This window comes from Granulicella pectinivorans, from assembly GCF_900114625.1.
In the GTDB taxonomy this organism is placed as follows: Bacteria; Acidobacteriota; Terriglobia; order Terriglobales; family Acidobacteriaceae; genus Edaphobacter; species Edaphobacter pectinivorans.
Genome location: NZ_FOZL01000001.1, coordinates 515,789 through 746,474, shown reverse-complemented (window position 1 = coordinate 746,474; position 230,686 = coordinate 515,789). Strand labels below are relative to the sequence as shown.

The 230,686-nt window shown below is 62.4% G+C and carries 176 protein-coding genes and 1 tRNA gene (2 of these 177 cut by a window edge); 110 read left to right on the top strand and 67 right to left on the bottom strand.

All coding sequences use genetic code 11. The features are described from left to right. The 3 genes from pyrR to BM400_RS02855 all read right to left on the bottom strand — a co-directional run. Positions 1 to 475, bottom strand: the 5' portion of a protein-coding gene (gene pyrR / locus BM400_RS02865) for a bifunctional pyr operon transcriptional regulator/uracil phosphoribosyltransferase PyrR (RefSeq protein WP_281245476.1). Its footprint begins 104 nt before the window's first position; the window shows 475 of its 579 coding nt (coding positions 1–475); it begins with the start codon at positions 473 to 475; the stop codon falls past the left edge of the window. A 27-nt stretch (positions 476 to 502) separates the two neighbouring features. Next, entirely contained in the window at positions 503 to 1,216 is a 714-nt protein-coding gene (locus tag BM400_RS02860; protein WP_089836452.1) for a zinc ribbon domain-containing protein, read from the bottom strand. Between the two features lie 75 nt (positions 1,217 to 1,291). Next, a complete protein-coding gene (locus BM400_RS02855; protein WP_089836450.1) occupies positions 1,292 to 1,912 on the bottom strand; it encodes a hypothetical protein in 621 nt (206 codons plus the stop codon). Between the two features lie 250 nt (positions 1,913 to 2,162). Here BM400_RS02855 and BM400_RS02850 point away from each other — a divergent pair, with 250 nt between their 5' ends. Continuing rightward, on the top strand, positions 2,163 to 4,331 hold the full coding sequence (locus BM400_RS02850) for a DUF6600 domain-containing protein (RefSeq protein WP_141223788.1): 2,169 nt from the start codon (positions 2,163 to 2,165) through the stop codon (positions 4,329 to 4,331). Between the two features lie 52 nt (positions 4,332 to 4,383). Here BM400_RS02850 and BM400_RS02845 read toward each other — a convergent pair whose 3' ends face one another. Further along, the gene (locus tag BM400_RS02845; protein WP_089836446.1) at positions 4,384 to 4,575 is read right to left on the bottom strand and encodes a hypothetical protein; all 192 of its coding nucleotides are present in this window, start codon (positions 4,573 to 4,575) and stop codon (positions 4,384 to 4,386) included. 150 nt (positions 4,576 to 4,725) lie between these two features. On the opposite strand from BM400_RS02845, the gene BM400_RS02840 reads away from it, so the two are divergent. From BM400_RS02840 to BM400_RS02825, 4 genes are all read left to right on the top strand, one after another. Continuing rightward, positions 4,726 to 5,307 (top strand): MerR family transcriptional regulator, encoded by a 582-nt coding sequence (locus BM400_RS02840; protein ID WP_089836444.1) that lies wholly within the window; start codon positions 4,726 to 4,728, stop codon positions 5,305 to 5,307. Between the two features lie 15 nt (positions 5,308 to 5,322). Further along, the gene (locus tag BM400_RS21545; RefSeq protein ID WP_141223787.1) at positions 5,323 to 6,225 is read left to right on the top strand and encodes a hypothetical protein; all 903 of its coding nucleotides are present in this window, start codon (positions 5,323 to 5,325) and stop codon (positions 6,223 to 6,225) included. 338 nt (positions 6,226 to 6,563) lie between these two features. Then, the gene (locus BM400_RS02830; RefSeq protein WP_089836440.1) at positions 6,564 to 8,150 is read left to right on the top strand and encodes a flavin monoamine oxidase family protein; all 1,587 of its coding nucleotides are present in this window, start codon (positions 6,564 to 6,566) and stop codon (positions 8,148 to 8,150) included. Between the two features lie 10 nt (positions 8,151 to 8,160). Continuing rightward, complete coding sequence (locus BM400_RS02825) at positions 8,161 to 8,646, top strand: Rid family hydrolase (protein WP_245781648.1); 486 nt, start codon at positions 8,161 to 8,163, stop codon at positions 8,644 to 8,646. 169 nt (positions 8,647 to 8,815) lie between these two features. Here the strand turns inward: BM400_RS02825 and BM400_RS02820 are convergent, their stop codons facing one another. Continuing rightward, the gene (locus BM400_RS02820) at positions 8,816 to 9,058 is read right to left on the bottom strand and encodes a hypothetical protein (protein ID WP_089836438.1); all 243 of its coding nucleotides are present in this window, start codon (positions 9,056 to 9,058) and stop codon (positions 8,816 to 8,818) included. 663 nt (positions 9,059 to 9,721) lie between these two features. Between BM400_RS02820 and BM400_RS02815 the strand changes: the two genes are divergently transcribed. The 6 genes from BM400_RS02815 (at position 9,722) to BM400_RS02790 (ending at position 22,190) form a co-directional block, all read left to right on the top strand. Beyond that, on the top strand, positions 9,722 to 13,210 hold the full coding sequence (locus tag BM400_RS02815; protein ID WP_245781647.1) for a carboxypeptidase-like regulatory domain-containing protein: 3,489 nt from the start codon (positions 9,722 to 9,724) through the stop codon (positions 13,208 to 13,210). 228 nt (positions 13,211 to 13,438) lie between these two features. After that, positions 13,439 to 13,513: transfer RNA gene (locus BM400_RS02810), tRNA-Phe, on the top strand. A gap of 224 nt (positions 13,514 to 13,737) precedes the next feature. After that, a complete protein-coding gene (locus tag BM400_RS02805) occupies positions 13,738 to 15,012 on the top strand; it encodes a hypothetical protein (protein WP_245781646.1) in 1,275 nt (424 codons plus the stop codon). Positions 15,013 to 15,284: 272 nt separating this feature from the next. Beyond that, positions 15,285 to 17,552, top strand: coding sequence for an alpha-N-acetylglucosaminidase (locus BM400_RS02800; RefSeq protein WP_089836432.1), 2,268 nt, complete (start codon positions 15,285 to 15,287; stop codon positions 17,550 to 17,552). Between the two features lie 39 nt (positions 17,553 to 17,591). Next, a complete protein-coding gene (locus BM400_RS02795; protein WP_089836430.1) occupies positions 17,592 to 18,743 on the top strand; it encodes an acyltransferase family protein in 1,152 nt (383 codons plus the stop codon). A gap of 171 nt (positions 18,744 to 18,914) precedes the next feature. Continuing rightward, positions 18,915 to 22,190, top strand: a complete 3,276-nt coding sequence (locus BM400_RS02790; RefSeq protein ID WP_089836428.1) for a TonB-dependent receptor — start codon at positions 18,915 to 18,917, stop codon at positions 22,188 to 22,190. 120 nt (positions 22,191 to 22,310) lie between these two features. Here BM400_RS02790 and BM400_RS02785 read toward each other — a convergent pair whose 3' ends face one another. Continuing rightward, positions 22,311 to 23,504, bottom strand: a complete 1,194-nt coding sequence (locus tag BM400_RS02785) for a hypothetical protein (protein WP_089836426.1) — start codon at positions 23,502 to 23,504, stop codon at positions 22,311 to 22,313. A gap of 192 nt (positions 23,505 to 23,696) precedes the next feature. Between BM400_RS02785 and BM400_RS02780 the strand changes: the two genes are divergently transcribed. From BM400_RS02780 to BM400_RS02765, 3 genes are all read left to right on the top strand, one after another. Further along, the gene (locus tag BM400_RS02780) at positions 23,697 to 27,182 is read left to right on the top strand and encodes a TonB-dependent receptor (protein ID WP_245781645.1); all 3,486 of its coding nucleotides are present in this window, start codon (positions 23,697 to 23,699) and stop codon (positions 27,180 to 27,182) included. 120 nt (positions 27,183 to 27,302) lie between these two features. Further along, positions 27,303 to 27,992: a hypothetical protein gene (locus tag BM400_RS21885; RefSeq protein WP_175528837.1), complete on the top strand. Its 690-nt coding sequence runs from the start codon at positions 27,303 to 27,305 to the stop codon at positions 27,990 to 27,992. Further along, positions 27,983 to 30,496 (top strand): amylo-alpha-1,6-glucosidase, encoded by a 2,514-nt coding sequence (locus tag BM400_RS02765; protein ID WP_141223786.1) that lies wholly within the window; start codon positions 27,983 to 27,985, stop codon positions 30,494 to 30,496. The genes BM400_RS21885 and BM400_RS02765 overlap by 10 nt, the downstream gene beginning before the upstream one ends. A 5-nt stretch (positions 30,497 to 30,501) precedes the next feature. On the opposite strand, the gene BM400_RS02760 is transcribed toward BM400_RS02765, so the two are convergent. Continuing rightward, positions 30,502 to 32,691, bottom strand: coding sequence for a DPP IV N-terminal domain-containing protein (locus tag BM400_RS02760; protein ID WP_175528836.1), 2,190 nt, complete (start codon positions 32,689 to 32,691; stop codon positions 30,502 to 30,504). A 203-nt stretch (positions 32,692 to 32,894) separates the two neighbouring features. On the opposite strand from BM400_RS02760, the gene BM400_RS02755 reads away from it, so the two are divergent. The 5 genes from BM400_RS02755 to BM400_RS02735 all read left to right on the top strand — a co-directional run bounded on the left by BM400_RS02755 (position 32,895) and on the right by BM400_RS02735 (position 45,518). Further along, positions 32,895 to 36,419, top strand: coding sequence for a TonB-dependent receptor (locus tag BM400_RS02755; RefSeq protein WP_175528835.1), 3,525 nt, complete (start codon positions 32,895 to 32,897; stop codon positions 36,417 to 36,419). Between the two features lie 301 nt (positions 36,420 to 36,720). Continuing rightward, entirely contained in the window at positions 36,721 to 38,139 is a 1,419-nt protein-coding gene (locus tag BM400_RS02750) for a glycoside hydrolase family 30 protein (RefSeq protein ID WP_089836415.1), read from the top strand. A 241-nt stretch (positions 38,140 to 38,380) separates the two neighbouring features. Next, positions 38,381 to 42,886 carry a beta strand repeat-containing protein gene (locus BM400_RS02745; protein ID WP_141223785.1) on the top strand — a complete coding sequence of 1,502 codons (4,506 nt, stop codon included), beginning with the start codon at positions 38,381 to 38,383 and terminating at the stop codon, positions 42,884 to 42,886. Positions 42,887 to 43,173: 287 nt separating this feature from the next. Beyond that, the gene (locus tag BM400_RS02740; RefSeq protein ID WP_089836410.1) at positions 43,174 to 43,818 is read left to right on the top strand and encodes a gluconate 2-dehydrogenase subunit 3 family protein; all 645 of its coding nucleotides are present in this window, start codon (positions 43,174 to 43,176) and stop codon (positions 43,816 to 43,818) included. Beyond that, complete coding sequence (locus tag BM400_RS02735; protein WP_245781644.1) at positions 43,815 to 45,518, top strand: GMC oxidoreductase; 1,704 nt, start codon at positions 43,815 to 43,817, stop codon at positions 45,516 to 45,518. Before BM400_RS02740 ends, BM400_RS02735 begins: the two co-directional genes overlap by 4 nt. Before the next feature lie 63 nt (positions 45,519 to 45,581). Here the strand turns inward: BM400_RS02735 and BM400_RS02730 are convergent, their stop codons facing one another. Continuing rightward, positions 45,582 to 46,649, bottom strand: coding sequence for a LacI family DNA-binding transcriptional regulator (locus tag BM400_RS02730; RefSeq protein ID WP_175528834.1), 1,068 nt, complete (start codon positions 46,647 to 46,649; stop codon positions 45,582 to 45,584). 376 nt (positions 46,650 to 47,025) lie between these two features. Here BM400_RS02730 and BM400_RS02725 point away from each other — a divergent pair, with 376 nt between their 5' ends. The 13 genes from BM400_RS02725 to BM400_RS02665 all read left to right on the top strand — a co-directional run bounded on the left by BM400_RS02725 (position 47,026) and on the right by BM400_RS02665 (position 59,520). Beyond that, positions 47,026 to 50,388, top strand: a complete 3,363-nt coding sequence (locus BM400_RS02725) for a TonB-dependent receptor (RefSeq protein ID WP_175528833.1) — start codon at positions 47,026 to 47,028, stop codon at positions 50,386 to 50,388. Between the two features lie 19 nt (positions 50,389 to 50,407). After that, the gene (locus BM400_RS02720; RefSeq protein ID WP_089836404.1) at positions 50,408 to 51,118 is read left to right on the top strand and encodes an SGNH/GDSL hydrolase family protein; all 711 of its coding nucleotides are present in this window, start codon (positions 50,408 to 50,410) and stop codon (positions 51,116 to 51,118) included. 347 nt (positions 51,119 to 51,465) lie between these two features. Then, positions 51,466 to 52,701: a tryptophan synthase subunit beta gene (gene trpB / locus BM400_RS02715; RefSeq protein WP_089836402.1), complete on the top strand. Its 1,236-nt coding sequence runs from the start codon at positions 51,466 to 51,468 to the stop codon at positions 52,699 to 52,701. 2 nt (positions 52,702 to 52,703) lie between these two features. Beyond that, the gene (locus BM400_RS02710) at positions 52,704 to 53,123 is read left to right on the top strand and encodes an energy transducer TonB (protein ID WP_089836400.1); all 420 of its coding nucleotides are present in this window, start codon (positions 52,704 to 52,706) and stop codon (positions 53,121 to 53,123) included. 26 nt (positions 53,124 to 53,149) lie between these two features. Beyond that, positions 53,150 to 53,542, top strand: coding sequence for a hypothetical protein (locus BM400_RS02705; protein WP_089836398.1), 393 nt, complete (start codon positions 53,150 to 53,152; stop codon positions 53,540 to 53,542). Further along, positions 53,543 to 54,304 carry a tryptophan synthase subunit alpha gene (trpA, locus tag BM400_RS02700; protein ID WP_089836396.1) on the top strand — a complete coding sequence of 254 codons (762 nt, stop codon included), beginning with the start codon at positions 53,543 to 53,545 and terminating at the stop codon, positions 54,302 to 54,304. It abuts the gene before it with no gap. A gap of 122 nt (positions 54,305 to 54,426) precedes the next feature. Next, positions 54,427 to 54,696 (top strand): chorismate mutase, encoded by a 270-nt coding sequence (pheA, locus tag BM400_RS02695; RefSeq protein WP_089836393.1) that lies wholly within the window; start codon positions 54,427 to 54,429, stop codon positions 54,694 to 54,696. Between the two features lie 70 nt (positions 54,697 to 54,766). Beyond that, positions 54,767 to 55,786, top strand: coding sequence for a 3-deoxy-7-phosphoheptulonate synthase (gene aroF / locus BM400_RS02690; RefSeq protein WP_089836391.1), 1,020 nt, complete (start codon positions 54,767 to 54,769; stop codon positions 55,784 to 55,786). A 93-nt stretch (positions 55,787 to 55,879) separates the two neighbouring features. Then, the gene (locus BM400_RS02685; RefSeq protein WP_089836389.1) at positions 55,880 to 56,743 is read left to right on the top strand and encodes a prephenate dehydrogenase; all 864 of its coding nucleotides are present in this window, start codon (positions 55,880 to 55,882) and stop codon (positions 56,741 to 56,743) included. A 316-nt stretch (positions 56,744 to 57,059) separates the two neighbouring features. Then, the gene (locus BM400_RS02680; protein ID WP_217644072.1) at positions 57,060 to 57,794 is read left to right on the top strand and encodes an outer membrane beta-barrel protein; all 735 of its coding nucleotides are present in this window, start codon (positions 57,060 to 57,062) and stop codon (positions 57,792 to 57,794) included. 119 nt (positions 57,795 to 57,913) lie between these two features. Then, entirely contained in the window at positions 57,914 to 58,486 is a 573-nt protein-coding gene (locus BM400_RS02675) for an SPFH domain-containing protein (RefSeq protein ID WP_089836387.1), read from the top strand. A gap of 123 nt (positions 58,487 to 58,609) precedes the next feature. Beyond that, positions 58,610 to 59,122, top strand: coding sequence for a hypothetical protein (locus BM400_RS02670; protein ID WP_141223784.1), 513 nt, complete (start codon positions 58,610 to 58,612; stop codon positions 59,120 to 59,122). Positions 59,123 to 59,139: 17 nt separating this feature from the next. Next, entirely contained in the window at positions 59,140 to 59,520 is a 381-nt protein-coding gene (locus BM400_RS02665; protein WP_089836383.1) for an RNA-binding S4 domain-containing protein, read from the top strand. A gap of 106 nt (positions 59,521 to 59,626) precedes the next feature. Here BM400_RS02665 and BM400_RS02660 read toward each other — a convergent pair whose 3' ends face one another. Beyond that, on the bottom strand, positions 59,627 to 60,841 hold the full coding sequence (locus BM400_RS02660; RefSeq protein ID WP_089836381.1) for a multidrug effflux MFS transporter: 1,215 nt from the start codon (positions 60,839 to 60,841) through the stop codon (positions 59,627 to 59,629). Positions 60,842 to 60,892: 51 nt separating this feature from the next. Between BM400_RS02660 and BM400_RS02655 the strand changes: the two genes are divergently transcribed. From BM400_RS02655 to BM400_RS02645, 3 genes are all read left to right on the top strand, one after another. Continuing rightward, positions 60,893 to 61,270 carry a DUF3455 domain-containing protein gene (locus BM400_RS02655; RefSeq protein WP_089836379.1) on the top strand — a complete coding sequence of 126 codons (378 nt, stop codon included), beginning with the start codon at positions 60,893 to 60,895 and terminating at the stop codon, positions 61,268 to 61,270. After that, entirely contained in the window at positions 61,258 to 62,475 is a 1,218-nt protein-coding gene (locus BM400_RS02650; RefSeq protein ID WP_217644071.1) for a threonine ammonia-lyase, read from the top strand. Before BM400_RS02655 ends, BM400_RS02650 begins: the two co-directional genes overlap by 13 nt. 272 nt (positions 62,476 to 62,747) lie before the next feature. Then, a complete protein-coding gene (locus tag BM400_RS02645; RefSeq protein WP_175528832.1) occupies positions 62,748 to 65,948 on the top strand; it encodes a TonB-dependent receptor in 3,201 nt (1,066 codons plus the stop codon). A 115-nt stretch (positions 65,949 to 66,063) separates the two neighbouring features. Here the strand turns inward: BM400_RS02645 and BM400_RS02640 are convergent, their stop codons facing one another. Next, positions 66,064 to 66,531 (bottom strand): DUF4826 family protein, encoded by a 468-nt coding sequence (locus BM400_RS02640; RefSeq protein WP_089836375.1) that lies wholly within the window; start codon positions 66,529 to 66,531, stop codon positions 66,064 to 66,066. Between the two features lie 181 nt (positions 66,532 to 66,712). Here BM400_RS02640 and BM400_RS02635 point away from each other — a divergent pair, with 181 nt between their 5' ends. Together BM400_RS02635 and BM400_RS02630 are read left to right on the top strand one after the other, a co-directional pair. Continuing rightward, positions 66,713 to 67,327, top strand: coding sequence for a hypothetical protein (locus BM400_RS02635; protein ID WP_175528831.1), 615 nt, complete (start codon positions 66,713 to 66,715; stop codon positions 67,325 to 67,327). A gap of 117 nt (positions 67,328 to 67,444) precedes the next feature. Continuing rightward, the gene (locus tag BM400_RS02630; protein WP_175528830.1) at positions 67,445 to 68,428 is read left to right on the top strand and encodes a phospholipase D family protein; all 984 of its coding nucleotides are present in this window, start codon (positions 67,445 to 67,447) and stop codon (positions 68,426 to 68,428) included. 167 nt (positions 68,429 to 68,595) lie between these two features. Here BM400_RS02630 and BM400_RS02625 read toward each other — a convergent pair whose 3' ends face one another. Further along, entirely contained in the window at positions 68,596 to 69,942 is a 1,347-nt protein-coding gene (locus BM400_RS02625) for a GGDEF domain-containing protein (protein ID WP_089836369.1), read from the bottom strand. A 465-nt stretch (positions 69,943 to 70,407) separates the two neighbouring features. Between BM400_RS02625 and BM400_RS02620 the strand changes: the two genes are divergently transcribed. Next, positions 70,408 to 71,496, top strand: a complete 1,089-nt coding sequence (locus BM400_RS02620) for a D-alanine--D-alanine ligase family protein (RefSeq protein WP_245781643.1) — start codon at positions 70,408 to 70,410, stop codon at positions 71,494 to 71,496. Positions 71,497 to 71,660: 164 nt separating this feature from the next. Here BM400_RS02620 and BM400_RS02615 read toward each other — a convergent pair whose 3' ends face one another. The 3 genes from BM400_RS02615 to BM400_RS02605 form a co-directional block, all read right to left on the bottom strand. Continuing rightward, positions 71,661 to 74,054, bottom strand: a complete 2,394-nt coding sequence (locus tag BM400_RS02615) for an ADOP family duplicated permease (protein ID WP_175528829.1) — start codon at positions 74,052 to 74,054, stop codon at positions 71,661 to 71,663. 343 nt (positions 74,055 to 74,397) lie between these two features. After that, complete coding sequence (locus tag BM400_RS02610) at positions 74,398 to 75,099, bottom strand: DUF72 domain-containing protein (RefSeq protein ID WP_089836362.1); 702 nt, start codon at positions 75,097 to 75,099, stop codon at positions 74,398 to 74,400. A 129-nt stretch (positions 75,100 to 75,228) separates the two neighbouring features. Next, a complete protein-coding gene (locus tag BM400_RS02605; RefSeq protein ID WP_175528828.1) occupies positions 75,229 to 76,671 on the bottom strand; it encodes an ATP-binding protein in 1,443 nt (480 codons plus the stop codon). A gap of 16 nt (positions 76,672 to 76,687) precedes the next feature. On the opposite strand from BM400_RS02605, the gene BM400_RS02600 reads away from it, so the two are divergent. From BM400_RS02600 to eutC, 13 genes are all read left to right on the top strand, one after another. Then, positions 76,688 to 77,833, top strand: a complete 1,146-nt coding sequence (locus BM400_RS02600; protein WP_089836358.1) for a universal stress protein — start codon at positions 76,688 to 76,690, stop codon at positions 77,831 to 77,833. Continuing rightward, positions 77,833 to 78,543: a response regulator transcription factor gene (locus BM400_RS02595; protein WP_089836357.1), complete on the top strand. Its 711-nt coding sequence runs from the start codon at positions 77,833 to 77,835 to the stop codon at positions 78,541 to 78,543. Before BM400_RS02600 ends, BM400_RS02595 begins: the two co-directional genes overlap by 1 nt. A gap of 91 nt (positions 78,544 to 78,634) precedes the next feature. Further along, positions 78,635 to 80,068 (top strand): outer membrane beta-barrel protein, encoded by a 1,434-nt coding sequence (locus BM400_RS02590; RefSeq protein ID WP_245781642.1) that lies wholly within the window; start codon positions 78,635 to 78,637, stop codon positions 80,066 to 80,068. Between the two features lie 110 nt (positions 80,069 to 80,178). Continuing rightward, positions 80,179 to 80,265, top strand: a complete 87-nt coding sequence (gene kdpF, locus BM400_RS22930) for a K(+)-transporting ATPase subunit F (RefSeq protein WP_089836353.1) — start codon at positions 80,179 to 80,181, stop codon at positions 80,263 to 80,265. 17 nt (positions 80,266 to 80,282) lie between these two features. Next, positions 80,283 to 82,055: a potassium-transporting ATPase subunit KdpA gene (kdpA, locus tag BM400_RS02580; protein ID WP_089836351.1), complete on the top strand. Its 1,773-nt coding sequence runs from the start codon at positions 80,283 to 80,285 to the stop codon at positions 82,053 to 82,055. Between the two features lie 144 nt (positions 82,056 to 82,199). Further along, positions 82,200 to 84,233 (top strand): potassium-transporting ATPase subunit KdpB, encoded by a 2,034-nt coding sequence (gene kdpB, locus BM400_RS02575; RefSeq protein WP_089836348.1) that lies wholly within the window; start codon positions 82,200 to 82,202, stop codon positions 84,231 to 84,233. Positions 84,234 to 84,240: 7 nt separating this feature from the next. Continuing rightward, positions 84,241 to 84,798, top strand: a complete 558-nt coding sequence (gene kdpC, locus BM400_RS02570) for a potassium-transporting ATPase subunit KdpC (protein WP_089836346.1) — start codon at positions 84,241 to 84,243, stop codon at positions 84,796 to 84,798. An 83-nt stretch (positions 84,799 to 84,881) separates the two neighbouring features. Next, positions 84,882 to 85,973: a nucleoside hydrolase gene (locus BM400_RS02565; protein WP_089836344.1), complete on the top strand. Its 1,092-nt coding sequence runs from the start codon at positions 84,882 to 84,884 to the stop codon at positions 85,971 to 85,973. Between the two features lie 39 nt (positions 85,974 to 86,012). Beyond that, positions 86,013 to 87,443 carry a sensor histidine kinase gene (locus BM400_RS22720; protein ID WP_089841405.1) on the top strand — a complete coding sequence of 477 codons (1,431 nt, stop codon included), beginning with the start codon at positions 86,013 to 86,015 and terminating at the stop codon, positions 87,441 to 87,443. A gap of 10 nt (positions 87,444 to 87,453) precedes the next feature. Beyond that, a complete protein-coding gene (locus tag BM400_RS02555; RefSeq protein ID WP_089836343.1) occupies positions 87,454 to 87,876 on the top strand; it encodes a response regulator in 423 nt (140 codons plus the stop codon). After that, on the top strand, positions 87,861 to 89,432 hold the full coding sequence (locus BM400_RS02550) for a hybrid sensor histidine kinase/response regulator (RefSeq protein WP_089836341.1): 1,572 nt from the start codon (positions 87,861 to 87,863) through the stop codon (positions 89,430 to 89,432). Before BM400_RS02555 ends, BM400_RS02550 begins: the two co-directional genes overlap by 16 nt. 49 nt (positions 89,433 to 89,481) lie before the next feature. Continuing rightward, positions 89,482 to 90,837 (top strand): ethanolamine ammonia-lyase subunit EutB, encoded by a 1,356-nt coding sequence (locus tag BM400_RS02545; protein ID WP_089836339.1) that lies wholly within the window; start codon positions 89,482 to 89,484, stop codon positions 90,835 to 90,837. Then, a complete protein-coding gene (gene eutC, locus BM400_RS02540) occupies positions 90,834 to 91,559 on the top strand; it encodes an ethanolamine ammonia-lyase subunit EutC (RefSeq protein WP_089836337.1) in 726 nt (241 codons plus the stop codon). Before BM400_RS02545 ends, eutC begins: the two co-directional genes overlap by 4 nt. Here eutC and BM400_RS02535 read toward each other — a convergent pair. The 4 genes from BM400_RS02535 to BM400_RS02520 form a co-directional block, all read right to left on the bottom strand. Beyond that, positions 91,542 to 92,633 carry a Gfo/Idh/MocA family protein gene (locus BM400_RS02535; protein ID WP_089836334.1) on the bottom strand — a complete coding sequence of 364 codons (1,092 nt, stop codon included), beginning with the start codon at positions 92,631 to 92,633 and terminating at the stop codon, positions 91,542 to 91,544. The two genes, eutC and BM400_RS02535, sit on opposite strands and share 18 nt — an antisense overlap. A 153-nt stretch (positions 92,634 to 92,786) precedes the next feature. After that, positions 92,787 to 95,072 (bottom strand): xanthine dehydrogenase family protein molybdopterin-binding subunit, encoded by a 2,286-nt coding sequence (locus BM400_RS02530; RefSeq protein WP_089836332.1) that lies wholly within the window; start codon positions 95,070 to 95,072, stop codon positions 92,787 to 92,789. A 15-nt stretch (positions 95,073 to 95,087) separates the two neighbouring features. Then, positions 95,088 to 96,074, bottom strand: a complete 987-nt coding sequence (locus tag BM400_RS02525) for an FAD binding domain-containing protein (RefSeq protein WP_089836329.1) — start codon at positions 96,072 to 96,074, stop codon at positions 95,088 to 95,090. A 55-nt stretch (positions 96,075 to 96,129) separates the two neighbouring features. After that, positions 96,130 to 96,798: a (2Fe-2S)-binding protein gene (locus BM400_RS02520; protein WP_089836327.1), complete on the bottom strand. Its 669-nt coding sequence runs from the start codon at positions 96,796 to 96,798 to the stop codon at positions 96,130 to 96,132. 163 nt (positions 96,799 to 96,961) lie between these two features. Between BM400_RS02520 and BM400_RS02515 the strand changes: the two genes are divergently transcribed. The 4 genes from BM400_RS02515 (at position 96,962) to BM400_RS02500 (ending at position 104,138) form a co-directional block, all read left to right on the top strand. Continuing rightward, the gene (locus tag BM400_RS02515; protein ID WP_245781641.1) at positions 96,962 to 97,762 is read left to right on the top strand and encodes an SDR family NAD(P)-dependent oxidoreductase; all 801 of its coding nucleotides are present in this window, start codon (positions 96,962 to 96,964) and stop codon (positions 97,760 to 97,762) included. Continuing rightward, on the top strand, positions 97,763 to 99,802 hold the full coding sequence (locus tag BM400_RS02510; RefSeq protein ID WP_089836323.1) for a hydantoinase/oxoprolinase family protein: 2,040 nt from the start codon (positions 97,763 to 97,765) through the stop codon (positions 99,800 to 99,802). Next, entirely contained in the window at positions 99,799 to 101,529 is a 1,731-nt protein-coding gene (locus BM400_RS02505; RefSeq protein WP_089836321.1) for a hydantoinase B/oxoprolinase family protein, read from the top strand. Before BM400_RS02510 ends, BM400_RS02505 begins: the two co-directional genes overlap by 4 nt. 290 nt (positions 101,530 to 101,819) lie before the next feature. Then, a complete protein-coding gene (locus tag BM400_RS02500; protein ID WP_245781956.1) occupies positions 101,820 to 104,138 on the top strand; it encodes a choice-of-anchor D domain-containing protein in 2,319 nt (772 codons plus the stop codon). 118 nt (positions 104,139 to 104,256) lie between these two features. Here BM400_RS02500 and BM400_RS02495 read toward each other — a convergent pair whose 3' ends face one another. The 3 genes from BM400_RS02495 to BM400_RS02485 all read right to left on the bottom strand — a co-directional run bounded on the left by BM400_RS02495 (position 104,257) and on the right by BM400_RS02485 (position 110,730). Then, positions 104,257 to 105,627, bottom strand: a complete 1,371-nt coding sequence (locus tag BM400_RS02495; protein WP_089836317.1) for an NCS2 family permease — start codon at positions 105,625 to 105,627, stop codon at positions 104,257 to 104,259. Positions 105,628 to 105,758: 131 nt separating this feature from the next. After that, the gene (locus tag BM400_RS02490) at positions 105,759 to 108,164 is read right to left on the bottom strand and encodes a putative bifunctional diguanylate cyclase/phosphodiesterase (protein WP_089836315.1); all 2,406 of its coding nucleotides are present in this window, start codon (positions 108,162 to 108,164) and stop codon (positions 105,759 to 105,761) included. A gap of 271 nt (positions 108,165 to 108,435) precedes the next feature. Next, on the bottom strand, positions 108,436 to 110,730 hold the full coding sequence (locus BM400_RS02485) for a Tex family protein (protein WP_089836313.1): 2,295 nt from the start codon (positions 110,728 to 110,730) through the stop codon (positions 108,436 to 108,438). A gap of 93 nt (positions 110,731 to 110,823) precedes the next feature. Between BM400_RS02485 and BM400_RS02480 the strand changes: the two genes are divergently transcribed. Further along, positions 110,824 to 111,876, top strand: a complete 1,053-nt coding sequence (locus tag BM400_RS02480; protein WP_089836311.1) for a zinc-dependent alcohol dehydrogenase — start codon at positions 110,824 to 110,826, stop codon at positions 111,874 to 111,876. Then, positions 111,873 to 112,658: an SDR family NAD(P)-dependent oxidoreductase gene (locus tag BM400_RS02475; RefSeq protein WP_089836309.1), complete on the top strand. Its 786-nt coding sequence runs from the start codon at positions 111,873 to 111,875 to the stop codon at positions 112,656 to 112,658. The genes BM400_RS02480 and BM400_RS02475 overlap by 4 nt, the downstream gene beginning before the upstream one ends. Positions 112,659 to 112,760: 102 nt before the next feature. Here BM400_RS02475 and BM400_RS02470 read toward each other — a convergent pair whose 3' ends face one another. Next, positions 112,761 to 114,014 carry an MFS transporter gene (locus BM400_RS02470; protein ID WP_089836307.1) on the bottom strand — a complete coding sequence of 418 codons (1,254 nt, stop codon included), beginning with the start codon at positions 114,012 to 114,014 and terminating at the stop codon, positions 112,761 to 112,763. 54 nt (positions 114,015 to 114,068) lie between these two features. Here BM400_RS02470 and BM400_RS02465 point away from each other — a divergent pair, with 54 nt between their 5' ends. The 5 genes from BM400_RS02465 to BM400_RS02445 all read left to right on the top strand — a co-directional run bounded on the left by BM400_RS02465 (position 114,069) and on the right by BM400_RS02445 (position 120,874). Continuing rightward, positions 114,069 to 115,616, top strand: a complete 1,548-nt coding sequence (locus BM400_RS02465) for a M28 family peptidase (protein ID WP_089836305.1) — start codon at positions 114,069 to 114,071, stop codon at positions 115,614 to 115,616. 46 nt (positions 115,617 to 115,662) lie between these two features. Then, the gene (locus tag BM400_RS02460) at positions 115,663 to 117,207 is read left to right on the top strand and encodes an amidase family protein (protein ID WP_245781640.1); all 1,545 of its coding nucleotides are present in this window, start codon (positions 115,663 to 115,665) and stop codon (positions 117,205 to 117,207) included. 11 nt (positions 117,208 to 117,218) lie between these two features. After that, positions 117,219 to 118,328, top strand: a complete 1,110-nt coding sequence (locus BM400_RS02455; protein ID WP_089841404.1) for an alpha/beta fold hydrolase — start codon at positions 117,219 to 117,221, stop codon at positions 118,326 to 118,328. A 135-nt stretch (positions 118,329 to 118,463) separates the two neighbouring features. Beyond that, positions 118,464 to 119,261: a c-type cytochrome gene (locus BM400_RS02450; RefSeq protein WP_175528826.1), complete on the top strand. Its 798-nt coding sequence runs from the start codon at positions 118,464 to 118,466 to the stop codon at positions 119,259 to 119,261. Beyond that, positions 119,258 to 120,874, top strand: coding sequence for an outer membrane protein assembly factor BamB family protein (locus BM400_RS02445; protein WP_089836299.1), 1,617 nt, complete (start codon positions 119,258 to 119,260; stop codon positions 120,872 to 120,874). The genes BM400_RS02450 and BM400_RS02445 overlap by 4 nt, the downstream gene beginning before the upstream one ends. A gap of 13 nt (positions 120,875 to 120,887) precedes the next feature. Here BM400_RS02445 and BM400_RS02440 read toward each other — a convergent pair whose 3' ends face one another. Beyond that, positions 120,888 to 122,573 (bottom strand): alkaline phosphatase family protein, encoded by a 1,686-nt coding sequence (locus BM400_RS02440; RefSeq protein ID WP_089836297.1) that lies wholly within the window; start codon positions 122,571 to 122,573, stop codon positions 120,888 to 120,890. Positions 122,574 to 122,697: 124 nt separating this feature from the next. On the opposite strand from BM400_RS02440, the gene BM400_RS02435 reads away from it, so the two are divergent. From BM400_RS02435 to BM400_RS02425, 3 genes are read left to right on the top strand one after another with little or no spacing between them, the layout of a single operon-like run. Beyond that, the gene (locus BM400_RS02435) at positions 122,698 to 123,012 is read left to right on the top strand and encodes a hypothetical protein (protein ID WP_089836294.1); all 315 of its coding nucleotides are present in this window, start codon (positions 122,698 to 122,700) and stop codon (positions 123,010 to 123,012) included. A 53-nt stretch (positions 123,013 to 123,065) separates the two neighbouring features. Beyond that, complete coding sequence (locus BM400_RS02430) at positions 123,066 to 123,947, top strand: diacylglycerol/lipid kinase family protein (protein ID WP_089836292.1); 882 nt, start codon at positions 123,066 to 123,068, stop codon at positions 123,945 to 123,947. Next, a complete protein-coding gene (locus BM400_RS02425; protein WP_089836290.1) occupies positions 123,944 to 124,759 on the top strand; it encodes a metallophosphoesterase family protein in 816 nt (271 codons plus the stop codon). Before BM400_RS02430 ends, BM400_RS02425 begins: the two co-directional genes overlap by 4 nt. Before the next feature lie 75 nt (positions 124,760 to 124,834). On the opposite strand, the gene BM400_RS02420 is transcribed toward BM400_RS02425, so the two are convergent. From BM400_RS02420 to BM400_RS02390, 7 genes are all read right to left on the bottom strand, one after another. After that, on the bottom strand, positions 124,835 to 126,550 hold the full coding sequence (locus BM400_RS02420) for an outer membrane protein assembly factor BamD (RefSeq protein ID WP_089836287.1): 1,716 nt from the start codon (positions 126,548 to 126,550) through the stop codon (positions 124,835 to 124,837). Between the two features lie 74 nt (positions 126,551 to 126,624). After that, entirely contained in the window at positions 126,625 to 127,308 is a 684-nt protein-coding gene (gene rpe, locus BM400_RS02415) for a ribulose-phosphate 3-epimerase (RefSeq protein WP_089836285.1), read from the bottom strand. Positions 127,309 to 127,539: 231 nt separating this feature from the next. Beyond that, a complete protein-coding gene (locus BM400_RS02410; RefSeq protein ID WP_175528825.1) occupies positions 127,540 to 129,228 on the bottom strand; it encodes a DUF6438 domain-containing protein in 1,689 nt (562 codons plus the stop codon). 244 nt (positions 129,229 to 129,472) lie between these two features. Beyond that, entirely contained in the window at positions 129,473 to 130,231 is a 759-nt protein-coding gene (locus BM400_RS02405; RefSeq protein ID WP_245781639.1) for a cupin-like domain-containing protein, read from the bottom strand. A 488-nt stretch (positions 130,232 to 130,719) separates the two neighbouring features. Then, complete coding sequence (locus BM400_RS02400; RefSeq protein ID WP_089836279.1) at positions 130,720 to 131,517, bottom strand: flagellar motor protein MotB; 798 nt, start codon at positions 131,515 to 131,517, stop codon at positions 130,720 to 130,722. Positions 131,518 to 131,527: 10 nt separating this feature from the next. Beyond that, positions 131,528 to 132,400, bottom strand: coding sequence for a flagellar motor stator protein MotA (gene motA, locus BM400_RS02395; RefSeq protein ID WP_089836277.1), 873 nt, complete (start codon positions 132,398 to 132,400; stop codon positions 131,528 to 131,530). A 49-nt stretch (positions 132,401 to 132,449) separates the two neighbouring features. Continuing rightward, a complete protein-coding gene (locus BM400_RS02390) occupies positions 132,450 to 133,865 on the bottom strand; it encodes a UvrB/UvrC motif-containing protein (RefSeq protein WP_089836275.1) in 1,416 nt (471 codons plus the stop codon). A 56-nt stretch (positions 133,866 to 133,921) separates the two neighbouring features. Between BM400_RS02390 and BM400_RS22345 the strand changes: the two genes are divergently transcribed. Further along, the gene (locus BM400_RS22345; protein ID WP_089836273.1) at positions 133,922 to 134,191 is read left to right on the top strand and encodes a hypothetical protein; all 270 of its coding nucleotides are present in this window, start codon (positions 133,922 to 133,924) and stop codon (positions 134,189 to 134,191) included. A gap of 82 nt (positions 134,192 to 134,273) precedes the next feature. Beyond that, a complete protein-coding gene (locus BM400_RS02380; protein ID WP_089836270.1) occupies positions 134,274 to 134,627 on the top strand; it encodes a hypothetical protein in 354 nt (117 codons plus the stop codon). On the opposite strand, the gene BM400_RS02375 is transcribed toward BM400_RS02380, so the two are convergent. The 4 genes from BM400_RS02375 to tldD form a co-directional block, all read right to left on the bottom strand. Then, positions 134,624 to 135,967: a TldD/PmbA family protein gene (locus BM400_RS02375; RefSeq protein WP_245781638.1), complete on the bottom strand. Its 1,344-nt coding sequence runs from the start codon at positions 135,965 to 135,967 to the stop codon at positions 134,624 to 134,626. The two genes, BM400_RS02380 and BM400_RS02375, sit on opposite strands and share 4 nt — an antisense overlap. Before the next feature lie 473 nt (positions 135,968 to 136,440). Beyond that, positions 136,441 to 136,599, bottom strand: a complete 159-nt coding sequence (locus BM400_RS22925) for a nucleotidyltransferase family protein (RefSeq protein WP_425432381.1) — start codon at positions 136,597 to 136,599, stop codon at positions 136,441 to 136,443. A gap of 62 nt (positions 136,600 to 136,661) precedes the next feature. After that, positions 136,662 to 136,970 carry a hypothetical protein gene (locus BM400_RS02365; RefSeq protein ID WP_089836264.1) on the bottom strand — a complete coding sequence of 103 codons (309 nt, stop codon included), beginning with the start codon at positions 136,968 to 136,970 and terminating at the stop codon, positions 136,662 to 136,664. Positions 136,971 to 136,972: 2 nt separating this feature from the next. Then, positions 136,973 to 138,418 carry a metalloprotease TldD gene (tldD, locus tag BM400_RS02360; protein WP_089836262.1) on the bottom strand — a complete coding sequence of 482 codons (1,446 nt, stop codon included), beginning with the start codon at positions 138,416 to 138,418 and terminating at the stop codon, positions 136,973 to 136,975. Positions 138,419 to 138,604: 186 nt separating this feature from the next. Between tldD and BM400_RS02355 the strand changes: the two genes are divergently transcribed. From BM400_RS02355 to BM400_RS21880, 3 genes are read left to right on the top strand one after another with little or no spacing between them, the layout of a single operon-like run. Continuing rightward, positions 138,605 to 139,174, top strand: a complete 570-nt coding sequence (locus tag BM400_RS02355) for an RNA polymerase sigma factor (RefSeq protein ID WP_089836261.1) — start codon at positions 138,605 to 138,607, stop codon at positions 139,172 to 139,174. A gap of 8 nt (positions 139,175 to 139,182) precedes the next feature. Next, the gene (locus tag BM400_RS02350; RefSeq protein ID WP_089841402.1) at positions 139,183 to 139,542 is read left to right on the top strand and encodes a hypothetical protein; all 360 of its coding nucleotides are present in this window, start codon (positions 139,183 to 139,185) and stop codon (positions 139,540 to 139,542) included. Then, positions 139,539 to 139,703 carry a hypothetical protein gene (locus BM400_RS21880; RefSeq protein ID WP_175528824.1) on the top strand — a complete coding sequence of 55 codons (165 nt, stop codon included), beginning with the start codon at positions 139,539 to 139,541 and terminating at the stop codon, positions 139,701 to 139,703. The genes BM400_RS02350 and BM400_RS21880 overlap by 4 nt, the downstream gene beginning before the upstream one ends. Here BM400_RS21880 and BM400_RS02345 read toward each other — a convergent pair. Then, entirely contained in the window at positions 139,700 to 140,584 is an 885-nt protein-coding gene (locus BM400_RS02345; RefSeq protein ID WP_245781637.1) for a glycoside hydrolase domain-containing protein, read from the bottom strand. The genes BM400_RS21880 and BM400_RS02345 overlap by 4 nt on opposite strands. Positions 140,585 to 140,700: 116 nt before the next feature. Between BM400_RS02345 and BM400_RS02340 the strand changes: the two genes are divergently transcribed. From BM400_RS02340 to BM400_RS02315, 6 genes are all read left to right on the top strand, one after another. Further along, positions 140,701 to 141,243, top strand: a complete 543-nt coding sequence (locus BM400_RS02340; RefSeq protein ID WP_089836257.1) for a YfiT family bacillithiol transferase — start codon at positions 140,701 to 140,703, stop codon at positions 141,241 to 141,243. 71 nt (positions 141,244 to 141,314) lie between these two features. Next, on the top strand, positions 141,315 to 142,307 hold the full coding sequence (locus BM400_RS02335; RefSeq protein ID WP_089836255.1) for a VWA domain-containing protein: 993 nt from the start codon (positions 141,315 to 141,317) through the stop codon (positions 142,305 to 142,307). Positions 142,308 to 142,496: 189 nt separating this feature from the next. Then, entirely contained in the window at positions 142,497 to 144,119 is a 1,623-nt protein-coding gene (locus BM400_RS02330; RefSeq protein ID WP_089836254.1) for a VWA domain-containing protein, read from the top strand. Between the two features lie 48 nt (positions 144,120 to 144,167). Continuing rightward, complete coding sequence (locus BM400_RS02325; protein WP_089836252.1) at positions 144,168 to 144,506, top strand: PadR family transcriptional regulator; 339 nt, start codon at positions 144,168 to 144,170, stop codon at positions 144,504 to 144,506. Continuing rightward, positions 144,503 to 145,306 carry a hypothetical protein gene (locus BM400_RS02320; protein WP_089836249.1) on the top strand — a complete coding sequence of 268 codons (804 nt, stop codon included), beginning with the start codon at positions 144,503 to 144,505 and terminating at the stop codon, positions 145,304 to 145,306. The genes BM400_RS02325 and BM400_RS02320 overlap by 4 nt, the downstream gene beginning before the upstream one ends. A gap of 7 nt (positions 145,307 to 145,313) precedes the next feature. Further along, positions 145,314 to 146,927, top strand: a complete 1,614-nt coding sequence (locus tag BM400_RS02315; protein ID WP_089836247.1) for a hypothetical protein — start codon at positions 145,314 to 145,316, stop codon at positions 146,925 to 146,927. Positions 146,928 to 146,929: 2 nt separating this feature from the next. On the opposite strand, the gene BM400_RS02310 is transcribed toward BM400_RS02315, so the two are convergent. Continuing rightward, positions 146,930 to 148,963, bottom strand: a complete 2,034-nt coding sequence (locus tag BM400_RS02310; RefSeq protein ID WP_089841401.1) for a beta-N-acetylhexosaminidase — start codon at positions 148,961 to 148,963, stop codon at positions 146,930 to 146,932. Here BM400_RS02310 and BM400_RS21875 point away from each other — a divergent pair. Together BM400_RS21875 and BM400_RS02305 are read left to right on the top strand one after the other, a co-directional pair. Beyond that, positions 148,962 to 149,135: a hypothetical protein gene (locus BM400_RS21875; protein WP_175528822.1), complete on the top strand. Its 174-nt coding sequence runs from the start codon at positions 148,962 to 148,964 to the stop codon at positions 149,133 to 149,135. The two genes, BM400_RS02310 and BM400_RS21875, sit on opposite strands and share 2 nt — an antisense overlap. Positions 149,136 to 149,251: 116 nt before the next feature. Further along, positions 149,252 to 150,511 carry an MFS transporter gene (locus tag BM400_RS02305; protein ID WP_089836245.1) on the top strand — a complete coding sequence of 420 codons (1,260 nt, stop codon included), beginning with the start codon at positions 149,252 to 149,254 and terminating at the stop codon, positions 150,509 to 150,511. 11 nt (positions 150,512 to 150,522) lie between these two features. Here BM400_RS02305 and dusB read toward each other — a convergent pair whose 3' ends face one another. Together dusB and rpmE are read right to left on the bottom strand one after the other, a co-directional pair. After that, positions 150,523 to 151,779, bottom strand: coding sequence for a tRNA dihydrouridine synthase DusB (dusB, locus tag BM400_RS02300; RefSeq protein WP_089836243.1), 1,257 nt, complete (start codon positions 151,777 to 151,779; stop codon positions 150,523 to 150,525). Between the two features lie 68 nt (positions 151,780 to 151,847). Then, entirely contained in the window at positions 151,848 to 152,084 is a 237-nt protein-coding gene (gene rpmE, locus BM400_RS02295) for a 50S ribosomal protein L31 (protein ID WP_089836241.1), read from the bottom strand. Between the two features lie 180 nt (positions 152,085 to 152,264). Between rpmE and BM400_RS02290 the strand changes: the two genes are divergently transcribed. Further along, positions 152,265 to 153,008: an ATP-binding protein gene (locus BM400_RS02290; RefSeq protein ID WP_089836239.1), complete on the top strand. Its 744-nt coding sequence runs from the start codon at positions 152,265 to 152,267 to the stop codon at positions 153,006 to 153,008. Between the two features lie 493 nt (positions 153,009 to 153,501). Next, positions 153,502 to 154,038, top strand: a complete 537-nt coding sequence (locus BM400_RS02285) for a DUF2393 family protein (RefSeq protein WP_089836237.1) — start codon at positions 153,502 to 153,504, stop codon at positions 154,036 to 154,038. A gap of 131 nt (positions 154,039 to 154,169) precedes the next feature. Here BM400_RS02285 and BM400_RS02280 read toward each other — a convergent pair whose 3' ends face one another. The 5 genes from BM400_RS02280 to BM400_RS02260 all read right to left on the bottom strand — a co-directional run bounded on the left by BM400_RS02280 (position 154,170) and on the right by BM400_RS02260 (position 161,239). Continuing rightward, the gene (locus tag BM400_RS02280) at positions 154,170 to 154,628 is read right to left on the bottom strand and encodes a helical membrane plugin domain-containing protein (protein ID WP_089836236.1); all 459 of its coding nucleotides are present in this window, start codon (positions 154,626 to 154,628) and stop codon (positions 154,170 to 154,172) included. Between the two features lie 13 nt (positions 154,629 to 154,641). Next, positions 154,642 to 157,668 (bottom strand): formate dehydrogenase subunit alpha, encoded by a 3,027-nt coding sequence (gene fdhF / locus BM400_RS02275; RefSeq protein ID WP_089841399.1) that lies wholly within the window; start codon positions 157,666 to 157,668, stop codon positions 154,642 to 154,644. Between the two features lie 120 nt (positions 157,669 to 157,788). After that, positions 157,789 to 159,051, bottom strand: coding sequence for a flavin monoamine oxidase family protein (locus tag BM400_RS02270; RefSeq protein WP_175528821.1), 1,263 nt, complete (start codon positions 159,049 to 159,051; stop codon positions 157,789 to 157,791). Positions 159,052 to 159,157: 106 nt separating this feature from the next. Further along, a complete protein-coding gene (locus BM400_RS02265) occupies positions 159,158 to 160,546 on the bottom strand; it encodes a CCA tRNA nucleotidyltransferase (RefSeq protein WP_089836232.1) in 1,389 nt (462 codons plus the stop codon). Between the two features lie 21 nt (positions 160,547 to 160,567). Continuing rightward, positions 160,568 to 161,239: a YcbK family protein gene (locus BM400_RS02260; protein WP_089841397.1), complete on the bottom strand. Its 672-nt coding sequence runs from the start codon at positions 161,237 to 161,239 to the stop codon at positions 160,568 to 160,570. Between the two features lie 403 nt (positions 161,240 to 161,642). Here BM400_RS02260 and tsaD point away from each other — a divergent pair, with 403 nt between their 5' ends. From tsaD to BM400_RS02245, 3 genes are all read left to right on the top strand, one after another. Then, positions 161,643 to 162,818, top strand: coding sequence for a tRNA (adenosine(37)-N6)-threonylcarbamoyltransferase complex transferase subunit TsaD (gene tsaD / locus BM400_RS02255; RefSeq protein WP_089836230.1), 1,176 nt, complete (start codon positions 161,643 to 161,645; stop codon positions 162,816 to 162,818). 60 nt (positions 162,819 to 162,878) lie between these two features. Beyond that, positions 162,879 to 164,375 (top strand): cysteine--tRNA ligase, encoded by a 1,497-nt coding sequence (gene cysS, locus BM400_RS02250; protein WP_089836228.1) that lies wholly within the window; start codon positions 162,879 to 162,881, stop codon positions 164,373 to 164,375. An 87-nt stretch (positions 164,376 to 164,462) separates the two neighbouring features. Further along, entirely contained in the window at positions 164,463 to 164,729 is a 267-nt protein-coding gene (locus BM400_RS02245; RefSeq protein WP_141223780.1) for a hypothetical protein, read from the top strand. A gap of 87 nt (positions 164,730 to 164,816) precedes the next feature. On the opposite strand, the gene BM400_RS02240 is transcribed toward BM400_RS02245, so the two are convergent. From BM400_RS02240 to BM400_RS02225, 4 genes are all read right to left on the bottom strand, one after another. Then, positions 164,817 to 165,779 carry an EamA family transporter gene (locus BM400_RS02240; protein WP_089836224.1) on the bottom strand — a complete coding sequence of 321 codons (963 nt, stop codon included), beginning with the start codon at positions 165,777 to 165,779 and terminating at the stop codon, positions 164,817 to 164,819. A gap of 105 nt (positions 165,780 to 165,884) precedes the next feature. Beyond that, entirely contained in the window at positions 165,885 to 167,147 is a 1,263-nt protein-coding gene (locus BM400_RS02235) for a DUF2264 domain-containing protein (RefSeq protein ID WP_089836222.1), read from the bottom strand. Between the two features lie 84 nt (positions 167,148 to 167,231). Beyond that, positions 167,232 to 169,910 carry a TonB-dependent receptor gene (locus tag BM400_RS02230; protein ID WP_089836220.1) on the bottom strand — a complete coding sequence of 893 codons (2,679 nt, stop codon included), beginning with the start codon at positions 169,908 to 169,910 and terminating at the stop codon, positions 167,232 to 167,234. A gap of 88 nt (positions 169,911 to 169,998) precedes the next feature. After that, complete coding sequence (locus BM400_RS02225; protein WP_175528820.1) at positions 169,999 to 170,412, bottom strand: hypothetical protein; 414 nt, start codon at positions 170,410 to 170,412, stop codon at positions 169,999 to 170,001. 147 nt (positions 170,413 to 170,559) lie between these two features. Here BM400_RS02225 and BM400_RS02220 point away from each other — a divergent pair, with 147 nt between their 5' ends. Beyond that, positions 170,560 to 171,582: a hypothetical protein gene (locus BM400_RS02220; protein ID WP_245781636.1), complete on the top strand. Its 1,023-nt coding sequence runs from the start codon at positions 170,560 to 170,562 to the stop codon at positions 171,580 to 171,582. A 265-nt stretch (positions 171,583 to 171,847) separates the two neighbouring features. Next, the gene (locus BM400_RS02215) at positions 171,848 to 173,458 is read left to right on the top strand and encodes an inorganic phosphate transporter (protein ID WP_089836217.1); all 1,611 of its coding nucleotides are present in this window, start codon (positions 171,848 to 171,850) and stop codon (positions 173,456 to 173,458) included. Between the two features lie 73 nt (positions 173,459 to 173,531). Here BM400_RS02215 and BM400_RS02210 read toward each other — a convergent pair whose 3' ends face one another. Further along, positions 173,532 to 174,476, bottom strand: a complete 945-nt coding sequence (locus BM400_RS02210; protein WP_245781635.1) for an aldo/keto reductase — start codon at positions 174,474 to 174,476, stop codon at positions 173,532 to 173,534. Between the two features lie 189 nt (positions 174,477 to 174,665). Between BM400_RS02210 and scpB the strand changes: the two genes are divergently transcribed. From scpB to BM400_RS02185, 5 genes are all read left to right on the top strand, one after another. Further along, positions 174,666 to 175,907, top strand: coding sequence for an SMC-Scp complex subunit ScpB (scpB, locus tag BM400_RS02205; protein ID WP_089836215.1), 1,242 nt, complete (start codon positions 174,666 to 174,668; stop codon positions 175,905 to 175,907). A gap of 214 nt (positions 175,908 to 176,121) precedes the next feature. Further along, complete coding sequence (locus BM400_RS02200; protein WP_089836214.1) at positions 176,122 to 177,084, top strand: pseudouridine synthase; 963 nt, start codon at positions 176,122 to 176,124, stop codon at positions 177,082 to 177,084. Between the two features lie 241 nt (positions 177,085 to 177,325). Further along, positions 177,326 to 177,802 (top strand): peptide-methionine (S)-S-oxide reductase MsrA, encoded by a 477-nt coding sequence (gene msrA, locus BM400_RS02195; protein ID WP_175528819.1) that lies wholly within the window; start codon positions 177,326 to 177,328, stop codon positions 177,800 to 177,802. A 106-nt stretch (positions 177,803 to 177,908) separates the two neighbouring features. After that, positions 177,909 to 179,399: a lipopolysaccharide biosynthesis protein gene (locus BM400_RS02190; protein ID WP_245781634.1), complete on the top strand. Its 1,491-nt coding sequence runs from the start codon at positions 177,909 to 177,911 to the stop codon at positions 179,397 to 179,399. Beyond that, the gene (locus BM400_RS02185; RefSeq protein WP_089836212.1) at positions 179,389 to 180,417 is read left to right on the top strand and encodes a glycosyltransferase family 2 protein; all 1,029 of its coding nucleotides are present in this window, start codon (positions 179,389 to 179,391) and stop codon (positions 180,415 to 180,417) included. The genes BM400_RS02190 and BM400_RS02185 overlap by 11 nt, the downstream gene beginning before the upstream one ends. On the opposite strand, the gene BM400_RS02180 is transcribed toward BM400_RS02185, so the two are convergent. From BM400_RS02180 to BM400_RS02165, 4 genes are all read right to left on the bottom strand, one after another. After that, positions 180,414 to 181,382, bottom strand: a complete 969-nt coding sequence (locus BM400_RS02180; RefSeq protein WP_089836210.1) for a segregation and condensation protein A — start codon at positions 181,380 to 181,382, stop codon at positions 180,414 to 180,416. The two genes, BM400_RS02185 and BM400_RS02180, sit on opposite strands and share 4 nt — an antisense overlap. Then, positions 181,382 to 182,563 carry a tryptophan--tRNA ligase gene (gene trpS / locus BM400_RS02175; RefSeq protein WP_089836208.1) on the bottom strand — a complete coding sequence of 394 codons (1,182 nt, stop codon included), beginning with the start codon at positions 182,561 to 182,563 and terminating at the stop codon, positions 181,382 to 181,384. Before trpS ends, BM400_RS02180 begins: the two co-directional genes overlap by 1 nt. A gap of 177 nt (positions 182,564 to 182,740) precedes the next feature. Then, positions 182,741 to 183,445 (bottom strand): site-2 protease family protein, encoded by a 705-nt coding sequence (locus BM400_RS02170; RefSeq protein WP_089836205.1) that lies wholly within the window; start codon positions 183,443 to 183,445, stop codon positions 182,741 to 182,743. A gap of 18 nt (positions 183,446 to 183,463) precedes the next feature. Further along, complete coding sequence (locus BM400_RS02165) at positions 183,464 to 183,646, bottom strand: hypothetical protein (protein WP_089841387.1); 183 nt, start codon at positions 183,644 to 183,646, stop codon at positions 183,464 to 183,466. A 168-nt stretch (positions 183,647 to 183,814) separates the two neighbouring features. Here BM400_RS02165 and BM400_RS02160 point away from each other — a divergent pair, with 168 nt between their 5' ends. Together BM400_RS02160 and BM400_RS02155 are read left to right on the top strand one after the other, a co-directional pair. Further along, positions 183,815 to 184,036, top strand: coding sequence for a hypothetical protein (locus BM400_RS02160; protein ID WP_245781633.1), 222 nt, complete (start codon positions 183,815 to 183,817; stop codon positions 184,034 to 184,036). Between the two features lie 82 nt (positions 184,037 to 184,118). After that, the gene (locus BM400_RS02155) at positions 184,119 to 184,403 is read left to right on the top strand and encodes a hypothetical protein (protein ID WP_089836202.1); all 285 of its coding nucleotides are present in this window, start codon (positions 184,119 to 184,121) and stop codon (positions 184,401 to 184,403) included. A gap of 77 nt (positions 184,404 to 184,480) precedes the next feature. On the opposite strand, the gene BM400_RS02150 is transcribed toward BM400_RS02155, so the two are convergent. Further along, complete coding sequence (locus tag BM400_RS02150) at positions 184,481 to 184,927, bottom strand: hypothetical protein (RefSeq protein ID WP_089836200.1); 447 nt, start codon at positions 184,925 to 184,927, stop codon at positions 184,481 to 184,483. A 279-nt stretch (positions 184,928 to 185,206) separates the two neighbouring features. On the opposite strand from BM400_RS02150, the gene moaA reads away from it, so the two are divergent. From moaA to BM400_RS02135, 3 genes are all read left to right on the top strand, one after another. Then, positions 185,207 to 186,286 (top strand): GTP 3',8-cyclase MoaA, encoded by a 1,080-nt coding sequence (gene moaA / locus BM400_RS02145; protein WP_089836198.1) that lies wholly within the window; start codon positions 185,207 to 185,209, stop codon positions 186,284 to 186,286. 189 nt (positions 186,287 to 186,475) lie between these two features. Further along, positions 186,476 to 187,546: a GGDEF domain-containing protein gene (locus BM400_RS02140; protein ID WP_089836196.1), complete on the top strand. Its 1,071-nt coding sequence runs from the start codon at positions 186,476 to 186,478 to the stop codon at positions 187,544 to 187,546. A 211-nt stretch (positions 187,547 to 187,757) separates the two neighbouring features. After that, the gene (locus BM400_RS02135; RefSeq protein ID WP_245781632.1) at positions 187,758 to 189,437 is read left to right on the top strand and encodes an amidase; all 1,680 of its coding nucleotides are present in this window, start codon (positions 187,758 to 187,760) and stop codon (positions 189,435 to 189,437) included. An 86-nt stretch (positions 189,438 to 189,523) separates the two neighbouring features. Here BM400_RS02135 and BM400_RS02130 read toward each other — a convergent pair whose 3' ends face one another. Then, the gene (locus BM400_RS02130) at positions 189,524 to 191,464 is read right to left on the bottom strand and encodes a hypothetical protein (RefSeq protein ID WP_245781631.1); all 1,941 of its coding nucleotides are present in this window, start codon (positions 191,462 to 191,464) and stop codon (positions 189,524 to 189,526) included. A 391-nt stretch (positions 191,465 to 191,855) separates the two neighbouring features. Here BM400_RS02130 and pstS point away from each other — a divergent pair, with 391 nt between their 5' ends. The 4 genes from pstS to pstB are packed head-to-tail and all read left to right on the top strand — an operon-like array spanning position 191,856 to position 195,597. Further along, a complete protein-coding gene (pstS, locus tag BM400_RS02125) occupies positions 191,856 to 192,893 on the top strand; it encodes a phosphate ABC transporter substrate-binding protein PstS (RefSeq protein ID WP_245781630.1) in 1,038 nt (345 codons plus the stop codon). Positions 192,894 to 192,917: 24 nt separating this feature from the next. Beyond that, complete coding sequence (pstC, locus tag BM400_RS02120) at positions 192,918 to 193,901, top strand: phosphate ABC transporter permease subunit PstC (protein ID WP_217644068.1); 984 nt, start codon at positions 192,918 to 192,920, stop codon at positions 193,899 to 193,901. Then, a complete protein-coding gene (gene pstA, locus BM400_RS02115; RefSeq protein ID WP_089836193.1) occupies positions 193,901 to 194,755 on the top strand; it encodes a phosphate ABC transporter permease PstA in 855 nt (284 codons plus the stop codon). Before pstC ends, pstA begins: the two co-directional genes overlap by 1 nt. Before the next feature lie 5 nt (positions 194,756 to 194,760). Then, positions 194,761 to 195,597: a phosphate ABC transporter ATP-binding protein PstB gene (pstB, locus tag BM400_RS02110; protein ID WP_089836191.1), complete on the top strand. Its 837-nt coding sequence runs from the start codon at positions 194,761 to 194,763 to the stop codon at positions 195,595 to 195,597. 173 nt (positions 195,598 to 195,770) lie between these two features. On the opposite strand, the gene BM400_RS02105 is transcribed toward pstB, so the two are convergent. Continuing rightward, entirely contained in the window at positions 195,771 to 196,553 is a 783-nt protein-coding gene (locus tag BM400_RS02105; protein WP_089836188.1) for an SDR family NAD(P)-dependent oxidoreductase, read from the bottom strand. A gap of 126 nt (positions 196,554 to 196,679) precedes the next feature. Here BM400_RS02105 and BM400_RS02100 point away from each other — a divergent pair, with 126 nt between their 5' ends. The 3 genes from BM400_RS02100 (at position 196,680) to BM400_RS02090 (ending at position 202,720) form a co-directional block, all read left to right on the top strand. Next, positions 196,680 to 197,543: a fumarylacetoacetate hydrolase family protein gene (locus BM400_RS02100; RefSeq protein WP_089836186.1), complete on the top strand. Its 864-nt coding sequence runs from the start codon at positions 196,680 to 196,682 to the stop codon at positions 197,541 to 197,543. A 102-nt stretch (positions 197,544 to 197,645) separates the two neighbouring features. Then, positions 197,646 to 198,953 (top strand): enolase C-terminal domain-like protein, encoded by a 1,308-nt coding sequence (locus BM400_RS02095; RefSeq protein ID WP_089836184.1) that lies wholly within the window; start codon positions 197,646 to 197,648, stop codon positions 198,951 to 198,953. 341 nt (positions 198,954 to 199,294) lie between these two features. After that, the gene (locus BM400_RS02090; protein WP_089836182.1) at positions 199,295 to 202,720 is read left to right on the top strand and encodes an outer membrane beta-barrel protein; all 3,426 of its coding nucleotides are present in this window, start codon (positions 199,295 to 199,297) and stop codon (positions 202,718 to 202,720) included. A gap of 67 nt (positions 202,721 to 202,787) precedes the next feature. On the opposite strand, the gene BM400_RS02085 is transcribed toward BM400_RS02090, so the two are convergent. Genes BM400_RS02085 through nadA form a run of 4 tightly spaced genes read right to left on the bottom strand, consistent with a single transcriptional unit; the run spans position 202,788 to position 207,623 of the window. After that, positions 202,788 to 203,933: a cysteine desulfurase family protein gene (locus BM400_RS02085; protein ID WP_089836180.1), complete on the bottom strand. Its 1,146-nt coding sequence runs from the start codon at positions 203,931 to 203,933 to the stop codon at positions 202,788 to 202,790. Continuing rightward, complete coding sequence (gene nadC, locus BM400_RS02080; RefSeq protein ID WP_245781955.1) at positions 203,930 to 204,769, bottom strand: carboxylating nicotinate-nucleotide diphosphorylase; 840 nt, start codon at positions 204,767 to 204,769, stop codon at positions 203,930 to 203,932. The genes BM400_RS02085 and nadC overlap by 4 nt, the downstream gene beginning before the upstream one ends. Continuing rightward, complete coding sequence (nadB, locus tag BM400_RS02075) at positions 204,769 to 206,304, bottom strand: L-aspartate oxidase (RefSeq protein ID WP_089836177.1); 1,536 nt, start codon at positions 206,302 to 206,304, stop codon at positions 204,769 to 204,771. The genes nadC and nadB overlap by 1 nt, the downstream gene beginning before the upstream one ends. After that, positions 206,301 to 207,623 carry a quinolinate synthase NadA gene (nadA, locus tag BM400_RS02070; RefSeq protein WP_245781629.1) on the bottom strand — a complete coding sequence of 441 codons (1,323 nt, stop codon included), beginning with the start codon at positions 207,621 to 207,623 and terminating at the stop codon, positions 206,301 to 206,303. Before nadA ends, nadB begins: the two co-directional genes overlap by 4 nt. A 420-nt stretch (positions 207,624 to 208,043) precedes the next feature. On the opposite strand from nadA, the gene panB reads away from it, so the two are divergent. The 4 genes from panB to BM400_RS02050 all read left to right on the top strand — a co-directional run bounded on the left by panB (position 208,044) and on the right by BM400_RS02050 (position 211,618). Continuing rightward, a complete protein-coding gene (panB, locus tag BM400_RS02065) occupies positions 208,044 to 208,916 on the top strand; it encodes a 3-methyl-2-oxobutanoate hydroxymethyltransferase (RefSeq protein WP_089836175.1) in 873 nt (290 codons plus the stop codon). A 2-nt stretch (positions 208,917 to 208,918) separates the two neighbouring features. Beyond that, positions 208,919 to 209,800 carry a pantoate--beta-alanine ligase gene (gene panC / locus BM400_RS02060; RefSeq protein WP_089836173.1) on the top strand — a complete coding sequence of 294 codons (882 nt, stop codon included), beginning with the start codon at positions 208,919 to 208,921 and terminating at the stop codon, positions 209,798 to 209,800. Next, the gene (gene coaBC / locus BM400_RS02055; RefSeq protein ID WP_089836171.1) at positions 209,793 to 211,013 is read left to right on the top strand and encodes a bifunctional phosphopantothenoylcysteine decarboxylase/phosphopantothenate--cysteine ligase CoaBC; all 1,221 of its coding nucleotides are present in this window, start codon (positions 209,793 to 209,795) and stop codon (positions 211,011 to 211,013) included. The genes panC and coaBC overlap by 8 nt, the downstream gene beginning before the upstream one ends. A 155-nt stretch (positions 211,014 to 211,168) precedes the next feature. Further along, positions 211,169 to 211,618: a hypothetical protein gene (locus tag BM400_RS02050; RefSeq protein WP_089836168.1), complete on the top strand. Its 450-nt coding sequence runs from the start codon at positions 211,169 to 211,171 to the stop codon at positions 211,616 to 211,618. Here BM400_RS02050 and BM400_RS02045 read toward each other — a convergent pair. From BM400_RS02045 to BM400_RS02035, 3 genes are all read right to left on the bottom strand, one after another. After that, the gene (locus BM400_RS02045) at positions 211,615 to 212,115 is read right to left on the bottom strand and encodes a DinB family protein (RefSeq protein ID WP_175528818.1); all 501 of its coding nucleotides are present in this window, start codon (positions 212,113 to 212,115) and stop codon (positions 211,615 to 211,617) included. The two genes, BM400_RS02050 and BM400_RS02045, sit on opposite strands and share 4 nt — an antisense overlap. A gap of 70 nt (positions 212,116 to 212,185) precedes the next feature. Beyond that, positions 212,186 to 215,254, bottom strand: a complete 3,069-nt coding sequence (locus BM400_RS02040) for an amidohydrolase family protein (protein ID WP_089836164.1) — start codon at positions 215,252 to 215,254, stop codon at positions 212,186 to 212,188. 100 nt (positions 215,255 to 215,354) lie between these two features. Further along, positions 215,355 to 218,405, bottom strand: coding sequence for a TonB-dependent receptor (locus BM400_RS02035; protein ID WP_089836162.1), 3,051 nt, complete (start codon positions 218,403 to 218,405; stop codon positions 215,355 to 215,357). Positions 218,406 to 218,947: 542 nt separating this feature from the next. On the opposite strand from BM400_RS02035, the gene BM400_RS02030 reads away from it, so the two are divergent. Next, complete coding sequence (locus BM400_RS02030; RefSeq protein WP_089836160.1) at positions 218,948 to 219,877, top strand: LysR family transcriptional regulator; 930 nt, start codon at positions 218,948 to 218,950, stop codon at positions 219,875 to 219,877. Between the two features lie 27 nt (positions 219,878 to 219,904). Continuing rightward, positions 219,905 to 220,114, top strand: a complete 210-nt coding sequence (locus BM400_RS21535; protein ID WP_141223779.1) for a hypothetical protein — start codon at positions 219,905 to 219,907, stop codon at positions 220,112 to 220,114. 71 nt (positions 220,115 to 220,185) lie between these two features. On the opposite strand, the gene BM400_RS02025 is transcribed toward BM400_RS21535, so the two are convergent. The 3 genes from BM400_RS02025 to BM400_RS02015 all read right to left on the bottom strand — a co-directional run bounded on the left by BM400_RS02025 (position 220,186) and on the right by BM400_RS02015 (position 224,117). After that, the gene (locus tag BM400_RS02025; RefSeq protein ID WP_089836158.1) at positions 220,186 to 221,727 is read right to left on the bottom strand and encodes a S41 family peptidase; all 1,542 of its coding nucleotides are present in this window, start codon (positions 221,725 to 221,727) and stop codon (positions 220,186 to 220,188) included. A 629-nt stretch (positions 221,728 to 222,356) separates the two neighbouring features. After that, the gene (locus BM400_RS02020; protein ID WP_175528817.1) at positions 222,357 to 222,749 is read right to left on the bottom strand and encodes a YybH family protein; all 393 of its coding nucleotides are present in this window, start codon (positions 222,747 to 222,749) and stop codon (positions 222,357 to 222,359) included. A 114-nt stretch (positions 222,750 to 222,863) separates the two neighbouring features. Next, the gene (locus BM400_RS02015; RefSeq protein WP_175528816.1) at positions 222,864 to 224,117 is read right to left on the bottom strand and encodes an amidase; all 1,254 of its coding nucleotides are present in this window, start codon (positions 224,115 to 224,117) and stop codon (positions 222,864 to 222,866) included. A 112-nt stretch (positions 224,118 to 224,229) separates the two neighbouring features. Between BM400_RS02015 and BM400_RS02010 the strand changes: the two genes are divergently transcribed. Continuing rightward, positions 224,230 to 225,627 (top strand): APC family permease, encoded by a 1,398-nt coding sequence (locus BM400_RS02010; protein WP_089836151.1) that lies wholly within the window; start codon positions 224,230 to 224,232, stop codon positions 225,625 to 225,627. Between the two features lie 49 nt (positions 225,628 to 225,676). Here BM400_RS02010 and BM400_RS02005 read toward each other — a convergent pair whose 3' ends face one another. Further along, entirely contained in the window at positions 225,677 to 226,120 is a 444-nt protein-coding gene (locus BM400_RS02005) for a nucleoside deaminase (RefSeq protein WP_089836149.1), read from the bottom strand. A gap of 221 nt (positions 226,121 to 226,341) precedes the next feature. On the opposite strand from BM400_RS02005, the gene BM400_RS02000 reads away from it, so the two are divergent. After that, the gene (locus BM400_RS02000) at positions 226,342 to 230,214 is read left to right on the top strand and encodes a carboxypeptidase-like regulatory domain-containing protein (RefSeq protein WP_089836147.1); all 3,873 of its coding nucleotides are present in this window, start codon (positions 226,342 to 226,344) and stop codon (positions 230,212 to 230,214) included. A 470-nt stretch (positions 230,215 to 230,684) separates the two neighbouring features. Here BM400_RS02000 and BM400_RS01995 read toward each other — a convergent pair whose 3' ends face one another. Next, positions 230,685 to 230,686 carry a 2-nt sliver of an ABC transporter permease gene (locus BM400_RS01995; RefSeq protein WP_089841375.1) on the bottom strand. Its footprint extends 1,270 nt past the window's final position, so only 2 of the gene's 1,272 nt are visible here; its start codon lies beyond the right edge, outside the window — the gene reads right to left on this strand; its stop codon straddles the right edge of the window (only 2 of its three bases are visible, at positions 230,685 to 230,686).

Sequence of the window (230,686 nt, the reverse complement as noted above, 5' to 3'; positions counted from 1 at the left end):
AGGTGGCCTGGATGGGCAGCTCGCGGTGGCCGCGGTCGATCAGAACGAGAAGCTGCACGCTCTTGGGGCGACCATGCGCGAAGAGCGCGTCGAGCGCCGCGCGGATCGTCCGGCCGGTATAGAGCACGTCATCCATCAGGATGATGTCGCGTCCGTTGACGTCGAAGCCGAGGGCCCCGGGGGTGACGACCGGGCGGATGTCGCGGGTGGACAGGTCGTCGCGGTAGAAGGCGATGTCAAGGACGCCGGTGTCGACGGGGTGCTTCTCGATCTTGGCGATATGAGCCGCGAGGCGCTGGGCCAACGGCACGCCGCGGCGCTTGATGCCGACCAGACCGAGGTTGGTGCCGCCGTTGTTGCGCTCGACGATCTCGTGGGCGAGGCGGACGAGGGTGCGCTCGATCTCGGAGGCGGACATGAGACGGCCCTTGAGGCGGAGGTTCGGGGTGGCTTTGACTTCCGTATTTTCACTCATGACGACTCGGATTCTATCAGTTTGGGCTTAGCGGCGGCGTGTGCGGAGGATGCCGCCGATGGCTCCTCCAAGAGCCGAGAAGCCGACGAGGAAGAGGGCGGAGACCGAGAGCATGGCAAGGGAGAGGCCGGCGCGGACCTCAGGCGAGTAGAAGAAGGCGCGCATCTGGTCCGGCGAGAGCGCCGGGTCAGAGGCCTTACCCGAGGATTGAAGCTGCTGGAGCTGCTGTTCCATGGCCTGGTGCATGGTGCTGGTAAGCCATGTGTCGACAGGGCCCATGTGGTGCAGGCCATAGCGCGCGACGACGCCCGAGACAGCAGTGAGGATGGCCAGCGACGAGATGGCAAGCAGGCCGTAGACGATGCCGACACGCGCTCCCAGACCGGCGTTGAGCGGGGTTTCGGGGTGCCGCCGCTGGTAGAGGCCGAGGACGATGACGGCTCCGGAGACGGTCCAGAGCCAGGCGATCGGAAAGGCGCCGGGGAGCAGGAAGACGATGGCCATCATGACGGTCGCCACACCGGCCACGATGGCGGCGAGCGCGACGATGGTGTTCCAGTGGAGTCCGCCGGGGGAGGGCGGAGGAGCGGCTCCGGTGGTCGATGGGATGGGGGTTGCCGGCAGGGCAACGACGTTTTCTTCGATGACGCGTAGCTGTGGAGCGCCGCAGTGGGGGCAGAACGTGGCATCGGAGGTGACGGGTGGAAGCTCTCCGTGACAGCGGTGGCAGAAGCTAGGCATACGTCTTGAGGCTACCACTCCTCCCCGAAGGGTGCCCTGCGCAAACGGGTGACCGATGCCCGCGCAGGGTGCGCTTTACTGCTTGTCGTCGTCCTTGTTGTCATCCCCGAAGGAGATGTGGCCGGGAAGGTCGAGCGCGACGAGGCCGAGTTTGGTGCCGTCGCCATCCTTGTCGACGGCGACGATGTGCTGGTGCTGCTCGGAGCCTGCCTTCAACTCATGTTTTCCGGAGTTATCGTCGGTGATGGTGATGTGGTTCGACTTCTTGTTGTCGCAGGTCAGGCCCTGGGAGGTCTTCGTGGGAGTGCCCACGGGACGGTCGTTGTCGCACTGGATGACGTCGCCATACTTGGCGAGGGCGGGCCGGTAAAAAGCGAGAATCTTCTCCGGGGAGTCGTTGGAGTGAAAGCTGAGCGCCTTGATGCGCATCTGAAAGGAGCCGAAGCTCATGTTGACATCCGCCGCGCCGTCGCCCTTGCCGTTCTCGTCTTTCTTGATAGGAACCGCGCCAGGATAGAGCGGCAGGCCGACGCCGGCGGCGACGACCTTGTCGTCGGTCTTGACCTGCATGTTCCCGAAGGGGGTGGCCATCTTCACGTCTTCGTTGTCGCCGTGTTTGTTGGTTTCGACACGGCAGCCGATAGCGGCGAGGAGCGTGAGGGCGGCAAGGGCGGTGAGGGCGCGGTGCTGGTTCATCGGACGAAACTCCTCGAGAAAAGCGCTTGGGCGGTCTAAAGTTTCGCACACGAAGGGCTTTCTGCAACCAAAGATACGCCCGGCCGGAGAAAAAGTTCAGTGTGTCCGAACGGAAGCCACGGAGAACCGAATCAAAGAGAGGAAAGACGGATAAGCGAAGGCAACGGCAACAAAATACAGGCGTGCGATGCCGAACCGGAGCGATTAGGGTTATTAGGGAAAGACGCGGGGTTTTGTGTCGGAGGCAGGAATGAACGTTCTTAGAGGGTTTGCTTTGCATCGGTTTGCGCTGGTCGCGGTGGTTTTGATGGGTGGAACGACGGCGGTAGCACGGGCGCAGGATCAGCAGCCGATGCCGCAAGACCAGCAGCAGGGACAGGCGCAAGATCCACCCGACCGCATCGCGCGTGTTTCGTTCCTCCAGGGGGACGTGTCGCTGCAACCGGCCTCACCGAACGGGGACGCAGCGTTTGCGGCGGCGGAGATCAACTACACATTGAGCGTAGGAGATCGCTTCTACACCGGGCAGAACGGTATGGGAGAGCTGGAAAGCGACAACCTGGCGCTGAGGCTTGGCGGCCTTACGGATGTGACGCTCCAGAGCTTTTCGCAGGACTATGTGCAGTTGGGGCTGGCGCAGGGCAGCATGCGGGTGCGGAGTTACTCGATCGGCCAGCCCGGGTCGCTTGAGATCGATACGTCCAATGGGGCGTTTACCGTGCTGCAGGCCGGCGACGTGCGCGTCAGCAGCTATCCCGGATTTGGGCAGAGGCCGGACACCACGATCGTCACGGTGAATGCAGGCCGGGTCCAGGCCGTTTCGAACGGCGTGAATACGGTCGTGGAGTCCGGGCAGGTACTGCGGATCGACAGCACCGGTCAGGACGGACAGGCACAGGCGCAGTTCGTGCAGATGCTGCCGATGGATACCCTCGACCAGTTCGACCAGCAGAGGGATGAGCAGAGAGCGGCGGCCGCGGCTGAGATTCGCGATCAGTATGTGAATCCGGGCATGGTCGGGTACGACGATCTGCAGACCTATGGGGACTGGGCGCCTTCGCCCGACTACGGGCAGGTCTGGTACCCGCGGGCGATCGATGCGGGTTGGTCGCCGTACCACAATGGGCATTGGGCTTACATCGCTCCGTGGGGATACACCTGGGTCGAGGCGGAACCCTGGGGCTTCGCGCCGTTCCACTATGGGAGGTGGGCTCAGTTTGGCGGTCGTTGGGGTTGGGTCCCCGGACCGCCGGTCGTAAGACCGATCTACTCGCCGGCACTGGTTGCGTTTGTGGGCGGCGGCGGGTTCTCGCTCTCGGTACGGGTGGGCGGCGGCGGAGGGGTTGCCGCATGGTTCCCGCTGGGACCCCGCGAGCCGTTTGTGCCCTGGTACAGAGCCAGCCCGGGGTATGTGAACCGGGTCAATGTCTCGAATATCTACAACCGCAACACGGTTGAGGTGCGAAACGTGTACGTGAACAGGACGACCAATGTTTATGGGAACAACACGACCAATGTGTATGTGAATCGCGACCGGGGCATGGTGGCGGTGCCGCAGCAGGCGTTTGTGCAGGGCCGCCAGGTGCGCAGCGTGCAGTTGCGCGTGGATCCGCGGCAGATACAGCAGGCCCAGGTAATGACGCGTCCTCCGGAGATGGGAGGCAGGCCGCAGCCGGCGCAGGGTCTTGCTCCTGCCAGAGCCGTGCCGCAGCAGCAGGCCAGACCGCACTTCCAGGGACGCTTCCAGGGGCAGGGCTCCAGTCAGGGGCCGGGGCGGTTTCAGGGTCAGGGTGGACAGCGGTTTGGGCAGCAGCCAGTCCAGACCCCGCAGCAGCCCAGTCAGACGCAGCAGCCCAGTCAGACGCAACAGCCCAGTCGGCCGCAGCCGGCGCAGGGACGCCCCGTCGGTCAGTCTCAGCCTCCGGTTCCGGGCGGCGTGTTGCAGACGCCTACACCGGCGAGAATTCCAGGCGGGATGAGGCCGCAGAACCCGGGGAACAGCAATCCGGATCTGCCTCCGAACCCGGTGCAGCGGCCGACGCCCCAGCAGCAGCCAGGCCGGACGCAGGATGGACAGGACCTCAACGCACCCGTGGGCGGCGGACGGAACATGAGGCAGGCTGATCCGGGCATGATCCGTCCTGGAACTCCTGCCGCGCCCACGCAGCAGCCGCAGCGGCCCACGCAGGACCAGAGGCCGCAGCAGGACCGCCGTCAGGAGCAGCCTCAGAGGCCGGTGACGCCTGTGCCCACGCCCGCTCCGGCGCAACAGCAGGTGAGGCCGCAACCCGCCCCGGCTGCTCCACAGCCGCAGGTTCGGCCTCCGCAGGCGGCGGCTCCGCAACCGCAGAGACAGCCCGGCCCGCAGCGGCAGCAGCCTCCGCCAAGACCGGTTGAACATCACGAAGAGCCCAAGTGAAAACGGCCCCCGAATCCTCGGGGGCCGTCCTTTTGCGCAGAACGCGACTTCGTTAGTCCCTTGGTTTTGCTTTGCTGAGTTCTTCGCTGTGGCGGTGAGCATTCAGGGAGTGCTCGTGGGCCTGCTGGGTGAGCTCATGGGCGGTCAGGTGGTCCCCCTTGCCGTGAGCCGTAGCTGCGGCGGCATGGGCGTGCGAGGCAAGATTGTGAAGTTCGGCGACACGGTCGTGAGGGCTCTGGGGCATGGTGTTTCTCCTGCTGGATTCGATGCAGGGTGCAGCGGTGCGGGTATCCGGCTTGGGTCAGTCGGGGAATAAATGCGCGAATAACAGCCATGGTTGCCCTATACTTAGGGCACATTCCGCCGGACGATTCCTTCTCCGCGGTTCCAGACTATGGGGCAAAAACAGCCAATCCGTCAGGCGACGCAAGGCTCCGAGATTCCGGACAAGCTGTATTTCCGTATCGGGGACGTCGCGAAGCTGTGCGAGGTTCCGGCCTACGTGCTGCGTTTCTGGGAGAGTGAGTTTCCGCAACTGAAGCCCAACAAGGGCGGTACGGGGCAGAGACTCTATCGCCGTCGCGATGTCGAGATGGCACTGAAGATCAAGAAGCTGCTGTACGAAGAGGGCTACACCATTCCCGGGGCGAGGCAGTTGTTGAAGGTCGAGCCACGGGGAGGCTCTGCGGCGCCGCAACTTGCCCTGGCAATCGAGTCAGCTCCGGGTGGAGTTTCTGTTCCTGCAAGAGACACGAAGCGGATGGAGAAGCTGCGCAAAGAGCTGGAAGAGCTGCATGCGCTCTTGTCCCGGCCGGTTGCGGCGGTGGCACCCGCCCCTGTGCAGACGATTCGCGCTCCGCGGGTGCGTACGCTCTCGATCGCTCCGGTCACTCCGTCTGTCCCGCTTGCACCAACTCTGGGGCTGTTCGATCTTTATCCTGAATTGGATCTTCTGGATACGTCTCGGGACAGCTAGAATTGCAGATACACCATGCCAACCCAGGGCTCGACCGCCATGCCGGATTCGCAGCAGACGCTTGAAAACACGGTAGTTCCCGAAACCGCGCAGCCTGAGAGCTCATCGGGGGATACGTGCCGGTTTTGCGCCAGCCGCCAATTCAAGCGCTCGCGCCTGCATACAGGGGACTTGCTGACGCTGTTGCGTCTGCGTCGGCCAGCGCGGTGTCTGAAGTGCGGGCAGTTGCAGACGATCAGTTTGAAAACGGCAAAGTCGGCCTTGCCGGCGGGAAACCGCAATGGGCCGACGCATGAGGTGCGGTTGCCGCAGCCGGCGCAACCGATCGTTCCGGCCCCGCCTGTCGCTCAGCCAATTCCACCCGTGCAGCCCGTACGGGATTCACGGACTGTGCGGCCTGTAGCCCTGACTGAGTCCGGGGTGAGAGCGCAGCACGCAGATAACCGCGATGCGATTCCACACGCGCTGTTGCGGGATGCGCTGGATATTCGGTGTCAGTATTGTCCGGCGCAGGCGTTTCGCCGGTCGCGGTTCCGTCTGCAGGATGTCATGCAGATTCTGACCATGCGTTACTCGGTGCGCTGTCTGCGCTGCGGGCAAAGGCAGGTGGTCAATTTCATGGTGGCCGCTTCGGGTGTTCCCTCGTCCTACAAGCAGGCGCGAGCGCTGCGCAATACGGAGACGTGGGAGCAGTTTACGGCCAGCGCCGCGCCCCCCGCGCCACGCGTAAAGGCCACCGCTCCGCTGGCTCCGGTGATTGGGCAGACCTACACGTTGAAGGATATTCCGGTGGGTCAGGAAGTGGCTTTGCCGACGACGATGAAGCAGGAGCATCGTCTGCGGGAGAGCAAACCGACGCCCGCCTCGGTGCCCGCCGCACCGGTCAAACGCCGCTCCGAAGATGAGTCCATCTGGTAATGGTTTCTGCAATTTGCCGTGCATTCTGGCGGTTTTAGAATGAGGTCCGTCTCTGCGACCCATGGCGCGGTGGTGCGTCAGGTGTGATTTTGGTCACTGCATTCCGGGTGAAATGCGGTATTGTCAAAGAACAATCTCTTCATCTCTGGCTGTGCGGACGCTCCCCGTTTTGGAGAACGCTCCGGCTCCCCTCACCGTTTCCCGGCACCGTCGTATGGGCTTTTCTGTTGCATCCGATGCCGGGCTCCTCTGTCTTTTCTGGCGGCGAAGGCGCTGATATATCTGGGCGAATCGCTGCACCGGTCAACGCAGTATCACCACGGTTGTGAGGTGTTTCTATGGCATTTACCAGGCGCGATTTCCTGACGCGCGTAGGGCAGGCTGGTGGTTACAGCGCTGCGTTCGCCACCATGCAGTCTCTGGGGCTGATGCCCATGAAGGCGATGGCGGCGGAACCGATTCGGGCTGAGTCCGGTGCGGGCGCGGGGACAAAGGTCGTAGTGGCCGGCGGCGGAATTGGCGGTCTGGTAACGGCATACGAGCTTAAGAAGCTCGGCTATAACGTGACGCTACTCGAAGCGCGGACGCGTCCTGGCGGAAGGAACTGGAGCGCCAAGGGTGGAGATGTCGTCGAGTTCGTCGACGGCACGAAGCAGAATGTCACCTGGAGCCCTGGGCTCTATCAGAACATGGGACCGGCGCGTCTCCCTTCGGTACATGGGACGATTCTGGGGTATTGTCGTGAGCTCAAAGTTCCACTCGAGGTCGAGGTCAATACGTCGCGTTCGACGATGCTGCAGAACGACAAGGTGAATGGTGGCAAGGCATACGTGCAGAGGCAGGCGCTGAACGATACGCGCGGCCATGTGAGCGAGCTCTTGTCGAAGGCTGTTGCGGGTGGCGCGCTGGACCAGGACCTCTCCAAGGAAGACAAGCAGAGGATGGTCGAGTTCCTGAAGGTCTATGGGCCTCTCGACAAGACGGGTTCATACAAGGGTTCGGACCGCTCGGCGATCAAGCAGTATCCGGGTGCCGGCGCGCAGGACATGATCGTGGATAACGACCCGATCCCCATGCATACGCTGCTGGATGCGAACTTCTGGGGCGGCATTCTGTACGAAGAGGCATGGGATTGGCAGGCCACCATGATGCAGCCGGTTGGCGGCATGGCCCAGATTCCGTATGCGTTTGCGAAGGCACTGGGACCTGTCGTCGTGTACGACGCTCCCGTGACGGAGATTCTCAAGAGCGGCAATGGCGTCAAGGTGAGCTATACGAAGGGTGGCGTAACGCACCATATCGACGCGGACTACTGCGTGTGCGCGATGCCTCTGACGATCCTGAACAAGATCAAGGCAGACCTGGATCCGGCACACAAAGCGACGGTCGAGCGTTGCGCGAAGTCGTATCGCGGGTCGTACAAGATCCCATGGGAAGCACCGCGCTTCTGGGAGAAGAAGTACAACATCTACGGCGGACTGTCGTTCCTGTCGCAGGGGCCGAGCCCGATCTGGTATCCATCGGCCAATCTCATGTCGGACACTGGCATCATCGTGTCGGGATATATGGATGAATCGAACGATGGGTTCGCGGCGCTGACGCTCGAAGAGAAGTTTGCCAAGTCGCGGGCGTCGGTCGAGAAGCTGCACCCTGGCCACGGCGCGGAACTGACGAAGCCGGTCTTCTGCGGATGGAAGCACATCAAGTGGAACGAGGGCTCCTGGATCGGTACGATTCCCGCAGCCGACTACGACACGATCACAACTCCGGACGGCCCCATTTACTTTGCAGGCGACCATGCAAGCCATGTGGTGGGCTGGCAGGAGGGCGCGGCAGCCAGCGCGCGGCGTGCGGTACAGATGATCTCCGACAAGGTGAAGGCGGCACGTCTGGCCGGTCACGCAAACACGACAATCAACGCGTAACGAGGAGAGCATGATGAAGCTGAAGAGGATGATGTTGGCTGGTGCGTTGATGGTTGCGGGTTCGATGAACGCGCAGGTTGCTGTAAAGCATATTCAGTCGGAGACGTCTCCGATTGCCACGGGAGTATGGGCAGGCGATACGTTCTATCTCAGCGGACAGCTCCCCTCCCCGGTCACTCCGGCGGATGCCGCCAAGGGAATCCCGGCCGACTATGGGGACACGAAGGCGCAGGCGGCCAGCGTGTTCGCAAAGATCCAGGGCCTCTTGAAAGCGCAGGGACTGGACATGAAGGAAGTCGTCAAGATGACGGTCTTCCTCTCGGCTGATCCCAAGACGGGCAAGCTCGAGTTCGCGCAGATGAACTCGGAGTACGTGAAGTACTTCGGGACCAAAGAGCAGCCCAACAAGCCCGCGCGTTCGGCGGTGCAGGTTGCGGCGTTGGTGGCCCCGTGGGCAGCGCTCGAGATCGAAGTGATCGCGGTCAAAGGTAAGTAACGCTTCTAGTTACAAAGTAAGAAGGCCCCGGAACCCGTCCGGGGCCTTCTTGTTTCCATCTCGCGAAACGACGAAAGTGCGCGAAAGAAAACTACGTCGAAAGGGCTGTAAACAGCGGCGACGGTGGGTGTATCCATCAAAAAATTGAAGCAGTTTTAGACCACGCCATTTAGGCAGAAGTCCTTACGCCCACCACGTTGGGCTCGATCTGCCACGTGCGGCCAGGGGAGACGTCCTTCCAGCGCATGGCCGCGATCGCCGACTGGCCATTGCTCCCGGGCTCGGTGTCGAGCAGGCTGACGTATCCCTTGCCGTGAAAGCTGAAGGCAAGCACCAAGTCATGCAGGGGCTCGCTCGACCCGGCGTAGACGGCGATGTTGCGTTCCTTCACTCCGTTCAGCCTCACCGTCATGTCGTAGCGACCGTCTTCGCGTGCGATGCCCCGAGTGGCTTCAAAGGCATCGCACTGAATGTAACCGAAAACGTGGCAAATTAATCCGTACCCCTGGGTGAAAATCCGATCGGTCGCGCGCGCGTTATTTAGAAGCGCGATCACAGGAACACACCACAAAGAATAAATTCCCAAAAAAACTTATTGACATGAGATAGATGCCCCGATAGTCTCGGGAACATTACCGAAAAGGCAAAAAGATGCGTCAATGAGGCCACCAATGAAAACGGCCCTCATGAAAAGTGTATCTGCCATCCGCCGCACACACGGGCCTTTCGCCGTGCGTCGACAGGGAGAGTCCCTCTCTCCCGCTGTACTTATCTGTAACCCGTTCGTCTTGCTTCATCAGTTGTCCAACGGTTCGTTTGTTTGCAGAGATGTCACAGCTTTCTAGTTTGTTCCTTGTAGTCCAGAGATAGTTCAGAGATGAGTTGAGCCAACACCGGAGCACCGATCATGGTGCCGGTCTTGCAGTTGCCTTATAGGCGGCCTCGATCGAGGTGTCTTCCAAGAGCTTTTCCATCGTCAACGTTTCACCCTTTGCCGACGGCACCGATCCGTCTGCGACGACACCACCCTATTCTTCCAAGTCAAACCGCTACACAACCTTTCGGAGGCTTACCCTTGATCCAAAAAAACAAGCTAGTCCAACTTCTTATGCTTGCCGTCCTGTTGGTCGCCTCGTTGGCGACCGGCATGGCGCAGTCGAACTACGGTGTAATCCGCGGTATCGTGGCCGACCCGCAGGGTGCTCCGATCGCGGGCGCGACGGTGATTCTCACCTCGCAGGCAAAGAAGATTGCGCGTACGACGGTGACGAACGGCTCCGGCGAGTATGTCTTCAACGCGGTCGATCCCGATGTGTACACGGTCGATGTAACGGCAGCGAACTTCAAGAAGAGCAGCCAGTCCGGCCTGATCGTCGAAACCGGAAATGCGCTGACGGTGGACACGAAGCTAAGTGTTGGATCGACGAGTGAGGTCGTTGAAGTGACTGCTTCCGAACCCCTGGTGGATAACGGAACCAGTTACAACGGGCAGTTGATCGATTCGCAGAAACTGCAGAACCTGCCTAATCCCGGACGCAACCCCTTCCTCTTTTCCAAGCTCGATAACGCGGTGACGCCCGTCGGCGATCCGCGTTTTGTGCGTTTCCAGGATCAGTCCGGATCTTCGACCATCTCCATTGCAGGTGCTCCGCTAAGCTCGAACAACTACTCCGTCGACGGCATCCCAATCACCGATATGTCGAACCGCGCCGTGATCATTCCTTCGATCGAAGCAGTCGATGAAGTGAAGCTGCAGGCCAACACCTACGATGCCGAGATCGGCCGTACCTCGGGCGGCATGTTCAATACCACGCTGAAGAGTGGCTCCAGCCGCCTGCATGGCGTACTGCAAGGTGAGACCCGCCAGACCAACTGGGGCGCAAATCTTTTCTTCAACAACCGCACACCCTCCACCATCAACGGTGTCACCTCTCCGACCACCCCACGCGGTGCCGCTGAGTTCTACAGCTACGTCGGCAGCCTCTCCGGTCCAATTCCCCTGCCGCACATCCTCGGTGGGCCGAACAAGACCTTCTTCGCGATTACGGAAGAGGGCTATCGCCAGCGTTCTCCGCTGACCGCTGCAAATGCCTTCGCGGTTCCCACGGTGTTGCAGCGCGGAACGAGCACGGTACCAGGCGGTAACTTCTCCGAGATCGGCACTGTGAATGCAGCGACCGGGTTGTGCGCTACTGGCCGATGCGTCTACGATCCGCTGACCGGCAAGCCATTTCCCGGAAACATCATTCCGGCGAGCCGCATCAACACAGTCGGCCAGAACTTGATCAATGCGTATCCTCTCCCGAACACGACGGTGACGTCATATGGTGGTTTCAACTTCAATGGCGGCGACACCCTGGGTGATCGCGCGGATGAGTTCAACGGCAAGCTGACGCATCAATTCGGCGAGCGCTGGCTGGCCGACTTCTACTACCTGCACTATGGCTCGAAGGAGCCGGGCGGCAACGCCCTGACGACGGCAGCCGGCAGCTCGTCTTCATACCTGCTGTATCGCAAGGTCGACGCGATCGGTATTCAGAACACGGTGACCATCAACCCAACCACCGTCGGTACGATCGGCTTCGGCTTCAACCGCTTCCCGAATGACACGCAGGACATCAGCAAGGGCTTCAACCAGGCGACCCTCGGCTTCCCTGCGAACTATGTTGCAGCCCTTTCGAAGACGGGTTTCCCGGCCATCACGACGGACTCGGGCCTGAGCAACGAAGGCACATCGAACTCCGGTCCGGCTGTTTACTTCTCGCGCAACTTCGTCGTCGGTATCGCGAAGAGCCTTGGCAAGCACAGCGTGAAGACAGGATACGTGTTCCGCGCGATCAGCCTCAGCTTCACCAGCTTGAGCACCACGTCCGGTACGTTTGCCTTCGACAGCACGCTGACTGCGGCTCCGGCTGCGAACATTCCGACGGGTACGACTGCAGGCGCAACCGCAGCGGATATGCTCCTCGGGTATGCCACCTCTGGTTCGCTCGTCATTCCTGCTCCTCTGGCCATCACCACGGCGTATCAGGCGGCTTATCTCCAGGATGACTATCGCGTGACATCCAAGTTGACCCTCAACCTCGGCTTCCGCTACGAGTATGAGCCCGGCGTCCACGAGCGCAACAACCACTACGCGGTTGGCTTCGATCGCAGCGCAACTTACAGCGCATTCGGCTCCGGAGTACAGGCCACGGGTGGCGTCGAGTTCGCCGGACAGAACGGCTATCCCACCACAACGGGAGCAACGGGCAGCAAGTTTTCTCCGCGTGCCGGCTTCGCCTATGCCCTCGACAACAAGACGGTCGTCAAGGGTGGCGCCGGTGTCTTCTACATTCCCATCGTGTACAGCGGATCGGCTTCGCTGGCTCCTGGCTATGTGTTGACGAATAGCTTCTCGCAGAGCTCGGCCACGATCAGCCTGAGCAATCCGTTTCCAACCCTCAAGACACAGGCAACGGGCAACAGCAACGGTCTGAGCACGAACATTGGAACGTCCCTGACGGTAATCGACCAGAATCGCCGCGGACCGCTCTATGACTCATTCTCGTTGGCCGTCGAGCATGAGTTCCCGCTCGGCATCGCATTCAAGGTCGGCTACGTCGGCGGTCACGGACGCAACCTGCTCAACAGCCTGAATATCAACCAGCTTCCGGACAACCAGTACTCGAAGGGCGCCGCTCTCACGACGGGTGGCACCACGACCAATCCCTACGCTGGACTTGGCGCATTCGGTACGGGCAAGGTTGCCCTCTACCAGACGCTTCTTCCCTTCCCCCAGTACCAGGGCATCAGCGAGTCGGTCAGCGATGGCCGGTCTGACTACAACTCGCTGGACCTGAAGGTACAGAAGCGCTTTACCCGTGGCATTACGCTGCTGGCGGCTTACACTTGGTCGTCGAATTGGGATAACCAGTGGGGCGCGTCCAGTACCCTCAACCCCGGCAACAACGGTCCCCAGGACATCTACAACCTGGCTCCCGAGTACTCGCGTGCCATCAACAACCTTCCCAACCGCTTCACGGTGGCCGGTACGTACGAGCTTCCGTTCGGACGTGGCAAGCAGTTCATGGCTGGTGCGAGCAAGTGGCTCGACCTGGTCGTGGGTGGCTGGCGCTTCAACGACGTCATGATCTTGCAGAGTGGTGGTCCGATGGCGATCACGCAGTCGAACTCGAACTCCTCGCTCGGAAACGGGGCGATGCGTCCGACGATCGTGCCGGGAGTCAACCCCTGCAAATCGGGTAGCCCCGAGGGCCGTCTCACCAACTACTTCAACGTGGCGGCCTTCTCGATCACGCCGCAGTTCGGGTATGGCAACCAGCCCCGCACCAGCAACTGCTACGGACCTGGCTATGTGAACTCCGATCTGTCGCTCAACAAGAACTTCAACATCACCGAGAAGATCCACGCTGAGTTCCGGGCGGAGGCGCTCAACGCCTTCAACACCCCGCAGTTCAATGGACCTGCTCTCAACATCAGCACACCGGCCAGTGCGGGTCAGATCACCGGTACGCTCGGTTTCCCCCGTCTGGTTCAGCTTGGTGGTCGTCTCACCTTCTAGCCACAACCGACCGCAGAAGAGCGAAGGGAGCGCGAAGAATGCGCTCCCTTCGCTTTTTTGGCTGAGCGTTGGTATACTCACAGAGACAGCAGAGAAGCCGGCTCCCCGCTGGCTGGTGAATTCCTCAGACAACGCCTTTCGTAGGCAGGTTCGGCGGATAAAGTCTGGGTCAGTCGTGTTGAAACGGAACTTGGCGGTTTCAGCGCGATAGTTGTGTAGCAATGCCAAGGCCAGATAGCTCAGTGGTAGAGCGCGGCCCTGAAAAGGCCGGCGTCGGCGGTTCGATCCCGTCTCTGGCCACCACTTCTCTGCAGGTAGCCCGGAACCTCACCCTTGCTTGCATGTTCGTGTTCTGGCTCTGGAGAGTAGAGCAAGTGATTCGACCCTTAGCCAGCATCCCTCCACGAATCCCGGCCTGGCCGCCTTCAGTGCGGCTCAATGGACGAAAATGATAAATTCTAAGAATTGCCATCGATGCCACTTCGAAGCTTGGGGACTCGTCCCAGCGTGAACCTGCTCAGCCGGTCGTGGACGAACGGCTGCTGCTGCTTCAGCGCATCGTTGCCTCGCGTACCTTCGCCAAGTCTCCCCGGCTCACCCGGTTTCTTGAATTCATCTGTGTCTCGCTGATCGAGGGTCGCGCCCGTGAGATCAACGAGCAGCAGATCGGCATCCACGTCTTCGGACGCTCCGCTACCTACAGCGCCTCGGACGACAGTATCGTTCGCAGCCAGGCTCGCCTCCTCCGTCAGCGGCTCGAGGAGTACTTCGAGACCGAGAGCCCGCTCAGCACACTGATCGTCACCATTCCCAAGGGTGGCTACGTACCCGTCTTTGAGACGCGCAGCAGCACCGCGGCACCGGTCGTTCGGGCTCCAACAATCCACGCGCCCACTCCGGAAGAGACCTCCACGCCCATCGCGGTCGCTCCTTCTTCTCGTGGTCCACGCTTCGGGACAGCCCTCCTCGTCATAGCGGTTCTCGTCCTCTTGCTCTCTGCTGGGCTGCTCTACCGCCGGATGCGGAGCCAGCGCGCAGAGGCCTCGGCCGATCCTCTCTGGTCGAAGCTCTTCACGCCCGAGCGTCCCGTGCTCATCGTCCCATCGGACGACGCCCTTGTCCTCTTTCAGGAGTTCACCCGGACTCCCGTCCAACTGGACGACTACCTCAGTGGCACCTACCTCTCCAAGGCAAATCTCCCCAGCATCGGCGGTGCGCCGCTCAGTGCCGAGTGGTTTGCCTCCCATCAATACACCAGCTCGGCCGACCTGAACCTCGCACTCCGGCTCGGTCGCCTTCCCCAGGCGATCGGGGCTGAGGTGGAAACCCGCAACGCACGTGTCCTCCGCATCGACGACCTCAAGAGCCGCAATGTCATCCTCATCGGCGGCAGCGGAGCCAATCCCTGGGTCAGCCTCTTCCAGAATCGACTCAACTTCGACGTCACCTGGGACTGGAAGGCCTCTGAGGGCTTTGTCCTCAATAAACACCCCGCCAAAGGGGAGGGTTCCATCTATCGCGAGACCCTCGCGGACGGCGCACGCCACAGCTATGGCGTGCTGGCCTTCCTGCCCGGCATTGAGGGAAACGGCGACGCGCTGCTCTTTGAGGGCACCGGCATGGCCGGAACCGAGTCCGCCGCCGACTTCCCGTTCTCCCCGGTCGCCTTCCAGAACTTCGCCCGCACCATCGGTGCGACGAAGGACCACATGCCCTACTTCGAGGTGCTGCTCGAGACCAGCAGCGTCGGAGGAAATGCTCCCGAGGCCAGTGTCATCACCTTCCGCATCATCCAGCCCTGATCCGTATCCAGGTAGGAAGCATCGAGAAGAGCAAAGCTCCTTCCTCGTCGTTTTGCTTGCCCCGAACTCTTGTTGAGTGCCCGGCACCGCCATTTCCTTCCCCCTGCCCATCCCGTCAAAGGGTTCCTCCAATCCGCGCCGTTTCGACGAACAAGGCAAACATCCCCGGAAACTCCTGATTTCACGGTGAAAACCGAGCCGGGAACGGTGAAAACGCTTTGCTCTTGACCACGCCGGGTGCGAATGTCGCGTATCGGAGAAAAGACTTTCGAATGTGGACGAGACGTAAATTCATCGAACTCTCATGTGCCAGCGCCGGGGCCGCCATCGTCACCCAGGCCGCCGAGGCATCCGTTTCGCCTGCTCCTGCGCCGCCTCGCAGGAAGCCCGGAAAGCCCTCCGCGGAGACGGCCATCTCCTCCTGCCGCGGAGTCCTGGAGCGCCAGCTCGGCGCCCGCGCCGCCGACTTCGACCTCAAACTCCTCCCCCTGGCCGAAGGCAACGAGGTCTATGAACTCTCATCCTCCGGGGGCCGCGTCACGGTCGCCGGCTCCAGCGGAGTCAGCCTCTGTCGCGCCATCTATAGCTATCTCCGTCAGTACTGCAACGTCATGATCACCTGGAGCGGCCGCAACCTGGCTCTTCCCCCCAGCTTTCCCGAGGTCGCGCACCAGCGCGTCGTCTGCCCCTACAAGTTCGTCCAGTACCTCAATCCCTGCACCTACGGATACACCATGGCGTTCTGGGACTGGCCGCGCTGGGAGCGCGAACTCGACTGGATGGCCCTGCACGGCATCACCATGCCGCTCGCCCTGGAGGGCCAGGAAGCCATCTGGAATCGCGTCTGGCTCGCCCTCGGACTCACCCAGCCCGAGATCGACACCTTCTCGGTCGGCCCCGCCCATCTGCCCTGGCACCGCATGGGCAACATCAACAACCTTGCCGGGCCCTTGCCGCAGCACTTCATCGACGAAAAGCGCCTCCTCCAGCACAAGATCCTCGACCGGATGCGCGAGCTTGGCATGAAGCCTGTCGCCCCCGCCTTCGCCGGTTTCGTCCCCCAGGGCTTCAAGCGCCTCCATCCCGAAGCGGACACCTTCACCCTCCTCTGGCTTCCCGAAGAGTTCAAGACCATCCCCCGCAGCACGCGCACCTTCATCCTCCACCCCGCCCAGCAGGGCCTCTACCGCCAGATCGGCAAGGCCTTCATCGACGCCTACAAGGCCGAGTACGGTGAGGTCCAGTACTACCTCGCCGACACCTTCAACGAACTCGCCGTCCCGGTCCGTCCCGACCACCGCTTCGAAGACCTCGAGCTCTTCGGCCGCACGGTCTTTGAAAGCATCCAGGCCGGTGACCCCAACGGTACCTGGGTGATGCAGGCATGGACCTTCGTCTACGACGCCGCTTTCTGGAACAACGACTCCGTTGAGGCGCTCCTGCGCGGCATCCCCAACGACCGAATGCTCATCATCGATTACGCCAACGACCTGACCCCCGCCGTCCAGGGCAAGTACTCGCCCAGCCAGTGGAAGGTCCAGAAGGCGTTCTTCGGCAAGCAGTGGATCAACGGCATGGCCCACACCTTCGGCGGCAACAACAATCTCAAGGGCAACCTCAAGCTCATGGCCTCGGAACCCGCCGCCGTTCTCGCCAGCCCCGACCGCGGCAACCTCGTCGGTTGGGGCATGTGCCCCGAAGGCATTGAGACCAACGAGGTCGTCTACGAGCTGATGACGGATGCCGGCTGGCAGACGGAACCCATCGACCTCGCTACCTGGATCCCCGCCTACTGCCGCTCCCGCTACGGCCTCTGTCCGCCGGCCACGGAGCAGGCGATGGCCCAGGCCTGGACGCTTCTGCTCCAGAGCGCCTACAGCGGCCACATCTGGATGACCAAGCAGGCCTGGCAGGGCGAGCCCAGCGCCCATCCCGTCGCCGCCTCCATCGACTCCGGCCCAACCTTCGTCCGCGCCGTCGAGCTCTTCCTCTCCTGCGCCCCCGTGCTTGGCCAGAACCAGCTCTACCGCAACGACCTCATCGAGATGATCGCCCAGGCCGTGGGTGGGGGCGTCGATAAGGCGTTGGCCCTCGCGGTCCAGGCCGGCGACGCGAGACAGCCCGAACTCGCAGTCCTCGAGGCCGACCGCGCAATCGCCTGGATGCGTCGCATCGACGGTCTCGTCAACCTCCGCGCCGACCGCCGCCTCGAGACCTGGATCGCCTCCTCCGCACTCTACGCCCAGGCCCCCGACGAGGCGGCCTTCTACGACGAAAACGCACGCCTCCTCATCACCACATGGGGTTGGCCCGAGCTCTCCGATTACGCCTCCCGCGTCTGGTCCGGTCTCATCCGCGACTACTACGCCGCCCGCTGGCAGGCATGGTTTTCCGCCCGCCACACCGGCGCCTCCTTCTCGCTCGACCTCTGGCAGCAGACCTGGCTGTCGTCACCCTACCGTCCCAGCAAACCGCTTGAGGTGCCTGACCTTATCGCCGAATCGCATGCCCTGCTCACCGAACTGCAGCACCTGTCCTAACCGCATTCGAACATCCGAACCGAAAGGAGAGACCGCATCATGTCGACCACAACTGCAGCCCCGTTCCAGGTCACGCCGCCGTCGACGCGTCTCCTCTCCATCGATCTCCTGCGCGGCCTCACCGTCGCCTTCATGATCCTCGTCAACAACAACGGCAACAACGACCTCGCCTACCGCACCCTGAACCACTCCCCCTGGAACGGCTTCACTCCGACCGACCTCGTCTTCCCCACCTTCCTCTTCATCATGGGCATCTCGATGGTGCTCTCCTTCAGCGCGCATCGCGCCAGGGGCACCAGCAAGGCCGCGATGCTTCCCGGCATCCTCCGCCGCTTCGTCCTGCTCTTCTTCTGGGGCCTGGTGGTCAACGGCTTCCCTTACTTCCACCTCGGCACCCTGCGCATCTACGGCGTCCTCCAGCGCTTCGCCGTCTGCTACCTTCTCTGCGCCCTGCTGCAGTTTGCGACCGGCCGTGTGGCTCCCCGGGTAATCCTCTTCGTCGCCGCGCTCGCCGGCTATTGGGCTCTGCTCCGCTTCGTTCCCATCCCCGGCCATGGTGTCCCGGGCCGCGACATCCCGTTTATGGATCACGACCTCAACCTTGTCGCGTGGATCGATCGTCACCTCCTCCCCGGCCGTCTCTTTGAAGGCACACGCGATCCCGAAGGTCTGCTCAGCGATCTCCCCGCCTTCGCCACCACACTGCTCGGTCTGCTCGCCGGAACCTGGATCACGCAACCGCGCCCCGCCGCCCGGAAAGTGATCGGCCTCCTCGTCGCAGGTGTTCTGCTCGTGGCGGCCGGCCTGCTCTGGTCCCAAACCTTCCCCATCAACAAGCGCCTTTGGACCAGTTCCTACGTCCTGTTCGCCGGCGGCTTGAGCCTTCTCCTCCTGGCGGCCTTCTACTTCGTGGTCGAAATCCGCCAATCCCGCGGCCGCTGGTCGTATCCGCTGCTCGTCTTCGGGACCAACGCCATCACGGCCTACGTGTTCTCGGAGTTGCTCTCGACCGTCGTCTCCGTCTTCAAGGTCAACGCCACCCAGAGCTTTCAGGTCCATGCCTACAACACCTGGTTCATCCACCTCGTCAACCCGGCCTTCGGTTCGTTCCTCTACTCCTTCCTTTTCGTCGTCGTTTGCTTCATTCCCACCTGGCTGCTCTATCGCAACCGCATCTTCATCAAGCTGTAGACCGAACGAGACCTTATGACCCCGACGCAACGCAGCTCTCACAAGACAACCGGCACCTGCAGCCCCGGCGAGATCGTCCACCGCCGGAGCGTGGTCGTTGTCCCGCAGAGTTTCGTTCTCCCCCTTCAACAAAACTTTTTGGCTCGTCCCTGCGAGCGAAAGGAGCCTCTCATGAAATTCCTCCCACGTCTTCTCTACTCCCTGGCCGTTGTCCTGCTGCTCTGTATGGGCGTTGCCGCACACGCGCAGGTGACTGGAGCCCGTGTCACCGGTCAGGTCACCGACCCCACCGGTGCCGCCATCCCCCAGGCCCAGATCACCATCACCAACACCGGCACCAACGCCTCCACCAGGGCCGTCTCCGACCAGCAGGGTGAATACAGCATTCCCTCCCTGCCCGCGGGTCCCTACAAGATCCTCTCCACGGCCAACGGCTTTGCCGACACGCTCCAGACCAATATCACCCTCACCATCGGTCAGAACGCCATCATCAACGTCACCCTCAAGGTCGGCGGCGCCAACGATACCGTCACCGTCAGCTCCAACCCCACCATCATCAACGGAAGCACCGCCGAGATCAGCGCCGTCGTCAATGAGGATTCCATCAAGGAGCTTCCTCTCAACGGCCGAGACCCCTCGAGCCTCGTCTTCCTCACCACCGGTGTGACCAACGAACTCCAGTCGCAGGCCTCTACCCTGCCCACCACCAACTCCTTCCCGACCCAGTCCAGCGGCTCGGCCGGCGGCGGTCGCCAGGGCAGTACCTACTACCTGCTCGACGGCGTCACCAACATGGACTACTTCGCCCTCCTTGCGGCTCCGTTCCCCAACGCCGACGCCACCCAGGAGTTCCGCGTCATCTCGAACAACTTCGATGCCCGCTATGGCTTCTCCCCGGGCGCCGTCGTCAGCATCCAAAGCAAGGGCGGCTCCAACGCCTTCCACGGCGGCGCATTCGAGTTCCTCCGCAACGCGGACCTGAACGCCTCGAACTACTTCAGCCACACCCGCGATCCCCTCAAGCGCAACCAGTTCGGTGGCTATCTCGGCGGTCCCATCATCAAGGACAAGCTCTTCTTCTTCGCCAACTACCAGGGCACCCGCGCGAGCACTGTCTCCACTCAGAACTCCACCTATACCCCTACTGCCGCCATGCTCAACGGTGACTTCAGCGCCGTCGCCGTCGATCTCAAAGCGCCCTTCGCCACGGTCAACGGCAAGCGCAACCAGATCGACCCCAGGCTCTTCAGCCCCGGTGCGGTGGCCATCGCCGCATCGCTTCCCCTCGGCGGCGACGCAGCCACCGGCCTCACCAACTTTGCCTCGCCCAAGCAGCGCGACAGCTACGATGAAGGCACCGCCCGTATCGACTACACCATCAACGATCGCCAGCGCGTCTTTGTCCGCAACTTCATGTACAACTTCAACCAGCCCGGCCTCGGCACCCCGGGCAATCTGCTCAGTGGCGTCCAGGGTCTCCACGGCATCTACGTCAACGATGCCGTCAACCACTCCTGGACCATCACCCAGAACCTGCTCAACAGCGTCACGGCCTTCTACCAGTCCTTCGACTTCGGCTCCGGAACAGCCCTCTACAACAAGAGCGGCCAGCAGGAGTGCCTGTCCAACTACATCGCCGTCTCTGATCCCGTCGGCTCCTGCTATATCGGTGGCTTCTCCGCCGTCGATGGCAACGCGCTCTACGGGGGTGCCCTCGGCTTCACGCTCTTCTCCGGCTCGGTCAACGACACCAAGCGCCGCAACTTCGGCTTCTCCGACACCCTCACCTTCACCCACGGCAAGCACACCATGTACTTCGGTACCGACATCCTGCATCGCTACACGCACGAGAGCTCGGGTGCAGGAGCCAATCCCACCGTCAGCATCACCAACTCCTTTACCGGCTTTACCCTCTCGGACTTCCTGCTCGGCGATGTCACCAGCTTCTCGCAGAACGCAGGCGAGAGCGGCAGCATTCGCGGCTGGATGACCGGCCTCTATGCCCAGGATCAGTACAAGGTCCGCCCCAACCTCACCATCAACGCAGGTCTCCGTTGGGACCCCTACACCCCCATGAGCATTGATGGTGGACGCGGCGCGGCCTTCGTTCCCGGCCAGCAGAGCACCCGCTATCCCAACGCCCCCATCGGCGTCGTCTTCCCGGGCGACACCGGCGTCAACAACGCCATCATGCCCACCTCCTGGCTCTACTTCGAGCCTCGCATCGGCATCGCCTACCAGCCCGCCCCCAAGACCAGCGTCCGTGCCGGGTTCGGTCTCTTCACCACGCCCCTCGAAGACGCCAGCTACAACCACGTCTACGACACGGCTCCCTTCGATCCGTCCTTCTCGCTCAACGCCGGCTCAACCGCCATCTCGCTCGACAGCCCCTGGAGCGGCTTCACCGCCACCGGTGGCAAAAGCCCGTTCCCTCCCTTCGCCTCACCCACCGTCACCCCGCCCTCCAACTCGACCTTCACCCTGCCCATGCAGCTTGGCGCCGTCTTCCCCAAAAACTTCCGCCTCGGCATCGTCCAGAGCTGGAACCTCTCGGTGGAGCAGCAGTTCACCGATACGCTCGCCCTCCACATCGCCTACGTCGGCAGCGAAACCTATCACCTCACCACCCCCATCGAGCTCAATCCCGGCTCGCTTGCGAACCCCGGCGATGCCCGCTCGATGGCCAACTTCGGCTCCATCATTCAGGTCCAGATCGGTGCCACAGCCAACTACAACTCGCTCCAGGTCGGCGTCGAAAAGCGCCTCTCCCACGGCATCCAGGTGCAATCGAATCTCACCTGGTCGCACTCGTTCGACGTAGGCGGATCCGGCGATCCCTCCTTCGAATCCAGCGTCAGCGATCCCCACAACATCGGTCACGACCGTGGTCCTTCGAGCCTCAACTACCCCATCGTCTCGGTCACCAACTTTATCTATGAAGCGCCCAGGCTGCAGCACTTCAACCCCATCGTGCGCAGTGTCCTCGGCGGCTGGTCGCTGAGCGGTCTCGTCACCCTGCAGTCCGGACCTCCCTTCACCATCAACGGCGGCAACGGCAACAACAACTCCGGCTTCCTCGTCTATCAGGATCGCGCCGACCTTACCGGTGCGCCGCTCAATGTACGTCAGGGCAACAAGGCCAACTGGCTCAACCACTACTTCAACCCTGCCGCCTTCAAGGTCAACGCCGTTGGCACCGCCGGCAACTCACCCAAGTACCTCATCCAGGAGCCCCCCATCTACACCGCCGATCTCGGCGTGCAAAAGAACTGGACCTACCGCGAACGTTACGGACTGCAGTTCCGCTTCGAGGCCTTCAACGCCCTCAACCACCCCAGCTACGGTCAGCCGGATTCAAACCCCGACGACTCAAACTTCGGTGCCATCACCTCGAGCGGTCCCATCCCCGCCCGCGTCGGCCAGGCGGCTCTCAAGCTCACCTTCTAACCCCAAACCGGCATGGCCAGACAGTGCAAACTGTCTGGCCATGCTTTTTGCCACCATCCGCGCTTCTCATCCCCATCGGCGAAGAAATCCCCGCATCCGCCATGCCAAAAGTACGATGCGCTATCGCAGGTGCAACGCCACAATCTCCGCGCCGACACCCACGCCTCGGCTCACCGACACCCGCAGAATCGCCTCGAACGGCTTCACGACGCCCCCCGTCGTTCCTGCCATCTCCAGCAGCTTCGCGGCATTCTGCGGCTGACACGCAAACTCCACCGCTGCCTGCGTCCCAATGGTCGTCAGCCCGCTGAACACAAGAATGTGCCGATCCGGCTGCAGCCCCGGCAGAAACGCGATCAGCGCCGTCTCCTGCGTCGCATCGGCGTACGGCAGCCTGGCTGGCTCCCCCGGGTGCGGATGCCGGTTCACAAAGTACCCCTGCTCGTGCTCGTCGATCACCACCGCGAACTCCGTCGCCGTCGGAAGTTCCTGCAGTGCCGTATTCTGGCTCGGAGCGCCAATGAAGATCAGGTTCCGCGACTTTGCCTCGTCCCACGTCACCAGACGGCTTCGTTTCAGCGTGAACGTCGCCTTGCGGCGGTCGAACAGGCGTGTCAGCTCATAGATCGACGCCACCTCCCCGGTTCCCGTATACGTCTCGTCGATCGGTGCGCTCTGTTTTCCGTTTCCGTCGATAATCCGCAGCCCGGTGCGTGGCGTCCCCGTAAAAGCCGGATTGCTGTAGATAATCAGCGTCGGGCTGGAGGCAGCGAGAAACGGTGCCCAAAGCCGGTCGAGTTCGCTCGAAGCCGGTGCGGTCATCCGCCGGTCGAGCGCCATGCCGGCGACTAGCCCAAGCACCAGAAGACCCAGCATCGCCACCCAGAACAGCCAGGATCGCCCCGTCTCAGCCACGGTGGCCACCGGCACAATCGCCGGAATCTCCTCCTCGGGCTCCGTCTGCGGCACGGCATCCGGCGGCGGAGTACCTCCCTTGTGGCGGAGCAGCACAGGATAGTAGTGGCCCTTGGGAATCTCGATCACGACCGGCTCGTCCGCGCCTTCGCTGGCAAAATACACCGCCAGCTTCATGCGCAACAGCCTGGCCTGCGACCTCACAATGCTGTCGTCGCTGGAGTTGAAACCGGGCCTGCGCCCGAACACATGAATGCCGATCTGTTGCTCGGTCGCCTCCTCCGGAGCCTGCCTCATATAGCAGTCCATCACGTAGAGAAAGAACTCCCTCAGCTTGGGAGAACCGCTGATCTGCGGCGCGGCCGTAATTCTTCCGACGAGAGCCTCAACGTCGCCCATTGCGGAGCGGTTTAGCTCATTTGCTTTTGTTTCAATCACTTCCGACGACCAGGTATATTGTTTCACCTTCAATTTCACCCGTCAAACCACGTGCCGCACCGTGAACTGCGTTACAAATCGACGTTTCATCGAGGACCCTCATGCGTGCTCAGAAACCTGCCTCGCAGGCATCTGAGTTTCAGGAGGCAACACTTGAATACCAAACACCGAATCTTTAGATGCGGGCAAAGACTCGCCCTCGCGGCGATCTTTCTGTCCAGCACCAGCAGCCTGTTCGCCCAGGCGCTTTATGGGTCCCTGTATGGAACGGTCACGGACTCGACAGGCGCGGTCGTCGCCGGGGCAACCGTCACCGTGCGTGACCAGCAGAAGGGAACCCAACAGGTCGTCCAGACCAAGCCCGATGGAACTTGGGCTGTCGACCACCTGATCCCCGATACCTACACCGTGCAGATCTCGGCCCCGTCCTTCGCGCCGTCCGAGGTCCCCGGCATCGAGCTGCACGCCGACTCGTCGCAGAAGATCGATACGCCTCTCGGTGCGACCGGCACGGCCCAGACCGTCACCGTCACCGCCGAGGCGCCTGCCCTCAAGACCGACCGCGCCGACATCTCCCAAACCCTCGACGCACGCACTATCGGCAACCTCCCCAACTTCACCCGGAACCTGACCAGCTTCCTGCTCCTCACCCCCGGCGTCCAGCACTCCAGCTTCAACATCGCCGGACCCGAAAACCCACAGGCAGGCCTCGCCCTCAATACCAACGGTTCGAACTACGGTGAGCAGGGCTTCATCCTCGACGGAACCGACAACCGCGACCCCGTTCTCGGCATCATCGTCATCAACCCCACCCTGGACTCGGTCAACGAGACCAAGGTGACCACCCAGAACCCAGATGCTGAGTTTGGCGGAGCGGCCGGCGGCATCATCAACGTCACCACCAAGTCCGGCGGCAACGCCCTGCACGGCGACGCCTTCCTCTTCCGGCACTCCGACGCCTTCTACGCGCGCAACCCCTTCACCCAGTTCCAGCCCGACCCCATCACCGGCAAGACCATCCCCAGCGAGCTCTACAGCCAGTTCGGCGGCGCTGTCTCCGGCAAGATCATCAAGGATAAGGCGTTCTTCTTCCTCGACTACCAGGGTCTTCGCAATCGCCTCGGTTCGAGCATCACCCAGAACGTACCCACGAACCTCGTGCGCAGCACCTGCGTCAACGCCACCGGCGGCACCTGCAACCTGTCCGAGTACACCTCGCAGGTGCTCTATAACCCCATCACCAAGACCCCCTACGGCGCCGCCGGACAGATCCCCGTCTCCGCGCTCTCGCCGCAGGCGATCGCCGTGCTGAAGCTCCTCCCTGCCCCCAACGCCACCGGACAGGGCACCTCCAACAACTATGTGGCCGCCGGCAAGGGTACGCTCAACAGCGATCAGGCCGACATGCGCCTCGATCACCAGCTCAACGACCGCATCCACCTCTTCGGGCGCTATGACTATGCTCTCTTCCGCCTCGTCGGCGTCCCGGTCTTCGGCGCAGCTGGCGGCAACGGCTTCGGCCTCGGCGGCACCACAGGAAACACCGTCACGCAGAACCAGAGCGCCACGGTCGGCATGGACTGGGCTCTTCGTCCCAGCCTCCTCACCGATCTTCGCGTCGGCTTCCTCAGTTACCACGTCTCCGAGAGCAAGTACGCCGGGCAGACCTCGGCCACCGCGCTCGGCATGCCCAACCTCAACGTCTCGGCCGACACCGCCGGGCTGCCCACCTTCAACTTCAACCAGAGCTCGCTCAGCGGACTCGGCAACCAGGGCTGCAACTGCCCGCTGACGGAAAGCGAGCAGGTCTTCCAGCTCGTCAACAACTGGACCAAGACCAGCGGACGCCACACCTTCAAGTTCGGTGGCGACATCCGCTACGCGAAGAACATCCGCAATGCGTCGGATAACAACCGCTCCGGTCTCTTCACCTTCGACTCCGCCACGACGGCCGGTGCCGGATCGACCGGCAACGACCTCGCCTCCTTCCTCATCGGCGATGCCGCGCAGTTCCAGCGCTTCAACGTCTACATCAACGACCAGTACAACTACCAGAAGCGTGGCGCATTCTACGGCCAGGACTCCTGGCGCATCACCTCCAAGCTGCAGCTCAACTACGGCGTTCGCTGGGACATCATCTTTCCTGAGACCGTCAACGGTACCGGACACGGCGGCTTCGCCTCCATCGACAGCGGTGGCATCCGCGTCGCCGGAGCAGGCCCCTACGGCACCAACGGCGGCCAGTTGATGGACTATAAGAACCTAGGCGGACGCGTCGGTCTCGCCTATCAGGTTCTGCCCAACACCGTCATCCGTGCCGGCGTCGGTACTGTCTACGACACGGTCGGCTACTTCGGAACGCTCTTCGGCTCCGTGCTCTCGCATAACCTGCCCGTCCAGGCCAATGAGAACCTCGGCACCACGGGCAGCGTCAACAGCGTCGGCGCAACCCTCGCCTCCCCGCCGGTTCGTCCGGCGCAGCCCACCATCCCCACCACCGGTCTCATTCCCTTTCAGAATGCGTACAGCCAGACCTTCCGTCCGGCCCGTATCCAGCTTCCGAAGGTCGATCAGTTCAACGTCGCCGTGCAGCAGCAGTTCGGCGCCACCACGACGCTTGATATCGCCTACGTCGGCAACGTCGGGGAACGCGTCTACCCCGGCGAGACCTACGGCTACGATCTCAACGAGCCCACGCTTCCCACCACACAGGCACAACTCGCCGCGGGCAGTGCGGCACGTCGTCCTTATAACGGCAAGTTCGTCGGCAGCTACCAGGGAGCCGCGACGCTCTGCTGCTCCAACTCCATGACCTCGGCCGCGCCCTCGGGCCACGCCAACTACCACTCGCTGCAGACCAAGCTCGACAAGCGATTCGCGCACGGCCTCCAGTTCAACGCCAACTACACCTGGTCGAAGGCCATGAACTACGCCAACGACGCAGCCTTCACCAACTACAAGCAGTTCAGCTACGGACGCAACGACACCAACCGCACCAACATCTTCGTGTTGAGCGGCGTGTATGAGCTTCCCTTCGGCAAGAACCGCATCTTCCTTGCTCACTCCAACCGCCTCGTCGACTACCTCGTCGGCGGCTACAGCCTCACCGGCCAGACCACCTGGGAGAGCGGACGTCCGTTCACCCCGACCTACGCCGAGTGCGGCGCCGATCAGGACCTCGACAACAACTTCGGCGGTCCCGGCACCACCAGCGACTGCCGTCCCAACGGCGATGCCAAGGCCTTTGCCCTGAGCACCGGCGGTCTCAACACCACCACCCACGCCCGCCGTTACTTCACGCCGGTCGCGGCACTCGCCACCAACGGTGCGGTCTCCGGACCGTTCCAGCGTCCGGCCTTCGGAAACTTCGGCAACATCGGGCGTCTCTCCATGGTCGGCCCGCGTGACTTCTACGCGGATGTCGCCGTCCTGAAGGACATCCCCCTCACCGAGCGTTTCAAGGGCCAGTTCCAGTTCCAGGCCTTCAACGTCTTCAACCACGCCGCTCTGGATATCCCCACCGGCAGCAACTCGCGTTGCATCGACTGCACGGTCGCCCAGGGAGCCGGTGTCATCACCGCCCTCGAAGGCAACAGCACGATGCGCCGTCTCCAGTTCGCCGCCCGCGTCACCTTCTAACCCCAAAGCCCCCATGCCTCGCCAGAGGCATGGGGGTCAGCCTTGCTTTTGCTGTTGCTCTTGCTCTTACGCTCTTTATCCCTCCACAAACGCGCGTCATCTCGACCGGAGCGAAGCGGAGTGGAGAGACCCCCGCATTTTGTTTTTGTTTTTGTTTTTGTTTTTGCTGTTGCTGTTGCTGTTGCTGTTGCTGTTGCTGTTGCTGTTGCTCTTGCTCTTGCTCTTGCTCTTGCTCTTGCTCTTGCTCTTGCTCTTGCTCTTGCTCTTGCTCTTGCTCTTTATCCCTCCACAAACGCGCGTCATCTCGACCGGAGCGAAGCGGAGTGGAGAGACCCCCGCATTTTGTTTTTGCTGTTGCTGTTGCTGTTGCTGTTGCTGTTGCTGTTGCTGTTGCTGTTGCTCTTGCTGTTGCTGTTGCTGTTGCTGTTGCTCTTGCTGTTGCTCTTGCTGTTGCTGTTGCTGTTGCTGTTGCTCTTGCTCTTGCTGTTGCTGTTGCTCTTGCTGTTGCTGTTGCTGTTGCTCTTGCTGTTGCTGTTGCTGTTGCTGTTGCTCTTGCTGTTGCTGTTGCTGTTGCTCTTGCTCTTGCTCTTACGCTCTTTATCCCTCCACCAACTCGCGTCATCTCGACCGAAGCGAAGCGGAGTGGAGAGACCCCCGCATTTTGCTTTTGCTGTTGTTGTTGGTTTTGTTCTTACTCTTGGTTGTCATCCCCGAAGGGGATCTGCTTTTTCTTTTACTCTTGTCGTTCCCAAACCACCTGCTATCCTTCGTTTCCCAACTTTCTCCATGAGGCCTTCTCCGTGCGATTGACCGCTGCCGTTCTGCTCCTCTCTCTCTCCCCCGCCCTCCACGCCCAAAGCAGCACCCAGACCGGCCTCACCACCATCCCCTCTTTCCCCCTCGACGCGAACCCCCTCGTCATCCGCAAAGACGCGATGGCCAACAAGCCCTTCTCCGTCACGGGCGAGCGCGGCGCGATCCTCGGGCAGCAGGACGGCACCTTCGAGCTCTGGCTCCTTCCGGTCAAGATCCTGCACGAAGCACACCTCACGGCGAAGCTGAAGGACTACGACGCGGTCATCGATCTGAACGCGCACGCCTCGTCCATCGAGGTCCGCCCCGACCACACCACCATCACCTACGCCCACGCGGCGATCACCGTGAAGCAGCACATGTTCATCCCCCACACCTCCGAACCCGGCCTGGCGACCGCAGTGGTCCTCTTCGAAATCCACGCATCCCGCCCCGCCGAGATCACCCTCTCCTTCGCCCCCAGCATGGAGCAGCAGTGGCCCGCCCCGAACTTCGGCCGCCCCGGCGCAAGCTGGACCCCATCCGGAACCGGCGGAGCCTACACCCTCGAGACCGACAACCCCGACTTCTACGGCATGGTCGCCATGCCCAACGCGCAGCATGGTCCCATCCCTCCCTACCAGGAACGCCCCGTGACCACGCCGGTCGAGTTCCACCTCTCCTACGACCCCGCGAAGGACGACCACAGCTTCTACCCCCTGCTCTGTGGTCTGGCAAAGAAGGGCGAAACCGGAGTAGCGGGACGCGCCGCCCTCCTCGCGCGCCTCACCAGCGCGAACCAGCACCTTGTCCACGATTACCAGACAGTATCCCAGGATTGGGACCACTTTTTTGACCACCGCCTCACCGTATCCACCCCCGACAAGCGCTTCGACGAAGCCCTCCGCTGGGCCGAGGTATCCATCGAAGAATCAAAGGTTTCCACCGCCGGCGGAGCCGGTCTCGCAGGCGGCTGGTACACCTCCGGCGACTCCGCCCGCCCCGGCTTCGGCTGGTTCTTCGGCCGCGACACCTTATGGACCCTCTACGCGGTGAACAGCTTCGGCGACTTCGCTATGTCGAAGCAAGCATTGGACTTCCTGCTGGCCCACCAACGGGCCGACGGCAAGATGATGCACGAGTACTCCCAGACCGCAGCCCAGGTCGACTGGGAACACATGCCGTATCTCTACGCCTCCGCCGACTCAACCCCTTTATTCGTCATGCAGATAGAAGATTACGTCCGGTCCAGCGGAGACATCGCCTACCTGAAGCAGCACTGGGACAACGTAAAGCGCGCCTACCAGTTCACCCGCAGCCACACCACCCAAGGCGTCTACGACAACTCCCAGGGCACAGGCTGGGTGGAGGAGTGGCCGAAGATGCCGCATCAGGAGATCTACCTCGCTGCGCTCGACCAGCAGTCCGCCGCCTCCTTCTCCCGCCTCGCAGGGCTGATGGGCGAAACCGATGCGGCTCAGGAGGCAGGCAAAACGGCGGCCGATATCGCAGCGAAACTCGCCGCCTATCGCGGAGAAGACGGCGTGTACCGCTTCAACCGGCAGCAGGATGGCTCGTACGAGAACGTGCCCTCGATCTTCCCCGCGGTCGCATGGTGGAGCGGCCATCTCGCGCTGCCTCAGGCAGACACGACCTTCGCTCAATGGGCCGGACACACCTTCAGCACGGACTGGGGTATTCGGTCCGTTCCAACGAGCGCCACCATCTACGACCCTGTCAGCTACCATCACGGATCGGTCTGGCCGCTCTACAGCGGATGGACCTCGATGGCGGAGTATCGCACCGGGCGTCCCGTGCAGGCGTTCTCCAACCTGCGCAATACGGCGGAGCTGACCTGGCTGCAGGATGCGGGTGCAATCACCGAGGTGGTCTCGGGTGAGTTCTTCGCGCCTCTGGGAAGAAGCAGCTCGCACCAGCTCTGGTCGTCCGCCATGGTGCTCGCACCCGCCATCCGCGGTCTCTTTGGCCTGGAAGCCGATGCCCTCCACCATACCCTCCAGGTGGCTCCGCAGATGCCCGCGGCATGGGACAAAACCACCCTGCAGCACGTGATGGTGGGCAGCGATAGCTTCGAGGTTGCCATCGAGCGCGTGGGGGCGGAGCTGCAGGTCCGCGCCACGTCACCCGGTCCGTCCACGCTCTGCCTCGCGAAGCCTGGGCAAACGGTCTCGAAGGATTGCACGGAGCGCCCCTCCACGCAGCACACCCTCCGCCTTCCCCTTCCCGCGGTCGAGATTGGCACGCAGGAGGCCCCCGCAAGCGAGGGAAACAGAACATCGCAGATGAAGGTGATCGATGTCCGGAGCGACAGCCACACCCTCACCGTGCAGCTCGAAGCCCCGGCCGGCAGCGCGCATCGTCTCTTCGTGCGGCAGAACGCCGCCAGACAACGAACCCTCAGCGCTGAGGGCGGAACGATAGAGGGCAACGAGGTCCTGGTCAAATTCGGGGACGCCAGCGGAACCGGCTACGTCAGCAAGACCGTCACCCTGCGGTGGTGACTCGGCTACCGCTGCCGCTCGACGAGCGTGATGTGCCGTTCGGCATCATGCTCGTCCGTCATCAGGACGATGTGCCCCTGCGCAACCACCGAGATCCCCGCATAAGGAGGAGGCGTCTGCTGCAGCGTGGCGTATAGGCTGGACTCCCGCGTCTCCGGGTTCAGAATCCGGATCTCCGGGCTCGTATGGCTTTGATCCAGGTAGAAGATACCCAGCGGCGTCACCTGCCAGTACCCCCAGAAGCCTGCCGCCGGAGCCTTCGAGACCTGCACCTCGTTCCCGCCTCCCACCGGCGTCCGCCATAGCCCATCCTCGTTTCCACGCGTGTAGTAAAGCCACCGCCCATCGGGCGACTCCTGCGGCTCGATCCCATCGCCCGTTGTCACCGGCTGCGGCTCTCCCCCGGCCGCCGGAATCATCCACAACTGCCATCTCCCTCCGCGATTCGACCGGAAATAGATCTTCTGGTCGTCATGCGACCAGCGCGGGACGATATCGTTCGCATTCCCCGAAGTCAACTGCTTCGGCTGCCCGCCCCCCACCGGCACGCTGAAGATATGCGAGTGACCATCCGGCCGTGAGTCGAACAGAAGACTGTCCCCATGGTTCGACCATGCTGGACTGCCCGTCAGCGGACCCCCCAGGAACGTCAATTGCCGCAACGACTTACCCTCGATCGACGAGATCCAGATCTCCTGCGATCCGGAGCGAAGCGACTGGATCGCAAAAAAGCGGCCATCGGGCGAGAGCGACGGGGCAGAGTCCTGCTGGGTCGAGGAGAGCACGCGTTCCGGAACCGCCGCGGACTTCCCCTCAGCCCCCCTCAGCCGAAGAATGCTCCAGAAGGCCGAACCCTGCGCATAGGCGAGCTGCCCCGGCCGCGGTCCCACCGCCGGACCGAAGGCGTCCTCACTCCCCACCGGAAGCCGCTCCGGCTTTCCCCCATTCAACGCCATCTTCCACAGCGCGTACTTCCCGCCTCGGTTCGACGAGAACAGAATGGAGCGTCCATCCGCGCTCCACGTAAGGCTGTCGATGTTCATCCGGTCGGAGGTAAGCTGGTGGACCGCGCCATTGCCCACAGAAATCCAGTAGATATCCCGGACGGCAGTCTCGCTCGCCCGGGTAAAAGCAATCTTTGTCCCATCGGGCGAGTAAGCCGGGTTCAAGTCTCCCTCCCAACCCGACGGAGGCGATGTAATCGACCTTACATTCCGCGTCGCCAGATCCAGTTGGAACAGCGACGAGTGCGGCTGCGAACCGTCGTGATCCGGAAAAATAAGGCTCTTCCCATCCGGCGACCACGAAAGGGCACCCTGCTCCCAGTGGCTGGGCTGCTGCGGAATATAGATGCGGCTGGCCCCCGATCCCGGCGCAGTTCCCGTTATATAAAGTCCCAGACCGTCGCTTGATCTCCCCAGATAAGCGATCTGCCGCCCGTCGGGCGACCAGACGGGGCTGAACTGCTCTCCGCCATCCTTCGCCAGCCGAGTGAGGTTCTCCTCGCCAATCCGCTTCACGTAGATCTGCCGCGTCTCGCTTCCGTGCTTCGCCCACACAAAAGCGATATGCGCGCCGTCCGGCGAGAACGCCGGCTGTGTCTGCTCCCCGTCGTAAGAGGTGAACTGCACCGTACGAAGGCTGCCGGAGGGCCCCGTTGCCTCCCGGCGGGCATGTACTCCATAGCCCGTGGCGGCGACGAGCGAAAGTGCCGCGGCTGCTCCGGCGATCCACCTGGCACGAGGCCAGCGAGCCGCTCCCGCAGGCGGAACAATGCTCTCCGCCGCAGGCCGAGCCTCCAGAGGCGCAGCCGGCTGCTCCACCAACACCTCCATCGGCTCAGGCTCGGCAAACTCCGAAACGGGAGCCACCAGCCGGTACCCCACCTTGGGAACCGTCTGGATAAAGTGCGGCGCATGGGGATCGTCTTCGGTGATCTTCCGTAGGATCGAGATGCAGCGGGTCAGCACGTCGTCACCCACAAAGGTGTCCGGCCACACCGCTGTAATGAGATCTTCCTTCGAGACGACGTGGTTCTGTTGCGAGGCCAAAGTGAGCAGCACCTTCATCACTTTTGGCTCGACATGCCGCTCCTCACCATCCCGCAGAAGCGTATTCGTCTCGGGATCGACCCTCCAAACACCTGCGAGGAATGCGGTTTTTCGTTCGTGCACCATCAAATTTGCGTTACTCAAAATGCCACATCCATTGATTACAAAGAGGTTAATCCCCCTCGGAAAACCCTCAGCGAACCCTCAGCCCAGCTACAGGACCATCGTTGTTTGAGATACATATGGTTCGGGACGTTCCACCGTAGCAACAGAGAGGCCCTATCTTGATTTATTCATCTGTACTGTCCCAAGCTGCTGAAAGATCCTCCAAGAGACTCTTTCAACGGTTGAGTCTGTTTTCTGCCCTGGCTTCGCCCCTCCGGAACCGGCACATGATCGCCGCGACGTTCCTCCTGGGATGTTCGATGCCGCTCGTCGCCCAAGTGACTTCAGGTTCTATCCTCGGCTCTATTGAGGATACTACCGGCGCCATTATTCCCGGCGCGAAGGTCACCGCGGTGGCCTCCACCATCGGCGTCACGCGTACCGTCACCTCCGGCCAGAACGGCACATTTTCGATGACCAACCTGCCTGCGGCGACCTATACCGTCACCGTCAGCGCCCCCGGCTTCGAAACCAACACGAAAACCGGCGTCGTCCTCAGCTCTGCCGACAACCTCAACGCGGGCGTCTTCGCCCTCAAGGTCGGCGCCGAGGCCACCACCGTCACTGTCGAGGCCGATAGCGGCCAGCTCCAGCTCCAGGCCAACTCCGGAGACCGCTCCGACCTCATTACCGGCAAACAGCTCAACGACATCGCCCTGAACGGCCGCAACGTCCTCGATATCGTCCGCGTTATCCCCGGCGTCTCCGGTTCGGGCAGCTTCGGAGCCTCCGGCACCGGCGGCCTCGACACCTACAGCGTCAACGGCACCCGCACCAATCAGCACGACTTCACCGTCGATGGTGCCTCGAACGTCGATACCGGCAACAACGGCGGAACCCAGGTCACCGTCAATACGGACGCCATCGCCGAGGTCAAAGTCCTCACCTCCAACTTCCAGGCAGCCTTCGGTAAGGCCGGCGGCGGTTCCATCGTCGTCACCACCCGCGGCGGTACCAACGATTTCCACGGCAACGTCCACTTCTTCCACCGGAACGAAGGCATGAACGCCAACGACACCGTCAGCAACCACAACGGAACCGCCAAGCAGCTCTACCGGTACAACACGGTCGGCTACCAGGTCGGCGGACCGATCGTGAAGAACAAGCTCTTCTTCTTCTTCTCGAACGAGTTCTATCGCCAGCTCGTCCCCGGTGGCATCAACCAGTACCGCACCCCGACCCTCCTCGAGCGCTCCGGCGACTTCTCGAAGAGCGTCGACAGCTCCGGCAATCCGCTCCAGATCTATAACCCGGAGACCCGCACGCAGTACGCCAACAACACCATCACCACCGGATCGCTCAGCGCGGCCCAGGCTGCCTCCTTCGCCCAGATCCAGAAGATCCTGAGCCTCTACCCACTCCCCAACGTTGTCGGCAACAATACATACAACCGCCAGGATCCCCTCTCCTCCACGCATCCGCGTACGGAGTACATCGGGCGCATCGACTACCAGATCTCCCCCAATGAGCGCATGTTCGCCCGCTACGTCCGCAACCAGGACACCCAGACCGGCCCCATGGGCTCGTTCGGCATCCAGTGCTCCGGCGCCCTCCAGATCCCCGGCGGCTGCACCAACTCGCAGCCCGGCTGGAACCTCGCCGTGGACCTCACCAGCACGCTCTCGCCCACGCTCCTGAATGAAGTCAGCGTCGGTCCCAGCGTCTATACCTCGCGCGTCACCGGTGTAAACGGCAACATCTCCATTGGTGCCAACAACATCAACCTCCCCCTGCTCTTCCCCACCACCGCATCGGAGTCCATCCCGGACATCAGCTTCGGCGGCAACGGGCAGAACTACCCCGGCAGCTACTACGGATCCACGCCCTGGCACCAGGCCACCACCACCATCAGCGCCAACGACAACCTGACCTGGAGCTTCCACAGCCACACGTTCAAGTTCGGTGCCTTCTACCAGCGCAACCGCAAGGACCAGATCAGCTACGGCAATTCGAACGGTCAGTTCAGCTTCAATGCCTGCTCCACCAGCGCCAGCGGATGCCTCAACCAGACCGGAAGCAACAGCGGTTCTCCCTACGCCAGCGCCCTGCTCGGAGCCTTCCAGAGCTTCGGACAGTCCAGCTCCCGTCCCACTGGTTACTTCCGCTACAACCAGGTCGAGTTCTATGCGCAGGATACCTGGCAGATCAACTCGCGCCTGACCCTCGACTACGGCGTCCGTTTCGTCTACATCCCTCCCCAGTACGACGCCAAGAGCCAGATCGCTCTGTTTACGCCTTCGGCCTATAACCCGGCCAATGCGGTGCAGATCGACACCAACGGCAACATCGTCCCCAACACCGGCAACCGCCTCAACGGTATGACCTTCGCCTCGAACGGAACTCTCCCCAAGGGCGGCTGGAACTCGAACGGCATCCTTCCCGAGGCGCGCTTCGGCTTCTCGTGGGATCCGTACGGCGATCACAAGAGCGTCATTCGCGGCGGCTTCGGCACCTCGCACGATCGTGAGCAGGGCAACCTGGTCTTCAACACGGTCTTCGGCAACCCCGCGCTGGTGCAGACTCCCACCATCTCCAACAGCACCATCGCCCAGATCCCCACGGCCGCCCAGTCCAACTCCGGCGTGCTCAGCGGAATCTACGGTGCGGACGTCTCCGGTCAGGTTCCCGTCAACTACAGCTACTCACTCGGCGTGCAGCGTGAGATCGCTGCCGGCACCACCCTCGACGTCGCATACGTCGGTGGCATGGGTCGTCACCTCGTCACCGCCCGCGACATCAACACCATCCCCTACGGCACGACGTTCACCCGCGCCGCACAGGATCCTTCCAAGTTCGCCGGTGGAGTCGTACCCGTCGTCGAGCCCAACCTTCCCCCCGAGTACGCCGCAGCCGGCTACAACTTCAGCGGCCAGTACGCCTACCAGCAGAACTACCTGTCGCCCTACAAGGGCTACGGCCAGATGGAGTACTACAAGTTCGACGGTACCTCCAGCTACAACTCCCTCCAGACCTCGGTCCAGCGTCGCTTCGCCCATGGCCTCACCTTCGGCGGCGTCTATACGTGGTCCAAGACCCTCACCACCTCCAGCGCCGACGAGACCTTCGTCGACCCCTTCAACCCCCGCAAATACAGCTACGGCGTAGCCAACTACGATCGTCGTCATATTGCCGCGATCAACTACGTCTACGATCTTCCCAACCTCACCCAGCGCTTCCATGGGCCGCACTTCCTGGCCTACTTCACCGACAACTACCAGCTCTCCGGTCTGGCCAGCATCCAGAGCGGCGCGCCGGTTCGCAACTCGCTCTATTCGCCGGCCAGCCAGCTCACCGGTGGCTCGCAGTACAGCAAGACTCCCCCGGCCTACGTGGGTGTCGACCACCTCGGCAACCTCCTCCTCCCCACCATCGGCCAGCCCAACCTCGGAGCTCCCGGCAGCCTCCGTCAGGGCGGACTCGTCACCTGGGATTCGTCCATCTTCAAAAACTTCCCCATCGGCTCTGCCGCCAAGGGTCGTTCCATCCAGCTCCGGGGCGAGTTCTTCAACATCCTCAACCACCCCAACATCGCCTCGCGCGACTACGGTGCCAACGTAACGTTGCCCAGCTACAACGCGACCACCAGAACCTACACCCCGCTCTCCATCGCCAAGGACACCAACTGGGGCCAGGCCACCTCGGCCTTCAACCCAGCCGGTCCCGGCGGACCACGCGTCATCCAGCTCGCCGCGAAGGTCTACTTCTAGCCAGAGCCTCGGCTGTTAGCTCGCGGCTCGCTGAGAGCTCACAGCCGATCTCTCAACCCGCCGATGGGGTATCGACCTCATCAGCGGCCTCCTTTCACGTGGCCCTTCCGTGATGAGGTCATCTCGTTTCGAATGAAGACTTTACATTTCATTTCTCTTTAGAATCATGACTTTGCGCGGACAGGAAAGCGAAGTCCAAACCTAAAGTCCATGTTCTGAAGACTTTGCCCGAAAAGGTGGGGCAGGGTATACGCCGTCAGCCGCATGCAACCCAATCCCAGCCTCTCCCCAGGACATACCCTTGACCGTTCGTCTCCCTCTCTGCGCCGCTGCCGTTCTGTTCTTCCTCCCGCTCGTCTCCTCCGCCCAGACGGTCCGCAGCGTCGTCACGACCGCCGACCTCTCTCGCGCCATGGCCCCCGAGCCGGATCTCGTCTTCGCCCCTGCATCCGGCGCTTCGTCCCTCACCATCGCGGTCGATGACACCCAGCGCTTCCAGATCATGGACGGCTTCGGCGCGTCCATGACCGATGGTTCCGCCTGGCTCCTCCATGGGCTCAGCCCGGCATCCCGCCAGCAGGTGATGACCCGCCTCTTCGACCCCAACAAGGGCATCGGCCTCAGCTTCCTCCGCCTCCCCATCGGCTCGACCGACCTCTCGCGCGACCACTATAGCTACGATGACCTTCCCGCCGGCCAGCAGGACCCGAAGCTCCAGCACTTCTCCGTCCGGCACGACGAGGCCTACATCTTCCCCATCATGCGCGAGGCCCTCAAGCTCAACCCCGCGATCACGGTCATGGCCACCCCATGGAGCCCGCCCGCCTGGATGAAGACCCACCCCACCATGAACGGCGGAGCCATCCGCCCCGATGCCGAGCCCGTCTTCGCCCAGTACCTCACCCGCTCCGTTCAGGCCTTCCAACACGCCGGAATCCCCGTCAGGTTCCTCTCCATCCAGAACGAGCCCCTCTACGAGACCAAGGACTACCCCGGCACCCTCCTCCAGGCCTCCCAGGCGAAGCGCATCATCGGCTCCTACCTCGGCCCCGACCTCCGCCGTGCCGGCCTCTCCACCCGGATCCTTGCCTACGATCACAACTGGGATCACCCCGAGTACCCCCTCGAGGTCCTCGAAGACCCGTCCGCCGCGCCTTTCATGGCCGGCTCCGCCCTGCACTGCTACGGCGGCAGCGCCGACGCCCAGACCGCCATCCACGACCGCCATCCCGAGAAGGGCATCTGGATGACCGAGTGCTCCGGTGGCACCTGGAACACGGAGTCCGCCCTCCTGACTACGGCCCACCTGCTCATCGACTCCACCCGCAACTGGGCCAAGGCCGTTGTGCTCTGGGGTGTCGCCCTGGACCCCGCCCACAACCCTCATGCCGGGGGCTGCGGCACCTGCCGCCCCCTCGTAACCGTCGCCCCCACCGCCGTCACATACAACGGAGATTTTTACGTCCTCGGCCATGCCAGCCAGTTCGTTCCGCCCGGCTCCACCCGCATCGCCTCCAACTCGCCCGGCCGCACAAGCCTTGAGACTGTAGCCTTCGAGTCGCCCACTGGAACGATCGCCCTGATCGTCCTCAATAACCAGCCGCAGCCCGCTGCCTTCGCGGTCACCTGGCACGGACGCGCCTTCCACGCCACCCTCCAGCCCGGCGCCCTCGCCACCTACACCTGGCCCACCGGCCCCGCATCCACAAGAGAGGAATAACCCGGGCCTCCCTGCCAGACATTAAACAGACTCTGCTATAGTTTCGAGGTCACTGAATACATCCCAACGCAATGGCCATCCGGGTCTCCCCAAGGGTACCGGACAGTCAATCGGAGTTGTCGTGCGTCGAATTGTTCCTGCCCTCGTTTTCTCGGCCCTTTTGTTGTTGCAGACCGGTTGTGCTGGTTCCGGAAACAGCTCAGGCGGAGGGCAAACGACGCAAAGTAATCCTGTTCCCGTGGTGAGCTCCGTCTCCCCGGCCAGCGTCACCGCAGGCGCTGCCGCGCAGACCATCACCGTCACCGGCACCGGCTTTATCAGCTCCTCCGTCATCACCTTCAACGGTTCCAGTATCACGACCACCTACGTGAGCGCGACCTCGCTGCAGGGCCAGGTGCCCGCCGCGGCCCTTGCCGCCGGTGCCAGTGTGTCCGTCACCGTCAGCAATCCCTCGCCCGGTGGCGGAGCGTCCGCAGCCGCGACCTTCGCCGTCATGAGCCCCACGCCCACCGTGACCTCCATCGCCCCCGCCTACATTCCGCAGGGCGTCCCGGTAACGCTCACGGTTACCGGCAGCGGCTTTGAGGCGAACTCCGTCGTCAAGTGGAACGGCACAGCCAAGCCCACGACCTTCTTCAGTGCGACCACGCTGACCGTCGCCCTCGCGGCCGCCGACGTGCCCAGCGTGGGCAGCGGACAGCTCACCGTCAGCAATCCCGGTCCTGGAGGCTCCGACACCGCCGCCGCCGCGGAGGTCGTCTACGCCGTCCCGGCCATCACCTCGGTCGCTCCCGCTTCCGTATCGGCGGGCGCAACAGCGACGGCCATCACCGTCACCGGAACGAACTTCCTCGCGAACTCCGCCGTGCAACTGGACGGTACTTCCCTGACGACCACGTACGTCAGTGCCACCTCGCTGACCGCGCAGATTCCCGCCTCGGCTCTCGCCAGCGCCCGCACCGCGTCCGTGACCGTGCAGAACTCCACCCCGGTCTCAGTCGTCTCCGCCGGCGTCTCCTTGCCTGTGAACAGCCCGACGCCTGTCCTGACGACGATAGCTCCCTCCCTGGCCATTCAAGGGGGCACGTCCACGACCCTTACGCTGACGGGAACGGGATTCATCGCGAACTCCACCGCCTCCTGGAATGGCACGACACTCGCCACCACCTACGTCAGCCCGACCTCTCTGAGGGCCGTCCTCACGACGGCGATCCTTGCTACGGCCGGCACCGGCCAGATCACGGTCAACAATCCTGCCCCGAACGCAGGAGCCAGCGCCGCGCTCTCGCTGCCTGTGGTTGCTCCTCCCGTGGTTGCCAGCGTCAGCCCGACCTACATCCAGATCCCCGCCTCCGGATCCCCCGTCACCAACACGAACATCACCATCACTGGCTCGAACTTCCTTGCCTCTCCGCGAGTGACCTTCAACGGCTACAGCCTGGCCGTCGTCTCGCAGACCAGCACGCAGATCGTCGCCACGGTCAGTTCGCAGAATCTCTACCAGACTGGCGCGGTGCCGGTCCAGGTCTTGAACCCGGTCCCGAACCTCGCCAACTACTTCATTGGTTCGACGCCATCGGCCGCATCGTCCATCAATGTCATCAATCCGCTCGGCACGATCAACGTCAGCCCCAACTCCGCGCCGCTTGGCAGCCCGGATACGACGATCACCCTCAGCGGTTCCGGCTTCTTTGCCGACAGTATCGTGCAATGGAACGGCGTGCCGCTCGTCACCACCTATAAGTCCGGCACCCTCACCGCGGTCATCCCGGCCGGCGACCTCGCCGTCCCCGGTGGCGGCACCATCAGCGTCGCGACGCCTGAAAATATGGGTCTGCCCTCGACGACGGTGCCCTTCAACACCTATCTCGCTCTGCCGATCAACGGTCTCGCCTACAACGCGAAAGATGGCCTGCTCTATGCCACTATCGCCGGTTCGGGTGGTCCTGGACTGGCCAACAGTCTCGTGGCGATCGACCCCATCACCAGCGCCATCCAGAAGAAGATCTACGTCGGCAGCGAACCCACCCGTCTTGTGCTCTCGACGGACGGGACGCAGGCCTTCGTCGGTCTCAATGGAGCCGGCGCTGTCCGCCAGGTGGACCTCACCGCCGGAGTCGCAGGCGTCCAGTTCACGCTTGGTGGCAGCACGGGCGTCTACAACCCGCCTTACACAGCCTCCGGTCTCGCCGCGCTTCCTGGCCAGCCGAACTCGGTTGCGGTGTACGGCAGCAACGGCGTGGTCACCATCTTCGACTCCGGGGTAGCCCGGCCGAAGACCAGCACCGGCCTCTCCACCTACTTCAGTTCCAACAGCGGAGCTCTCACCTTCGGCACCTCGGCATCCACGCTTTATCTCGCTGCCTACGCCGTGGGCAACTATGTCTATCAACTGACCGTCGACAGCACCGGCATCACCGGCTACAAGCAGCTCAACTCCAGCGCCGCCGGGTCGACCATCCAGTACGACAACGGTCGCCTCTACACGCCGAACGGTCTTGTTACGGACCCGACGACCGGTGCCACGCTGGGCCAGTTCTCCACTACCGCTTCCTACTCCACCAGCCTCTCCCCGGCCTCCGGACCCATCTACTCCGACTCTTCCCTCAATCGTGCCTGGGTCGTCGTCAACAACTACGGCGGTTCGACGGTGCAGTTGATCGGCTACGACGAGACCACCTTCCTGCCGGTCGCCACCATCGGCGTCAACGGCATCGGTGCCATCGCCAGCAGCCTGGGCTCAAGCGGCACCCCGGCCGATCTCGTCCGCTGGGGACAGGACGGTCTGGCCTTCCACACCCAGACCCAGCTCTTCCTTCTGCACGGCAGCGTCGTCAAGGACACCAGTTCCACCCCGGCTGACCTGCAGGTGACCACGCAACTGCCGGCCACGGTGACCACTGGAACCGCATTCACCTACACCGTCCAGGTGAAGAACCTTGGCACGAGCACGGCGAACGGAGTGGTCCTGGGCACGAGCTTGCCCGCGGCTCTGCTCTACGGCTCGTCCACGGTCTCGCAGGGTACCTGCAACGGAGCGGGCGTCCTCTACTGTAACCTTGGCAGCCTTGCCAATGGAGCTACAGCGACCCTTACCGTGACGGCAACGCCTTCGGTCTCCGGAGTCGCGCAGGTCTCGGCCACGGTCGATTCTCAAACCTACGATCCAATTACGACCAACAACATGGTCGTCTCCACCACCACCGCCAGCGGTTCTCTCTATGCGCCGGTCCCGTCGATCACCAGCCTGTCGCCAAACGCGATCGTCACCGGCTCGACCGCGACCACGCTGACCGTCAATGGAAGCGGCTTCAATGCCGCATCGGTCGTGAACTGGAATGGAACCGCCTTGTCCACCTCTATGGTGAGCTCCAGCCAGTTGACGGCGACCGTCGATAGTTCACTGCTCAAGACGCTGGGTTCGGCGGCGGTCTCGGTCTCCAACCCTGCTCCCGGCGGCGGAGCCTCTGGCAATCTGAACGTCAGCCTCTACAGCCTGTTGCCCATCTCCGCGAATGCGATGGTCTACGATCCCTACATCCGGAAGCTGGTCGCCGTTCTTCCCAGCTCCTCGACAACACCGACCGGCAACAGCATTGTTGCCATCGATCCTCTGACCGGCACCGCAGGCACGACGGTCGCGGTCGGCAGTGAGCCGAACCTGCTCGTCGAGAGCCCTGGCGGAAAGTACGTCTACATCGCTCTCAGTGGTGCGCACTCCCTCGCTCGCTTCAATACGGCTTCGCAGACGGTCGATGCGACCATCCCTCTGGTCTCCACCGGTTACTTTGGCGGCCCGGTCTCGGCCAACGGTCTGGCCGCTATTCCCGGTTTGGAGAACAGTGTCGCAGTCGACAACGTTGGCATCCTCGACTTCACCGGAACCACAGCAACCACGCGTCCAAACTCGGCTCTCGGCTACAACAATGCCGTCTTCCCCGACTCCGGCCACGCCTATATCTATGACAATCAATCCACTGGTTCGGAGTTCTACCGTTACACCGTCGATAGCGCCGGCGTTCACATGATCGATGGCAGCACCATGCTCGGCATGGGTGGTTTCAGCGGCTCGCTCGCACTCGATCAGGGCCTCATCTTCGGCTCCGCAGGGGGAATCATCGATCCGACCACGACACTGCCAACGCAGCTTGGCGTTCTGCCGCTCGGCCCTGGACCCTATGGCTATGGCCTCAGCGGGGCCGGAGCGATTCCCTACCAGAGCACGAAGAAGAGCTTCGTCTTCGGGATCAATACCGCCGGAACCTGGGCGGTCGTGCTGGAGCGCTTCGACTCGCAGCATTTTGTCCTCGAAGACTCGGTCCTGCTCCCAACGGGCAGCGGCTATGTCCAGTCGGTGCCCGGTATTCGGTGGGGCCAGGATGGTATCGCCCTGCTCCTCTCCTCGAACTCCGGCTCCACCACCACCACGCAGATCATGCTGCTGCGCGGTGCCTTCGTGCTGCCTGCGGAGGCCTCCGCCAACAGCGCGCCAACCCTCACGGCTGCCGGTACCGGCTCACTCGCCGTCGGTAGCGGAAACCAGCTCGTCACCGTGACCGGAACCGGATTCATCCCCGGAGCCAGCGTCCTGTGGAACGGTGTCGCCTACACCACCACCTTCGTCGATGCACAGCATCTGACGATGGCTGTGGGTGCCGCTGACATCGCCACGGCGGGCACCATCAACATCACCTGCCAGAACCCGGGATCGCCGGCATCGAACACCGTCACCCTCACGGTGCAGTAGGCTCAGCGGTAAAGCTGCGAGACGCGGAAGCTCTCCGCGTCTCGCAGCGCAGCACCGAACCGCAAACGCGCGGCCCTGCCTTTTCTATCCCCATGCAGACCGTTTTGCGACCCCTCTCCATGACTATCTCGACGATAGAGGCGCGCGCTACAATGGCTACCCAGCCGCGCACTGGTCGGGAAACGCATGCTGAAATTTTCCCTGAACAAGATGCCGCGATAAAACATATGCAGAGAGACGGTTAACTTTGCCGACTCAACAGGGGATTGTCCCCAATCGGAGTATCCATGGATCGACGTGAAGTACTGAGGTTGCTGGGCTCAGCCGCCGCAATCTCTGCTTTCCCGCTGGAGGCCCTGGCTGTCATCCAGGATGCAAGCGCACAGGTCGCTCAATCGACCGGGCTCAGGACCCTGAACGCTGCACAGAATGCCACCGTCACCACGATTGCCGAGATGATCATCCCGGCGACCGACACACCCGGTGCCCAGGCCGCGAAGGTCAACGAGTTCATCGACCTCCTGTTGACCGAGTGGTTCGAGCCCGCGGAGACCAGGCAGTTTCTCGCCGGTCTGGCCGACGTCGACGCGCGCAGCAAAAAGAAATTCTCCGCAGCCTTCGTCGCGTGTACTCCCGCGCAACAGACGGAGATCCTCACGGAACTGGATGCGGAAGCCATGGAATTTGCCGCCCGCCAGAAGAAGGCGATGCTGACGCCCGCGACGCAACCGCAGGTCAACGCTTCTCTGCAGCAAACTCACGCTGTCAAACAAACGTCCGCGCCGCCGCCGATGAACTTCTTCTACCAGATGAAGAAGCTGACGCTGGCCGGCTACTACACGACGGACATTGGTTTCACGCAGGAGCTGGACAGGGACATCGTTCCGTTGAAACACGCCGGATGCGCTCCCCTCGCGGAGGTGGCGCGATGAACATGACAACGAATATCCAGACCGGAAACACCAACACCTACGACGCCATTGTCATCGGATCCGGCATCACCGGCGGATGGGCCGCCAAGGAGCTCACCGAGAAGGGTCTTCAGACGCTTGTGCTCGAAGCCGGCCAGACCATCGTGCCGGAGAGGGACTATGTCGAACACGTTCCTGTCTGGCAGATGAAGTTCCGCGGCATGCGCGACCGCAAGTACGACGATGTTCACCGCGAACGGCAGAAGCACATTGGCGACGAGTGGAACGCGAAGTTCTTCGTCGACGATCTTGAGAACCCCTACACCACACCGCCGGATCAGCCCTATCTCTTCCTGCGTGGCCGCCATGTGGGCGGGCGCTCGGTCATGTGGGGCCGGCAGAGCTATCGCTGGAGCGACATCGATTTCGAGGGGAATCTCAAGGATGGCGTCGCCGTCGACTGGCCCATCCGCTACAAGGACATCGAGCCCTGGTACGACTACGTGGAGGACTTCATCGGAGTCAGCGGTCAGGCCGAGAACCTGCCTCAGCTCCCCGACGGCAAGTTTCTGCCGCCCATGGAGCTCAACTGCGCCGAGATTCATATGCGCGACGTCATTGCGCAGAAGTTTCCCGATCGCCGCCTCACCATCGGCCGCACCGCCATCCTCACGAAGGATCATCGTGGCCGCACCGCCTGCCATCAGTGCGGGCCATGCGCGCGAGGATGCATCACACGCTCCTACTTCAGCAGCCTGCACTCCACGCTCCCTGCGGCCGAGGCGACCGGTAAGCTGACCATGCGGCCGTTCAGCGTGGTTCACAGTCTCATCTTCGACACGAAGACTCGCCGCGTCACCGGCGTGCGCGTCATCGATGCCCAGACCAGGCAGACGATAGAGTTCCACGCGAAGGTCGTGTTCCTCTGCGCTTCGACCTTGGAGTCGGCGCGCATCCTCATGAACTCGAAGACCCCGGAGTTCTCGAACGGCCTCGCCAACTCCAGTGGACAGCTTGGCCGCAACCTCATGGACCACATGATGGGCAGCGGCGCGTCGGGCATCATCCCCGGCCACGAAGACCGCGTGCAGCTGGGCAACCGTCCCAACGGCATCTACGTGCCGCGTTTCCGCAATATCAAGGACAAGCATCCGAAGTTCATCCGTGGCTATGGTTTCCAGGGCGGCGGCGGTCGCGACGACTGGGGCCGTGGCAGCGAGATGCCGGGCTTCGGCGCGGACTTCAAGCATTCTCTGCGTCAGCCCGGGCCATGGCGCTTCAGCTTCGCGAGCTTTGCCGAGTGTCTCTCGCACCCCGACAACCGCATGGAGCTCGACAAGACCAAGGTCGACGCCTGGGGTATTCCCGCAATGAGAATCAGCGCGAAGTGGCGCAGCAACGAGTGGGAGACCTTCAAGGACGCGCAGGTGACGGCGGCAGAGATGCTCGAAGCCGCCGGGGCTAAAGAGATCACGCTGCGCAACTCACCCTCCGCCCCGGGCGAAGGGATCCACGAGATGGGCTCGGCACGCATGGGCCACGATCCGAAGACCTCGGTGCTGAACCGCTGGAATCAGGCGCACGACGTCAAGAACCTGTTCGTCACCGACGGCTCCTTCATGGTGTCGTCCGGATGCCAGAACCCATCGCTGACCTACATGGCGATGACGGCGCGTGCCTGCGACTACGCTGTCAAGCAGATGAAGCTGGGGGAGATCTAAGCGCCCTCCGCAGTACCCCATCGCGGCTGCCTGGCTCTCCAGGCAGCCGCGTTTCATTTGGGCCTAGCGAGCATCGCGCGGCGAAACAGGCACCCGACCCGGATTGTCGGGTGGGGGCTGGCATGTGCCGCGTTTCATCAGTACCGTCGGCACCACAACCTGGGGCTGTTGTTTCTCGGTCGATCGAATCTTCTCGATCGCCATCTTCGCCATCTCGATGCCGATGGTCTCCGCTTCCACACGCACCGTCGTCAATCCGAGCCCTTTATACGGACCGCGCTGATCGTCGAAACCGATGAGGCTTACCTGGTCGGGAACGCCGATGGAGAGCTGTTGCAGACACTCCCAGCAGCCATAGGCCACCTCGTCGGTGGCCGCAAAGATCGCGGTCAAAGGCTGCTTCGCCTTCACGATGCTCGAGGCCCAACGGAACCCATTCACGAAGCGATCGTCGGAGATCGCCGCGGTCTGCGCACGCGGCTTCAACTTCGCCTCGCGCATCGCGGCAAGGTAGCCCTGGTAGCGGCGCTCAAACCAGGGCAGGGCCGTATCGCCGATGTACCAGATGGCTTCATGCCCCAGCTCGATCAGATACCGTGTCGCATTGCGAGCAGCCGCCACATCGTCGAAGAGAACCTGATCGGACACCCCCATCGGCGCGGGGCTCACGAGATTGTTCGCGAAGAGGATGTGGGGGATATTTTGCTGCTCCAGGGCCTCGATGAGATTGGGATAGTTCACGCCGGCAAGAAGCACGCACTCCGACATGCCGTTCGTCCGGACCGCAGCAGGCAGTTGCAGCCTGCCGACCGTCTCACTCGCGGCGTAGTGCAGCTTTGAGAAGAGAACGAAGAAGCCGGAGTCCTCGCAGTACTTGCTTACACCCTCGAGAATCCGTGAGTGGAACGGATCGTACAACTCGCGGTTGCTCAAAACGAACGACAACACAGGATTCGGTTTCCGCGCCAGGAGCTGTGCCCGTCGATTGGGATGATAGCCAAGATCCTCGATGGCCTTCTCCACTTTGGCGCGAACCGAAGGCTTCACGGAATCCCGGTTGTTCAGCACATTGGACACGCTGCCTACCGAAACCATGGCTCTCTTGGCAACATCCCGAATCGTCAGCGGCATGGAATGAACTCGTTCATAAAGATGCCACCGATCATATATCGAAAGGTGCGCGCCCCGTGCAGTCCACCAAGACTCCCCTCTAGAATTCTGCGGAAAAGAGATATTGACAAGCCCGTTCCCCATGGAGCAGTATTATGCCGCTTCAATGAATCGGTTCATATTTTGTTCATTTTGAGTGGGATCGCATGTGCATTCCCCTTGGAGGAGCGGCAGCGCGGAGTGTGTTGAGTCGCGTGTATGGAAACGTTCCCTGAAACCTCCTCACGGCAGGCAACAGGGAATGCTTCCAGGTTCGGCCCATGGAGGAAGCTCGCAGAGGCTTCGAGGCAGACCGGAAGCAAGAGATTCGAAAAACGAAATGTTATGGAGGCAAGTCATGCACACTTGCAAGAGTTCTAACGAAATCCAGCCCCAGGCCATCTCCCGGTCTTCGCTCCTGCTGTTCACCCTCGTCTTCGCTTTTGCCCTCACGCCGATCGCTCTCTGCCAGGTCCTCTATGGCACGCTGGTGGGTAATCTGACGGACTCTTCGGGAGGTGCCGTGGTGGGCGCCTCCGTCGAAGCGACCAGCACCGCAACCAACATCGTCACGAAGATCGCGAGCGACCAGGAAGGCCACTATCTCTTCACCAACCTCGCCCCCGGAAACTACTCCATCGCGGTAACCGCACCCGGCTTCAAAGGCGTCACCTCGCAGGGTGTCATCATTCAGCCCAACTCGCAGCGTCGCGTAGACGTGCGTCTCGAAGTGTCCTCGGTGACCGAGACGGTGACCGTGATCTCGGCCCCCGCCGTGCTGCAGTCCGATCAGGCCAGTGTCGCAACGCAGTTGGAGGCAGCTCAGTTGGAGACGCTTCCCGGTGGCCCCGGACCAGGCATGCGCAACGTGCAGAGCCTCTACACAATCGTCCCCGGCTTCTCTCCGCCCGTGCTTGGACACTCCGAATCGGGCACGCCTTCCGACACCCTCGTCTCCAACGTGAACGGTGTCTCCGATACCAACAACAACACCCGCATCGATGGCGCGAGTTCGATCTACGCCTGGGTGCCCGACGTCGCGGCCTACATCCCTTCCACCGAAGCCATCCAGTCCGTCGACATCGTGACCAACAGCTTCGACGCCGAGCAGGGTCTCGCGGCTGGAGCCATCGTCAATATTGCTACAAAATCCGGCACAAATCAGTATCACGGCACGGCGTGGGAATATAACACCATCAGTGCGCTGGCGGCACGCAACTACTTTCTGCCCGTTACGCAGCTTCATGTTCCCAAGTACATCCTCAATCAGTTCGGAGTGAACTTTGGCGGACCGATCATGCGCAACAAGGCCTTCTTCTTCGCCAACTGGGAGAGGTCCCGCCGGTCGCAGAACCAGAGCGGCTTCCAGACCGTGCCCACTCTTGCGATGCGGGCAGGAAACTTCCAGGGGACAGGCACCACCATCTACGATCCGTCCACGGGAAACCCCGACGGTACAGGCCGTCAGCCCTTCGCCAACAACATCATCCCGGCCAGCCGCTTCGCCTTCGCCGCCAACCAAATGCTCTCTCTGCTGCCCGCGCCGAACGTGACGACATCCGCTCTTTCAAGCAACTTCTTCACCAGCGCCAGCGGTCAGTACACGCGCGACATCGTGGATAGCCGTGTCGACTACAAGCCCTCATCGAAGAGCTCCACCTTCCTTCGTTACGGCGTGCAGAAGTCGTCGCTCTTCGATCCTCAGCCCCTTGGCAAAGCGGGCGGCACGCCTGCCGACGGCGGTCAGCCCGGCAATGCACCAAGTATCTTCCAGGCGGTCGGTCTCGGCGGCACCTATGCCTTCACCTCGAATGTCTTCGCCGACGCCAACATGGGATTCTCGCGTGTCGGACTTGCGACCGCGAACACCGATCTCGACCAGAACTACGGCCTCACATTCCTGCAGATTCCCGGAACCAACGGACCAAGCCCGCTGCAGGCCGGCTTCCCCGCCTTTATCTTCTCCGGGCTATCCTCACTCGGCAATCCATCCGCGCCGAATCCGCAGCTCTACCATGACAACACTTACACGGTTGCAGCCAACCTCACATGGACAAAGCGAACTCACTCCCTGCGCTTCGGCATGGAGTATCAGCACTACAATGTGAACCACTTCCAGCCGCAGAACACCTATGGCCCGCGTGGCGGCTTCACCTTTACCGGCGGTCTTACCTCGCTCAAGGGCGGCGCTGCGACCAACTCCTACAACAGCTTTGCCGACTTCCTGCTCGGTCTGCCTCAGGCCATGGGCAAGGACACCCAGTTCCTGAATCCCGGCACGCTGCGTGAATCGGTATGGGCCTTCTACGCGCGCGATCAATGGCAGATGACCAATTCGCTCACGCTCACCTACGGCATCCGGTATGAGGTCTATCCCTTCGCCACGCGCGATCACTTTGGCGGCAACGCCTACGACCCGCTCACAGGCAACGTCTATCTGGGCGGCCTCGGTGGCGTCTCGAAGACGGCAGGCATCAACGCCGGTAAGGGGAACTTCGCGCCACGTATCGGCCTCGCCTATCGCCTCGGAGAGAAGACCGTGATCCGCGGGGGATACGGCATGACCGTCAATCCCGACAGCTTCCGCAACATGCTCGTTGCCTATCCGGCGGTCATCTCGCAGACGTATTCGGGAGCAAGCTCGTACTTAGCCGCAGGAAGTCTGGCCACCGGCATCCCCGCAGCTACCTTCCCCGATATCAGTACCGGTGTTCTACCCATCCCGCTTACCCTCACGACCACCACTTACCCACACAACTACAGGCGCGGCTATATCGAGTCCTACAACATCGCCATCCAGCGAGATCTGTTCAAAGGCTTCACGTTGCAGACCACCTATGTTGGAACGTTATCCATCCGCGAAGTCGTGGCCCTGAACCTGAACGCGGCGGCTCCCGGCACCGGCACTGCGGGCGGCGCTCTATACAAGAGCCTTGGCACCACGGCGGCCATCACCCAGGAGACTCCCATGGGCACGGCCAGCTACAACGGCCTTCAGACCATGTTGAAGAAGCGTTTCGCGCACGGCAACACCATTGGCATGAACTACACCTACTCACGCTCGCTCAACAACTACGCCGACAACTCCGACGCGACCCCGCTCGTCAGCTACATGCCCGCCTATAGCAAGAACTTCGGGCTCAGCGGCTTCGACCGGAAACACAACCTCCAGCTCTACAGCAATACGGCTCTGCCCTTCGGAAAGAACCAGAGGTACCTCACGCATGGAGTGCTCAGCTACATCGCTGGTGGATGGCAGTTGAACAACCTCATCAGCCGCACCAGCGGTACGCCGTTCACGGTCTCCGCATCGGCTTCCTCGCTCAACGCGCCGGGTAACTCGCAGTTCGCCAACCAGGTTCTTCCCACCGTCAGGATTCTGGGCGGTCATGGCGTCGGCAATCCGTACTTCGATACCAATGCCTTCGCTCCGGTCACGACCGCCGCCTTCGGAAACGCGTCGAAGAACTCCCTGCGTGGTCCCGGATACTTCAATTGGAATCTGGGCCTCTCCAAGGGCTTCAGCTTCCGCGACCGCTATAACTTCCAGATTCGCGGAGAGGCCTTCAACCTGACGAATACTCCCACCTTCGGCAACCCCGGCGCAAACGTCTCCAATGTAACGACCACCAACGGCGTGCAAAACCTCAACGGCTTCGGCATCATCACATCGGCATCGAACCAGCGGACGATGCGCCTGTCCGCACGATTCAACTTCTAGAGGAGCGTACGCAACGCACATGAAGATCACCATGAAATGGCTTTCGCTGCTCCTTCTCGTTCTCTGCGTAGGTCAGCCCGGCAATGCCCAACAACTGCCGAAGCTGTTTCTTGTAGGCGACAGTATCTCCATCTACTACACGCCGTTCCTTCAGGCGGATACAGCGAGCCTCATCCAATTCAGCCGCAAGACATCGCCCACGCCGGAGACCATCGCCCAGCAGTTGAGCGATCCCAACGTGCAGGGCGGCAACTCGCGGATGGTCCTCGACTACCTGAAAGGCCGTTACGCAGACAAGGCCTTTCATCCTGAATTCGTCGCCATCAACTGCGGGCTGCACGATATCAAGCGCATCCCCAAGACGAACGCGATTGCGATCGACGCAGCCGAGTACCGCGACAACCTCGCCGCAATCCTCGCCCTGGTCCAGTCCAGAGGTGGGCATCTCGTCTGGATCAACACCACCCCCGTGAACGACGCGCGGCACAACGCCTTGTCAAAGGAGTTCTTCCGCTACAACGCCGACGTAAAGCGCTACAACGAGATCGCCGAAAAGCTCTTCAAACAAAACAACGTCCCGACCATCGACCTCTACACCTTCACCGCGCAGATGGGCGACGGTCACTACATCGATCATGTCCACTTCGATGAGCCCACCAGGATGCTTCAGGCAGCTTTCATCGCCGGCTTCCTGAACTCCTATCTCTCCAGCCCTGTCCCATCTCACTGAGCAGCGGGAATGACGAGCGTCATTCCCGCTGGCAACCTGCTTCGTTCGTTGTCTTGGTCGTACCCGGTCCCCATGCGTCTTTCCTCCTTTCGATCCTGGCGAAGCCCTGCTTTCCCAAAACCACCCTTGCAGCCAGCCCCAACTCCATGTAGGCTAGATCGCAAGATGACTTTCTTTTTCAACCCGTCGTTTACGTTCCGCTACTGGCGCACGGTAGCGGCCACGGCGGGATAGGTTCATCTGACAGTTTCGTTCTAGCTTCAGACCAGTAACCTCAGCACCCAGCCAGCCGCGACCTCACAAGGTATGCGGCTTTTGTTTTGCCCCAAAGCAATCCTGGAGAACACATGGCAACGATGGTAGAAAACCCGGCAACAACCGTAGCAGGACGTTTCGGAGCCTACGGCGGACGCTACGTACCCGAGACCCTCATGGCAGCGCTCGAAGAGCTCGAGCACGCCTACGCCGAGGCCCAGGCCGACCCCGCCTTCCACACCGAGCTCGACGGCCTCCTCCACCACTACTGCGGACGCCCCACCCCCCTCTACTTCGCCAAGCGCCTCTCCGAGCAAACCGGTGGCGCAAAAATCTACCTGAAGCGCGAAGACCTCCTCCACACCGGCGCGCACAAGATCAACAACGCCCTCGGCCAGGGTCTGCTCGCCCGCCGCATGGGCAAGCAGCGCATCATCGCCGAGACCGGAGCCGGCCAGCACGGCGTCGCCACAGCCACCGTCTGCGCCCTCCTCGGCCTCGACTGCGTCATCTACATGGGCGAAGAAGACATGCGCCGCCAGGAGCTCAACGTCTACCGCATGCGCCTCCTGGGTGCCGAAGTCCGCGGCGTCTCCTCCGGCTCCGCAACCCTCAAGGACGCCATCAACGACGCCATGCGCGACTGGGTCACCAACGTCCGCACCACCTACTACATCCTCGGCTCCGCCCTCGGCGCCCACCCCTACCCCACGATGGTCCGCAACTTCCACCGCGTTATCTCCATCGAGGCCCGCAAGCAGTTCCTGTCCGAAGTGGGCCAGCTCCCAACCGCCGTCGTAGCCTGCGTCGGCGGCGGCTCCAACGCCATCGGAGCCTTCTACGAGTTCATCCCCGACGCCAACGTCCAGCTCATCGGCGTCGAAGCCGGTGGCCGTGGCACCGCACTCGGCGAGCACGCCGCCCGCTTCCAGAAAGTTGGCGGAGGCCTCCCCGGCGTCCTCCAGGGCACCTACTCCTACGTCCTCCAGAACGACGCCGGCCAGGTTGCCACCACGCACTCCGTCTCCGCCGGTCTCGACTACGCCTCCGTCGGCCCCGAGCACGCCATGCTCCACGACAGCGGTCGCGCCACCTACGTCTCCTGCTCCGACGAAGACGCGTTGAAGGCCACCATCGCCCTCAGCCGCACCGAGGGCATCCTCCCCGCGCTCGAGTCCGCCCACGCCGTCGCCGAGGGCATCCGCCTCGCCGCCACCATGAGCAAGGACCAGATCATCATGATCAACCTCTCCGGCCGCGGCGACAAAGACATGGGCATCCTCGCCCGCGAGCTCGACCTCAAGGGCGCAAAGCCAAAGGAAGCATAACGATGAAACTCCGTCTCCTCGCTACTGCGCTCTGCCTCTTCGCGATTGCGGGCGCTCTCAACGCGCAAACGCTTGCCAGCGCAAAACCGCCGGGGTACCCGCTTGCCGCTAAGGCCGCCGGAATCGAGGGTCACGTTGTTCTCAAGGCCACCATCTCCAAAGAGGGCAAGGTGCAGGACATTCACGTCGTTAGCGGCCCTCCAGAGCTGCGCGAAGCTGCCATCAACGCCGTCCAGTACTGGACGTACAAGCCCTATACGCACTTCGGCCGCGTGGTCGAAGTAGACACCACAGTCACGGTCAACTTCACCATGGGCAACCCAAAGGAAAAGGCCAAGGCGCAGGCGGAAGCCCAGGCGCTTTTGGCAAAATCCACGCAACCGTCGCAGGATGCTCAACAGACTTCCACACCCCAGAACTAAGCAAGCCACGGAGCACGGAACCTAGCATGCACCAGAAACTCATCATCCTCCTTGAAGAATCGTCCCTCACGGAAGCCCCAGCCGCCATCCTTGAGCTGTCCGGCCCCGGCGAGATCGAGTCTCTCGAAGGCAGCCTGCTCGAGCTCGAAAAGGGCTACTCCATCCGCGCACACCTCGCCGCCAAACGCGGAACCCTCGCGGCAGGCTGGACCGAACTCGTCACCGGCCTGCAGGACGCTCTTCTCGACGAAGGACCACGCGCGAAAGGCCGTCTCTACTATCGCAATCCGCACGTCACTCCCATTATCTTCACCGACTCCGCCACCACCCGCGTCCTCGGCGTCATCGTCCAAAAGGGCCCCCTTACCGAAGAAGAAGTCATCGCTCTGCATCAAGAGCTTGGATACCAGGAAAACTAAATGCCCATTCAATTCCCCAACAAGCCCGGCATCGTAGCCTACCTCACCGCCGGCGACCCCGACCTCGCCACCACCCGCGACATCGCCCTCGCCGCCATCGATAACGGTGCCGACGTCATCGAGCTCGGCGTCCCCTTCTCCGATCCTCTCGCCGACGGTCCCGTCATCCAGCGCGCCTCGGAACGCGCCGTAGCCAAGGGCACCCGCCTGACGGATGTGTTGGCCCTGTCGAAAGAGCTCCGCCAAGCCCGCCCCCACTGCGGCATCGTCCTCTTCTCCTATCTGAACCCAGTCGTCCGCATGGGCATGAAACCCTTCTGCGCCGCCGCAAAGGAGAACGGAGCCGACGGCGTGCTCCTCACCGACATGATCGTCGAAGAGGCCGGCGAATATGTAACCGAAATGGCTGCAAATGACCTCGCTCCCGTCTTCCTCGCCGCCCCTACAAGCCCCGACGCCCGCCTCAAGGCCATCGGCGAATCCTCCAAAGGCTTCGTCTACGCCATCTCTCGCGTCGGCATCACCGGCACGCAGGATGCCGTCAACTCGGACGCCCCCGCGCTGGTAGCTCGCCTCCGCCAGTTCACCCAGCTTCCCATCGCCGTCGGCTTCGGCATCTCGAACGCCGCGCACGTCAAGGCGGTCGGCGAGTTCGCCGACGCCGCCATCATCGGCAGCGCACTCGTTGCGCTCATCGAAAAAACCGGCCCCGAACAAGCAGCAAAAGAGGTGGGCAAGTTCATCGCAGGCTTACGTGCCTAGGCATCTCATAGCCGACCAAAGAAAGGCCCGCACTACATCATCGCAGCACGACCGGTATAAAAGTCACGAAGTGACCGCCGCCCGCATAGGGCGCACTTAAGATCAAGGAACGAGGGAACACGATGGAGATAGCAGACTGGCGGGCCAAAATCGATGAGTTGGATGAGCAGATCGTTGACCTCATCAGCAAGCGTGCCGAGGCAGCAGCAGCCATCGGCGTCCTGAAGAAACAAGCCGGAGCCCGCGTCTACGAGCCCGGACGCGAGCAACAGGTCTTCGACCACGTCCGCCAATGCAACAAGGGCCCCCTCGAAGACACCGAAATCCAGCACGTCTTCGAGCGCATCGTCGACGTCATGCGCACCTTGCAGCAGCGCCCCACAAGTTCGTAACAAAACGCGTTACCCATACCGCAATAAGCAACAAAATTTGTTCCTTATACAGAAAAAGGCATAAACCACAATGATCGTAGCGATGCAGGGAGCAGCAAGCGAGCAGGACATTCACGCAGTCATCGAGCGCATGGTCGAGCTCGGATTCGACGTTCACCGCACCACCGGCGCCCAGCAAACCATCCTCGCCGGCGTCGGCACCCCCGGCCACTTCGACGTCGCCGAGTTCAAGGTCCTCTCCGGCGTCTTCGATGCTTATCGCATCTCCAGCCCCTACAAACTCGCCGGCCGCAGCTTCCGCCCCGAGGGCACAAAGATCACCTTCCCCAACGGCGTCGTCGTCGGCGGCGAAGAGGTCGTCGTCATGGCCGGGCCCTGCTCCGTCGAGTCGAAGGACCAGATCCTCCTCTCCGCACAGCAGGTCGCCGCCGCCGGAGCCAAGTTCCTTCGCGGCGGAGCATTCAAGCCCCGCTCCTCGCCCTACTCCTTCCAGGGCATGGGCCTCGAAGGCCTCAAGCTCCTCCGCGAAGTCGCCGACCAGACCAACCTCCTCGTCATCACGGAGGTCATGGAGATCTCGCAGATCGAACTCATGCTGCCCTACATCGACTGCTTCCAGGTCGGCGCGCGCAACATGCAGAACTTCAACCTCCTCCGCGAGCTCGGCTACATCCGCAAGCCCGTCCTCATGAAGCGCGGCATCGCCGCCACCATCGAAGAGGTGCTGCTCTCGGCCGAGTACATCCTCTCCGGCGGCAACTACGACCTCATGCTCTGCGAGCGCGGCATCCGCACCTACGAGACCTACACCCGCAACACGATGGACATCTCGGCCATCCCGGTCTTGAAGAAGCTCACCCATCTCCCCGTCTTCGGCGACCCGTCGCACGGCGTAGGCATCCGCGACCTCGTCCCACCGATGGCCCTCGCGAGCGTCGCTGCCGGCGCCGACGGCCTCCTCATGGAGATGCACCCCAACCCCGACAAGGCCATGTCCGACGGAGCCCAGAGCCTCTTCCCGGCCCAGCTCGAAAAGCTGATGGCCCAACTCCGCCAGCTGGCCCCCGTAGTAGGCCGCCACATCGCCTAATCGGGCCTTACCGAAAAATGCCCGGGCCAAAACCCGGGCATTTTCAGCTCTCCACCACACGTGCGGCGATAGCGTCTATCCTTGAGACGACTCATGATCGAACGCATCGCCATCATCGGTACCGGCCTCATCGGCTCCTCCATCGGTCTCGCTCTCCGCGCCGCCGGCTTCACCGGCTCCATCGCCGGCCTGGACACCAACGAGGCAGAACTCAACGAAGCCTGCCGCCTCGGCGCCATCGACAACACCCTCGCCGGCGACGCCACCCTACTCGCCGCCGATGTCATCATCCTCGCCATCCCCGTCATGGGTATCCTCGACTGGATGAAGCGCCTCGCCCCGGTCCTCAGCCCCTACCAGCTCGTTACCGACGTAGGCAGCACCAAGCAGAAGATCGCCGAACTCGCCGCCGAGCTCTACAACGGCCCCAGCCAGCCCCGTTTCCTTCCCGGCCACCCCATGGCAGGCAAGGAGTCCGGCGGAGCCGCCCTTGCCGAAGCCAGGCTCCTCAATGGAGCCACCTGGCTCTTCACCCCCCTCCCCGGGCCCGCAGCAGAGCTCGATCTCGAATGGCGCGCCCTCGTGGCTCGTTTCGGCTGCCGCGTCCTTGACATGGACCCCGCCCGCCACGACGTCGTCTGCGCCTGGGTCAGCCATCTGCCCCAGATGGTCTCCACCGCCATGGCCGCCCTCCTCGAAGACGAGTTCGCCCACGCCCCCGAGGTCGCTGGCGACTTCCTCGCCATCGGTGGCCGCGCCCTTCGCGAGATGACGCGTCTCGGAGCCAGCCCCTACAGCATGTGGCGCGACGTAGCCATGACCAACACCGAAGCCGTCGACGCGACCCTCTTCGCCCTCGAACAGCGCCTCGCACACCTCCGCGAAAACCTACGCACCCCCGAGCTCCGCGACGAGTTCCACCGCGCCAACGCCTTCCGCGCCCGCCAGAAAACCTAACGCGCAGAAAATCGGAAGGGTCGGGCTTGGTCCAGCCCATCAGGTCTTCGCTCGCAGGCCTGTATGCCTGTCAGCATCTGTTTCCCTCCCCTCGATCCTGGTAACGCCTTGCCGTGACTGCAATGTCCATTCCCGGAAAAAAGAAAAATGACAAATGAATGGGTATTCAGTTAGGATGCTCGCCGCAGTCGTACCGGGGTCTTTCCTGTCCTCTGCCAGCAAGCGCCCGCAGCCGGCAATCGCCTCTCCTTCCGGCGATTGTGCACGTCGTCCGTGGAAGCCAGATCCGGCTCAACTAACTCTCCGGGAAAACAACATGCAGAATCCAATCCGTCTCCTTCTTGCCTCCGCCGCCGCCCTCCTCATCGCGTTCTCAGGCCTCGCCGCCCACGCCCAGCAGAGCAACATCAGCCGCTTCGACGTCTACACCGGCTTCACCGATATCGACAGTCCCGAGCTCGGCCTCAACCAGAAGGGATTCCACACCCAGGCCGGCATGAACGTTCGCCCCTGGTACTCCGTCGGCTTCGACTACAGCGTCGCCACCGGAGACGAAATCCTCACCACCGAGCTCTTGCCCGCTTCCCTTCAGGCTCAGGTCAACGCCGCCCAGCAGCAATACATCAAGTTCGGCCTCCTGCCCGCGAACTACGTCCTCCGCGTCCCCACCCACGCCGCCACCCAGACCTTTGCCTTTGGACCCCAGCTCACCTACCGGCACTTTCAAAAGGTGACCCTCTTCGGGCGCCCATCCCTCGGTGCCATCCACGAACGTGCCACCCCGCACCCCACCGACGCCTTCGCTACCGTCGTTGCCCAGGAGCTCGCCCCTGCCGGCTTCAAAGCCGACTGGACCGGCTTCTACGGCTTCGGCGGCGGCGCCGACTTCGCCGTTACCAAACACATCGGCCTCCGCGCCCAGATGGACGCCGTCTACAACCATCCCTTCAACGACATCCTCGCCAACGGCCGCTGGACCTTCCGCTACTCCGTTGGCCCCAGCTTCCACTTCGGAGGCAACATCGCCACCTGGAAGACCAAAGCCCCCTAGGCCCCAACATCGTGTGCCCATGTCTCGCCTCCGAGACATGGGCACAACCAGCCGCCTCCAACAAGCGCTACGATAAATACAGTCCGTTCTTCAGGACGAGCCCTTGTCTGGAGTTCTGTATGTCCAACGCCGCCGACACCGCTGCCGGGATAGTCCTCACCATCGTCCTCGCCGTCATCTTTGCCGGCACCATCTATCGTCTCTGGAGCATGATCTTCTCCGCCCCGCAGCGCCAGAAGATCCTCGCCTACCAGAGTGGCGTCGTCCTCCGCGGGGCTTCGACGGAGAAGGTACTCGGCCCCGGCCTCCACTGGATCAAGCCCAAACAGACCCTTGTTCTCTGTGACATGCGCCCCCGCCCCTTCCAGGTCGCCCAGCAGGAGCTCATCGCCGCCGACGGCATGGCCGTCCGCATCTCCCTGGGCGGAGAGCAGCGCATCGTGGACGCCGCCGCCTTCGTCCGCGAGAGCTCCGACGGCTTCGGCACCTTCTACCTCGAGCTACGCCAGGCCCTCCGCATCGCCGTCGCCGACTACGGCGGAGACGCGATCGTAGCCGACACCGCCGTCCTCCCCTCCCGCATCCGCGAACTCCTCGTTCCCCGCGCCGCCCACCTCGGCCTGGAGATCGCCTCCCTCGACGTCTCCGAAGCCGTCCCCCTCGGCTGGGTCCGCCAACAGGGCAATCGCTAACGTTGCATCGAGGCACCCCGGGGCGTCAGCCCTGGGAGGTCGTTGACGATGCAATCCCTCTTGGCCTCCCTCCAAACAAAATCGAGTCGCGTCAGATTCTCCCAAACGCGTATGCTGGCCACCATGAAAATCACCCTCCGCGCCGCCGTCCTGAGCCTTCTCGCCGCGTTTCTTCTCCTCCCCGCTGCCAAAGCCCAGACGACCCCACCCCAGGTCCCCGGTGCCGCCAGGTTCGACGCCGTAGCCGACAAAGCCCTCCTCGCCATGCGCAAAAAGGCCGAGGAGCTCAACATCCAGGGCGCTGCCATCGTCGCCTACTTCGAGGGCGACACCCTCCAGTCCTGGTCCTCCAGAATGGTCGTCGTAGGCTCCTTCCGCAAGGAACCGAAGGATGCCACGGATCCCGGTTCGAACGTCCTCGCCTTCGCCTACCAGAAGGCCTCCGAGATGGCCAACACCCTCAGGAACAGCGGCACCAAGCCCTACACCCCCATGAAGGGCGAGCTAGGCTGGGAAGGTGGCGTCATCATCCGCGGCAAATCCGGATATCTCATTGCAGCCTTCAGCGGCGGCAAATCCGAAGACGACGTCAAGGTCTCCCACGCCGGCATCGAGGCCCTCCAAACCGGCCTCTGATAGCCGACAATAGAACCATGCGTATCGATAAGTGGCTCTGGGCCGCTCGCTTCTTCAAAACCCGTGGACTCGCCTCCGACGCCTGCGACCTCAACCGCATCGACGTCAACGGAGCTCGCGCCAAGGCCTCCCGCGAGCTCAAGCCCGGCAACATGCTCGTCATCCGCAACGAGGCCGGCGAGTTCAACGTGGAAGTCCTAGCCCTCTCCGAGATCCGCGGCCCCGCCACCGTAGCCGCCACCCTCTACCGTGAGACCGACGAGAGCAAGGAACTCCGCGCCAAGGTCTCCGAAGAAAGAAAGATGATGCTGGCTGGAGGAGGCGTCACCGAAGGACGCCCCACCAAGCAGGATCGCCGCAACATCAACAAACTCCGCGGCCGCGTCCATCGTTTCTAGCCTTTAATGACCTGTGCTTCTAGGTAGCCCAAGGCTTCTGTCTTGGGTCTCACAGGATCGCCAAGGAACGGGCTTTAGCCACTGGGGTACGCCTTCCTATCCACGCCTACCCCTTCACCGCCACCGGAATCCGCTTCGTCTGCGTCATCGCATACAGCCCCAGCGCCGCGATCGCCAGCAGCGCCATCGTCCCTGCCGTAGCGATCGCCGGATTCACCCCCGGTCGTGCACATCCCCAAGCAAGCAGCCCGCTAGCCCCCGACCCGAACAACATCTGAATACACCGAATCGCCCCGGATCCCGCCCCCGCCACATGCGGAATCGGCTCCAGCGACCCCAGCATCAGCGAAGGAGCCATAAATCCGAACGCCACCATCATCAACATCGTCGGAGCCACGAACATCACCGGTCGCGCCAGCCCCGCCACCTGCAGCCCAAACAACACCAGCCCCCCGGCGCACATCATCACCAGACCCACCCGGAGAAACATCCGCAGCGGAAGCCGCTTCCGCGCCAGCAGACCGCTCGAAAGCGCCCCCACAATCTGGCACGCCGAGATCGCCCCGAAGATCAGCGTATAGATATGCTGCGGCACGCCCATCTGGTCCATAAACACAACCGGCGAAGCCGAAACATACGAGAAAATACACGCATACGTGCACGCATAGATCGTGGCATGCACCACGAAAATCGGCTCCTTCAACAGCAGTCCATAGTTCGTCAGCAGAGCCCGCGCCGGCAGCGCCTGCCGCCTCTCCCCCGGATGCGTCTCCCCAAAGAACAGGCTCACCGCCAGCAGAATCCCCAGCGCCAGCCCCGCCTGCACCGCATAGATCACCCGCCAAGGCGCCACCAGCAACACCCACGATCCCATCACCGGCGCAAACACCGGCACCACCCCCAGAATCGTCGTCATCTGCGACATCGCCTGCCGCGCCGCATGCCCGGAAAGCGAGTCCCGGATAATCGCCATCGGCAGCGCCACACACACACCCGCCGAAGCCCCCTGCAGCACCCGAAACAGCAGCAGCGTAGCGAAGTTCGGCACCACCGTGCACCCCAGCGCCGAGGCCGCAAACACCGCCAGACCACCCAGCAGCACCGGCCTCCGCCCAAACCGGTCCGAAACCGGCCCACCCACCAGCGGAGTAAACGCAAAACCTGCCAGAAACACCGCCAGCGTCAGCGACCCGCGTCCTGGCAGCAGATGAAACTGCGCCTCGATCACCGGCATCGCCGGAAGCCCCATATCGATAGCCAGCGAAGTAAGCGCGGAGATCGCCGCAAGCAGTAAAGAGAACCCGATGGAGTGCTTTTTCATCCTCTTCTAGGGTGACACGTCCGCGCGCTCCTGTGCGGTACAGTTGACGTCATGATCCTCCCCAAGGCGATCCTACTCGTCGGTCTGTCCGCCATCGCGGCCGCGCAGACCGACTCCACCACCCCTCCTCCCAGCACCAAACCCCTCCTCACGCTCCGCGGCGAAGGAGTCCAGATCTATACCTGCAAGCAGACCCCCACCGGCCCTGCCTGGGTCTTCACCGCCCCCCAGGCGAAGCTCTTCGAAGGCCTCGCAGAACGGGGCACCCACGCCGCCGGTCCCAACTGGACCGTCTCGGTTATCGAGTCTGGTACGACGAAGATCTCCCCGAATGGATTGCCGCCGAGCAGAAGCGCCGCAAGTTTCTCGAGAAGATCTATGACTAGCCGCGTCCCCATCCGCGATACCCTATTCAGATGGCTACGATGATCACCCTCGCCGACATACAAGCCGCCCGCGAGCGCATACAGTCCTCCGTCTATCTCTCCCCCTGCCCCCACTCGGTCATGCTCTCGAGCCTCACCGGCCAGGAGATTTACCTCAAGCTCGAAAACCTCCAGATGACTGGTTCCTTCAAGGAGCGCGGAGCCCTCAACCGTATTGCTCTCCTCACCCCGGAGGAAGCTTCCCGCGGAGTAGTAGCGGCCAGCGCCGGCAACCATGCCCAGGGCGTCTCCTACCACGCTACCGCCCGCGGCATCCGAGCCATCATCGTCATGCCGCTGCCCACGCCTCTGGTCAAGGTCACCGCCACCCGCCAATTCGGCGCCGAGGTTATCCTCCACGGAGCCAACTACGATGAGGCCTACGCCGAAGCCCGCCGCCTCTGCTCCGAAGCCAACATGACCTTCATCCACGCCTTCGACGACCCCGCCGTCATGGCCGGACAGGGCACCATCGGCCTCGAACTCCTCGAGCAGATCCCCCAGCTCGAAGCCGTCGTCGTCCCCATCGGTGGGGGTGGCCTCATCGGAGGCATCGCCTGCGCCGTCAAGGAGACGCGCCCCGACATCCGCGTCATCGGCGTCCAGACCTCGCGCCTGCCGTCGATGGCTACCGCCCTCCGCGAGGGACATCCCACCACCATCGACGCCGCCACCACCATCGCCGACGGCATCGCCGTCCGCCGCGCCGGAGACCACACCTTCCCCGTCGTCGAAAAGTACGTCGACGAGATCGTGACGGTCGACGAAGACGAGATCTCCTCCGCCATCCTCATGCTGCTGGAGCGCGAAAAGACCCTCGCCGAAGGTGCCGGAGCCACGGCCCTCGCCGCCCTCCTGCAACACCGCACCAGCCTCAAGTCCAAGCACACCGCGGTCCTCGTCTGCGGCGGCAACATCGACGTCACGCTCCTCGCCCGTATCATCGAGCGCGGCCTCGTGCAGGATGGCCGCCTCATCATGCTCCGCATCCACCTGCTGGACAAGCCCGGAGCCCTCGCCGACCTCACCAGGCTCATCGCGAAGCACCGCGCCAACATCGTTAACACCCTCTACAACCGCGCCTACTACGGCGTAAACCTCGGCGACACGGTCATCGACATCACCATGGAAACCCGCGGCCGTCTCCAGGTCGAGGAGCTCCTCGACGCCCTCACCGCAGAGGGCTACCGCCACAGCCGCGTCCTCTAAAGGAGTCCAAGCCTCATCCTTTCCCTCGTATCGAAAGGGTCGGGCTTCGACTATCCCCATGCTCGCAGCAGCGGCTGACGAGCAGCCGCGTCCGATAGGCACAGTCCCTCTTGAGGTGGGCGTTCATCTCCACCTTTATGTCGATGCGGTACCACCTGTTCACCGGGTAAAGTCCTCTCTACTCAAACTTTCCGGAAAACAGGTTGTTCATGAAACGCATGGTGTTGTGTTTAGGGGTTGTGGCTGTCTTTGCACTCGCGGCTACTGTTGTCATGGCGCAAAGCGCAACCGCATCGTTACGAGGCGTCGTCACAGACGCCACCAACGCCATCGTCCCCGGCGCGGACGTCGTGGTCACCTCCACCGACACGGCACAGAGGCACGAGGGGCACGCGGACAGTCATGGTGAGTTCTCCTTCCAGGAGCTCTTTATCGGCGACTATCGGGTCGAGGTGCGCTCGCCCGGATTCGCCACCTGGGTCAACTCCCGCATTCATCTCGACGTCGGCAACCAGTCGCAAATCGCCGTGCAGCTCGCCCTGGCATCCTCGCAGCAGACCATCGAGGTCTCCGCGCAGGCCACGCGTCTCCAAACCAACGAAATCGCCCAGGGTGCAGTCGTCAGCGAGAAGGAGATTGCTGCGCTGCCGCTCAGCAGCCGCAACTTCGCGCAACTCGGCATCCTGCAGCCCGGCGTCCGGCCTGCCTCAGCCAGCCTGACGGTCATGGGTGGCTTTCGCCGCGCAGGCCAGAACTATGAGGTCAACGGCCAGCGTCCGGAGTCCAACAACTTCCTCGTGGACGGCATGCGCGACATCAATCGCATGGACGGCGGCTACGCCTTCCGCCCGCCCGCCGACGCCATCGCCGAGTTCCGCATTCTCACCGCCACCGCGCCCGCCGAGTTCGGCGGAACCAGCGGCGGCATCACCACCATCGTGACCCGCTCCGGCACCAACAAGCTCCACGGCACCCTGTACGACTTCGTGCGCAACGACGCACTCAACGCCAACAACTACTTCGCCCCCCGCAAGGAGCGGCTCAGGCAGAACCAGTTCGGCCTCACGGCCGGCGGCCCCATCGTCCCCCGCCACGCCTACTTCTTCACCTACTACGAGGGCATACGCAACGCGCAGGACGTCACCCACGGCGTGGTCGTCCCCACATTGGCCGAGCGCGCCGGTGACTTCTCCGCCGACGCTCCCATCCTCGCCAACGCTACCCGCACGCCCTACGGCAACAACATCGCCGGCCTCATCAACCCCATCACCGCAAAGTACCTCGCCTACTACCCCCTCCCCAACACAGCGCAGAACCCAAACCTCGCCCAGACCACCAACCTCGGCCACTACAGCAGCGATCAGGGCGGCATCAAGGCGGACTGGCTTCTCCGCGACGCGGACACCATCAGCGCCCGTTACAACTACTCCACCAACCAGACCCTGAGCCCCTACTCGGAACTCGGCGCCGACGTCCCCGGCTTCCCCGTGGGCTACTTCACCAACACCCATCTCGCGGGCCTCACCGAGACCCATACCTTCTCCGCGAAGACCGTCATGACGGCTAACGTCAGCTTCTTTCAGAACCACGTCCTTCTGGACAAGCGCTTCTCCGGCCTCTCTCCCCAGTCCTTCGGCTTTGGCTACGCCTCCACGCGCGCCGAAGCCACAGGCGCCCCGCTCATCCAGTTGCAGGGCTACTCCAACGTCGGGGACCCCATCATCAACCCCCGCGACTCCGTCGAGAACAACTACTCCGTCAGCGCGAATGTCTCGCACACGCAGGGCAAGCACGTCACCAGCTTTGGCGCGCAGTTCCGCCGCATCCAGTTGAACGGCTACCAGGCCAACTTCGCCTCCGGCACCTTTTCCTTCACCGTCCAGGGACTCACCAATAACTCGCTGGCGAACTTCGAACTCGGCCGCCCCGACATCTTCACCCAGGCCGGCGGCGACTTCAACCGCAATCTCCGCGGCTGGGAGCTCGGCGCCTACGCGCAGGACGAGTTCCGCGTCAGCCCCCGCTTCACCCTCAACTACGGCGTCCGCTACGAGATCACCACACCCTTCAAAGATCTTCAAAACCGCCTCATGGCCTTCACCCCCGGCCAGCAGTCCACACTCCACCCCAACGCTCCCGCCGGCCTTCTGTTCCCCGGAGACCCCGGCGTCGCCGACGGCATCACGCCCATCTTCTTCAAAGACTTCGCACCCCGCGTCGGCTTCGCCTGGGACACCCGCGGCAACAGCCAGACCGTCGTCCGTGCCGCCTACGGCATCTTCTACGACCCCCTCCTCAATGGCGTCGGCATGCCCTTCCGAGCCGCCACCTCGGCACTCCCCAGCGTCGTCATCCGTACCCTCACCGGCACCATCAACTACGCCAACCCCACCGCCGCCATCGCCAACCCCTTCACCTCCGGCCAGTTCGCCCTGCCCGCCTCCACCTTCACGCTCGACCGCAAGCTCATCCCCCCCTACACCCAGGACTGGAACGTCACCATCGACCAGAGTCTGCATGGCCAGATCCTGTCCATCGGATACATCGGCGCCAAGGGCACCCGTCTTCCGCGCCTCATCGAAGCCAACCCGGCCATCTACCAACCCGGCGCAACCCTCGCCAACTCCGGACGCCGCCGCCTCTACTCCGGCTGCACCCTCACCACCGGAACCTGCTCGCTCGGAACCGCCGGCCTCGTCGTGGGCAACGCAAACTCCAGCTTCCACTCCGGACAGGTCTCGCTCACGCGCCGCGGCACGCCATCGCTCAACTACACCCTGGCCTACACCTTCTCCAAGGACCTCGACTACACCTCCAGCCTCCACATGTCCGGCCCCGCCCCCTGGCTCATGCTCGGCGAACTCGATATCCCCCAGAACAACCAGAACCTCAAAGGCGAATACGGACGCTCCCTCTTCGACTCGCGACACCGCTTCGCCGCCAGCGTCATCTATACCGTTCCCTTCGCCCACCACCTCCAGGGCTTCTCCCGCACGCTCCTCGACGGATGGCAAGCCAGCGGCCTCCTGGCCCTCAACTCCAACACCCCGTTCACCGTCTATGACTCGGCCAACGTCTCCCTGCAGGCGCCGCACCCCGGCGTCTCCGGCATGTTCGGAGACCGCCCCAACGTCGTCGGCAATCCCAACAAGGGAGCGCCCCACACGGTCAATCAGTGGGTCTCCCGTTCGGCCTTCCAGCGTCTCGATCCCGTCGCCAACGCCGGGCAGTTCGGCAACGAAAGCCGCAACAGCATCGACGGTCCAGCCTTCGGCAGCCTCGACGCCGCCGTCGACAAGAGCTTCCCCCTCAGCGAATCGACCAGGCTGCTCTTCCGCGCAGAGGCCTTCAACGTAACCAACCACACCAACTTCATCGTGCCCATCAACGACATCAACTCGCCGGTCTTCGGCCAGATCGTAGAAGCCCAGTCTCCCCGCGTCCTCCAGTTTGCATTGAAGCTGCAACGCTGACGGCTATTCCAGAAATGCACCGACGAAGAAGACATCCACGCGAAGTTGCAACGCCGCGTCGACGTCACAATAAACACGCTTCTCGTCAGTTTTGCATTGCTGACGAGAAGCCGACTTATGAGGACTGATCTATAAAGCGACCGTCGTTGTCCCACATAGCATCGTCGTCAGCGAATCGACGAAGAATCTCGGAGCGCTTTTCTAAGTTGGGCAGCAGTTCCGAACTCATCTCAGGAGGACCGATGCTTATCGAAGGGTGGGGTGTCCCGTCCCGCATATGAGATGCGACATCTTCCCAAGTTTCTGCAAACGCTCGAAGCGCTTGCCTCGGATGCTTCGCCGACGAGGCTGAGATGTAGTCCGTTGGAAGATCTCCGGAGATAACCCACCACCCAACAGCTCCGGGCGTTTTCAAGCTTTCGACGGCCCAGATAGAGATATAGGGTGCAACATGCCATGCAGGCCATGAGCCGATTTCACCATGCACGAGACCTTCTTTGTGCAGATACACGGTCGTTTCTTCACGGCGTTGATTGCACCACTGCTCCTCAACACCTGGGTCATCCCAGTCCACAGTATCCATAGTTGGATTATCGCTGAGGCGTTAGCGGGCATTAGTCCTCATAAACGCTATTGGAGGAACTTGGCTCGGCTGCCCAAGAGCGAGAGCTTACCGACGACAAGCCGACTTCCCGATACCGATGCGATCCCAAAACGTAACTGGGACATGATGCATCTACGATCCATTGAAATACACTGGGTTCGTGTCGCCAGTCGAACAGCCAACCCGCCTCACCTCCGCCGCTACGGATATGTATATGGCGTCGAGTCTGCTCGCGTTGAGCCTTGGCGTGCTGTCTTGGGATCAGTATCTTCTTCGATTGCAGTTCGTCAGAGAGAACGCTGAATCAGATTCACTCCAGGCTGATACGGTGCGCCGACTTCTTGGTTGGCAAAAGTTTGAGCCCGAAGAGGAATGGCCGTTTGGTGAGCGGGAGCAAACGGACGTTGACGGTGCTTCGTCGTCAGGCACTCAGGATCCTTCGCCACGGGACGACGATACGACAGTTCTTCATTTCACCGCTAAGAATATTGGTCTATCGAATTGGCTCTTTCACAAGGGCGATGATGACTTTTTCCCATCTATCCCCCACGGACACCGTATCTCTGGGCGACCGAGCAAGTTGGACGCTTATCGGGGCTGGATTTATCAGAAGGATACGCAAGTGGGTCGCGAGCCTCGCGGGAAGATCGTGGCGCTTTGGAATGATGAGAAGTTCAGGGCGTTTGCCACCGCCGCAATCACCAACTATGCACTGAAATTTCCGCGTTACCATTGGCGCGGCCACAATCCCATGCGTCTGCCCCGTAGGCGGTAAATGTGTCCGGATCGGTGCCGAGAAACGCCGTTCTCGCCACGAGCTCGATCCATTCCGACAAGCCGACTTATGCGGAGTAATCTATGCGCTTAGTCGATAATGGTTCCACGGAGAGACATGGCTACCGTTTTGATTGAGATCCCAGGCGGTCGGGACCGGCAACACCGGGCTACCCTTCGTCGGGCAATAGAAAAAGTCGATGGTCCGGTACGCATAGCGAGCGCGTATGTCACCGATACTGCGCTCCTGTCAGGCTTGAAGGGGCGGGATCTGCGCCTGCTAACTCACATATCAAGGCGAGACATCGTTTCTGGAGCAACGAGACCGGAGTCCCTGATTGAGTTGATCAATGCCGGTGTGCTGTGCCGTTATCTCATTGAAGAGCCCAAACTGCACGCCAAGGTATACATATTCGGTCTTGAGGATGCTGTCGTTACTTCCGCAAATCTTACCAATAAGGCCCTAAACGAAAATTTAGAGGTAGGCGTTCGCTTGTCCGGGGTTGACATAACGGAACTAGTCACTTGGTTCGACATGTTGTGGAACATAGCAGAGGAGTTGGATTCTGAACTGGCAGCAGTTTGGCTGAAAGAAACTGAAGAAGAACGTAATCAGTTTTCGAGCCTAGAGAAAGCCAACAATAAGCGGCCGAAACTTTCTACGCGAAAGACTAAAAACTTGGAGCACTTTTTGGAAGGAACTGGTCGGGTCTTCGTGTGCAACACAAACCGGAAAAGCTCACTCAACGATGAGAAGAGCATGCATGATCGGGGCTACGCCACCGCGTGGGAAAAGTTCAATTATCCGACACACATGAATCGTGTTGAAGCGGGAGACACGATCTATATGTATGCGAAGCGGAAAGGCATCGTTGGTGTTGGAAGAGCGAAGGGCCCGGTCGAAAAGTTCGAATCAGGTGCTCGCAACAGAGTCGTGGCTGAGGGAAAACGTGAGTGGAGAATACCAACGGAATGGCTGGCGTGGAACGGTGATCGCCCTTTCCGATGGAACAGCCCAAACGCTACATTTTTTGATATTAGTGCTGCGAAATATGACAGTTTACGTAAAGGATTGAAAAAACACTTTTCGGAAATCCGGTAGTCAGCATTACTCCCGATAAACGCCGTTCTCGTCACCACAACTAACGAGACAAAAGCTCTCGGAATTCGTCACTCTCACTAAAGCAAGTGAAAAGACCAAAAAGCCGTTGCCTGTTCTTATCCGTCTTTCATCCATCGAATCCTGGTTACGCCTTACTTTCCACCCACCTACCGCAAAGCCTCACCCGCATACCCCTGCTCCAGAAAAGCATCTCCATCCAGCATCGGAAACGGGATCGAAGGTACAGGCACCGTGGGAGCCGTCTCCCCATGCACCGCCAGCCGCCCGCCACCCCGCCGCTTCGCCTGGTACATCGCATCGTCCGCCGCCTTGCGCAGCGCCGCTAGATTCAGCGTCTCCGGAGTAGCCACCGCAATCCCGATCGACAGCGTCACCGGAACCGCATGCCCATGCACGGACAGCGGCACCGAAGCCGCCGACATCATCGCCTGCGCGATAAACCGCAGATGATGCTCGTCATGCTCTCCCACCAGAATCGCCGTGAACTCATCGCCACCCGTACGCGCCAGCGTATCCCGCGGCCCGATATGCCACGCCAGCCGCACCGACAGCGCCTTCAACAACTCATCCCCCACCGGATGACCCAGCGTATCGTTCACCGTCTTGAAGTTGTCCACATCGATCACCAGGCAAGCCAGCGGATTCCCATGCAGACTCGTATTCGCCAGCGCCCGCGCAAAACGGTCTTCAAAGTGCCGCGTATTCGCCAGCCCGGTCAAAGGATCGGCCAGTGCCAGCCTCTCCGTCCTGCCCACATGCTCTTCCAGAAGCGTCAGAATCATCCCGTACGCCACGCAGTACTGCGGCAGCGAAAGCAGGATCGGATCCACCACGATCGGCGTCTGCAGATGCGCCAGCCCCCACGCCAGCGGATAGGAAAGACCCCACCCCACAAAGCCCGCCGCCGCAACCGGCACCCCGCGCGTCACGCGCAGCGCGCCCGCATAGTACAGATACGCCGCCGACACGAACACGGCACACAGCGTGGCGGTCAGCACAGCCTCCGCATTCAGACGCGCCGCCGAGAAACTGAACACACCCAGCACCGCGAAGCCCCCCGACAGCACCACATACGTCTGCGTCCTGTGCAGCGGCCGCACCAGCATGTGGACGAGCGGAACGAAACAAAGCAGCGCCGCCCCCGCCCGCACCCCGTACGAAGACACCGAAAACACGAACAGCGCCGCCTGCGAAAGAACCGGAAGCCCCAGCTCGATCAGAAACAGAAACCCACGCGTCGAAAGCGGAGCATTGCCCGCAGCCCGGATAAAGCACAGCGCGCACAGCTCCATGCACCACAGAGCGGCCAGATGCGCCAGCTTGTTGTGCGGCGGATAGTCGTCGCTGAACAGCAGCGCCAGGTTCCGCAGCAGGAGAAACGTCCATCCCAGCAGCCACACCCGCGCATGCGGACCCGCACGCCTGGCCAGGGGCCAGAACGACCCGATAAAGGTCATCAAAGCGAACGTATTGGCAAGAACGACGCGATTCACGAGAGGATCCCTTTTGCAGCACAAAAAATACGCTCCACCACGCGCAGCGACGAGGGAGAGGTGGCTTGATCTGGGGAGAGAAAGGCGAAGGCAAAACAGGAAGAAGCTCGCGGGTGTAGTCCCCACGTTGACCTCAGGTGAGGTTTGAAGCCCCACCCTGGCTGGATAAGATATTATCTCGGATGGTCTCGCGTGGGTGACCAAAGTTTGATTCCAGCGGGCTCTTGTTCCCAAATGGAAAACAAAATGCGTCTTGCTTCATCGGCAACAAAATCCATCCCATTCACCACAGCCTGTCCACATTTTCCATGCGTTTTCCCACGTTCTACGCTCCCGAAAATCGCTGGTAAGAACCCGGCAAAAACGCGTCGAACCCCATAAAAGTCCGAAATCCACCACAAACCCCATGATGATCACGATGGTTCCACCGCTCCCCTCCCCATCGGAATGGCGGATACTGGAAAAGTGAAGAAAAGACTAAGAATTGGCATACTCTTTGGCGGCCGCTCCGGCGAACACGAGGTCTCCCTGCGCTCCGGAGCCTCCATCCTCAAGGCAATCGACCGCCGCAAATACGAAATCGTCCCCCTAGGCATCACCCAGGAGGGCCGCTGGCTTGGTGCGGAGACCTCGCAGGCGCTTCTAAGTCTATCGCAATCAACGGCTTTGACGCTCTCCGCCGGAGCCGAGATGGAGCCTTCTTCGCTCGCCCAGACCATCGATCTCGTCTTCCCGGTCCTGCATGGCACGTTCGGAGAAGACGGCACGATTCAGGGGCTTTTAGAGCTCGCGGACATCCCCTACGTGGGGTCGGGTGTGCTTGGCTCGGCGGCCGGGATGGACAAGGATGTGATGAAAAAGCTCTTTGCTTTCAGCGGCTTACCGCAGACGCCGCACGTCACGCTGCTGCGCTCGGAGTGGAAGGCCGACCCGAAGAAATGCCAGCGGACCATTGAAAAAACACTTCAATATCCGCTGTTTGTGAAGCCGGCGAATCTGGGTTCGAGCGTGGGGATTTCGAAGGTGCATGACCGCTCGGAACTGAAGCAGGCAATGGACTTAGCCGCGTCCTTCGATCGCAAGCTGGTGATTGAGCAAGGTGTCGGCGGGCCCGGCGTGAAGCCGCGCGAGCTGGAGGTGGCGGTGCTCGGAAATGACGATCCAGAAGCCTCTGTAGTCGGGGAAATCGTTCCAAACAAAGAGTTTTACGACTATGAGAGCAAGTATGCGGATTCGCCGGACGATCCTTCGATTCCGATCATTCCGGCGGAGATAAGTGCCTCTCAATCCAAGCAGATACGGGCGATGGCGATCAAGGCGTTTCGGGCCTGCGATTGTTCGGGGCTGGCACGCGTGGACTTCCTGATGACGCCGGGGAAGAATCCGCAAATCTATCTGAATGAGATCAACACGATGCCCGGGTTCACGTCTATCTCTATGTATCCAAAGCTCTGGGCGGCTTCGGGCCTGCCTTACAAGAAGCTGATCGACCGTCTGATTGAGCTCGCCATGGAGCGCCGCGAGGAGAAGATCCAGACCACTTTCACGCGATGAACGTGCTGATTTTGCATGGTAAAACGTGGAGAAATGTATGGAAAGTGTGGCCAGAATCCCGCACACTTCCTGATCGTCACCGCGCTGTTTCGATGGGGTGAACTTAACGAAGAACCGGTTACCTTGTGAGGGGTAACCGGTTCCTTTTTTTAACTCCCCTGATTCTATTCGGACCGGAGGGCTTCCATCGGGCTCGTCGCGGCGGCGCGGCGGGCTGGGATGAGGGTCGCGGCCAGGGTGATGAGGACGATGAGCGCCGAGGCGAGGAGCCAGGTGGCGGGGTTGAGGATTTTGACGTCGGTGAGGATGCTTCCCAGAAGGCGGGTGATTCCGACGGCGAGGAGGGCGCCGATGGCGAGGCCGAGGACGGCCATGGTGGCGGAGGAGCTGAGGACCATGGTGAAGACCTGACGCCGGTCGGCTCCGAAGGCGAAGCGCAGGGCGAACTCGAACTTGCGCTGGGCCACGGTGTAGGCGGTGACACCGTACATGCCAACGGCGGCGAGGACGATGGAGAGCAGGGCGAAGCTGGCGAAGAGGCCAGTCATGAAGGTCTGGGCGCGGAGAGATGCTCCCATCTCCTGGCGCATGGTGGATGCGGTGGTCGCGATGGATGGGTCGATGTCGCGGATCGCCTTGTCGATGGTCTGCTGCATGAGGGCGGGGTCGCCGTGAGTGCGGGCGACGATGGCGACGTCGGCGGCGCGGGCGGGGTGCTGGGCGATGGGGACGTAGAAGGTGGGGGCGGGCTTCGAGGCGGGCGAGTCCTGGAGGACGTCGTCGACGACGCCGACGATGGTGTACCAGCGCAGGGGCGCGTCGTAGCCGCACATGATCTCGTGGCCGATGGGGTTGTCGTTGGCGAACTGCTGCTGGGCGAGGGACTTCGAGATGACGACGACGGTCTGGTTGGTGAAGGTGTCTGTGGAGGCGAGGGCTCGGCCGGAGAGGAGCGGGATCTGCATGGTGGTGAAGTAGTCCGGCGTAATGGGGACGATGTTGGCGTTGGCCAGCTTGGCGCCGGGGGTGAAGGAGGTGCGGCCATGGATGGCGTAGCCGACCGAGGAGGTTCCCTGGGCCATGGGGGCTCCTCCGACGGCGGCGATGTGGTCGATGCCGGGGACCTGTCCGACGCGCTGGAGGAGTGCGTCGAGGCGGTGGACGGGTGCGGCGGAGTTGGTCATGCGCTCGTCGGCGGAGCGGGCTGGAGCGTGGGTGTCGACGAGGAGGAGGCGGTCGGGGTCGAAGCCGAAGGCGGCGTGGGAGAAGCCGATCATCTGCTGGACGAGCAGGATGGATGCGACCGACAGGACGAAGGTGAGGGCGATTTCGCCGACGATGAGGGCCGTGCGCAGAGTGTGGGACTCGCCGGTGAGACCGCGGGAGCTGTCCTGCTTGAGTGCGGTGGAGGGATCGACGTGCCAGGAGCGCCAGACCGGAAGGATGGCGGTGATGGCCATGGTGAGGAGCGCGACGGCGAAGCAGACGACGAAGACGTCGGGGTTCAGGCGGATTTCAAGGAGGCGAGGCAGTCCCGGAGGCGCGAAGCGGAGGATGAGGCGCAGCAGAGGGATGCCGAGGAGGAGGCCGAGGGCGGCTCCGCCCATGGCGAGGAGCACCGCTTGAAGAAGGGCCTGCATGGCGAGGTGGCCGCGGCGTGCGCCGAGGGCGGTGCAGAGGGCGACCTGCTGCTGGCGGCGGGTGGCGCGAACGAGCTGGAGGTGCCCGATGTTGGCGCAGACGATGAGCAGAATAACTAGGACGGCACCCATGATGGCTCGGAAGACGGGTCGGACGCTGCCGACGATCTGCTCCTGGAGGGGGACGACGGTGAGGATCTTGCCCTTGTCTTCGGGGTAGGCTGCGGCGAGCTGGGCGGAGATCGTGGCGAGCTCGGCGTTGACCTGCTCGATGGTGACGCCGGGCTTCATGCGGGCGAGCGCACGCTGGTTGTAGGCGGTGCGGTTGGGGACTTCGGGATTCGGGTCCTGGCCGATCCAGACGGAGGAGCGGTTGGGGAAGGTGAAGGCGGTGGGGAGGATGCCGACGATGGTGCGGGTGGCTCCGTCGTACTGGACGGGTTTGTTGAGTGCGTTGTGGACCGAGCCGAAGTTTTCTTCGGCGAAGGCGGCGCTGATGAGTACCTCATTCTTTGCCTCTGCGGAGTTTGAAAAAAGGCGGCCCTCGACGGGTGTAAGGCCGAGGACCGTTCCGAAGAGTGGACTTGGGTAGGCCATGCGGGTGTAGACCGCGTGACCGTTGAGCTGGAGGCCGTCCTGGCTGGACTGGTAGTACGCCGTGGCTTCGATGAGTTTGGACTGTGCGGCCAGGTCCTTGAAGTCGTCTCCGCCGATGCGCGGGATGCTGCGGTTCTCCGCGACGAAGCGGGACTCAATGCCGACGATGCGGTCGGCGTTGCGGTAGTCGAGGGGCCGGAGGAGGACGGTATCGACGACGGAGAAGATGGCTGCGTTGACGCCGATGCCGAGGGCAAGCGTCAGAAGCACCGTGAGGGTAAAGACGGGAGTGCGACGGAGCTGGCGAAGGGCATAACGCATGGGCTGCAGCATGCCTTTGTATACGCACGTTGCGGGCCAAAGTTCTGCTGGGCGGAAGACGAAAGATTGTGGGGAAAAAGCGGAAAATGCGGGAAGAAGAGACAAAGGCGAGTGTTCGGTTTTTTGGTGAGGTGTCCGGAGGTGGACATTGTCAGTCCGGGATTTGCGTGCCGGGGATGCAGCACTGCGGCCCCGGTGCTCTCAGAACGATTGGAGCTGTCGTGTCCAGGGCCTTCTCCATGGATGGCCAAATGCGTGCGCCGGTTTTGGTCGACGGTCCGCCATTGGTCCGATCGCTTGTCCAGCTTGTCGTCTCAGGTAAGAGCTCGTCGTTCGAGGAAGTTCAGGAGAGGAAGTTCAGGGAGAGGGCATTTTCGGTGGCGGCTCCGGAGGCGGTGTTGTCGAAGATGACCCAGGTGTGGGGAGTGATGGCTTTAGAGAGGGCTTCGAGGTATTCCGGGGTATAGGTGGAGTAGTAGATGCGGGGGGAGCCGTGGAGACGGTAGTAAACGAGTGTGGGATCGCCTCCGGGTTGGGTGGCGGCGGCGATTCGTGGTGGGTCGGCTGCGGCTCTTGCGATGTGGAAGGTTTTGAAGAGAGATTCGGCTTCGGGGGTGAACCAGGTTTCGTGCCTTGGCTCGAATACGGTGGGGCCCTGGTAGAGGTCTCTCAGGAGGGTGAGGAAGGCTTTGGCTCGGGTGGGGTTGAAGGCTTGTTTGGGCGGAAGCTGGAAGAGGATGGGGCCTCGTTTTTCCACCAAGGTGCTGGTCTGGGTGAGGAAATCTTTGAGTTGCTGTGGGGCCGGGGCCAAGGCGGATTCGTGGGTGATGGTCCTGGGGGCTTTGAGGGAGAAGAGGAAGTCGTCTGGGGTGGACGCGGCCCATTTGGCGTAGGTTGCCAGGCGCGAGGTGCGGTAGAAGGTGGAGTTGATTTCGGCGCAGTGGAGGACGCGGGCGTAGCGCTCTAAATGGGTGCCTTCGGTGGGGAAGGAGGCTGCGGTGAGGCGGGGGATGGACCAGCCGGCTGTGCCGATGCGGAGGGGCATGGCTTGGTGAGATGCGGGTGGTCGCCCAAACGCTCTGTGCCCTGGACGAACCCACATCTCAAAATCGAGATGTGGGGTACCCGGATTGTTGGCTCTGCTTTAAACTTTGCGGCTTTTCGACTTGCGGTGCTAGCTACGTGGGGCGAGGGGGAGGGTGATGGTGAAGACGGAGCCGTGGCCGGGTTGGCTGGTAACGGCGATGGTACCGTCGTGGGCTTCGATGATGGCCTTGGAGATGGCGAGGCCCATGCCGGTGCCGTGGACGCGGTATCGCTGGCTCTGTCCTCGATAGAACTTGTCGAAGATCATGAGCTGTTCCATGGGGTCGATGCCGTCGCCACGGTCGGCGATGGAGACGGCGAGATGACCGGGCTCGGCTTCGGCGGTGATGAAGATGGGCTCGGTGGCGGGGGAGTACTTGGCGGCGTTCTCGATGAGATGGACCAGGACCTTGACGACCAGTTCAAGGTCGATGAGGACCTCGGGGAGGCGGTCGGCGAGGTGGACCTCGATGCGGCGGTTGCCGAGCGGGACCTGTTTGAGGGCGGTGTCGATGCAGATGGAGATGGGATGCGGGGCGCGCTCAAGCTGTACCTCGCGGGCGTCGAGTTTGGACATCTCGGTGGCCTGGGCGATGAGGTGGTTGAGGCGGTCGCTCTCTTCGTCGATGACGGTGAGGAGTTCGGTGCGGTGCTCGGGGCTGAGTGCCGATTGCGAGAGGAGGCTGGTGACGGAGGCCTTGATGCTGGTGAGGGGAGTGCGGAGGTCGTGGGTGACGGAGTCGAGGAGTGCGGAGCGGAGGCGTTCGGACTCGTGGGCGGCGTCGGCGCGGGCGAGCTTCTCGATGGCGTTGGCGGACTCGATGGCGATGGCGACGAGGCCGCTCATGGCCTCGAGGGTCTCCTGGGTGGGGAGGTTGCCTTCGACGGCGATGGAGCCGATGGGGCGCACGCCTACGGAGAGGGAGAGGAGGGCGGTCTGCGGGGCGGAGGTTTCGTAGGCGGTGCCGGCGTAGACGGCGTTGCGGAGCTGGTTGGTGGAGACGTGGACCTCTTTGGGGTCGGAGAGGTAGATGCGGTCGCCGGCGGTGAGATGGAGGGCGGCGGAGCGGGTGCGGAAGGCGGAGACGATGTTCTGGGGGATGAGTTTGAGGAGGTCTCCGGTGGACTCGGTGGAGAGGAGCCGCTGGCCGAAGTCGTAGAGGAGCTCGAGTTCGCGGCGGCGTGAGTCGGAGGCTGCGGCTGCGGTCTTGATGCGGTTGGAGAGGTTGGAGCCGATGAGGGCGGTGGCGAGGAAGGCGAGGAGGGCCATCCAGTTCTGGGTCTCGGCGATGGTGAAGGTGTTGAGGGGAGGGAGGAAGAAATAGTTGAAGCAGGCGGCGGAGGCGAAGGAGAGCACGACCGCGTAACGGAGTCCCCAGGAGGAGGCGAGGAGGAGGATGTAGAGAAGAAGGGTGAGGGCGACGGTGGTGGGGTTGACGTGCAGAAGGCGAGCGTAGAGGGATACGATCAGGGAGAGCATGATCGCGGCGGAGAACCAGCGGAGGGTAGCTCGGGTTACTCTCGATGTCACGAGGTTGATTGTACCCATGAATGCGAACAAGACGTTCCCGGGCAAAACGGCGGAACAGTGGCTGGAGCATGCTGAGCTGAAGGAGAAGGCACAGGGGCGGCTGAAGGTCTTTCTTGGATATGCGCCGGGGGTGGGCAAGACGTTCAGCATGCTGAGCGAGGGGATTCGGCGGAAGATGCGTGGGGAAGATGTGGTGGTCGGCATCGTCGAGACGCATGGAAGGCCGAGCACGGCGGAGCTGGTGGAGAAGCTGCCGTCGATTGCGCGGACTGAGCTGGAGTACAAGGGCACGATGTTCGAGGAGATGGACATCGACGCGATTTTGCGGAGGGCGCCCGAGGTGGTGCTGGTGGATGAGCTGGCGCATACGAATATCGAAGGCAGCCGGCATGCGAAGCGGTATGAAGATGTGATGGAGCTGTTGCAGGCGCGGATCGATGTGCTGGTGACGGTGAATATTCAGCATATCGAGAGCCTGACGCCGCAGGTGCAGTCGCTGACGGGGATTACGGTGCGAGAGACGGTGCCGGACTGGGTGATGGATCGGGCGGATGAGATTGTGCTGGCGGATTTGACGCCGGAGGCGCTCGAGGAGCGGATGAAGCGGGGGGATATCTATCCGGCGGAGCGGGTGGACCGGGCGCTGGCGAACTTTTTCCGGAGGGGGAATCTGATTGCACTGCGGGAGATGGCGCTGAAGCAGGTGACGCGGGCGGTGGACCGCAATCTGGATGCGTATGTGACGCGGAAGCGGCTGGGTGGGGAGTGGTGCGTCCGGGAGAAGGTGGCGGTGTGTATCAGCGCGAGTCCGCATGCAAGGCAGTTGATTGCGCGAGGGGCGCGGCTGGCGGAGGGGCTGGGCGCGGAGTTTATGGTGCTGCATGTGGATCGGGGCGACACGCCGACGGAGGACCGGGCGCGGTCGCTGGAGGCGAATATACGGTTTGCGGAGAACCTGGGAGCCAAGGTGGTGAAGCTGGTGAATCGCAGCGTGGCGAAGGCGACGTCGGAGTTTGTGTCGAAGGAGCGGGTGACGCAGGTGATCTTTGGACGGTCTGCGGTGAAAGGGCTGAAGATGTATCTGTACTACTTTGCGATTCAACGATTCATGAGTGGAGCTCCGCATACGGATCTGCATATCGTGACGCAGGAGCAGGCGTGATGGGACGGAAGATTCTGGTTGTGGACGATGAGCCGCAGATTGCGCGGGTGTTGCGGATGGCGCTCGAGAGCAACGGGTACGACGTGACGGTGGCGCGCGATGGTGTGGATGCGCTGGAGAAGTTTACGAAGATCGCGCCGGAGCTGGTGATCACGGACCTGGCGATGCCGGAGATGGATGGCATCGAACTGACGAGGACGATCCGGCAGCGGGGGCAGACGCCGATCATCGTGTTGAGCGTGAAGAACGCGGAGCAGATGAAGGTGATGGCGCTCGATGAGGGCGCGGACGATTACATTACGAAGCCGTTCAGCATTCAGGAGCTGCTGGCGCGGGTCCGGTCAAATCTGCGGAGAGCGGTACCTGCGGAGCCGGAGCCGGAGTCGATGATCGCCACGGGGGACTTTCGTATCGATGTGGATGCGCATGTGGTGGAGCGGATGGGGGAAGAGATTCACCTGACGCCGAAGGAGTTCGAGCTGCTGGTGTTGCTGGCGCGGAATCCGGGGCGGGTGCTGACGCACAAGTTTTTGTTGAATGCGATCTGGGGCAGCGCGGGGAAGGACCAGCCGGAGTATCTGCGGGTGCTGGTGGCGCAGTTGCGGAAGAAGATTGAGCCGGCGGGTGAGGCGAAGTACATTCGCAACGAGCCTTGGGTGGGATATCGATTTGCTGCGGATCCACGGGCGGATGAAGCGATCGAAGGCTGATTGTTCGGCAGAGGGACACTTATAGATTCTTTATGCTCTCTCTACGGACTTCCTATGGGGGGTGACGCTCTACTTGCTTTGGAGCGTTCCCGTGAAATTCGCAACGCGTTATTTGTTTGTTTGTCTTGCCGGTCTTTTGTTGTGTGCGACGAGGGTGGAGGCGCAGAGCAGCAGTGCGCCGGAGCAGCCGGTAACATTGGCCTCGGCGAAGAACTTCTTTGCGCGGCTTGCGGATGTGTACAAGGAAGACTGGCATCCGACCCAGGCCGCTGCGGCGGCTCCGTTGCGGCGCGGGTATGCTGGACCGCTGGATTCGACCCCGTTTCCGAGCTCGGACTATAGCGTTGGTGGCACGCCGGTGATTGGCGCGCCGGACACGTCGACCTACGAGCTGATGCAGGCGGTGAACGAGAACAAGAGCCGCTTGAAGGTGTATGGGTGGCTGAACGGCGGCTTCGATGTCAGCACGTCGAACAAAGGCGATGGCGCGAACTCGCCGGCTGCTTACTACTACAACCCCAACCGCGTGATTCCGGACCAGATGGTGCTGTACGTGGAGCGGCTGCCCGATGAGGTGCAGACGGATCATGTGGACTGGGGCTTTCGCCTGGCGCAGCTCTGGGGGCAGGACTATCGCTACACGACGGCGAAGGGGATGTTCTCGCAACAGTTGCTGGCGCGCAATCATGAGTATGGGTACGACCCGATCATGTTCTATCTCGATCTCTACTTTCCGCATGTCGCGAAGGGGATGAATGTGCGGATGGGACGGTATGTGTCGCTGCCGGATATTGAGGCGCAGCTTGCGCCGAACAATTACACCTACTCGCACTCGGTGTTGTATGCCATCGATCCGTATACGCAGACGGGCATTGTTGCGAGCGTGAAGCTGAGCGACCACTGGCTGGTGCAGGCTGGTTTTTCCGGCGGCAACGACGTGATGCCGTGGGTGAAGGATGCACAGCCTACGGGGACGGCGTGCGTGGACTATACGTGGTCGGCGGGCGGCGACGCGCTGTATACCTGCGCGAACTCCTTCAACAAGGGCAAGTACGCCTACAACAATGTGCAGAGCTACTACGAGACCTGGTACCACAAGATCAATGCGACCTGGCATACGGATACGGAGGCCTGGTACATGTACCAGCGCGATGTTCCGAACATTGCCGGGAATGTGGCGAACCCCATCACGCCCGAGGTTGGGGCCAACGGCGCCTTCTGCCATGTCAACCAGCTTCGCTGCTATGCCCCGGAGTACGCGGTTGTGAACTACCTCGAGAAAGAGCTGGGTCAGAAGAACTATCTCTCGCTGCGCAACGAGTATGTGGACGACATCAAGGGACAGAGGACGGGGTATGTGACGAAGTACTCCGAACATCTGATCGGCTATGGGCACTGGGTTGGATCGAGTGTGCTGTTCCGGCCGGAGCTGCGGCTGGAGCACTCCTACAACGTGGCCGCGTATGACCTTGGCACGAAGAAGACGCAGTTCATCGTCGCAGGCGATGTGACGTATCACTTTTGAGAAAGAGGTTTGTATGAGCGATGTGCTGAGTGTGGTTGCGACGTTGCTGCTGTTCGGGATCGCGGTCGTGTATGCGACGGCCTGCGATGGAATGTTGAGGGGGAAGAACCATGGTTGAGAACGTCTTGCTGCTGCTGTTGTGCGCGGCACTCCTGGTGTACCTGGTTTACGCAATGCTGCGTCCGGAAAAGTTTTAGGGATAGGAAGAACATCAATGACTGCCAATGGCTGGATTCAAATTCTCTTCTTCTTCGCGTCTGTTCTCTTGCTGGCGAAGCCGATGGGTCTGTATATGTGCCGTGTGTTCGAGCGGGGCAAGACTCCGCTCGATGTTGTGCTGCGGCCCGTTGAGCGTGTGCTGTACAAGCTGACCGGCGTGGATGAAGAACAGGGCATGCGCTGGACGGAGTATGCGGTTGCGATGCTGCTGTTCTCCGCGGCGACGCTACTGTTTACGTATGCGGTTGAACGCGCGCAGGTCTGGCTGCCCTTGAATCCGCAGCATCTGGCGGGCGTGGCTCCGGGACTGGCGTGGAACACCGCCGTCTCGTTTACGACGAATACGAACTGGCAGTCGTATGTGCCTGAGACGACGATGAGCTACCTGACCCAGATGCTTGGGCTGGCCACGCATAACTTTTGGTCGGCTGCGGTGGGCATGGCGCTGGCGATCGCCTTAATTCGTGGTATCGCTTCGCGCGAGACGGACAGGCTGGGCAACTTCTGGGTCGATATGACGCGGGCTACGCTGTATATCCTGCTGCCAATCTGCCTGGTCTATGGCACGGTGCTGGTGTCGCAGGGTGTGGTGCAGAACCTGAAACCGTATGACACGGCGACGCTGGTGGAAAAGCAGAATGTAACGACCACTGGCACAGATGGCAAGACCAGCACGCAAGTGGTGACGACGCAGACGATCGCGCAGGGGCCGGTGGCTTCGCAGGAAGCGATCAAGATGCTGGGGACGAACGGCGGCGGGTTCTTCAATGCGAACAGCGCGCATCCGTTTGAGAATCCCACGCCGCTGACGAACTGGCTGGAGATGCTTTCGATCTTTCTGATTCCGGCCGGACTGACGGTGACGCTGGGCCGCATGGTGAAGGCTCCGCGGCATGGCTGGGCGGTATTTGCGGCGATGAGCGTGTTCTTCTTCGTGGGCGTTACGGCTGCGTACCAGGCGGAGTCGAAGACGAATCCTCTGCTGCATCACGTGACCGCGCAGGCGACCGCGAACGATGCGGGTGGCAACATGGAGGGCAAGGAGGTTCGCTTCGGCATTGCGAACTCCGCGCTGTTCGCGACGGTGACGACGGATGCGAGCTGCGGCGCGGTGAATGCGATGCACGACAGCTTCTCCCCGCTGGGCGGCATGGTGCCGATGGTGAACATCCTGTTGGGTGAGATCGTGTTTGGCGGTGTTGGCGCCGGACTCTACGGCATGCTGATCTTCGTGGTGCTTGCCGTATTCATCGCAGGGTTGATGGTTGGCCGTACGCCGGAGTACCTGGGTAAGAAGATCGAGGCTGCGGATGTGCAACTGGCGATGCTGTACCTGTTGATCTTTCCGGTGATCATCCTTGGGCTTGCTGCGGTTTCGGTACTGACACCGTTGGGGCTTTCGAGCCTGGCGAACCAGGGGCCGCATGGTCTGAGCGAAATTCTTTATGCGTTCGCTTCGGCCGCGGGCAATAACGGAAGTGCGTTCGGCGGGTTGAATGCGAATACGGGCTGGTATAACGCTGCGCTTGGATTCGCGATGTTTGCGGGACGGTTCCTGATGATTGTGCCGATGCTGGCGATCGCGGGAAATCTTGCGAAGAAGAAGATTACGCCGGCTTCGCAAGGGACGTTTCCGGTGACGACGCCTTTGTTCACGATTCTGCTTTGCTCGGTGATTCTGATTGTCGGGGCGTTGACGTTCTTTCCTGTGTTGTCGCTTGGGCCGATTTTGGAGCATCTGCAGATGCATGCGGGGCGGATGTATTAAGGCACATGCACGAGCAACGGGCCGGGGCCAAAGCCCCTTTTTGAGAAGGCGCTGTACGTGGGGCTAAAGCCCCACTCTAATGCCAACGGCAGTAGCAGTAGCAGCGGCGAGTGCAACAGTAAGTGATTTGGTTTTGAGGATTTTATGAAAAAGAGCAGCCCTTTGTTTCAAGCGTCGATTGTGAAGCGTGCGGCGGTGGATGCGCTGAAGAAGCTGGATCCGCGCAGCATGATGAAGAACCCGGTGATGTTCGTGGTCGAGGTGGGGAGCGTGTTGACGACGCTTCTGCTTGTTATCGACAGGGCGGGTCACAAGCCTGGCTTCGGGTTCAATCTGCAGATCACGCTTTGGCTTTGGTTCACGGTGCTGTTCGCGAACTTCGCGGAGGCGATGGCCGAAGGGCGCGGCAAGGCACAGGCGGATACGCTGCGCAAGGCCAAGAGCGAGACGCTGGCGCGGCGGTTGAAGAAGGATGGGAGCTATGAGGAAGTAGCCAGCTCTGCGCTGCGTGTCGATGATGTGGTGGAAGCGGCGGCGGGTCAGATGATTCCGGGTGACGGCGAGGTGATCTACGGCGTGGCGTCGGTGGATGAGTCGGCGATCACGGGCGAGTCGGCTCCGGTGATTCGCGAGGCGGGCGGCGATCGGAGTGCGGTGACGGGTGGGACGAGGGTGCTCTCGGATCTGATCCGTGTGCGGATTACCTCGAATCCGGGTGAGACGTTTCTCGACCGCATGATTGCGCTGGTGGAAGGCGCGGAGCGGCAGAAGACGCCGAACGAGATTGCGCTGAATATTCTGCTGGCCGGGTTGACTATTATCTTCCTGCTGGCGGTGGTGACGCTGCAGCCGTTCGCGATCTACTCGGGCGCGCCGCAGACGGTGTTTGTGCTGGTGTCGCTGCTGGTGTGCCTGATCCCTACGACGATTGGCGGGTTGTTGTCTGCCATTGGCATTGCGGGCATGGACAGGCTGGTGCAGCACAATGTGCTGGCGATGTCGGGCCGTGCGGTCGAGGCTGCGGGCGATGTGAATACGCTGCTGCTGGATAAGACAGGCACGATCACGATTGGCAACCGCGAAGCTACGGCGTTTCTGCCTGCTCCGGGTGTGAGCGCGGACCAGTTGGCGGATGCGGCGCAGCTCTCTTCCCTGCCGGACGAGACGCCGGAAGGCCGCTCGATTGTGGTGCTGGCGAAGGAGAAGTTCGGGCTGCGTGGGCGTGAGTTGAGCGGACTGGATGCGGAGTTTATTCCCTTCTCGGCGACGACGCGCATGTCGGGTGTGAACCTTGGGGATCGCGTGGTGCGCAAGGGGGCGGCGGATGCGATCGAGCGCTATGTGAATGAGCTGGGCGGATCGATGCCGCGCGAGGTGCGCGATGCGGTGGATGAGGTTGCGCGCTCGGGCGGTACGCCTCTGGTGGTGGCGGAGGGCAATCGCGCGATGGGCGTGATTCACCTGAAGGACATTGTGAAGGGCGGGATGAAGGAGCGGTTCGCGGAGCTGCGGCGGATGGGCATCCGCACCATCATGATTACGGGCGACAATCCGCTGACGGCGGCTGCGATTGCGCGTGAGGCGGGTGTGGATGACTTTCTTGCCGAGGCCAAGCCGAAGGACAAGATGGACCTGATCAAGCGGGAGCAGAACGAGGGCAAGCTGGTGGCGATGACGGGCGATGGGACGAACGACGCTCCCGCGCTGGCACAGGCCGATGTCGGCGTGGCGATGAACTCGGGTACGCAGGCGGCGAAGGAGGCGGGTAACATGGTCGACCTCGACTCCAACCCGACGAAGTTGATTGAGATTGTGGCGATCGGCAAGCAGTTGCTGATGACGCGCGGCGCGCTGACGACGTTCTCGATTGCGAACGATGTGGCGAAGTACTTTGCGATCATTCCGGCGATGTTTGCGGGCGTGTTTCCTGTGCTGCAGTTGCTGAACATCATGCACCTGGCTACGCCGCAGTCGGCGGTGTTGTCGGCGGTGATCTTCAACGCGCTGGTGATTGTGGCGCTGATTCCGCTGGCGCTGCGTGGTGTTGGGTACCGGGCGCTTTCGGCGGAGGCTTTGTTGCAGAGGAACCTGCTGGTGTACGGGTTGGGCGGCATGATTGTGCCGTTCATTGGGATCAAGCTGATCGATATGTTGATTGTGGCTGTGCACCTGGCTTAGGAGCTTTATGAAGAAGACTTTGATAACGGCTTGTTTGTATACGGTTGTGACGGCGGTTCTGCTGGGTATTGGGTATCCGCTGGCGATGACGGGGATTGCGCAGGTTTTCTTTCGCGACAAGGCGAATGGGCAGTTGATCGTCGAGGGTGGCACGGTGGTGGGTTCGAAGATCATTGGACAGCCGTTTACGGGGGCGAATTATTTTCACTCGCGGCCTTCGGCTGCGGGAACCGGGTATGACGCGGGGAACTCTTCGGGGTCGAACCTGGGGCCTACGAACAAGGCGCTGGTGGATCGGGTGGCGGGCTCGGTTGCGAGCGAGAAGGGGGATGGGCCGGTGCCGGTGGATCTGGTGACGGCTTCGGGGTCGGGGCTGGATCCGGATATCTCGCCGGCTGCGGCGTACTACCAGGTGGCGCGCGTGGCGGGGGCTCGTGGTTTGTCTGCGGATGCCGTCAGGGCGTTGGTGGATCGTCATGTGACGCAGCGGCAGTTCGGGTTGCTGGGCGAGCCGAGGGTGAATGTGCTGCTGTTGAATCGGGATCTGGATGGGATGACGAAGTGAGATTTGAGGGTGGCATACCCACATCTCGAAAGCGAGACGTGGGGTGACCCGGTTTGCGGCCTATGTTTTAGACTGGCTGCTCCATGAAAAATTCTCTTCGTCTTCTTGGTGTGTTGCTGTTTGCCGTGTTGGCTGGGGCGCAGGAGCGCCGGTATGTGATTGCGGATCAGGATGCCTCGGGGCCAGGTGGGTCGGATATGGCGGCGCTGCTGGTGCTGCTGCAGTCGCCCAAGGTAGAGCTGCTTGGGATTACGGTGGTCTCGGGCGACATGTGGCGCGATGAAGAGGTGGCGCACGCGCTGCGGCTGATGGAGCTGATGGGGCGTACGGATGTGAAGGTGTATCCGGGGGCCGCGTTCCCGCTGGTGCGGACGCAGGAAGGGACCATGGCCGCGCAGAGGCTGTATGGAGCGGGGCCGTGGATGGGAGCCTGGAATCCGGAGAGCAAGACAAAGTGGGATGAAGTACCGGCGCTGACGGAGGGCAATCCCACGACCAAGGCTGCGGAGGAGGATGCGGCGCACTTCATGGTGAGGATGGTGCATGCCCACCCGCACCAGGTAACGATCTACGGGGCGGGGCCGCTGACGAATATTGCGCTGGCGACGAAGCTCGACCCGCACTTTGCGGAGCTGGCGGAGCGGTTGGTCATCATGGGTGGGAGTTTGAATCCGCATACGGAGAATCCGGAGTGGGTGAACGATCCGCGGCATGAGTTCAACTTCTGGTTCGATCCGGAGGCGGCGCATATTGTGCTGACCGCGAAGTGGGCGGATGTGACGGTGACGACGGTGGACGCTTCGTTGCAGACGAGTCTAAGCGGAGTGCTGAAGAAGATGGCGGGGTCGAAGGCGCAGGCGGCGCGGTATCTGATTCAGTATGCGAGGCACTTCGACCTGGCGGAGATTGCGTGGGATGAGCTGGCGGCGGCGACGTGGCTGGATCCGGCGATCACGACGAAGTTTCGCGAGGTGTATCTGGATGTAAACCTGGAGCATGGGGCGAACTATGGGGATACGCTGACGTGGTCGGACGGGGATAAGCCGGCGCTGACGATGCAGAAGGTGCATGCGCAGGTGGAGGTGGATGCTCCCCGGCTGGAGCGGGATTTGACGGCTCTGTTCACCGCACCAACACCGCATGCGCACGATGTTGCCCTATTACCGGCAAAGTAAACGACTTGCAGTGTGCTGCACCGTACAATGGGCGCAGCCATGAAGCTTAAGACTACCCGCGCCCTCGTTCCTTTTCTGCTCTTCGGGGCGGTGATTGTTGTCGCCTTAAATGCGTGGTTTGCCTTTCGCTCGGTGCAGGTGCTGGTGCAGGGCGAGATGTGGATGCAGCATACCTGGCAGGTGATTCTGCAGGTGGAGAAGGTGATGAGCTCGGCCAAGGACGCCGAGACAGGCAACCGCGGCTACCTGATCACGGGCGATGACGCGTACCTGGAGCCGTATCACGAGGCGCTGGCCGACCTTCCGGCGGAATTGAATACCTTTGCGAGCCTGACGTCCGACAATGCTTCGCAGCAGGCTCGGCTGGTGGAGCTGCGCGCCATCCTGCAACAGAGGATTGCGCTGCTGAAGCAGGGGATCGCGCTGAAGAAGGAGGATAACGGGACGGACGTGCAGTTGATGGTCCTGAGCGGCACGGGCAAGGCCGAGATGGACCATATGCGCAAGATCGCCGACGATATGGAGGCGGAGGAGCGCACGCTGCTGGCCGTGCGTACGCGGCAGACAGATGCGAATGTGTTGCGGGCGAGGCTGACGATCGGAGTCGCCAGCGCGATCGACTTTTTGCTGATTGTGCTGATGTTCCGCTACCTGGCGCGGGAGCGGAGTCTGCGGATTGCGACCGAGGAGGCGGCGGAGAAGCTGGCAGTGGCTCGGCTGGAGTCCGAGGCGAAGGCGGAAGAGGTGAGGCTGCTGAACCTGACGCTGGAAGAGCGGGTGCGGCTGCGGACGGCGGAGCTGGAGACGACGAACCGGGAGCTGGAGGCGTTCAGCTATTCCGTGTCGCATGACCTGCGGGCTCCTCTGCGGACGATCGACGGATTCAGCCTGGCGCTCGAAGAGGACTACGCAGAGGCGGTGGACGCGACGGGCCGCGACTATATCAAGCGGGTGAGAACGGGGGTGCAGCGGATGGGCATGCTGATCGACTCGCTGTTGCAGCTTTCGCGGATTACACGGGCGGAGATTCAGCGGGGCGATGCGGACCTGAGCCAGATTGCCGAAGGAATTGTGAGCAATTTGCAGGAGGAGAATCCGGGACGGGATATCGAGTTCAGGATCCAGCCGGGTTTGAAGACGGAGGCAGATCCGAAGCTGCTGCAAGTGGCGCTTGAGAATCTGTTGGGGAATGCCGTGAAGTTTTCGGCCAAGGTGCCGCATGCTGTGATCGAGTTTGGCTGGGATGAGCAGGAGCAGGCCTGGTTTGTGAAGGACAACGGGGCCGGTTTCGACATGTTTTACAAGGATAAGTTGTTCAACGCGTTCAACCGGCTGCATGGCGACAAGGACTTCAAGGGGTCGGGCATTGGCCTGGCAACCGTGGCTCGCGTGGTCAGGCGGCATCATGGACGCATTTGGGCCGACGCCGTGGTCGATCATGGCGCGACTTTTTGGTTTACGTTAGGTTAGGATTACTCCCATGGCAGATCCCGGACGTCTTATTCTCCTGGTCGAAGACGACCCGGACCACGAACTTCTTACGATTCGCGCGCTGAAGAAGTCGAACATCGCGAACGACATCCACGTTGCCCGCGACGGCGCGGAGGCGATCGAGATCCTGTTTGGCAACAGTCCGATCAAGCCGCAGGTGGTCCTGCTGGATTTGAAGCTGCCGAAGGTCGAAGGCCTCGAAGTGCTGAGGCGGATTCGCGAGACCAAGGAGACGAGAATGCTGCCGGTGGTCGTGCTGACGTCTTCGGACGAGGAGCGCGACGTGGTGCGCAGCTACCAGCTTGGTGTGAACAGCTATATCCGCAAGCCGGTGAATTTCAACGACTTCGCGGAAGCTACCCGGCAACTCGGCATGTACTGGCTGGTGTTGAACGAATGCCCTCCGAGCTAGACAAGCGCGCGCTGCACGTTCTCCTGGTCGAGGACAATCCGGACGATGCGTTCCTCTTGGAGCGGCACCTCCGGAAGAACGGATTTACGCTCAAAATTGAACGCGTGGAGACGGCGGCTGAGATGCTGCGCGTGCTCGACGTGGACGATCCCGCCGACCTTCCGGAGATTGTGCTGGCGGACTATAACCTGCCGAACTTCAGCGGTCCGGCTGCTCTGCAACTGGTGAAAGCGGCTGGTCTGGATATTCCGTTCATCATGATGTCGGGTGCGATCTCGGAAGAGACCGCGGTCGAGTCGATGCGTGCGGGTGCGCAGGACTATGTGACGAAACAGAATCTGGCGCGGCTGGTTCCGGCGCTGGAGCGTGAGTTGCGCGAGGCTTCGGCGCGGCGGAACAAGCTTGCGGCTGAGCTGGCGCTGCGGGAGAGCGAGGCTCGGTTTCACCGGTTGGTGGAGGCGATGCCGCTGGGGCTGTTGATCAGCGATTCCACGGGGCGGATTGTGTATGCGAACGGTTCGGTGGAGAGGCTGCTGGGATACGCGCGTGGCGCGATGCTGGCGGGCGAGGTGACGATCGGTGCGCTTTGCCCGGCGCTGGGCCCCGACGTCGATCTCGAGGACGCGAGCCAGACGGACCAGATGGGCGGCTCGTTCGACCGGGCGTGGCTGAATGGGGAGCCGTTCGAGACGGTATGCCAGGCGGCGGATGGACAGACGATCGAGACGCTGATCGGGGTGGCGGTGCTGAATCCCGAGTCGGCCGACGAAGAGCGGCAGATGGCCGCGTTTATCGCGGATCTGACGCTGCAGAAGAAGAGCGAAGAGGTGTTGCGGCGGACGGAGAAGCTGGCGGTGGCGGGGCGTCTGGCGGCGTCGATTGCGCACGAGATCAACAATCCGCTGGAGGCGATTACGAACTGCCTGTTCCTGATTGCGAACACGGAACTTCCGCAGGATGCAAGGACGTTCCTGGAGCTGGCGCAGAAGGAGCTGGACCGCGTGGCGCAGATTACGGTGCAGACGCTGCGGTTCTACCGGAGATCGACACAGACGTCTCAGGCGGATATCCACGAGTTGCTGGAGACGGTGCTGACGCTGCTGGAGTCGCGGATGCGCCGGATGCAGGTGGAGATTGTGCGCGATCTGGGGACGATTCCGCTGATCCTGGTGCATGACGGCGAGATCCGGCAGGTGCTGGTGAATCTGATTGGCAATGCGATCGATGCGCTGCATGATGGCGGGCAGATTCGAATACGAACGAGGCCTTCTCAGGACTGGGGTACGGGCCGGGTGGGGATACGGATCAGTATTGCGGACAACGGGACCGGGATGAGCAAGGCGACGCTGGCCCGGATCTTCGAGCCGTTTTATTCGACCAAGGGGATTACCGGGACGGGACTTGGGCTTTGGGTGTCGAAGGAGATTGTGGACAAGCACCAGGGATCGTTGCGGGTACGGAGTCAGGAAGGGAGAGATGGACAGCCGGGGGGGACGGTGTTCAGCTTGTTTATTCCGGAGCAGAGTGGGCTGGCAGCGACGGCACCTGCGGCGTAGCGCGTAAGCGGACTGCGCCCTTCATGAAAATGCTTTAGCTTAGAAGCCAATGGCGTTCCAGCATACTGTCGGCGGAGTGAGCTATCGGTTCGAGACGCTGGCGGATCTGCTGGCAAAGGCGACTCCTGCGCGGGCCGGGGATGAACTGGCCGGCATTGCCGCGGAGAGCGCGCAGCAGAGAGTGGCGGCGCAGAGGGCACTCGCGGATCTGCCTTTGCGGGCGTTTCTGGATGAGCCTCTGATTCCCTATGAGACGGATGAGGTGACTCGGCTGATCTTCGATACGGCTTCGGATGCGGAGGCGCTGGAGCCCCTGCTTGCGCTGACGGTGGGGGAGTTTCGGGACTTTCTGCTTTCGGATGAGGCTACGGGGGAGAGGCTGGCGGAGGTGGCTCCGGTGCTGATGCCGGAGATGGCGGCGGCGGTCTCGAAGCTGATGCGGGCGCAGGACCTGATCCTGGTGGCAAAGAAGATTTCGGTGGTGACGAAGTTTCGGACGACGGTGGGGCTGCCGGGGCGGATGTCGACGAGGCTGCAGCCGAACCACCCAACGGACGACCCAAGAGGGATTGCGGCTTCAATGCTGGATGGGCTGATGTTGGGGTCGGGCGATGCGGTGATCGGTATCAACCCGGTATCGGACTCGGTGGAGTCGGTGACGACGCTGCTCCGGATGATCGACACGGCGCGGGAGAGGTTTCGGATTCCGACACAGAGCTGTGTGCTGGCGCATATCACGACGCAGATGCAGGCGATGGAGCAGGGGGCTCCGCTGGATCTGCTGTTTCAGTCGATCGGCGGGACCGAAGGGACGAATAGCAGCTTTGGGGTGGGGCTGGCGCTGCTGCGGGAGGGGCATGCGATGGCTCGGGAGCTGGGGCGCTGCCCTGTTGGGGGGAACATTCTGTACTTCGAGACGGGCCAGGGGAGTTCGTTGTCGGCTGGGGCGCATTATGGGGCGCGAGGCGTCGCGATCGATCAGCAGACGCTGGAGGCTCGGGCCTATGCGGTCGCGCGGGACTTCAAGCCGATGCTGGTGAATACGGTGGTGGGTTTCATCGGGCCGGAGTATCTGTATGACGGGAAGCAGATTCTGCGGGCGGGGCTGGAGGATCACTTTTGCGGGAAGCTGCTGGGGCTGCCCATGGGGTGCGACGTCTGCTACACGAACCATGCGGAGGCCGACCAGGACGATATGGACGTCTTGCTGACCGCGCTGGGGGCGGCGGGGGTGAACTACATCATGGGCGTGCCGGGGGCGGACGACATTATGCTGAACTACCAGAGCACGTCGTTCCACGATGCGCTCTATGTGCGGCGGTTGCTGGGTTTGCGGGCGGCTCCGGAGTTTGAGGAGTGGATGGCTTCGGGACCGGCGTTGTCGATACAGGGGTTGCTGGCATGAGCGAGCTTTTGCTGCGGAGCCTGACGGCGGCCAGGGTGGGGCTGGTGCGGACAGGCGTGAGCCTGGGAACAGCGGCGGAGCTGGACTTTCGGGCGGCGCATGCGATGGCTCGGGATGCGGTGCATGCGGCGCTGAGTGTGCCCTCGATGCTGGCGGGGCTCTCGGGGCTTGGGCTGGAGGCGGTGGCGGTGAAGTCGGCGGCTCCGGATCGGGGAACGTATTTGAAGAGGCCGGATCTTGGCCGGCGTCTGGCGAGTGGGACGCGGTTGCGGGATGGCGGGGAGGACAGGCCCCGGCTTACGGTGATTGTGGCGGATGGGCTGTCGGCGCTGGCAGCGGATCGGCATGCATTGTCCCTGCTGGAGCAGCTGATGCCTCTGCTCTCGCGGTTCCGCATGACCACGGCCGTGGTGGCGGAGCAGGCGCGGGTGGCGTTGGGGGATGAGATCGGGGCTCTGTTGGGGAGCGACCTGACAGTGATGCTGATTGGGGAGAGGCCGGGGCTGAGTGCGCCGGATTCGCTGGGAGCTTATCTGACGTGGGGGCCTCGGGTGGGCAAGACGGATGAGGCGCGGAACTGCGTGTCGAATATCCGGGTGGGTGGGCTGGAGTATGCGGCTGCTGCGGCGCGGATTGCGTTTCTTTGTGACGGGGCCCTGCGGCTGGGGCTGACGGGAACCGGGCTGAAGGATGGGCCGGAGCGGCTATTCGAGCAGAGGTAAAGGCTCGCCGGGTTTGGCGCTGGAGAGGTAGCAGGCTTCGACGAGGGCCATGGTCTCGTAGGCTGACTCGAAGCTGGTGGGGAGGGGCCGGGTGGGGTCTTCTACGTGGGCCTGCAACGAACCCATCGAGCCCATGAAGGCGTCGGGGAACCAGTTGCCGCTGACGGGGAGGTTATGCCAGCCGTCGCCGTTGCGCTGGGCGTAGGCGAGGGTGTCGGGACGGCCCCTGGGGTAGTCGAGGTTGACGCCCATGTCGAAGCGGAGGCCACCGCCGGTGCCTTCGAGCTGCACGAAGCTGCGCTGGTAGTCCGGGGCGAGGTCGTGGCCGTGGTTGGCGACGACGAAGACGCGTTTGTTGTCGCCGTAGTCGAGGATGACGGTGGACTTGGTGGCGGCGAGGGATGGGGTCTGGGGGTTGCGGACGGTCTTTGCGTAGACGCCGATGGGATTGCCGAACCAGGCGCGGACGAGGTCGAGGTAGTGGATGGAGTGGTAGAGGAGTTCGAGGCGAGGGGCCTTAGCCAGGAACGTCCAGAGGCTCCAGGGCATGAAGGTGCGGACCTGGATCTCCATGTCGTGGAGGTCGCCGAGCAGGCCGGCCTGGGCGAGGGCGGTGGCGCCGAGGTTGTTGGGGGCGTAGCGGAGCTGGAAGTTGACCGCAGCGACAAGGCTGCGCTGGCGGCAGAGGTCGCGGATTGCACGGGCTTCTTCGAGGGTTTCGCCCATGGGTTTTTGCAGGAGGCAGGCAGAGCCTTCGGGGAGGTGAGGCAGGACATTGAGAAGCTGCGGGGCGGGGACGGCGATATCGAAGATGGCGTCGTGTGGAGCTTTGGCGATGGCCTCTTCGACGGATTCGTAGGCGTGGTGGATATTGAACTTTTCGGCCAGGGCGGCGGCTACGCCGGCGGTGCGATCGGCGAGGGCGGCTACGGGGAGTCCGGCCTTCCGGTAGGCGGGGAGATGAGCATCGCGGACGATGCCGCCGGAGCCAAGGATGACGATGGGGCGGGGGGAGCGGGGGCGAGGGGCGGTGGCGGCGGATACCAGGGCGCGGAGTTCTTCGGGGGTGGGCATCGCTGGTTAGGATCGCATATCTGCCAGAGGTTTGGAATCTGTTCCTGGTGAAAACATATTTTCGAGAGTGAAAGGGATAGGGTGGTCCGAGCGCTACCCACCCTCGTCGCGATGAAGCTGCGACGAGGGTGGCGCACCCATCGTGTGAACTGCCTATGCCTGTTGGAGGAGGTCTTCGATGCGGATGGGCAGGTTGCGGACGCGCACTCCGGTGGCGTGATAGACGGCGGCGGTCATGGCGGGGGCGATGCCGGCGAGACCGATTTCGCCGATGCCGCGGGCTCCGTACTCGCCGATGAAGGGGTCGGGGATGTTGGTGAAGTGGACGGAGATATCGGGGGAGTCGGCTGCGGTCGGGACGATGTAGTCGGCGAAGTTGTCGTTGATGGCGTGGCCGTTGCGCGGGTCGTAGATGGTCTCCTCCATCATGCCCATGCCGATGCCCATGATGATGGCTCCGGCCATCTGGTTGCCGGCGGTCTTGGGGTTGAGGATGCGGCCGGCATCGACGACGGAGACGACGCGGCTGACGCGGAGGTGGGCGATGCCCGGGTCCCACTCGACCTCGACGAACTGTGCGCCGAAGGAGTGCGAGGAGTGGTTGGCGGCATCCTTGTTTTCGCTGGCGGCGGGGCCGGTCTTGCCGTCGCCGGTGGCGGAGCCTACCCGGGCGGCCTTGAGGACGTCGGCGAAGGCCATGCCGGCCTCGGGGGACTCATCCTTGAGGTGAACGCGGCCTTTGGACATGGCGAGGGCGTCGGGCTGCTTGCCGAAGAACGGAGTGCCCTTGGCGTTGCCGGCGTTGGCCAGCATGGACTTGATGGCGTTGTTGGCGGCATCGGCGATCGAGGGGATGAGAGAGGCGGTGGCCGTGGAGCCGCCGGACATGGGGCCGGGAGGCAGCGAGCTGTCGCCGAGGACGACCTCGATCTTATCGACGGGGATGCCGGTTTTGTCGGAGAGGATCTGGGCGGCGATGGTGTACGTTCCGGTGCCGATGTCCTGCGTGGCGGAGGCGACGCGGGCGGTGCCGTCGGATTTGAGGGATACGGTGGCTTCGCTGCCGCCACGGCCCGCTCCCCAAGAGGCGCAGGCAACGCCCCAGCCGAGGATGAGGTCACCCTTCTTCATGGAGCCGACTTCTGGGGTGCGTTTGGACCAGCCAAACTTTTCGGCGCCGATCTGGAGGCACTCCTTGAGATGGCGTGAGGTGAAGGGTTTGTTCTTTTCTTCGTCGATGAGGGTGTCGTGGGCGAGGCGGAAGGCGACGGGATCCTGCTTGAGCTGGATGGCGAGCTCGTCCATGGCGGACTCGAGGGCGAAGAGGCCGGGAACGGCACCGGGGCCGCGCATGGGGGTTGGGGTCCCGATGTTGCGCCTGACCTGCGACGAGGTGACCTTGAGGTTGGGGACGGAGTAGAGGAACGGCGTGGCTTCGCCGCAGTTCTCCTTGATGGTATCGCCGAAGGAGGTGTGGTTGCGGTAGTCCTGCTGGAGGGAGACGAGCTTGCCGTGGGCGTCGGTGGCGAGGCGCATGCGCTGCTGCGTGCGCGGACGGTGGCCGACGTTCGAGAACATCATCTTGCGCGAGACCATCAGCTTGACCGGGCGATCGGTCCGGCGGGCCGCGACGGCGCAGAGGGCGGAGTGCGGCCAGGGGAAGAGCTTGCCTCCGAACCCGGAGCCGATGAACCGGGCGATGATGGTGATGTTTTCCTTGGGGATGCCGAGGTGCTGCGCCATGACCGTGAGTGCGTTGACGACGCCCTGCGACGACTCATAGAGAGTCACCTTATCCCCGTTCCAGACGGCTGTGGTGGCGTGCATCTCCATGGGATTGTGGGTCTCGGCGGGGGTGGTGTAGGTGGCATCGAGCTTGATGGGCGCTGCGGCGAAGGCGGCTTCGGAGTCGCCGCGATGGCTCTCGATTTTGGCTCCGGCGGGTGGTTCGGGGTCGTTCATCGGCTTGGTGACATTGGGCGCTTGCGACTTGTAGGTGACCTTGACGGCTGCGGCTGCGGCCTGCGCCTGCTGGAAGGTCTCGGCGACGGCGAGCGCCACGTACTGGCCCCAGTAGGAGACGGTCTCGTCTTCGAAGGGCGGGCGGCTCTCGCTGGTACGGCCACCGCGTCCGGCGGACATGCGGAAGATGGGGTCGATGTTGCCGTGGTGCAGGATGAGCAGGACACCGGGCATCTTCTCGGCGACGGAGGTATCCAGCGAGGCGATGCTGCCGTTGGCGATAGTGGCGCAGACGGGCACGGCGTAGGCCATGTGGGGCAGGTTGTAGTCGGCGGCGTAGCGGGCGGTGCCGGTGGTCTTGAGCGGGCCGTCGACGCGGTCGATGGCGGAGCCGATGATGGAGGAGAGCGGCGCGGGATCGCCTGCGGGGGCTTCGGTGACGCCGGTCTGGATGAACTCGAGGTTATCGGTAAACATAGGGACTCCTGACGCTTAGGCGGTGACGGTGTTGGCGAGGGCGCGGGTGAGGCAGCGCTTGGCGAGTTCGACCTTGAAGCCATTTTCGGTCTGCGGCTTCGCACCGTGGAGGGCGGCTTCGGCGGCGCGGCGGAAGAGCGCGGTGTCGGGGGTGTGGCCGGTGAGTGCTTTTTCGGCCTCGAGCGAGCGCCAGGGTTTTGTGCCGACTCCGCCGAGCGCTACGCGGGCGTGTGTGATCCTGCCGGAGGCGACGGTGAGGACGACGGCTGCCGACGAGAGGGCGAACTCGTAGGCAGCGCGGTCGCGGAGTTTCAGGTAGTGGGACTTCGCTCCGGCGGCTGGTTTGGGCAGGAGGACGCCGGTGATGAGATCGCCGGGCTCGAGAGCCGTCTCGATGTGCGGGGTGGTGCCGGGAAGCTTGTAGAAGTCGTGGATTGGGATGGAGCGGACGCCCTTCGTGCCCTGGATCTGGATGGTGGCTTCGAGGGCGGTGAGGGCGACGTTTTGGTCCGAGGGGTTGGTCGCGATGCAGTCCTTGCTGGTGCCGAGGATGGCGAGCATGCGATTGTGGCCTTCGAGCGCGGAGCAGCCGGTGCCAGGCTCACGCTTGTTGCAGGCGTGCGCGGTGTCCCGGAAGTAGACGCAGCGGGTGCGCTGGAGGAGGTTGCCGGCGGTGGTAGCCATGTTGCGGAGCTGGGGTGATGCTCCGGAGAGCAAGGCCTCGGACAGGACCGCGTACTGTGCCTTGACCGCGGGGTGATTGGCGACGTCGGCGTTGCGGGCCAGGGCTCCGATGAGGAGGCCGCCCTCGGGCGTGGGGGTGACCTTGTCGAGGGCGAGGCCGTTGATGTCCACGATGGTGGCGGGGCGCTCGACGTTGAGCTTCATCATGTCGATGAGGTTGGTCCCGCCGGCGACAAAGCGGGCTGGACTTCCGGGGCCGGCGGTCGAGGCGATGGCCTGCGGGATGGTGGCGGCTCGGGTGAAGCTGAAGGATTCCATGGTGGCTCCTGATCAAACGCAAAGGGGCAAGGCTTCTTGTGGTGAAGCTTTTTCGTTAGGCCTGCCGGCGGACCTGTTGCACGGCAGCGACGATGTTGGGGTAGGCGCCGCAGCGGCAGATGTTGCCGTACATGGCGTGTTTGACGTCGTCGTCGGTGGGGCCGCAGCCCTCCTTGAGGACGGCGACGGCGGACATGATCTGGCCGGAGGTGCAGTAGCCGCACTGGAAGCCGTCGTGCTGGACGAAGGCGGCCTGCATGGGGTGCATGTGGTCGGGTGTGCCGAGACCTTCGATGGTGGTGATCTCGTCACCGGCGTGCATGACGGCGAACGAGAGGCAGGAGTTTACGCGGCGTCCGTTGACGTGAACGGTGCAGGCTCCGCACTGGCCGTGGTCGCAGCCCTTCTTGGTGCCGGGCAGGTCGAGATTTTCGCGCAGGCAATCGAGCAGGGTGGTGCGGGGATCGAGGTTCAGGGCGCGGGACTCGCCGTTGACCTTGAGGGTGATGGGCATCGTGTCCTGGCTGCAGGGCACGGCCTGGTCGCAGGCGGGGCCGGGGGCCGGTGTCGCCGCGAGAAGAGGCTGCGCGGCGGCGGCGGCCGAGGCGATACCGGCTGCACCGAGTGAAGAGAGGAAGGAGCGGCGGCTGAGGCCGGAGGAGGCCTTTGTCTCGGGCTCGGGAGGGGTCTGTCCGTGCTTGCGGTCTTTTGAGTCGTTTGCCATGAAATGCTCCGGCGATCTTCAGATGGTGCAGCAATTTTGCGCGCGTACGAGGATAGGATGCAAGGTTGCCAGATGACGATTGCGTCATGGTATCGGCGGACTGGATATGATGGCTTTCTATGTTGACGGGGTCAGCGCATGATGAAGGTTGAGGATGACGAGCATGAGTTTCATTCCAGGACGTTTTGCGGGCAAGGTCGTTTTGGTGACGGGCGCCGGGCACGGTATTGGACGGGCCATTGCGGAGCGGTTTGCGGCTGAAGGAGCCGCGGTGGCAGTGAACGATATTCGCGCGGAGCGGACGGACGAGGTGGTGGCGGCGCTGGGGAGCGACCGGGCAATGGGTGTTGCCGCGGACGTTTCGGACAGGGGCCTGGTGGGGGCGATGATCGATGCGGTGGAGGCGCGGTTCGGGCCGGTGGATGTGCTGGTGAACAATGCGGGCATTATCGACGCGGACAGGCACTTCTTCGATGGGGACGAGGCCTGGTGGGACCGGGTGCTGGATGTGAATCTGAAGGGTGGGTTTCTGTGCTCGCATCGTGTGGCCCGGAGCATGGCGAAGAGGAAGACGGGCGTGATTCTGAACATGTCGAGCGGCGGGGCCACGAAGGCGCATCGGGGCAATGTGGCGTACGACGCTTCGAAGGGCGGGATCGAGGCGATGACGCGGGCGATGGCGCTCGATCTGGCTCCGTATGGAATTCGCGTGAACTGCCTGGTGCCGGGGTTCATTCGCACGTACGCGGTGAGCGATGAAGGGGCGGAGTTGCGGGCGAAGTCGGTGCCGCTGGGGAGGATGGGGACGGCGGAGGATCTGGCGGGGCCTGCGGCTTTTCTTGCGAGTGACGACGCGGCGTACATTACGGGGTTCTGCCTGGCGGTGGATGGCGGGGTGCTGGTGCAGCAGAGGTCAATGCCGGTCGAGACCTTTCCGCTGAGCCGGTTTCCGGTGATCGAGTAGATGGGGATGCTGCGGGCCGGGGTGGATATTGGCGGGACGTTTACGGACCTGATCGTGGTCGATGGGGAGACGGGCGCATTCACGATCGGCAAGACGCTGACGACGCCGGGGGATCCGTCCCTGGCCATTGAGACGGCGCTGGTGGAGTCGGGGCAGCCGGTGGGCGCGTTGCGCGATCTCGTTCATGGCACCACGCTGGTGACGAATGCGCTGATTGAGCGCAAGGGCGATCTGACGGCGCTGATGACGACCGAGGGATTTCGCGATGCGGTCGAGATAGGGCGGGAGAATCGTTACGACCTGTACGACCTGGGTATCGAACTGCCTGTGCCGCTGGTGCCGCGGTATCTGCGCTTTGGGGTGCCGGAGAGGACGCTGGCCGATGGCGCGGTTTTGCACATCGTCGATGTGGCATTTGTGGAGAAGTTGGCGCGGGAGCTGGCAGAGCACGGAATTGTAGCGATTGCGGTTACATTTTTGAACAGCTTTGCCCATGCGGCGAATGAACGGGCTGCGCGGGAGGCGATCCTGAGGGCGGCGCCGGGGATGCGGGTTTCGATTTCGAGTGAGGTTTCGCCGACGATCCGGGAGTTTGAGCGGACCAGCACGACGATTGCGAATGTGTATGTGCAGGCGCGGGTGGAGCGGTATCTGCGCGATCTTGAGGCGCGGCTGGAACGGATGGAGTTCGGCGGCAACTTTCTGCTGATGCTCTCGAGCGGCGGCGTGGCTACGGCGGCGACGGCGATTGCGTTTCCGATTCGTCTGCTGGAGTCGGGGCCTGCGGCGGGGGCGCTGGCGGCGGCGACGTATGGAATGGCGAGCGGGCATCCCGACCTGGTGTCGTTCGACATGGGCGGGACGACGGCGAAGTTTTGCGTGATCGACGATGGGAAGCCACTCATTGCGCACGAGTTTGAGTTCGATCGCATCTACCGGTTTCGCAAGGGGTCGGGACTGCCGGCTACGATTCCGGTGATCGAGATGGTGGAGATCGGCGCGGGCGGTGGATCGATTGCGCGGGTAAATACGCTTGGGCTGTTGAAGGTTGGACCGGATTCTGCGGGGGCGGATCCGGGGCCGGTTTGCTATGGACGAGGAGGTACGGAGCCTACGGTGACCGATGCGGATCTGGTGCTGGGGTATCTGGACCCGGCGTTCTTTCTGGGTGGGCGGATGGGGTTGGAGCTGGAAGCGACGAAGACCGCGATGGAGGAGAGAGTGGCCAGACCGCTTGGCTTGAGCGTCGCGGAGGCGGCGTGGGGGATTCACCAGATTGTGAATGAGACGATGGCGTCCGCGGCGCGGGCGCATGTGCTGGAGCGTGGGAAAGATCCGTCGACGCTGCCGATGTTTGCGTTCGGTGGGGCGGGACCGGTGCATGGGTATCGGGTGGCACAGGCGCTGGGTTCGCCGCGGATGATCGTACCGCTGGGTGCGGGGATTATGAGTACGCTGGGCTTTCTGACGGCGCCGACGGCGTTCGACTTTGTCCGGCCATGGCGGGTGGCGCTGGATCGGATCGACTGGACGCGGGCGGAGGAGATTCTGGGGCAGATGGAGGGGGAGGGACGGGCGTTGCTGGCGGCCTCCGGCGTTGCGGATGACGCGATGACGGTCGAACGGACTGTCGATATGCGGTACGTCGGGCAGGGGCACGAGATCGCGGTCGGCTATTCGGAGGATGGGCTGGCGGAGGGCTTCGACAGGGCTTACCGGCAACTCTACGGCAGGCCTGGGCCGCCTGTGCCGGTGGAGATTCTGAACTGGCGCGTGACGGTGAGCGGGCCGAAGCCGGAGATTCGGCTGCGCATCGAGAGCGTTGCGGATGCGGTCGTGGAGAAGGGTACGCGGCAGGCTTACCTTCCGGAGCTCGATGGCTATGCGGAGGTGCCGGTGCTGAACCGGTATGGGCTGAAGAGGGGGTACCGCTTTAGCGGGCCGGCGATCGTCGAGGAGAGAGAGTCGACGACGGTGATTGGGCCGGGGGCGGAGTGCTGGATCGATGAGAAGTGGAATCTGGTGGTGGAGATTCGATGAAAGGCTTCAGCTCAGTCACGCTTGAGATTCTCTGGAACCGGCTGCTTTCGGTGTGCAACGAGCAGCAGGTCACGCTGCTGCGGACAGCCTTCTCGACGGTGGTGCGGGAGTCGCAGGATCTGGCGTGCGGGGTGTTCGACGCGCGCGGGCAGATGATCGCGCAGTCCATGACCGGAACGCCCGGGCACATCAATGCGATGGCTACGGGCGTGCGGCACTTTTTGGAGGCGTATCCTCCGGAGACGCTCGCCGACGGCGATGTTCTGCTGACGAACGACCCCTGGCAGACCGCGGGGCAGATCAATGACATGACGGTGTTGACTCCGGTGTTTCGCGAGGGGAGCATCGTCGCCTACTTTGCGAGTACGTGTCATGCGCCGGATATTGGCGGACGCATCCTCTCGGCGGAGGCGCGTGAGGTGTACGAGGAGGGCCTGCGCATCCCGATCACGAAGCTGTTTGCGCAGGGTGTGGTGAATGCAGAGCTGATCAAGCTGATCCGCGCCAATGTGCGGACGCCGGAGGAGACGGTGGGCGATCTGTACGCGCAGACGTCTTCGAATGCTGTCGGCGCGCGGAGCCTGCTGCACCTGATGGGGGAGTTTGGGCTGGAGTCGATGGAGCCGCTGGCGGACGAGATTATCGCGCGGTCCGAGGCAGCATTGCGAGCGGCCATTGAAAAGATTCCGAACGGCATATACGAGGCGGAGACGTGGAGCGATGGCTTCGAGGAGCCGGTGCGGATCAAGGTGACAGTCACGGTGAAGGACCGCGACATCCACATTGATTTTGCAGGGTCCTCGATGCAGAGCCGGCGCGGCATCAACGTGGTACTGAACTACACGCAGGCGTATGCGTCGTTTGCGATCAAGGCGGTTGTCAGCCCGGAGGTGCCGCATAACGATGGGTCTTTCCGCCCTGTGCATGTGTCGGCGCCGCTGGGCTCGATTCTGAACTGCCGGGAGCCTGCGGCGGTGGCCTCGCGACATCTGATCGGGCATTTTCTGCCGGGGGTGATCTTTGCGGCGCTGGCTCCGGCGATGCCGGGGAGGCTGATGGCGGGTGGGTCGGAGCCGGTGTGGATCTCGGTGCTGCGGGGTGAGACGGCGGCGGGATCGCCGTTTCTCGTGAGCCACTTTCAGCTTGGCGGAGCGGGAGCGCGGGCGACGAAGGATGGGCTGAGCACGACGGGGTTTCCGAGCGGCGTGGGTGGTGTGCCGGCGGAGATTATCGAGTCGCTGTCGCCTCTGATGCAGCATCACCGGGAGCTGCGAGTGGACTCGGGTGGCGCGGGAGAGTTTCGCGGCGGGCTGGGGCAGGCGACCGAGATGCGCAATCTCTCGGGGAGGCCGTGGGAGATCTCCGGGATGGCCGATCGGATTCAGTATCCGGGGCTGGGGCTTGAAGGAGGGCAGCCGGGAGCGCGCGGCGAGATGCTGGTCGACCGAGAGGCCGTACCCGCGAAGACGCTGCGCGGGCTCAGTCCGGAGGCGCGGGTTGAGCTGAACCTGCCGGGTGGCGGCGGGTATGGGTCGCCTACGAATCGGCCCGCGGAGAGAGTCCTGGACGATGTCGTCAAGGGGTATGTTTCGATCGAGGCGGCGGAGCGAGAGTATGGCGTCGTGGTGCGATATGTGGGGTCGGAGGATCGGCTTGTTCGCCTTCCGCAGCACTATGTGCTGGACGAAGAGGCAACGACATGGCTGCGGGGCCGGCGCTCCATGTGAGGACTCCGTAGTCGATGAACGGGAGAACGTCGTCAGCCGGATGCAATCCTGGTTTTCCCGGATCAACAAGGGGGCTATTTATCACTTGCACCGCGTTGGTTTTAGGTGTACCCCTTAGGGGTATCCCGACTCTTCCTTTCTGACCGTCGCTGCTCATTCCGTGCGGCGATGGTGTTCGTTTTGCAGGGCCCATCTCTTGTCGCACGGGAAAGTTTGAGCTTTTCGCCATGGTGTCACGCCTGCTTGCCTCCTTTGGTCGCACTCCCCTTTGCCATGCTGCTGTGGTGCTGATGTTTCTGGCTTCGGCCACTTCCCTGGTGGCTCAGTCCGCGTGTACGACCAATCTCTGTTTGCAGCAGGTGAGCTGTCCAAACGGCGGCTCGACGACGCTTACGGGCAAGGTGTATGCGCCCAACGGCGTCGATCCCTTGCCGAACGTGCTGGTCTATATCCCGAATGCTCCGTTGGATCCTTTTCCCGCGACGGTGAGCTGCACCATTGCCGGAGTGGTGCCGTCGGGCTCGCCGATTGTGGGGACGACGACGGGAATCGACGGAAGCTTTCTGCTGACCAATGTTCCGGTGGGCGCGAACATCCCGGTCGTCATCCAGACGGGGCGCTGGCGTCGGCTGCTGACGGTCTCGACCGTGACGGCATGCACGAGCAATGCTTTCTCCACCCGCTTTGCGCAGACGCAGGCCGAGGGGGACATTCCAAAGATTGCGATCGCGACGGGCGCAGAAGACGGGCTTGAGTGCGTGCTGCGCAAGGTCGGAATTCAGGATTCGGAGTTTACAGGGGCCTCCGGGACGGGGCGCGTTGTGCTGTACAAAGGCAGCGGCGCGGGCGGGGCGAGCGTCGCCAACAGCACCTCGCAAGACGTGCTCATGAGCGACCCGACGACGCTTAAGAGCTTCGATATCGTGATGTTTCCGTGCCAGGGCTCGCAGTTTATCCAGACGACGGACCGGCAGACCAATTTGATCAACTATGCCAACGCCGGTGGGCGGGTGTATGCGACGCACTACAGCTATGTATGGCTGTACAACGATGCTCCCTTCAGCGGCACGGCCAACTGGACGCCGGGGCAAGGGAATCTTGCCGATGGAATCGCGACCATCGATACCAGCTATCCCAACGGCCTGACGATGGCGGACTGGCTGCAGAACATCGGGGCGACGACGACGCTGGGGCAGATTTCGCTCTCGACGCTGCGGCGGGACCAGAGCGGCATCATCAGCCCTCCGTCGCAATCTGTGTTGACGTTGAATACGACGGGGAACCCGGTGCTGCAGTTCACCTTCGATACGCCAGTCGGCGCGCCGGTGGCTGCGCAGTGCGGCAAGGTGCTGTTCAACGAGTATCACGTCGAGAATCCGTCGAGTTCGCTGGCCAATACGACCTTTCCGAATGAGTGCCCGACGACTTCGATGAGCCCGCAGGAGAAGCTGCTGGAGTTCAGTCTCTTCGATCTCTCGGGCAATAGTGTGATTCCGACGCTGACGCCGGCATCGCAGAACTTTGGCAACGTGCCCGTGGGCATCACGTCCGGCACGCAGACCTTTACGTGGACGAATCCGTCGCCGTTCCCAGTTGCGGTCAGCGCCGTGAACATCGTCGGCGACTATGCGATTGTGAGCAACACCTGTCTTTCAGGCGGGATCAATGCGGGCGGCTCGTGCCAGATTCTGGTGAACTTTACGCCGACCGTGGTGGGCACCCGCACCGGAACGATCAGTGTGACCTCGGGATTGACGACGCTGACGTCGAGCCTGACTGGCAACGGCGTGCCGGATATCCAGGTTTCGGCGGCATCGCTGGCCTTCGGCAACATCGATGTGGGCGGCGTATCCGCGCCGCAGACCGTGACGATTACGAACGCCGTGCCTTCGACGATTGCGCTGCAACCGGTTGCGCTGAGCGGCGACTACGCGGAGACGACGACCTGTGGTGCGACCATTGGGCCGCAGGGAACCTGCACGGTGACGGTCAATTTCAGGCCGACAGCATCCGGTGCGCGGCCCGGGACGCTGGTTGTCAGCGCGGTGAACTCGGCATACGGCAGCGCGACGACCACGCTGACCGGAAATGGCGTCGACTTTTCGCTGAGCGTGTCGCCGACCTCGGGTGCGGTCGTGGCGGGGCTCAACACGAGTACGACGGCGACGCTGACGGCGCTGGGTGGCTACAACGGAGCGGTTACGCTCTCCTGCACGACGAATGCTCCGGGCTCGGTGTGTACACCGGCGACAGTGGCCGGTGTGCTGAGTGGCACGCTGACTACCCCGGTGAATATTACGACGACGGCGCGCTACACAGTTGTCGGGTATGGCGGGTTGGGCGGCGGGTTGCTGCTGACGCTCTTGGGGACCGGCGCGGGTGTGTTGGTGTGGTTGGTTCGCCGTAAGCGCGGGCATGCGCTTCTGCGGGCTTGCCTGATGGTGGTTCTGCTGGCCGGGGTTGGTGCGTGGACGACGGGATGCTCGGGCAAGCTGCCGGACCAGAACAATCCCTACACCGCACCCGGGAGCTACACGTATACGCTGACCGCTGCCGATGGCTTCCTGACGCATACGGCGACGTACAGCCTGACAGTGACGGCGAAATAACGGCGCTCTGCGCTGGGTCTCCGTTGGCCGGTGGGAAGTTCCCTTCTCGGCCACCGGGGGGAACCAGGCGAAGCGGTCGGTGGACGTACGAACGGTCGCCCGGCAGAACATGTTCGGACTACAACAAGTAGTGCAGCAGGAAGAGCACCACGAGGCCCCAGGCGACGGGCTTGATCGTACGGATCCTGCCTGTTGCGGAGAGCAACGCGACCTGGACGATGAAGCCAAGGGCGAGGCCGTCGCTGGCGGAACTGAGTGTCATGAGGAGGAGCGTCACGACCGTGGTGGAGGCCACGGTGATGTCCTTCAGGTCCAGCTCGCCGAGGCTCTGCATCATGAAGATGCCGATCATCACGAGCGCCGAGGTGGTCGCGACGGCGGGGACGATCGCGATCAGCGGTGTTACAAACAAGGCCAACAGGAAGCAGACGGCGGCGGAGATGCTGACGAGACCGGTGCGTCCGCCCTGCTCGACTCCGGCCGCGGATTCGAGATAGATGATCGCGGTGGTCGAGCCGAGGAGCGCGCCGCCTGAGGCTGCTGCCGCATCGGCGGAGAGGGCTTGTTTCAGCCGGGGCAGGTTGCCGTCGGCGTCGGTGAGTCCCGCGCGTGCGCCTACGCCGAAGAGTACGGCCATGGCGGAGAAGATGTCGGTGAAGAGCAGCGCGAGGATGATGGGGATGCTCTGCGTGGGGTGCTGGAAGGGGTATCGGAGATCGAGCTTGAACGCCACCGGCATGATCGAGTTCGGCATGGAGAAGAGGTGCGCGGGCATGCCGGTGATATGGCCGTGGCCACCGGGGCCGGGAAGGAACAGACCAGCGACGGTTGCGATGAGGATGGAGAGGATGAGTGCTCCGGGGACCTTGCGGGCGACCAGCACGATGGTCAGGATGATGCCGCCGAGACCGAGCAACACGGTTGCCGAGGTCATGTCGCCGAGGCCGATGATGCTGCCTGGCGTGGCCACGAAGATGCCGCCGTTCTTCAGTCCGAGAAACGCGATGAACATGCCGATGCCCGCGCCGACGATGCGCTTGAAGCTGGGCGGGAAGGCCTCGATGATCTTCTGGCGGATTCCGGTGAGCGAGATGACCATGAACAGCACGCCGGTGTAGAAGACCATGCCGAGCGCGGCCTGCCATGGGATGTGCATGCCCTGGCAGACCTGGACCGCGATGTAGGCGTTGACTCCCATGCCCGGAGCCATGGCGAGCGGGTAATTCGTTCGCAGGCCCATGACGATGGAGAAGATGGCCGCGATGACGGCGGTTGAGGTAATGAGCGCGCCGCGATCCATGCCGGCGGTGGAGAGGATGAGTGGGTTGACGGCCAGCACGTAGGACATGGTGCTGAAGGTGGTCAGGCCGGCGAGGATCTCGCGTGGCATGGTGGAGCCGCGCTGGGTGAAGTGGAAGAGGCGGTCGAGCGCATGGGAGATCGGGCTTGTCGCGGTGGAGGCCCGGACCGTCTCTTGGTTTGGAGTCATGGGATTCTGTCGAGAGGATAGCAGGAACCGGGGCTTTGATGAAAGCTTTCATTTGAGAGCAGCTTCGTCACCAAGGTGGATACGCTAGGCAACGGAACGACGTTTCGTCGCCTAGCGTCTTAGCCCGTGTCTTAGCCGAACAGCGGTACTGCTTCGGTGGCGGGGATAGGCCTGCTGAAGAGGAAGCCCTGGAAGAGGTCGCACCCCATCTCGCACAGCGTGGAGAACTGATCCTCGGTCTCGACGCCTTCGGCGATGACGCTGAGGCCAAGGGCATGTGCCATGGAGATGACCGTGATGACGATGGGGCGGGTGCCGTTGGCATCCATCATGCGGGAGACGAAGGAGCGGTCGATCTTCAGGGTGGATACGGGGAGCTGGTGCAGACGATCGAGCGAAGAGAAACCGGTGCCGAAGTCGTCGATGGAGAACTGAATCCCGAGGCCCGAGAGCTTCTCCATATTCTCGAGTGCGACGATCGGGTGCAGCATGACGCTGGACTCGGTGACCTCGAGGTGCAGGAGGGCGGGGTCGAGCTCGAGCTCTTCGAGTGTGACCTGGACGTCGGTCGAGAGGCTCGGTTGCGCGATCTGGTGAGGTGAGACGTTGACGGCGATGGGGACCACGCGGTGCCCGGCGAGTTGCCAGCTCCGGATCTGGCGGCAGGCCTGTTGGATGACCCAGTTACCAAGGGGCAGGATAATGCCGCTTGTTTCGGCGACGGGGATGAAGAGCGTAGGAGTGACCATTCTGCCGTCGCCGTCGCGGAGGCGCAGCAGGGCTTCCATGGATTGAAGGCGCCGCTCGCGGTCGAGGATGGGCTGGTAGAAGAGCTCGAAGCCATCGGAGAGAAGGGCATGGCGCATAAGCAGCTCGAGACGGTTGCTCTCCTGCTGCTTGAGGCTGAGGGTGCGGGAGAGGCGCGCCGGGCTCTGGCCACCGGGCTTCTGCGCGAGGGTGTGTGCGCGGATGGCGTCGCGCCAGAGGGCTGCCATGTCGTCGCAGTCCTCGGGATAAACGGCGAGCCCGATGGTGACGGAGACATCAAGGCGGTAGCCTTCGACGGTGAGGAGGCCTTCGAAGAGGCTTTGCACCTGCTGGGCGCGACGGTTTGCCTCCTCATCGCTGGAGAGCGCCGCGAGGCCGATGGTGAACTGGTCCCCGCCTGTGCGGCCGATGGCATCGAGCGGGTGGGTGATGCTGCGGAGCAGCCTGGCGACTTCCTGGAGAACGGCATCCCCGACGGCGTAGCCGTAGATCTCGTTGATGCGTTCGGAACGTTCGACCTGGAGGACGAGGACGGCGCAGGCGGTCTTCTCCCTTTGCGCCTGATCGAAGATGGCTGCGAGAAGAGAGAGCAGCTTGCGCCGGTTCGGCAGCGAGGTGAGGGCGTCGTACTCCATGTGGTACACAAGCTGCTCGTTGATGGCGTCGAGTTCGGTGAGGTCGACGCCGATGGCCATGCGGGCGTCGCATCCGCGAAAACGGACGTCGTAGGCGGTGACGCTGACGGGGAAGGTGGAGCCGTTCCGGTGGAGGTGGAGGGTACGGCGGTTCTCCACCGGTTTCGCGCTGGCGATATAGCTCTCGGCCGTGGGGTGCCGGTCGGGAGGCAGCATGTCGGGGAGCTTTTTGGTCAACAACTCCGGGATGGTGTACCCGTGCTTCTGTGCGGCCACTTCATTGACGCTGAGGAACTGCAGGGTGTGACGGTCGTAGATCCAGATGGAGTTGGGATTGGCGTTGAAGAGAGTTTCGTATTCGTGGGCAAGTTCCTGCGCGGCCTGGGTGTCGTCCTCGAAGGCGATCATGGTCATGCCGATGGCGACGAAGAACTCGGGGAGGTGCAGGATGGAGGGAAACCAGGCGTCGGCGGCACCCATGTTATGGAGTGCGATGCTGAACGCGGCGGTACCTGCCCAGAGAACGAATCCGATGACGCTCGTTACCACGCCTGGCCGCGACATGGAGTAGGTGGTCGCGAAGAGGATGGCGTTGATGAGGAAGATCTCTGCCGGGATGCTGGCGATCATCAACTCAGGACGGTGCAGAAGGAGCGAACCGAGCATCCACGCCGTACACAGGAGAATGAGCACCACGAGGCTGTTGAACTTCGTCTTCTCACGACCGAGATAGCGTCGGCCGAGTTCGATGGCAACGCCGTTGCCGATGGGAACGGAGAGGTACAGCAGCCACAGGCCGAGCGGAAAGAAGAAGACGACGATCACGGTGCCGAGGCCGAACAGAATGCCCACGGCGACAACGTTCAGCATGCGCCGGCGCTGCACGAGCACGGCCGGCTCAGAGAGGATGAAGCAGAGGCCGGCCAGAATTTCGAACGAGGCGATGTTTGCCTGACGCAGCAGGAGGCCCAGGCCGGCGGCTGGGTGCCACAACAGGCTGAAGAAGTGGACCATGACCAGCGACCACCCGATCACCCACAGGTGGAATCGGCGGTCAATCCGCCTCTGGTTCAAGGACCAGAGGAAGAAAACCAAAAGAACTGCCATCACGACGATGAGCAAATCGTCTTGCATCCGTGAAGCCTCCGATGGGCTTCGTAAGGGGTGACATTACAAGAATTTTGATCTCAACAAAAAAGTGCAGCCCCACTTCGATGCTTTTGGGCAATATCTCACAAAACGGGACTTGGAGATACAGCGGATTGTTTCCTTAGAAAAATCTGCGTTTTCTCACTGCAAAAATGCGAGCGACGGCCGATCACATCTTTGCACCGGTTTTTTTGCACGGTGGATGGAGCAGCCTCCCCCTCCGGGTACGCTGCTCCGCATGCGGGCCCGATTCGGCCTAGCGCACCTTCCAGCGGTTGGAGAGAGCGGCTAGTTTGTCTTCCATGGTCTGCGGCGGGGCCGGTTTGGGTGCGGCCTGCTGGGGCCGGGGCTTGTTCTGCGGGGGGCGCGGACCGGTGGGCGTGGGGGCTCCGGAGGGAACCATCAGGGCCTTCATGGAGAGGGCGATGCGCTTGGAGACGAGGTCGGCGGTGAGGACCTTGACCTTGACGATCTGGCCCGCCTTGACGGCCTCGTTGGGGTCTTTGATGTAGCGGTTGGAGAGCTCGGAGATGTGGACGAGGCCGTCCTGGTGGACGCCGATGTCGACGAACGCGCCGAACTTGGTGACGTTGGTGACGACGCCTTCGAGCACCATGCCGGGCTGCACGTCGCCGATCTCGCGGACGCCCTCGTGGAAGCTGGGGGCAACGAACTTGTCGCGGGGGTCGCGGCCTGGCTTGCGGAGCTCTTCGAGGATGTCGTTGAGGGTAAAGGTTCCGGCGGAGAGTTTTTTGCGGTCGACGCCGTCGAGGAGGTGCGGGTTGGCGATGAGGTCGGGGATCTTCGCGCCGATGGTTGCGGCGATCTGCTCGACGACGGCGTAGCTTTCCGGGTGGACGGCGGTGGAATCGAGCGGCTGGTCGCCGCCGCGGATGCGGAGGAAGCCGGCGGCCTGCTCGAAGGTCTTTGCGCCGACTCCGGTCACCTTCTTGAGCTGGGCGCGGGAGGTGAAGCGGCCGTTCTGGTTGCGGAACTCGACGATGTTGAGCGCCATGCGCTCGGTGATGCCGGAGACGTAGCGGAGGAGCGTCCAGGAGGACGTGTTGAGATCGACGCCGACCTTGTTGACGCAGCTTTCGATGGTGGCTTCAAGGGATTGCTGGAGCTGGCGCTGGTCGACGTCGTGCTGGTACTGGCCGACGCCGATGGATTTGGGGTCGACCTTGACGAGCTCGGACAAGGGGTCCTGGAGGCGGCGGGCGATGGAGATGGCTCCACGGACGGTGAGATCGAGGTCGGGGAACTCCTGGCGGGCTACGTCGGATGCGGAGTAGACGCTGGCGCCGGACTCCGACACCATGACCTTGAAGATGTCGGTGAGTTTTTCTTCGGCGAGGAAGTCGCGGACGAAGGCGTCGGTTTCGCGGGAGGCGGTGCCGTTGCCGATGGCGATGGCCCGGACCGGGTGCTGGCGCATGAGCTGCTTGAGGGTCTGGTTGGCCTTGGCGGTCTGGCCGGTATGAGGGTAGATGACGTCGTGGGCGAGGAACTTGCCGGTCTCGTCGACGACGGCGACCTTGCATCCGGTGCGCAGGCCGGGATCGAGGCCGAGGACGGCGATGGGTCCGGCGGGCGGGGCGAGGAGGAGGTTGTTGAGGTTGTCGCGGAAGACCTGGATGGCGTCGAGATCGGAGCGCTTCTTGAGTTCGAGGCGGAGCTCGCTCTGGATGGAGGACGAGAGGAGGCGGTTCCAGGAGTCGTCGATGGCAAGTTCGAGCTGCGGGGTCCAGTCGCCGGGGGCGGCGAGGACGTGCTTGCGAATGATGCCGGTGGCGCGCTCGGGCTCCATCTCGATGAGGAAGTAGAGGACGGATTCGGCCTCGCCGCGGCGGATGGCGAGCATGCGATGCGAGGGGATGGCTTTTACCGGCTCGCGGTAGTCGTAGTACATCTTGAACTTTTCCTGGGGATCCTGTGCGTCCATCGCCTTGCGGGCCACGATGACGCCTTCGTCGTGCAGGAGGGTGCGCAGGGCCTTGCGGACGTCGGCGTGGTCCGCGATGCGCTCGGCGACGATGTGGCGAGCGCCTTCGAGAGCCTCGTTGATGGAGGCGACCTGCTTTTCTTCGCTGACGAAGGTGGCGGCGTAGTCGAGGAGGGGCTGTTCGGTGGCCTGCTGGGACCAGAGGTAGTCGGCGAGGGGCTCGAGGCCGCGCTCGCGGGCGATGGTGGCCTTGGTGCGGCGCTTGGGGCGGTAGGGCAGGTAGAGGTCTTCGAGCTCGCCCTTGTCGAAGGTGGCCTCGATGCGCTTGCGGAGGTCGTCGGTGAGCTTGCCCTGCTCGCCGATGGAGGCGAGGATGGTCTCGCGGCGGCTGACGAGGTCGCGGAAGTAGCCGAGTTTTTCTTCGATGTCGCGGATCTTGATCTCGTCGAGGGCTCCGGTCGCCTCCTTGCGGTAGCGGGCGATGAACGGCACGGTGCCGCCCTCGTCGAGCAGGGCGATGGTTGCCGAGAGGGAGCTCAGGGGGACATCGAGCAGCTTTGCAATGTGCAGGAGAATTTCGGGGGAAAGGGGCTTTGCTTCGGTCATGTTCGTCTTCCATCGTAGCGGGTGGGGCAGAGGAAAAGCGGCAGGACGGCGAAGGGCGACTGGTATCGGGGGGATCGTATAAAGTGGAAGACCATGAAAGCGCTGCTGCTCTCCTCCTATATGAATCTTGAGATGGCCGACGTTCCCACGCCGGCGATTGGGTCCGATGAAGTGCTGATTCGCGTGGAAGCGTGCGGGATCTGCGGGTCGGACGTGCATGGTTTCGACGGGGCTTCCGGGCGGCGCATTCCGCCGATCGTGATGGGGCATGAGGCCGCGGGGACGATTGCGGCGGTCGGCTCCGACGTGACGTTTTGGAAGGCTGGCGACCGGGTTACGTTCGATTCGACCGTGTACTGCGGGCATTGCGCGTACTGCCTGAAGGGGCAGGTGAACCTGTGCGACAACCGCCAGGTGGTGGGGGTTTCGTGCGTGGACTACAGGCGGCACGGGGCGTTCGCGGAGTTTGTCTCGGTGCCGGAGAGGATTCTGTACCGGCTGCCGGAGGAGCTGCCGTTTGAAGAGGCGGCGATGATCGAGGCGGTATCGGTCGCGCTGCATGCGGTGCGGGTTTCGGAGTTCAAGGCGGGTGAGACGGCGCTGGTGCTTGGTGCGGGAATGATCGGCACGCTCGTGGTGCAATCCCTGCGGGTGGCGGGGGCTTCGCAGATCTTTGTGGCGGACCCCGATGCGAGCCGTCTGGAAGGCGCGGTGCGGTCGGGGGCTACGACGACGATTCATCTTGCGGAGGGAAAGCCGGATGCTCCAGCGGTGGTGATGGAGAAGGTTCCCGGCGGGATCGACCATGTCTTTGAGGCGGTGGGGATTGGCGCGACCGTGAAGGCGGCGGTGCAGGCCACGCGCAAGGGCGGGACGATTACGCTGGTGGGGAATATTGCTTCGATGGTGGAGCTTCCGCTGCAGCTTGTGGTGACGCGGGAGATCCGGCTGCAGGGCACGGCTGCCTCGGCGGGAGAGTATCCGCGGGCGATCGAGCTGCTGGCGTCGAAGCAGATCGATGTGACGCCGCTGATCTCGGATGTGCAGCCGCTCTCAAAGGGGGCGGAGGCGTTTGACCGGCTGTATAAGAAGGAGCCGAACCTCATCAAGATCGTCCTGACTCCGGACGCGGTGGAGACGGCATGATCTTCGACCTGACGGGTAAGGTGGCGCTGGTTACGGGGACAAGCCGCGGATTGGGGCAGTACTTCGCGCGGGCGTTGGCTTCTGCCGGGGCGGATTTGATTTTGACGAGCCGGGACAAGGCTACGCTTGAGCCGTTTGAGGCGGAGATCAGGGCGCTGGGGCGGCGGACGGTTTCGGTGTCGCTCGATGTGACGAATGAAGCTTCGATCAAGTCCGCGGTAGCGGAGGCGGAAGAGGCCTTCGGGAAGATCGATATCCTGGTCAACAACGCTGGGATGAATATCCGCAAACCGGCGCTCGATGTGACGTGGGACGACTGGAACCGGATTCTTGACACGAACCTGCGCGGGAGTTTCTTTGTGGCGCAGGCGGTGGCGAAGGGGATGATCGAGCGCGGGTATGGGCGGATCATCAACATCGGCTCCGTGACGGCGGTGGCTGGTTACGCGGGACTTGGGCCGTATGGTGCCAGCCGCGGCGGCATCCGGCAATTGACCATGAGCCTTGCCGACGACTGGGGCAAGGATGGTGTGACGGTGAACTGTCTGGCCCCGGGCTGGTTCAAGACGGCGCAGAACAAGATCATGTACGAGAACCAGGAGTGGGTGGAGTATCTGTGCGACCGTATTCCGCTGAAGCGTCCAGGCAGGCCGGACGATCTCGATGGGCCCGTCGTCTTCCTCGCATCGGAGGAGAGCCGCTACGTGACCGGGCAGACGCTTCTGGTGGATGGAGGCATCTCCGGCGGGGCCACGCGTGCTCTGCCCAGCCCGAAGGCATGATCGCCCGGCTATGCCTCCTCCTGCGATGGGGCGGGCGGGCCCGAGACGCTGATTCTGGCGGTGATGGACGCTGGGTTGGAAACCTATAACGTCAGGATTCCATTAAGCCATCGCTAGCTCCATCCGTTCGATCCGGCCCAGCAGGAAGATGTAGCTGCCGATGCCGCAGAGCAGAACGATGGAGGCGAGGAGGAAGGCGCCGGCGAAGGAATGTGTCCATCCGCTGATGTAGCCGGTGATGATGGGAGCGGTGATGCCGGCGATCTGGTTGGCGAGGTTCATCAGCGAGCCGACGCGTCCCGTGGCTCCGGGGGGCGCGAGCAGCGAGGGCAGCGTCCAGACGACCGGGGAGGCGGCGGCGAGGCCGCTGATCGCGATGGTGAGGCAGAGGAGCACGATACGGGGCTCGTGCAGGAACGCCGGCGCGAGGACGAAGAGCCCGCAGGAAGTTCCGCCGATGAGGACGGAGCGGCGCACCGTGTCGGGATCGACGCCGCGCTTGATGAGGCGGTCGACAAGCATGCCTCCGATGCCGAAGCCTGCCGCTGCGGCGACGAGCCAGGGGACGGCCGACCACAGAACTGCGTTGTGGGCGGTCATCTTGAGGCCGCGCTGGAGATAAAACGGAAGCCAGGTGAGCAGAAGGTAGAAACAGTAGTTGTAGGCTCCGGAGCCGAGAGCTGCGCCCCAGACCTTGGGTTGGCGGAGAAGGCTGGCGAAGTCGACCTTTTCTGCAGGCAGGGCTTCGAGCTCCGCGGCCTGAAGGGATTCGGTGGGGTTGGGGTCGCGGTAGACCCAGGCAAAGAGGCCGGCGTAGGCGAGGCTGAGGATGGCTGTCGTGGCGAAGTTGGCGCGCAGGCCGTAGCGGAGCAGGATGAGGCCCAGGATGGGTGTTCCGAGGCCGATGGAGAGCTTGGCGGCGGCGTCGAAGGTCGCGGTGGGAACGCCGCGTTCCTGCGACGGAAACCACAGGCCGACGGCCTTCGCGTTGGCCGGGAAGGTGGGGGCTTCGCCGATGCCGAGCAGGAAACGGGCGGCGAAGAGCAGCACGATGGTGGGGGCGACGGTGGCGAGACCCGAGGCGAGTGCCCAGAGCAGGATCGCGACGATCATGACGCGGCGGACGCCGAAGCGGTCGAGCAGGGAGCCGCAGGGGATCTGCATGGCCGCGTAGGTCCAACTGTAGGAGCTGAGAAGCCAGCCGAAGGTGACGTCGGAGATGCCGAAGGTGTGTTCGAGCGCATCGTGCGCGACCGAGAGATTGACGCGGTCGAAGTAGTTGACCAGGACGCCTACGCCGAGGACGACCGCGATACCGATACGTTTGCCGGATGTCTTTTCCAGGAGGGACGCCATGAGTGACCGATTCTATCCGCTTCCGAGGACGCCCGGCGCTACACTAGCGAAACGATGCGTCCATTCTCTGTTTCAGGCTTTGTTCCAGCCATTCTGCTGGCAGCTTCGGTGCTGTCCGCGCAGCAGCATCCCACGCCGGAGACCGCCGCATGGTGGGCCCAGACGACGGCGCTCTCGAACGACCGGATGGAGGGTCGCGATACGGGCTCCGAGGCCTACGACCGCGCCGCGCGGTATGTCGCGGACAAATTCGCCGCTGCCGGACTGAAGCCGGCGGGAGAGAATGGCACGTTCTTCCAGAGCGTTCCGATGCGCGAGATCGCGCTCGATCCGGACGGTTCTTCGATCGCCATCCTGCACCTGCAGGGGCCGGACACAACGCTCCACTTCACGAGCGAGGTGACGATGGTGCCGCGCGGGAGTATGCGGCTACCCGTTGCTCCGCTGGTCTTTACGGGGTATGGGCTACCGCTCGATGGATTCGACCTCAAGGACAAGATCGCCGTCTTCTTCAACAACATTCCGGCAGGGCTTCCGGCGGCAGAGAGGGCGACGTTTGCGGCACGGCGGATGCGGGCTCTGGCGGAGTCGGGGGCGGTTGCGATTCTTTCGATCGACAACCCGACCGGGCTCGAGCCGTTTCACTGGCCCGCCGCGTATGCGAAATCGGTAACGCTCGCGACCACGGCTGTCGTTCCTAGCCAGACTCCTCCGGTGATTCGGGTGAACTCGGCGAACCTGGAAGACCTCTTTCCCGAAGACCCCCATGCATGGGAGATTTTGCCTGCGGGCATCAAGGGTGCTCCGCTTCCGAAGCTGCTGCCGGGCACGGAGGCGCGGATCAGGCTGTCGACGTATGCGAAGGAGATTGCTTCGCCGAATATCCTGGCGATTCTGCCCGGGTCCGATCCTGCGCTTGCGCCTGAGTATGTGGCGCTATCGGCGCATCTGGACGGCTACGGCTATGGCACAGCCGTGCTGGGAGACTCGGTGTACAACGGCACGCTGGACGATGCTGCCTATGTCGCGCTGCTGCTGGAGATGGCCAGGGACCTGAAGGCTCATCCCCCGGCGCGTTCGATCCTGTTCTGCATTTTTACGGGCGAGGAGAAGGGGCTGCTGGGCTCGGCGTGGTTTACGGCGCATCCCACGGTACCGGTGCGGCAGATCGTCGCGGACCTGAACCTCGACCAGCTTCGGCCGATCTTTCCGCTGAAAATTCTGACGATGGAGGGGATCGACGACTCGACGATTGGAGCCACCGCGCGGGGGATTGCCGCGTCCATGGGGATCGAGCTGCGAGCGGATCGCGAGCCGGAGCGTAACCTGTACCGGCGCGCAGATAACTACAACTTCTCCCGGGTGGGGGTGCCGATCGGGAGTTTCATCTTCGGCTACAACCCCGGTTCCGCGGAGGAGTTTATCTATCGCGACTGGTACACGCGCCGCTATCACAAGCCGCAGGACGACCTGAATACGCCCATCAACTGGGCTGCGGCCGCGAAGTTCAATCGGTTCTACCAGCAGCTTGCGGTGGCGCTGGCCAATGCTCCGGCGCGTCCGGCATGGCTGGCTTCCAGCCCCAACGCTCCGAAACCGTGATATACCAGAGGGCATCCCCGGTTCTCAGGAGCGTCCTTTGCACGGCTTGGCTTCCCCACGGATTCGTATCTGCCTGATGCTGGGCTTTCTGCTTGCAACGCGACTTCCCGCCCAGGGAAAGCCGCGTTTCGAGGTGACCGAGACAACGATCGCCGAGACCCAGAGGGCCATCCGCGAGGGTCGGACGACGTGTCATCAGTTGGTTGAGGCGTATCGCAAGCGCATTCAGGCGTACGACCAGACGACGCACCTGAACACTGTTGTGTTACTGAACCCTACGGCGCTGGTGGATGCGGACAAGCTGGACCGCGAGTTTGCGCGGACGCACAGGCTTCGTCCTCTGCAGGGGATTGCGGTGGTGGTGAAGGATAACTACGACACGGCTGGGCTCCAGACTACGGCGGGGTCGCTTGCGTTGCGGGGCTTTGTTCCCAGCACGGATGCGTTCATGGTGAAGCGTCTGCGGGAGGCCGGCGCGATCGTGCTGTTCAAGAGCAATATGGCGGAGTGGGCATTCAGCCCGGTGCTGACCGAGAGCTCGATCGCGGGCATTACGCGCAACCCGTACGACCTGACGCGCGTTCCGGCGGGATCGAGCGGAGGGACGGCCGCCTCGGTAGCGGCGAGCCTTGCCGAGGTGGGCCTCGGAACCGATACGGGCGACTCGATCCGTGGTCCTGCATCGCATAACGATCTGGTTGGCATGCGACCTACGCTTGGGCTTACCAGCCGAGACGGGATCGTGCCGCTTTCGATCACGGCCGATGTGGGTGGGCCGCTGGGGCGCACCGTGGCCGATGTCGCCGTTGTGCTGGGTGTCGTCGCCGGGTACGATCCGGCCGATCCGATCACGCGTGGGATCGAGGGTAAGCCGGCGATCGACTATACGAAGTCGCTCGATCCGCATGGCTTGAAAGGGGCGAGGATCGGGGTGTTTCGGCGGTATGTCGATGCGCCGACTGGCGACCCGGAGATCAAGGCGCTGACCGAGAGGGCGATCGCCGATCTGAAGGCGCAGGGCGCGGAGATCGTCGACCCGTTCGATATTCCTAACTTCGAGGAAGTCACGGCGAAGATCGGCTGCGGCAACTTTCAAGCGGACTTGAACGCATATCTCGCGCGGCATGCCCCGAACGCGCAGTACCACAGCGCGCAGGAGATCTACGACTCGGGCCTCTATCTTCCGTCGGTCGAGGCCCGCTTCAAACGTGGGCTGGAGGCGCATCCGGGCCAGCCGAATCCGTGTCCCGACACCTGGCACGATGTGAAGAAGATCGCATTTCGCAAGGCCATGACGGACGCCATGGATGCGAACCATCTGGATGCCATTGTTTATCCGACGTGGAGCAATCCCCCGCGCAAGGTCGGCGACCTGAAGAGTTCGGGCGGCGATAACAACCAGGTACTCTCGCCCATGTCAGGCTTCCCTGCCATCACGGTGCCGATGGGCTTCACGCACGGGACGCTGCCCGCGGGACTCACCTTGCTTGGCCGCGCCTATACGGAGCCCATGCTGATCCGTTATGCCTATGCGTATGAGCAGGCCACCCATCATCGCCAACCCCCGGTTGCTTTTCCGCCTTTGCGTTAGGAGTGATTTCGATGAAGCTGATCCGTACCGCGCTCGTTGCTCTTGTTGCGCTTTCCGTCGTCTCCGCTGTGCGTGCTGAAGATCCTGAGCGGCACGAGTTCGTCATTCATCACTTCAAGACCGAGCATGGTGTCGTACTGCCCGAGGCACACATCGTCTTCGGGACGTATGGCACGCTGAATGCCGCGGGCGACAATGCGATTCTTCTTCCCTCGCACTATATGGCCGACCTGCACGGGTATGAGTGGCTGATCAAGTCGGACAAGGCTCCGCATCAGGCGCTCGATACGAAGAAACTCTTTCTTGTGACGACCGAGCTCTTCGGCAACGGACGGTCGTCGTCGCCTTCGAATACGCCGGAACCGTTCCATGGTCCGCGCTTTCCCGTGATGACGATTCGCGATAACGTGAACGCCGTGCATCAGCTTCTGGTGGAGCAGCTTCATGTGACGCATCTGCGTGCGATCATTGGCTTCTCGATGGGGGCGCAGCAGGCATTTCAATGGGCGGTCAGCTATCCCACGTTTGCCGATCGTATCGTCGCGACCTCGGGTACTGCGAAGACCTACGGCCACGGAATCGTGCGGCTCGATGGGCAGATTACTGCACTGACGGCGGATGCAACCTTCAACGGTGGCGACTACACGGCACCTCCCGCCAAGGGGCTTGAGGCGTTTGGCGTCGTGTGGGCCGGATGGCTCTACTCCCAGGAGTGGTGGCGCAAGGAGCTGTGGCGCACCAACACGCCCAAGGGCACGACCTTTGAGCAGGTCGTCGAGCGCTTTCACAAACGCTTTATCCCCGGTGCGGATGCGAACGACCTGATCCTCCAGATGCGTACCTGGCAGTCGAACGACGTGGGCATGACGCCGGGCTTCGGGGGCGATACGGAGAAGGCGCTGGCCTCGATCCAGGTGCCGTTTCTCTACATGCCCTCGGCGACGGATCTTTACTTCCCGTTGGAAGACGCGCGGTACGAGAGCGGCTTCATGAAGACGGGCACGCTGCTTCCCATTCCGTCGCTCTGGGGGCATACTGCGGGTGCGGGCAGCAATCCTGCCGACCGCGCCTTCCTGAACGATGCGATCGGCCGCTTCCTTGCCGGACAAGCGGTGAAGTAAGGAGTGCGTATGCCGTTTGCGTGAGCAGGGAGGGACTCATCTTTTCGTGTGCGCGTAGGGCTCTCGCCTTATCGAAAATCGGCGATGGGTGAGAGGCTTTCGAGAGAGCGTTCGACGACAAGGAACGAGGACGAAGTGGCCACACGAAGATCACGAGCTGGTGCGCTGCTTCTTCTTTTCAGCGGCGTTCTCTCCCTGCACGCCCAGACGAAGACCGACGCGGCTGCTGGCGCGCAGACCTTCTCGCGGAACTGTGCGGGCTGCCATGGGGCCGATGGCCGTGGGGGCGAGCGCGCACCGAACATCGCGACCAATCGCCTTATTTCGGATCGCAGCGCCGAGGACCTTGAGGCAGTCGTGCAGAACGGTGTCGCGGGCAAGGGGATGCCGGGCTTTGGTTATCTTGGGGCGCAGGGCGTGAGCGATGTTGTGGCTTACCTGCGCGTGTTGCAAGGCAAGGATATCGTCCTCAAGACCACCGGCGATCCCGCGGCGGGCAAGGCTCTCTTCTTCGGCAAGGCCGCGTGTGCGCGGTGCCACATGGTCAAAGGTGCCGGAGGCTTTCTCGGTCCGGACCTGAGCGCTTATGCGAGCGGCATTACCAACGAAGAGATTCGCCTCGACATCATGGAGCCGGACCGCCGGCTTCAGCCCATGTATACCGTGGCCGAGCTGATTCTCCCGAACGGGACGAGCCTCTCCGGCGCCGTGCGTGCCGAGGACAACTTCACCATCACGATCCAGACCAACGAGGGTGCCTTTCGTACGTTTGCGAAGGCGAGTCTCAGGAGCGTGCGGCATACCGGTCATTCGGTGATGCCGAACGACTATGCGACGCGCCTCTCCAGCGAAGACTTCGAAGATCTCATCAGCTACCTCGTCGTCACTGCGAGCGATGCGCCGCCCAGGCCTGCACGCCGGAGGAGACCATGATCCGCTTTCTGCTTGTACTCTTTGCCGCGTCGGCGCTGCATGCTCAGGGCGTGGTGGACGTCAGGACGTCCGACCTGACCAGGACCGTGGTGGGGGCCGACTGGCTCTCGTACAACGGCGACTATACGGGACGTCGCTACTCCAGTCTCACGCAGGTGACGCCGAAGAACGCGCATCAGCTTCGTCCGGAGTGGATCTTTCACTCGAACAACGCGGGGATCCTGCAGGTAACGCCTGTGGTGGTTGCGGGCGTGATGTTCGTGACGGGTTCGAACGATGCGTATGCGCTCGATGCAATGACGGGAAAGACACTGTGGCATCATGCGCGGCCTGTCTCCACCGGGTTGATCGACGATGCATCGGGGCACATCAATCGCGGTGTCGCGGTGCTGGGTACGAGGCTCTACATGGAGACCGACAATGCGCATCTGCTTTGTCTCGATGCGCGTTCCGGCAACCAGATCTGGGATGTCGCTTACGCGCAGGACAACCGCAACTACGGGGCGACGAGCGCGCCGTTGATTGTGAAGGACAAGGTGCTGGTGGGCACCTCGGGCGGGGACGACGGCGTGCGGGGCTTCGTCGCTGCGTTCGATGCGGAGACAGGGAAAGAGGCGTGGCGTTTCTGGACGGTTCCCTCCCCCGGTGAGCCCGGCTCCGAGACGTGGCCCGCGGGTGACGTTTACAAGCATGGCGGCGGCACGACGTGGATGCCCGGCACATACGATCCGGCGCTTAATACGATCTTCTGGGGCACGGGGAATCCGTCGCCGGACTTCGATGGCTCAGTGCGTGAGGGGGACAATCTCTACACGGCATCGTTGATCGCGCTCGATCCCGATACAGGCGAGCTGCGGTGGCACTTCCAGTTCACGCCGCATGACGTGAACGACTATGATGCGACCGAGACGCCGGTGCTCATCGATACGGTGTACGAGGGCAAACCGCGGAAGCTGATCGTGCAGGCAAATCGTAACGGTTTTCTTTACATACTCGATCGCACGGACGGGACGTATCTTGCATCGAAGCAGTTCGCGGTGCAACAGAACTGGGCCAGTGGGATCGACCCGCATGGACGGCCGATCCGTACGGACCTGCAGCCGAGCAAAGAGGGCACGCGAATGTGCCCGAGCTATGCGGGCGGTACCAACTGGTACTCGCCGACGTACAGCGAACGCACGCACCTTTTTTACTTCATCGCGTTCGATGAGTGCTCCGTGGTGAAGGCGAAGACGGAGGCGTTTGAAGAGGGCAAGGCGTACTACTCAACCGGCGCGTCGAGCCCGCCGGGAGAGCGCGGCAAGAAGATCCTGATGGCGTACGACCCCATCAGGAATGCATTTGCCTGGACCAGCCCGCAGACCGGGCCGGGGCGATCCTCAGCAGGGGTGATGAGCACGGCTTCCGGGCTGGTTGCCTTCGGGGATGATGCGGAGGAGTTCGAGGTCGTGGATGGACTGACCGGCGCGCCGCTCTATCACTTCAACACCGGTCAGCCTCTGCATTCTTCGCCCATAAGCTATGCGGTGGAGGGAAGGCAGTACTTCGCGATTGCCGCGGGCAATGACCTCTTTACCTTTGCTCTGCCACCTCTTGAGCCGGTGTGGAAATAGGCTCGACACAGGCCTATTTGCGGATCGCCTCCACCAGGACATGACCGATGCTTGCCGACGGCGCATTGACGCCGAGCAGCGAAGTCACCGTGGGCGCGATATCGACGGGTGCTACCTGGTCGCGATAGATGCCGCTGACAAAGTTGACGCCAAAGAAGCCGAGTGGGACGTGGCGGTCGTAGCTCCAGGGCGAGTAGTGCGTCGTCTGGATGCCGTTGAGATACTCCATCTGGTAGCCGGCGGGGATGAGCATGACGTACCAGTCGCCGTGATCGGTGTAGCTATGGGCGATGCGACGGCCGAACTCGGTGTTGGGTACCTTGCCCGCGGCGAGGTCCACATGCGAGCGAATAAAGACGGCGGCGGGGTCGGGTGCGAGACGCGCGTCGGCGTACTTGCGCGTGCCTTCGGGCGTGGCTGCGTTGTTGGGTGCGGACTTGGGCGCGCCCATGCTCTCGATGATGCCGGGCAGGGCCTCGACGACGGCTGCTTCGGCGTCCTTCTCGCTGACCTTCAGCTTCGCGAAGGGGCGTGGGTCGAGGGCGATGTTAGGCAGCTCCTGCGTGGGCATCAGGTAGGCGGTCTCCTTGCCGGGGGAGAACTTTGTGTTGAGAGATTCGTTGAGCTTCTCGGCAAGCGTATCGAGGTTGATGATGCCGGCCGCGATGCCAAGACGCGCGGCCTCAGCCGGGACGGGCGCGATGCCGTGGTCGGCGGTGAAGGCGACCATCACATTGCCGAGGCCGATCTTCTTGTCGAGATAGGTGAAGAAGGCATCGAGATCCTTGTCGAGGTCAACGACCATCGCCTTCTGCGTGTCGGAGTCGGGGCCCATCTGATGACCGAGGATGTCGTTGGCTGAGAGGCTCACGGTTAAAACGTCGGTGACGGGGTGCTGGCCCAGCTTTTCGCCTTCGATGAGCGCCCGGGCGAAGTCGAGTTCGTAGCGATTGGCGGCAGAGGTGCGGCCAACCAGCGCATAGAACTGCGCGGTATCGTCGACGCCTGCTTCCTTCGCGGCCTGCGCGATGCGTGGGCCTTTGTTGAAGGCGGTCGCCCAGGCAGGGAGCTCCGGCATGTAGAAGCTGGAGGTCACGAAGCGGCCTGTTGCGGTGTCGATCCAGAAGGCTCCGTTGGCGGTCTGGCCCGCAGGGAGGATGGCGGCGCGGTCCTTCAATGAGACACCGTAGAGCTTCGACTCACCGGCGGTAGCGAGACGCACTTCATCGCCGAAGGTGGTGACGCGCAGGTTGAGCGGCGAGGCGCCGATGCGGTTGTCGCGTGGACTGATGGCAGGCGGAGGAGGCACGGGCAGATCGTCGAAGGTGCCAACCATGCGATAGCGTTCATCCTCGACCGATGAGACGACACGATCGGTATTGCGCTTCAGGTCCCACCACTCATTGGAGCCGATGCCGTGTCCGTCGGTATAGGTGCCGGTGCCGATGGTGGCGTGTCCGGGGGCGGTCTTGGTGCTCGCGTAGTCGTAGTAGCAACTCGTGAAGTAGGCGCCCTTCTTCAGGAAGAGGTTGAAGCCGTTGGTGGCCTTCAGGTCGGTGCGATAGCGCTCGAGGTAATCGCCGCGGAACTGGTCGATCACGAGAAGGACCACGAGCTTGGGCTTGGCCTCGTAGGCCTGGGAGTGGGCAGCAGGGGCGAGCAGGGCGAGGGCTAGGGCACTCAACAGGAGTTTGCGCATCCCTCCACGGTAACTCTCCGATGTTGCATTCGCGTTGCAATCTCAGCGATTGTGCGGGATCTTCCTGCATCTCAGGCACTTGGCGCATCCAATGGTGTGTTGCACTTTTTCCTTTGGAGGATGAATGACGTTTCTTAAACGCTCTGCTGCCATGATTGCTCTTGCCGGGATGACACTGATGCCGCTTTCCGGTGTCTCCCAGAGTTATGCCCACCGCCACCGCCGTGCTGTCGCCTCGCAGCGTGCGCGCGACCATCGCCACCATACCGGCGCGAAGATTGTTGTAGGCTCGGCAGTCGGTGGCGCCGTGGTGGGTGGTCTTCTCGGCGGACCCAAAGGTGCGCTCATCGGTGCCGGTGTCGGCGCGGGTGGCGGTGCGATCGCCAACCATGTCCGTGTGAAGAAGGGTGTCCGTGCCCGCGAGCGTCGCGAATACTAAGATGAGTTGTGGGTTCCCGGTTGGTATACGGAACGGACAACGGAGTACGACAGATGCCGGCAGCACTGGTTTTTCTCAATGAGCGCTCCGGAACGGCGCGTGCGCGTGCCGACATCGAGCAGGCCTTTCGCGACGCCGAGGTGGAGTGCCAGGTCAGGATTCTGAATCGGTATATCAACCTGCCGGCCATCATCGACTATGCAGCCTCCTGCGGTACGGCGATCGTTGCCGCAGGAGGCGACGGCACAGTCAACTGCGTGGCTGCCGCGATTGTGGCGAAACACCCGGATGCGGTCTTCGGCGTACTGCCGGTGGGAACACTGAATCACTTCGCCAAGGATATGAAGCTGCCGCTCACGCTCGAAGGTGCGGCCAAGGTGATCGGCGCAGGCGTGACCAGGGCCGTGGATGCGGGCGAGGTGAATGGACGCATCTTCGTGAACAACTCCTCCATTGGCTTCTATCCGGGCATGGTGCTGCAGCGCGAGCGTCTGAAGAAAGTCGGGTGGAACAAGTGGGTGTCGCTACTGGTGGCGAGCTTCCGTCAGTTCCTGCGGTTTCGGCATTTGAAGGTGCGCGTGACGTTGGCCAACGGCGAGAAGCTGATGCGGACGACGCCGTTCGTGTTCGTGGGCAACAACGAGTACACGATGGAGGGCGTAGAGGCGGGCACGCGTGAGCGGCTCAATAGCGGACGTCTTTACGTCTACATGGCTCCGGGAGCGACGCGCCTGTCGCTGCTGCGGCTGACCCTCGCGGCGCTCCGTCACAAGGTAAGGGAGAGCCCGTACTTCGAGGCCCATTGCGTGGAGTCGTTTACGGTGGAGCACGGAAGGCGCAGAGGGCACGTCGCGCTCGATGGCGAGGTAGTGAGGCTGAGCAGCCCGCTGCACTACCGGACGCGACCCGGCGTGCTGCAGGTGCTGGTTCCATGACGCGTCTGGCGCACATCTCGGACGTTCACTTCGGGCGCGAGGATAGCGATCTCGTCGATGGCCTTCTGCTTGCATTGGCGGAAGCGAAGCCGGATGCGATCGTTGTGTCGGGAGACCTGACCCAGAGGGCGCGCAAGGGGCAGTTCCGCAAGGCGCGAGCGTTTCTGGCCGAGTTGCCGAAGGTGCCGACGTTGATCGTGCCGGGGAACCACGATGTGTCGGCGACAAATCTGATCGACCGCATGGCGCGGCCGCTGAAGCGCTACCGGCAATACATCGCGAACGATCTGACGCCCTTTCTGCAGGTGGATGGGCTGGCGATTGCTGGGATCAGTACGGTGCGTCGTCTCGAGCGCAAGGATGGCCGCATCAACCGCCGGCAGGTTGCGCTGGCGTGCGGGCAACTGGGGGAGACGCAGGAGAATACGGTCCGGGTTGTCGTCACCCATCATCCCATCGACCTGCCCCTTCAGGACCGGGAGAACGCCACGATCGCGCGCGCGAAGATGGCCATCAAGGCCTTCTCAGACTGCCACGTGGACCTGTTCCTCTCGGGTCATCTGCATGCAGGACAAGCGATGGTAACCAGTACGCGTGAGGCAGGAGTACCGTATGCGGCTGTGGTGGCGCATGCCGGCACGGCGGTCTCGACGCGAACGCGGATCGAGCCCAATGGCTGGAACCTGATCGATCTTGACGGACGGCAGCGGATGACCGTGCAGCAGATGCGCTGGAGCGTGGAGGCTGGGCGCTTTGTCCATGGACCACATGCCGGTTTTGCGCGCGGGGATCGCGGGTGGATGGCCTCGTAGACGCGGAGTGGGCCAAACGGACGAAAGGGATGCGGCTGATTTGGCCGCATCCCTTTTTTTGATAGTGAGTTTTCTTTACTGTGGAAGCGGATCGAGCTTCTTCAGCCCCTTCTTCTTCTTGTGCTTGCTCGAAGACTCGTCGCTCTTGTCGAACTCGGGCTTCTTGTTCTTGCCATTGGCGGCACCATCCTGGGCGGCGGGTGCCTGTCCGGGCTTGATGTCGTTGATGGCATCCGGAGCGGCTGCGGGCTTCTCGATGGCGGGAAGAGCCTCGGCGTTCGCGGGACGTGCGCTTGGCAGGCCGCCGGTGTCGACGGTGCGGCGTTCCGCTGCGGGCTGCACGATTTCAACGCCGGCGGAGCTGCCGGAAGGGGCACCCGAACCGCTCGCGGGAACGACGGTCGTAATCGCCGCATCCGAGGAGGAGCCCGATGCGCCAGCGGCAGGGACGTCGCTGAGCGTGAGCGGTGCTACGGGTGCGGCAGGAGCGGGTGCTGCGGAGGCATCCGTCGCGGGAGTCGATGCGCTGCTGGCGACCGGTGCGGCAGGCTTGGGAGCGTTCGGGTTCATCGACGTTTCGAAGTCCGAGATGATGGTCTTGCGAATGGCGGGCGCCAGCGTCGCAGCAGGATCCGCCAGTGTGGGCTCACCGTCCCGCGCCGTGGCGATGACGTCCGGCGTATGCAGCACGAGGAGCTTGGTACGGCCGAAGAGGGTGTACTGTCCACGGCTGTTTTCGAGCGCGTTCGAGGCGGCGATCTGCTCCGCGGTCGGCGTCGGGATCGGAAGGTTCATCGCGGCCAGGCGGTCCTTCGCATCCTCGACGTGGGCGGAGGCGGAGTGTTCGAGAACGACCTTGCGATATGCGGCAGAGGAGCGGTCGTCGTAGATCCGCTCAAGGTTGGCTTTCGCCGCTTCGGGAAGCTGCTTCAGCGTGCGAACGTAGCGGGCCTCGGCGGCCCAGGCATCGCCCAGTGCAACGAGCACGTCGTCCATGTGGCTGTAGAGAGGATAGGTGTCCTCGACCGTCTGGTAACGGGCGATGGTGGCGGGCCAGTTATCGCGCGTGGAGTAGAACGCGGCGATGTCGGACTCACGCGTGGCGAGCACTTCCTGCACCTCGCGCAGGCGCTGCTTGGCCTGCGGCACCAGCTTCGACTCCGGGAACTGCTGCAGCATCAGGCGATACTCTTCTTCGGCGTGAACGGCCTTCGCGTAGTCGCGGTCGGGCTTGTCCATCTGCCGGAAGTAGATGTCGCCGACGCGCATCTGGGCTTCAGCGGCCTCGGGCGCGTTGGGGAAGAAGGTGATGAAGTCCTTGTACTCCTGCTCGGCCTGGGTCAGCGCCGCGCTACCGCCTTCCTTGTACCAGGAGTCGGCGATGGCGAGTTTCGAGCGCATCTGGTACTCAGAGTCGGGGTAGGTGTTCAGCAGCGTCTGCAGGTCGAGACGGGCGATGTCGAAGCGGCCCTTCTTGATGGCGATCTGCGCCTTGTCGTAGAGCTGCTTGTCGGGCAGTTTGGTGTCCTTGCCCTCCAGCGAGGTCTGGACCTTCTTCGTCTTGCTGATGAAGCGCTTGGTGTCCTTGGACTGGACGACCTTTTCCTTCTTCTGCTTCTGGAGCGGGGCTGCGACGGTGACGGTCTCGGTCGGCTGGCCCTTCTGGTCAACGCCCGTGGTCGAGGAGCCGGTGACCTGGCCATGCAGCAACGAAGGCGCCATCAAGGCGGCAATCAGGAGTCCGGCAGAGAGACCTGCCCGTACGGTTGGAAAAAATGCTCGCTTCGCCATCAACTCGGAACCTCGTGAAAATCTCAAATCGGCTGTCCGGTACTCGTACACGGGACATCTTTTTATTCTAAGCCCTATGCCGAGAAACTCCGCAGCGCTTCGGCTTCGCGGGCGACGCGCAGAAAGTCCCGCGCATTCTCTTCGGTACGGCCCTTTTGGAAGACGGCAGAGCCCGCAACGAGCATGTCCGCTCCTGCTTCGACGACGGAAGCGACCGTATCGTGAGCCACTCCACCGTCGACTTCGATGCGAAAGTTCAATCCCATCTCCTGGCGCAGGCGGGCGAGGTGACGAATGCGGTCCACGGAGCGGGGCAGGAACTTCTGGCCACCGAACCCCGGGTTCACGCTCATGACGAGCACATAGTGAACCATCGGAAGGACTTCCACGATATTTTCCACCGTCGTCGCGGGGTTGATGACCACTCCGGGCAGCATTTTATGGTCGGCGATAAGCTGGAGCGAGCGATTCAGGTGCCGGCAAGCCTCGTAGTGGACCGAGATCATGTCCGCGCCGGCCTCGGCGAAGGCCGGGATGAACTGGTCGGGGTTCTCGATCATGAGATGGCAGTCGAGCGGCAGGGTGGTGGCGGCGCGCAGGCTCTTGACCATCGGCGGGCCGAGGGTGATGTTGGGAACGAAGTGTCCGTCCATGACGTCGACGTGGACGATGGTGCCGCCGCCGCGCTCAGCCGTCGCGACCTCGTCGGCGAGGTGCGCGAAGTCCGAGGCAAGGATTGAAAACGCCAACTCGACCAAAAGAAAGCCCTCCGGGTGGTGTTTTCGAGTTTACCAGCCGGAGATGGAGGACGGTCCGTCAAACGGTTCGGTCAGCGACGCGATGTTGTGGGATCAGCCGTCTCTCTTCACGGCGGACTGCAGAGCGGTTCGTGAGGGGGGCATCCTATGCGATAAGCGCGTTTATAGGGAGTTAGTTGACGGCTCGCACACTCAACCGGAGTTGTCCTAGGCTCTGAGCAAGCGGGAACCCTAACGAGATGACGCAGTTTGCATGGCTTTGCGGAGCGCCTCCTGCCGCAGCGGCCCTTTGCTCTTAGCTGCTTCCATAACCGTCTCGCCCTTATTGTTACGGATGCTGAGATCGGCTCCATACTTGACGAAGAGTGGAATCGCATCATTGTCCACAGTGGTGAAGATGGGAGTTTCCCCATCCTTATTACGAGCATTCACGTTCGCGCCGAGCTTTAGCAACTCCTCCTCCACATCGGTGAGAAACGTCTCGTGTAACGGAGTGTTGCCGTCATGATCTCGGGCATTCACGTTGGCTCCAGCTTTTGCCAGTAGGCGTACACACTCGACCCGTGCACCATCCTGATCGCTGGATCGATAATCCCCCGCTGAAAACATGGCGGTTTTGCCTTCTCGGTCACGTGCTTCCAGCTTTGGGTGATACTTGAGCATCTCGCGAACTATTGCAGGATTGCCGGATTCAGCGGCGTAGATCAGGACGTTTCCCGAACCCGGCCCCTGTAGCGTCATCCCTCCACTCTCCTGCGTGATTGTCAATTTCTCTAGGTCAGCGCTTGGGTTGGCTCCGTAAGCGATAAGGGCGCGTGCGGCTTCGACACTTCCCGCTTGGGCAGCGCCGACTAGCGCTAGGTCTTTATCGCCCTGGTCGTCGCGGCTTGCGCCGGCACTAATGAGCTCTTGAAGTGTGGCGGTATGGTGGCTGGCAGAGGTGAGTAGTCCAACCGGCTGAAAGGAAGAACCAGGCTCTTCTTTGTAGAGCTTTGGCGGAGGGATTGGTTTGACCGGAACCCCGGCCTGAAGGAACTGCTGAACTGTAGCAGTCTGCCCATGACTTGCCGCCTCTTTCAGCATTGTCTGGGCAGCGAAGCTCTGAAAATTGAACTTTTCAGCCTTTAGCGCCTGAACGAGACCGTCGTCGCCTGCAATCCAGCGCGAAGTTCGCGCTAATGCGTCCACTCGCTCCTCGATATCAGTAACGATAGCGGGCATGCCCTCCCAGGCCCCCTCATAATCAACAACTTGTTTCTGGTGCCCGTCAATCGAGACAGTCAGCACATATGTGGGCAAATCCGTTGCTGAAGCACTATAGCTCTCATCCATGGAATAGAAGTCTGCATCGACGATGCGTTTTGCGAACTCTCGAATCTCATCCGCATCCGCCGTGTCTGTATGCTTGCCTTCGGCAACGACGAAACCTCGACCATCGAACGTGATGCCGGTCGTAGACACCGCCACACTGTAAGAAGGGCAGCTCCCAAAGCATCCCGTCCTTTTCAAGTTGACGGTTACCTTAGAATCTGGCCCAATCGCTGGAGCGATCACGTGCTTTTTAGGCATGCGCTCCGGTGGCACTAGATCGACGTATTCCTCTACCTCGACTGTGACCGGGATACCGTTCTTATCGAACGGTTCGAAGCGCCACTGTCCAACTTCTCCCTGCAGAGAGGGCCAGTACTTCAGATCGGCGTCGCTTCCGCTTGCGTCTGCCTTCGTCACATCACCAGTTGGTGACACGATGAGCGTTAGGTGGAGTTGATTGAAACCCGGCCTGACCCCATCGACGGGAATTGTCCGGCGATGCGGTTTTACTTCATGCTTCCGCGCCACTTCATAAGAAATCGAAGGATATGAACTGTGCGGGTCATCAGGCGCCAGGAAACCGCCGTGTATGAGGAGCAGCGCTGCCAAGATGCCTACCATAGAGCCTCACGATGTACGTCCGTTCAGATCATTAGACCCTAAAGGTCGGCACATTGTTCCCAGCCCGTCGTTGCGCTCACTAGACCATATGTTCAAAACCAGAACGGATTACTCCTCATATGTCGGCATAGCGCCAGCGACCGCCAAATGAAGAAAGTGGATTTCTCGAAAAATAAGACTTACCCCTGGCACATGCGAAGAAACAGAGACAGGATACTGGAGTGGACCCCTGTCATCGGTCCCTGCCTAGCACCGCAGGGGATCTTCCGCGTCTTAGCCAGAAATTGATCATCAGAGAGTCTTCGTGGTTCTCCACGAAATGACTCCATCCCGCAGGCACATAGAGCAGATCGCCCGCACGCTGCGTGATGGAGATCGGTGTAGCCTTCGAGAACTCCGGGAAGCGCGTAGTGTCCGGAGACTTTGCGTTAACCATGCTGACCCCGAAGTCAGGAAGTGCATTCGGGTTCGGATGAATCATGTAGAGATAAGGAAAATCGGCGGGCGGATAGAGGAGCCATTCTTTGGTACCGAAGTATGCGAAAGAGAAGTTGTCCGGGATGTCCTTGTGCAGGGCAGTCACGGTTCCCTTCTTCCCCATCCACATCCGTGGCTCATTGAAAAAATACTCAGGGTAGAACATCGGAAAAGGAACCCCGAGATCGCGTGCCATCTCGACGGGTATCACGGTGCCGGCGGCATAGGCCGTTCCGGCATCGTTTACCTGCATGAAGTGTTCCCCAAGGAAATTTCTTAGGGGCATTTCTTCTTCGCGGCGATTCAGGTAGGTACCTGGATCCGCCATATTGCCGAAACGGACGTTCACGGTCTGATCGCCGTAGGCCCCTTGCAGCAGACCTAAGATCTCTGCTTCAGAGAACTTTAACGCACCCAGCCGCAATAGAAAAGGCACGGAGCGTGCTGCATACTCTTTCGAAAACGCCTCGTCACTCAGAGACGCAAGAACGTCCAGGGCGGCGAGGCGAGGCATCTCACAGGTAGCCTCATATATCTGGGGAAACCAAACAACAGGACTGTCCATCTATCGACTCCTATACATTTTGAGAATAGACCCTGGACGGCTCCAACCCGGTTAGAACAATCAGTGCGAGAACATCGGTGGCTTTGGCGTCTGCAATGCAGTCTCGAGCGGTTCACGAGACGGGCTCGAAGATCGCTTTGCCATCTTCGAAGATCCTCACGCGCTGCCGGTGAGCAAGCTGCCGCCTTCCATGCCGAGGTTCGAAGAGACTCCTTACCTCTCTTGTGCGAGTGACGGAACGGTGCGGGCCGCAGCTAGCGTCACCCGAAGTTCATCGTCGAATACGGCGGTGTCCGGCGGTGCAGCATGACATGCCAACCGCCGCACGATCACTTCCGCCGGATTCCTTCCTGCGCGCGGCTAATCGGTACCGAGATGTCGGCATCTCGCCACCGACCGTAGCGTTCCTGCGAAGAACATCAGACTATCCCACCGCATTACTTCTTTTCGGCGGGCTCTTTCTTGCCGCCATCAGCCTCTTTTGCATCGGTAGCACCGGTCTCTTTGGCCGCCTCGCCCTTCTCCCACTGCACGATGAGGGAGATGCGCCGGTTCGAGGGGTCGAGCGGCTTGTCCGGCACGCGCAGCTTCTGGTCGGCGTACCCGCGTACCTGCGAGATGCGCTCCGCCCCAAGGCCATTTTCCTGCAACACCCTGCGTGCCGCGTTGGCGCGGTCGGACGACAACTCCCAGTTCGAGTAGCCCTTCTCGCCGGAGTAGAGTTGCGCGTCGGTGTGGCCTTCGAGCATGACCCGGTTGGGTAGCTTGCCGAGCTGGCCGGCGAGCATATCGAGGAGGCGCGTACCGTTTTCGCTTGGCCGTGGACTTCCGCTCTCGAAGAACGTCCCGCCCTGGCCTTCGATCAACTCGATCCGCAGTCCCTCGCCGGTCATGGTGATCTCGACGTTCTTGGAGAGCTTGCTCAGGTCGGCCTGTTTCATGATGGCCTGTTCGATCTGTTGCTTGAGGTTTTCAACGTTGGCTTTGTTGACGGCCAGACTGTCGCCCGTACCCTTCGATCCGGTGCCAGTCTCGGCTCCTTTGCCGCTTGGATCGTTGAAGTATCCGGAGATGGCCTTCTTCACCTGCGGCGTGGAGTTCAGCAGCCAGAGAACGATGAACAGCGACATCATGGCGGTGACGAAGTCGGCATAGGCGACCTTCCAGGCTCCGCCGTGATGGCCTCCGTGCGAGGCCCTCTTCTTGACGACGATGATGGGTCGCGGATCGGCCATGGCTGCCTCCTCAGGCTGCGGCGGCTTCAGCGCCGCCGCCCTTCAGGGCCTTCTCCATCTCGTCGAAGCTGGGGCGGACGTGCGCGGGCACGGCGCGGCGGCCCATCTCGACCGAGAGCATGGGCGCGGAGCCCTTGAGGAAGGCGAGCAGGATGACGCGCAGGACATGGAGGTACTGGTTCTCCTCTTCGGCACCCTTGGTCATGCTTGCTCCCAAAGGCCCGACGACGCCGTAGCACATGAGAATGCCGAGGAAGGTGCCGACGAGCGCCGCGGCGACCTTCTCGCCGATCTCCTTAGGTGGCCCTTCGAGCGCGCCCATGGTGATGACGACTCCCAGGACGGCGGCGACGATGCCGAGGCCAGGGAGGGCGTCGGCTACAGTCGTCAGCGCGGAGATGGGGGCGAGCGCCTGGTGGTGGTGGACCTCCATATCGAGCTCCATCATCTGGTCCATGTCGAAGGGCTCCACGCCACCGGTGATGGCCATGCGCAGCGTGTCGCAGACGAAGTGCTGGACGTGGTGGTCGTTGAGGAAGCCTGGATACTTCTTGAAAAGAGCGCTCTCGGCGGGCTTTTCGACATCGGCTTCCACGGCGACCAGGCCCTCCTTGCGAATTCTGCCGAAGAGCTCATACATCATCTTCAGTGTTTCCAGGTAGCGCGCCTTGCCGAATTTCGACGACCCCAGCACGCCGAGAACGCCCCCGACCATGCCCTTGAGGATGTGCATGGGGTTCGCGATCAGCAACGTGCCCAGGGCTGCGCCGCCGATGGTGACCATCTCGGAGGGTTGGAAGAGGACAAGGAGATGCCCCTTCTCCATGAGGAAGCCGGCCACGACCGCTCCAAAGACGACGACTACGCCGATGATTGCAAACATCTGTGTTTGATCCCCTGGGTGCTTTCAGGGCTTATCGGCTGGGCCGCGGCTAACTTGACGAGGTCTCGGAGGTCTCTGCGGCTGCTACCTTTTTCCTGCGGCGCGAGACAACGGGAACGGCTCGCTCCACGCCTTCGCGGCCCTCGTGGAGGATCTTCACCTTGGCGGCCGCCACGCCTTCGCGGTTGGTCTCGGCCATCACGCCGGGATCGCCCAGGACCATGCGGGCGGCACCACGCAGGATACGACGGACCGGCCAGGAGCCATCGGGGTTCGGAAAGAAGATCTCACCCACCCGCTGTTTCTCAGGGCGGTAGTACCACCGGCGCACCAAAGAGAGATGATCGCTGACCATGGCAAGATCGCGCTCCGGCCCGGCCTTGTCTTCAAGCGTCTTCAGCACAAGCGCGGCCCGTTCCTCAGGGCTTTCGCTGGGTGTGGCTTCTCCGTCGAGCGGCACCGCCTGCAACATCAGGGGCTGCGCGAAGAGGCTCGATCCAACGCTGGTCTGCTCCTTCACCGCGCGGACGCCGAGGGTCGAAAGCCGCACTGGCCCGGCAAGGCAGCCTCCTTCCAGCAGGAAGACGGCGGCTTCGAGTCTTTCGTCGCTTCCCGCGGTGGCCTGCACAATCACGGCACGCAGCATCGGGAGCTCCTGCACGAGGTCGCTGGTCTGGCTCGCAGCGGCTTTGACCTTGGTCCACTGCTGGTGCAGGCTGGCGGCGCGTTCGAAGTCCATCTCCTCCGACGCCTGCTCGCGCTCCTGGGCAATCTGGCCCAGCATGCTCTCGCCGCGCGTCTCAAGGAACGCCTTCACGGCCGCAGCCTCGGCGCTGTACTCGTCCGGCGTGCAGGCGAGGTTGCAGGGCGCGAGGCATTTCTTCATCTCCTGGTACACGCATCCCGGATGCTCGGGATACGGCTCGAGGTCTTCGTAGCAGCGACGAAGCTTGAAGAGGTCGAGCACGGCGTCGGCATAGCGGTCGGCGGCGGCACGCGAAGGAAACGGACCGAACATCTGGGCGAGGCCGCGCTTTGAAAGACGGTTCGTGGCATAAAGGCGCGGGTGCGCGTTCTCCGCCGTGAACCGTAGGCAGAACGGAGTATGCAAACGCAGTCTCCGGCGGGCCTCAGCATAGCCAAAGGACGCAGCCGCAGCCTGATAGAGCGAGAGAAGCGCCTCGAACTCTGACCCGGTGGCGCACCACGCGATGAGGGCTACACGGCCACGCAGATTCAGGCGCTTCGAGAGCACGGGCACGCCGCCTTCGGTCAGCTCCGGTGGCGCAAGCAGACGCATGGCGCGGCGGCGGAGATCGGCGGTGCGTGTGAGGTAGGGCTCGTCGGTGGGGTTGGGGCCACGCAGGCAGAGAACGCCAGCGCCTGTCGGAATCTGGCGCAGAAACTCGGCGGGGGAGTCTTCGGAGAAAGCTACGGTGTGCTCGAATTGAAAGCCGGCTGCCACAGAGAGATTGTAGAACGCTGGTTCATCCGGAGACCGTTCACTATACTGGTGCCACGATGAAGACCACACGGCAGATTCGGACACTCCATACGATCGTCCTACTCTGTGTGATGGCTGCGCTTCTGCTTGCCATCGTGATTCCGCACGGGATGGAGCATACTGCGACGTCCCTTGCCATGGTCTCGCTTGTCCCGATCTTTCTCTTCGGAACCGTGATCGATCAAGCCCAGTGCTCGCCGATGGTTTCGGTCCGCGAAGGGATTCTCTCTCCTGCTCCGATACGTCGTTCCCTCTTTCAAATCCCTCCGCCCTCGCTCTCTCTATAAACAGCAGACTGCGGGCACAAGCGTTTCTGACGCCTTGTGTGCGCTTTCCATCCTGCGTACGACAGAGAGATACGAGGGAACGATGCATGTTGAGCAGAGCTTCGATGCGATGTTTTTGGTTGGGCTATACGGTTTCGTTCTTTTCGTGGCGATCGCATTCCTCTACCAGCGATTCCGTTGGCGATGGCACAAGGCTCGAGGAAAAAGGAAATGGGGTTTCTATCCCGGTGCTGCGTCGCTGGGCAATGCGCTTCACCAACTGAGTGTGTTCGCGGACCCTCAGGCAGAGCACACGATCACAGAGATCCTGTCTGAAGAAAGCGAAGACGATGACGAGGGCGCCCCGAAAGATCCCGTGGCGCACCTCATGCGGCAAGCGCGGAAGATCCGGCGCGGTGAAACGATCGATCGCTTGACGGCAATCAGGAGACTCTAGGCCCCGGCGATCATCATCCCTTCAACTCGGATCGTCGGCGCGGCGCTGGCCGAGCGGAAGACGAGGTCGTTGCCGATCGCGACGATGTTCTTGTACATGTCTTTCAAATTCCCGGCGATCGTAATCTCCTCGACCGGATACGCGAGTTCGCCGTTCTCGATCCACATGCCGCTTGCTCCCTGCGAGTAGTCGCCGGTGACGAGATTGACGCCGAAGCCCATTGTCTCCGTGACGTAGAGGCCCTGTTTGATGTCTCCAAGGATCTCGGTCGGCGAGAGCGTCCCAGGCTCAAGATAGAAGTTCCCGGCTCCGATGCCGGGTGCCCCGGCGAGTCCACGCGAAGCGTTGCCGGTCGACTTCATGCCCAGCTTGCGAGCGGTATAGCAGTTCATCACGTAGCTCTTCAGCACGCCATCTTCGACGAGCACCGTGCGACGCGTGGGCAGGCCCTCGCCGTCGAAGGGTGAAGTGCCGAAGCCGCCGATGCCATCATGCACCATGGTGCCGTCGTTGACGACCGTGACATTTGAGCCGGCGACCTGCTGGCCGAGCATGTCGGCGAAGAAGGTCGCCTTGCGGTAGATGGCGTCGCCATTGGCCGCGTCGAAGATATTGCCGATGATGGAGCGGGCGATCTCCGGCGAGAAGACAACCGGCGCAGCCTGCGTCTTCACCTGCCGCGCACCCAGACGGCTCAACGTCCGTCGTGCGGCTTCATGCCCGATCATGACTGGGTCTTCGAGCTTGCGAGTGGTGCGGGAGCTGGAATACCAGTAGTTGCGCTGCATGCCGCCCGTCGGTCCCTGGGCAATGGGCGCCGCGGAAAAGCCGCAGTACGACCGCTTGTACCCGCCCACGAATCCGCGCGAGTTGACCATGATCTTCCGCGAGGTGGCTGTGTCGAAGTCGCCTCCGCCGGAGTTGGTGATGCGCTCGTCGTAGCCCAACGCGGCGGCCTCGACGGCGCGGGCAATCTCGATGCGCTCGGCGGGCGGCTGCTCGTTGACGTCTTCAAAGTAGAGGCCAAGATCGCCGCCGAGCGTGCCGAACTCCTCTGGCTCCGGAAGGCCGGCGAAGGGGTCTTCTCCCGTAATGCGGGCAAGCTGCATGGCACCGTCGAGCAGGTGGTCCAGCGACTCCGGGGAAAAGTCGGAGGAGGAGGTGTTGGCGGAGCGAGTTCCGAGGAAGACGCGCAGGCCAATGGCACGCGAGCCGGACTCCTTCAGGGTTTCCACCTGCCCCATGCGGACCAGCGCGGAGAACTCCTCACCCTCATAGATCACGGCTTCGGCATCGGAGGCTCCGGCGCGGAGGGCTTTGGCGACGACATCGGAGGCCATTTGTTTTAGATCGAAGGAGGGTACAACCTGATTACTCGTCAATATAGCTTTCCTGTTCTGGTTCAATGGGCAAGCTTGCCACGCGAAAAGTTCCGTCATAGCAGTCGCCAAGGGGACATCCCTCATTCCGAACTTTACGCTCGCCGAGTTCGGGCATTCTGCCGTTCTTCGAACCCGCAAAAAGTCCTATGGCACCCTTGCATGACGGACAACGCAATCGCGGATCAGCCATGCGTCTCGCTGCAGGCGCAGTGACTGTTTGCCAGCCGTAAACTCGACCGGCCCCGGCCCTTATCATATGGTGATGTTTAACGTCGACTTTGAGCATAGGTAGGAAAAAGAAACGAAGTTACCAATCATGCGGCATAGAGCAGTTCCTGCGTAGTCTCGATGCTTTGGCGCATGGAAGGATCAACGACATCCTTCCAAAGCACGAGGTCGATCCTATGCGAAAAGAGTGCAGTCAAGGCATCTCAGAGGCCGAAGGAGCTCTTCCCGTACTGCCCAAACTCCAGAGGTTTGAACTCGACCCGGAAATCGATGTCACTGCGTTCGGGGTCGAAGTCGTCTCGGATGGCTGACCCAAAAACAGCAAACCGACGCACACGGTATTGCCTGCAAAAGCTGGACAATATCGCTGCGTCGGGCTGTAATCTGATCCATCACGAGTCCATCTTACCCGACGGCATTGCTGCTATCGGACAGGCCGCTCCGAGACGCGTGCTTCGCGACCGTCGGTGGCCTTCTGAAAGACCATGCCGCCGGAGCAGAACTCGGCGTCGATGGCCGACTTGTGCTCGACATAGGGAACGGTACCAGGCTTGCCCGTGCGGCCCAGGATCTTCACCTCGCCCTGGCAGTCTTTGCAGCGGAACTCGGTGTCGGAGTCGGACATCGCCACGGCCACGTTCTTCACCTTCCAGAACGGCTCATAGCCTCCGCCAACCTTTACTCGCCTGCGCCTGACTTCACACTCGTACATCTTTTCGCGCTCGGCTGCCATGGTTATTTTCCTGTTCCCCCGACCGTCATGCGGTCGAGCTTTACTGTGGGCATCCCTACGCCGACCGGCACGCTCTGCCCGGCCTTACCGCAGGTACCAATACCTTCGTCCAACGCCAGGTCGTTTCCAACCATCGATACATACTTCAACGCCTCGGGACCGTTGCCGATCAACGTGGCGCCCTTTACGGGACGAGTTACCCGACCGTCTTCAATCAGGTAAGCCTCACTCGCCGAAAACACAAACTTGCCGTTCGTAATATCCACCTGCCCGCCGCCGAAGTTCACGGCATACAGCCCGCGCTTCACACTCTTGATGATGTCCTCGGGCATATCCTCGCCGTTCAGCATGTACGTATTCGTCATGCGCGGCATGGGGATATGGTGGTAGCTCTCCCGCCGTCCGGAGCCAGTATTCGGCATGCCCATCAAACGCGAGTTCAACTTGTCCGACAGAAACCCCTTCAGAATGCCGTTCTCGATCAGCACGGTCTCCTGCGTAGGATTGCCTTCATCATCGATATTCAACGATCCGCGCCGATTGGCCATCGTCCCGTTGTCAACCACGGTCACCTTCGAGCTGGCAACCTGCTGTCCAATCAAACCCGCAAACGCGGAGGTCTTCTTCCGGTTGAAATCCGCCTCAAGCCCATGCCCAACGGCTTCATGGAGAAGTACACCCGGCCATCCCGGCCCGAGCACAACCTCCATCTCACCAGCCGGAGCCTCAACCGCGTCCAGTTGAAGAATCGCCGTACGAGCCGCTTCACTCGCAAAATGCTCTGGAGACTTGTCGCCCTCGAAGAAGTCGAGCATCACGCGCCCACCGCCGCCGGAGGTGCCACGCGAAGTATTCGCGCCGTCCTTGGCGATGACAAACACATTCAAGCGGGCGAGCGGCTGGGTGTCAGAAGCGAACGTGCCATCCGACGCCGCCACCAGAATCCGCCGCAGCTCATCGTTGATCCCCGCGCGAACCTGCGTAATCCGCGGGTCATACGCGCGAGCAGCCTTATCGGCACGCTCAATCAGCTTCAGCTTCGCGGCAATCTCGGTATCGCTCTCGGCTCCCGCAACGGGATAAAGTGAAGTCCCCTCAGGCGAAGCGCGGAACCCGCTCATCAGCTCCTTGGCCGGACCGCTGGCGATCAGCGCCGCTGTCCGAGCCGCCTTCAGCAGCTTTTCCGACGAAAGATCATCCGTGTAGGCATATCCCGTGCGCTCACCGGACAACACCCGAACGCCGCAGCCAACCGAAATCCCCTGGCTCGCGGTTTTAACCATCGATTCATCGACACCTAGCGAGGTGGACGTAACCGACTCAAAATAAAGGTCTGCGTATTCACCACCGGCGGAGAGTGCCTCCCCCAGGCAGCGCTCCATCAACCGTTCCGAGATCCCCAACTTATCGATAAAGTAACGTTTGTGGTCGGTTACGGGAATTGTCATCTTTCCCTATGATAGGCTACGCATGGGCCGACGGCAACTTTGCGATACGGCCCTCCTCCGCCGCTCACTTTTCCCCTCCGAAATTTCAGAAAGATTCGCGATGCGTGCAATATCCCCCACTCCCATCCGTTAACACCTTCATACCCCAGGCAAGCCATCTCGCCCGAGGCCTATAAAGGGACCAACATGGCAGCGCAGGAATGGACCATCGCCGAGCAGGACCAGTTCATCGCGGAAGCGATCGAGCAGGACACCCCCCGGCTGCGCAGCTTCATAGGCAAGCGCGTCTTCGATACCGGAGACGCCGAGGACATTCTGCAGGATGTCTTCTATGAGCTCATCCAGACCTACCGCATCATGAAGCCCGTAGAACAGGTGACCGCGTGGCTCTATCGCGTCGCCCGCAATCGCATCACCGATCTGTTTCGCAAGCAGAAGCCCGCGTCGCTCGACGAACCGGCCTTCACGGACAAGGACGGAGCCACCCTGCTCGATCTCCTTCCCTCCGAAGACGACGGCCCGGACGCCATCTACGCCCGCACCCTTCTGCTTGACTCCCTCGACGACGCCCTCGAGGAGCTCCCCGAAGAGCAGCGCGAAGTCTTCCTAGCGCATGAGCTCGAAGGCCGCTCCTTCAAAGAGATGTCCGACGAGACCGGCACCAGCATCAACACGCTCCTCTCGCGCAAACGCTACGCCGTGCTGCATCTGCGCCGGCGGCTTGAGGAGATCAACCGGCAATTCGTTCAGGAATGAGGAACCCCATGCACCGTTACGGACCCTGGAAAGCACTCAAAATCGCACTCATGGTGGTCGTCGCCGCAGTCGTCTTCGGCGAAGTCGTCATGCATCTCTGGAACTGGCTCATGCCAGATCTCTTCAACCTCCACACCATCACCTTCACCCAGTCACTTGGCCTCATCCTGCTCAGCAAGCTCCTCTTCGGCGGCTTCCATCGGCACGGCGGCGGCCGCGGCTGGAAGCGCCACTCTATGGAAGAACGCTGGGCCAAGATGACCCCCGAAGAGCAGGAACGCTTCCGGTCCGGCTTTCGCGGACGTCGCGGCGGATGGCCATGCGGACCCCGTGAGAACCACACCACCGAACAGGCGCCGGTGGCATGATGGGGCATTCGATCGAGCCTATCGTCCCAGGGCAGCACACGCCCGAGTCCCTGAGCAGTCTGGTGGCGGAGCTGCAGCGCGAAAACATTCGCCTGCAGCTCCTGGTCTCGGAGCTTCTGCTTCGCAACCAGGAGCTCCGCACCAGGCAGAGCACACACTAACGTCCGTGGCTTGGATCCGCCGAGCCGGCCACATTCATGTCGATCAGCAGCTTCGAACCCGGCGCGTAGCAGTTACCGTCCGTGCCATAGGTCTTCGCGCAGGATTGTGTCACCTCGGGGCGACGCGGGCTTTGGGCGTACTGCCAAACCATCACTTCCGGGGTGCCGCTCGCGTCCTTCGAGGGCGGCGTAATCACGCATCCCGGAGCCGGACCCGCGGGGGCACACGCATCCTGATACACCCAGATCGCAATCGGATGCAGGTGATCCTTCGCAATGTGTTCGCGAATGTCCTGAATCGTCGTAATCGTCTTTCCAGGTTCATCCGGAGCGGGCTGTCCGCTCGCATAGACCCCAGGACGGAAATCGGACGCAGCGATAGCCTCCGTCCATCCAAACAGGTACCCAGCCTGCTCTGCCAGCAGCCGCCCACCTTCCTCCTGATCCAGAAAGAGAATCGTCTTTGCGGGAAAGCCCTCGGCCTTCGCCGCCGCGATGGCCGCCGCCGCATCCTTTTTCCCTAACGCTTCCGGCGACATCTTCGCCGCCTTGATCTGTTGATCGAACCGGCCATTCGCCAGCACAAGGAAGCCATATCCCTGCGCTTTGAGGATCTCGCGCTTGCCGACCCACCCATTGACCGTCTCGCCCGGGGGCGGGGTAAGCCAGTAGCCGGTATAGGCGAACTGCTTTTTTAGCTCGGCCATGGCGTCGTCGCCGGGATAGTCGTTTCGGTCGAAGCCGACGTAGTCTTTGATCGGAGGGTCCACCATCGCCACGGGTCTTACAACGTTCGAACCCGCAACGGCCGGATCCGCCTTCTTTCCGCACGACGCGATTCCACCCAGCGCCATCATCAAACTCACTATTGCTATCCGCATTCGAACTCCTCGTGAAAAGATGGTGCAAGACACGCGCACGGGTGCGACCGTCTCATCCAAAGCCTACATCCATCGCCTGCGTTCGCATCTCGACCGAAAAGAAACGACGAGCCCTTATGACGACCTCTTCTTCCGAGACCAAAGACCCCCGTTACCCCATTGGAAGCTTCCAGCGTCCCGACATCGTAACCAACGACGATGTGCAGTACGCCATCTTCACTCTGGGAAATCTGCCCACGAACCTCACGAACGCGACCAAAGGACTGGACTCCGGGCAACTGGATACGCCCTACCGCGATGGCGGCTGGACCGTTCGGCAGCTCGTCCATCACATCGCCGACAGCCACATGAACGCGTTCTGCCGCATCCGTTTCGCGCTGACCGAGAAGGATCCCGTCATCAAGCCGTACGACGAGAACCTCTGGGCCATGCTGCACGATTCCGCAGCTCCCATTCACTGGTCGTTGACCCTGCTGGAGGGCCTGCACGCTCGTTGGGTGATGCTCTCGCAGTCGCTCACCGAGGCGCAGTTGCAGCGGTCGTTTCTCCATCCGGTCAACGGACCCACGACCATCGAGATGGCGACCTTGATCTATGCCTGGCACTCGCGGCATCATGTGGCGCATATCACCCACCTGCGCAAACGCATGGACTGGTAGTGCTCTGTCCTGCCGGACGTGCCTGCCGCCCACTCAGGGCGCCCGTCCGGCAAGACGGGCGTCTAACCGTTATGCGGACTTGCTGTCTAGCGCTGGCGTCTCTCCTTAGTCTGGCGGCTCACGCGCAGGATGTCTCAACCCTGCACGCGACGTCGAATCTCGTTCTCGTGCCCACGCTGGTGCGCAACGCAGCGGGTGACCTCCTGCTGGACTTGACCGCCAGCGATTTCCGCCTTGCCGACAACGGAGTCGAACAGAAGATCGCCGCCGAACACATGGAGCGGCAGCCGCTGGCCGTGATCGTGCTCCTCCAGACCGGCGGCAGCGCGCCGCGCCAGTTTCCGTACTATCGCGACGTCGGCACCATGCTCGAGTACATGATGGGTGCGTCGCCGCACAAGGTCGGCCTCATCACCTTCGATAGCCAGCCCGAGGAGATATGGGACTTTCCGGTCCGTCACGATGGCCTTGACGACGCCTTCGCGCACCCGGTCGCGGGCGACTCCGGCGCCGCCCTGCTGGATGCCGTGTCCACCGCGATCGACGTCCTCAAGCGTCAGCCCGAAGGCTACCGCCGCATCATCCTGTTGCTCAGCCAGACCCACGACGAGGGCAGCAAGGCACGCCCCGAACAGATTATCGAACGCCTCGGAGAGAGCAACACCACCATCTACAGCGTGTCTTTCTCCCCTTCGAAGACCTGGCTGAAGGACCAGTTCACCAAGCCGCGTCATGGCAATCCACCCTACACGTTGTCGCCGAACCTCCCGGCGGTCACCGGTACCTTCGACCTCGGTACGCCGCTCGGCATGGCGCTCAAAGCCGTGCAGGCCGACACCGCCGCCGGTATCGCTTCGCTTTCAGGAGGAGAAAACCTCTCCTTCGCGAACAAGAACGATCTCGAACGCCAGCTCACGCTCTTGGCCAACCACATCCCCAACCGTTACACCCTCAGCTTCCGCCCAAGTTCGGCTCAACCCGGCTTCCACCGCATCGAGGTTCAGGTGCTGCACCAGGCGAACGAGGCCACGGTGGCCGCTCGAACCGGATACTGGGCACGGTAGCGGTCTCGGAGAAGATCCGGGAGACGTTGAAAATAAATCTCTTGCAGACCGCATCTTTGTTACGATGCCTGTGTTTCCTACGAGGAAGTCCTCCCCGGCTTTACCTTCTCCGGGGCTGACCGCCCCGGAAGCCGGTTGAGCGTGTCGCCCTCCCCAGTGAATTCCAAAACGGTTACCGTACGAGGCACAATGAACCTGCGTCTTCTGCCCCTCGCCTTCCTCGCCGCGACCCTTCCCCTCAACGCGCAGCAGCCTGCCGAATCCGCCCCGGCTACGCCTGCTCCACAGGCCCCCGCGCCCCAGGCTCCTCCACCCACCATCACGGTACCCGCAACCCAGTCCGCTCCCCGGCCCGCGTATCAGCCCCCCGCGCCAGACGCCAACGGCATGTACACTATCCGCCGCTACGCCCCGCTGGTCATCCTCGACGTCGTCGTTCACGACGCCAAGGGCAACGTCGTCAAGGACCTGAAGCGCAGTGAGTTCCACGTCACCGAAGCCAAGGAAGACCAGACCATCCTCAACTTCGAGGAGACCGGCGCGCACATCCCCGACGCCGAAACCGTCAGCATCAACTCAACGCAGGATCTCGACAAGGTCGCGCCTCGCGCGCCGGTCAACATCATCCTGCTGGACGAGTTCAACACCCGCTTCGAAGACATGGCCTTCGCCCGCTACTCGCTGAAGAAGTTCCTCGAAAAGCAGCCCGACAAGCTGACGACGCCGACCATGCTCCTCTCCGTCAGCCTCGAAAAGTTCACCGTCGTCCATGACTACACGCAGAACAAGCAGGAGTTGATCGACTCACTTGACCATCACTTTGTCGCCTACCCCTGGCAGGCGCACCAGTTCGCCTGGATCGCCGAGCGCTACGGGACCGCCTTCGGCACCCTGATGCGCGTCGCCGAGGCGACCCAGGGCCATATCGGCCACAAGAACATGATTTGGATCGGCCGCGGCTTCCCACCGTTCAACTTTGCAAACTCCCCCATCGATGGCCAGAACCGCGTCAACTCCATGGTGCAGCAGTGCGTGAACATGATGCGTGACGCCCGCATCACGCTCTACACCATCGATCCCGCTGGCATTCAGGTGAACAACACCTACGGCTCCGCTGCCGAGTTCAACGATCCTATGGGTGGCAACTACCAGTTCGCCAAGCTCGCAACCGCCACTGGAGGCAAGGCGCTCTACGGACGCAACGACGTCGATGCGGAGATCGGCACCACCGTTCGCGACGGCGAGAGCTTCTACACGCTCACCTACCGTCCCGGCAACACCTCGCTGGACCCGCAGAAGTTCCGCAAGATCAAGATCACCCTTGATCGTCCAGGACTCATCGCGACCACGCGCGAAGGCTATTACCTCCAGGGTGGACCAGCGCCCGTCAATCCGGAGAAGCCCTCACGCCGCCTCGCCTTCGATCTCGTCTCGGCCGGCAGCAGCACCATGGTCTACGATGCCGTGCCCGTCACGGTGATCCCCTCGCCGACGGAGCCGGACAGCTATAAAGTCCACGTCGACGCCAAGGGCCTGGTCTGGACCCTGCCGACCGACACGGATCCGCGCCACGCCGACCTCGTCCTCATGGTCAGCACCTTCGACAAGAAGGGCAAAGAGCTCAAGCGCACCGCGAACGCCATGAAGATCAGCCTGCCCAGGGAAGCACCGGCTACCGACCGCATCGAGCACAGCGTCGACCTGCCAGCCAAGGTGGAACACGATTCCAAGGCAGTGCGGGTGCGGTTCGTCGTTCGCGTCAGCCAGACGGGGCGCATGGGCACAGCAGACGTGAACCTCCCGGCGAAGTGAAGCATATATCCGTTGACGATATATCGTGAGCGGATATATGGTTGCCCCATGAACTCCTCCACCGCACCACCCGAGACGCATCTGCCGCTGACCCCGGCTGTCTTTGCCATCCTGCTGGCGCTCGCCGACGGAGAGAAGCACGGCTACGCCATCATGCAGGAGGCTCGTCAGCACACCGCCATGGGCCCCGGCACGCTCTACGGCTCGCTGGACCGGCTGCTGGCCGGCGGGATGATCGCGGAGACCGTCGCCGAGGATGAGCGCCGTCGCTTCTACCGGTTGACCAGCCTCGGCGAGCAGGTTCTGGCAGCCGAGACGACGCGCCTGGAGCAGTCGGTGACCAGGGCGCGTGGCAAGGGAGTGCGTCCGTTAGGGGTGCAGGCATGAGAATTCCCGAACGCTTCTTTCTGAACGCCTACAGCGCTGCGATCCGGCTCTACCCGGACACGTTCCGCTGGCGCTACCACGCGCAGATGCTGGACGCGGTACACCACACCTACCTGGAGCAAAAGACGCTGCGTGAAGACCTGTCGCTGGCGTTCGCACTCGTGGGGGATACGGCCTGCGGGGTCGTCCGTGAACACGCCCGCAGGACCGGGCCACTGCGTTCCGGCTATCTGCTGGCGTTTGCACTTCTCTTCTCCGCGCTGCAGGTTGTAGCGGCGATCTCCTACGAGCGGTACCTGCAGATGGCCGTAGGCTGCCACCCCTCCATGCGAGTGAATAAAATGGTCGCTGAGGCGGCGGTGCAGCCTGCCAACATAACGTTGAGCCTTGGCGGAATGCATACCGAAATCGCCACACCGGATTGGCTCGCCGGCGGCGATTCCTTTGCCGCGATGTACAACGCACACGGAGAGCCGCTGGCCAGCGATGCGACGCTGCACGGCGTGATGCCGCATCCGCCGCAGGGCATCTTCTCGGCTATGCGAACGAATGCGCTCAGCCGTGAGACGTGGCAGCCCGAGGCTGGGATCCGCATGTTTCTGGTGGGCCAGCGTCTTCCGGATGGGAGCTTCGTGCTGGCCGGGCGCAGCCTGCTCGATGCCGATGCACGCGAGGCGCGTTTCCAGAACGGCATGGCAGCACTCTGGATCCTGATGGCCGCAACGATCTTCACCCTGATGCTGCGCCCCAGGCCTCGCCGCCCAATCTCCCCTCCTCACAAAGACGCAAACACGGCATAATGCCGACATGCCTCCGCGCCCAGAGCTTCCCGCGCAAAGTCCTACCGAGATCGCGTCCGCGCTCGAAGCCTTCCTCGCCGACTACCCCGCAGCCGCACTCCTCGAAGACGGTAAAGCACTCTTCGACATGCGCACCGCGAAGTACACGCTCTCCACCGAGCACAACCGCTGCACGCTGCACCTCTGGAGCGAGGACGCCAACCTCGTCCGGCGCATCACGGCGGTGGAACCTCGCAAACACGTTCTCAAGATCACCACGCAACGCTTCGGCCAGACCAAACCCCAGCTTCTCGAACTGACCGCCGACCGTGATCGCCGCACGCCCTCCACGCGCGAGGCCATCCGGACGAAGTATCTCCGGGTACTCGAACGAGCCCTCCTGCGCGCCTTTCCCGAGCAGAAGCCCGAAGCCTTCCGGACCGCGATGGACCTCGAAAAATCCTTCGGTCCGGCCTACGCGCGGGGCATCCAGACACAGGGGCAAAAGGCATGGGCCGTCATAGGGATCAACGAGACCGAGCAGCAAGCCACCATCGACGGCATCCTCACACTCGGCATTCTGTGGCTGGCGTACTGCCGCGAGAACGCGGGAGGCCGCAGGCTCTTCCAGGGGCTGCGCCTCATCGTGCCCCGTGGCACGGCGTCGCTGACCCTCTCGCGTCTCCCCTGGCTCAGCGCCGCAACCCGGTGGGAGCTCTACGAACTGGACCCGAAGACCGAAGCCCTGACCGAGCGCGACGCAGGCGACCATGGTAACCTGCACACCCATCTCCAGCACGCGCCCAGCCTGACGACCGCCCGCGAGCGCTTCGCCGAATCCGCCGCCCGCGTCTTGCAGTTGGTGCCAGCGGAGCGGCACCCCGACATAGAGCAGCGCATCCGCTCCGCGACCGAACTCGCCTTCCTCCTGCATGGCCTGGAGTTTGCCCGTGTCCGGATGCAGGCCTCGGTGAACAGCTTCAACCGCGAACAGATCGTCACCTTCGGCACCGGGGCCAACGAAACGCCCCTCACCCCCGACACCGAACCTACCCTCCGCGAGCTTGTCCAACAACTCTTCGCCCGCCGCCATCCAGATGGGGACCGCCGCGACCCCCTCTTCCGCATGCAGCCGGAGCGCTGGCTGGAATCCTCTCTCCGTCGCGATGTGGCTCCCCTGGAAGCTCACGACATAAAGCTCCAGAGCGACGCGGTGTACGCGCAGGTGCCCGCCTTCGCCGCCGCCGATCGAGGCATGCTCGACCTCTTGACCGTGACCGCCGATGGCCGTCTCGCGGTCATCGAGTTGAAGGTCGAAGAGGACCTGCACCTCGCGCTCCAGGGGCTGGACTACTGGATCCGCGTCCGCCATCATCACCAGCAGAACCCGGACAACGTAACCGGTCTGGGAGAGTTCCAGCGCCACGGCTACTTCGGCGGCATCGTCCTCTCCAACGAGCCGCCACGCCTCTTCCTGGTCGCTCCAGCCTTGCGCATCCACCCGGCAACTGAAACCATCCTCCGTCACCTCAGCCCAAGAGTCGACTGGACCCTCATCGCGCTCGATGAACGCTGGCGCAAAAAAGTAAAGTCGGTGTGGCGCAAACGCCACACCGACTCACCTCTGCACGACACCGATTGAAGCTACTCCTGCACAGCCGCCACCAGCTTGTTCAACGGCTCCAGAAAGATAAACCGCACTACCGCCGAGGGCTTCTTCGCCTCCGCCAGCTTGGCGGTTGCCGCGGCCTTCCATCCCGCCGGAGCCTTCTTGCCCTCGCTGAGATAGCCGATCGCCTCCTGGGCGATCCCAGTCAGTGCCGTCATCTGGTCCGCCCGCGTCGAGATCTCCGCCAGCCGCGGATGACCCTTCATCTGCGCCTTCACCTCAGGCACCGTGGCCGCCAGCTCTTCAAAGTACTTCGTCAGATCGGCAGCATTCGCCTTATCCGTCGGCGAGGCGATCAGCTTATTGATCCCCACCTCGACCGAGTGCTTGTTCGAGGGGTCCGGCCGAACCGCATCGACGAAGCGGTCGAGTGCCGTCAACTGGTTCGTCTTCTGCTCCTTGTACCGCTCGCCGAAGCTTACCGGCTCCAGTGCCGAGGCAAAACGCCGCAGCTCCGAGATATGTTCGGTACCCGCAAGCTCCCGAAGACCCGCGTCGCCCGACTGCAGGTGCGTCAGCCCCAGACCCTCCAGCTCTACGGACATGGGCCCAAGCCGCCGGTACATATCATCGACATCCTTCACGCTCGCCGCCGACCAGAACCGCTCCGCAACCGCCGCCGTGCGGGGCCAGATACGTGAGTCGATGGTGTGAGCGTCAAGCTGCTCGGCCCACATCGTCACCTCGCCGCCCAGTACCCTGGCTGTCTCTTCGGACGACAAGCCTGCCGCCGGGTCGATGGGGTCAGCCAGATAGATCACCCCCGCGGGCTTCATGGCATCGAGGTAATAAGGAGCCGACAACACGCCCTGATAGCCGAGCTTCGCACCCTTTGCCAGCGAAGCCACGCCGCGCCACGACTGCACCACGACATCCTTCGGCAGACCTGGGGTCAGCACCTCATCCCAGCCCATCATGCGCTTGTTCAGTCCCTTCAGGATCGCGAGAATCTGCGTGTTGAAGTAGGCCTGCATCGCATCGTTGTCCTTCAGGCCTTTGCTCTTCATGAACGCAACGATCTTCGGGTTCGTCTTCCAGTCCGGCGCCGGAGCCTCATCGCCTCCGATGTGGACATACTCATCGGGAAAGATCCCCGCCATCTCGGTCAGGAAAGCCTTGATGAACGTGTAGGTCTCAGGCCGCGTCGGATCGATCGCGAATTTGCTCACCCCGAACTCGCGGCGAATGTCGGTGGGAACCGTGCCGCTCGCATACTCCGGATAGGCATACAGCCAGGCCTGGCTATGTCCCGGCATCTCGAACTCTGGCACCACGCGGATACCGCGAGCCCTGGCATACGCGACCACCTCACGCGCCTGCTCCTGCGAATAGAAGAGCCCATCGGAGCCAGCTCCAGTCAGCTTCGGATAGACCTTGCTCTCCATGCGAAAGCCCTGGTCTTCCGTCAGGTGCCAGTGAAAGACGTTCAGCTTCACGGCTGCCATACCATCCAGCGTCCGCTCGATCACCGCAACCGGCTCGAAGTGCCGTCCGCAGTCGATCATCAACCCGCGCCACGCGAACCGCGGTTTGTCGTCAACCGTGACGGCAGGCAGAACATAGCCATCGCCGTGTGCCTGGATCAACTGGATCATCGTCTCGAGCGCATGCATCGCACCGACATCGGTCGCCGCGTCGATCTCAACCCCAGCCGAGGTCACGGTCAGCTTGTAGCTCTCATCCTCTTCGAATCCCTGTACGGCACCGCCCGGAGCCGCGACCTTCAGTGTGAGCGGTGTCTTGCCCACCACAACGACGTTGCCTGCACCCGCATGGGGCAGCCCGGTCGCTTTTTCAACGCGACGAATCGCACGTGCCACAGCCGCATCCAGCCGCGCATCGCCCGAAGGCGTAAAGGCAAACGTCGAATCGAGTGCGAGCGCTCCGGAGCCCGCAGTGACCGCCGCCGGTTTCGGCAGCATGACATCGCGAAAACGATCCTGAGCGGGGGCAATCCCGCTCGCCAGACAAGCCACTGCCGCCAAAGCCAGAACACGTGTTTTCATCATGAGCACCACGATACCGAAAGACAGGGGCGTGGAAATGGGACGAATGCCCGGTGCTTCCGAAAATATCCGGGACGGCTTCATCGAAATATGGCTATATCCGTCTGAAGCGATGCAAACCAAGGTCAAACGCGCGCCCATCTCCTGGGAGGGCGACACGCTCGACACCCTCTGAAGCTGGCCGAAGCCGATTCGCAAAGACTTCGGCACGACGTTCGGGAAGGCAAAGAAAAAGTAACCTTCCCCGGCCTAAGACAGGGCTTCGCCGCATTTGCTGTGGTATACGAACTCATGCCGCTCACACAGCCCACCGGACGCTTCGACTGGTGGCGCCAGTCTACCTCGCACGCCCGCAAGGCCCTGGCCGCTGCCTCGCTCGGCTGGCTGCTCGACGCCTTCGACGTCATGCTCTACGCGCTGGTGCTGGCCTCGCTCATCCTCGACCTCGGCATGTCCAAACAGACCGCCGGCATCCTGGGCTCCATCACACTCATTGCCGCCGCCTTCGGTGGGCTACTCTTCGGCCTCATCGCCGACCGCTTCGGACGCACACGCGCCCTCGTCTGGTCCGTTCTCATCTATGCCGTCTTCACCGCCGCCTGCGGATTCGCCCACACCGTCGTCGAACTCGCGATCTTCCGCATCCTCCTCGGTATCGGAGTCGGCGGCGAATGGGCCTCCGGCGCCGCTCTCGTCTCGGAGACATGGCCTGCCGAACATCGCGGCAAGGCCCTCGGACTTATGCAGAGCTGCTGGGCCATCGGCTACGCCCTCGCCGCACTCACCGCCGGCATCATCCTTCCCTGGAAAGGCTGGCGTCCCGTCTTCTTCGTCGGTCTGATCCCCGCGCTCTTCACCCTCTTCATCCGTCGCAACGTCCCCGAGCCCGATGCCTGGATCCATCAGAGAAGGCTGACGAACCGCAACCCCCACGCCATCGCTGGCTTCAAACACCTCTTCACCCCCGACCTCCGCTGGACCACCGCGGCCGTCACGCTCATGAACGCCTTCTGCCTCTTCGCCTGGTGGGGCTTCAACCTCTGGGTACCGGCCTACCTCTCGTTGCCCGCCGCCCGCGGTGGCCTCGGCCTCTCTGCGCACGCCATGTCGTACACCGTCATCGCCATGCAGGGAGGCATGTGGTTCGGATATATCTCGTTCGGCTTCCTGGCGGACGCCCTCGGACGCAAACGTTGTTACATCGTCTTCCTCATCACGGCAGCGGCCCTCATGTTCCTCTACGGACACCTGCACACGCCGCTTCTGCTCCTGATCCTCGGGCCGTTTCTGGCCTTCTTCGGCACCGGCTACTTCACAGGTTTTGCAGCAGTCACGTCCGAGATCTTCGAGACCGGCATCCGCGCTACCGGTATGGGATTCGCCTACAACACCGGACGCATCGCTAGCGCCATCGCACCCTTCGCCGTCGGCAGTATGGCCCAGCAGCACGGCTTCGGAGCGGCGTTCGGCGTGGCGGGTCTCGCCTTCCTGGCGGCTGCATGCTGCTGGATCTGGATCCCGGAGACCAAAGGCCGCGCCATCGCGGCCTGAAGACGAAGCCGTTAGTCGCAGTACTCGCCTGCCGGCACCAGCTCGGCTGGCACGACCTCATCTTCTTCAGAAGCAACCGCAGCCTCAGCCCGCCGCGTAAAGAACTCATCCACCGCGTCCAACACCGCGGCACCCTTCTTCGCATCGAAGATCTGCTTCCGCAGCGCGCCACCACCCGGCACACCATGCGTGAACCACGCCGCAAACTGCTTCATCTTCCCCACGCAGTCACGAGCCTGCTTCTCCCGCGCGATCTGACCCGCCGCCGTGATCGCCTCGGCCCGCGCAATCTCGTTGGCGTTCTCCATCTCAATCTCTTCGACCATCTTCTGGAAGTAGTCCCGAATCATCCGGTACCGGTCCTGGTCGGTCGGAGAGTCGTACCGCCCCGTTGCCGTGTACTGCGCAATCTGCCGGAAGATCCACGGGTTCGCCGGAGCCACTCGCCCAATCATCACCGCGTCGCACCTGGTCTTCTCGACCATGGCTGCGGCGTCTTCAGGCGTACGAACATCCCCGTTCCCGATCACCGGAATCGAAACTGCATCCTTCACCGCAGCAATCCACTCCCAGCGAGCCTGCCCGGTGTACCCATCCTCACGCGTCCTGGCGTGCAGCGCAACCGCGTTCAACCCGCAGTCCTCCGCCATCTTCGCCAGCTCCACACAGACGATGTTCTTGTCGTTCCATCCCATCCGGAACTTCACGGTGAAGGGAATCGACACCGCCGCCCGCACCGCCTTGAAGATCTCCCCAATCAACGGCAGATCCCGCAGCAGTCCCGACCCGCCATTGCACGCCACCACCCGCTTCGCCGGACACCCCAGATTCAGGTCGACGATATCGAACCCGGCATCCTGGCAGATCCGCGCCGAATCGGCCAGCGTCACCGGATTGGACCCAAACAACTGCGCCGAAATCGGGTGCTCGTCGTCGTAATACGTCAGATACCGCTTGCGCTTCGTCTCCCGCATCCGCGACAGCCCATCGGCCGACGTAAACTCCGTCATGATGAGCCCGCAGCCGGACTGTTGATTCGTCGTCGCGGTTTCCACATCTCCACCCTCACCGGTGGAAAACATGCTGGCATTTTTGATGAAGCGCCGAAACACCGTATCGGTAACACCCGCCATCGGGGCCAGCACCGTCGCCGGCGCAATCCGCACACCGCCAATGTCGAACGAGGCAGGCACACGCGCCCGCTCGGGCATCGCATGCTCGATGGGATCGTCCCACTGCTTCTTTTCGAGGGTGTATCGCTTCTTCATGGGTCCAGCCTATCGAACGAAAGGCCCCCGCACAGCGCGGAGGCCTCTCAGTTTTGGTTGAAAAGCTCTTACTTCGCGGCTTCGGCAGCCTTGCCCGCATCGGACTTGGCGAACTTGCGACGGAAGCGCTCGACACGGCCAGCCGTATCGATCAGCTTCTGCTTGCCGGTGAAGAACGGGTGGCAGGCGGAGCAGATTTCGAGAACGATGTCGCCCTTGTGGGTCGAACGCGTCTCAAACGAGGTACCGCACGCGCACTTGACGGTCGTGGCGTGGTAATCCGGGTGAATATTTGCCTTAGGCATTGAAATTCCTTCGTCGATCAGATTGTGTCGGCGCGCGGATCGCTTGCAAACGGACATACTCACGTCACATCGATGAACCTGTCGCACAGCCTAAGTCACTCCCGCAGGAATGCTTTCCACTATTGTATACGATTCCCACACCCCACCCAACGATTCAAACCCCTGCCATACTGGATGGGTATGGCTGAAGTTTGCCCCATCTGCGAAGGCGCCGGACTGCGCATTGTTCAAGAAAACGGCCGTCAGGTCGCGACCACCTGCATCTGTCAGGTCCAGAAACGAGCCAACCGGCTCCTCACCCGTGCGAACATCCCCAAACGCTACGAGCACTGCTCGCTCGAGTCCTTCGACACGCACTTTCCCTCGTCCAACCGCACCCTCACCGCCGCCCACCTGCGCGCACGCCGCTTCGTCGAAGGCTACCCGGTCGAAACCAACGGCACCGGCCTCCTCCTCACCGGCTCCATCGGCGTAGGCAAAACCCATCTCGCCGTCGGCATCCTGCAGGCCCTCGTCACCGAGCGCGGAGCCACCGGCCTCTTCTACGACTACCGCGACCTCCTCAAGCAGGTCCAGAACTCCTACAACAAGTCCAACTCCTCCACCGAGATGGAGATCCTGCGCCCCGTCTTCGAGGCCGAGGTCCTGGTCCTCGACGAACTAGGCGCCAACAAACCCACCGATTGGGTATGGGATACCGTCGCGCACATTCTGAACACGCGCTACAACGACCGCCGCACCACCATCATCACCACGAACTACGCGAACCTCGCTCCATTGGACCCCAACGCGCGCAGCCGCGAAGAAACCCTGGGCGACCGCATCGGAGAACGCATGCGTTCCCGCCTGCAGGAGATGTGCGTCGTCGTCGAGATGCAGGGCGAGGACTTCCGCCAGAAGGTCAAGCGCGCCAGCTTCGCATAAGCATTCCATGCGGGCCAAAAAAAGGCCCGCACATCCCTAACAGCGATGAGTCACGAAGTGACCGCACCGCGCGCAGCGGGCTCGTCCGGCAGATCGGCGTCTTTAGGCCCAGAGCACCAGCCAGGCCAACGCCGCGCCCACCAGGACGACCCCAACCTGTTTCAATCGCGTGTCCCATCTCATCTGCTTCCTCCGAGTCACCGGTGCCGGGGGCACCAGAAAAAGCCTTCTATGGTTGCGTGGACGCCTGCTTTGGGGCTTCCACGTCTGTTCTGTGTGATTCTCGGAAACGCTCTGTAGTGGCAAGATATCCTCACATCCTTCGCTTTTTTTGCGGGACCCGATCCGATCACCTGCTCGAAAGGATGCGACCTTACACCCTCTGAAACAAGAAACGCCAGGGAAAGTTGCCCGGATTGCGCACGATAGTACTTTTCCCGGAAATACAGCTTCCTAGCCGGTCCGGTCGCCCGCCATTTAGAATCGCGCCTATATGAGCGATCCCATCGAGACCCCGCCCAGCCAGCTCTTCGCCGCACCCCCGTCCGAGCGCGGCGGCTTTCCCAAGGTGCCCGTTCTCATTGCTGCCGGAGCCGTCGTCCTCATTCTCGCGGTCGTCTTCCTCTTCTCCCGCGGTGCCAAGCCCGTGCCCCCTGGAACGATCCTTCCGCTCGACGCCTACGCCGCAAACCTGCCCATCGCCGACCCCGTCATGAGCGAATCGACCAGCCTCTCCGGCGGCAAGTCCACCTTCATCGATGGCCACATCCGCAACACTGGCACCAAAACCGTAACCGGTGTCACCGTGCAGGTCCTCTTCCGCAACGACGTCGCGATGCCCCCGCAGGTCGAGACCCTGCCCCTGCCTCTCATCCGAACCCGCGAGCCCTACGTCGACACGCAGCCCATCTCTGCCGCGCCCATCGCACCGGGTGAGGACCGCGAGTTCCGACTCATCTTCGAGAACATCAACGCCAACTGGAACGTGCAGATCCCCGAGATCCACATCACAGGTGTCACCACAAAATAAGGAAAACCAAATCGGGAAAACGAAGCCGCTTCGGCAAGGGAGCGGCTCGTTGATGCACCCGGCTTGACGACGTCAATGTTTTTCTAATCGGATTCGCAATCGATCCCTTGAGAATCCCCGGATCGGGAAATCTATCGCCTAAGACCCTTTCCCACACTCTGCACCACAAGCGTCATCAACGAGAGCGCCCGCCGTGAGTCCTCGCTCATCGCCCTCTTCGCGATCTGCCATAGCGATGGTGGGGCAACCTCCGCCTGATGCTCCTTACTCGCCGCAGTCATCGCCCGCACCATCCGATCCAGCACCTCCGGATCGAGCGAAGCCAGCACTTGCAGCAGCGCAATCCCATTGCGAATCGCCGCCACGCCCTCCGGCCCCTTCGCGGCCTCGGCCAGTTTGCCGAAGATCGTATCCTTCGCGGTCACAAGCCCATGCGCCGTATCCAGCAGTCCCTGGTCATGTGCCGCCTGGAGCAAATCCCACACCACGAGCAGAGCCTCCGCATGCTCTTCCGGAGCAGCCTCCAGCCTGCGCTGCAGGTTCACCTTTGGGTCCGCGATCTTTGGTTGAAACGCAATTGGATTCGCCACGCATGCCTCTTTCTTAGGTTGTCTTGATCTGGACCAGCTCATCGGCTGCCCGTGTCCCCGGCAGGTGGTAATCGTCGCGATCCCACTTGCGGCTCACCTCGACCCCCATCTGTGGCGTGCGCTTGCCGTTGCGGAAGTTGCTCCGCGGTAACGGGCTCTCGCCCTTCGCCTCCAGCAGCACCATCTCCACCGAGATCTCCTTGTACGCCGGCGTATTCGTCGCCCTGTCCAGGTGGCTTCCCGTCAGCTTGTTTACCGGCTCCAGCACCGAGTTCATCGGCATATAGAGCTGCTTGCCCTGCACCCGGTCCGTCACCAGCACCTGCACCCGCAACTGCCCGTACGGCGACCGCACCCTCACCAGGCTCCCGCTCGTCAGCCCGCGCTCCGCCGCCAGCTCCGGCGAAACCTCCACAAAGTTCTCCGGCGTCATCGCCATGATGCCTGGTGACTGATACGTCATCGCACCCTGCTCGAAATGCTCCAGCACGCGCCCGTTGTTCAAATGCAGATCGAACGTCGCATTCGTCTCCTCCGACGATTCGAGGTACTCGATCGGGTGAAACTTCGCCTTGCCATCCGGAAATGGAAACTTCTCCGTGAACAACAGCGGTGTATCCGTGCCATCCTTCGCCACCGGCCACTGCAGCGTCTTGTAGCCCTCCAGCCGTTCATACGTCACACCCGCGAACATGGGCGTCAGCCGCGCGACCTCTGCCATAATCTCCGAAGGATGCGTGTAGTTCCACCTCGCCCCCAGCGTGTTCGCGATCATCTGGATGATCTCCCAATCCGGCAGCGAGTACCCCAGCGGATCCAGCGCTCGATACAGCCTCTGCATCCTCCGTTCCGTGCTCGTGAACGTCCCTTCCTTTTCGAGCGACGGACTCGCCGGCAGCACCAGGTCCGCATACGCCGCCGTCTGCGAGAACATCACATCCTGCACCACCATGAAGTCCAGCTTCCGAAACGCCGCGTCCACATGGTTCGCATTCGCGTCGGAGGTAATCGTATCCTCGCCCTTCAGATACAGCACCTTCAGCTTGCCCTGGTGGATCGCCTCGATCATCCCATGGTTGTCGAGCCCCTTCACCACCGGCAGCGTCACACCCCAGTCCGCCTCGAACTTGCCCCGCACCTCGGGGTCATCGACCTTCTGATAACCCGGAAACAGATTCGGCATCGACCCAAAGTCGCTCGCGCCCTGCACGTTGTTATGTCCGCGCAGCGGATACGCCCCAGCCCCCGGCTTCATATAATTCCCAGTCAACAACAGCAGGTTCGAGATCGAAGTCGACGTATCCGACCCCCCACAATGCTGCGTCACCCCCATCGCCCAAAGGATGCATACGCCCTTGGCCCGCGCGATCTCTAGCGCCACAGTCTCCAGCACCTCGACCGAAATCCCCGTGGTCGCAGCAGCATGCTCCAGCGTGTAAGGCTCAATCGACTTCACATAGTCATCGAACTTATTCACCCACTGCGCAACAAAGTCCTTCGCATGCAGGTTGTGGTCGACAATGTACTTCGCCACCGCCATCAGCCACACCGCATCGGTCGATGGATTCGGACGGATAAAGATGTCCGCTCTCTCCGCCATCTCATGCTTGCGCAGGTCGGCGACAATCAGCCTCTGCCCCCGATGCTTATGTGACCGCTTCACCCGTGTCGCCAGCACCGGGTGCGACTCCGACGTATTCGACCCGATAATCAGCACCAGCCCGGCCTTCTCGATATCCGCGATCGAGCCCGTATCCCCGCCATACCCCACCGTGCGCGACAGCCCCATCGTCGCCGGTGTCTGGCAGTACCGGCTGCAGTTATCGATGTTGTTGGTCCCCACCACCGCCCGCGCCAGCTTCTGCATCAGGTAACTCTCTTCATTGGTGCACTTCGAAGAAGCGATAAAAGCCAGCGAATCCGGTCCAAACTCTGCCTTCGCCGCGTTGAACTTCTCGGCGATCACCTCCATCGCCTTCTCCCACGTCACCTCGACAAACGTATCGCCCTGCCGCAGCAACGGCGAGGTCAGCCTCTTCGGCGAGTTCACAAAGTCCCATGCGAACTTACCCTTCACGCACGTCGAAATCCCGTTCGCCGGGCCATGCATCGGTTCAATCTTCAGAATGTGCCGGTCTCGCGTCCACACATCGAAGCTGCACCCAACCCCGCAGTACGTACACACCGTCTTCGTGCGCTTCACCCGCGCATGCCGCATCTCGGCTTCCACCTCCGAGACCTCAAGAATCGGCCCATACCCCATGCTCGGCTCGATCTCCTTCACCACCTCGATCATGTCGTCCAGTACCTTGCCCGCCGTGTTGGTGAGATAGCCGGCCTTGCCCAGCATCGTCTTCTCCATCAGCGCATTGCACGGACACACCGTAACGCAATGCCCGCAACTCACGCAGCTCGACCCATCGATCGTCTCCCCGCCATCCCAAAGCACCCGTGGATGCGCGCTCTTCCAGTCGATCGTCAGCGTCTCGTTCACCTGCACGTTCTGGCACGCCTCCACGCATCGCCCGCACAGAATGCACTGGTCAGGGTCATAGCGGTAGAACGCGTTCGAGTGATCCTGCACATACGGCTTATGCAAGAACGGTCTCGCCTGGTGTTCCACCGCAAGATCCGCCGTTGTGTTGTGTACCGTACAGTTCTGGTTGTTGTTGTCGCACACCGTGCAGTACAGCTCATGGTTCTGCAGAATCCGATCGAACGCTTCTCGCTGCGCCGCATCCACCCGACCGCCCTCGGTCGCGACCGTCATCCCCACCGCGACACTCGTCCCGCACGCCCGCACCAGCGTCCCGTTCACCTCCACCATGCAGGTGTCGCAACTCTGAATCGCGCCCATCGCCTTCACATAGCAGACCTGCGGCAACGGCTTCGCCGCGCGATGTGTCGTATCGCGATTCAGCACATCGATCAGCGGCTCTCCCACATGTGCCTCGACGGCACGGCCATTCACCACAACAGTCGTATCGGGAGTGATATCGGCAGGCGTATTCAGCAGCGGACGCGTCGTCTCAGTCGTCATGGGCATAAGCATAGACCCATTCAGATGCTACGGAAAGACTCCCCGTTAGCTCACCTGCGACACGGCAACTCTTTGGTGATTCCGCTTCAAACCAGCCCAAAATCCGGGTGTCCCACAACCCTATCCAGCAATAATCTGCTCCACCACGCGCAACCCGCTGCGCATCGCCGCATGCACCGTCCCCCAGTGCCCCGTCACATCCGTATGCTCTCCAGCAAAGTAGAGCGTCTCCTCCACCGGCTCAGCCATCCGTCGCGGCGTATCCAGCTCCCCCGCCGCAATATAGCTGTAAGCCCCAAGCGTCCATGCATCACCCCGCCAGTCATGCATCGCGCAACTCACCAGAAGCTCGCGAACATCCATCCCAAACGCCCGTCCAAGCACCTCGCAGCCCTTTGCGCCCAGCACCTCCGCGCTCAAACCCGCCAGCGCATCCGACCGTGGACCACCCACCCATCCTGTCAGCATCGCCGTTTCATCCGGATACGGCGTCCACCACACCGAGGGCGTCTCTTCAAACGAGAAAAGGAAGCTCATCGCCGGCGCCCGCTCCGCCCAGAACCTCTCCCGAAACACCATCGTGAACCGGCAGACCTGCCCCATCCGCAGCTTCCCCGCCAGCTCCAGCCGATCCTGCGGCTCCGGCACAAACCGTATCGTTCCCGCCTGTAACACTCCCACCGGAACCGTCACCACCGCGCGTTCCGCACGAATCTCCTCACCCCGGCCCAGAACCGCCGCGCGCCCTCGCTCCCACCGCACCTCATCCACCGCAAACCCCAGCCGTAGCACCCCGCCCAGCTCCGTCACCCGGCCCGCCAGATACTCCGGTACCCGAGCATAGCCACCCTGCACATGCCACATGCGGTCGCCTTCAATGGCACCCTCCGCCGCCTGTTGCGCCCCCAGCGCCATCACGCTTGCCACCCGCGCATCCGCCGCATTGAACCCCTCAACGAAACTGACGATGCCCGCCCGCTCGTCTCCCGTAACCCCAATCCGGTCCGCATACTCGATAAACCCGCAGTCCGGCCCCGCGAAGCCCTCCAGTTCCTCCAGCACCGCGAATCGATCATCCTCTTCCCCGGATTCATCCCTCCATCCACCCTCCCCATCCGCCTCAACCTGAGCTCCATCCAGCTCATACGTCTCCAGCCCCGCCTCCTCGATCAACGCCCAAAGCTCCGGAGGCCGCCCATGCACAAACTCCGCCCCCATCTCCACCACCACATCGCCCCGCCGCTCACTCAGAATCCGTCCGCCCACCCGCTCCCGAGCCTCTACCACGCACACCGAAAGCCCCCGCTCCAGCAATCCCCGCGCAGCCGTCAGCCCAGCCATTCCCGCCCCAACCACGACCACATCGAACGCAGCCAGACCCATACCATCCCCCTCACCCACCATCAAAAACTCTCAGCCCATTTCTTGCTTTTGCTGTTGCCTCTTTTTCCCGCCTTTCCAGCCTTTTCCTCACAATCTTTTGCTCAACCTACCCCACCCCGAACCTCTCCCGCACCAGCCTCAGTCCCTGTTCCCGAGACCCAATCCGCCCCTCCAGCTGAGCGTCCTCCGCCAGCTCCAGCATCGCCTTGAACCGGGGCCCCGGCCGATACCCAGCCGCAATCAAATCCCTCCCCGTCACAAAGAGTTGAGGCCGCAGCGCCTCAGCCGGAGCCGCCTCATACTCATGCTTCGCATACCAGTAGAGCTCCATCCGCCCATGCGCCGCCATGCAGTCCATCCAGTGCAGCGCCAGGTGCTCCTCGAACTTTGGCATCCGCAGAAAACGCAGCAGCGTCGACCGCTTCATCTTCATCACATCGCCAAACTTCATATGGTTCCGCACCAGCGCCAGAATCTGCTCCGTCTCCTCCCCCGAGAAGCGCAGCCGGCCGAGAATCACCTCGGCGATGCGCACCCCGACCTCGACATGTCCGTTGAACCGGATCCGGTCTCCCGGCCCCTGCGGCGGCTGAAACGTAGCCGGCTTGCCCACATCGTGCAGCAGCGCCCCCCACCCCAGCGTCGCCGTGCACCCGGCCCGCAGGTTTTCGAGCAGCATCATCGTATGCACGAACACATCGCCCTCCGGATGGTACTCCGGCGGCTGCTCCACCCCATGCATCTTCACCATCTCCGGCAGCACCTGCGCCAGCAGTCCACTCGCGTCGAGCATCTCGAATGCCCTCCGCGCCGCCCCCTCGGTCAGCATCCGGGTCAACTCTTCGCGAATCCGTTCGCAGCTCACCGCACCAATCTCCGGGGCCAGCGCCCGCATCGCACGGAACGTCTCCTCCTCGATCGAAAATCCCAGACGGGCCGCAAACCGCACTCCCCGCAGCATCCGCAGCTTATCCTCGGTAAACCGCAGCACCGGATCCCCGATCGCCCGCACTACCCCGGCCTTCAGGTCGTCGCGCCCACCCACATAGTCCAGCACCGCGCCGTCCAGATCTCCATCAGCCTCAAACGCCATCACATCGAGCAGCATGCCGTTGATCGTGAAGTCCCGCCGCACCACATCTTCGCGCGCATCCGTAGAAAACCGCACCGCATCCGGACGCCGCCCATCGCTGTACGCTCCATCGTGCCGAAACGTAGCCACTTCCACGGCCTCACCCTGCCCATCGCCTTCGCCACACACCAGCACCACGCCAAAGTGCGCGCCCACCGAGAGCGTCTTGCGCCCCAGCCTGGCAAACACAGACATTACCTGTTCTGGAGTCGCTGAAGTCGCGACGTCATAGTCATCCGGCACCCGCCCAAGAAGCAGGTCCCGCACGCATCCGCCGGCAAAGAATGCTACAAATCCAGCCTCGACCAGGGCACAAGCCACCCCAGCCGCCCGCCGAAACTCAATCTGGCCCCGAACGTCCATCCCACCACTATAGAGACTGGCTTACGCCCGGCGATTGCGCCTCGAACGCCGCGATCCCTTATGTCTCGCTCGCGCCGCATGCCCGGAGAAGGTCCACTCCCGCACCGGACCCACGTCCACATGCACGAACTGCCCAGCCGGATAGTACCCGACACCGCCCATCGCCAGCGACTTCGCCGCATCGCGCAGGAGAGGCGCCGGAACACCCGGAACCCGCAGATCGATCGCAGTGGCTTCAATATGCTGCGAGTGCTCGGCCGCGTTGGTCGTCCCGCTTTGCCGCAGCATGTCGTTCGTCTCCTGCGACCGGAAGCCCGAAAGAATGTCGATCGGGCTGTCGTTCTTGCCCAGCTTCGCCAGCATCGTGTGCAGCACGTCGAAGGTGCGCGGATCGATGAAGCTGACCTCCTGGTTGTGGCTGTCGCGCAGGAAGTGGTTCAGTTCCATCAGAGCGCCGGGCATGTACACATCGCCAATCCGGTACACGACGTCGATCGCATCGTCGGTATGGCTGCGGACCAGCTTCAGCTCATACTTCAGGCCGTCCACGGGCAGGTCGGCTTCGCTCTCCGGCAAAAGACCTGCGGCAGGAAGGGCGACGTCGACGAAGGCGTGCGCCATCGCGCGAAACTTGGTCGTATGACGGCGCGTCGAACGGTTCCGCGCACTCGCGGAAGGAACGGCGACACCCATCAAAATAAGGAGAACAAAACCGGAGAGAACACGGAAGGAGGTCAGCGAGCGAAGTGGGAAAGTGGACGTACGCACGAACAAATCAGCAGGTCTCCGATTGTTAGGTTTGCGCGGCTCCGAACTCGAAACCCATATCGGGATCGCCAGTCGTCATTCGCTCCCCCGATTGTACTGCATTCTGGTCCAGGCCAGAAAACCTGAACAGTCAACCCGACATCGAACAAAGATCGGCAATATGCTTCGACGCTTGACACAGCTGATAAACTGAAGTCCTGAGCAGCAAGCAGGAGTCCGGCCTCCAGAGCCGGACTTTCGACGTTAAGCAGGGTTGGTAAGTCCACACTCAAGTCCTTTCGATCGAAGACTTTGAGTCATTTCAGGGAGGGGGGAGGGTATAAGCACGATGCAGAAAACAGGCCTCATCCTTGGCATCGAATCCTCCTGCGATGAGACCGCCGCCTCCGTCGTCCGAGCCGGCCACGAGCCTCTCTCGAACATCGTCGCCAGCCAGATCGCCCTGCACGCCAACTATGGCGGCGTCGTCCCCGAGCTCGCCAGCCGCGAACACCTCCGCAACATCGTGCCCGTCGTCCGCGCCGCCATGGCCCAGGCCAACGTCACCTTCGCCGACCTCGACGCCATCGCCGTCACGCAAGGTCCCGGCCTCGCCGGAGCCCTCCTCGTAGGCATCCTCTACGCCAAGGCCCTTGCCTTCGGGTCGGGCAAGCCCCTGATCGCCATCAACCACCTCGAAGGCCACATCCACGCCGTCCTCATGGAGTCCCAACTCCGTGGCGAAGCCCCCATTCCCCTACCTCTGTTGGCTCTCGTCGTCTCCGGAGGCCACACCCACCTGTATCTGGCCCGTCACGGCACCGCCGAGGCCGCCTGGCACTACCGCAACGTAGGTCGCACCGTCGACGACGCCGCCGGCGAGGCCTACGACAAGGTCGCCAAGCTCCTCGGCCTCGGCTACCCCGGCGGCCCCTGGATCGACGCCCTCGCCCCCCACGGCAACCCCCGGGCCGTCCCCTTTCAGTTCAACGCCATCAAGGGAACCCGCTACCGCGACGGCAAGCCCGCCCCGAACAAGAAGGCCCCGCCCCCCCAACCCGGACCTCGCTTCGATTTCTCCTTCTCCGGGATCAAGTCTGCGGTCCTCCGCTACGTACAGACCAAGAACATGCGCGAAGCCGCCGACCTGCGTCAGCAGGCCCTCGCCGCTCTCCCCAACCCGCGTCCCGAAGACGCCCTCGCCCTGATGGATACCCAGACCCTCGACCTCATCGCCAGCTTCCAGCACGCGGTCGTCGGCATTCTCATCCGCCAGACCCTCTCCGCCGCCGAGTGCCTGGGTGCCCAGGGCATCGTCGTCTCCGGTGGAGTAGCCGCCAATCGCGAGCTCCGCGCCCGTTTCCAAAAGGAAGCCGCCGCCAAAGGCCTGCCCATCGCCTTCCCCTCCATGGCCATGTCCACGGACAACGCCGCCATGATCGCCGCCGCCGCCTGGCCCAAGCTCCTCGCCGAAGACTTCGCCTCCGACGACCTCGGCGCCACACCACAACTCAAGCTCGGATAAAATCAAGCGAAAGAAAGCAATCTGCAAGGCGCGCGTCGCCCGCAGCGGGAAAAATAAAGCGTGCCTCTAGAACTCTTCAACACCCTCTCCGGCAAACTCGAAACACTCTCGCCCATCGGTGCCCCCGAACTCCGCATGTACGCCTGCGGCCCCACCGTCTACGACTACGGCCACATCGGCAACTTCCGCACCTTCCTGCATGTGGATGTGCTGCGCCGCTTCGTCAAGCAGCTCGGCATGCCCGTCAACCACGTCATGAACATCACCGACGTCGACGACAAGATTATCCGCAACGCCGCCGCCGCCCAGAAGCCCATGGCCGAGTACACCCGGAAGTTCGAAGATGCCTTCTTCGAGGATCTCGACTCTCTCGGCGTTCAGCGCCCCGAGCATCTGCCCCGCGCCACCGAGCACATCCCCGAGATGGTCTCCCTCATTGAGCGTCTCGCCGCCAAGGACTTCGCCTACCAGGCAGAAGACGGCTCCTGGTACTTCCGCATCGCCAAGGACACCGACTACGGCAAGCTCGCCAAGAAGGACCTCGAGTCCATCGAAGACGGAGCCCGCGTCGACCTCGACGAGTACGACAAGGACGCGGCTCGGGACTTTGCCCTCTGGAAGGCCGTCAAAGCCGCCCCCGACGGAACCCTCGAGCCCGCCTGGGAGACAGCCCTCGGCTCCGGACGCCCCGGCTGGCACATCGAGTGCTCCGCCATGGCCACCAGCCTCCTCGGCGACTCCTTCGACCTCCACGCCGGTGGCGAAGACCTCATGTTCCCGCACCACGAGAACGAGATCGCCCAGTCCGAATCCGCCTCCGGCACCACCTTCGCCCGCCACTGGATGCATGTCCGCTTCCTGCTCGTCGAAGGCCGCAAGATGTCCAAGTCCGAGGGCAACTTCTATACCCTCCGCGATCTGCTCCTCAAGGGCTATCGCGCCTCGGCCATCCGCCTCCTCCTCATCAGCGTGCCCTACCGCCACCAGCTCAACTTCACCTTCGACGGCCTCACCCAGTCGACCAACGCGATCGAGCGCCTTCGCACCTTCTATCAGCGCATCCTCAAGGGCACCTGGCCCGCCGAAGGCGCGAACCCCTCGCTAGCCGAGCAGATCGCGAAGTCCAGCGCTGCCTACACCGCCGCCCTGTCGAACGACCTCAACACCGCCGATGCCCTCTCCGCCATCTTCGATATGGTCCGCGCGGTCAACTCCGCCGCAGACTCGAACGCGCTCTATCGCGCTGAGGCCGACGCCGCGCTTGATGTCCTGCGCCTCTTCGAAGCGGTCTTCGCCGTCCTCGAAGACAACGACGCCGACCTCACCCGCGCCGCGCTCGCCTGGGCAGAAAAGGAAGGCCGCCTCGACCAGGCCGACCCCACGCTCATCGCAGCCCTCTCGCTCTCGGACGCCGCCATCGAAGCCCTCATCGCCGACCGCGCACTTGCCAAAAAACAGCGCAACTTCGCCAAGTCCGACGCTATCCGCAACGATCTCCTCACCAAGGGAATTCTCCTCAAGGATGGTCCTACCGGGACGGAGTGGTCACGCAAGTAACGTCCACACCGGAGTAATGCACCCCCGTACTCTTTCGCTTCCGCCCTTCGCGCCGTACTATCGGCACAGATTGAGGGAGCATGAGCCATGGGAAGAGAAATCTTGTCGGACCAGCATTACTTTGAGATCAGCGGACGCTTTCGGGATGCCGTTCTCGCCCGGATTGAGCGTCTCGAACGCGACGCCCATGAAGATTCACTCCTGATTGCGGATCTCCTCTCGCCCGCTCACCAGCGCCGTCAGGCCCAGCTCGTGGCCGCGCAGATCGAAGAGGCCGTCCGCCTCCGAGCCTGCCTCTGCGGCACCAGTGTCACCGTCCAATCCATCCACAAAGTTCTCACCCGAGGCGACTAAATAAGATTCGGTTGTTGCACTGCGGTACGTTTCTCAGGGAAATCCGGGCCCGGGCCCGGATTTCCCTGTTTTTGCCGCCGCCATCCACTATGCCTGGTCGGCGGGCAGAGCCGTGATCTCGCGATCAACCTCGGGCGCGCGGTTTGAGCGCGTAATCAGAAACACAGCCACCAGAATTGCCGCCATCCCCAGCCATTCCACGCCTACCAGCCGCTCGTGCAGCGCCACCGCTCCCAGCATGACCGCGATCACCGGGTTCACATACGCGTACGTCGCTACCTTCGACACCGCCACGTTGTCCAGCAGGTAGATGTACGCCGAGTACGTAATCAGCGACCCACACACCACCAGCCACGCAATCGATCCCCAAGCCTGCACACCCCACCGCGCCCCATGCCAGCCCCGCGACCCCACCATCAGGAGCGTATTGACGAAGCCCGCGAAACACATCTGCCAACCGGCCGCCGCAAACCCGCTGACCCCGATCTTCACGCGCCGCTGAATCACCGATGCAATCGTCCAGCAGAGCGTCCCGGCCAGCACCACCACCGCCGCGACAATCTGCCGCGCGTCCCCGGTGATCCCCAACCGAAGCTTCGGCCACAGCAGAAGCACGATTCCCCCAAAGCCCACCAGGATGCCCACCCAGCCCCGCGCCCTGAGCCCGTCTCCATGGGGTCGCACAACCTCGATGAGCGCCGCATACAGCGGAATCGAAGCGACCAGCAGGGCCGCCAGCCCGGTTGGCAGCCACTGCTCCGCCCAGATCACGGTCGTGTTCCCCCCGCACAGCATCAGCACGCCGATCAGCCCCAGCGTCCAGAACTCCCGGGACCCATACGGACGAATCCGCTCCCCTTGCGCCAGACAAATCAACAGCAACAGAGGTCCCGAGATACAGTACCGGACCGCAGCCAGCAAAAACGGCGGAAGCACCTCGACGCCGATCCGCATGGCCAGGTACGTCGACCCCCAGAAGAGGTACACGCAAGCGAACGCAATGAGGATACGGCTCTTCGGGGCGCTGCTCGAGAAGCGGCTGAAGGGCATCCATTCATCCTATCGGTGAAACCGGGAATCGGCTGCGAATCGCTGACCTGCATCTCGCTTCTGCAGTGTGGGTCAGCGCCGCTGAGCGATGGCGAATGCGAAACCTTATCCACCCAGAGCGTGATCCGCCAATAAATCCCCGCCCGCCCAAACCTTCCTCTGCGTCCAGTCCACCGCCGCCCCGCTCCAGAACGGGTCGCTTGGCGCGAGCCCCAGCGGTAGCCACGCAAAGCTACACAGATACAAACTCCCCGTGGAGATGTAGACCTCGCCCAGAGAAGGCTGATGCCCAGCCAGCCCGATCCGCAGCCAACCGTTCTCATCGAACGTACCGGGAGCTCCCAGCGTCTTCGCCTGCACCGCCGTCATTGCGCCTCGCACCTGCGCCGGAGTCACTCCCTCCGGCAGCATTCCTCGCCGAGCCACATCCCCCAGCAGATGAAACGCCCCGGCCCGATAGCAGATGGACCGCCCCAGCACCGGAAACGTCCCTTCCGGTGAGATCATCCTCTCCTGGATCGCTGCATACCGCCGCGCCCTCTCCCGGATCGGCTCCGCCATCTCCCGCCACGACGTCGCCTCGTCTTTTACCTCGTCCATCACGGCCAGCAGATACGGCTGAATCACATAGCTGTTGTAGTTGTCCGCATGGTAGTGCGGACCATCCCCATAGATGCCGTCGCCCACATACCAACTCGCATGCTCCCGCAGCGCATAGTCCACGCGCATCCGGTCCCAGAAAACCCCCAGCCGCCTGAGCAGAACCTCATCCATCGCCGAGAACAGAAGCCAGTTGTTGAACCCCGGCATCACCGTTCGCTGCACCTCCAGCGCGGTCACCAACCGCGCCTTTGTCGTAGCCGTCATCGACCCCAGCATCTGCTTCGGAGCCCGCAGCATCGCCAGGCAAAGGAACGAAGCATCCACCACCGTCTGCGCTGACTCCCCAAACCGCATATAGTCCGGCGACTTCGGATCGACCGCGGAGGCGATACCCTCCTGCGCCCACCCCCGGAACTTCGTCCGCAACGCCGTCTCTCGTGCCGGCTCCCCCGCCGAAGGCTCCAGCTCCAGCCATGGCGCAATCCCGCAGAACAGCCGCCCAAACGCCTCCAGCTGCGATCCGACAGCGCGATCCGCCTCATGTCCTTTTACAGCCTCGACCGGCATCCGCTTCCGCAACGCGCGCTGGCTTAGCGCGGAGAGTACTGGCTCCGACACCTTCTCCACCCAGTCGATCCACTGTCCGCGATCGGGCTTTGCCTGCGCGCTTTGCGCCCCAGAGAGCCCGGGAGTCAGCCACGCCGCTCCCCCCGCAACCACACCCGTCGATAGAAAATTCCGTCGCGAAAACGCCATTCTGCTCATAGGCAACTCAGTCTACTCGTTTCCGCGAGCGCAAGAAAAAGCGGCCTCCGGCATGAAGCCGAAGGCCGCCTCCAACCATCAGGGTTAGAAGTTGTAGCTCAACTCCGCCGTCACCGCTCGCGGCGTCACATAGTGCGTACCCGAGAACGTCGACAGAAAGTTATACAGCGCATACTTGTTCGTCACGTTCACCGCCGAGACCCGCAATCCGATCTTGTGCTTGTCCGTGTTGAACAGGTTATCGTCGCCCAGCGCCATGTCGAAGAGACTTCTCGACTGAATCCGCGGAGGATTCTTGTCGTCGTCCTCCGTGTTGATCGCCGGAATCTTCACCAGGTTTGAGGTCAACTGGCTGGCCAGGCAGTTCTGGAAGCCCGAGTACGGAGTTGCCTTCACTCCGTTGCAGACCAGCCCCTCCTGAAACTCCTGGTCCGGCGTCAGCGAGCTGAGATCGATCCCCGGCTGACCGTTGATCAGGATCGAGTTCGGCGTGCACAGGCTGTTTGCGCCGGTCGCGTTGTAGCAGGGCGCGGAGCCCGCCACCAGACCGCTGTCGAAGCGCCAGCTGAACCCGTACCAGAGACTCTTCTTGAACGGAAGCGCGTACTGGATGTGCGTCGTCTGGTTGAAGCGTTCGTCGTGGTCGATGCGGAAGGGCAGTCCGCCCGGCGTGCTGACGGTCGCGCCCACGCCGCCGATCTGCGGATTGAAGAAGCGTGCCGCCACCGAACTCATGATGACGTAGGCCGACAATCCCTTCACATCCGTCAGGTTCGCCTTCAGCGCGAAGCCCGGGATCTTCGAGTTGTGCCACTCGATCGGAAACGTGATCGGCGTTGCGCCCAGCACGCTGAAGTCGTAAGCGTTGTGCGTGTACTTCCAGATATAGTCGCCGCCGAGAACGACATGCTTGCCGATGCCCTGCTGCAACCCGGCGTGAATCTCGTTCCGGAAGCCCGGGTTGAAGGAGGCTGGATTGCATGAGCCCAGCGTCTCGAAGACCGCTTGGATCACAGCATCGTTGCATCCACGGCTCGAAAGGACGAGGTTCTCGTTGAAGGGCGTCTCCTGCGCGCGGGCATAGGAGGCGCGCAACACCGTATGAGTCGCCTTGATGTTGTAGCTCATGCCCAGCCGAGGCTCGGCCTGCCGTTGGATGGCGAGGCCGTTGTAGAAGTCGCCGCGCAGACCAACGTTCATCAGGAAGTTGCCGAGCGTGATCTGGTCCTGAGCATAGAGAGCCAGTTGCTTCACGTCTGTCTGCCCGTGGTAACGATACTCTCCGCCGCCGCGCGTCAGGTCATATGGGGCCAGAATCGGGTTATAGTTCGGATTCGTAAACACGCACACGCCGTTGCCGGTGCCTGGAATCGGGTTCAGATTCTGATCAAGGCAGGGCGCGTTCAGCTTGTAGTCCACGAGCCCGATCTGGTCGTTCTCCCGCAGGAACGTCTGCTGATACATCCCGCCGATCTTGATGTTGTGCGCGCCCTTCGCATACGAAAGGTCCGAGTGAACGCCCGCGTTCAACAGCGACCTCTGCTGGCCCACCGTCTCCTGCTGGATCGGCCCAAGGTCCGCAAACGGGTTGGCGCTTGGGTAGTACTGGTACGAATCGCGCCGCATATACGGGGCAAAGTTCCACACCGCGTCGCTCGAGAGGGTGCGCGTGTAGGTTGGCGCAAACAGCACCGTCTCGATCTTCGACTTCTGGTCCGCTTGGCCCACTGGCAATCCCTGCACCGGATCCACCACACCTACATTCAGCGTGTCGTAGGTATTCGGTGTCTGGAACCAAGAGCGAGTGAACTGCACATTGGTATGGACCGAGCTGACATCCGAGAACTGGTAGTCCGCGCGGTCGAAGAAGTTGATGAGGTTTCCCTTGTCGTGGAAGACCGAAAATTCACCCGGATCGAGGAAGCGGCCGGAGTTCATGCCGCTGGCCGCAATAAAGTTGCCGAACTTCTCTGTGCCCCACGCGACATTGCCCGAGAGCTCCGATGTCCCGAACGACCCGTACGAGGCGGAAATCGATCCGGTTGGCTTCGTCACGCCCTGCCCGGAGCGCGTCGTCACCTTGATGACGAGGCTGGTCTTGTCGCCAAACTCCGCCGGCGGAGCGCCATCGATCACCTCCAGCGATTGCACGGCATCTGCCGGAATCTGGTTCGAGAAGGCCTTGCTCTGCTGGTCCGTGATCGGCTGGCCATCGAGCGAGAACGAGTTTTCCGCGTGATCGCCCAGGCCGTGGATCATGCCGTTCGAGTCCGAGGCAACACCCGGCGTCGACTGTGTCACCAGCGCGCTCAACTGGCTCGATCCGCTCAGCGGCAGCTTGTCGATCGTCGCCCTGTCCACATCCGTGTGCATGCTGGAGTCGGTCTCCATCAGATCCGACCCCGCATCCACGTTGACAACAGTCGACGAAGTAGCCAGCGCCAGCGTCACCGGCAGGGTCATCGCCACGGCGGAGTTGATCGTCACACTCTGCGTCGCATTCTGGAACCCGGCACTCACCACAGTAATGCGATAGGTGTTGTAGGGCACGTTGTAGAAATGAAAGGCGCCGGCGGAATCGGACTTGGTGGTGCGGGTGTAGAGGGTCACAGGGTTGGCAATCGTCACGACCGCGTCACCAACCACGGCGCCGGTGGGATCGGCCACTGTGCCGTTCACACCACCCGACGTACCCTGCGCGAGCGAAAGGCCGCAGGTCAAAAACAACAAAGACAACAGAAAAAGAGAGGAAACACGATGCATGGAGCACTCCTGAGAAGGTGAGGCAACAAGGGACACCCATGGCAGGAACTCAAAGTCTTTGAAAACCTGGAGAAAAACCTGCCGTCAGCTAAGCGTGGGTACGCTCGGCTGGCGGAGGACGGCTTGCCATCTCGAACCGCCAGGAGAACATCCGGTCGATGCCATCGGCTTCACGCGTGAGCGTAGCCAGTGTGACCATCGACACCTGCGGCAGCGCATCGGCTACCGGCAGGGCGGAGTGCATCGCCACGCAAAGCGGGCAGTTGACCGCGGAGCTGGAATCGGAGTCCGGCTTGGTCGCCGGATCCTTCGTCGCGTCATAGGCCACCGCATGGACGGGACCTGCCACATGGACCTGCAGAAGGCTCGCTTCAAATGCGTCCACGTGCGCATGGCATACCTGCGCCGTGCTGCCCACGCTGACCAAACCAATGCAGAAGATCGCAAGCAGCCGCAGCCAGAGTGGCAGTGCCGTACGCTTCCGTCCGCGTTGGAGTCGCATCTTCATAGTCGAAGGCCTGTATATCAGTCTTGCACACACTTTACGTAGCCACAAAATCGCGTTAGCGAAGCCAGCCTGCGCGCTATCCTCTTTTATCAAGCGTCCGGATCCAACAAGGCGCGTCTAAACTGCGGAGTCTGAAACGTTATGATGCTCGCTCGCCCTCTCTCCGTAGCCTTCCTCGCTGCCTGTTTCTCGCTCGCTCCAGCCCAGGTGCGGAAGCCCCTCGACGCCGAGCCGTCTGCCTCGCACCGCACCCACCTCATCCTCAAGGACGGCTCCTACCAAGTCGTCATGAGCTACAAGGTGCAGGGCGACACCGTCATCTACGTCTCGGCCGAACGCGGTGGCGATACCGAAGAGATCCCGCTCTCGCTTGTCGACCTCGAAGCCACCAAACGCTATGAGAAGGCGCACGACCCCGAACAGGCAGGCAAGCCCCCCGTGCTCGACCCCGAACTCGCCAGGGAAGAGACCGAGCGCCTCTCCCGCACCCCCGAAGTCGCCCCCGACCTCCGCCTCGAAACCACCGACTCCGTCCTTCTCCTCGATACCTTTCAGGGCACCCCCGAACTCGTTTCGCTCTCGCAAAATGGCGGCGAACTGAACAAGAAGACAGGCCATTCCATCCTCAAAGGCCTCGTCAACCCCATGTCCGCCTCGCACCAAATCGTCGAACTGCGCGGCCAGCGCGCGGCTGTCCAGGCGCACGTCGCCCAGCCTGCCCTCTACCTCGCCCTTGGCGAAGACGCTGGAGCCCCCACCGGCTCCGCCCCCCTCGTCGTCGACACCCGCGGAGCCACCGGCAACGCCCCGGTCACCCCCTCCGGAGCCTCGCCCAACAGCCAGTACGTCATCGTCCGGGCCGACGTCCGTCAGGACGTTCGCATCCTTACCAGCTTTAAAATCAGCGCATTAGGATCCGTCAAGCGTCAGGAGGACGTCGTCGAAACCACCACCGAGGTCCTCCCCGGAGGCCACTGGATGAAGCTCACCCCCACCCAGCCCCTGCTCTTCGGCGAGTACGCCCTCATGGAAATCATCAGCGAAAAAGAGGTCAATCTCGGCGTCTGGGACTTCGGGGTTCACCCCACCGCCCCCGAAAACCGCGATGTCATCAAGCCCTCCCCGCGCCGCCCCGCCACCCTGGAACGTCGTCCCCGCGACTGAACCACGATAGAGGCCCCTCGGCCTGTTCTCCTGTGACTTGCCCCATCGGCCTGCCGCCAGAGAAGAGTACGGGCACTCAACACCGCGTTCCCGCAGGCCCGGTCAGGTCACCCCGAAGCAACTCCGGATCAGCCTTCGGGGGCCCTGCCTCTCTCCCCCGGCACATCAAAACTTAGACGATTTCATTGCTCCGTAATCATCGTTTGCCCCCTGTGCGGTTATCGTCGGGAAGCCAACCCATATTCCGTACCAGGTGATCTCAAACATGTCCTCGACAGCTACCGTCCGCGAAGCCTCTCTCCTTGACCAGAAGCTTGCTAAATCGTCCGCCGGTAAATGGGGTGGAATCGTCTTCATCGTCATGCTCGTCGGCGGCCTCATCTACATCGGCTCGAAGCTCGCCAGCGATCTCTCGATCGTGCACAGCCCCAGCGTATTCCCGTTTGTCCTGTTGGGTCTGGCGTTGTTCATCGCGCTTGGCTTTGAGTTCGTCAACGGATTCCACGACACCGCCAACGCCGTCGCCACCTGCATCTACACCCACTCGCTGGAGCCGCACGTCGCGGTCGTTTACTCCGGCATCATGAACTTCATCGGCGTGCTGATGAGCTCGGGCGCGGTCGCCTACTCGATCATCACGCTGCTTCCCGTCGAGCTGATCCTCAAGGTCTCCAAAGGCTCCGGCTTCTCCATGGTCTTCGCGCTTCTGGTCGCGGCCATCCTCTGGAACCTCGCTACCTGGTGGCGCGGTCTGCCCGCCTCCAGCTCGCACACCATGATCGGTTCCATCATCGGCGTGGGCGTCGCCAACCAGCTCATGCAGGGCAACTCCGGAACCTCCGGAGTGGAGTGGGAGCAGGTCACCAAGGTCTTCAAGGCGCTGCTCATCTCGCCTCTGGTCGGATTCGGCGCCGCCGCCATCGTCTTCCTCATCTTCAAGGCTGTGGCGAAGGATCCGCGTCTCTACAAGGCCCCCGAAGGCACCGAGCCGCCGCCGTTCTACATCCGCGCGCTGCTCATCCTCACCTGCGGCGGCGTCAGCTACGCCCACGGCTCCAACGACGGCCAGAAGGGCATGGGCCTCATCATGCTCATCCTCGTCGGCACCGTTCCCACCGCGTACGCCCTGAACCACACCGTCACCGCCGCGCAGGTTCAGACCTTCGCCGCCGTCTCCACGCAGGTTGCCGGAGCGCTCTCGAACTACATCGACCCCTCGGCCGCCGTCGCCGACCCCGGCCCGCAGCTTGAGAAGTTCGTCTCCACCAAAACCTACGAACCCGGCGTCATGCTCGCCCTCCAGTCCGAGATCAACGAGATCCGCAACGAAGCCACCAGCTACGGCTCGCTCGCCGGTGTCCCGTCCGAGATGCAGGCCAACGTCCGCAACCAGATGTACCTCACCAGCGAGACGCTCCGCATCCTCGCTAAGGCCCCCAACGCACCCAAGATCTCCGCTGCGGATACCGCCGCCATCGCCAACTACAAGAAGTTCCTCGACACCTCCACCCGCTTCATCCCCACCTGGGTGAAGGTCGCCGTGGCTCTGGCTCTCGGCCTCGGCACGATGATCGGCTGGAAGCGCATCGTGGTCACGGTCGGCGAAAAGATCGGCAAGACTCACCTCACCTATGCCCAGGGCGCCAGCGCAGAGCTCGTCGCCATGTGTACCATCCTCGCCGCCGACAACTACGGTCTCCCGGTCTCGACCACCCACGTCCTCTCATCCGGCGTGGCTGGAACGATGGCGGCCAACCGCAGCGGTCTCCAGCTCTCCACCATCCGCGATATCGCCATGGCCTGGGTCTTCACCCTTCCTGCGGCGGCGCTGCTGTCGGGCGGCCTCTTCTGGCTCTTCAACTCCATCGCGAAGTAAAGAAAACTGAAAACCGAGGCCCCCAACTCTCGGAAGCGAGAGGTGGGGGCCTCGGTCTTGTTCACGGCAGTGCTTAGGGCCGCTCTGTCAGAAACTTCCCAATCTCCGCATACTCCGCCTCGCTCAACCGGAAGTCCTTGGCCGGAAATACCCCATCCACCTGCTCCGCGCTTCGCCCGCCCACAATCGCTGCCGTAATCGCGGATTGGTGCAGCGTCCATGCAATCGCGACAACGCCCGCCGTCACCCCATGCCGCGCGCCAATCTCCCCCAGCAACTTCGCCAGGTCCAGATTCCGCGACAGCCGCGGCTCCTGGAACTGCTTCGTATTCTTGCGGAAGTCATCCGCCGGCATCTTCGCAATCCGCTCCGCCGTCATCTTGCCCGTGAGCAGCCCACTCTGCATCGGCGAGTAATTGATCACGCCAATCCCATGCTTCTCACAGAACGGCAGAATCTCCGCCTCTACGCCACGGTTGATCATCGAGTAGGGCGGCTGCAGGGAGGTAATGGGTGCAATCTTCAGCGCCCGCTCCATCTGGGCAACGGAAAAGTTCGAAACTCCAATCCAGCGAACCTTGCCCTCACGCTGCAACTCGGCCATCGCCGTCCAGCCCTCTTCGATCTCTTCGTCCGGCACGGGCCAGTGAATCTGGTAGAGATCGATCGCGTCCACCCCCAGACGCTTCAGGCTGTCCTCGCACTCCCGCTTGATCTGCTTCATCGTCTGCACAATCTTGCGGTCGTCGCCCCAGGTCATGGACGACTTCGTAAACACATACGGCTTCGTGCTCGCGGTCTTCAGTGCCTTGCCGACGACCTCTTCCGAGTGTCCCAGCCCATACACCGCCGCGGTATCGATCCAATTGATCCCCAGATCGATCGCCCGATGGATCGCCGCCACCGACTCCGCGTCGTCCTGTGGGCCCCACGCATACTGCCAGTCGCCGCCGCCAATCGCCCAAGCGCCGAAACCGATCGACGTCAGTTCCATCTCCGAATTGCCAAGCTTCTTCATCGTGATCGCTCCTGGAAATAGGATGCAGTTCGCCAAAAAAAGCATCCGGTATGGCACCTCCATCTTATCTTCCCCGCAAAAGCCGTTGCATCCTTTCGGTAACTCCCCGGCACGCGCCAGGGGGTTGACTATCCGGGGGCCCGTTCAACCCGCAAACCTCCGCGTCTTATACACTCAAACCTGCAAACTATGAGCCTTAAAGCCAAGATCGAAGCCGTCATCTACGCCTCCGAAGAGCCCGTAACCCTGGCCCAGCTAATGGGTCTCCTCGGGCAGGAAGCACAGGCAGAGCTCGACCACCTTGAGAGCGCTCAGCATATGCTTGCTCTCAACGCCGCGTCCGCCCCAGCCGAGTCCAACTCCGACGACATCAGCGCCGAAGACATCAACGCCATGGCCGAATCGACTACGGAGGAGAATGCCGAGGCGATCGAGCAGGTCAGCGAAGAGCCTCTCGCCGGTGAAGCCGAGCCCAGCGTTCCGTCGGAGGTTGAAGCCGCCCCCGTGGAAGCCTCGGCTGGGGAAGCTGCTCCGGACGCCGCCACGGCGGAGTCAGCCGCAGTGGAGCCTCCTGACGCGGAAGCTGAAGCCGCGCCGGTGGAAGCCGTCGTCGCGGAAGTGGCGGTAGGAGTCGCCGAGCCCGACGCCCCGGTCGAAAAGGACGAAAAACAACTCGCCAAAGAGGAAAAGGAGCGCACCCGCCGTCTCCGCGAGTACTTCCGCGAGATACTCGACCAGCTCATCGCCGACTACGCCAAGTCCGAACGCGGCCTCGAGATCCGCGAAGTCGCCTCCGGCTTCCGCCTCGCCACCAAACCCGAGTACCACGATGCCGTCCGCGGCTTCGTCAAGAGCCTGAAACCACCCCTCAAGCTCACCCTCCAGGCTCTTGAAACGCTGGCCGTCGTCGCCTACAAGCAGCCCGTCACCGCCCCTGAGATCTCCGAGATCCGTGGCGTCGACTCCGGCGGCGTGCTCGGCTCCCTGATCTCCCGCAAGCTCATCGCGACCGCAGGACGCAAGCAGGTCATTGGCAGGCCCATTCTCTACAAGACCACACGAGACTTCCTCCTCCGCTTCGGCCTCAAAGACGTTTCGGAGCTTCCCAGCATCGAAGAGTTTGAGAAGCTGGCCGGTGAACTGGCCGACTCCGAAGCCGTCCAGGAGGAGATCCCGATGCCCGAACCCGCACCGAATGAAGCTGTCGAAGAACTTGCGGAAGACCTCGAACCCAGCAAAGGCGAATCCGGCCCGCAGGCCGACGGCGACACCACCCCACTCGACGAGGCTCACGACGAAACCCACGTCGGCACCGCCGAGCCAACCTTGGCCACGCCCGAGGGCGACAACGAAGCACCCCCCGATGCTCCCCTCGAGCCCGTCGCTGAGGACCTGGAAACCCCACCCTCGATCGATACCAACAAGCTCTAGAGCAAGCACTCCAGGAAAGATGCGGAGAGGAGCAAGAGCAAGGAACGCAACCCGCGCGAGATCTGTCTCTCGCGGGTTGCGTTCTTTGCTTTTGTCTCTTTAACCCCGATTTTCCGCCTTTTCCCCACAATCTTTGTCTTTCTTGCGATACTGGAGATAGCGTTCTCCATCCAACAGCCGCCGCGAGGCGCCGCAAACCAAGAGGTTCTCCACCATGCCAAACGAAAAACTCCCTGCGAAAGCACCCGCTAAAGCCGTAGCCAAGCCCGTCGCAAAAAACCCTGCCAAGCCCGAAGAACCCAAGGGCGACCGCCTCCAGAAGATCCTCGCCCAGGCTGGCATCGCCTCCCGCCGCAAGGCTGAGGAGATCATCCTCGAGGGCCGCGTCCAGGTCAACGGAACCACCATCACCGACCTCGGCACCCGCCACGATCCCCACAAGGACCACATCCGCGTCGACGGCAAGCTCCTTCAGGGGCCCGAGAAGCAGCGCTACTACATGCTGAACAAGCCGCGCGGCTACGTCACGACGCTGAACGACCCCGAAAAGCGCCCCACCGTCATGCAGTTGATGGCGAACAAGAAGTCCGGCCCCCACGGCGACCAGGTCCGCCTCTACCCTGTAGGCCGCCTCGACTACCTGTCCGAGGGCCTGCTTCTGATGACCAACGATGGCGAACTCGCCAACGCGCTCTCCAAGGCCGCCGCCGGCGTTGAAAAGACCTACCTCGTCAAAGTCTCCGGAGTCCCCCCCGCCTCCGCTCTCGACCAGATCCGCCGTGGCATCATGATCGACCGTGGCCGCCTGGACGAGGTTCGTTCCGGCCGTCGCGACCGCATCATCACCGCCCCCGCCAAGCTGGAGCTCGTCCGTGGCGGCGACAATCCCTGGTATGAGCTCACCCTCACCGAGGGCCGCAACCGCCAGCTCCGCAAGATGTTCGAGGAGATCGGCCACCACGTGGAAAAGATCCGCCGTATCGGCTACGGAGCTCTCCGCCTCGACGTCCCCCCGGGCGAGTTCCGCGAACTCACCCTCGGTGAGGTCATGGCCCTCGACCGAGCCAGCAAGGGCAAGAAGGTCGTTCCCAAGAAGAACCTTCCCGAGCATGCCCAGTTGAAGGCGCCCGTGAAGAAGAAGCCCACTTTCCGCAAGCGGGTTCCGCGCCGCCCCTAAGCCCTTGAAAGCATGGCAACCCACGTCTTTCCCCAGGGAAGACGTGGGTTTCTTTTGTGCGCGACCGGAGGCCAAATCGCACCCCGCGACGTCCAACAAGAGTCACCTTGACGACGGCATTTCCAGAGCCGACAATCAACGAGCTTTTCATCCGGGCCCGGGGAGACATCCGGGCACAGTTTGCATCCAATGACTGCACCATCTGTCAGCAACTGGCACCAAGCATCAAGGGAGTATCCTCGTGGCAATTGAAAAAGCAACATTTGGAGCAGGCTGCTTCTGGGGCGTTGAGGTCCGGTTCAGTGAGCTCTCCGGCGTCCTCGACACCGCAGTCGGATATGAAGGCGGCACCAACAACCATCCCACCTACAAGGAAGTCTGTACCGACCGCACCGGGCACGCTGAAGTCGTGGAAGTCACCTTTGACTCGCGCCGCCTCTCGTACGAGCAGCTTCTGGACGCATTCTTCTCATTCCACGACCCCACGCAACTGAACCGCCAGGGGCCCGACTGGGGCACCCAGTACCGCTCCGTCATCTTCGCCCACTCCGAAGCCCAGGCCACGCAGGCTCGCTCGAAGATCGCCGAACTGAACGCCTCCGGCTCCTTCCGCAGTCCCATCGTCACCAGGGTCGAGCCTGCCACAACCTTCTGGAAGGCCGAGGAATATCACCAGCGATACCTGGAGAAGCGCGGCATGGTCTCCTGCCACATCTAACCCTTCAGCCGGGGTACAGCCGCTCCGGCTGGCTCAACCCCGGCTGGTAAAATAACCCCAGCAAACGGGCCGCACGATCCCGAACCCGATCTGCTCCGCCCAAGGCATGCCGACCACTTCCAACGCCGACCTGCCCATCTCGACCAGCCCCCCCATCTCCGGAGGCTTCGACCCCGCGACGGCTCCGGAGGTCACCCCCCCAGAGCCGCACGTCAATCCCTCGCCGCAGACGCGCTTCGACCGTGTTCTTTTGCGTGTCGCCCGCTTCGTCGGACTTGATCGCGCGGTGGTCTTCACGCTCCTCGCCCGCGGTTGGGCGTCGGTCGCTGGGTTGATCTCGCTCACGCTCATCACGCGCTTCCTCACCCGCGCCGAACAGGGCTACTACTACACCTTCTACTCGCTCGTCGCCCTTCAGATCGTCTTTGAACTGGGCTTCTCGGTCGTCATCCTGCAGACCGCCTCCCATGAGGCCGCGCATCTGCACCTGTCAGAGGACGGCACCGTCACCGGTCCCGAAGACCGCCACGGCCGCCTTGCCTCCGTCCTCCAGAAGGCCGTCCGCTGGTACACCGTGGCCGCCATCGCCATGGCCGTGATCCTCTATCCCGTAGGCCGCCACTTCTTCAAGCTGCAGGACCTCAAGCAGCCCCACGGAAACCCCGTCGCCTGGGGCGTGGCCTGGTTCGCCGTAGTCATCGCCACCACCTGCACCTTCCAGATCGACCCCCTATTCTCCTTCCTCGAAGGCTGCGGCTACGTCTCGAACGTCACCCGCACCCGCCTCGCCCAGGCCGTCCTCGGCTCTCTGCTCGGATGGACCGCCCTCTCCATGCATCACGGGCTCCTGGCACCGGCCTGCATCATCTTCGGCCAGGCCATCGCCGGTGGCTGGTTCGTCTACGGCAAACGCGGCCTGCTCATCCCTCTGTTGCGCCACAAGGCCAGCGAGTTCCGTATCGACTGGGCAACCGAGGTCTGGCCCTTCCAATGGCGCATCGCCGTCTCCTGGCTCTGCGGCTATTTCACCTTCCAGCTCTTCAACCCCATCCTGCTGAACTACCGCGGCCCCATTGAGGCCGGCCAGATGGGCATGAGCCTCAACATCTGCGGCACGCTCTCCGCTATGGCCATCGCCTGGATGAACACCAAGGCCCAGCCCCTCGGCCGCCTCATCTCCCTCAAGGACTACAAGACCCTCGACCGCACCTTCTTCCGCGCCGTCATCCAGTCCACCAGCGCCGCCTTCCTTGGCTTCGCTACCGTCTGGGGCATCGTCTTCTACCTGTACTCCCGCGGCAACCCGCTCTCTCTGCGTATCCTCCCGCCCTCCACCCTGGCCCTCCTCTTCGCCGGCCACGCCCTCAACGTCATCGTCTTCGCCGAAGCCCTCTACCTGCGCGCCCACAAGCAGGAGAAGTTCATGACGAACTCCATCCTCGGCGCCCTCTGGATGGCCCCGACGGCCTTCTTCTTCGGTCGCACATCCGGAGCCCACGGCATCGCCATCTGCTACTTCTGGGGCACCATCTTCATCGGGATCGGCTACGGAACATACACCTTCCTTCGCTACAGAAAGCTCTGGCATGCCGACTGATCCCCAGCCGATCCTGACCATCGCCATCCCCACGTATAACCGTGCTGATCTGCTGGAGTCCCTGCTTGCGGTGCTCACGCCGCAACTGGCCGCCCATGCCGATGTAGAGCTTCTCATCCTCGACAACGGCTCAACGGACAATACGCCGGCCGTCGCAGCCCTTTATGCGACCCCGCAAACCCGCATCCATCGCCATCCCGAAAATATCGGCTCCGACGCCAACTTTATCTCCGCCTTCCAACAGGCGCGTGGTCGTTACTTCTGGCTCTGCGGCGACGACGATATCCCCGTTCCACCCGCCGTCGACAACCTGATGCACCACCTCCGCACCAGGGAACTCGATCTCGTCTACCTCACCAGCTATGGCTTCCGCGAGAACTGGGTCACCGAGCGGCAGGAGGACCCCTTCCAGCGAAGCTTCCACACGATTACCGATCCCCGCCACCTCACCATCGTAGTCAACATGATGTTTACCTTCATCAGCGGCATGGTCATCAACCGGAACCGCCTCCTCGCTCTGCAAGACGAAGGTCTCCGCATCGAGGATCCCAGCGCCTTCCTCGGCACCAACCTGACGCAGCTCTCCTGGACGCTCCCTCTGCTGCGCCGCCATCGCCAGTCACTCGTGCTGTGGAATCGCCCCATCGCCGCCCGTCAGGGGCACAATGGCGGATACGCCCTCGCGCAGGTCTTCGGCGAGCGTCTGGTGGAACTCACCCAGCGCTGTCTGCCCGACCGGCTCGACCTGGCTCGCCTCATCACGAACTTCGCGATTCGCCGCTGGTTCCCGTCGATCATCTACGACATCCGCGCGACAGGGAACCAGACCTTCGAGCTCGACAAGGCCCACGCCACCCTCAGCCGCGTCTTCGGCGGCAACCCACGCTATTGGCTCTTTACCTATCCCGTACTGGTCCTGCCTCTGCCTTTGGCCAGGGTCTGGTTGCGCGCCGGAGAGGCCTTCTCCAAGCTTCTTTACATGGCCACTGTTCCCGGCTTCTGGCGCAAGGAGATCTAGCGCCAGTCGTCGCGCGTCACACTCTGGTCCGCGATCAGGTCTTCGAAGTTGTCCGTCTTTTTAATCAGGATGTCCCCCTGAATCACCGGCTGGTGCAGCAGAACCGCCTGCAGCCGAACCAGCTCCAGCATCGCCAGGAACATGCAGATCAGCGCCCGCTCCGTATGTGTGTTGTGCAGAAGCCGCCGCAGCGAAACCGGCTTGTCTTCCAGCAGAAGCCGCTGCTTCACATAGGTGATCATCTGCGCCACGGTCACGGACTCCTCATCGACATTGAGGATAGGCCGAGTCCGAATCCGCTCCAGAATGTCGCGAAACACCCGAATCAGGTCCGACGTATCGGCAGCAATCTCCTGCTCCATCCCGCCAATCTGTGCTGCCTCCTGCTCCCGCCGGAAGTAGCGCAGCCCAGGATTGGACCACGTAGCCTCTTCGATCTGCTGCTTCTGCTGCAGCATCTGCGCTGCGGCCTTGAACCGCTCATGCTCCAGCAGACGCTCCACCAGCTCGCGCCGCGGGTCCTCCGCATCGGCCCCGGTCACATCCGAGGGGTCGCGCGGCAGAAGCGTCTTCGACTTGATATGGATCAGCAGCGAGGCCATGTAGATAAACTCGCCCGCAGAGTCCACATCGGTCTGCTTCAACTGGTGCGTGTAGTCCAGAAACTGCGACGTGATCCGCGCAATGGGGATGTCGTAAATATCGATATTCTGCTTGCGAATCAGGTCCAGCAGGAGGTCCAACGGCCCGTCATAGACCTGTCCCACCTGCACCGAAAACGGTGAGAGTGAAGCCTCTTCCTTTTCCTTGTCTTTGTCCCTCGCCGCAGGCGTACGCTTCGGCTCGGGAGCAGGCGGAGTCGGCTTCGAAGCCAGCGCAAACGGCGGATGCGGAACCTCAGCTTCAACCTCAGGCACGCTGCCTTCGGCGGTTGGTTCTTCGGATTGTAGGGTCTCTTCGGACATTACGGTCTCGGCTGACGCAGGCCCATCACTTCGCGGACCTCGTGCATCGTTTGGGTTGCGCGGGCACGGGCTTTCGCCGCACCTGCGGTCAGAATCTCTTCCACGAGGGCCGGGTTGGCTTCGTAGTGCGCACGTCGCTGCTGGATAGGTGCCAGTACATCCACCACGGCGTCTGCCAGCCAGCCCTTGCACTCAATGCATCCAATACCCGCAGTTCGACAGCCCTCGGCGGCTTTTTCCTGGATTTCCACAGTGGAAAAAACCCTGTGCAAATCGAACACCGGGCAGACATCGGGGTTGCCGGTATCCGTCCGCCGAATCCGCGCCGGATCGGTCACCATCGTCTTCAGCTTCGCCCGAACCTCCGGTTCCGGATCCGCCAGCATGATGGTGTTCCCATAGCTCTTCGACATCTTCCGGCCATCGGTGCCGGGAAGCTTCGGCGAAGGCGTCAGCAAGACTTCAGGCACTGGCAGAATCGTCTCCGTGCCGTACCCGCTCTTCAGCTTGGTCTGGGGAGCCGCCGCGATCAATTCATGCGGCGTAAAGTGCTCTTTCTTCGAATCGTTCGCCAGCTTCCGCGCCGTCTTCTTCACCGCCTCCAGCTCCCACGGGGCCGCACCCTCGGCCATCGAGAAGCTGCCCGGATAGAGCTGGTTGAAGCGCCGCGCAATCTCACGCGTAATCTCGACGTGCGCTTCCTGGTCCTTGCCCACCGGAACATACTTCGGCTGGTACAGGAGGATGTCGGCGGACTGCAGCAAGGGGTAGCCAAGGAAGCCGTACGTGGCGAGATCCTTTTCCTTCAACTGCTCCTGCTGGTCCTTATACGTCGGCACGCGCTCCAGCCACGTCACCGGCGTAATCATGCTCAGCAGCGTATGCAGCTCGGAGTGTGCAGGGACATCCTGCTGCACGAACAACGTGCAAAGGTTCGGATCGAGACCAGCCGCCAGAAAATCGAGAATCACGTCATCCGAACTCGCCGGAATGCCCGACGGGTCGAAGTACTCGGTCGTCAGCGCATGCAGGTCCGCGATGAAAAAGAAGCAGTCGTACTCATGCTGCAACTGGACCCAGTTGTACAGGGCACCCATGTAGTTGCCCAGATGGAGCCGGCCGGTGGGGCGCATGCCGGAGAGAACACGGGGGCGCGAGCTAAGAGGTGTCTGATCGGTCATTTCGCTTCACTTCAAGGGTACATGATGGGCGACCGCGCCTCTCGGACGAAAAGAATTTGGGGAAATAGCGGGGAAAACAGACAAGAGCAAAAACAGACCGCCGATCTGAATACCAAGCTCTTGTCTTTGTTTCTCTTTCCCGTTTTTCCGCCTTTTCCCACAATCCCTTGCCCTTGGTTACAGCGCCGCCAGCAGCCCGTTGAACACCCCGAGCACAATGGGATAGAAAATCCCCACGATAGGCCCGACGGCGACGAAGAAGATCAGCATCCACCACATGCCGATGCTGTCGTAGGTCTTCAGCGCATTGTAGGAGAGGTAGTTGCGCAGAATCCGGCTCCCATCCAGCGGAGGAATGGGAATCAGGTTGAAGATGAACAGCGTGCAGTTGATGATGACGGTGAAATAGAGCAGAAGCGCGATGGGGAAGAGCGCCGGGAGCGCCGAGATGTCGATGTCCTGGAAGTGAAACGCGATCAGGACTGCAGCCTGAATGGCCAGCACACCGCCCGCCATCGTGTGTTTGAGAACGAGCAGCAGCACAACGGCGGTGAAGGCTAGCCCAAGGTTGCTGGCTGGCCCAGCCAGTGCCGTGATGTTGTCGTCGCGCTTATAGTGCTTGAAGTTGCGCTGGGTGACTGGAACCTGCTTGCCCCAGCCGATCATGAGGCCACCGCCTCGCAGCAACGAGTAGATGGGAAAGACAAGCATGCCCCAGACGTCCAGGTGCTGCAGCGGATTGAGCGTAAGGCGCCCCAGCATCTTCGCCGTGGGATCGCCCAACCGCAGCGCCACCCAGGCCTGGGTGCAGCACTGCACGGAGATGGTAAAGAAGAGGACGAAGATCTGGAAGACGATCAGGACGACATCAAAGCTGCTCATGGGGTCTCGGGGGGTGCGTCAATCGTTATCGGCGTCAGGCGTTAACAGATCCGCCAACGTCTTTTTGTGCTTTGGTTTGGCTGCTTCCTTCTGTTTCGGATCCGGAATCACCTTTTCCGGCGGAGGCTGCCCGATGCGGTCGCGCGCGTTCTCCTTCACCGCTTTGACAGTCGAGAAGACGCGCTTTTTCGCTTTGCTCATGATCGTGACCCGGAGCTCCCGGTGCGTGCGAAGCCCATGCTGATTATGCAATACTCAGGGCGATGCATGGGTTGCCGGGCAGCACGACCCAACCGGTGAACCCGGGCGAGGTGACCAATGGAAGAACGGGATTTTTTCGACGAGAAGAGCGAACTCCGGACACATACGATGTCGTGTCCGCACTGCGGGCAGCCGGGTGAATACCAGGTTTCGTGGATCGTACGGCGGAAAAAGACACAACTCCCACGCGGCGCCGATGAGCGCGACCGCGCGCGTTTCGCCAAGGCACAGAGCTACATGGTACGCCGCGACGACCCCATGGCCTGCAAGAATATCCGCTGCCGCAAGCGCTTCGACGTGGTCGGACTGCAGTCTGTTGCTTTCCTCTAACCGCAGCCGGGCTGGGGATATGTTTTAATACGTGTAGGCGACCTCTTTTCAGGCCAGCCGAGACATTCAGGAGATCGATCCCATGGCGAACATGCTGATTCCCGTAAACGAACGCGACTTGACCCCAGACGAAGTAGAGGCGCTCGATCGCCGTCGCCGTCGCGGCCAGCTCTTTCTGGTAATCGGCTTCCAGTGCCTGATCGTCTCCTGCCTGCTGACCCTCTGGTCCGGACAGGATCTCACCTACTCGCCCGGATGGATGCACCCGGTAGCCTACTGGAACATGACGACCGGCGCTCTCGCTGTCTTCTTCCTGCTCTCCGGTCTTCGCCTGCGCAGCGGAAGCACCGAGTTCATCTCCTACTAGCAATCGGCAACAGACACAGCGAAGGCCGAACCCCGTCGGGGTTCGGCCTTTGTCATGTGCTTCAGGATGTCGAAAGATTACGCGACCATCTCACGTTTGCGCGGCGAGGCCTGGATAAGCCGGATTAAATCCTCAACCGTGATGAGGGGCTCATGGCGCACCCCGGGACGAAACTCTCGTCCGCTCTCGAACGCGAGTGCGACCTTGGTCTGTTCCAGATCGCCCAGACCCAGCCCAAGATCCTCGTCCAGGTGGTCGGTCAGGAAGATCGGGAAATGGACATTCTGTTTCTCTTGCAGATACCGGTAAGTGGAACGGGCGATGATGGGATCGAAGCCGAAGGTCGTCAGGTGCTCGACGAAGCTATCCTCGGTATGACCCGCACGTTCGCGCAGGAGCGCAGCCTTGCGGCGGGCAGCCGAAAACTTCAAAAGAAGAAAGCCCGCCACAAGCACGCCCACGATGATCATGAGCGGCGTCGCCTGCTCGCTTAACCAAAGTTGGACTGTGCTGGGAGTAAACATAAGTTTTTCGTTCCTGATAAATCGTCATCGGTGCATGTTGCGTGAGTGTTGAAAACCGAGATATACGACAAATCTAGAACTTTGGATGAATTGCTTCAATGAAAAAGTAATGTGACATTACCAAAGAAACACGCTTAGTTACTCCTTTGGAAGAGAAGTAATTTCCGCGGCGAACTAACACCGGTAAGACGCTTTGGAAGACATAAGAGATGTCTCGCGGATCTCCGCTGCATCGATGCCCCTGGCAGTGCATCCTAACTGTAGACTTGAACGAACTTTATGCCGCTTCTCCCGCCGGAACTCGCTGAACTCGAACACGCTCCGCGCGTGAGTGCTGAGGGTCGTCTGCGGGACAAATTCGGGAGAGCCATCACCGACCTCCGCATCTCCATTACGGATCGTTGCAACTACCGTTGCGTGTACTGCCGCACCGGCAACGAAGGCGCCCAGTACTCCGAATTACCCATCGCGGATTACCTCCGCATGATCCGCCTGTTCGTCTCTCTTGGCGTTGAAAAATTGAGACTTACAGGGGGCGAGCCTCTGCTCCGCGCAGGCCTCGTGGAGATGGTCCAGGAGCTGGCCGGCATGCGCACGGCCTTTCTCCCCGACGGCACGCCCACCACCAACGGCCTGCCCCTCGACCTCGCTCTCACCACGAACGGCCATCTCCTCGAAGGCCTCGCCGAGCCCCTCAAACGCGCCGGCCTCAACCGCGTCACCGTCAGCATGGACGCCGTCGACCCCAATATCTTCGCAGCCATCACCCGCGTTCCGCGCAGCTATGAGAAGGTGCTCGCCGGTATGCGCAGGGCCCGCGAGGTTGGCCTTGGTCCCGTCAAGGTGAATTGCGTGCTGCTGCGTGGCTTCAACGACAGCCAGATCGAGGCATTCGGCGAGTTTTCGCGGCGGGAAGGTGTCATCGTGCGCTTTATCGAGTTCATGCCTCTCGAAGAAGATCGCACCTGGAAGCCCGAAACGGTCGTCACGATGGACGAAATCGTCGCTCGCTTGAACGCCGTGCGGCCCCTTCGAGAGCTTCCGCCCAACGCCGCCAGCGAGACCGCCAAGCGCTTCACCTTCAACGACGGCATCGGCGAAATCGGCATCATCGCTCCCGTAAGTCGTCCCTTTTGTGGACATTGCAGCCGCATCCGACTCACCTCCGACGGCAAGATCAGAACCTGCCTCTTCTCACAATCCGACCACGACCTCGAAGGTTTAATGGTGCGCGGTGGAACCGAGGACGACCTCAAGGCGTATATTCGGCAAGTTGTCATGCGCAAGGAAGAGCGTCACCACATCGGCGAAGCTGGCTTTGAAAAGCCATCGCGTAGCATGGTGCATATTGGTGGATAGAACGCGGTAAACGGGTGGAGAACGATGGATGGAAGTACGGTTGGTGGGCCCCGTGCTGTTTATTACCTTTTGATTACTTTTCTGCTATTTTCATGGTTACCTATATGGTGGGTGCGGCGGAGGAGAGGACCAGAGCAGAATCGTCTGCGCGGTACCGGAGCCTCGGTTCGTGTTCCGACAGGCAATGCAATGCCGAACAAAATTCCGTTTCAGGTTATCGAGAGCCGCCAGATGGATCACCTGCGGGTGTTCCACGATGTAGCGCGAGCCCTCACCTCTACCCTTGAGCTCGAGGAGATTCTGCTGGCCATCATGACCAAGATGGCCGGATTCTTCGGCCCGGAGCGCTGGTCGCTGCTGATGGTCGACGAAGAAACGGGCGAACTCTATTACGAGATCGCCGTCGGCGAAGACGCCGAGAGCCTCAAAGGCCTGCGCGTGAAGATGGGCGATTCGGTCGCCGGCTGGGTGGCCCAGACCGGCAATCCGCTTGTGGTGCCCGACGTCTCACTCGACCCGCACTGGTCGGCCTTCGCGCGCCGTCACCCAGAGCTCCAGATCCACTCCATGGCCTGCGTTCCGGTGCGCTCGGCGAACAAGACCCTCGGTGTCATCCAACTCCTCAACAGCAAGCTCGATCTCTTGAGCGAATACTCCATCTCGTTTCTGCGCATCCTCTGCGACTACGCGGCCATCGCCATCCAGAATGCGAACTCGATGAAGCTGATCCACCTGCTCAGCATCACGGACGACTGCACCGGTCTCTACAACGCACGCCATCTCTACAGCCTCATGGACGAGTGCGTCCTGCACAGCCATGCGGCGGGCGGGCAGGAGTTCAGCCTGCTGTTCATGGATCTCGACCGCTTCAAGGGCGTCAACGACACCCACGGCCACCTCGTGGGCTCGAAGCTCCTCGCCGAGGTCGGCAAGATGCTGAAGAAGCGCATCAAGCCCGGCAGCTCCGCCTTCCGCTACGGCGGCGACGAGTTCGTCGTCCTGATGCCCGGAGTCGGCAAGGATGAGGCCGTGGAAATCACCAAAATCCTCTACAGCGGCCTCCGCGAGACCGTCTTTCTCGAGAACGACGGCATCGGCCTGCGCCTGACCGGCAGCTTCGGCCTCGCCACCTTCCCCGAGGATGGGGGCTCCGTCCACGCCATGCTGCAGGCCGCCGACCGCATGATGTACGCGGTCAAGAACGCCGGCCGCGACAAGGTCTCGGTAGCCGGAACGGGCTTCATGCTCGGCAACGGGTAAGCGGCAAGAGACTGTTCCGGAAAGGCGGAAAACAGGAAAAAGAAGCAAAGTCCAAAGCATCGAAACGGGGAGTTTGTGCGTTTTGCTTTGCCTCTTTTTCCCGCTTTTTCCGTCTTTCCCCCACAATCTTTTGCCTCCAGGGTCATGCCCTTGTTCCTCCCGCGAGCCCTATACTGAACGCACCACCCCTACAAACAGAGGCCCGAGAGAGATGAAGCCACTCCGCACCCTAGCCGCCGCAGCCTTCCTGACGCTTGCTCTCCCTGCCCAGACTCATCCGCCCACGCAGGCCCAGATGGACCGCGATCTCCTCGAAGCCACCGTCCCGCAACTGGAGCAGTACTACGCGACGCATCGTTACACCGTCGTCCAGGTCACGCAGTGGTATCTCGACCGCATCGCGAGGTTCGACGTTCGCTACAAGGCAGTCATCACGGTCGATGCCGCCGCCGCGCTCGCCCGCGCCAGGGCCGAAGACGCCGCCCCCGCGCATAAGGGCCCGCTCTACGGCGTGCCCATCGTCCTCAAGTCCAACACCAGCATGCAAGGACACATCACGAACGATGGCTGGAAGGGCTTCATGATTCCGGGGCATGAGTTGGTCGCGCCCGAGGACGCCACCGTCACGGCTCATCTGCGGGCGGCCGGAGCCGTCATCCTCGGACAGACCAACATGCCCGACTTCGCCGCCTCCGACACGAACAAGAGCACGGCGGGAGGACGCACCGGCAATGCCTACGACGCACGGTTTTCGCCGGGTGGCTCTTCAGGTGGAACCGTCACGGCGGTGACGGCGAACTTCGCCATGCTGGGCACCGGGACCGACACCGGCAACTCTATCCGGATGCCGTCCAGCACCAGCTCCGTGGTCGGTGTCTTCCCCACGCGCGGGCTGGTTTCCATTGTGGGGATCGCGCCGCTGGACTGGCTCCTCGACAACACCGGCCCCATCGCACGCGACGTCACCTCCGCTGCGATTGCGCTCGATGTGATGGCAGGGGAAGACCCGCGGGACTTCCGGACCAAAGGCGCAAAGGCCAGGGCACAGCCAGGGCCGTATACGAACTATCTGAAGCCGGGAGCCTTGCAGGGCAAGCGGTTTGGCGTACCTGCCTTCATCCTGTCGGCGGCGCCGGGCGCCACGGCCGGGGTCTCGCCTGGAGGGGCCGTCGGCCGCAGCATCTACCTCCGTCCGGAGACCCGTGCCCTGTTCCTCAAGGCACTCGACGGCCTCCGAGCCGCCGGAGCGACCATCGTCATCGAGGACGACATCCTGCCCGACACCTTCCCCAAGCTCATCAACGCCGTGAACACGCGTCCCTACCGTGGCGAGGGTGCCGACCTCTTCCTGCATGACTTCGGTCCCGCCGAGTACCGCTCCGTCGCGGCCTATGAGAAGGTCATAGGCTCTCCCATACCGGCCAGCATGTCCGGTGTCTTTCCCGCGGGAGCTGCTACCCTCTCCGGCCCGCCCCAACGCGCGCCGCAGCCTCAGCGCAACCTCGAGGGCGATCCGGAAGCCGAAGCCAACTTCTTTGCTCCGCAGCGCGCCGCACTCGACGCCTATACCGGCACGCTCGACAAGTACCACCTTGACGGCTTCGTCTATCCCGCGGCGCAGATGCCTCCCAACGACGAGACGATTCCCCAGCCCGACGGCCGTCCCAGCTCCGGGCCGCACTCGAACACCGGCTGGGTGAATAAGATCGGCGTCCCGGCGGTCGTGGTTCCGGCTGGCTTCTACGCTACAGGCCTGCCCTTCGGTATGGAGATCTCGGCACGCCCCTGGAAGGACGGAGACCTGCTCGGTTGGGCGTACGCCTTCGAGCAGAAGACCCATCTGCGCCAGCCGCCGGTGCTGATCGACCTGCCAAGGCCTGCTGAAGACTAGTCCTGCGGGACGGGCGCCCGCGCAGGGCACTTTTAACGCAGCAAGGGCGCCCCCAAAGAGGCGCCCTTGCCGCGTTTCCGATCTGTTTAGGGGATGTAGTAGCGGAATCCCGTGAAGATCATGTTGTTGGTGGCCTTCGGCGAACCGAAGCCGGAGGGGTTGTTGGTGTTCTGGCCGGTCCATGCGCCCTTGGTCAGGTAGCTGTAGGTCGCCTGGTACTGGATGCGGCCGAGCTTCGGGCTGGAGTAGACGCGGTAGGTAAAGCCAACCGTGCCTTCCAGAACGTCGCGGGTCGAGCCCGAGCAGCTTCCGCCCGTCGCGTTGGTGATGCCGTTGTTCGTCGTGACCGTGGGCTCCGTACCGCAACCCGTATCCACCTGTCCGTAGGTCAGCACCGTCGAAGCCGGGGTGGAACCCGACGCCGGGGTGAAGACGCTCTTCGACAGCAGCGGAGCGTAACCCACGTAGTAGGTCGTCGCCACACCGGACGCAGCCGTGAGGGTCGTCGTGTAGTAGGTGCGCTGCAGATACTCGCCACCGGCGTAGCCGTAGATGTCGAGCTTCTTGGTGGGGTGCGTCTCGATCGAAAGCAGACCCTGCGAGCTGCGCAGCGGCTCAAACGTTCCGTTCGGCTTCACCGTCACGTCGCCCAGGTTCGAGGTGCCGTAGCGGCCCACACCGGTTCCCTGCATGACATGCAGACCGATATCCAGGTACTTCGTCACCGGGAAGCGCGCATTGGCGAAGAAACCGCCGCCCGCAACCGTGTTGTTGACGCCCGCACCCTGCGGAACCGAAGCAGGAGCGGTCGGCTGGTAGCCCAGCGTGGGGTAATAGCGATCGCGGAACAGACGAACGATGCCTCCCAGCTCATAGTGTCCATAGGGGGAATCGTTCGCCCACTTGACGATGAAGTCGGGAGCCACGTTGTTGGAGTAGTTCTGCGCGCCCGGAGCGTCCGCCGAACCGCCGCCCGTCGAGGAGTAAAGACCGCCCGTCGAGCCCTGTCCGCCGAAGAAGAAGTTGTACGGAAGGTTCGTCGAACCGGCCAGAACCGTCTGCGACTCTTCGATGCCAAGCGCAACCTGGTTGTACCGGCCAAGCTGCTGCGCGAGACGGATGCCATACTGACGCGTGAAGCTGAAGCCGACGTGGTACTGGGCATCGATCGTGTTCGGCAGATTCTCAATGCCGGGCGCGGAGTTCAGACCCTTCTTCGTCTCCGTCACCAGCGACCACATCTGGCCGCCCGTGAACGTAAAGCCGTTGTTGACCGCAAACTGTCCCCAGAGCTGGCGCTGACGCATCGTGTAGCTGTTGGTCTGGTTGTCGTTCGAGGTGACACCGGCGGAGAGGAAGTCCATCTCGTAGTAGCCGCCCATCCTGCCCCAGGGGGTAGGAGCGGTGACCTGGAGGCCAAGACGCGACTGGCGGCCAGAGGCGTTGAACTCGCTCAGGTAAGCCTGTGGGCTGTTCTTATAAGGGGTTGCGCTGAAGGGCGTGTTGACATCCGAGTTCATCGAACGCGAACGGTATACGGATTCAGCCGCCAGGAAGCCCACCGGGGTAAACGTCACACCCTTGTAGTGGATCGAAGCCGGCTCGTGCACGTCGGCCGCAAGCTTCTTCTGCGAATCGTCGACGGCTTTGATGGCCGCGGTGTCGGTGACGCCCAGCGTGTTGATCTGACCCTGCAGATCCTTCACGCGGTCATCTTCTTCCTGAATGCTTGTGCTGACCTCGGCGGCCTTGGCGTTGGCCTGGGCAGCCTGAGTCTGCGCGTCCTGTACGATCTGCGCGGCGCCTGAAAGCTTCGCATCGCGATCGGCAAGCTGCGATTTCAGCTCGTTGATCTGCGCCTGCATCTTGGCTTCGGCTTCGCGCATCTCCCGAAGCTGCTCCGCAACCTCGGAGCCGGGCTTCGTCTTGGCCTTCTTCTGCGCCTTGGTCGTCGTTGTCTGCGCATGAATCGGGGCCGAGGCAGCCGCCACACTCAATGCCAGAACCAGCATCCATTCTTTCTTCATAATTCCTCTCGTAGAACACTCCGAGGGGCACACGTCCGGTCCTAAAACGCGCCTGCCGCCTTTGCGGAAGGTCACCGAACCGTGATCATGGGCCTCTTCTGTACCTCAGAGCGTGACAGCGGATTGTGAACGTACGGCTACTGTTGTGTGAATGCACAGCTAAAAGCTTGCGATTCCCCGATCAACCGGGGACGGCAAGGTGGGCAGCGCTCAAAACATGGGGTTTTTAAGCTGAGGACCCTTCAACTTCCGCGAGGAGCTTGGGAAAACAACAAAACAGCCAGCCGGAATTCACTCTCCATTCATCTATGCCCGTTAGCCTGTGGGAGCATCAACAGAGACACTAGAGCCCGCATACCTTCACCCAATGCCAGGCCATCCGAGGAAAACTATGATTCGCAAGATGATGTTCGCCGCAGCGCTCACGGCAGCCACCCTCGCTCCTCTCACAGTTCAGGCCCAGAACGTAACGTTGACCGGTGCCGGTTCGACCTTCGCCGCGCCCCTGTACTCCAAGTGGGCCGCTGAGTATAAGAAGTCGCACCCCAACGTCGAGATCAACTACCAGGCCATCGGCTCGGGCGGCGGTATCCGCCAGGTCTCCACCGGCACCGTCGACTTCGGGGGCACCGACGGCCCGATGAACGACGCACAGCTCGCCGACGCGAAGAACAAGCTCCATACCGACATCCTTCATTTCCCCACCGCCCTCGGCGCGGCCGTGCCGATCTACAACGTCGCCGGTGTCGCCTCCGACCTCAAGTTCACGCAGGACGCCCTCGCCGGCATCTTCCTCGGCAAGATCACCAAATGGAACGATAAGTACATTCAGGACGCGAACCCCGGCGTGAAGCTCCCCGCCGCGAACATCCTCGTCGTCCACCGTTCGGACGGATCCGGCACCACCTACACCTGGGCCGACTTCCTCTCCAAGGTCAGCCCCGAGTGGAAGTCCCGCGTCGGCGTCAACAGCTCGCTCTCCTGGCCCGTGGGCCTCGGCGGCAAGGGCAACGACGGCGTCGCCGGTCTCGTGAAGCAGACCCCCAACTCCATCGGCTACGTCGAGCTCGTCTACGCCGTCCAGAACAAGATCAGCTACGGCGAAGTCCGCAACTCGTCGGGCAAGTTCGTCAAGGCGGGTCTGGCCAGCGTTTCGGCTGCTGCCGCCGGCGCGGTCAAGAATATGCCGGCCGACTTCCGCGTCTCCATCACTGACGCTCCCAACGCGGAAGCCTACCCCATCTCGACCTTCACCTGGATGCTGATCCCCCGTAATATGAACGACAAGAACAAGGCTGCGGTACTTAAGGACTTCCTGAAGTGGTCCCTGACCACCGGCCAGAACGAGTGCGAAGCCCTGACCTATGCGAAACTTCCTAAAGAAGTCGTCACCAAGGAAGCCGTCGCCATCGGAACGCTCCAGTACTAGGTCATAACGGATAACCCTAGCCAAATGGAATTATCGAAAGCAGCACCCAACGGGACCACTCCGCGAAGCTCTGGCCAGCCCATGAGCTTCGCGGAGCGTCTGCGTAAGGGCGACGAGATCGCCTACCTCGTCACCCTCGTCGCCGCGCTCACCATTATTCTCATCACCGCCCTGCTCGCCGAGCACCTGTGGACCAACTCCCTGCTCTCCCGGCAGAAGTTCGGTTTCCACTTCCTCACCTCCAGGACCTGGGACCCCGTCAACGGAAACTTCGGCGCGCTGCCCTTCGTCTACGGTACCGTTCTCACCTCGTTCCTCGGCTTGCTCATCGCGGTTCCCGTCGGCATCGGCGCGGCCATCTTTCTGGCGGAAATGGCGCCCCGCAAGATCTCGAACGTCCTCACCTTCCTGGTCGAGCTCCTCGCCGCCGTCCCCAGCGTGATCTTCGGCCTCATCGGTATCTTCGTGCTCGTGCCGATCCTGAACCAGGTCGTCCCGCCCATCACGGACCACCTGGCCTGGCTACCCATCTTCTCCGGCACGTTCTACGGCGTCAGCTATCTCACCGCCGGCATCGTGCTGTCGATCATGATCGTGCCGTTCATCGTGTCCATCTCCCGCGAAGTGCTCATGTCCGTGCCCACCGCGCAGCGTGAGGCCATGATGGCTCTCGGTGCCACGAAGTGGGATGTCACCTGGAAGGCCGTTGTTCCTTACGCGCAGCGCGGCATCATCGGCTCCGTCTTCCTTTCGCTCGCCCGCGCCCTGGGGGAGACGATGGCCGTCACCATGGTCATCGGCAACGTGCCCGAGATTCACGCCTCGCTGCTCTCGCCCGGTTACACCATCGCCGCCGTCATCGCGAATGAGTTCACCGAGGCCACCGAAGACATCTACCTGCACGCCCTCGTCGAGATGGCCCTGGTCCTCTTCGTCGTCACCATGATCGTCAACGCCGGCGCCCGCCTGCTTATGCTCACGGCTGGAATCAAGGAGATTCGCGAGTAATGGCCTCCTATCCTCCAACCAGCAAGAAGATCATCAACGCCGTCATGCTCACGCTCACCGGCCTCTGCGCCTTCGCAGTCGTCGCGGTGCTCATCTTCATCCTCGGCTACCTCGTCGTCAATGGAGCGCGCTCGCTCAACTGGGCCTTCTTCACCAAACTGCCCGTGCCCGTCGGCGAAGAGGGCGGCGGCATGGCCAACGCCATCGTCGGCTCCGGCAAGCTGCTGATGATCGCCGCCTGCCTCGGCGTGCCGCTCGGTCTGCTCGGCGGTGTCTTCCTGGCTGAGTTCTCCGGCTCCGCCTTCGCCTCGATCGTCCGTTACACCACCGATCTGCTCAACGGCGTACCCTCAATTGTCATGGGTATCTTCGTCTACACGCTGGTCGTGCTGCCGATGCACCACTTCTCCACCCTCGCCGGTGGCATCGCGCTCGGCATCATGATGATTCCCATCGCCCTGCGCTCCACCGAGGAGTTCCTCCGCGGCGTCCCCCGCGCCCTGCGTGAGGGTGCCATGAGCCTCGGCGCGTCGAAGACCCAGACCATCATCAGCGTCATCATCCCTGCCGCGCTCCCCGGAATCGTCACCGGCATCATGCTCAACCTGGCTCGTGTCGCCGGCGAGACGGCACCGCTCCTCTTCACCGCACTCAACAACCAGTACTGGAGCCCCGGCTTCAACCACGAGACGGCTTCCCTGCCCGTCGTCATCTTCAACTACGCCATCTCGCCGTACGCCGATCTCCATCGGCAGGCGTGGGCGGGCGGCTTTGTGCTCCTTTCAGCCGTCTTACTCATCAATATCCTCGCGCGCCTCGTCCTTTCGCGACGTACGCATCTCCCCCGGAGCTAACTCCCATGGCGGCAGCAGCATTCAAACTCGGCGATTTCGGCAAGGTACGTGAAGAACGTTTCGGCGACGAGCAGCAGCTCAGCGTCGTCCAGCACACCCCTCAGTTCACCGTCTCCGACCTGAACTTTTACTACGGAGCGTTCCAGGCCCTCCACAACCTGAACATGAACGTCCCGCAGGACAAGGTCACCGCCCTCATCGGCCCCTCCGGCTGCGGTAAATCGACCTTCCTCCGCATCCTCAACCGCATGTCCGAGACCGTCCCGAACACGCGTGTGGAGGGCAAGGTCCTCCTCGGCGACCAGGATCTCTTTTCGTTCCATCCCACGGTGCTCCGCCAGCGCGTCGGCATGGTCTTCCAGCGCCCCAACCCCTTTCCCAAGAGCATCTTCGACAACGTAGCCTACGGCGTCCGCATCAACCGCATGCTGCCCGCCTCGCAGATGAAGGACCGCGTCGAACAGAGCCTCCGCCGCGCCGCCCTCTGGGAAGAGGTCAAAGACAAGCTCCACGTCTCCGCCCTTTCGCTCTCCGGCGGCCAGCAGCAGCGCCTCTGCATCGCCCGCTCCCTGGCCGTCGAGCCCGAAGTTCTCCTGCTCGACGAACCCTGCTCCGCCCTCGACCCGCTCGCCACCTCGAAGATCGAGGACCTCATCTTCGAGCTCAAGGGCCTCTGCACCATCGTCATCGTCACGCACAACATGCTGCAGGCCGCCCGCGTAGCCGACTATGTGGGTTTCTTCCTCAATGGCAAACTCGTCGAGTTCGAAGGCGCCCGCAAGATGTTCATGAACCCCACCAACAAGCAGACCGAAGACTATCTCACCGGTCGCTTCGGCTAAGAGCGCCCTCCGCAGAACCTTCGCGACATGTCTACCGGTGTTGCCGACTCAAAACGTACTGGTCTTCCCGCTGGCCGGAAGCCAATCTCCGACCAACGGGAGGACCACGCGAAGCAGAGACGAGTCACGAAGTCACTGCCCCGCGCAGAGCGAGCCCATCCGGCACGATGCCTCTACCGCAAATTCACAAACCCACCATCCAGCGAATAGTCCACACCCGTCAGGAACCCGGCCTCATCCGAGCAGAGAAACAGCGCCAAATCGGCCACTTCGCTCGGCTTCCCCATCCGCCCGATCGGCTGCGCGGCTGACAGCGCCTTGAACATCTCCTCCTCGCGTCCCGCATAGTTCTTCGCGATATACCCATCCACAAACGCCGTATGCACCCGGGCCGGCGAGATCGCATTGCAACGAATCCCCTTCTTCAGATAATCCCGCGCAATCGAGAACGTCATCGCCAGCACCGCGCCTTTGCTCATCTGGTATGAGAAACGATCTTCCAATCCAGCCGTAGCCGCAATCGAAGCCATGTTCAGGATCACGCCGCCACCCTGCGCGACCATGCTCCCGATCACCGCCTTCGTGCAGTGGTACACGCTCTTCACATTCACCGAGAACACCCGATCCATGTCCGCGCCCGTCACCGTCTCGACGGTTCCAATCCCGGCGATGCCTGCGTTGTTCACCAGAATGTCCAGCTTGCCGGACGCCAGAATCTCCCCGAAAACGCGCTCGACCTCATCCTGATCGGCGACGTTGCAGCCGTGCGCAAAGGCCTTTCCGCCCGCGGCTTCAATCCCAGCAACCGCCGCCAAAGCCGCGTCTTTGTTGAGGTCTACAACGTGAACGACAGCGCCCGCGCCCGCGAAACCTTCAGCGATCGCAAGTCCAATCCCGCTCGCCGCACCCGTAACGATCGCGGAACGGCCATCCAACCGAAATTTTGCCAGTGACATAAGATTATCCTCTATGAAATACCGCTACGATTGTAGCGCCTCGAACCCATACAATAGTCGAGCGCCCCGCCCGTATCGTCAAGCATCCCCGGCGGCCCATTTCGCAACAGGATTCAGGAGAGCAGCATGCGTTTAGTCAGTTACGTCTTCAACGAGGAAGTAGGCGCAGGCCTGCAGTCCGAGTCGCTCGAATACATCTTCCCCCTCGCCCCCCTCGGATACGCCGACACCCTCTCCTTCCTCTACGCCGGCGAAGATGCGTGGGCTGAGGCCGCCGAGGCTGCTTCGGCCGCCGACCTCGACTCCGATCAGGTCATCCGCACCGACGAAGCCGACCTCCTTGCCCCCATCGCCATGCCCGGCAAGTTCATCTGCATCGGCCTCAACTACCGCGACCACGCCATTGAGTCCAACATGCAGCTCCCCAAGACGCCCGTCGTCTTCACCAAGTTCTCCAACTGCATCACCGGCGACAACACCACCGTCGTCATCCCCAGCATGACCACGCAGCTCGACTACGAGGCCGAGCTCGCCATCGTCATTGGCCGGGAAGGCAAGAACATCCCCGCCGAGGACTGGGCCGACTACGTCTTCGGTTACACGATCGTCAACGACCTCAGCGCTCGCGATATCCAACTCGCCACCTCGCAGTGGTCGCTCGGCAAGAGCTTCGACGGCTTCGGCCCCATGGGCCCGGCCATCGTCTCCAAGGACGACATCCCCGACCCCCACGTCCTGGGCATCAAGCTCTCCATCGACGGCGAAGTCCTACAGGACTCCAACACCGACCAGCTCGTCTTCAAGGCCCCCGACCTCATCGCCTACCTCTCCTCCATCATGACCCTCGAGCCCGGCGACATCATCTCCACCGGCACCCCCGCCGGCGTCGGCCTCGGCCGCAAGCCGCAGCGCTGGATCCAGCCCGGCGAGACCATGGTCGTCGAGATCGAAGGCATCGGAACCCTCACCAACAACACTGTGGCGGAGTAAAGAAAAAGCTTTCCAACAAAATCTTTTGCTTTGCTGTTGCTTGTTTCGGGGTCTGGCTCGCCGAAGAACCGACCCCGCTCCACCCCTAATCAGGAGCTTCAAGTGTCCGAAATCACCATCACCCGAGCCCGTGTCATCGACCTCCGCTTTCCCACCTCGCGCGAGAGCATCGGCTCCGACGCCGTCAACAAAGACCCCGACTACTCGGCCGCCTACTGCATCCTGGAAACCGACTCCGGTGTCGAGGGCCACGGCCTCACCTTCACGTTAGGCCGTGGCACTGATCTCGTCGCCTCGGCGCTCGAGTACCTCACCAGCTTCGTCGTCGGGCGCACCCTGTCCGGCATCACGGATGACTTCGTCGCCTTCAACCGCACCCTCACCGACGAGAGCCAGTTCCGCTGGCTCGGCCCCGAAAAAGGCGTCATCCACCTCGCCACTGGCGCTCTCATCAACGCCATCTGGGACCTCTACGCCCGCGTCGAAGGCAAGCCCCTCTGGAAGCTCCTGGCCGAGCTTCCCACCGAGAAGATCCTCTCCGCCATCGACTTCCGCTACATCGACGATGCCCTCACCCCCGACGAAGCCCGCGCGATCCTCGACGCCAGCCGCGAAGGCTACGCGGAGCGCTTGGCCCTGCTCGAACAAGAAGGCTACCCCGCCTACACCACCTCCGCGGGCTGGTTCGGATACTCCGAAGACAAGATCCGCCGCCTCTGCCGCGAGGGCCTCGCCGAAGGCTGGACACACTTCAAGCTCAAGGTCGGCGGCGACCCCGCCGAAGACCTCCGCCGCGGCCACATCGTCCGCGAGGAGATCGGCTGGACCAACAAGATCATGGTCGACGCCAACCAGAAATGGGGCGTCCTCGAAGCCATCGAAAAGACCAGAAACCTCAAGGAGCTCGACCCATGGTGGATGGAAGAGCCCACCAACCCCGACGACATCCTCGGTCATGCCCGCATCCGCCGCGAGTCCGGCGTGCGCATCGCCACGGGTGAGCACTGCCACAATCGCGTCATGTTCAAGCAGCTTCTGCAGGCGGGCTCCATCGACGTCTGTCAGATCGACTCCTGCCGCGTCGCCGGCGTCAACGAGAACCTCGCCATCATCCTCATGGCCGCCAAATTCGGTGTCCCCGTCTGCCCCCACGCCGGCGGTGTCGGCCTATGCGAGTATGTCCAGCACCTCTCCGCCTGGGACTTCCTCCGCGTTTCGACAACGCTAACGGACCGCGTCATCGAGTACGTCGACCACCTCCACGAACACTTCCTCACGCCGGTCAGGATCCGCCGCGGCCGTTATCTCCTTCCGGGGACCCCCGGCTACAGCATCGAAATCTTCCCCGCCTCGCGTGAACGCTACGCCTTTCCCCACGGAACCTACTGGAAGAACGAGCATCCCGCCTAAATAACCCGCATTACCGAAGTTCCCCGCCCCACGCCCGGCACGATGCCGTCCGGCGTGGGGTTTTTTCGTGTGCGCCGCACAATCCGGTAACCATCGTGTCCACCTCTTTGAGAGGCGAACGAACGATTTTGTCCGAAGAAAACATTTTCTCTTGACGGCGGTGTGTCGGGAGGCGCACAGTGCAGTGCATCCCAAAAGCCTCCGTAACCGCTTCCGAAGCGTTTGGTTTCAAAGACGTAACTCACAAAGCAACTCGCAACAATCACACGAAGTGCGCAGGTTCGAGCACTCGGGAGAGTTACGCACAGCAACACCACGTTCCACTTCACAGGAGACCACCCATGAACGACCATACGAAAACAAAAGCCGCCACAACATGGCTTGCTCAGGGCTTTCTGCTCTGTGCATTGATGTCGATCCCCAGCGTGCTGAGCGTTCCCAGCGCCTACGCCCAGACCTCCAGCGGTACCATCGTCGGCCACGTCGCCGACCCCTCGGGAGCAGTCGTCATCGGAGCGAAGGTCACCGCGACCAACCCCGCCACGAACACATCCCGTACGACGGTCACCGATGACGCCGGCACGTACTCGCTGCCTTCGCTCCCTGCCGGAACCTACGATCTCCTCATCGAGATGAAGGGCTTCGCCTCCCAGCGCAACACCGGCATCGTCCTCGACGCCAGTCAGACGGCACGCCTGGACTTCTCGCTCGCCGCAGGCCAGGTCACCGAGACCGTCACCGTCGATAGCGGTGCCGCCGCCGCCCTGCTCCAGACCGAGAACGGTGCGGTCGGCGCCATCATCAACGCCAAGAAGATCGAAGACCTGCCGCTCAACGGACGCAACTTCGTCCAGCTCGCGCAGCTCATCCCCGGCGTCAACAGCGGCACAGAGGGCTCCATTACCGTGCGGCGTGCGCGCGGTGCCGTCGGCGCGACCGACGCCACCGGAGGCTCCACCGCCATCCAGGTCAACGGGCAGCGCGATACCCAGAACCGTTACTCCATCGATGGCATCGAGAGCATGGACTACGACGCGTTCACCTACAGCTTCTCCACCTCCGTCGACGCCATCGCCGAGTTCCGCGTCGACACCAGCTCCAGCGGCACCGACTCCGGCGCAGCCGCCGGAGCCAACGTCAACCAGATCCTCAAGTCCGGCACGAACAAGTACCACGGCACGCTCTTCGAGTTCAACCGCAACAACGTCTTCACCCAGACCTACGACGCCATCGCCAAGATCGACGTAGCGCCTCCCCGCCTGAACCGCAACCAGTTTGGCGGCAACATCGGCGGTCCCGTCTGGATCCCGCACATCTACAACGGCCACGACAAGACCTTCTTCTTCTTCAACGCCGAAACCGGGTACGGTCTTCTGGGTGCCACGCCGCAACAGGCCACCGTGCCTGATGCCAGCGTCCGCGCCGGCATCCTCGACTCCAGTATCTTCGCCGGCCCGCTCGTCAATGGCGTGCCCACCACCCTCGCCGTCTCCGACCCCTACACCGGCAATGCCTATCACATCGGCGACAAGATCAACCTCGATCCCAAGTCGGCCATCCTGCTTCGGCCCACCATCACGCCGAACCCGACCCTGGCCATCGCGCCCAACGCCGCCAACGCGACCAACTACTACACCACGCCCATCAAGACCCTCAACTACCAGCACCAGTACCTCGGCCGCGTCGATCACAACCTCACCAAGCACGACACCCTCAGCGGTCACTACATCTACGACGAAACCTACTCGAACGGCGCGCCCTTCTTCGGCAACGACAACGACAACAACGACGCCATCACCAAGCACTACGTCGTCGCGTGGACCCATGTCTTCTCCGACGCCATCGTCAACGACTTCCGCTATGGCCGCCAGAACTTTCAGGAGTTCGAGACCTTCGGCACCACCGATAACCCCGCCTACAACATCGCCAATGGCCTCCTGAACATCCCCTTCTCCTCCTCCGACCCGCACTTCTACGGCGGCATCAACACCACCATCAGCGGCCCCGGCCAGTCCTACCGGCTCTTCGCCGACATCCGCAACATCGGCCCGCGCAACCGCGCCAACGGCATCAACCAGTTCGTCGAGAACCTCTCCTGGCAGCGCGGCAAGCACTTCCTCAAGTTTGGCGTCGACATCGGTCGCCGCACCGACTACTTCAGCCAGGCCCGCGATCCCCACGGCACCTTCGGCTTCGACGGCCGCTATACCGGCTCCGCCCTGCTGGACTTCCTGCTCGGCTACGTCAATGGCGACAGCATCAACCCCACCGTCACCCGCACCAACATCTCCAGCATCATCCAGGCCTACTCTGTGCAGGACAACTGGACCGTCAGCCGCACCCTCACCGTCAACCTCGGCCTCCGCTGGGATCACTTCGCGCCCTACACGCAGGACGACAACAAGTACGCCGACATCTACATCGGCTCCGACGGCCTGAACCCAGGCACCATCCAGACGCCCTCCACCTCGCCCTACGGACGCGGTCTCATCCAGCCCGTCTATCACGACTGGCAGCCCCGCGTCGGCTTCGCATGGCAGCCCTACGGACTCAACCGCGTCGTCGTGCGTGGCGGCGTCGGCCTCTACTTCACTCCGGAGATCGATAACGCACCCTTCTCCATGGGGGAAGGAGCCCAGGCTCAGGCCGGCGCGTCGCTCACCGGCAACCCCGGACAGAGCGGAACCACCGCCGCCCTCAAGCTGCCCAACCTCACCTTCGCCAACCCGTTTCCCGGAGTCACCGCGACCGGCCCGCTCACCTACCCCTTCGCCAACGCCATCGACCAGCACCTGCAGGACCAGATGACCACCCAGTACAACCTCACCGTGCAGACCCAGTTCCCCGGCAAGATCTCCGGGGAAGTGGCTTACGTCGGCGCGCAGGGCCGTCACAACTTCGTCTCGCCCACCATCAACCTGCCCGTCCCCGTCAACCCCGCCAGCACCACACTCTCGGTCAACGCGCGCCGGCCCAACCAGACCTTCCTCCGCAACGTCTCCGGCGACTTCTCCACTGGATCATCCGGCTACAACTCGCTCCAGACCAAGCTTGAGCGGCGCGTCGGCCAGGGGCTCAACCTGCTCGCCTCCTACACCTGGTCCAAGTCCATCTCGGGCTCGGGCGATATCGGCGGCATCGTCGGCGGCGGCAACTTCGGCGCCGGCCCGCTCAACCCGTACGCACCTCGTACGGATCGCTCACTCTCCGTCTTCGACATCCCTCATCGCTTCGTCGGTACCGTGCTCTACGACGTGCCGTTCTTCAAGAACACCACCGGCTTCAAGAAGGTCCTGCTCGACGGCTTCCAGGTCTCCACCATCCTCACCGCCGTCTCGGGCGACCCAGCCGGCGTCACCGACACCGCGCAGACCACCGCAACCGGCGTCGCATCCCGCCCCGACAGCGTCGCTGGCCAGCAGGTCAGCCTCGGTCGTGGTGGACGTACCCCCGGAGCGCAGTTCAACGTCAACGCCTTCACCGTCGCGCAGCCCGGGGAGTTCGGAACCTCGCCCCGTACCGGCGCCGTCCGTCTCCCCGGCGTCTTCAACGACGACCTCTCCGCCACCAAGGGCTTCAAGTTCGGCGAGTCCCGCAACCTGCAGCTCCGCGCCGACTTCTTCAACGCCTTCAAACACTACAACCCCGATCCCTCCACGATCGGTCTCGCCCGCAACGCCTCGGCCACCTTCGGAAAGATCAACAACGGTCTCTCCGGCGGCTTCGCCACTCGCATCATCCAACTGGGCGCGAAGCTCTACTTCTAACCACAACCCAGCCAAAACAGAACGGGCCCGCTAAGGGCCCGTTCGTCTTGTCCCGAAGCACAACAGCTTACCGTCCCCCGATCCCCATCACCGCCCGCACCCCATCCCGCACCGCCCCTGCGACCTCCGCAACCTGCTCCGCCGTCACGCCATCGCCCAGCGTAAACCGCACCGCCGTCTGCGCCACCTCGCGCGAAAAACCCATCGCCATCAACACATGCGACGGCTCATCCGACCCCGCCGCGCACGCCGATCCACTCGAACACACGATCCCGCGCTCCTCGAGAGACAGCAGCACCGCCTCCCCGCTCGTCCCCGGAAAACAAAACGAAGCGCTCCCCGGCAGCCGAGCCGAAGGATGCCCCGTCAACACCGCGCTCGGAACCCCCTCCAGCACCCCGCGAATCAACGCATCCCGCAGCCTGGAGACGCGCGCTATCCGCTCCACGCGCCCCGCATGCGCCATCCGCAGAGCCAAAGCAAACCCCACCGCCCCGGCGACATTCTCCGTGCCGGACCGCCGCCCTTTCTCCTGCCCACCCCCATGCATCACCGGCTCCACCGCCACCCGTCCCTTCAGAAACAGGACCCCCGTCCCCTTCGGCGCCCCCAACTTGTGTCCCGAAAGGCTCATCGCATCCACGCCCAGCGCCTTCACCCCCAGCTCCAGAGCCCCCGCCGCCTGCACCGCATCCGTATGCACCGGCACTCCCATCGCCCGAGCCGCCGCCGCAATCTCCGCCACTGGCTGTATCGTCCCAACCTCGTTGTTCGCCAGCATCATCGAGCAGAGCGTCGTCTCCGGCCGCAGAGCCGCAATCGCATCCGCAACCGACACCATCCCGAACCGGTCCACCGGCAGATACGTCACCGCGAACCCATGCACGCGCTCCAGATACGCACATGACTCCAGCACCGCCTCATGCTCGATCGCCGTCGTTACAAGGTGTTTCCCACGCGGATTGGCCAGCGCAATCCCCTTGATCGCCAGGTTGTCCGCCTCCGTCCCCCCGGCGGTAAACACAATCTCCCCGGCCCGGCACCCAAGCACCTCCGCGACTGAGACCCGCGCGCCCTTCAGAGCCTCCGCCGCTGCCCGCCCCACCCCATGATGGCTCGAAGGATTCCCAAACTCCCCCGTCAGGTAGGGCCACATGGCCTCCAGCACCTCACGCCGCACCGCCGTCGTGGCCGCTGCATCGAGGTAGATCACGCGAAATCCAACCCAAGGTCGAGCGCTCGTACGCTATGCGTCAACGCTCCCACCGAGATCACATCCACCCCTGTCTCTGCAATCGCCCGCACTTGCTCCAGCTTCACCCCGCCGCTCGCCTCCACCAACGCCCGTCCGGCAATCTGCGCAACGCCTGCCCGCATATCGTCCAGCGAAAAGTTGTCCAGCATCACCGTATCCGCGCCCCCGGCCAGCACCGCCTCGATCTGCTCCAGCCGGTCCACCTCGACCTCCACATGCACCGTGTGCGGCAAAGCCTTCTTCGCGGCCATCAGAGCCGCCGTGACCCCACTCCCCAGCACCGCCAGATGGTTGTCCTTCGCCATCACCGCGTCCGAGAGCGAGTAACGGTGGTTCCGCCCGCCGCCGCACCGCACCGCATAGCGTTCAAACGCCCGCAGCCCCGGAGTCGTCTTCCGCGTATCGACAATCCGCGCCGTCGTGCCCTCCACAGCCTTCACAAACGACGCCGTCAGCGTAGCGATGCCCGCCATCCGTTGCACAAAGTTCAGCGCCACCCGCTCCGCCTGCAGAATCGACCGCGCCGAACCATTCACCGTCGCCAGCACGTCGCCCTTCGCAAACCGCGCACCCTCGTCCACCAGCAGGTTCACCATCACCGAGGCATCGGTCAAACGCATCGCGGCCTCGAAGACCTCGCCCCCGCTCATCACGCCCTCTTCCCGCGCGACCAGCTCGGCGGAGGCCATCGCGTCCGCCGGCACCAGCACCTGCGAGGTCAGATCTCCCCACGGCGCATCTTCAACCAGCGCGAGCGCAACCACCCGCTCGATCTCCCGCATCTCCATCGGCATCAGCACAGGACCGGAACCTCCCGCGCGAAGCAAAGCGAGTGCGCAAACGCCTCCGAGGTCTCCGGAAAGTCCTCGCGAAAGTGCGCCCCGCGCGACTCCTTCCGAGCCGTAGCCGCCGCCACCATCACCCGCGCAATCGTCAACAGATTCGCATCCTCCAGCGCCGCAACGGACTCACCAGCCCCACGCCATTGCGCCAGCGCCGCAGCCGCACGGCCAAGTCCCTCCGCATTCCGGAAGATCCCGACCTCACGCCACATCACATCCTGCAAAGCACCGCGCTCCACCACCGCAGCCGCCTCCGCCTCGTCGATCACAGCCGCCCGCAGATCATCCCGATCCGAGCACCCGAAATCACTCGCAGCCACGCCTCGTCCATCCAGCAAAACCTCCGCACAGCGCCACGCAAACACCAGGCTCTCCAGCAGGGAATTGGAGGCCAGCCGGTTCGCCCCATGCACCCCCGTGCAGGCCGTCTCGCCCACCGCGAACAGCCCGGGCAGGGAAGTCCTTCCCCACAGATCCGTCCTGATCCCGCCCATCCAGTAGTGCGCCGCCGGCGTCACGGGCAGCCATTCCTTGCCCCAGTCGAATCCATACGACTTCGAGGCTTTGTCGATCGTCGGAAACCGCTCCGCCAGGAACGCCGCACCCATCGCCGTCGCATCCAGCCACACCGGCTTTCCGCCCTGCTGGAACATCTGCGCCGCAATCCCGCGCGAAACCACATCCCGCGGTGCCAGCTCCCCACGCGGATCGACATCGAACATGAACCGCTTCCCATCCACATCTCGCAGCACCGCGCCATCTCCTCGCACGGCCTCTGACACCAGGAAGTTTCCGCCCACCGCCATCGCCGTCGGGTGGAACTGGTAAAACTCCACATCTGCCACCTGCGCCCCGGCCCGCAGAGCCATCGCCACGCCATCGCCCGTCGCCACCGCCGGGTTCGTCGTATGCGGAAACATCTGTCCCGCGCCACCGCTCGCCAGCACCACCGCCTCGGCCGCAATCTGCCTGACGATCCCGGCCTCATCCAGTACTTCCAGCCCCACCACACGCCCGCGCTCCAGCATCAGGTCCCGCGCAAACGTATGCTCCATCACGTCCACCGCAGCCTCGCGCACAGCCCGCACCAGAGCCGCCTCGATCGCATATCCGGTCGCATCGCCACCCGCATGCAGAACCCGCGCATGCGAGTGCGCCGCCTCCATCCCGCGCGCCAACTCCCCGTTCTTCCGGTCGAACTCCACGCCCAGCCGGATCAAATCCCGAATCCGCTCCGGCCCCTCCGCACAAAGCACCTCAACAGCCGCTTTACAGTTCAGCCCCGCGCCTGCGACCAGTGTATCCGCCACATGCTCGGCCACGGTGTCGTCGTCGGCCATCGCCGCCGCAATCCCGCCCTGCGCATACCGCGTGTTGCTCTCCACCAGCTCGGCCTTCGTCACCAGCGTGACCTTGAACTTCCGGCTCAGCTCCAGCGCCGCGATCAGCCCGGCGATCCCGCTCCCCACCACGATCACACGGCTCATCGTGCTGCCGCCGCCGGCTTCAACGCCAGCATCCGTTCCAGCGCGACACGCGCCGGAACCGCAACATCCTCCGACACCTTGATCTGGTTCAGCACCACGCCCTTCTCCAGCGCCTCCAGCACCCACGCCAGATACCCCGGATGAATCCGGTACATCGTCGAACACGGGCAGATCACCGGATCCAGGCAAAAGATGTGGTGCTGCGGATACTGTCCCGCCAGCCGCGTCACAAGGTTCACCTCGGTGCCGATCGCGAACGTCGTTCCAGCCGGAGCTGCCGCAATCGCCTTCACAATGTAGTCCGTCGACCCGCTCTCATCCGCCGCGTCGACCACCTCCATCGGGCACTCCGGATGCACGATCACCCGAACCCCCGGAAACTCCCTGCGCGCCTGCTCAATCTGCCCCACCGAAAACCGCTTATGCACCGAGCAGAACCCATGCCAGAGCAAAACCTTCGCATCCTGCAACCTCTCGGCGGTATTGCCCCCGAGCGGCTTGTACGGATTCCACGTCGGCATCTGCGCAAGCGGAACGCCCATCTTCTTCGCCGTATTCCGTCCCAGGTGCTGGTCCGGAAAGAACAACACCCGCTCCGCCCGCTCGAACGCCCACTCCAGAACCTTCGCTGCATTGGAGGACGTGCACACAATCCCGCCATGCTCCCCGCAGAAACCCTTCAGCGCCGCCGACGAGTTCATATACGTCACCGGAATCACCGGTACCTTGCCCTCGGCATTCGGCCCCGTTCCGTAAATATCCTCAAGCTGCTCCCAGCACTCGACCACCGAATCCAGATCCGCCATATCCGCCATCGAGCATCCAGCCGCGAGGTTCGGCAGAATCACCGCCTGCTCCTTGCCCGACAGCATATCCGCCGTCTCCGCCATAAAATGCACGCCGCAGAAGACAATGGCCTCCGCCTCGGGACGCGTCTTTGCCGCCTGCGCCAACTGGAACGAGTCGCCCACAAAATCCGCGTATTGAATCACTTCATCCCGCTGGTAAAAGTGCCCCATCAGCACCACGCGCTCACCCAGCGCTGCCTTCGCCGCCCGAATCCGCAGATCCAGCTCTTCCGTCGAGGCCGTACGGTACTCCTGCGGCAGCACGCCCTGGTGTGGCGTATCGGCAGGAATCACATCGTTCTCCGACGCTCCCGGACCATACCCCGCCGGCATCTCATCGAACACCCACGGCCCATCCGCCAGACGCGAGTTACAAGCCGCACCCTTCGCCGGAGCGCTTCCATCCTTGGGCTTCAACAACGACTGAAGCGTAACGTCAACCGAGACAGGGGAGAGAACGGAAACCGACACGTGAAGCCTCCATACAGCCAGTAGCCGTCGGCCAACACAGTGCCGATCGGATCCAGCGTGTTGTGCATTGGATGCTTACATCCGGCTCAACAGCGCATCTTCCTATTATCCCCGCCCTGCCCCCCGAACACCAGCCTTCCCCCATCAGGCAATGCGTCTCACCGGAAGGACCGCCATTGTCGTTCGTCGTTGCTTCCAAATATCCCAGGGCTTCAGCCTTTGTCTCTGCAATGAGAGGCTCCTTGCAAAGGCGAGTGGGACATCCTTCTCAGGTCGAGATCGCGACGCAAGGATCGAGCCCCGCTTCGGGTTCAACCCGCCAGCTCGATCCCAAACCGAACAGCCTCAACCCCGCAGGCGTATACTCTTCCCTGTATCGAGGACGCATCCGCAGAGCGGAGCGGCACTGGAGACCAAGCAATGAGCCTTACCCAACCACGCACCCCTGCGGGCACACGCATCACCGCCCAAACCCTCCTCGAAAAAAAGCGCGCCCACGAGCCGATCACCGCCGTCACCGCCGCCGACTATCCCACCGCACGACTCCTCGACGAAGCCGAAATCGACCTCATCCTCGTCGGCGACTCCCTCGCCATGGCCACCCTCGGCCACGAAAACACCCTCTCCATCACCATGGACGAGATGCTCCACCACGCCCGCGCCGTCTCCCGCGGAGCCCCGCACTCCTTCCTCGTCGGCGACATGCCCTACGGCAGCTACCACGTCTCGGAAGAAGAGGCCGTCCGCAACGCCCTCCGCTTCATCCGCGAGGCAGGCATGGCCGCCGTCAAGCTCGAAGGCGCACACCCCTCGCTCGTAGCCCGCCTCGCCGCCGCCGAAATCCAGGTCGTAGGCCACCTCGGCCTCACCCCCCAGGCCGTCCACCGCATGGGCGGCTACAAGGTGCAGGGCCGCACCCTCGACGCCGCCGAAGCCCTCCTGGAAGACGCTCTCGCCCTCGAGCACGCCGGCGCCGTGGCCCTCGTCCTCGAAGGTATCCCCCGCGAGCTCGCCGAGCGCATCACCCGCCACCTCGAAATCCCCACCATTGGCATCGGAGCCGGTCCCGGCTGCGACGGACAGATCCTCGTCTTCCACGATCTCTTCCACCTCACCTTCGCCCCCTCGGCCAAGTTCGTCCGCCGCTTCGGCGACGCCGCCAGCCTCTTCCGCGATGGTCTCGCCGACTTCAAGCACGAGGTCGCCACCCGCACCTTCCCCGCCGACTCCGAAAGCTACCACCTCCCCGTCGCCGTAGCTCAGGCCATGGCCCAGCCCCTCGCCAAGGTTTAGTCATGCAGATCCACACCACCATCGCCGCCATGCAGAAGGCCTCGGCCGCCACCCGCCGCAGCGGGCAAACCTTGGGGTTCGTCCCCACCATGGGTGCCATCCACCAGGGCCATCTCTCCCTCGTCCGCGCCGCCCGCGCCCAGTGCGACGTGGTCGCCGCCAGCATCTTCGTCAACCCCCTCCAGTTCGCCCCCACCGAAGACCTCGACCGCTACCCGCGCCCCTTCGAGCAGGACGTCGCACTCCTCCGCAGCGAGGGCGTCGAGCATCTCTTCGCCCCAACCCCCCAGGAGATGTACCCCGCCGGAGCCACCACCTTCGTCGAAGTCGCCGGCCTCTCCGAGCGCCTCGACGGCGCCTCCCGCCCCGGACACTTCCGCGGCGTCGCCACCGTCGTCTCCAAGCTCTTTCACATCGTCCAGCCCACCGCCGCCTTCTTCGGCCAGAAGGATGCTGCGCAGCTCGCCGTCCTCCGCGCCCTCGTCCGCGACCAGAACTTCCCCATCCGGATCATCGGTTGCCCCATCGTCCGCGAGCCCGACGGCCTCGCCATGAGCTCCCGCAACCGCTTCCTCTCCCCCTCCGAGCGCGCCGCCGCCCTGACCCTCTCGCGCGCGCTCCACGACGTTGCAGTCCTCCCCAACGCAACACCGGATCGCCTCCGCACCTTTCTCATCGAGGCGATCCGGCAAGCACCCTCGCTCCGCCTCGACTACGCCGAGATCGTCGACCCCGAAACCCTACTGCCCGCCCAAGACCTTAACCGCCCCACCCTCGTCGCCATCGCCGCCTGGTCCGGCGCGACACGCCTCATCGACAACGCCATCCTCGCCCCGGTGACCAACGTCGCCGCCGAAGAACCCGAGCTCTGTCACCATGTCTAGGATCACCCTGGGCGTCACCGGAGGCGTAGCCGCCTACAAGGCCGCCGAGCTCACACGCCTCCTCCAGCAGCGCGGCCACGACGTCCACGTCGTCCTCACCCGCGCCGCCACCGAGTTCATCCAGCCCCTCACCTTCGCCGCCCTCACCGGCCACAAGGTCCACACCGGCCTCTGGGACGACACCACCAACACCGCCAACTCCGGCATCGAGCACATCGATCTCGCCCAGCAGACCGGCCTCCTCCTCGTCGCTCCCGCCACCGCCCACACCATCGCGCGCTTCGCCCAGGGCCTCGCCGACGACTTCCTCTCCACCCTCTACCTCGCCACCACCGCCCCCGTCGTCCTCGCCCCTGCGATGAACGTCAACATGCTCCACCACCCCGCCACCCAGGCCAACCTGAAGACCCTCGAAGATCGCGGCGTCCACACCGTCTCCCCTGCCGCCGGATACCTCGCCTGCGGCATGACCGGCGAAGGCCGCCTCGCCGATCTCACCACCATCGCCGACGCCGCCGAACGCGCCCTGAATCCGAACCGCGACCTCGCCGGCGAGACCGTGATCATCACCGCCGGAGGCACCCGCGAGCCCCTCGACCCCGTCCGCTTCCTCGGCAATCGCTCCTCCGGCAAGATGGGCTACGCCCTCGCCGAAGCCGCTCTCTCCCGTGGCGCCAGGGTCATCCTCATCTCCGCCCCCACCGCCCTCACCCCCCCTTCCGGCTGCGAGTTCGTTCCCATCGTCGAAGCCTCCGGGATGCACCGCGCCGTCCTCACCCACCTCCCCCGCGCGACCATCCTCATCGCCGCCGCCGCCGTGGCCGACTTCCGCCCCGCCACCCTCGCGTCCGAAAAGATCAAGCGCAGCGGCCCTCTGCACCTCACACTCGTCCCCACCGAAGACATCGTCGCCGCAGCCTCTGCCCACGCCCGTCCCGGAACCCGCATCGTCGCCTTCGCCGCCGAAACCACCCTCGACCTCGCCTCCGCCCGCGCCAAGCTCACCCGCAAGGGCGCCGACGCCATCGTCCTCAACGACATCTCTCTCCCCGGTCTCGGCTTTGATGCGGACCGCAACGCCGCCCAGTGGATCACGCCCGAAACCCAGCTCGACCTTCCCGAATCGACCAAGCGCCAGCTCGCCGATCGCATCCTCGACCAAACCCTTTCCCTGCCAGTTCCGTCCAACCCGCATCTGGCCGAGAAGGCATAAAGCCTTTTTGCGGAAGGCAACACCCAACCATCGCCTTTCGAGCATGGACTGATTCCCGAAGGGAATCGCCTCGGCCCCTGCGATAGACCCGGGCAAAGAAGCAAACCAGGCAGACGCTGTAAGATAGTCCCAACTCCGGCACCAAGGCCTACCTCATGACCCGACTTCTCGCCGCCCTCGCCCTCCTTCTCCCCCTCGGCCTCGCCGCGCAGAACCCCGTCTTCGTCACGCCGACCAAAAACGTCGTCGCCAAAGTCAGCATCATGGCCATCAGCACCAGCATCCATCAGGCCTTCGCCGGCAACCAGGACACCTACCTCGCCGACGTCGCGCTCAAGGACGGTCACCAAACCGCACGTCTCATCGACCGCTACAGCGGCAACGGCGACCCCATCCGCCGCTCCATCCTCACCGACCGCAAGCAGCTCGTCATGCACCTCATCCGTAAGCCCAGTTGCGACATGGTCAGCTCCAGCTTCTTTCTCGGCCGCACCGACTATGACGTCTTCGACACCGCCAGCCGCCTGGCCCTCTCCCAAACCCCCGACGCCGTCATCCCCTGCTACCTCGTCGTCCACGACCATACCAAGCTGGCGAAGAACTAACCGCGCGACAGCTTCGTCCATTGCCAAAGCCCGTCCGTGACCTCGCCCGGAAGCCGCATCCCCATCTGCCGCGCCAGCATCACGATCCGCCCCCTGTGATGCCCCTCGTGCGCCACGAAGTAACCAAGCACATGCCCCACGTCGAGCGGCAGATTCCGCCAGACATAGCCCTTCGAATCCGGGACCGTCCCTCCGTGCTCGCTGCCCAGCTCCAGCACCCTCCGGATCCCTGCGCCGCTCTCCCCCAGCGCCTTGACCAGCTCCTCCGAGGTCACGGTATGCCGGTCCACCTGCTTGGGAACCGGGATTCCATGCTCGCTGCCCAGTGTCTTGATCCACCGGCAACGGACATTGTGAAGATGCGCCGCAATCATCCGCATCGTCTTGCGCGGCTGACCCGGTACCCCGGCCTCCCACAAAGCCATCGGCATCCGCTCCACGAGAAAGACCGTCACCCGGTCATTCGTCGTCCACGCCCTCACGATCGACTCTTGCATGACGGAAGTATAGGACGACGCAAGAAGGCCCACACCCTCAATCGGACGTGGGCCGTTTGTTTGTCTCTCTTTACTTCGCCGGACACATCCCCACTCCCACATCCGACTTCACAAACGGGGCCATCAACTCACCCACCGAGTGGATCGCGCCGTTCTTCATCACGCACTGCACCTTCGTCACATCCTTGATATTCACCAGCGGATCCCCTTCGACCAGGATCATATCCGCCAAATACCCCGGCGCAATCAGTCCCAGATCCTTATCCACCTTCGCCGCCCTCGCCGCCGTGCTCGTTACCGTCTCCAGCGCCTGCCATGGAGCCAGCCCGAACTTCACCTGCGACAGAATATTCAAATGCAGTGAGGTCGAAGGCAGATCCAGCGGCGAGTCCGTCCCGCCAATGTACATGCCCTTGCGCTCCAGCACGCCCCTCAGCGTAGCCTCCTCCTTCATCACGCGATCCTCATTCGCCGTCTGGTCGGACTTCATCGCCGCATCCCGCGCCGCGATCAACCGCTTCTTCTCCCACGGCGGAGCCAGGTTATACCGGGTGTCATCCGCCATCTCCGGCATCTGCGCAATTACGCCCTGGTTCAGCAGCGTGCTCGTCGTCCACATCCCGCTCTCGGCCATCAACTGCCGCACATCCGAGTAGCTCGCCCCCGTCAACGACCGCGAGTACGCATACCCCGTCCGAGCCGTAGCCGAAACATGGCTCATGCCGTCGTTGCCCAGGTCCACCGCGGGCAACAGATAATGCCCCGCCGTCTGCACGCCCATCGTGCCATGCGCATACTTCACGCCTTCCACAATCCACGTATATGGCAGCCGCACATACAGCTTCATGAAGTCGAAGTCCAGCGCATGCAGCCGCTCGAACTCCCGGTGCAACTGCGCCTCGCTCGTCGTCGGAATCATCATCGGGTAGTACGTCCGCTCGCCATCGATCGCCTCACCCGTAGCGAACAACCTCGGCCCAACCGCCGCCCCCGAAACAAACGACTCCTTCTCCTCGACAGCCCGATACGCCTGGTCCGCCATATCTCTCAGCGTCGTAATCCCATACACCATCCATAGCCGCCCCATGCGGTCGCCATAGTAGATCGAGTTATCCGAGTTCGGATGCGCATGGTTCTCCCAAAGCCCGGGCAGCAGCGTCGAGTGCGGAGCCTCAATCACCATCGCTCCCGCAGGCACCGGACCACCATGCGGCTTCACCGAAGCCACGCGATTGCCCACCACCAGCACATCCACATCCGTCAACGTCTCCGCACCCTCACCCTTCCAGAACTTGCCCGCATGGATCAGCACCTTGTCCGTCGGCTTCGGTTGCAGCGGCTTGTACGTCAACGTCACCGGCACCGGCGTAATCGCCTTCGTCTTCCTGTCCAGCAACCGCAGCTTGCCATTCGACACATACAGAATCTTCGATCCATCGCCGTTATATGTCGGAGCATCCGACGTCTCGCCATTCAGCGCAACCGCCGCACCGTCAGGCTTGCCCATCGCATCCACCGGCATCGCGTACAGCAGATCGTCCATGATGAACGCGATCTCGCCCTTCGGCGAATACACCGGTCCATCCTCCGTCCTCGTCGTGATCGATTCAAACGGAGCCGGGTCGTACCACGTCGTCTTCTTCGTCGCGAGGTCCACCGTCAGGATCGAGCTTGTGCCCTCACGAAACCGCTTCGAATACGGCTTCACCGTAGCGATCGCCACCGTCTTCCCATCGGGCGAAAACGCCGGCCTGCCAGGAAAAAAGGTAGCCGGAGCCAGCGGCGAAATCGCACCGCTGCTCAACTCCAGCAGCATCGTAGCTCCATCCTGCTTCTGGAACGCCATCCACCTCCCATCCGGCGACCACGCCGGAAAGATCTGCGCATCCATCGAAGCCGCAGCCCTCTTGTCCGTGCCGGTAGCCACGTCCATCAGGTAGATATTCTCAACGCCATCCTTGTCCGAGACATACGCCAGCGTCTTCCCATCCGGCGACCACGCCGGCCCCTGCTTGTAATACGTGTCATGCGTCAGAGCCTTCGGCACCGGGTTCCCCACCGTCAGCAGATAGAGCTGATTCAAAGCCACAAACGCAGCCTTCTTCCCATCGGGCGAAAGCGCCGGCGAAAACAACCCCAGCGCCTGCCGCGTGGCCGTCGCATTGAACCCAAAGTCCTTGCCCTTGTACACCGGCCGTATCGACTCAATCCCCGCCGTGAAGGGAATCGCCGTCTTCGTCCCCGCGCCCAAATCCACCTTCAAAATCGCGCCATTCGCCGTATACAAAATGCTCGCATCCGACAGCCACACCGGCGGAAACGGAAACGCATCGTCGTCCTTCACGCCTCCACCCGCCACCGGCTTTCCATCCACCACCAGACGCGCCGCATCCACAAACATCCCCGCGCCCATGAACTGGATATACGCCAGGTGCTTCCCATCCGGAGACCAGCTCGGCGACTCGATCCTCCCTACCTGCCTGCCGATCGAAGCCACCGTCTTCGTAGCGCCGGTCGCCAGATCCACCGACTCCACCGTCCTCCCCACCACACCGCCCACACCCGGAGCCCCTGCCACAAACACGCCATTCACATACGCCAGCGAACTCCCATCCGGCGACCACGCCGGTTCATACTCATCGTTCTCGCTCGACGTAATCTGCTTCACCGCCCCACTCGCAACATCCACGGTCCAGATGTCGTACGAGCCCTTGTTCGCCCGATCCGAGGAGAACGCAATCGTCTTCCCATCCGGCGAGAACCGCGGCTCGCGATCGTCCCCATGTCCCGTCGTCATCTGCTTCAACCCCGTCCCATCCGGCCTCATCACCCAGATGTGGAACGTCCCGCCCGCATACGACTGGATCGCCACCCACTTCCCGTCCGGCGAGTACTCCGGATGCGAAGCCTCCACCAGCGGCCCCGTCACCCTCTTCGCCGCGCCGCCCGCGAACGGTATCGCATAGATCATTCCCTGCAGATCCATCAAAATCGTCCGATGGTCCGGCGAAACCGTCACCGCCATGTTAGTCCCCTCATGCACCGTGATCACCTTGTGCGGAGTTACAGCCGGAGTGGGAGGCGCAGCCATCAAAGCCACACTGGAGAGAGCCAAAGGAAGTACCGAAGCAAAGCGCATCGCGAAGATCTCCTGAACACTGCGGGGTAGGGAACTACAAATCTAACAACAAAACGAGCCGCCCACGCGCGTGAGCGGCTCATCTGCCTTCATGTGCTGCCTAGAACGAGAACCGTCCGATGAACTGCAGCGAACGGGCAAAGTACTCCACCGGATTGCCGGTCACAGCCAGCGGTGTGCCATACGCATTCGCGCCCGTCCCAATGCTCGTGGTCGTCGCGAAGTTGCCGTAGTTGGAGTGGTTGAAAAGATTGAACGCCTCGACCGCGACGATCGCATGGTACTTCTCCTTGAACTTGAACGACTCCTGCAGACGCGAGTCCACGCGGTTGTACTTCGTCCCGCGGAAGCCGTCCCGCTGCATGATCCAGTACCCATAGCCTGCGTCGTAGTAGGCCTTCGAGATCGGTGCATAGCTCACCACGCAGGCCGCCACCGGGCACGTCGTACCTGGCGCGATCGGCTGTGCCGCGAACGTCCGCGTACCCAGCGTGTACCCGTTCACGCTCGCGCCCGTGCTCGGCGCAAATGCCTGTCCCGACCCGAAGTGATACAGGCTCGAAAGCGACAACCCATACTTCCATTGGTACTCGCCTGTAACCGTCAGCGTGTGCCTCTGGTCGTCCGTGCCATTCGCCCACTCCTGCTGGATGCCGCTCTTGAATGGCTTGTTCGGATACGAGAACGGGCCATTGGTCGAGTTCTTCGTCCGCCCCGCCGTATACGCAATCGCGCTCGTAAACCCCTTCGTCGTCGCATGCTTGATGCCCACCTGCAGCGCATCCGCAATCACGCCCGCTCCCGGATACGTCGTGAACTGCCGCACCGTCGCACCGAACAGGTTGTTGCACACCTGCTTGGCTGCAATGCCGCCCGGTCCACCCGTCGCCAGGTTGCTCACCGTGTCCAGCAGAATGCTCCCATTGCCGCACGAACGCGTCGCATACGTAGCGGCCGTAATCGCGCTGCTCGGGTTCAGGTTCTGCTGCGGATTCGCGGGGTTCTGCAGCAGGTTGCCACTCAACGCAATGAAGTCGTCATACACCCGCGTATGCACAAAGTCCGCCGTCAGCGTCGTGCGATACCCAAGCTCTCGCTGGAACCCGAACGAAGCCTGCAGCGAGTAAGGCGTCTTCGCGCCGCGCGCCACCGGCTGCGGTGCGCTCACATAGTTCTGCGGGTTCGCCAGCGGGTTCTGTCCCGCGAACGGAGTCGGCAGCGACAGCGCCGCGCCGCCCGTCGACTGGTTCGTCGAAATCGTCGCCTGCAGCGCTCTGGTCGTGCTCGAGTAAAGCTGCTCGTCGATGATCGCGTTCGCCACCTGATCGGCAAAGTAGAGTCCCGCACCGCCACGAATCGACGTCTTGCCATCGCCAAAAGGATCCCATGAGAAACCGATACGCGGCGCGAAGTTCGCATTCGGATTCGTATTCGGCGTCAGCAGTCCCGGCGTCGGCACATAGCTCGTGTTGTACGCCCCCAGATCGTTGTCATACCGCAGCCCAAGGTTCAGCGTAAGCCGCGGCAGAATCTTCCAGTCGTCCTGCGCCCACACGCCGATGATGTTGCGTCCAATGCTGATGTCGTAGCTGCCGAACCCCTGCGTGAACGTCATGTTCGTATTGCAATAGGCCGCAATCGCCGCATAGTTCCAGTTCGTGTTATCCAGCGTGCCGTTCGGAAAGAACGTTGAGTACATCGCCGCCGTCACCGCGCCTTTATTGGAAGAGCAGCTCGTCAAACCGCCGCGCGCATACTGCGCAAACGATCCGCCATGGAACGTATACAGATACTCGCCGCCCAGCTTGAAGCTATGCTTGCCCTTCAGCCAGAAAAGGTCGTCCCGATACTGCTGCGTCGCCTGGCTGAACGTCTCCGGCTGGTTATACGGCTCGCCCACCGTTACCGCCGGCAGCGCAATCACAATCGAGTTGTCGTTGTAGTACGGCAGGTTCTGGAACACGAAGTGGTGATAACCCGCACGCACATCGTTGATCAGCTTGTCCGAAATCACCTTGTCCCAATCGAACACATACCCATAGCTCGAATAAGCCGACGAGTACGATCCGCTCGGCTCCGCAGCGCCTACAAAGTCCTGCTTGTTATCGAACTTGTCCACCCGCACCAGGAAATGGTTCTTATCGTTCCGCTGGTAGTCGAACCGTCCCAGCCACTCATTCACCTTCAGCGTCGAAGGATGCGAAAACGCCGCGCCGATAATGGGCGAAGCCGTATACGTGCTCGGCTGGTGCTCGCCTTCATACGAGCCGAAATACCAAAGCTTGTCCCGCTTGATCTTCCCCCCGAACGTACCGCCATACTGCTCATCGGCAAACACGTTCACCTTCTTCGAAATCGGATCCGCCGCATTGAACGCCGAGTTCCTGAAGTAGCCGAACCCGCCGCCATGAATCACGTTCGTGCCCGACTTCGTCTGCGCATTCACATAGATCCCCGCCGACCGTCCCGCCGTCGCATCGAACCGGTTCGTAATGATCTGAAACTGCGAGATCGCATCCTGCGAAAAACGCGGCTGCCCAAAGCTCGATCCCACCGAGTCCTGCGAAACCTGCAACCCATCCATCGTGATCTGGAACTTGCCCGTCTCCGCATCGCCATACGACGCCCCGCCCGGAGCCGACACCGGCGAGTTCCCAAACGCATTCGCCTTGATCCCCGGAATCAGCGTCGAAAGCGCAATGTAGTTGCGCCCATTGATCGGCACATCCTCCACATCCTTCGGCGTCACATTGCCCGCCACCACCGACGACGTCGTATCGATCGCCAGCGCATCCGACGACACCACCTCCGTCGTCGTCGAGCTCCCCGCCAGCGGCAGCATCACATCCACCTGCGCCAACTGACCCACCAGCAGCAGAACCTTCTTCTGCACAATCTTGAACCCCGGCGCGGTCACCGTAATCGCATACTGCGCCGCCACCAGGCTCGGCAGCACATACGATCCCTGCCCATTCGTCGTCGCAAAGAACGACGAGCCGTCGACCTGCTTCACCTCCACCTTCGCCCCGACAATCACCGCGCCCTGCGAGTCCGTCACGACCCCGCTCAGACCCGTCTGCTGTGCCAAAAGGCTGGAGGAAACAACCACAAACCCAACGAGGAGGAGGAGACTGCGAAACGCCTTCTTCATGAATGAAAACCTCTTTTTATAGTGGAAAAGTTGCCGCAAAGATGTCAGAGAGACGAGGGGGGAAAGAGCGCACACTGAAAGGTGGATCGACCGCGCGAACGACCGGCGAAAGTCCCTGGGGAAGTACGTGTCAGTCGATCCGGAGAGCCCCGCAACATCGGGCCTCGAAAAGAGTCCGGAATCGAAGGAGAGTCGTTCCCAAAACGTGCCGGCGAGGTTTCCTGGTGCCGTTCGGGACGACCGTGAAGGCGTGCAAAGCGTTCATCGCGGACTGAGATGGAATGTGAATGATTCAAAGCTTAGGGGCAGCCCAATACCCTGTCTAATCGAAAGATTTTCGTCCGTGATAGAAAAAATCGATCAAAACCCTGCAGTAATCGTTGACATCCCCAGAATCAGGGTGGAAACTTGGCCCAACACCCAACACTTTTTTCCAGACTTTCACGTTCTGTCCGTACGCCCGTTTTCACGTTTCTGATACCGCACCCCGGCCACGCTCCCCCGCGTCTCCTGGCCGTCTTCGCGACACCGAGGAACTCCAAATGGACTTCAGGATCAGGCAGTTGCAGTGCTTCCTCACCCTCGCCGACCTTCTCCACTACGGCCGCACCGCGCGCGCTCTCTACATGAGCCAGCCCACCATCACCTTCCAGATCAAGTCCCTCGAAGAATCCTTCAACGTCAAGCTCTTCGAGCGCTCCCGCCAGGAGGTCTCCCTCACCCCCGCGGGCCTCGCCTTCCGCCACTACGCGCAAACCATCGTCGACACCGTCACCAGCGCGCAGCGCCGCCTCGCCGACCTCGAACGACGCCACCACCTCCGCCTAAGCTGCACCGAACTCGGCCAGGAGGCACTCCCCCGCATCCTCCGCGAGCTCGCCCTCAACCACTCCGACTTCGACCTCCAGCTCTCCGAGCTCAACCGCGAACAACAGCACGCAGCCCTCCAGGAAGAACGCATCGACGCCATCTTCATGGTCAGCGACCCCTGCATCCCCGGCGTCCGCTTCGACCTCCTCCGCGACGAGCCCATCGTCCTCCTCGTGCCGCGCCAGTCCCCCCTCGCCAGCCTCGACACCGTCTCGGTCCACGAGCTCCGCCACCACAACCTCCTCGCCTCCCGCCTCGAAGACTGCGCCGTCGGACAGCCCTTCCTCCACCGCATCCTCGCGCCCCATGGAATCGTTCCACGCATCGTCGAGGCCCCGCACTCCCACGCCGCCAAGTTCGCCTACCTCGCCGCCGGCGCGGGCCTCCTCCTCGGCACCCCGTCGATGGCCCAAACCCGCCCCGACGTCGTCGCCCTGCCCATCGAAGAACATCTCCCCATCGTCCGTCTGGGGCTGGTCTCCCTCAAGACGAACCAATCCCCAGCCCTCACCCTCTTCCGGGCCGTCGTACAAGGCTGCTTCCGCGACAAGAAGCCCCCCACGCCCATCCCCCACCCCATGCCCCTCGAAGCCACCGCATAAATCCCACTCAGCGTCGCTGTTGGCCGTTTGGCTGTTGCTGTTGCCCTTTTGGCCGTTGCAGTTGCCCTTTTGGTTGTTGCGGTTGCCCTTCTGGTTGTCATCCCCGAAGGGGATCTGCTTCTTCTTTTGCGTTTGCCATTGCTGGCATCCCGCCATCATCCCAAGGCCGACCCTGTCGCTCCTATTCAAGACGTTCGACAAGCCGGCATATCGGGCCTGACCGCAGTGGATGAGTGACTCGGCGATGATGAACGAATCGAGAACGGAGAGGGGTGATGAACAGCCCGTTTTGGCATATTGAATGAAGATCAGAAATGAATGAGATTAAGGGCACTCGACAAAGCATCATCTCTGCCATCAATCAGACTTTGCACGGTCGTTGGTTTTATGTAAGCAGGTTGTATGCCGCGGCGCGCATTCTCTTGCTCAGTCACCGCGTTCCAGTAGCCATAAAAGGGTACCGTCACCTTGACTCCTGAATTGGGCAGTTTCAAGGTAGCTTCCAACCCGGAATTATTGCCGAAGTACGCGCCTCCGGTCTCTTCGCCGATGAAGACCGCTCGTTTCAGATGTCGCAAGATAGCGCAAACATCCGCAGCCGTCGAAAATGTATTTCCGTCGATGAGGACATAAACAGGCCCTTCAAAAGAGTTCTTTTCCGGTGCTTGCATACCGACACCCGAATGATAGGCGGGAGTAATCCGAAAGCCACCGGAGGTCTCGGCCACCGTTCCGGCACGCAGCTTGTCAAGGGCGCCCTGGGTCAAATTCGTGTCAGCAAGGAAACTTGGATCAAGTGTTTTTACGTCGATGTGGTCGAAGTAAGCAAAGGGCGCATCTCTCAATTCCGAAACCAGAAGTGCACCGTACTGGTCGTGTCCTCCGCCATTACCACGCAGATCGATGATGAGCGCCTTTGTCTTCCTCTCGTGCAACGCCTTGAAAACATCACCTAGCTTTTTCGGGAAGTCATCACCCAGGAAATAGCCAATATGTAACTCTGCTACCTCTCCATCGCGAAAAAATCGGACGGCGACATTATCGCGGGTCCAGGAAATCTTTTGAAAACCCGTCATCACCGGTGCGTTCAAAGGATTATTAGACTTCTCGCGCTCAGCATCGGTGACGCCCTTCAGCTCGACGACGTGTACAGAGCCAGATGCTTCACGAACTTTGACAGTAAAGTGCTCTGTCTGCCCGAATAAGAGCCAGTAGAGCTGATCGAAGTGGCGAATCTGCCGCGCTCGTCCTGTTTGAATATCCCCATCTCCCGCGAGCACCGTCCACATCATCGCGATGATTTTGCTTGTCGGTTGGCCGTCGACTGCAAGAATTTCCGCACCTGGATGAATCGTAGTGTCGTCGGACTGATTCAGCACAACAATCAATCGCGCGCCTTCCATTTGCACACTTAGCGGAAACTTACGCGCACTCGTCATTGCCGCGCGCGTTAGTGCATCTTGTTCGTAAAGAGTGTGTCCACATCGAATGCTGGCCAAAGTTTCAGCCACGATTCTGACAAACTCGATTCGCGTGACGGTATGGTTCAGCTTCTTGCGCTCTCGAGCAAACATCCGGTCTATCACAGCTCTTGAGGTATATCGGTACAGCCCGGGATGGGCCTCCTGAAGTGATCCGCGAAGGAGATCGAAATCAGCAGTTGCCTGTTGGGAGTCTAGAGTTACAGAAGAAACAGAAGTGTTTGCCTGCTCTGTCTTCGTCGCGGCGGTCCCGAGCTCGATTCTGGAGCTGGCTGAGGCTGAGTGACAAACAACGCATAGAATGAGGCTTCCGGTAAACGTAGCGAGTCGGTGACGTCCGAAGTGGGGCTTGAATACGTCTGACTTCATCGCCCCATCTTATACGTGGCAACAGGCACGGTATAGAAACCGGATGATGGGCTGAGGTCCACCATCGACACCAAGTAACACCGAGTCACCTTTTGTTCGCTAACGGCTAGAGCGATTCGAATCTCGACTGTTGACAACAGGCCGATGCGCTTATTGAACGCACCCTGTGCCCGTTTGGACCATTACTCCCGATAAACGCCGTTCTCGTCAGTTTTGGATCGCTGACAGCAAGCCGATTTGTCATTACCAATCGTCCCCGGTCGTCGAGACAACAAGGCAACATCGGTGTTAGCTTCGTCGATAGAAACCAGATGCGTCATTGGATACATGCCCTGCTTTTCGCAATGGTCGGCGCAGTCTTATGCGGCGGATTCATGGGATGCGGCACATTAGTACTCGGGCATGTGCGACCTATGTGGATGGAGTTTGACTACGCTCCGAGGTGGGGATTTTACGGCTTTGTAGCAGGAGCCATAGTCGGCTCCATCGTCACTTGGTTGGCCAGGGCTTCGAATGCAAGAGCTGAACCGCCAGAAGCATCAGACTGATATTGACGATCGGCTCGGAATCGATCCCCGCATACGCACTTGCCCTCAGCACCACAACACGCCCGGCTCAAGCCAACCCACTCACCCATGCAGCGTAACGAAGATCTCTGATCGAAGTTTCCAGCCATCCGCTGTTCGCCGCCACATCGCAGCATAGCTCCCGGTATACGCGACGGAACCGGAGGGAAGCGTCGCCACCCAACTGCCATGCTCTGCGGCCAGCGTCTGATCGTCGGCTACCTTGACGACCTCAGGCGTGCGCACATAAGTCATGCTTTGCTTCGGCCGGTCGAAGCCCTCTTTGAACAACTTCAGATACGCGGCACGCGATGGGACGAACGTGCCATCCCCGATGACTCCGACATAGTCCTCGTCAAGGGAGGCGCCAACGCCAAGCACATTCCGTCGCGCAATCGCGCGATTGGAGTTGTCTCGAGCGCGGCGGATGCCCGCTTCATGCGACTCTTCGTGCAAGCCTGTCTCGTGCCTATCCTTCTGATCTGTGCAAAGCCAATAACACCTTATCGCAATCACCCGGGCAGAGCCACCGCAGGCCGTTCACCCAGCAACACAGCACAAGCCAAGGACCTACCCCAACCCAACCGCCCCCAGAAACCCCAGCAACTCACCCTCCGCCCCACTCCGCCCAATCACCTGCACGCCCGTCCCAAACTCCTCCCCCGGCAGCGCTATCACCGGCAGCCCCGCCAGGCTCACCGGAGTCGTATACCGCAGGAGAGCCGCCCTCACCGCCGTCTGGTCCGCCTCCACCCGCAACCGGCTCACCGGCGCACACGGCATCATCAAAAAATCGAACTCCTCCAGCAGCCCATCCATCCCCGCACAAAACCACCGCCGCCGCTCCCTCAACGCCGCAACCTGCTCCGGAGCGAGCGACTCTCCCCAGGCCAATCGCTGCGCAATCGGCCCTTCAAACTCCGCATAGTGTCCCCGATGAATCCCCGCCGCCTCATGCGCCTGGATCCCTGCAAAGATCTCCATGCTGTCGTCCCACGGAGGCACAAACTCCACCAAAGTAGCCCCCGCCAGCACCAGAAACTCCTTCCACGCCCGATAAGCCGCCAGGACCGAAAGCTCACAATCCCCCATCCAGCTCTCGCTCACACACCCCATCCGCAACCCTCGCGGAGCGGCAACCTCAATCCCAAACACCCCACCCACCAGGTCCGCCGCATCCCGCGTATCCTGAAACAAAAGCCCCAGCGTATCGAACGAAGGCGCCAGAGGGTGCCCACCCCGCCACATCCCCGGCCAGGCCCTCTCCGGAAAACCCTGCGAGGCCCGAAACCCCACCAGCCCGCACAGCGCCGCCGGCACCCGGACCGACCCACCCGTATCCGTCCCGATCGCCGCAATGGCCGACCCTTCCTGCACACTCGCCGCCGCCCCGCTCGAAGACCCACCCGTCAGCAGCGCCGCATCCCGGGGCTGCAGGCAATCCCCATAAAACGCATTCTGCCCCGTAATCCCATACGCCAGCGGATGCAGATGCGTCTTCCCCGGAATCCAACACCCCACCTCCCGCAACCTCTCCGCCACCGCCGAATCCCGCTCTGACACCGGGTTCGTCTCCGCATAAAACCTTGCCCCGCACGTCGTCACCGTCCCCGCGACATCGAAGCAATCCTTGATCGAAATCGGCACCCCATACAAAGCCCCCCGCACCGGCTCCCCCACCGGCTCCAGCAGCCGCACATACGTATTCCCCAACGCATTTCCATTGGCGCGCCCGCCAAACTCCCGGGCCACACCCAACGCGTCGCTCTCTCCCGTATCCAGACGTTCCCGCAGCGCCATCAAAGGCGAAATCCCCTCAAACATCCTCATCCTCCGAGCAAAAAAGTTGACGCCCCGCGCTCAACCGGTCAGACTCAAGCTTCCAGACCCAAATCTAAACCCACACTGATCCCATAGAAACGTCAGGAGCGTCTGCATGGAGTTGGAGGCAAGCGGCAAAGCGGCAATCGACCAGATACCCCCCTCCTACCGCCTCAAACAGAACATCCTCTCCCCCCTCGAAACCCTCGCGCAGTCCGTCTCCACCATCGCCCCCAGCACCACCCCCACCATGACCATCCCCCTGGTCTTCGCCCTCGCCGGCAACGGAACCTGGCTCGCCTACGCCCTGGCCCTCGCCGCTCTCACCCTCGTCGCGCTCACCATCGCCGCCTTCGCCCGCCACTCCTCCTCCCCCGGCTCCCTCTACGTCTACATCCGCGAGACCCTCCCGCCCTTCTACGCCAACCTCACCGCCCTCGCCCTCTTCTTCGCCTACGTCACCACCGCCTCTTCCGTCATCGGAGGCTTCGTCGCCTACTCCTACGTCGTCCTCGGCTCCGTCGGCAAGGAGGTCCCCTCCGTCCTCTTCGCCCTCCTCGCCGCCGCCGTCTCCATCGCCGTCGCCTACCGCGACATCCAGATCTCCACCCGCCTCATGCTCTGGATCGAGGGCATCTCCGTCCTCCTCATCGCCGTCATCGTCTCCATCACCCTCGTCAAACACGGCCTCCACGTCGACCCCGCACAGCTCCACCTCACCCACGTCTCCCCCACCGGACTCCGCCTCGGCGTCATGCTCGCCCTCTTCTCCTTCGTCGGCTTCGAGAGCGCAACCACCCTCGGCGAAGAGGCACGCAACCCGCTCACCACCATCCCGCAAGCCGTCGTCCGCTCCGCCGTCTTCTCCGGAATCTTCTTCGCCGTCTGCGCCTACGGCCTCGTCCTCGCCTTCCAGGGCTCCAATCCCGCCCTCAACGACACCGCCGCCCCCCTCAACACCCTCGCCATCCAGGCCGGCCTCCCCTTCATCGGACACATCATCGACCTCGGCGTCCTCGTCAGCATGTTTGCCGCCACCCTCGCCTGCATCATCGCCGGAGCCCGCGTCCTCATGCTCATGGCCCACCACGGCCTCGCCCCTCGCGCTTTCTGCCGCACCCACGCCGCAAACGACACCCCCGGCCTGGCCGGCCTCGCCACCGGACTCCTCGCCGTCATCCCCACCGCCATCCTCTGCTTCCGCGGCGTCTCCGGCAACGACATCTACGGCTACATGGGCTCCGTCGCCGTCTTCGGATTCCTCACCGCCTACGGCCTCATCGCCGCCGCCCTTCCCGTCCACATGCACCGCCGCGGCCACCTCACCGCCCCCTGGATCGCCCTCTCGATCCTCTCCATTGCCGCCGTCCTCGCCGCCATGGCCGGAACCATCTTCCCCATCCCACCCGCGCCCTACCGTTACTTCCCCTACCTTTACCTGGCCTACTTAGTCGCCGGCCTCATCTGGTACAACTTCAAAGCCGGCCAACGGGAGGCCCAGGCGAAGCCGTAAAAAGTCACGAAGCAACCGCCCCCCACGCAGTGGGCCCGCCCCGCCCGCCCTAAACCCCAATATCCTCAAACCAGATCCCAGGCTGATCCCGAATAAACCCACCCATCATCTCGATCAACTCCGGCGACGCCAGATCCACCACCTTCACCCCCGCCTCCCGCAGCCACTCCACCCCACCCGCAAAGTTCACCGACTCCCCCACCACCACCGTCCCAAATCCGAACTGCCTCACCAGACCGCTGCAGTACCAGCACGGAGCCAGCGTCGTCACCATCACCAGGTCCTTGTACGACCGCTGCCGCCCCGCCCGCCGAAACGCATCCGTCTCTCCATGGATCGACGGATCCCCTTCCTGCACTCTCCGGTTCCTGCCTGAGCTGAGCAACTGCCCATCCGCGCCAAAGATCGCGGCCCCTACCGGAACCCCGCCTTCTCCTAAACCGATAAGTGCTTCCGTCCGAGCTACTTCCAGCATCTCTGAAAAATTCGTCATCGTCTACCCCTTACGGAACCCAGAATATCTCACGAAACTTACGACTTTTTTCTTTGGACATAGGATGAATTTCCGTTACAGTTCTGGGTACTAGCTCTAAAACTCAATCGGCTCGATAACCAGATTCCCCGGCTTTTTAAGTTACAGGCAACACATAGGCCTTCTGCATCGCCGTATCACTTATTAGACCCTCAACCAAAGTAGTTGGAGGTAACGCCCCCGTGTCTTCAAAATTCAAGCTTGCGCTCGCTCTTCTCCTCACCATCTTCCTTGCTCTTCCCCGAGCGCACGCTCAGCAGACCCTCGGAGGCGTCGTCGGTACCGTCACCGACGCAACCGGAGCCGCGCTCCCCGACGTCACCGTCACCATCGTCGCCGACGGCACCAATCTCACCCGCACCGCCACCTCCTCCGCCACAGGCTCCTACGCCCTGCCGAACCTCCCCATCGGCACCTACACCCTCAGCTTCTCCCGCCAGGGCTTCGCGACCTCCCGCTTTCCCGGCATCGCCGTCCAGGGCGACCGCACCGCCACCCTCCCCGTCACCCTCAAGCTCGGCTCCATCTCCGACGCCGTCACCGTCGAGGCCACGCCCCTCCTCAACGCCGTCGACACCACCAACGGCTACGTCCTCGATAAGGCCCAGATCGACGCCATCCCCCTGCCCACCGGCTCTCCCCTCGGCGCGGCCATCCTCACCCCCGGCGTCAACGCCGAACTCAGCCCCGGCACCGGAGCCGGCGCAGGCCTCGGCAACCCGCCCATCTGGGCCAACGGCCAGCGCGACACCTCCAACTCCTTCTCGCTCAACGGCGTCGACGTCTCCAACCTCTTCAACGGCAAATCCACCAGCTCCGTAGGCTCCGCCCGCGTCGTCAACTCCACCGGCGTCTCCTCCAGCAACGGTGCCGCCGGCGTCATCCAGTCCGCCGCCTCTATCTACCTCTCCATCGGCAACGCCATCCCCACGCCCGCGCCCGAGACCATCGAAGAGGTCCGCGTCAACGCCAGCATGTACGACGCCGAGCAGGGTGCCACCTCCGGCGCGCACATCGCCATGAGCACCTCCTCCGGAACCAACACCTACCACGGCACCGTCTACGGACACCGCGGCACCAACGCCCTCAACGCCGCGCCCTTCTTCTTCAAGAACGATCCCATCCTCGTCTCCCAGGGCCTCGCCAACCCCGAGCTGCATCGCTATGTCGTCGGTGGCACCTTCGGCGGTCCCATCATCAAGAACAAGCTCTTCGGCTTCGTCGCCTACCAGCACCTTCAGGTCTCCGATCAGGAGATCGGCTACTCCTTCCTCGACGTCCCCGTAGGCCTCTCCGACACCAACCGCGACGCCGCTGGCTTCGGCGGTCTCGTCGATCAGGCCTTCGGCACCACGCTCGCCACCACCCCCTCTCTGGTCGATCGCACCGCCCTCGCCCTCTTCAACGCGCCCTCCCTTCCCGGACAGCCCGGCAAGTGGCTCATCCCCAACGACACCGGCAGCGCCTCCATGTCCGCCGCGCACCCCTTCAACGCCGTCATCCCCGGATCGGGCCGCTTCAAGGCCGACATGGGCGTCGCCAACCTCGACTACAACATCAGCTCACGCGACACCCTCGCACTCAAGTACTTCTACCAGCACGACCCCACCCTCGCCCCCTACTCCTACTCCTCGGTCCCCGGCTTTACGGAGCACCTCGACTCCGGCGCGCAGGTCTTCTCCATCATCAACACCTACCTCGTCAAATCGAACCTCTCCACCACCGAGAGCATCGGCTTCCTCCGCCAGAAGACGTACGCCACCAACGAGCAGCCCTTCGGCCCCGCCAACATCCCCGGCGGCGCGTCCATCAACGTCTTCGGCTCCGGGTACTTCCCGGGCGTATCCGTCTATAACGACCTCGGAAGCTTCGCTGGAGCCAAGGGCCTCTCAGGCAGCGGCATCCTCAACATCGGACCCAACGCCGAAGGCCAGGCATCCAACACCGGCGTCTTCCAGAACCGCATCCAACCCGCCGCCAACGCCATCTGGACCCTCGGCAAACACACCGTCACCTTCGGCATGAACTACAGCTACACCCAGCTCAACACCATCGACAAGCGCACCGGCACCGGCACCGTCGCCACCGACGATCTCTCCGCCTTCGCCCAGGGCTACGTCACCCCTGGCGGCTCCTCGACCGGGTTCTACGTCTCCAGCTTCCTCTCCGGCAACGCCAGCCGCTACTACCGCGCCAACCAACTCGGCTCCTACGTGCAGGACAAGTTCCAGGCCACCCCCACCCTCTCGCTCACCGTCGGCATCCGCTACGACTGGGATGGAGGCCTCACCGAGAAGCAAGGGCGCATCTTCAACTTCGATCCCACCCTCTACAACTACAACGCCAACTCCGACACCATCGTGAACTCCGGCCTCATCATCGCCGGCAACAACGCCAACGGCACCTCGGGCGTCTCCCCCACCACCCTCACCGGACGCCAGTGGGGCTTCGGCCCCCGCGTCGGTGCCGCCTGGCAGCCGGAGATGTTCAACTCCAAGGTGGTCGTCCGCACCGGCTTCGGCATGTACTACGATCGCGGCGAACTCTTCAGCTACTTCTCGCCCGGATACGCCATCGGCACCGTCACCGGTGGCCCCTTCGGCGTCAACCAGCAGTTGCCCTTCGTGACCTCCTCGCAGTGTCCGGTCAACACACTCTACGACTACTACATCCCCACCTGCGGTTCGAACACCAGCGGCCCCGGCGGCTCCAACGATCCCTACGCCCCGCCCACCAACCCACCCACCGCCGCAGAAGGCAACCTCGCCAACCCCTACAGCTCCACCCTCCGCAACCCCGTCTCCGCCAGCCCCAAGGCCTCCGACCTCATCAACTACCTGCCTACCATCGCCCAGATCAACAACGGCGGCCAACCCGTCTCGCTCGGCGTCTACGACCGCACCAACAAGCTGCCCTACACCTACAACTACACCCTCGACATCCAGTGGCAGCCCCGCAACGACCTCGCCATCACCCTCGGCTACGTAGGCAACATTGGCCGTCACCAGGTCATCCCGGTGCCCTTCAACCAGCCCAACATCGCCTCGCCCTCCAACCCCATTCACGGGGAGCATTACAGCTACGGGTACACCGTCGGTGGAGCCACCCTCCCCGATGGCAGCGACTACGACGCCGACTACGAAGGCGGCAACGTCGACCACCGCGTCCCCTACGTCGGCTACGCGGCCGAGTCCATCACTTACAAGGCCGCGGGGGTGAACGCCTACAACGCCCTCCAGGCCCACATCGAAAAGCGCATGAGCAAGGGCATCCAGGTCGGAGCCTCTTACACCTACTCCCACGCTCTCGACGAGCAGTCCGGCATCGGCCTCTTCTACAACGGCAACAACCCCCTCAACCTCCGCGATGCCTACGCCTCGGCCGACTTCGACCGCACCCACGTCCTCAACTTCAACTACGTCTTCCGCCTGCCTGACCTCGCCAGGAAGCACTCCGTCGAAGGCTACGTGGTCAACGGCTGGTCCCTCGTAGGTCTCACCGTCATCCAGAGCGGCCAGCCCTACTCGGTCATCGACTTCACCGGCGCCGTCGGATCGGTCTACTACTCCACCAACAACGGCATCACCAACCCCATCGTGCCCCTCGCCCCCGGCTGTACCCCGCAGAACGCCAAGACCGGCCTCTCCGGAGCCTTTGGCGATGCGGCCCTCAAGGCCTCCTGCTTCACCGTCCCGCTCCTCGCACCCGGAGCCCTCAACGGAGCCATCCCCACCAGCGACACCTTCGAGACGACCTTCACCCACGGACAGCGCAACATCTTCCGGCAGGCCTTCCAGAAGCGCGCCGATGCGTCCTTCGTCAAGATGACCAGCTTCTCCGACCGCTACCAGTTGAAGTACACCTTCGACATCTACAACCTCACCAACTCCGCCAGCTTCGACGTCCCCGGCAACGAGGTCGCCCAGAACCAGAACTACAACTCCTTCCCCACCGCCGGCCAACCGCTCTACAACGCCCCTTACGGCATCGGAGTCGTCACCCACACCATCGGCTCACCCCGCCAGATCCAGATGTCCCTCCGCCTCCTCTTCTAAACTCACAGAGCTCCAAACAACTCCAACCCCATCCTTTCGGCTTCACCGAAAGGATGGGGTTTTCCCTTGCACGATGCCGCACCCGCCGTCACCTTTCTGTGTGTCATCCCCGAAGGGATCTGCTGTTGCTGTTGCCTTTGGGATGAGAGTGGGGCTTCAGCCCCACGTCAAAGGAAAAGGGAAAAGGGGGCTTCAGCCCCGGTCCCTTGCCGTTGCCTGATCCGTCGTTCATCCTGTGGAATCCGTGTCTCAAGCCCGCCGATAACCCGCACAAACAGAAACCCACATTTTCCAGACATTTGGCCACACGATCCATGCATTTGCCCACACTTTAAGGACCAAAAACCTTCTGGTGAAACATTGGGATTTTCGCGTCGCCCACCTGTAAGTCCTTTAGAACACCAGGATACGGACAAACAAAAAGGTGCACCGAAAACAGTGCACCTTTAAGAGGTGAGAGGTCCAACCACTT

What these genes read in the sequence shown, in the direction of transcription:
- BM400_RS02860 (WP_089836452.1), bottom strand. Translation starts at nt 1,216, where the DNA reads ATGCCTAGCTTCTGCCACCGCTGTCACGGAGAGCTTCCACCCGTCACC.
- BM400_RS02855 (WP_089836450.1), bottom strand. Translation starts at nt 1,912, where the DNA reads ATGAACCAGCACCGCGCCCTCACCGCCCTTGCCGCCCTCACGCTCCTC.
- BM400_RS02850 (WP_141223788.1), top strand. Translation starts at nt 2,163, where the DNA reads ATGAACGTTCTTAGAGGGTTTGCTTTGCATCGGTTTGCGCTGGTCGCG.
- BM400_RS02845 (WP_089836446.1), bottom strand. Translation starts at nt 4,575, where the DNA reads ATGCCCCAGAGCCCTCACGACCGTGTCGCCGAACTTCACAATCTTGCC.
- BM400_RS02840 (WP_089836444.1), top strand. Translation starts at nt 4,726, where the DNA reads ATGGGGCAAAAACAGCCAATCCGTCAGGCGACGCAAGGCTCCGAGATT.
- BM400_RS21545 (WP_141223787.1), top strand. Translation starts at nt 5,323, where the DNA reads ATGCCAACCCAGGGCTCGACCGCCATGCCGGATTCGCAGCAGACGCTT.
- BM400_RS02830 (WP_089836440.1), top strand. Translation starts at nt 6,564, where the DNA reads ATGGCATTTACCAGGCGCGATTTCCTGACGCGCGTAGGGCAGGCTGGT.
- BM400_RS02825 (WP_245781648.1), top strand. Translation starts at nt 8,161, where the DNA reads ATGATGAAGCTGAAGAGGATGATGTTGGCTGGTGCGTTGATGGTTGCG.
- BM400_RS02820 (WP_089836438.1), bottom strand. Translation starts at nt 9,058, where the DNA reads ATGACGGTGAGGCTGAACGGAGTGAAGGAACGCAACATCGCCGTCTAC.
- BM400_RS02800 (WP_089836432.1), top strand. Translation starts at nt 15,285, where the DNA reads ATGTGGACGAGACGTAAATTCATCGAACTCTCATGTGCCAGCGCCGGG.
- BM400_RS02795 (WP_089836430.1), top strand. Translation starts at nt 17,592, where the DNA reads ATGTCGACCACAACTGCAGCCCCGTTCCAGGTCACGCCGCCGTCGACG.
- BM400_RS02790 (WP_089836428.1), top strand. Translation starts at nt 18,915, where the DNA reads ATGAAATTCCTCCCACGTCTTCTCTACTCCCTGGCCGTTGTCCTGCTG.
- BM400_RS02785 (WP_089836426.1), bottom strand. Translation starts at nt 23,504, where the DNA reads ATGGGCGACGTTGAGGCTCTCGTCGGAAGAATTACGGCCGCGCCGCAG.
- BM400_RS02740 (WP_089836410.1), top strand. Translation starts at nt 43,174, where the DNA reads ATGGATCGACGTGAAGTACTGAGGTTGCTGGGCTCAGCCGCCGCAATC.
- BM400_RS02735 (WP_245781644.1), top strand. Translation starts at nt 43,815, where the DNA reads ATGAACATGACAACGAATATCCAGACCGGAAACACCAACACCTACGAC.
- BM400_RS02730 (WP_175528834.1), bottom strand. Translation starts at nt 46,649, where the DNA reads ATGCCGCTGACGATTCGGGATGTTGCCAAGAGAGCCATGGTTTCGGTA.
- BM400_RS02725 (WP_175528833.1), top strand. Translation starts at nt 47,026, where the DNA reads ATGCACACTTGCAAGAGTTCTAACGAAATCCAGCCCCAGGCCATCTCC.
- BM400_RS02720 (WP_089836404.1), top strand. Translation starts at nt 50,408, where the DNA reads ATGAAGATCACCATGAAATGGCTTTCGCTGCTCCTTCTCGTTCTCTGC.
- trpB (WP_089836402.1), top strand. Translation starts at nt 51,466, where the DNA reads ATGGCAACGATGGTAGAAAACCCGGCAACAACCGTAGCAGGACGTTTC.
- BM400_RS02710 (WP_089836400.1), top strand. Translation starts at nt 52,704, where the DNA reads ATGAAACTCCGTCTCCTCGCTACTGCGCTCTGCCTCTTCGCGATTGCG.
- BM400_RS02705 (WP_089836398.1), top strand. Translation starts at nt 53,150, where the DNA reads ATGCACCAGAAACTCATCATCCTCCTTGAAGAATCGTCCCTCACGGAA.
- trpA (WP_089836396.1), top strand. Translation starts at nt 53,543, where the DNA reads ATGCCCATTCAATTCCCCAACAAGCCCGGCATCGTAGCCTACCTCACC.
- pheA (WP_089836393.1), top strand. Translation starts at nt 54,427, where the DNA reads ATGGAGATAGCAGACTGGCGGGCCAAAATCGATGAGTTGGATGAGCAG.
- aroF (WP_089836391.1), top strand. Translation starts at nt 54,767, where the DNA reads ATGATCGTAGCGATGCAGGGAGCAGCAAGCGAGCAGGACATTCACGCA.
- BM400_RS02685 (WP_089836389.1), top strand. Translation starts at nt 55,880, where the DNA reads ATGATCGAACGCATCGCCATCATCGGTACCGGCCTCATCGGCTCCTCC.
- BM400_RS02680 (WP_217644072.1), top strand. Translation starts at nt 57,060, where the DNA reads ATGCAGAATCCAATCCGTCTCCTTCTTGCCTCCGCCGCCGCCCTCCTC.
- BM400_RS02675 (WP_089836387.1), top strand. Translation starts at nt 57,914, where the DNA reads ATGTCCAACGCCGCCGACACCGCTGCCGGGATAGTCCTCACCATCGTC.
- BM400_RS02670 (WP_141223784.1), top strand. Translation starts at nt 58,610, where the DNA reads ATGAAAATCACCCTCCGCGCCGCCGTCCTGAGCCTTCTCGCCGCGTTT.
- BM400_RS02665 (WP_089836383.1), top strand. Translation starts at nt 59,140, where the DNA reads ATGCGTATCGATAAGTGGCTCTGGGCCGCTCGCTTCTTCAAAACCCGT.
- BM400_RS02660 (WP_089836381.1), bottom strand. Translation starts at nt 60,841, where the DNA reads ATGAAAAAGCACTCCATCGGGTTCTCTTTACTGCTTGCGGCGATCTCC.
- BM400_RS02655 (WP_089836379.1), top strand. Translation starts at nt 60,893, where the DNA reads ATGATCCTCCCCAAGGCGATCCTACTCGTCGGTCTGTCCGCCATCGCG.
- BM400_RS02650 (WP_217644071.1), top strand. Translation starts at nt 61,258, where the DNA reads ATGGCTACGATGATCACCCTCGCCGACATACAAGCCGCCCGCGAGCGC.
- BM400_RS02645 (WP_175528832.1), top strand. Translation starts at nt 62,748, where the DNA reads ATGGCGCAAAGCGCAACCGCATCGTTACGAGGCGTCGTCACAGACGCC.
- BM400_RS02640 (WP_089836375.1), bottom strand. Translation starts at nt 66,531, where the DNA reads ATGGATACTGTGGACTGGGATGACCCAGGTGTTGAGGAGCAGTGGTGC.
- BM400_RS02630 (WP_175528830.1), top strand. Translation starts at nt 67,445, where the DNA reads ATGGCTACCGTTTTGATTGAGATCCCAGGCGGTCGGGACCGGCAACAC.
- BM400_RS02615 (WP_175528829.1), bottom strand. Translation starts at nt 74,054, where the DNA reads ATGCGTTATGCCCTTCGCCAGCTCCGTCGCACTCCCGTCTTTACCCTC.
- BM400_RS02610 (WP_089836362.1), bottom strand. Translation starts at nt 75,099, where the DNA reads ATGCCCCTCCGCATCGGCACAGCCGGCTGGTCCATCCCCCGCCTCACC.
- BM400_RS02600 (WP_089836358.1), top strand. Translation starts at nt 76,688, where the DNA reads ATGAATGCGAACAAGACGTTCCCGGGCAAAACGGCGGAACAGTGGCTG.
- BM400_RS02595 (WP_089836357.1), top strand. Translation starts at nt 77,833, where the DNA reads ATGGGACGGAAGATTCTGGTTGTGGACGATGAGCCGCAGATTGCGCGG.
- kdpF (WP_089836353.1), top strand. Translation starts at nt 80,179, where the DNA reads ATGGTTGAGAACGTCTTGCTGCTGCTGTTGTGCGCGGCACTCCTGGTG.
- kdpA (WP_089836351.1), top strand. Translation starts at nt 80,283, where the DNA reads ATGACTGCCAATGGCTGGATTCAAATTCTCTTCTTCTTCGCGTCTGTT.
- kdpB (WP_089836348.1), top strand. Translation starts at nt 82,200, where the DNA reads ATGAAAAAGAGCAGCCCTTTGTTTCAAGCGTCGATTGTGAAGCGTGCG.
- kdpC (WP_089836346.1), top strand. Translation starts at nt 84,241, where the DNA reads ATGAAGAAGACTTTGATAACGGCTTGTTTGTATACGGTTGTGACGGCG.
- BM400_RS02565 (WP_089836344.1), top strand. Translation starts at nt 84,882, where the DNA reads ATGAAAAATTCTCTTCGTCTTCTTGGTGTGTTGCTGTTTGCCGTGTTG.
- BM400_RS22720 (WP_089841405.1), top strand. Translation starts at nt 86,013, where the DNA reads ATGAAGCTTAAGACTACCCGCGCCCTCGTTCCTTTTCTGCTCTTCGGG.
- BM400_RS02555 (WP_089836343.1), top strand. Translation starts at nt 87,454, where the DNA reads ATGGCAGATCCCGGACGTCTTATTCTCCTGGTCGAAGACGACCCGGAC.
- BM400_RS02550 (WP_089836341.1), top strand. Translation starts at nt 87,861, where the DNA reads ATGCCCTCCGAGCTAGACAAGCGCGCGCTGCACGTTCTCCTGGTCGAG.
- BM400_RS02545 (WP_089836339.1), top strand. Translation starts at nt 89,482, where the DNA reads ATGGCGTTCCAGCATACTGTCGGCGGAGTGAGCTATCGGTTCGAGACG.
- eutC (WP_089836337.1), top strand. Translation starts at nt 90,834, where the DNA reads ATGAGCGAGCTTTTGCTGCGGAGCCTGACGGCGGCCAGGGTGGGGCTG.
- BM400_RS02535 (WP_089836334.1), bottom strand. Translation starts at nt 92,633, where the DNA reads ATGCCCACCCCCGAAGAACTCCGCGCCCTGGTATCCGCCGCCACCGCC.
- BM400_RS02530 (WP_089836332.1), bottom strand. Translation starts at nt 95,072, where the DNA reads ATGTTTACCGATAACCTCGAGTTCATCCAGACCGGCGTCACCGAAGCC.
- BM400_RS02525 (WP_089836329.1), bottom strand. Translation starts at nt 96,074, where the DNA reads ATGGAATCCTTCAGCTTCACCCGAGCCGCCACCATCCCGCAGGCCATC.
- BM400_RS02520 (WP_089836327.1), bottom strand. Translation starts at nt 96,798, where the DNA reads ATGGCAAACGACTCAAAAGACCGCAAGCACGGACAGACCCCTCCCGAG.
- BM400_RS02515 (WP_245781641.1), top strand. Translation starts at nt 96,962, where the DNA reads ATGAGTTTCATTCCAGGACGTTTTGCGGGCAAGGTCGTTTTGGTGACG.
- BM400_RS02510 (WP_089836323.1), top strand. Translation starts at nt 97,763, where the DNA reads ATGGGGATGCTGCGGGCCGGGGTGGATATTGGCGGGACGTTTACGGAC.
- BM400_RS02505 (WP_089836321.1), top strand. Translation starts at nt 99,799, where the DNA reads ATGAAAGGCTTCAGCTCAGTCACGCTTGAGATTCTCTGGAACCGGCTG.
- BM400_RS02500 (WP_245781956.1), top strand. Translation starts at nt 101,820, where the DNA reads ATGTTTCTGGCTTCGGCCACTTCCCTGGTGGCTCAGTCCGCGTGTACG.
- BM400_RS02495 (WP_089836317.1), bottom strand. Translation starts at nt 105,627, where the DNA reads ATGACTCCAAACCAAGAGACGGTCCGGGCCTCCACCGCGACAAGCCCG.
- BM400_RS02490 (WP_089836315.1), bottom strand. Translation starts at nt 108,164, where the DNA reads ATGCAAGACGATTTGCTCATCGTCGTGATGGCAGTTCTTTTGGTTTTC.
- BM400_RS02485 (WP_089836313.1), bottom strand. Translation starts at nt 110,730, where the DNA reads ATGACCGAAGCAAAGCCCCTTTCCCCCGAAATTCTCCTGCACATTGCA.
- BM400_RS02480 (WP_089836311.1), top strand. Translation starts at nt 110,824, where the DNA reads ATGAAAGCGCTGCTGCTCTCCTCCTATATGAATCTTGAGATGGCCGAC.
- BM400_RS02475 (WP_089836309.1), top strand. Translation starts at nt 111,873, where the DNA reads ATGATCTTCGACCTGACGGGTAAGGTGGCGCTGGTTACGGGGACAAGC.
- BM400_RS02470 (WP_089836307.1), bottom strand. Translation starts at nt 114,014, where the DNA reads ATGGCGTCCCTCCTGGAAAAGACATCCGGCAAACGTATCGGTATCGCG.
- BM400_RS02465 (WP_089836305.1), top strand. Translation starts at nt 114,069, where the DNA reads ATGCGTCCATTCTCTGTTTCAGGCTTTGTTCCAGCCATTCTGCTGGCA.
- BM400_RS02455 (WP_089841404.1), top strand. Translation starts at nt 117,219, where the DNA reads ATGAAGCTGATCCGTACCGCGCTCGTTGCTCTTGTTGCGCTTTCCGTC.
- BM400_RS02445 (WP_089836299.1), top strand. Translation starts at nt 119,258, where the DNA reads ATGATCCGCTTTCTGCTTGTACTCTTTGCCGCGTCGGCGCTGCATGCT.
- BM400_RS02440 (WP_089836297.1), bottom strand. Translation starts at nt 122,573, where the DNA reads ATGCGCAAACTCCTGTTGAGTGCCCTAGCCCTCGCCCTGCTCGCCCCT.
- BM400_RS02435 (WP_089836294.1), top strand. Translation starts at nt 122,698, where the DNA reads ATGACGTTTCTTAAACGCTCTGCTGCCATGATTGCTCTTGCCGGGATG.
- BM400_RS02430 (WP_089836292.1), top strand. Translation starts at nt 123,066, where the DNA reads ATGCCGGCAGCACTGGTTTTTCTCAATGAGCGCTCCGGAACGGCGCGT.
- BM400_RS02425 (WP_089836290.1), top strand. Translation starts at nt 123,944, where the DNA reads ATGACGCGTCTGGCGCACATCTCGGACGTTCACTTCGGGCGCGAGGAT.
- BM400_RS02420 (WP_089836287.1), bottom strand. Translation starts at nt 126,550, where the DNA reads ATGGCGAAGCGAGCATTTTTTCCAACCGTACGGGCAGGTCTCTCTGCC.
- BM400_RS02405 (WP_245781639.1), bottom strand. Translation starts at nt 130,231, where the DNA reads ATGCCTCGCCTCGCCGCCCTGGACGTTCTTGCGTCTCTGAGTGACGAG.
- BM400_RS02400 (WP_089836279.1), bottom strand. Translation starts at nt 131,517, where the DNA reads ATGGCCGATCCGCGACCCATCATCGTCGTCAAGAAGAGGGCCTCGCAC.
- motA (WP_089836277.1), bottom strand. Translation starts at nt 132,400, where the DNA reads ATGTTTGCAATCATCGGCGTAGTCGTCGTCTTTGGAGCGGTCGTGGCC.
- BM400_RS22345 (WP_089836273.1), top strand. Translation starts at nt 133,922, where the DNA reads ATGAAGACCACACGGCAGATTCGGACACTCCATACGATCGTCCTACTC.
- BM400_RS02380 (WP_089836270.1), top strand. Translation starts at nt 134,274, where the DNA reads ATGCATGTTGAGCAGAGCTTCGATGCGATGTTTTTGGTTGGGCTATAC.
- BM400_RS02375 (WP_245781638.1), bottom strand. Translation starts at nt 135,967, where the DNA reads ATGGCCTCCGATGTCGTCGCCAAAGCCCTCCGCGCCGGAGCCTCCGAT.
- BM400_RS02365 (WP_089836264.1), bottom strand. Translation starts at nt 136,970, where the DNA reads ATGGCAGCCGAGCGCGAAAAGATGTACGAGTGTGAAGTCAGGCGCAGG.
- tldD (WP_089836262.1), bottom strand. Translation starts at nt 138,418, where the DNA reads ATGACAATTCCCGTAACCGACCACAAACGTTACTTTATCGATAAGTTG.
- BM400_RS02355 (WP_089836261.1), top strand. Translation starts at nt 138,605, where the DNA reads ATGGCAGCGCAGGAATGGACCATCGCCGAGCAGGACCAGTTCATCGCG.
- BM400_RS02350 (WP_089841402.1), top strand. Translation starts at nt 139,183, where the DNA reads ATGCACCGTTACGGACCCTGGAAAGCACTCAAAATCGCACTCATGGTG.
- BM400_RS21880 (WP_175528824.1), top strand. Translation starts at nt 139,539, where the DNA reads ATGATGGGGCATTCGATCGAGCCTATCGTCCCAGGGCAGCACACGCCC.
- BM400_RS02345 (WP_245781637.1), bottom strand. Translation starts at nt 140,584, where the DNA reads ATGCGGATAGCAATAGTGAGTTTGATGATGGCGCTGGGTGGAATCGCG.
- BM400_RS02340 (WP_089836257.1), top strand. Translation starts at nt 140,701, where the DNA reads ATGACGACCTCTTCTTCCGAGACCAAAGACCCCCGTTACCCCATTGGA.
- BM400_RS02335 (WP_089836255.1), top strand. Translation starts at nt 141,315, where the DNA reads ATGCGGACTTGCTGTCTAGCGCTGGCGTCTCTCCTTAGTCTGGCGGCT.
- BM400_RS02330 (WP_089836254.1), top strand. Translation starts at nt 142,497, where the DNA reads ATGAACCTGCGTCTTCTGCCCCTCGCCTTCCTCGCCGCGACCCTTCCC.
- BM400_RS02325 (WP_089836252.1), top strand. Translation starts at nt 144,168, where the DNA reads ATGAACTCCTCCACCGCACCACCCGAGACGCATCTGCCGCTGACCCCG.
- BM400_RS02320 (WP_089836249.1), top strand. Translation starts at nt 144,503, where the DNA reads ATGAGAATTCCCGAACGCTTCTTTCTGAACGCCTACAGCGCTGCGATC.
- BM400_RS02315 (WP_089836247.1), top strand. Translation starts at nt 145,314, where the DNA reads ATGCCTCCGCGCCCAGAGCTTCCCGCGCAAAGTCCTACCGAGATCGCG.
- BM400_RS21875 (WP_175528822.1), top strand. Translation starts at nt 148,962, where the DNA reads ATGAGCACCACGATACCGAAAGACAGGGGCGTGGAAATGGGACGAATG.
- BM400_RS02310 (WP_089841401.1), bottom strand. Translation starts at nt 148,963, where the DNA reads ATGATGAAAACACGTGTTCTGGCTTTGGCGGCAGTGGCTTGTCTGGCG.
- BM400_RS02305 (WP_089836245.1), top strand. Translation starts at nt 149,252, where the DNA reads ATGCCGCTCACACAGCCCACCGGACGCTTCGACTGGTGGCGCCAGTCT.
- dusB (WP_089836243.1), bottom strand. Translation starts at nt 151,779, where the DNA reads ATGAAGAAGCGATACACCCTCGAAAAGAAGCAGTGGGACGATCCCATC.
- rpmE (WP_089836241.1), bottom strand. Translation starts at nt 152,084, where the DNA reads ATGCCTAAGGCAAATATTCACCCGGATTACCACGCCACGACCGTCAAG.
- BM400_RS02290 (WP_089836239.1), top strand. Translation starts at nt 152,265, where the DNA reads ATGGCTGAAGTTTGCCCCATCTGCGAAGGCGCCGGACTGCGCATTGTT.
- BM400_RS02285 (WP_089836237.1), top strand. Translation starts at nt 153,502, where the DNA reads ATGAGCGATCCCATCGAGACCCCGCCCAGCCAGCTCTTCGCCGCACCC.
- fdhF (WP_089841399.1), bottom strand. Translation starts at nt 157,668, where the DNA reads ATGACGACTGAGACGACGCGTCCGCTGCTGAATACGCCTGCCGATATC.
- BM400_RS02270 (WP_175528821.1), bottom strand. Translation starts at nt 159,051, where the DNA reads ATGGGTCTGGCTGCGTTCGATGTGGTCGTGGTTGGGGCGGGAATGGCT.
- BM400_RS02265 (WP_089836232.1), bottom strand. Translation starts at nt 160,546, where the DNA reads ATGGACGTTCGGGGCCAGATTGAGTTTCGGCGGGCGGCTGGGGTGGCT.
- BM400_RS02260 (WP_089841397.1), bottom strand. Translation starts at nt 161,239, where the DNA reads ATGGGTGTCGCCGTTCCTTCCGCGAGTGCGCGGAACCGTTCGACGCGC.
- tsaD (WP_089836230.1), top strand. Translation starts at nt 161,643, where the DNA reads ATGCAGAAAACAGGCCTCATCCTTGGCATCGAATCCTCCTGCGATGAG.
- BM400_RS02245 (WP_141223780.1), top strand. Translation starts at nt 164,463, where the DNA reads ATGGGAAGAGAAATCTTGTCGGACCAGCATTACTTTGAGATCAGCGGA.
- BM400_RS02240 (WP_089836224.1), bottom strand. Translation starts at nt 165,779, where the DNA reads ATGCCCTTCAGCCGCTTCTCGAGCAGCGCCCCGAAGAGCCGTATCCTC.
- BM400_RS02235 (WP_089836222.1), bottom strand. Translation starts at nt 167,147, where the DNA reads ATGAGCAGAATGGCGTTTTCGCGACGGAATTTTCTATCGACGGGTGTG.
- BM400_RS02230 (WP_089836220.1), bottom strand. Translation starts at nt 169,910, where the DNA reads ATGCATCGTGTTTCCTCTCTTTTTCTGTTGTCTTTGTTGTTTTTGACC.
- BM400_RS02225 (WP_175528820.1), bottom strand. Translation starts at nt 170,412, where the DNA reads ATGCGACTCCAACGCGGACGGAAGCGTACGGCACTGCCACTCTGGCTG.
- BM400_RS02220 (WP_245781636.1), top strand. Translation starts at nt 170,560, where the DNA reads ATGATGCTCGCTCGCCCTCTCTCCGTAGCCTTCCTCGCTGCCTGTTTC.
- BM400_RS02215 (WP_089836217.1), top strand. Translation starts at nt 171,848, where the DNA reads ATGTCCTCGACAGCTACCGTCCGCGAAGCCTCTCTCCTTGACCAGAAG.
- BM400_RS02210 (WP_245781635.1), bottom strand. Translation starts at nt 174,476, where the DNA reads ATGAAGAAGCTTGGCAATTCGGAGATGGAACTGACGTCGATCGGTTTC.
- scpB (WP_089836215.1), top strand. Translation starts at nt 174,666, where the DNA reads ATGAGCCTTAAAGCCAAGATCGAAGCCGTCATCTACGCCTCCGAAGAG.
- BM400_RS02200 (WP_089836214.1), top strand. Translation starts at nt 176,122, where the DNA reads ATGCCAAACGAAAAACTCCCTGCGAAAGCACCCGCTAAAGCCGTAGCC.
- BM400_RS02190 (WP_245781634.1), top strand. Translation starts at nt 177,909, where the DNA reads ATGCCGACCACTTCCAACGCCGACCTGCCCATCTCGACCAGCCCCCCC.
- BM400_RS02185 (WP_089836212.1), top strand. Translation starts at nt 179,389, where the DNA reads ATGCCGACTGATCCCCAGCCGATCCTGACCATCGCCATCCCCACGTAT.
- BM400_RS02180 (WP_089836210.1), bottom strand. Translation starts at nt 181,382, where the DNA reads ATGTCCGAAGAGACCCTACAATCCGAAGAACCAACCGCCGAAGGCAGC.
- trpS (WP_089836208.1), bottom strand. Translation starts at nt 182,563, where the DNA reads ATGACCGATCAGACACCTCTTAGCTCGCGCCCCCGTGTTCTCTCCGGC.
- BM400_RS02170 (WP_089836205.1), bottom strand. Translation starts at nt 183,445, where the DNA reads ATGAGCAGCTTTGATGTCGTCCTGATCGTCTTCCAGATCTTCGTCCTC.
- BM400_RS02165 (WP_089841387.1), bottom strand. Translation starts at nt 183,646, where the DNA reads ATGAGCAAAGCGAAAAAGCGCGTCTTCTCGACTGTCAAAGCGGTGAAG.
- BM400_RS02160 (WP_245781633.1), top strand. Translation starts at nt 183,815, where the DNA reads ATGTCGTGTCCGCACTGCGGGCAGCCGGGTGAATACCAGGTTTCGTGG.
- BM400_RS02155 (WP_089836202.1), top strand. Translation starts at nt 184,119, where the DNA reads ATGGCGAACATGCTGATTCCCGTAAACGAACGCGACTTGACCCCAGAC.
- BM400_RS02150 (WP_089836200.1), bottom strand. Translation starts at nt 184,927, where the DNA reads ATGTTTACTCCCAGCACAGTCCAACTTTGGTTAAGCGAGCAGGCGACG.
- moaA (WP_089836198.1), top strand. Translation starts at nt 185,207, where the DNA reads ATGCCGCTTCTCCCGCCGGAACTCGCTGAACTCGAACACGCTCCGCGC.
- BM400_RS02140 (WP_089836196.1), top strand. Translation starts at nt 186,476, where the DNA reads ATGCCGAACAAAATTCCGTTTCAGGTTATCGAGAGCCGCCAGATGGAT.
- BM400_RS02135 (WP_245781632.1), top strand. Translation starts at nt 187,758, where the DNA reads ATGAAGCCACTCCGCACCCTAGCCGCCGCAGCCTTCCTGACGCTTGCT.
- BM400_RS02130 (WP_245781631.1), bottom strand. Translation starts at nt 191,464, where the DNA reads ATGAAGAAAGAATGGATGCTGGTTCTGGCATTGAGTGTGGCGGCTGCC.
- pstS (WP_245781630.1), top strand. Translation starts at nt 191,856, where the DNA reads ATGATTCGCAAGATGATGTTCGCCGCAGCGCTCACGGCAGCCACCCTC.
- pstC (WP_217644068.1), top strand. Translation starts at nt 192,918, where the DNA reads ATGGAATTATCGAAAGCAGCACCCAACGGGACCACTCCGCGAAGCTCT.
- pstA (WP_089836193.1), top strand. Translation starts at nt 193,901, where the DNA reads ATGGCCTCCTATCCTCCAACCAGCAAGAAGATCATCAACGCCGTCATG.
- pstB (WP_089836191.1), top strand. Translation starts at nt 194,761, where the DNA reads ATGGCGGCAGCAGCATTCAAACTCGGCGATTTCGGCAAGGTACGTGAA.
- BM400_RS02105 (WP_089836188.1), bottom strand. Translation starts at nt 196,553, where the DNA reads ATGTCACTGGCAAAATTTCGGTTGGATGGCCGTTCCGCGATCGTTACG.
- BM400_RS02100 (WP_089836186.1), top strand. Translation starts at nt 196,680, where the DNA reads ATGCGTTTAGTCAGTTACGTCTTCAACGAGGAAGTAGGCGCAGGCCTG.
- BM400_RS02090 (WP_089836182.1), top strand. Translation starts at nt 199,295, where the DNA reads ATGAACGACCATACGAAAACAAAAGCCGCCACAACATGGCTTGCTCAG.
- nadC (WP_245781955.1), bottom strand. Translation starts at nt 204,769, where the DNA reads ATGCCGATGGAGATGCGGGAGATCGAGCGGGTGGTTGCGCTCGCGCTG.
- nadB (WP_089836177.1), bottom strand. Translation starts at nt 206,304, where the DNA reads ATGAGCCGTGTGATCGTGGTGGGGAGCGGGATCGCCGGGCTGATCGCG.
- panB (WP_089836175.1), top strand. Translation starts at nt 208,044, where the DNA reads ATGAGCCTTACCCAACCACGCACCCCTGCGGGCACACGCATCACCGCC.
- panC (WP_089836173.1), top strand. Translation starts at nt 208,919, where the DNA reads ATGCAGATCCACACCACCATCGCCGCCATGCAGAAGGCCTCGGCCGCC.
- coaBC (WP_089836171.1), top strand. Translation starts at nt 209,793, where the DNA reads ATGTCTAGGATCACCCTGGGCGTCACCGGAGGCGTAGCCGCCTACAAG.
- BM400_RS02050 (WP_089836168.1), top strand. Translation starts at nt 211,169, where the DNA reads ATGACCCGACTTCTCGCCGCCCTCGCCCTCCTTCTCCCCCTCGGCCTC.
- BM400_RS02045 (WP_175528818.1), bottom strand. Translation starts at nt 212,115, where the DNA reads ATGCAAGAGTCGATCGTGAGGGCGTGGACGACGAATGACCGGGTGACG.
- BM400_RS02040 (WP_089836164.1), bottom strand. Translation starts at nt 215,254, where the DNA reads ATGCGCTTTGCTTCGGTACTTCCTTTGGCTCTCTCCAGTGTGGCTTTG.
- BM400_RS02035 (WP_089836162.1), bottom strand. Translation starts at nt 218,405, where the DNA reads ATGAAGAAGGCGTTTCGCAGTCTCCTCCTCCTCGTTGGGTTTGTGGTT.
- BM400_RS02030 (WP_089836160.1), top strand. Translation starts at nt 218,948, where the DNA reads ATGGACTTCAGGATCAGGCAGTTGCAGTGCTTCCTCACCCTCGCCGAC.
- BM400_RS02025 (WP_089836158.1), bottom strand. Translation starts at nt 221,727, where the DNA reads ATGAAGTCAGACGTATTCAAGCCCCACTTCGGACGTCACCGACTCGCT.
- BM400_RS02015 (WP_175528816.1), bottom strand. Translation starts at nt 224,117, where the DNA reads ATGTTTGAGGGGATTTCGCCTTTGATGGCGCTGCGGGAACGTCTGGAT.
- BM400_RS02010 (WP_089836151.1), top strand. Translation starts at nt 224,230, where the DNA reads ATGGAGTTGGAGGCAAGCGGCAAAGCGGCAATCGACCAGATACCCCCC.
- BM400_RS02005 (WP_089836149.1), bottom strand. Translation starts at nt 226,120, where the DNA reads ATGACGAATTTTTCAGAGATGCTGGAAGTAGCTCGGACGGAAGCACTT.